At 50.6% G+C, this 230,686-nt stretch carries 215 protein-coding genes, 1 tRNA gene, 7 pseudogenes and 1 other annotated feature (2 of these 224 only partly in view); of the genes and pseudogenes, 113 read left to right on the top strand and 110 right to left on the bottom strand.

Annotated elements, in window-relative coordinates; genetic code table 11:
- The 5 genes from BN6471_RS01360 to BN6471_RS01335 form a co-directional block, all read right to left on the bottom strand.
- Window positions 1-321: the start of a hemolysin family protein gene (locus tag BN6471_RS01360; protein ID WP_066644759.1), read on the bottom strand. 1,014 nt of this gene lie to the left of the window's left edge; 321 of the gene's 1,335 nt are visible here — the first part of the coding sequence; its start codon is at window positions 319-321; its stop codon lies off the left edge, out of view.
- A gap of 66 nt (window positions 322-387) precedes the next feature.
- Window positions 388-2,097, bottom strand: a complete 1,710-nt coding sequence (locus BN6471_RS01355) for an outer membrane protein assembly factor BamB family protein (protein WP_082903255.1) — start codon at window positions 2,095-2,097, stop codon at window positions 388-390.
- A 450-nt stretch (window positions 2,098-2,547) separates the two neighbouring features.
- A complete protein-coding gene (locus BN6471_RS01345; protein ID WP_066644753.1) occupies window positions 2,548-3,723 on the bottom strand; it encodes an iron-containing alcohol dehydrogenase in 1,176 nt (391 codons plus the stop codon).
- A gap of 161 nt (window positions 3,724-3,884) precedes the next feature.
- A complete protein-coding gene (gene gltA, locus BN6471_RS01340) occupies window positions 3,885-5,279 on the bottom strand; it encodes an NADPH-dependent glutamate synthase (RefSeq protein ID WP_066644751.1) in 1,395 nt (464 codons plus the stop codon).
- A 3-nt stretch (window positions 5,280-5,282) separates the two neighbouring features.
- Entirely contained in the window at window positions 5,283-6,128 is an 846-nt protein-coding gene (locus BN6471_RS01335) for a sulfide/dihydroorotate dehydrogenase-like FAD/NAD-binding protein (RefSeq protein WP_066644749.1), read from the bottom strand.
- Window positions 6,129-6,303: 175 nt separating this feature from the next.
- Between BN6471_RS01335 and BN6471_RS01330 the strand changes: the two genes are divergently transcribed.
- From BN6471_RS01330 to BN6471_RS01320, 3 genes are all read left to right on the top strand, one after another.
- Window positions 6,304-7,701 carry an MATE family efflux transporter gene (locus BN6471_RS01330; protein ID WP_082903254.1) on the top strand — a complete coding sequence of 466 codons (1,398 nt, stop codon included), beginning with the start codon at window positions 6,304-6,306 and terminating at the stop codon, window positions 7,699-7,701.
- 19 nt (window positions 7,702-7,720) lie between these two features.
- A complete protein-coding gene (locus tag BN6471_RS01325) occupies window positions 7,721-8,356 on the top strand; it encodes a TetR/AcrR family transcriptional regulator (protein ID WP_066644747.1) in 636 nt (211 codons plus the stop codon).
- A 278-nt stretch (window positions 8,357-8,634) separates the two neighbouring features.
- Complete coding sequence (locus tag BN6471_RS01320; RefSeq protein ID WP_066644745.1) at window positions 8,635-9,951, top strand: hypothetical protein; 1,317 nt, start codon at window positions 8,635-8,637, stop codon at window positions 9,949-9,951.
- On the opposite strand, the gene BN6471_RS01315 is transcribed toward BN6471_RS01320, so the two are convergent.
- Window positions 9,952-10,200, bottom strand: a complete 249-nt coding sequence (locus BN6471_RS01315; protein WP_046443908.1) for a helix-turn-helix domain-containing protein — start codon at window positions 10,198-10,200, stop codon at window positions 9,952-9,954. It abuts the gene before it with no gap.
- A 119-nt stretch (window positions 10,201-10,319) separates the two neighbouring features.
- On the opposite strand from BN6471_RS01315, the gene BN6471_RS01310 reads away from it, so the two are divergent.
- The 3 genes and pseudogenes from BN6471_RS01310 to BN6471_RS01300 form a co-directional block, all read left to right on the top strand.
- Window positions 10,320-10,676, top strand: a complete 357-nt coding sequence (locus tag BN6471_RS01310) for a hypothetical protein (protein ID WP_046443909.1) — start codon at window positions 10,320-10,322, stop codon at window positions 10,674-10,676.
- Between the two features lie 246 nt (window positions 10,677-10,922).
- Window positions 10,923-11,141: a hypothetical protein gene (locus BN6471_RS01305; protein WP_046443910.1), complete on the top strand. Its 219-nt coding sequence runs from the start codon at window positions 10,923-10,925 to the stop codon at window positions 11,139-11,141.
- Window positions 11,141-11,317: pseudogene (locus BN6471_RS01300) on the top strand (recombinase family protein); the annotation flags it as partial. The gene BN6471_RS01305 and the pseudogene BN6471_RS01300, both read left to right, overlap by 1 nt.
- 7 nt (window positions 11,318-11,324) lie before the next feature.
- On the opposite strand, the gene BN6471_RS01295 reads toward BN6471_RS01300, so the two are convergent.
- The 6 genes from BN6471_RS01295 to BN6471_RS12465 form a co-directional block, all read right to left on the bottom strand.
- Window positions 11,325-12,998 carry a recombinase family protein gene (locus BN6471_RS01295; protein WP_002604471.1) on the bottom strand — a complete coding sequence of 558 codons (1,674 nt, stop codon included), beginning with the start codon at window positions 12,996-12,998 and terminating at the stop codon, window positions 11,325-11,327.
- 77 nt (window positions 12,999-13,075) lie between these two features.
- Complete coding sequence (locus BN6471_RS12475; protein WP_002604472.1) at window positions 13,076-13,249, bottom strand: transposon-encoded TnpW family protein; 174 nt, start codon at window positions 13,247-13,249, stop codon at window positions 13,076-13,078.
- Window positions 13,250-13,707: 458 nt separating this feature from the next.
- Window positions 13,708-13,950, bottom strand: a complete 243-nt coding sequence (locus BN6471_RS01290; RefSeq protein WP_002604473.1) for a helix-turn-helix domain-containing protein — start codon at window positions 13,948-13,950, stop codon at window positions 13,708-13,710.
- Window positions 13,934-14,371, bottom strand: a complete 438-nt coding sequence (locus BN6471_RS01285) for a sigma-70 family RNA polymerase sigma factor (RefSeq protein WP_002604474.1) — start codon at window positions 14,369-14,371, stop codon at window positions 13,934-13,936. Before BN6471_RS01285 ends, BN6471_RS01290 begins: the two co-directional genes overlap by 17 nt.
- A 473-nt stretch (window positions 14,372-14,844) precedes the next feature.
- Window positions 14,845-15,828, bottom strand: coding sequence for a 23S rRNA (adenine(2503)-C(2))-methyltransferase RlmN (gene rlmN / locus BN6471_RS01280; RefSeq protein WP_002584956.1), 984 nt, complete (start codon window positions 15,826-15,828; stop codon window positions 14,845-14,847).
- A 16-nt stretch (window positions 15,829-15,844) separates the two neighbouring features.
- Window positions 15,845-16,030: a cysteine-rich KTR domain-containing protein gene (locus tag BN6471_RS12465; RefSeq protein WP_003431289.1), complete on the bottom strand. Its 186-nt coding sequence runs from the start codon at window positions 16,028-16,030 to the stop codon at window positions 15,845-15,847.
- Between the two features lie 397 nt (window positions 16,031-16,427).
- Here BN6471_RS12465 and BN6471_RS01275 point away from each other — a divergent pair, with 397 nt between their 5' ends.
- From BN6471_RS01275 to BN6471_RS01265, 3 genes are all read left to right on the top strand, one after another.
- Window positions 16,428-16,784, top strand: a complete 357-nt coding sequence (locus BN6471_RS01275; protein ID WP_002584957.1) for a helix-turn-helix transcriptional regulator — start codon at window positions 16,428-16,430, stop codon at window positions 16,782-16,784.
- Window positions 16,785-16,985: 201 nt separating this feature from the next.
- The gene (locus BN6471_RS01270) at window positions 16,986-17,315 is read left to right on the top strand and encodes a plasmid mobilization protein (RefSeq protein ID WP_002584958.1); all 330 of its coding nucleotides are present in this window, start codon (window positions 16,986-16,988) and stop codon (window positions 17,313-17,315) included.
- Window positions 17,276-18,610 carry a relaxase/mobilization nuclease domain-containing protein gene (locus tag BN6471_RS01265; protein ID WP_066644743.1) on the top strand — a complete coding sequence of 445 codons (1,335 nt, stop codon included), beginning with the start codon at window positions 17,276-17,278 and terminating at the stop codon, window positions 18,608-18,610. Before BN6471_RS01270 ends, BN6471_RS01265 begins: the two co-directional genes overlap by 40 nt.
- 201 nt (window positions 18,611-18,811) lie before the next feature.
- On the opposite strand, the gene BN6471_RS01260 is transcribed toward BN6471_RS01265, so the two are convergent.
- The 20 genes and pseudogenes from BN6471_RS01260 to BN6471_RS01165 form a co-directional block, all read right to left on the bottom strand.
- Window positions 18,812-19,021 (bottom strand): transposon-transfer assisting family protein, encoded by a 210-nt coding sequence (locus tag BN6471_RS01260; protein ID WP_002584960.1) that lies wholly within the window; start codon window positions 19,019-19,021, stop codon window positions 18,812-18,814.
- Window positions 19,022-19,025: 4 nt separating this feature from the next.
- Complete coding sequence (locus BN6471_RS01255) at window positions 19,026-22,373, bottom strand: YodL domain-containing protein (protein WP_066644741.1); 3,348 nt, start codon at window positions 22,371-22,373, stop codon at window positions 19,026-19,028.
- A gap of 125 nt (window positions 22,374-22,498) precedes the next feature.
- Window positions 22,499-22,867, bottom strand: coding sequence for a cysteine-rich VLP domain-containing protein (locus BN6471_RS01250; protein ID WP_002584962.1), 369 nt, complete (start codon window positions 22,865-22,867; stop codon window positions 22,499-22,501).
- Complete coding sequence (locus tag BN6471_RS01245) at window positions 22,864-24,939, bottom strand: type IA DNA topoisomerase (protein WP_002584963.1); 2,076 nt, start codon at window positions 24,937-24,939, stop codon at window positions 22,864-22,866. The genes BN6471_RS01250 and BN6471_RS01245 overlap by 4 nt, the downstream gene beginning before the upstream one ends.
- Window positions 24,936-25,685: a DUF4366 domain-containing protein gene (locus BN6471_RS01240; RefSeq protein WP_002584964.1), complete on the bottom strand. Its 750-nt coding sequence runs from the start codon at window positions 25,683-25,685 to the stop codon at window positions 24,936-24,938. The genes BN6471_RS01245 and BN6471_RS01240 overlap by 4 nt, the downstream gene beginning before the upstream one ends.
- Window positions 25,675-25,941, bottom strand: a complete 267-nt coding sequence (locus BN6471_RS01235) for a DUF4315 family protein (protein ID WP_002584965.1) — start codon at window positions 25,939-25,941, stop codon at window positions 25,675-25,677. The genes BN6471_RS01240 and BN6471_RS01235 overlap by 11 nt, the downstream gene beginning before the upstream one ends.
- Before the next feature lie 6 nt (window positions 25,942-25,947).
- Window positions 25,948-26,670, bottom strand: a complete 723-nt coding sequence (locus BN6471_RS01230) for a phosphoadenosine phosphosulfate reductase domain-containing protein (protein ID WP_002604475.1) — start codon at window positions 26,668-26,670, stop codon at window positions 25,948-25,950.
- A 13-nt stretch (window positions 26,671-26,683) separates the two neighbouring features.
- On the bottom strand, window positions 26,684-28,654 hold the full coding sequence (locus BN6471_RS01225; RefSeq protein ID WP_002604476.1) for a C40 family peptidase: 1,971 nt from the start codon (window positions 28,652-28,654) through the stop codon (window positions 26,684-26,686).
- A complete protein-coding gene (locus BN6471_RS01220) occupies window positions 28,651-29,607 on the bottom strand; it encodes a DNA-methyltransferase (protein ID WP_066644740.1) in 957 nt (318 codons plus the stop codon). The genes BN6471_RS01225 and BN6471_RS01220 overlap by 4 nt, the downstream gene beginning before the upstream one ends.
- Window positions 29,604-32,000: a VirB4-like conjugal transfer ATPase, CD1110 family gene (locus BN6471_RS01215; protein WP_002604478.1), complete on the bottom strand. Its 2,397-nt coding sequence runs from the start codon at window positions 31,998-32,000 to the stop codon at window positions 29,604-29,606. The genes BN6471_RS01220 and BN6471_RS01215 overlap by 4 nt, the downstream gene beginning before the upstream one ends.
- Entirely contained in the window at window positions 31,960-32,352 is a 393-nt protein-coding gene (locus BN6471_RS01210) for a PrgI family protein (protein ID WP_002604479.1), read from the bottom strand. The genes BN6471_RS01215 and BN6471_RS01210 overlap by 41 nt, the downstream gene beginning before the upstream one ends.
- Window position 32,353: 1 nt before the next feature.
- A complete protein-coding gene (locus BN6471_RS01205; protein WP_002604480.1) occupies window positions 32,354-32,902 on the bottom strand; it encodes an MT-A70 family methyltransferase in 549 nt (182 codons plus the stop codon).
- A gap of 10 nt (window positions 32,903-32,912) precedes the next feature.
- Complete coding sequence (locus BN6471_RS01200; RefSeq protein ID WP_002604481.1) at window positions 32,913-33,776, bottom strand: VirB6/TrbL-like conjugal transfer protein, CD1112 family; 864 nt, start codon at window positions 33,774-33,776, stop codon at window positions 32,913-32,915.
- A 73-nt stretch (window positions 33,777-33,849) separates the two neighbouring features.
- Window positions 33,850-34,065, bottom strand: coding sequence for a Maff2 family mobile element protein (locus BN6471_RS01195; RefSeq protein WP_002604482.1), 216 nt, complete (start codon window positions 34,063-34,065; stop codon window positions 33,850-33,852).
- Between the two features lie 67 nt (window positions 34,066-34,132).
- Window positions 34,133-35,431 (bottom strand): annotated as a pseudogene (locus BN6471_RS01190) (VirD4-like conjugal transfer protein, CD1115 family); the annotation flags it as partial.
- Between the two features lie 105 nt (window positions 35,432-35,536).
- The gene (locus BN6471_RS01185) at window positions 35,537-37,354 is read right to left on the bottom strand and encodes a reverse transcriptase domain-containing protein (RefSeq protein ID WP_003504504.1); all 1,818 of its coding nucleotides are present in this window, start codon (window positions 37,352-37,354) and stop codon (window positions 35,537-35,539) included.
- Between the two features lie 580 nt (window positions 37,355-37,934).
- Window positions 37,935-38,417: pseudogene (locus BN6471_RS01180) on the bottom strand (hypothetical protein); the annotation flags it as partial.
- A complete protein-coding gene (locus tag BN6471_RS01175) occupies window positions 38,414-38,887 on the bottom strand; it encodes a PcfB family protein (protein WP_002604484.1) in 474 nt (157 codons plus the stop codon). The gene BN6471_RS01175 and the pseudogene BN6471_RS01180, both read right to left, overlap by 4 nt.
- Window positions 38,888-38,923: 36 nt before the next feature.
- Window positions 38,924-39,868: a DUF6017 domain-containing protein gene (locus BN6471_RS01170; protein ID WP_002604485.1), complete on the bottom strand. Its 945-nt coding sequence runs from the start codon at window positions 39,866-39,868 to the stop codon at window positions 38,924-38,926.
- A 128-nt stretch (window positions 39,869-39,996) separates the two neighbouring features.
- Complete coding sequence (locus BN6471_RS01165; protein WP_002604486.1) at window positions 39,997-40,215, bottom strand: hypothetical protein; 219 nt, start codon at window positions 40,213-40,215, stop codon at window positions 39,997-39,999.
- A gap of 77 nt (window positions 40,216-40,292) precedes the next feature.
- On the opposite strand from BN6471_RS01165, the gene BN6471_RS01160 reads away from it, so the two are divergent.
- Window positions 40,293-41,849, top strand: a complete 1,557-nt coding sequence (locus BN6471_RS01160; protein WP_330384439.1) for a recombinase family protein — start codon at window positions 40,293-40,295, stop codon at window positions 41,847-41,849.
- 86 nt (window positions 41,850-41,935) lie between these two features.
- On the opposite strand, the gene BN6471_RS01155 is transcribed toward BN6471_RS01160, so the two are convergent.
- Both BN6471_RS01155 and BN6471_RS01150 read right to left on the bottom strand, forming a co-directional pair.
- On the bottom strand, window positions 41,936-42,451 hold the full coding sequence (locus BN6471_RS01155) for a ferritin (RefSeq protein WP_066644737.1): 516 nt from the start codon (window positions 42,449-42,451) through the stop codon (window positions 41,936-41,938).
- A gap of 111 nt (window positions 42,452-42,562) precedes the next feature.
- Window positions 42,563-44,782 (bottom strand): bifunctional metallophosphatase/5'-nucleotidase, encoded by a 2,220-nt coding sequence (locus BN6471_RS01150; RefSeq protein WP_066644735.1) that lies wholly within the window; start codon window positions 44,780-44,782, stop codon window positions 42,563-42,565.
- 168 nt (window positions 44,783-44,950) lie between these two features.
- Here BN6471_RS01150 and BN6471_RS01145 point away from each other — a divergent pair, with 168 nt between their 5' ends.
- From BN6471_RS01145 to BN6471_RS01135, 3 genes are all read left to right on the top strand, one after another.
- Window positions 44,951-45,532 (top strand): NUDIX domain-containing protein, encoded by a 582-nt coding sequence (locus BN6471_RS01145; protein ID WP_066644734.1) that lies wholly within the window; start codon window positions 44,951-44,953, stop codon window positions 45,530-45,532.
- Entirely contained in the window at window positions 45,529-45,819 is a 291-nt protein-coding gene (locus BN6471_RS01140) for an ArsR/SmtB family transcription factor (protein ID WP_066644733.1), read from the top strand. Before BN6471_RS01145 ends, BN6471_RS01140 begins: the two co-directional genes overlap by 4 nt.
- 144 nt (window positions 45,820-45,963) lie before the next feature.
- A complete protein-coding gene (locus BN6471_RS01135) occupies window positions 45,964-47,928 on the top strand; it encodes a heavy metal translocating P-type ATPase (protein ID WP_066644731.1) in 1,965 nt (654 codons plus the stop codon).
- 48 nt (window positions 47,929-47,976) lie between these two features.
- On the opposite strand, the gene BN6471_RS01130 is transcribed toward BN6471_RS01135, so the two are convergent.
- Genes BN6471_RS01130 through BN6471_RS01120 form a run of 3 tightly spaced genes read right to left on the bottom strand, consistent with a single transcriptional unit; the run spans window position 47,977 to window position 50,919 of the window.
- Window positions 47,977-48,468 (bottom strand): hypothetical protein, encoded by a 492-nt coding sequence (locus BN6471_RS01130; RefSeq protein ID WP_066644729.1) that lies wholly within the window; start codon window positions 48,466-48,468, stop codon window positions 47,977-47,979.
- Between the two features lie 9 nt (window positions 48,469-48,477).
- Window positions 48,478-49,527, bottom strand: coding sequence for a nicotinate-nucleotide--dimethylbenzimidazole phosphoribosyltransferase (gene cobT, locus BN6471_RS01125; RefSeq protein ID WP_066644724.1), 1,050 nt, complete (start codon window positions 49,525-49,527; stop codon window positions 48,478-48,480).
- 3 nt (window positions 49,528-49,530) lie between these two features.
- Window positions 49,531-50,919 carry a glycine--tRNA ligase gene (locus BN6471_RS01120; protein WP_066644884.1) on the bottom strand — a complete coding sequence of 463 codons (1,389 nt, stop codon included), beginning with the start codon at window positions 50,917-50,919 and terminating at the stop codon, window positions 49,531-49,533.
- A gap of 276 nt (window positions 50,920-51,195) precedes the next feature.
- On the opposite strand from BN6471_RS01120, the gene BN6471_RS01115 reads away from it, so the two are divergent.
- Window positions 51,196-51,516 carry a CpXC domain-containing protein gene (locus tag BN6471_RS01115; protein ID WP_066644723.1) on the top strand — a complete coding sequence of 107 codons (321 nt, stop codon included), beginning with the start codon at window positions 51,196-51,198 and terminating at the stop codon, window positions 51,514-51,516.
- Between the two features lie 214 nt (window positions 51,517-51,730).
- Complete coding sequence (locus BN6471_RS01110) at window positions 51,731-52,366, top strand: recombinase family protein (protein WP_066644722.1); 636 nt, start codon at window positions 51,731-51,733, stop codon at window positions 52,364-52,366.
- Here BN6471_RS01110 and BN6471_RS01105 read toward each other — a convergent pair.
- Both BN6471_RS01105 and BN6471_RS01100 read right to left on the bottom strand, forming a co-directional pair.
- Window positions 52,363-52,866, bottom strand: coding sequence for a TspO/MBR family protein (locus BN6471_RS01105; protein WP_066644721.1), 504 nt, complete (start codon window positions 52,864-52,866; stop codon window positions 52,363-52,365). The two genes, BN6471_RS01110 and BN6471_RS01105, sit on opposite strands and share 4 nt — an antisense overlap.
- Before the next feature lie 28 nt (window positions 52,867-52,894).
- Entirely contained in the window at window positions 52,895-53,389 is a 495-nt protein-coding gene (locus tag BN6471_RS01100) for a TspO/MBR family protein (protein ID WP_066644720.1), read from the bottom strand.
- A 193-nt stretch (window positions 53,390-53,582) separates the two neighbouring features.
- Here BN6471_RS01100 and BN6471_RS01095 point away from each other — a divergent pair, with 193 nt between their 5' ends.
- From BN6471_RS01095 to BN6471_RS01070, 6 genes are all read left to right on the top strand, one after another.
- Window positions 53,583-54,212: an ECF transporter S component gene (locus tag BN6471_RS01095; RefSeq protein ID WP_066644718.1), complete on the top strand. Its 630-nt coding sequence runs from the start codon at window positions 53,583-53,585 to the stop codon at window positions 54,210-54,212.
- Entirely contained in the window at window positions 54,213-54,974 is a 762-nt protein-coding gene (locus BN6471_RS01090; RefSeq protein WP_066644716.1) for a type III pantothenate kinase, read from the top strand.
- A 13-nt stretch (window positions 54,975-54,987) separates the two neighbouring features.
- Window positions 54,988-56,259 carry a homoserine dehydrogenase gene (locus BN6471_RS01085; protein ID WP_066644714.1) on the top strand — a complete coding sequence of 424 codons (1,272 nt, stop codon included), beginning with the start codon at window positions 54,988-54,990 and terminating at the stop codon, window positions 56,257-56,259.
- Between the two features lie 25 nt (window positions 56,260-56,284).
- Window positions 56,285-56,626 (top strand): cupin domain-containing protein, encoded by a 342-nt coding sequence (locus tag BN6471_RS01080; RefSeq protein WP_066644712.1) that lies wholly within the window; start codon window positions 56,285-56,287, stop codon window positions 56,624-56,626.
- 12 nt (window positions 56,627-56,638) lie between these two features.
- The gene (locus BN6471_RS01075; RefSeq protein ID WP_066644710.1) at window positions 56,639-57,205 is read left to right on the top strand and encodes a LemA family protein; all 567 of its coding nucleotides are present in this window, start codon (window positions 56,639-56,641) and stop codon (window positions 57,203-57,205) included.
- A 66-nt stretch (window positions 57,206-57,271) separates the two neighbouring features.
- Window positions 57,272-59,170 carry a DUF2207 domain-containing protein gene (locus BN6471_RS01070; RefSeq protein WP_066644708.1) on the top strand — a complete coding sequence of 633 codons (1,899 nt, stop codon included), beginning with the start codon at window positions 57,272-57,274 and terminating at the stop codon, window positions 59,168-59,170.
- Between the two features lie 64 nt (window positions 59,171-59,234).
- On the opposite strand, the gene BN6471_RS01065 is transcribed toward BN6471_RS01070, so the two are convergent.
- Window positions 59,235-60,206: a sugar-binding transcriptional regulator gene (locus tag BN6471_RS01065; RefSeq protein WP_066644707.1), complete on the bottom strand. Its 972-nt coding sequence runs from the start codon at window positions 60,204-60,206 to the stop codon at window positions 59,235-59,237.
- A 482-nt stretch (window positions 60,207-60,688) separates the two neighbouring features.
- On the opposite strand from BN6471_RS01065, the gene BN6471_RS01060 reads away from it, so the two are divergent.
- From BN6471_RS01060 to BN6471_RS00925, 28 genes are all read left to right on the top strand, one after another.
- Window positions 60,689-61,882, top strand: coding sequence for an MFS transporter (locus tag BN6471_RS01060; RefSeq protein WP_066644705.1), 1,194 nt, complete (start codon window positions 60,689-60,691; stop codon window positions 61,880-61,882).
- Window positions 61,883-61,915: 33 nt separating this feature from the next.
- Window positions 61,916-62,833 carry a glycyl-radical enzyme activating protein gene (locus tag BN6471_RS01055; RefSeq protein ID WP_066644703.1) on the top strand — a complete coding sequence of 306 codons (918 nt, stop codon included), beginning with the start codon at window positions 61,916-61,918 and terminating at the stop codon, window positions 62,831-62,833.
- An 81-nt stretch (window positions 62,834-62,914) separates the two neighbouring features.
- On the top strand, window positions 62,915-63,955 hold the full coding sequence (locus BN6471_RS01050) for an ABC transporter permease (RefSeq protein WP_082903248.1): 1,041 nt from the start codon (window positions 62,915-62,917) through the stop codon (window positions 63,953-63,955).
- A 2-nt stretch (window positions 63,956-63,957) separates the two neighbouring features.
- Window positions 63,958-65,460 carry a sugar ABC transporter ATP-binding protein gene (locus BN6471_RS01045; protein WP_066644701.1) on the top strand — a complete coding sequence of 501 codons (1,503 nt, stop codon included), beginning with the start codon at window positions 63,958-63,960 and terminating at the stop codon, window positions 65,458-65,460.
- Between the two features lies 1 nt (window position 65,461).
- Entirely contained in the window at window positions 65,462-66,436 is a 975-nt protein-coding gene (locus BN6471_RS01040; protein ID WP_066644699.1) for an ABC transporter permease, read from the top strand.
- 59 nt (window positions 66,437-66,495) lie between these two features.
- Window positions 66,496-67,635 carry a substrate-binding domain-containing protein gene (locus BN6471_RS01035; protein ID WP_066644697.1) on the top strand — a complete coding sequence of 380 codons (1,140 nt, stop codon included), beginning with the start codon at window positions 66,496-66,498 and terminating at the stop codon, window positions 67,633-67,635.
- A gap of 130 nt (window positions 67,636-67,765) precedes the next feature.
- Complete coding sequence (locus tag BN6471_RS01030) at window positions 67,766-70,201, top strand: glycyl radical protein (protein ID WP_066644695.1); 2,436 nt, start codon at window positions 67,766-67,768, stop codon at window positions 70,199-70,201.
- A gap of 87 nt (window positions 70,202-70,288) precedes the next feature.
- Window positions 70,289-71,512 (top strand): DUF362 domain-containing protein, encoded by a 1,224-nt coding sequence (locus BN6471_RS01025; RefSeq protein WP_162270159.1) that lies wholly within the window; start codon window positions 70,289-70,291, stop codon window positions 71,510-71,512.
- Window positions 71,509-72,429 carry a ribokinase gene (gene rbsK, locus BN6471_RS01020; RefSeq protein ID WP_066644689.1) on the top strand — a complete coding sequence of 307 codons (921 nt, stop codon included), beginning with the start codon at window positions 71,509-71,511 and terminating at the stop codon, window positions 72,427-72,429. The genes BN6471_RS01025 and rbsK overlap by 4 nt, the downstream gene beginning before the upstream one ends.
- Before the next feature lie 50 nt (window positions 72,430-72,479).
- Window positions 72,480-74,864 carry a glycyl radical protein gene (locus BN6471_RS01015; protein WP_066644687.1) on the top strand — a complete coding sequence of 795 codons (2,385 nt, stop codon included), beginning with the start codon at window positions 72,480-72,482 and terminating at the stop codon, window positions 74,862-74,864.
- 23 nt (window positions 74,865-74,887) lie between these two features.
- The gene (locus tag BN6471_RS01010; RefSeq protein ID WP_066644881.1) at window positions 74,888-75,805 is read left to right on the top strand and encodes a glycyl-radical enzyme activating protein; all 918 of its coding nucleotides are present in this window, start codon (window positions 74,888-74,890) and stop codon (window positions 75,803-75,805) included.
- Window positions 75,806-75,818: 13 nt separating this feature from the next.
- Entirely contained in the window at window positions 75,819-76,895 is a 1,077-nt protein-coding gene (locus tag BN6471_RS01005) for a Gfo/Idh/MocA family protein (protein WP_066644683.1), read from the top strand.
- A gap of 38 nt (window positions 76,896-76,933) precedes the next feature.
- Window positions 76,934-77,797: a class II fructose-bisphosphate aldolase gene (locus BN6471_RS01000; protein WP_162270158.1), complete on the top strand. Its 864-nt coding sequence runs from the start codon at window positions 76,934-76,936 to the stop codon at window positions 77,795-77,797.
- A gap of 5 nt (window positions 77,798-77,802) precedes the next feature.
- A complete protein-coding gene (locus BN6471_RS00995; RefSeq protein WP_066644677.1) occupies window positions 77,803-78,246 on the top strand; it encodes a DUF1893 domain-containing protein in 444 nt (147 codons plus the stop codon).
- Complete coding sequence (gene larC / locus BN6471_RS00990) at window positions 78,246-78,986, top strand: nickel pincer cofactor biosynthesis protein LarC (protein WP_066644676.1); 741 nt, start codon at window positions 78,246-78,248, stop codon at window positions 78,984-78,986. The genes BN6471_RS00995 and larC overlap by 1 nt, the downstream gene beginning before the upstream one ends.
- 28 nt (window positions 78,987-79,014) lie before the next feature.
- Window positions 79,015-81,423, top strand: coding sequence for a glycyl radical protein (locus BN6471_RS00985; protein ID WP_066644675.1), 2,409 nt, complete (start codon window positions 79,015-79,017; stop codon window positions 81,421-81,423).
- A 20-nt stretch (window positions 81,424-81,443) separates the two neighbouring features.
- Entirely contained in the window at window positions 81,444-82,361 is a 918-nt protein-coding gene (locus tag BN6471_RS00980) for a glycyl-radical enzyme activating protein (protein WP_066644673.1), read from the top strand.
- Window positions 82,362-82,378: 17 nt separating this feature from the next.
- Window positions 82,379-83,362: a carbohydrate kinase family protein gene (locus tag BN6471_RS00975; protein WP_066644671.1), complete on the top strand. Its 984-nt coding sequence runs from the start codon at window positions 82,379-82,381 to the stop codon at window positions 83,360-83,362.
- Window positions 83,363-83,426: 64 nt separating this feature from the next.
- Complete coding sequence (locus BN6471_RS00970; RefSeq protein ID WP_066644669.1) at window positions 83,427-83,840, top strand: DUF3842 family protein; 414 nt, start codon at window positions 83,427-83,429, stop codon at window positions 83,838-83,840.
- Between the two features lie 164 nt (window positions 83,841-84,004).
- Window positions 84,005-85,093, top strand: coding sequence for a uridine kinase family protein (locus tag BN6471_RS13060; protein WP_082903244.1), 1,089 nt, complete (start codon window positions 84,005-84,007; stop codon window positions 85,091-85,093).
- Window positions 85,094-85,121: 28 nt separating this feature from the next.
- Window positions 85,122-85,661, top strand: coding sequence for an ECF transporter S component (locus tag BN6471_RS00960; RefSeq protein ID WP_066644666.1), 540 nt, complete (start codon window positions 85,122-85,124; stop codon window positions 85,659-85,661).
- 357 nt (window positions 85,662-86,018) lie between these two features.
- Entirely contained in the window at window positions 86,019-88,493 is a 2,475-nt protein-coding gene (locus BN6471_RS00955; protein WP_082903243.1) for a glycyl radical protein, read from the top strand.
- A gap of 14 nt (window positions 88,494-88,507) precedes the next feature.
- Window positions 88,508-89,410: a glycyl-radical enzyme activating protein gene (locus BN6471_RS00950; protein WP_066644662.1), complete on the top strand. Its 903-nt coding sequence runs from the start codon at window positions 88,508-88,510 to the stop codon at window positions 89,408-89,410.
- Window positions 89,411-89,520: 110 nt separating this feature from the next.
- Entirely contained in the window at window positions 89,521-91,017 is a 1,497-nt protein-coding gene (locus BN6471_RS00945; protein WP_066644659.1) for a sugar ABC transporter ATP-binding protein, read from the top strand.
- Window positions 91,001-91,972, top strand: a complete 972-nt coding sequence (locus tag BN6471_RS00940; protein ID WP_066644656.1) for an ABC transporter permease — start codon at window positions 91,001-91,003, stop codon at window positions 91,970-91,972. The genes BN6471_RS00945 and BN6471_RS00940 overlap by 17 nt, the downstream gene beginning before the upstream one ends.
- 70 nt (window positions 91,973-92,042) lie before the next feature.
- The gene (locus BN6471_RS00935) at window positions 92,043-93,245 is read left to right on the top strand and encodes a substrate-binding domain-containing protein (protein ID WP_066644654.1); all 1,203 of its coding nucleotides are present in this window, start codon (window positions 92,043-92,045) and stop codon (window positions 93,243-93,245) included.
- Window positions 93,246-93,367: 122 nt separating this feature from the next.
- Window positions 93,368-94,102 (top strand): elongation factor P 5-aminopentanone reductase, encoded by a 735-nt coding sequence (ymfI, locus tag BN6471_RS00930; RefSeq protein ID WP_066644652.1) that lies wholly within the window; start codon window positions 93,368-93,370, stop codon window positions 94,100-94,102.
- A gap of 34 nt (window positions 94,103-94,136) precedes the next feature.
- Window positions 94,137-95,396 carry an O-acetylhomoserine aminocarboxypropyltransferase/cysteine synthase family protein gene (locus tag BN6471_RS00925; RefSeq protein WP_066644637.1) on the top strand — a complete coding sequence of 420 codons (1,260 nt, stop codon included), beginning with the start codon at window positions 94,137-94,139 and terminating at the stop codon, window positions 95,394-95,396.
- A gap of 49 nt (window positions 95,397-95,445) precedes the next feature.
- On the opposite strand, the gene BN6471_RS00920 is transcribed toward BN6471_RS00925, so the two are convergent.
- A complete protein-coding gene (locus tag BN6471_RS00920) occupies window positions 95,446-96,351 on the bottom strand; it encodes an AraC family transcriptional regulator (RefSeq protein ID WP_162270157.1) in 906 nt (301 codons plus the stop codon).
- A 143-nt stretch (window positions 96,352-96,494) separates the two neighbouring features.
- Between BN6471_RS00920 and BN6471_RS00915 the strand changes: the two genes are divergently transcribed.
- Genes BN6471_RS00915 through BN6471_RS00905 form a run of 3 tightly spaced genes read left to right on the top strand, consistent with a single transcriptional unit; the run spans window position 96,495 to window position 99,229 of the window.
- Window positions 96,495-97,406 carry a ribokinase gene (locus BN6471_RS00915; RefSeq protein WP_066644878.1) on the top strand — a complete coding sequence of 304 codons (912 nt, stop codon included), beginning with the start codon at window positions 96,495-96,497 and terminating at the stop codon, window positions 97,404-97,406.
- 13 nt (window positions 97,407-97,419) lie between these two features.
- Entirely contained in the window at window positions 97,420-98,037 is a 618-nt protein-coding gene (locus tag BN6471_RS00910) for a class II aldolase/adducin family protein (RefSeq protein ID WP_066644626.1), read from the top strand.
- Window positions 98,038-98,056: 19 nt separating this feature from the next.
- Complete coding sequence (locus BN6471_RS00905; protein WP_066644624.1) at window positions 98,057-99,229, top strand: iron-containing alcohol dehydrogenase; 1,173 nt, start codon at window positions 98,057-98,059, stop codon at window positions 99,227-99,229.
- Between the two features lie 93 nt (window positions 99,230-99,322).
- On the opposite strand, the gene deoC is transcribed toward BN6471_RS00905, so the two are convergent.
- Window positions 99,323-100,027, bottom strand: a complete 705-nt coding sequence (deoC, locus tag BN6471_RS00900) for a deoxyribose-phosphate aldolase (RefSeq protein ID WP_066644621.1) — start codon at window positions 100,025-100,027, stop codon at window positions 99,323-99,325.
- A 160-nt stretch (window positions 100,028-100,187) separates the two neighbouring features.
- Between deoC and BN6471_RS00895 the strand changes: the two genes are divergently transcribed.
- Window positions 100,188-100,592 carry a PaaI family thioesterase gene (locus tag BN6471_RS00895; protein WP_082903241.1) on the top strand — a complete coding sequence of 135 codons (405 nt, stop codon included), beginning with the start codon at window positions 100,188-100,190 and terminating at the stop codon, window positions 100,590-100,592.
- Window positions 100,593-100,671: 79 nt separating this feature from the next.
- Here BN6471_RS00895 and BN6471_RS00890 read toward each other — a convergent pair whose 3' ends face one another.
- Window positions 100,672-101,880 carry an L-lactate MFS transporter gene (locus BN6471_RS00890; protein ID WP_066644615.1) on the bottom strand — a complete coding sequence of 403 codons (1,209 nt, stop codon included), beginning with the start codon at window positions 101,878-101,880 and terminating at the stop codon, window positions 100,672-100,674.
- Window positions 101,881-102,065: 185 nt separating this feature from the next.
- Between BN6471_RS00890 and araD the strand changes: the two genes are divergently transcribed.
- From araD to thiI, 20 genes are all read left to right on the top strand, one after another.
- On the top strand, window positions 102,066-102,740 hold the full coding sequence (gene araD / locus BN6471_RS00885; protein WP_066644613.1) for an L-ribulose-5-phosphate 4-epimerase AraD: 675 nt from the start codon (window positions 102,066-102,068) through the stop codon (window positions 102,738-102,740).
- Window positions 102,733-103,731, top strand: a complete 999-nt coding sequence (locus BN6471_RS00880) for a helix-turn-helix transcriptional regulator (protein ID WP_066644611.1) — start codon at window positions 102,733-102,735, stop codon at window positions 103,729-103,731. Before araD ends, BN6471_RS00880 begins: the two co-directional genes overlap by 8 nt.
- Window positions 103,728-104,924 carry an NAD(+) synthase gene (gene nadE / locus BN6471_RS00875; RefSeq protein ID WP_066644609.1) on the top strand — a complete coding sequence of 399 codons (1,197 nt, stop codon included), beginning with the start codon at window positions 103,728-103,730 and terminating at the stop codon, window positions 104,922-104,924. Before BN6471_RS00880 ends, nadE begins: the two co-directional genes overlap by 4 nt.
- A gap of 31 nt (window positions 104,925-104,955) precedes the next feature.
- A complete protein-coding gene (locus tag BN6471_RS00870) occupies window positions 104,956-106,332 on the top strand; it encodes a GTP pyrophosphokinase (RefSeq protein ID WP_066644605.1) in 1,377 nt (458 codons plus the stop codon).
- Between the two features lie 79 nt (window positions 106,333-106,411).
- Window positions 106,412-108,349, top strand: coding sequence for a threonine--tRNA ligase (gene thrS, locus BN6471_RS00865; protein ID WP_066644604.1), 1,938 nt, complete (start codon window positions 106,412-106,414; stop codon window positions 108,347-108,349).
- 46 nt (window positions 108,350-108,395) lie between these two features.
- Window positions 108,396-108,514, top strand: a sequence feature (ribosomal protein L20 leader region).
- A gap of 85 nt (window positions 108,515-108,599) precedes the next feature.
- Window positions 108,600-109,055, top strand: a complete 456-nt coding sequence (infC, locus tag BN6471_RS00860; RefSeq protein ID WP_407919467.1) for a translation initiation factor IF-3 — start codon at window positions 108,600-108,602, stop codon at window positions 109,053-109,055.
- 59 nt (window positions 109,056-109,114) lie between these two features.
- Window positions 109,115-109,312 carry a 50S ribosomal protein L35 gene (gene rpmI, locus BN6471_RS00855; RefSeq protein WP_066644600.1) on the top strand — a complete coding sequence of 66 codons (198 nt, stop codon included), beginning with the start codon at window positions 109,115-109,117 and terminating at the stop codon, window positions 109,310-109,312.
- A 31-nt stretch (window positions 109,313-109,343) separates the two neighbouring features.
- Complete coding sequence (gene rplT, locus BN6471_RS00850; protein ID WP_066644598.1) at window positions 109,344-109,703, top strand: 50S ribosomal protein L20; 360 nt, start codon at window positions 109,344-109,346, stop codon at window positions 109,701-109,703.
- A gap of 75 nt (window positions 109,704-109,778) precedes the next feature.
- On the top strand, window positions 109,779-110,546 hold the full coding sequence (locus BN6471_RS00845) for a TrmH family RNA methyltransferase (RefSeq protein ID WP_066644594.1): 768 nt from the start codon (window positions 109,779-109,781) through the stop codon (window positions 110,544-110,546).
- A 117-nt stretch (window positions 110,547-110,663) separates the two neighbouring features.
- Window positions 110,664-111,680: a phenylalanine--tRNA ligase subunit alpha gene (gene pheS / locus BN6471_RS00840; protein WP_066644592.1), complete on the top strand. Its 1,017-nt coding sequence runs from the start codon at window positions 110,664-110,666 to the stop codon at window positions 111,678-111,680.
- 15 nt (window positions 111,681-111,695) lie between these two features.
- The gene (gene pheT, locus BN6471_RS00835) at window positions 111,696-114,071 is read left to right on the top strand and encodes a phenylalanine--tRNA ligase subunit beta (protein ID WP_066644590.1); all 2,376 of its coding nucleotides are present in this window, start codon (window positions 111,696-111,698) and stop codon (window positions 114,069-114,071) included.
- A gap of 67 nt (window positions 114,072-114,138) precedes the next feature.
- Window positions 114,139-114,441, top strand: a complete 303-nt coding sequence (locus BN6471_RS00830) for a cell division protein ZapA (protein WP_162270156.1) — start codon at window positions 114,139-114,141, stop codon at window positions 114,439-114,441.
- An 82-nt stretch (window positions 114,442-114,523) separates the two neighbouring features.
- Window positions 114,524-116,869: an endonuclease MutS2 gene (locus tag BN6471_RS00825; protein WP_066644585.1), complete on the top strand. Its 2,346-nt coding sequence runs from the start codon at window positions 114,524-114,526 to the stop codon at window positions 116,867-116,869.
- A gap of 11 nt (window positions 116,870-116,880) precedes the next feature.
- A complete protein-coding gene (locus tag BN6471_RS00820) occupies window positions 116,881-117,354 on the top strand; it encodes a 2-thiouracil desulfurase family protein (protein ID WP_066644583.1) in 474 nt (157 codons plus the stop codon).
- 194 nt (window positions 117,355-117,548) lie between these two features.
- Complete coding sequence (locus tag BN6471_RS00815; protein ID WP_066644581.1) at window positions 117,549-118,223, top strand: response regulator transcription factor; 675 nt, start codon at window positions 117,549-117,551, stop codon at window positions 118,221-118,223.
- A 124-nt stretch (window positions 118,224-118,347) separates the two neighbouring features.
- Entirely contained in the window at window positions 118,348-119,769 is a 1,422-nt protein-coding gene (locus tag BN6471_RS00810) for a sensor histidine kinase (RefSeq protein WP_066644579.1), read from the top strand.
- A gap of 16 nt (window positions 119,770-119,785) precedes the next feature.
- Window positions 119,786-120,799 carry a phosphotriesterase family protein gene (locus BN6471_RS00805; RefSeq protein ID WP_066644574.1) on the top strand — a complete coding sequence of 338 codons (1,014 nt, stop codon included), beginning with the start codon at window positions 119,786-119,788 and terminating at the stop codon, window positions 120,797-120,799.
- 123 nt (window positions 120,800-120,922) lie between these two features.
- A complete protein-coding gene (locus tag BN6471_RS00800) occupies window positions 120,923-122,398 on the top strand; it encodes a S1C family serine protease (protein ID WP_066644572.1) in 1,476 nt (491 codons plus the stop codon).
- Window positions 122,399-122,501: 103 nt separating this feature from the next.
- The gene (locus tag BN6471_RS00795; RefSeq protein WP_066644570.1) at window positions 122,502-123,644 is read left to right on the top strand and encodes a cysteine desulfurase family protein; all 1,143 of its coding nucleotides are present in this window, start codon (window positions 122,502-122,504) and stop codon (window positions 123,642-123,644) included.
- A 13-nt stretch (window positions 123,645-123,657) separates the two neighbouring features.
- On the top strand, window positions 123,658-124,830 hold the full coding sequence (gene thiI, locus BN6471_RS00790; protein WP_066644568.1) for a tRNA uracil 4-sulfurtransferase ThiI: 1,173 nt from the start codon (window positions 123,658-123,660) through the stop codon (window positions 124,828-124,830).
- A 58-nt stretch (window positions 124,831-124,888) separates the two neighbouring features.
- On the opposite strand, the gene BN6471_RS00785 is transcribed toward thiI, so the two are convergent.
- The 3 genes from BN6471_RS00785 to BN6471_RS00775 all read right to left on the bottom strand — a co-directional run bounded on the left by BN6471_RS00785 (window position 124,889) and on the right by BN6471_RS00775 (window position 128,291).
- Window positions 124,889-125,923 (bottom strand): PTS sugar transporter subunit IIC, encoded by a 1,035-nt coding sequence (locus BN6471_RS00785; protein WP_066644565.1) that lies wholly within the window; start codon window positions 125,921-125,923, stop codon window positions 124,889-124,891.
- Between the two features lie 335 nt (window positions 125,924-126,258).
- Window positions 126,259-127,620 (bottom strand): sensor histidine kinase, encoded by a 1,362-nt coding sequence (locus BN6471_RS00780; protein ID WP_147553957.1) that lies wholly within the window; start codon window positions 127,618-127,620, stop codon window positions 126,259-126,261.
- Window positions 127,617-128,291: a response regulator transcription factor gene (locus BN6471_RS00775; RefSeq protein ID WP_066644563.1), complete on the bottom strand. Its 675-nt coding sequence runs from the start codon at window positions 128,289-128,291 to the stop codon at window positions 127,617-127,619. The genes BN6471_RS00780 and BN6471_RS00775 overlap by 4 nt, the downstream gene beginning before the upstream one ends.
- A gap of 334 nt (window positions 128,292-128,625) precedes the next feature.
- Here BN6471_RS00775 and BN6471_RS00770 point away from each other — a divergent pair, with 334 nt between their 5' ends.
- The 4 genes from BN6471_RS00770 (at window position 128,626) to BN6471_RS00755 (ending at window position 132,642) form a co-directional block, all read left to right on the top strand.
- Window positions 128,626-129,948: a glutamate decarboxylase gene (locus BN6471_RS00770; RefSeq protein ID WP_407919468.1), complete on the top strand. Its 1,323-nt coding sequence runs from the start codon at window positions 128,626-128,628 to the stop codon at window positions 129,946-129,948.
- Window positions 129,949-130,081: 133 nt separating this feature from the next.
- Window positions 130,082-131,659 carry an amino acid permease gene (locus BN6471_RS00765; RefSeq protein WP_082903237.1) on the top strand — a complete coding sequence of 526 codons (1,578 nt, stop codon included), beginning with the start codon at window positions 130,082-130,084 and terminating at the stop codon, window positions 131,657-131,659.
- Between the two features lie 123 nt (window positions 131,660-131,782).
- Window positions 131,783-132,100: a PadR family transcriptional regulator gene (locus BN6471_RS00760; RefSeq protein WP_066644561.1), complete on the top strand. Its 318-nt coding sequence runs from the start codon at window positions 131,783-131,785 to the stop codon at window positions 132,098-132,100.
- Complete coding sequence (locus BN6471_RS00755; protein ID WP_082903236.1) at window positions 132,097-132,642, top strand: DUF2812 domain-containing protein; 546 nt, start codon at window positions 132,097-132,099, stop codon at window positions 132,640-132,642. The genes BN6471_RS00760 and BN6471_RS00755 overlap by 4 nt, the downstream gene beginning before the upstream one ends.
- 9 nt (window positions 132,643-132,651) lie before the next feature.
- Here BN6471_RS00755 and BN6471_RS00750 read toward each other — a convergent pair whose 3' ends face one another.
- Entirely contained in the window at window positions 132,652-133,155 is a 504-nt protein-coding gene (locus BN6471_RS00750) for a hypothetical protein (protein ID WP_066644559.1), read from the bottom strand.
- A complete protein-coding gene (locus tag BN6471_RS00745; RefSeq protein ID WP_066644557.1) occupies window positions 133,152-134,645 on the bottom strand; it encodes a sodium-dependent transporter in 1,494 nt (497 codons plus the stop codon). The genes BN6471_RS00750 and BN6471_RS00745 overlap by 4 nt, the downstream gene beginning before the upstream one ends.
- A 101-nt stretch (window positions 134,646-134,746) precedes the next feature.
- On the opposite strand from BN6471_RS00745, the gene BN6471_RS00740 reads away from it, so the two are divergent.
- Window positions 134,747-135,655, top strand: coding sequence for a radical SAM protein (locus tag BN6471_RS00740; RefSeq protein WP_066644555.1), 909 nt, complete (start codon window positions 134,747-134,749; stop codon window positions 135,653-135,655).
- A gap of 70 nt (window positions 135,656-135,725) precedes the next feature.
- Here the strand turns inward: BN6471_RS00740 and BN6471_RS00735 are convergent, their stop codons facing one another.
- The 3 genes from BN6471_RS00735 to BN6471_RS00725 are packed head-to-tail and all read right to left on the bottom strand — an operon-like array spanning window position 135,726 to window position 139,005.
- Entirely contained in the window at window positions 135,726-136,922 is a 1,197-nt protein-coding gene (locus BN6471_RS00735) for an ATP-binding protein (RefSeq protein WP_066644553.1), read from the bottom strand.
- A 34-nt stretch (window positions 136,923-136,956) separates the two neighbouring features.
- Entirely contained in the window at window positions 136,957-138,027 is a 1,071-nt protein-coding gene (mutY, locus tag BN6471_RS00730; protein WP_242861816.1) for an A/G-specific adenine glycosylase, read from the bottom strand.
- A 9-nt stretch (window positions 138,028-138,036) separates the two neighbouring features.
- The gene (locus BN6471_RS00725) at window positions 138,037-139,005 is read right to left on the bottom strand and encodes a sugar-binding transcriptional regulator (RefSeq protein WP_066644551.1); all 969 of its coding nucleotides are present in this window, start codon (window positions 139,003-139,005) and stop codon (window positions 138,037-138,039) included.
- A gap of 277 nt (window positions 139,006-139,282) precedes the next feature.
- Between BN6471_RS00725 and xylB the strand changes: the two genes are divergently transcribed.
- Entirely contained in the window at window positions 139,283-140,824 is a 1,542-nt protein-coding gene (gene xylB, locus BN6471_RS00720) for a xylulokinase (RefSeq protein ID WP_066644549.1), read from the top strand.
- A 54-nt stretch (window positions 140,825-140,878) separates the two neighbouring features.
- On the opposite strand, the gene BN6471_RS00715 is transcribed toward xylB, so the two are convergent.
- Genes BN6471_RS00715 through BN6471_RS00705 form a run of 3 tightly spaced genes read right to left on the bottom strand, consistent with a single transcriptional unit; the run spans window position 140,879 to window position 143,373 of the window.
- Complete coding sequence (locus BN6471_RS00715; RefSeq protein WP_066644547.1) at window positions 140,879-141,487, bottom strand: DUF4125 family protein; 609 nt, start codon at window positions 141,485-141,487, stop codon at window positions 140,879-140,881.
- Window positions 141,488-141,496: 9 nt separating this feature from the next.
- On the bottom strand, window positions 141,497-142,432 hold the full coding sequence (locus tag BN6471_RS00710; protein WP_187118767.1) for a DUF4037 domain-containing protein: 936 nt from the start codon (window positions 142,430-142,432) through the stop codon (window positions 141,497-141,499).
- Window positions 142,429-143,373, bottom strand: a complete 945-nt coding sequence (locus BN6471_RS00705; protein ID WP_066644542.1) for a tetratricopeptide repeat protein — start codon at window positions 143,371-143,373, stop codon at window positions 142,429-142,431. The genes BN6471_RS00710 and BN6471_RS00705 overlap by 4 nt, the downstream gene beginning before the upstream one ends.
- A 536-nt stretch (window positions 143,374-143,909) precedes the next feature.
- Here BN6471_RS00705 and BN6471_RS00700 point away from each other — a divergent pair.
- From BN6471_RS00700 to BN6471_RS00655, 10 genes are all read left to right on the top strand, one after another.
- Window positions 143,910-144,884 (top strand): sugar-binding transcriptional regulator, encoded by a 975-nt coding sequence (locus tag BN6471_RS00700; RefSeq protein WP_066644540.1) that lies wholly within the window; start codon window positions 143,910-143,912, stop codon window positions 144,882-144,884.
- 126 nt (window positions 144,885-145,010) lie between these two features.
- Entirely contained in the window at window positions 145,011-146,558 is a 1,548-nt protein-coding gene (locus tag BN6471_RS00695) for an FGGY-family carbohydrate kinase (RefSeq protein WP_066644863.1), read from the top strand.
- Between the two features lie 32 nt (window positions 146,559-146,590).
- Complete coding sequence (locus tag BN6471_RS00690; RefSeq protein ID WP_066644537.1) at window positions 146,591-147,679, top strand: autoinducer 2 ABC transporter substrate-binding protein; 1,089 nt, start codon at window positions 146,591-146,593, stop codon at window positions 147,677-147,679.
- Between the two features lie 85 nt (window positions 147,680-147,764).
- Window positions 147,765-149,246, top strand: a complete 1,482-nt coding sequence (locus tag BN6471_RS00685) for a sugar ABC transporter ATP-binding protein (protein ID WP_066644534.1) — start codon at window positions 147,765-147,767, stop codon at window positions 149,244-149,246.
- Between the two features lie 14 nt (window positions 149,247-149,260).
- On the top strand, window positions 149,261-150,262 hold the full coding sequence (locus BN6471_RS00680; protein ID WP_204213223.1) for an ABC transporter permease: 1,002 nt from the start codon (window positions 149,261-149,263) through the stop codon (window positions 150,260-150,262).
- A gap of 14 nt (window positions 150,263-150,276) precedes the next feature.
- Window positions 150,277-151,305: an ABC transporter permease gene (locus tag BN6471_RS00675; protein WP_066644532.1), complete on the top strand. Its 1,029-nt coding sequence runs from the start codon at window positions 150,277-150,279 to the stop codon at window positions 151,303-151,305.
- A 34-nt stretch (window positions 151,306-151,339) separates the two neighbouring features.
- Window positions 151,340-153,775 carry a glycyl radical protein gene (locus BN6471_RS00670; protein ID WP_082903231.1) on the top strand — a complete coding sequence of 812 codons (2,436 nt, stop codon included), beginning with the start codon at window positions 151,340-151,342 and terminating at the stop codon, window positions 153,773-153,775.
- Between the two features lie 25 nt (window positions 153,776-153,800).
- Window positions 153,801-154,679, top strand: a complete 879-nt coding sequence (locus BN6471_RS00665; protein WP_066644525.1) for a glycyl-radical enzyme activating protein — start codon at window positions 153,801-153,803, stop codon at window positions 154,677-154,679.
- A 30-nt stretch (window positions 154,680-154,709) separates the two neighbouring features.
- Window positions 154,710-155,348: a class II aldolase/adducin family protein gene (locus tag BN6471_RS00660; protein WP_066644523.1), complete on the top strand. Its 639-nt coding sequence runs from the start codon at window positions 154,710-154,712 to the stop codon at window positions 155,346-155,348.
- Between the two features lie 18 nt (window positions 155,349-155,366).
- A complete protein-coding gene (locus tag BN6471_RS00655; protein ID WP_066644522.1) occupies window positions 155,367-155,918 on the top strand; it encodes a cupin domain-containing protein in 552 nt (183 codons plus the stop codon).
- Between the two features lie 93 nt (window positions 155,919-156,011).
- Here the strand turns inward: BN6471_RS00655 and rlmD are convergent, their stop codons facing one another.
- A complete protein-coding gene (gene rlmD / locus BN6471_RS00650; protein ID WP_066644521.1) occupies window positions 156,012-157,358 on the bottom strand; it encodes a 23S rRNA (uracil(1939)-C(5))-methyltransferase RlmD in 1,347 nt (448 codons plus the stop codon).
- A gap of 135 nt (window positions 157,359-157,493) precedes the next feature.
- Here rlmD and BN6471_RS00645 point away from each other — a divergent pair, with 135 nt between their 5' ends.
- Window positions 157,494-158,570 carry a DNA recombination protein RmuC gene (locus BN6471_RS00645; protein WP_066644511.1) on the top strand — a complete coding sequence of 359 codons (1,077 nt, stop codon included), beginning with the start codon at window positions 157,494-157,496 and terminating at the stop codon, window positions 158,568-158,570.
- On the opposite strand, the gene BN6471_RS00640 is transcribed toward BN6471_RS00645, so the two are convergent.
- The 4 genes from BN6471_RS00640 to BN6471_RS00625 are packed head-to-tail and all read right to left on the bottom strand — an operon-like array spanning window position 158,567 to window position 160,127.
- A complete protein-coding gene (locus BN6471_RS00640; RefSeq protein ID WP_082903230.1) occupies window positions 158,567-159,073 on the bottom strand; it encodes a GNAT family N-acetyltransferase in 507 nt (168 codons plus the stop codon). The genes BN6471_RS00645 and BN6471_RS00640 overlap by 4 nt on opposite strands.
- Window positions 159,073-159,267, bottom strand: coding sequence for a DUF6485 family protein (locus BN6471_RS00635; protein ID WP_066644508.1), 195 nt, complete (start codon window positions 159,265-159,267; stop codon window positions 159,073-159,075). The genes BN6471_RS00640 and BN6471_RS00635 overlap by 1 nt, the downstream gene beginning before the upstream one ends.
- A gap of 10 nt (window positions 159,268-159,277) precedes the next feature.
- On the bottom strand, window positions 159,278-159,751 hold the full coding sequence (tadA, locus tag BN6471_RS00630; protein WP_066644498.1) for a tRNA adenosine(34) deaminase TadA: 474 nt from the start codon (window positions 159,749-159,751) through the stop codon (window positions 159,278-159,280).
- Window positions 159,717-160,127 carry a hypothetical protein gene (locus BN6471_RS00625; RefSeq protein ID WP_066644482.1) on the bottom strand — a complete coding sequence of 137 codons (411 nt, stop codon included), beginning with the start codon at window positions 160,125-160,127 and terminating at the stop codon, window positions 159,717-159,719. The genes tadA and BN6471_RS00625 overlap by 35 nt, the downstream gene beginning before the upstream one ends.
- A 180-nt stretch (window positions 160,128-160,307) precedes the next feature.
- On the opposite strand from BN6471_RS00625, the gene BN6471_RS00620 reads away from it, so the two are divergent.
- Window positions 160,308-160,398: transfer RNA gene (locus tag BN6471_RS00620), tRNA-Ser, on the top strand.
- Between the two features lie 216 nt (window positions 160,399-160,614).
- Here the strand turns inward: BN6471_RS00620 and BN6471_RS00615 are convergent.
- The 4 genes from BN6471_RS00615 to BN6471_RS00600 all read right to left on the bottom strand — a co-directional run bounded on the left by BN6471_RS00615 (window position 160,615) and on the right by BN6471_RS00600 (window position 163,130).
- Window positions 160,615-161,895: a site-specific integrase gene (locus tag BN6471_RS00615; protein ID WP_066644480.1), complete on the bottom strand. Its 1,281-nt coding sequence runs from the start codon at window positions 161,893-161,895 to the stop codon at window positions 160,615-160,617.
- On the bottom strand, window positions 161,895-162,230 hold the full coding sequence (locus BN6471_RS00610) for a DNA-binding protein (protein ID WP_242861814.1): 336 nt from the start codon (window positions 162,228-162,230) through the stop codon (window positions 161,895-161,897). The genes BN6471_RS00615 and BN6471_RS00610 overlap by 1 nt, the downstream gene beginning before the upstream one ends.
- A 308-nt stretch (window positions 162,231-162,538) precedes the next feature.
- The gene (locus tag BN6471_RS00605) at window positions 162,539-162,772 is read right to left on the bottom strand and encodes a helix-turn-helix domain-containing protein (RefSeq protein WP_242861813.1); all 234 of its coding nucleotides are present in this window, start codon (window positions 162,770-162,772) and stop codon (window positions 162,539-162,541) included.
- Window positions 162,773-162,779: 7 nt separating this feature from the next.
- Window positions 162,780-163,130, bottom strand: a complete 351-nt coding sequence (locus BN6471_RS00600) for an RNA polymerase sigma factor (RefSeq protein WP_082770994.1) — start codon at window positions 163,128-163,130, stop codon at window positions 162,780-162,782.
- Between the two features lie 356 nt (window positions 163,131-163,486).
- On the opposite strand from BN6471_RS00600, the pseudogene BN6471_RS00595 reads away from it, so the two are divergent.
- A pseudogene (locus BN6471_RS00595) lies at window positions 163,487-164,697 on the top strand (IS110 family RNA-guided transposase).
- A gap of 580 nt (window positions 164,698-165,277) precedes the next feature.
- On the opposite strand, the gene BN6471_RS00590 reads toward BN6471_RS00595, so the two are convergent.
- The 9 genes from BN6471_RS00590 to BN6471_RS00550 form a co-directional block, all read right to left on the bottom strand.
- Window positions 165,278-166,555 (bottom strand): site-specific integrase, encoded by a 1,278-nt coding sequence (locus BN6471_RS00590; RefSeq protein WP_002566647.1) that lies wholly within the window; start codon window positions 166,553-166,555, stop codon window positions 165,278-165,280.
- A 79-nt stretch (window positions 166,556-166,634) separates the two neighbouring features.
- The gene (locus BN6471_RS00585) at window positions 166,635-166,838 is read right to left on the bottom strand and encodes an excisionase (protein ID WP_002566648.1); all 204 of its coding nucleotides are present in this window, start codon (window positions 166,836-166,838) and stop codon (window positions 166,635-166,637) included.
- 429 nt (window positions 166,839-167,267) lie between these two features.
- Window positions 167,268-167,507, bottom strand: a complete 240-nt coding sequence (locus BN6471_RS00580; RefSeq protein WP_066523738.1) for a helix-turn-helix domain-containing protein — start codon at window positions 167,505-167,507, stop codon at window positions 167,268-167,270.
- Window positions 167,504-167,947: an RNA polymerase sigma factor gene (locus BN6471_RS00575; protein ID WP_002566650.1), complete on the bottom strand. Its 444-nt coding sequence runs from the start codon at window positions 167,945-167,947 to the stop codon at window positions 167,504-167,506. Before BN6471_RS00575 ends, BN6471_RS00580 begins: the two co-directional genes overlap by 4 nt.
- A 588-nt stretch (window positions 167,948-168,535) precedes the next feature.
- A complete protein-coding gene (locus BN6471_RS00570; protein ID WP_066523734.1) occupies window positions 168,536-169,573 on the bottom strand; it encodes a glycoside hydrolase family 26 protein in 1,038 nt (345 codons plus the stop codon).
- The gene (locus BN6471_RS00565; RefSeq protein WP_066644478.1) at window positions 169,551-170,843 is read right to left on the bottom strand and encodes a glycosyltransferase family 2 protein; all 1,293 of its coding nucleotides are present in this window, start codon (window positions 170,841-170,843) and stop codon (window positions 169,551-169,553) included. The genes BN6471_RS00570 and BN6471_RS00565 overlap by 23 nt, the downstream gene beginning before the upstream one ends.
- A gap of 21 nt (window positions 170,844-170,864) precedes the next feature.
- Window positions 170,865-172,052 (bottom strand): nucleotide sugar dehydrogenase, encoded by a 1,188-nt coding sequence (locus BN6471_RS00560; RefSeq protein ID WP_002566654.1) that lies wholly within the window; start codon window positions 172,050-172,052, stop codon window positions 170,865-170,867.
- Between the two features lie 28 nt (window positions 172,053-172,080).
- Window positions 172,081-172,365 (bottom strand): hypothetical protein, encoded by a 285-nt coding sequence (locus tag BN6471_RS00555; protein WP_066523730.1) that lies wholly within the window; start codon window positions 172,363-172,365, stop codon window positions 172,081-172,083.
- A gap of 336 nt (window positions 172,366-172,701) precedes the next feature.
- Window positions 172,702-173,538 (bottom strand): tyrosine-type recombinase/integrase, encoded by an 837-nt coding sequence (locus BN6471_RS00550; RefSeq protein WP_002573990.1) that lies wholly within the window; start codon window positions 173,536-173,538, stop codon window positions 172,702-172,704.
- 400 nt (window positions 173,539-173,938) lie between these two features.
- Here BN6471_RS00550 and BN6471_RS00545 point away from each other — a divergent pair, with 400 nt between their 5' ends.
- Window positions 173,939-174,271, top strand: coding sequence for a plasmid mobilization protein (locus BN6471_RS00545; RefSeq protein ID WP_066523729.1), 333 nt, complete (start codon window positions 173,939-173,941; stop codon window positions 174,269-174,271).
- Entirely contained in the window at window positions 174,232-175,569 is a 1,338-nt protein-coding gene (locus BN6471_RS00540) for a relaxase/mobilization nuclease domain-containing protein (RefSeq protein WP_066644474.1), read from the top strand. Before BN6471_RS00545 ends, BN6471_RS00540 begins: the two co-directional genes overlap by 40 nt.
- A gap of 26 nt (window positions 175,570-175,595) precedes the next feature.
- Here BN6471_RS00540 and BN6471_RS00535 read toward each other — a convergent pair whose 3' ends face one another.
- The 3 genes and pseudogenes from BN6471_RS00535 to BN6471_RS00525 all read right to left on the bottom strand — a co-directional run bounded on the left by BN6471_RS00535 (window position 175,596) and on the right by BN6471_RS00525 (window position 178,384).
- Window positions 175,596-176,024, bottom strand: coding sequence for a helix-turn-helix domain-containing protein (locus BN6471_RS00535; protein ID WP_066523727.1), 429 nt, complete (start codon window positions 176,022-176,024; stop codon window positions 175,596-175,598).
- 559 nt (window positions 176,025-176,583) lie between these two features.
- Window positions 176,584-176,895 (bottom strand): helix-turn-helix domain-containing protein, encoded by a 312-nt coding sequence (locus BN6471_RS00530; protein ID WP_066523725.1) that lies wholly within the window; start codon window positions 176,893-176,895, stop codon window positions 176,584-176,586.
- A 278-nt stretch (window positions 176,896-177,173) separates the two neighbouring features.
- Window positions 177,174-178,384: pseudogene (locus BN6471_RS00525) on the bottom strand (IS110 family RNA-guided transposase).
- Window positions 178,385-178,668: 284 nt separating this feature from the next.
- Between BN6471_RS00525 and BN6471_RS00520 the strand changes: the two are divergent.
- From BN6471_RS00520 to arsM, 6 genes are all read left to right on the top strand, one after another.
- Window positions 178,669-179,619, top strand: a complete 951-nt coding sequence (locus tag BN6471_RS00520) for a hypothetical protein (RefSeq protein ID WP_066522989.1) — start codon at window positions 178,669-178,671, stop codon at window positions 179,617-179,619.
- The gene (locus BN6471_RS00515; protein WP_066522988.1) at window positions 179,616-180,116 is read left to right on the top strand and encodes a hypothetical protein; all 501 of its coding nucleotides are present in this window, start codon (window positions 179,616-179,618) and stop codon (window positions 180,114-180,116) included. The genes BN6471_RS00520 and BN6471_RS00515 overlap by 4 nt, the downstream gene beginning before the upstream one ends.
- An 83-nt stretch (window positions 180,117-180,199) precedes the next feature.
- The gene (locus BN6471_RS00510; RefSeq protein WP_242861811.1) at window positions 180,200-180,643 is read left to right on the top strand and encodes a DUF6050 family protein; all 444 of its coding nucleotides are present in this window, start codon (window positions 180,200-180,202) and stop codon (window positions 180,641-180,643) included.
- A gap of 140 nt (window positions 180,644-180,783) precedes the next feature.
- On the top strand, window positions 180,784-181,086 hold the full coding sequence (locus tag BN6471_RS12435) for an ArsR/SmtB family transcription factor (RefSeq protein ID WP_074025738.1): 303 nt from the start codon (window positions 180,784-180,786) through the stop codon (window positions 181,084-181,086).
- A gap of 52 nt (window positions 181,087-181,138) precedes the next feature.
- Window positions 181,139-182,197, top strand: coding sequence for an ACR3 family arsenite efflux transporter (gene arsB, locus BN6471_RS00505; protein ID WP_066522985.1), 1,059 nt, complete (start codon window positions 181,139-181,141; stop codon window positions 182,195-182,197).
- A 20-nt stretch (window positions 182,198-182,217) separates the two neighbouring features.
- The gene (gene arsM, locus BN6471_RS00500; protein ID WP_066522983.1) at window positions 182,218-183,027 is read left to right on the top strand and encodes an arsenite methyltransferase; all 810 of its coding nucleotides are present in this window, start codon (window positions 182,218-182,220) and stop codon (window positions 183,025-183,027) included.
- Window positions 183,028-183,209: 182 nt separating this feature from the next.
- Here arsM and BN6471_RS00495 read toward each other — a convergent pair whose 3' ends face one another.
- The 21 genes and pseudogenes from BN6471_RS00495 to BN6471_RS00400 all read right to left on the bottom strand — a co-directional run bounded on the left by BN6471_RS00495 (window position 183,210) and on the right by BN6471_RS00400 (window position 204,438).
- Entirely contained in the window at window positions 183,210-183,554 is a 345-nt protein-coding gene (locus BN6471_RS00495; protein ID WP_066522981.1) for a cysteine-rich VLP protein, read from the bottom strand.
- Window positions 183,551-183,778: a transposon-transfer assisting family protein gene (locus BN6471_RS00490; protein WP_066522979.1), complete on the bottom strand. Its 228-nt coding sequence runs from the start codon at window positions 183,776-183,778 to the stop codon at window positions 183,551-183,553. Before BN6471_RS00490 ends, BN6471_RS00495 begins: the two co-directional genes overlap by 4 nt.
- A 4-nt stretch (window positions 183,779-183,782) precedes the next feature.
- The gene (locus tag BN6471_RS00485; protein WP_082903264.1) at window positions 183,783-185,339 is read right to left on the bottom strand and encodes a YodL domain-containing protein; all 1,557 of its coding nucleotides are present in this window, start codon (window positions 185,337-185,339) and stop codon (window positions 183,783-183,785) included.
- Window positions 185,340-185,570: 231 nt separating this feature from the next.
- Window positions 185,571-187,670 carry a DNA topoisomerase 3 gene (locus tag BN6471_RS00480; protein ID WP_066644467.1) on the bottom strand — a complete coding sequence of 700 codons (2,100 nt, stop codon included), beginning with the start codon at window positions 187,668-187,670 and terminating at the stop codon, window positions 185,571-185,573.
- Window positions 187,667-188,401: a CD1107 family mobile element protein gene (locus BN6471_RS00475; protein WP_066522976.1), complete on the bottom strand. Its 735-nt coding sequence runs from the start codon at window positions 188,399-188,401 to the stop codon at window positions 187,667-187,669. Before BN6471_RS00475 ends, BN6471_RS00480 begins: the two co-directional genes overlap by 4 nt.
- Window positions 188,398-188,652: a DUF4315 family protein gene (locus tag BN6471_RS00470; RefSeq protein ID WP_066522974.1), complete on the bottom strand. Its 255-nt coding sequence runs from the start codon at window positions 188,650-188,652 to the stop codon at window positions 188,398-188,400. The genes BN6471_RS00475 and BN6471_RS00470 overlap by 4 nt, the downstream gene beginning before the upstream one ends.
- 13 nt (window positions 188,653-188,665) lie before the next feature.
- Window positions 188,666-190,426 carry a C40 family peptidase gene (locus BN6471_RS00465; RefSeq protein ID WP_162270155.1) on the bottom strand — a complete coding sequence of 587 codons (1,761 nt, stop codon included), beginning with the start codon at window positions 190,424-190,426 and terminating at the stop codon, window positions 188,666-188,668.
- 434 nt (window positions 190,427-190,860) lie between these two features.
- Window positions 190,861-193,263, bottom strand: a complete 2,403-nt coding sequence (locus BN6471_RS00460) for a VirB4-like conjugal transfer ATPase, CD1110 family (protein WP_066644464.1) — start codon at window positions 193,261-193,263, stop codon at window positions 190,861-190,863.
- A gap of 7 nt (window positions 193,264-193,270) precedes the next feature.
- A complete protein-coding gene (locus BN6471_RS00455; protein ID WP_066522971.1) occupies window positions 193,271-193,681 on the bottom strand; it encodes a PrgI family protein in 411 nt (136 codons plus the stop codon).
- Window positions 193,682-193,701: 20 nt separating this feature from the next.
- Window positions 193,702-194,571 (bottom strand): VirB6/TrbL-like conjugal transfer protein, CD1112 family, encoded by an 870-nt coding sequence (locus tag BN6471_RS00450; RefSeq protein WP_066522970.1) that lies wholly within the window; start codon window positions 194,569-194,571, stop codon window positions 193,702-193,704.
- A 6-nt stretch (window positions 194,572-194,577) separates the two neighbouring features.
- Window positions 194,578-194,661 (bottom strand): annotated as a pseudogene (locus BN6471_RS12430) (Maff2 family mobile element protein); the annotation flags it as partial.
- 91 nt (window positions 194,662-194,752) lie between these two features.
- Entirely contained in the window at window positions 194,753-196,423 is a 1,671-nt protein-coding gene (locus BN6471_RS00445) for a recombinase family protein (protein ID WP_002584321.1), read from the bottom strand.
- Window positions 196,424-196,621 (bottom strand): hypothetical protein, encoded by a 198-nt coding sequence (locus tag BN6471_RS00440; protein WP_002592708.1) that lies wholly within the window; start codon window positions 196,619-196,621, stop codon window positions 196,424-196,426.
- A gap of 241 nt (window positions 196,622-196,862) precedes the next feature.
- Complete coding sequence (locus BN6471_RS00435; protein ID WP_066644459.1) at window positions 196,863-198,200, bottom strand: virulence-associated E family protein; 1,338 nt, start codon at window positions 198,198-198,200, stop codon at window positions 196,863-196,865.
- Entirely contained in the window at window positions 198,169-198,813 is a 645-nt protein-coding gene (locus BN6471_RS00430; protein ID WP_002584324.1) for a CHC2 zinc finger domain-containing protein, read from the bottom strand. Before BN6471_RS00430 ends, BN6471_RS00435 begins: the two co-directional genes overlap by 32 nt.
- A 65-nt stretch (window positions 198,814-198,878) precedes the next feature.
- A complete protein-coding gene (mobQ, locus tag BN6471_RS00425; RefSeq protein ID WP_002584325.1) occupies window positions 198,879-200,459 on the bottom strand; it encodes a MobQ family relaxase in 1,581 nt (526 codons plus the stop codon).
- Window positions 200,460-200,655: 196 nt separating this feature from the next.
- Window positions 200,656-201,201, bottom strand: coding sequence for a P-loop nucleotide/nucleoside kinase family protein (locus BN6471_RS00420; RefSeq protein ID WP_066644455.1), 546 nt, complete (start codon window positions 201,199-201,201; stop codon window positions 200,656-200,658).
- A gap of 214 nt (window positions 201,202-201,415) precedes the next feature.
- A complete protein-coding gene (locus BN6471_RS00415) occupies window positions 201,416-202,876 on the bottom strand; it encodes an Lsa family ABC-F type ribosomal protection protein (protein WP_002584327.1) in 1,461 nt (486 codons plus the stop codon).
- 746 nt (window positions 202,877-203,622) lie between these two features.
- Window positions 203,623-203,919 carry a DUF3847 domain-containing protein gene (locus BN6471_RS00410; protein WP_002584328.1) on the bottom strand — a complete coding sequence of 99 codons (297 nt, stop codon included), beginning with the start codon at window positions 203,917-203,919 and terminating at the stop codon, window positions 203,623-203,625.
- Window positions 203,912-204,253: a DeoR family transcriptional regulator gene (locus BN6471_RS00405; protein WP_002584329.1), complete on the bottom strand. Its 342-nt coding sequence runs from the start codon at window positions 204,251-204,253 to the stop codon at window positions 203,912-203,914. Before BN6471_RS00405 ends, BN6471_RS00410 begins: the two co-directional genes overlap by 8 nt.
- Window positions 204,250-204,438, bottom strand: coding sequence for a hypothetical protein (locus BN6471_RS00400; protein ID WP_002584330.1), 189 nt, complete (start codon window positions 204,436-204,438; stop codon window positions 204,250-204,252). The genes BN6471_RS00405 and BN6471_RS00400 overlap by 4 nt, the downstream gene beginning before the upstream one ends.
- Window positions 204,439-204,921: 483 nt before the next feature.
- On the opposite strand from BN6471_RS00400, the gene BN6471_RS00395 reads away from it, so the two are divergent.
- A complete protein-coding gene (locus BN6471_RS00395; protein ID WP_002584331.1) occupies window positions 204,922-205,728 on the top strand; it encodes a helix-turn-helix domain-containing protein in 807 nt (268 codons plus the stop codon).
- A 118-nt stretch (window positions 205,729-205,846) separates the two neighbouring features.
- Here the strand turns inward: BN6471_RS00395 and BN6471_RS00390 are convergent, their stop codons facing one another.
- The 12 genes and pseudogenes from BN6471_RS00390 to BN6471_RS00340 all read right to left on the bottom strand — a co-directional run bounded on the left by BN6471_RS00390 (window position 205,847) and on the right by BN6471_RS00340 (window position 218,082).
- The gene (locus BN6471_RS00390) at window positions 205,847-206,338 is read right to left on the bottom strand and encodes a nucleotidyltransferase domain-containing protein (protein ID WP_002584332.1); all 492 of its coding nucleotides are present in this window, start codon (window positions 206,336-206,338) and stop codon (window positions 205,847-205,849) included.
- Between the two features lie 51 nt (window positions 206,339-206,389).
- Window positions 206,390-206,767 carry a TnpV protein gene (locus tag BN6471_RS00385; RefSeq protein WP_002584333.1) on the bottom strand — a complete coding sequence of 126 codons (378 nt, stop codon included), beginning with the start codon at window positions 206,765-206,767 and terminating at the stop codon, window positions 206,390-206,392.
- The gene (locus tag BN6471_RS00380; RefSeq protein WP_007887891.1) at window positions 206,727-207,089 is read right to left on the bottom strand and encodes a helix-turn-helix domain-containing protein; all 363 of its coding nucleotides are present in this window, start codon (window positions 207,087-207,089) and stop codon (window positions 206,727-206,729) included. Before BN6471_RS00380 ends, BN6471_RS00385 begins: the two co-directional genes overlap by 41 nt.
- Before the next feature lie 64 nt (window positions 207,090-207,153).
- Window positions 207,154-207,312 (bottom strand): Maff2 family mobile element protein, encoded by a 159-nt coding sequence (locus BN6471_RS12415; RefSeq protein WP_074025736.1) that lies wholly within the window; start codon window positions 207,310-207,312, stop codon window positions 207,154-207,156.
- A gap of 45 nt (window positions 207,313-207,357) precedes the next feature.
- Window positions 207,358-208,632 (bottom strand): annotated as a pseudogene (locus BN6471_RS00375) (VirD4-like conjugal transfer protein, CD1115 family); the annotation flags it as partial.
- A gap of 105 nt (window positions 208,633-208,737) precedes the next feature.
- Complete coding sequence (locus BN6471_RS00370) at window positions 208,738-210,555, bottom strand: reverse transcriptase domain-containing protein (RefSeq protein WP_003504504.1); 1,818 nt, start codon at window positions 210,553-210,555, stop codon at window positions 208,738-208,740.
- Between the two features lie 559 nt (window positions 210,556-211,114).
- A complete protein-coding gene (locus tag BN6471_RS12795) occupies window positions 211,115-211,432 on the bottom strand; it encodes a hypothetical protein (protein ID WP_147553956.1) in 318 nt (105 codons plus the stop codon).
- A gap of 182 nt (window positions 211,433-211,614) precedes the next feature.
- Complete coding sequence (locus tag BN6471_RS00360) at window positions 211,615-212,100, bottom strand: PcfB family protein (protein WP_066522951.1); 486 nt, start codon at window positions 212,098-212,100, stop codon at window positions 211,615-211,617.
- 85 nt (window positions 212,101-212,185) lie between these two features.
- On the bottom strand, window positions 212,186-212,998 hold the full coding sequence (locus BN6471_RS00355) for a DUF6017 domain-containing protein (protein WP_066644450.1): 813 nt from the start codon (window positions 212,996-212,998) through the stop codon (window positions 212,186-212,188).
- A gap of 4 nt (window positions 212,999-213,002) precedes the next feature.
- Complete coding sequence (locus BN6471_RS00350) at window positions 213,003-213,911, bottom strand: DNA-methyltransferase (protein WP_066522991.1); 909 nt, start codon at window positions 213,909-213,911, stop codon at window positions 213,003-213,005.
- An 81-nt stretch (window positions 213,912-213,992) separates the two neighbouring features.
- A complete protein-coding gene (locus BN6471_RS00345) occupies window positions 213,993-217,643 on the bottom strand; it encodes a SpaA isopeptide-forming pilin-related protein (RefSeq protein ID WP_066522949.1) in 3,651 nt (1,216 codons plus the stop codon).
- Window positions 217,644-217,716: 73 nt separating this feature from the next.
- Window positions 217,717-218,082: a hypothetical protein gene (locus BN6471_RS00340; RefSeq protein ID WP_066522947.1), complete on the bottom strand. Its 366-nt coding sequence runs from the start codon at window positions 218,080-218,082 to the stop codon at window positions 217,717-217,719.
- Between the two features lie 424 nt (window positions 218,083-218,506).
- Between BN6471_RS00340 and BN6471_RS00335 the strand changes: the two genes are divergently transcribed.
- On the top strand, window positions 218,507-219,508 hold the full coding sequence (locus BN6471_RS00335; RefSeq protein ID WP_066644448.1) for an NAD(+)/NADH kinase: 1,002 nt from the start codon (window positions 218,507-218,509) through the stop codon (window positions 219,506-219,508).
- Between the two features lie 45 nt (window positions 219,509-219,553).
- The gene (locus BN6471_RS00330; protein ID WP_066644446.1) at window positions 219,554-220,486 is read left to right on the top strand and encodes a DUF1848 domain-containing protein; all 933 of its coding nucleotides are present in this window, start codon (window positions 219,554-219,556) and stop codon (window positions 220,484-220,486) included.
- Between the two features lie 26 nt (window positions 220,487-220,512).
- Here BN6471_RS00330 and BN6471_RS00325 read toward each other — a convergent pair whose 3' ends face one another.
- The gene (locus tag BN6471_RS00325) at window positions 220,513-221,403 is read right to left on the bottom strand and encodes an AraC family transcriptional regulator (RefSeq protein ID WP_066644444.1); all 891 of its coding nucleotides are present in this window, start codon (window positions 221,401-221,403) and stop codon (window positions 220,513-220,515) included.
- A 147-nt stretch (window positions 221,404-221,550) separates the two neighbouring features.
- Between BN6471_RS00325 and BN6471_RS00320 the strand changes: the two genes are divergently transcribed.
- Both BN6471_RS00320 and BN6471_RS00315 read left to right on the top strand, forming a co-directional pair.
- Complete coding sequence (locus BN6471_RS00320) at window positions 221,551-222,735, top strand: MFS transporter (RefSeq protein WP_066644438.1); 1,185 nt, start codon at window positions 221,551-221,553, stop codon at window positions 222,733-222,735.
- A gap of 231 nt (window positions 222,736-222,966) precedes the next feature.
- Window positions 222,967-224,319, top strand: coding sequence for a M24 family metallopeptidase (locus BN6471_RS00315; protein ID WP_066644436.1), 1,353 nt, complete (start codon window positions 222,967-222,969; stop codon window positions 224,317-224,319).
- A gap of 61 nt (window positions 224,320-224,380) precedes the next feature.
- On the opposite strand, the gene BN6471_RS00310 is transcribed toward BN6471_RS00315, so the two are convergent.
- Window positions 224,381-225,370, bottom strand: coding sequence for an AraC family transcriptional regulator (locus BN6471_RS00310; protein WP_066644434.1), 990 nt, complete (start codon window positions 225,368-225,370; stop codon window positions 224,381-224,383).
- A 151-nt stretch (window positions 225,371-225,521) separates the two neighbouring features.
- Here BN6471_RS00310 and BN6471_RS00305 point away from each other — a divergent pair, with 151 nt between their 5' ends.
- The 8 genes from BN6471_RS00305 to BN6471_RS00270 form a co-directional block, all read left to right on the top strand.
- A complete protein-coding gene (locus BN6471_RS00305; protein ID WP_066644433.1) occupies window positions 225,522-225,932 on the top strand; it encodes a hypothetical protein in 411 nt (136 codons plus the stop codon).
- Window positions 225,933-226,037: 105 nt separating this feature from the next.
- Entirely contained in the window at window positions 226,038-227,144 is a 1,107-nt protein-coding gene (locus BN6471_RS00300) for a sodium ion-translocating decarboxylase subunit beta (RefSeq protein ID WP_066644860.1), read from the top strand.
- Window positions 227,145-227,270: 126 nt separating this feature from the next.
- Entirely contained in the window at window positions 227,271-228,218 is a 948-nt protein-coding gene (locus BN6471_RS00295) for a transglutaminase-like domain-containing protein (RefSeq protein WP_082903226.1), read from the top strand.
- The gene (locus tag BN6471_RS00290; protein ID WP_066644427.1) at window positions 228,199-229,254 is read left to right on the top strand and encodes a type II secretion system F family protein; all 1,056 of its coding nucleotides are present in this window, start codon (window positions 228,199-228,201) and stop codon (window positions 229,252-229,254) included. Before BN6471_RS00295 ends, BN6471_RS00290 begins: the two co-directional genes overlap by 20 nt.
- Before the next feature lie 13 nt (window positions 229,255-229,267).
- A complete protein-coding gene (locus BN6471_RS00285; protein ID WP_082903224.1) occupies window positions 229,268-229,603 on the top strand; it encodes a hypothetical protein in 336 nt (111 codons plus the stop codon).
- Window positions 229,604-229,623: 20 nt separating this feature from the next.
- On the top strand, window positions 229,624-230,112 hold the full coding sequence (locus BN6471_RS00280; RefSeq protein WP_066644425.1) for a DUF4860 domain-containing protein: 489 nt from the start codon (window positions 229,624-229,626) through the stop codon (window positions 230,110-230,112).
- The gene (locus tag BN6471_RS00275; protein WP_066644422.1) at window positions 230,113-230,535 is read left to right on the top strand and encodes a hypothetical protein; all 423 of its coding nucleotides are present in this window, start codon (window positions 230,113-230,115) and stop codon (window positions 230,533-230,535) included.
- Window positions 230,532-230,686, top strand: partial view of a hypothetical protein gene (locus BN6471_RS00270; RefSeq protein ID WP_066644419.1) — the beginning only. It continues 304 nt past the right edge of the window; 155 of the gene's 459 nt are visible here — the first part of the coding sequence; the start codon lies at window positions 230,532-230,534; its stop codon lies off the right edge, out of view. Before BN6471_RS00275 ends, BN6471_RS00270 begins: the two co-directional genes overlap by 4 nt.

Genomic DNA, 230,686 nt, shown 5'->3' with positions numbered 1-230,686 from the left:
ATTGAGCGTATCGGGCGAGACCGCGGTGAAGCCCTGTACGCTCACCATCCAGTCCGTCAGTTTGCTGGCAAAATTATCGGCGGCAAACGCGCTTCCCAGAAAACCGGCAAGCGTGATCCCGATTTGTATCGTGGACAAGAACCCGGCGGGTGTTTCCACCATTTTGAGCATCTGTTTTGCTTTCTTATCTCCCTCTTCCGCCAGGCGTCGGATCTTGTTTGCGTTGAGGGAAATCACGGCGATTTCCGTAGAAGCAAAAAAAGCGTTCAAAGCAATGAGCACTACCTGCAGCAAAAGCTGCCACCATATCGGATCGTTCAAGAAAAATTCCCCCTGTTTTTAATATATGTATTGATACCACAAAAGGTCAGGACTTATGCAATCTTTTCAGGAAAGCAATATGCCGAAAAGTTTTTCCCCGCTTTGCAGGACGGCAGTGTTGCCGAATACGGCAGGAGAACCCTGCGTATCGCCGTTTAAAGCGAGCGATGCCTTTGCTTCCCCGGTTTTCCCGTCGACCAGGAAAAGCTGGCCGCCGCCGTCGCATTGCAGGATAGACCCGCTGCCGTCCGCAGCATATACCGCAGCGGGCGAGGACGCCCCCGGCCGCGGCAGGGTATGCTGCCAGAGGATGTCGCCCGTGGCGCTGTCATATGCTGCAAGCTCACCGCTTTCCGTCCCGGCTACATTGAAAAACACCATACCTTCCAGGCTGCCGGAGCCAAGGGCGGGGGAGGACTGTATGCTTCCCGTGCTGTCCTTCTGCCATACGGTCTCACCGGAAAGGGCGTTCAGCTTGCGGATGTGCGACATGCCCGACGCATCGTAGGAAGCCGTATACAAAGAGGCGCTGTCGCCTGCCTGCTCAAAGAGCGGGGAAGCGTCCGGGATGCCGCCGGTATCCTGGACATAAACGGGAGACATGGTATTGAGGTCCAGGCATTGCAGGAGGCCGCCGTTGTCCGTAAGGAAAAGATAGTTCTTCCAGGCGGCGGGCGAGCTCTTGAAGCCATAAATGCGGGACGCTTGCCCGTTTGCCTGCGCGTCGTCCGCATATTGGTCGGAGGTATAGCGGTATTTTACAGGCTCGTCGGGAGAAACGGAAACCGTTCCCGCCGCCCGGTCAAAATCCGTGTTCAGGCGTATCGTGTAGACAATACCGTTTTCGCCCGGCCATATGAGCGTATCCGCCTCCGCTGCGACGAGCGGGGAAGCGCCGAAACGCTGGTATGTGCTGCGGTAGGCAAAAGCATCCTTTTGTTCCGCGCCGCAGCGGTATAAAAGCTGGCCGTCGATCAGGCTGTAGACGTTCATATAACAGGCGCCTGTACCGTCGCCGCCGGCCCCCACATACAAGAGGGGATAACCGCGCGGGTCAAGGGCAGGCGTGCCCCCGGCCGTAAAACCAAGCTCCAGCGGGTCTCGCGTATTCTGGCCGTCCGACAAGTCAAGGAAATATAGCTTGCCGTCCGCGCCGGGCACGATGACCTCGGTCAAGTCCTCTTTCGATTTTTTATTGTCGTATAAATTCATTACCTGCCGCATATCCGCGTCCCAGCGGATCATGAGCGGCTGTATTTCCGGCGAGGCAAGCCCGATATCGACAGACCAGAGCTCGTCCAGCTTTGTCGGAGCATTTTCCATCCCGCCAAACTGGGCGGCGTCACGATAGTTATTGCCGCGGAAAGCGGATACGCCGCTAAGCGGGGTATAGGCGCTTCCGGCAGGGAAAGAAATTGGATAAGCACGGTTGAACCCCGTAAGGGTCTCCCCGTTTTGCTGGATTTCCGTTTGCAGCCCAAAAGCAGCGGGCTGTGTCGCGTCAACCGCCGCTACCGCAAGATCCCCTGCGGAAGAAGAAGGCTGGGCGGAGGGCAGGACAACGGAAACACGGTCTGGAGCCGCCGCGCCGAATATACCGGATTTGGCCAGGAACATGATCCCCAAAACGATGCCCACTACGATAGCGGCAAAAATCAGGATCAGGATAACCAACCGCCCAATACGCAAACGCCCGCGCCGCCTGCGGTAGCCGCGTGGACGTGGCCGGTTTACAGAGGTGGGCCTGCGATAGGGCCTGTTATATTGACGTTGCATAGAAAGACTCCTTCAATTCAATATCGTTCATCTTACGTTTCATTATACAACAGGAAAGCAATATTTTACAGTGCTTCCGCAAGATTGGCGAAAGTGCGGGAAAACGCTAAAAATGTATAAAATAAAGCGCTGTATGCATAATGGGTACGGGAGGAAAAAAGCAACGGGGCAGGAGGGGGCAAAGAGGAGTTATCCTCAAAGCGAAAAGCGCGTAACAAAGCAAAAAATCAAAGTTATCCACCAATGGATGTGGATAACTTTACATCACAAAAAAGGCTTTATAATGCGGTTTGTAAAAACCGGGGAAAGGAAAGTTAGCCGAAGTTATCCACAATCGCGGAAAATGCGTGGTTGCGCAGAAAAACAGATCAAACGGCTAAAATAGGCAGGAAAGGAAAGCGTGCATATTTAAGCAGGAACAAGCGTTTTTTATGCATAAAAATGTATAGGTCAGAAGGCCACCTTTTTTCCATAATATGCACATTCCAAAATCCGTTCCAGATCATCGGCGCTGGTTTCACGCGGGTTGGACAGCGTACATGGGTCGAGGAAAGCGTTCTCGGCGATCTCACGCTTGTACATATTGTATTTGAACTCGTTGACGCCCGCTTCCTCAAAACTAATGGGCAGGCGCAGGTTGTGGGTAAGCGTTGCAATGGTCTGGAGCAGGGAATTGAGTAACAGCTTGTCGCGGTCGCCCTCAAAACCGATGCGCTTTGCAATGCGCGCATAACGGCGCAGGGCAGTATGGTCGCGGCGGTTGTAATCTATGACATACGGAAGAAGGATGGAGTTGCACAATCCGTGCGGAACCCCGAAAAGCGCTCCCGCTTTATGGGCGATGGAATGGTTGATGCCGAGCTGTGCATTGGTGAAAGCCATACCGGCAAGGCAGGAAGCGACATGGATCTCGTCTTTTGCTTCCATGTCCCCATAATAAGAATCCTCAAGATAGCCGATGATGATGGCAATAGAATGGATGGACAGGGGACGCGTAAAGCTGGAACGGTTTTTTGCCACGTAAGCTTCGATACCGTGCGTCAAGGCGTCCATACCCGTATAGGCAACGAGCTTGGGCGGCATGGTCGCCGTGATCTGGCTGTCGAGGATCGCCACATCCGGTGTGATCGCAAAATCGGCGATCGGGTATTTGGTCTTGCTTTGATGGTCTGTGATCACGGCAAAAGAGGTTACCTCGCTGCCTGTACCGCTGGTGGAAGGGATCGCCACCAAGATCGCTTTTTCCCGCAGCGGAGGAAGCTCATGGGCTTTCACGATCTGTTCAAAAGTGAGCTGGGGATGTTCATAGAAGATCCACATTGCCTTGGCCGCATCGATCACACTCCCGCCGCCGATGGCAAAGATGATATCAGACCGGGCTTCTGAAAGCTGCGCCGCACCTTTCATGACTGTTTCCACCGAGGGCTCCGCTTCTACGTCAAAGAAACAGCGGATATCCTCCATATGGCAGTCGTTTAAGATATCGGCCAGTTTTTCCACTATACCGAGCTGTTCCATGATGCGGTCGGCTACTACAAAAGCACGCTTATACCCCTTGAGATTTCGTATTTCATCCATGGAACCGTGTCCGAAGAATACGTCCCTTGGAACTGTAAATCTTGCCATGCCAGGCCTCTTTCCATAAAAAATGTTGATTGTACATATGTTTTAACGTGGTTATTTTGGTTTTATTATAAATTCTTTTTGCTTTTCAGGCAAGAGCTTTCCTGAAAAACATCAAAAAAGACTATCCAATTCAATGGATAGTCCTTTGATGTGTTAAATATTTATCTGCTCAAATACTCATCGATACTCTTAGCAGCGGTTTTGCCCGCGCCCATGGCAAGGATCACGGTGGCAGCGCCGGTCACAGCATCGCCGCCCGCATATACGCCGGGGATGGACGTCGCGCCTGTCTCCTCGTCCGTGATGATCCCGCCCCACGATTGCGTCTTGAGTGCCGGCGTCGAGTTCTTGATCATAGGGTTGGGAGACTGGCCGATAGCCACGATCACCGCATCCATGGGCAGTGTGTATTCGCTGCCTTCTATGACCACCGGCCGCCTGCGCCCGGAGGCATCCGGCTCTCCCAGTTCCATGTGCACGTTCTTCAGCGCCGTCACATTGCCCTTTTCGTCGCCCAGGATCTCCACCGGCGCTTCCAGCAGCCGGAAGTCGATGCCCTCTTCCTTTGCGTGGTGCACTTCCTCAAGCCGCGCAGGCATCTCTGCCTCGCTCCGGCGGTAGATGATGTATACGTTGCCCGCGCCCAGGCGCTTCGCGCAGCGCGCCGCGTCCATCGCCACGTTCCCGCCGCCGATCACCGCTACGTTGGAATACGGCTTGATGGGCGTATCGTAAGACGGGTATTGGTACGCGTGCATCAAATTGATGCGCGTCAGGAATTCATTTGCCGAGTATACGTCGTTCAGGTTCTCGCCCGGGATATTCATAAAGGAGGGCAGCCCGGCCCCGCTGCCGATGAATACGGCCTCATAGCCCTGCTCCTTCAGCTCGTCTATGGTAAGTATCTTGCCGATCACCATGTCAAGCTCAATATCCGCCCCCATCTCCTTTAAGACGTTGATCTCCAGGTCGACGATCTCCTTGGGCAGGCGGAACTGCGGGATGCCGTATTTGAGCACGCCGCCCGCCGTATGGAAGGCCTCGAACACCGTCACATCGTAGCCGCGCTTCAAAAGGTCCGAAGCGCACGTCAGCCCTGCCGGGCCGCTGCCGATCACCGCTACCTTTTTGCCGTTCTTGGGCGGCAGCCCCTTGACCCCCAGCGCACCCTGCGACATCGCGAAGTCCGCTGCGAAGCGCTCCAGGCGCCCGATGCCGACCGGCTCGCCCTTTTTACCGCGCACGCAGTATTTCTCGCACTGGCTCTCCTGCGGGCATACCCTGCCGCATACGGCCGGCAGGCCGTTGGTTGCCGTGATCACGTTATATGCTTCCAGGAAGTTCCCTTCCTTGATTTCGTGGATGAACTCCGGGATGTTGACCTGTACCGGACACCCCGCTACGCACGGGCGGTTTTTGCACTCCAAACACCGCTGGCTTTCTTCCTGTGCCATCGCGGCCGTATACCCCAGCGCCACCTCTTCAAAGTTTTTGGCGCGCTCCGCTGCGTCGAGCTCTGGCATCTTTACCTTCTCAAGCGACATATTCCTATCCATCCGTCAGTTCTCCTTATCCGCCATCTGCACAAGCCGGCAGTCTTCACTGCGTTCCTTCAAGCCGTCGTACATGGCGAGGCGGCGCATCGCCGCGTCAAAATCCACCTCGTGGCCGTCAAAGTCCGGCCCGTCGATGCACGCAAACTTCGTTTTGCCGCCCACCACCAGCCGGCAGCCCCCGCACATGCCCGTGCCGTCGATCATCACAGGGTTCATGCTCACGATGGTTTTGATCCCATATTCTTTAGTGAGCGCCGAAACGAATTTCATCATCGGGATGGGCCCGATCGCCACCACCACGTCATATTCCGCGCCGCTTTCGATCTGCTGCTTTAAAGCGTCCGTCACAAAGCCGTGCACCCCGAACGAACCGTCGTCCGTTGTGATGATCAGCTTATCGCTCGCTGCCTTCATCTCGTCCTCTAATATAATGATATCCTTTGTTTTGAAGCCCGCGATCATGTCGACGCTCACGCCCATTGCCTTTAAGTGCCTGGCCTGCGGCAGCGCAATCGCGCATCCCAGACCGCCGCCGATCACCGCCGCTTTTTTGATGGATGGGTCAAAGTGCGACGCCACGCCAAGAGGCCCCACCACGTCCCGGATCGCCTCGCCCTGTCCCAGCGTACCCAGCTGCTGCGTGGATCTGCCGATCTGCGCAAAGATGATGGTGATCGTCCCGGCCTCACGGTCAAAGTCCGCGATGGTCAGCGGGAAACGCTCCCCTTTATCATGGGTGCGGAGCACAACAAACTGTCCGCTTTGCGCTTTCCTTGCGATCAGCGGCGCTTCGATCACCATTTTCGTGATCCCTCTTGCCAGTTCTGCTTTTTCTAAAATTTTGAACATGATTCACACTCCATCCTTGATTGTTACAACATTTATTATATCGGAACGACCCGCCTTATACAAGGAAAAAACTTTATATAACGCATTGACATACGCTTTTTTTGAGATTAAGATGGTATTGTTATAATGAACGTACGTTCAGTAAAATTCTGGAAATGCAAGTACGAGGCGAGGAATGGAAGAGAAAATAGACCTGCGTGCACAAATGATGGGTACGGCCAAAATTCCGACAGCGATCATCCGTCTGGCGATCCCTGCGATCATCAGTATGGTGGTCATGGCGATCTACAATATGGCGGACACATACTTTGTCAGCATCTCGCCGGAAGGCTATCTGGGAACAGCGGCGGTGTCCGTGTTTATGCCGATCATGCTCACGACACAAGCGCTTTCTATTTTGTTCGCCGCGGGCGGCGCGGCCTATCTTTCCCGCCTGCTGGGCGCCAAGGAGCTTGAAAAGGCGGGGAAAACCGCGACAACGACGATCACGCTCGCGTTTCTGATGGGCGTATTTGTGGCGGTAGCCGGCTGTATCGCTGCGCGGCCCATGCTTTTGTGGCTGGGGGCTTCGGACAGTACGATCGAGCTTGCAATGGATTATGCGATCGTGATGTTCCTGGCTTCGCCGGTGCAGCTTACCAATATGGCTTTCAACAACCTGCTGCGCGCGGAAGGGAGCGCGCTACAGTCCATGACGGGGATGGTCATCGGCGCTGTGCTGAATATCATCATGGATCCGATTTTCATCTTTACGTTCAACATGGGCGTGATGGGTGCGGCAGTCGCGACCGCGATCTCGCAGGTCGTTGCCTTCCTGATCCTGTCCTCGAATTACTGGCGTAAAAAAACGGTAGCGCCTTTCCGGCTGAAAGGCTTCCGTTTTGACAGGGAAATTATTTCCTATATTACGCGGATCGGTTCTTCTACGTTTTTGACGCAGCTTTTGGCAGCAGTGGGATTTGCAGTCATCAATGTGTGTGCTAAACCGTATGGGGATGCGGCAATTGCCGCCTTTGGCATTGTGAATCGCATACAATTTTTAGGGTTTGCGCTGATCTTTGGGTTTGCACAAGGCTATCAACCGGTCGCCGGGTATAATTTTGGGGCTTATAAATTCAAGCGGCTGAAATCGGCCATGAAGTTCGGCATCGCGGTCGCCCTGGCGATCGGCGCCTGCGTGACGCTGCTGTGCTATTTCCTGGCGCCGCAAATGATGCATATTTTTACCACCGACGATTATGTGACGCAAATCGGGATCCCGGCGCTTCGTTGGTTTACGGCAGGGTTCACGCTGACCGCTTTTACACTGATCATGATGATGACGCACCAGGCGTTTGGCCGCGCGACGGGCGCGTTGGTATTATCCATTTCGCGGCAGGGCGTATGCCTGATCCCAACAGTGCTTGTATTGGCGAACGTACTCGGCCTGATCGGGATCATGATCTCGCCGCTGGTGGCGGATGTCATTTCGGGGATCATCGCTGTGATCCTTGCCGTGCGGATTTTCGGCTATATCCGCCGCAGGGAAGAAGAATATGCGTTGGGACTTGTCGATACGTGCGTTGAGCAATGACGCGCAGAAGGGGAATACTATGCCTAAGAAAATCGAAGACGTTACACAGAAGATCATCAATGCAGCTTTGGAGATCTACCACAAGGAAGGGTACGACAGCCTTTCCATGCGCCGTATCGCCGAGGTGAGCGGGCTCGCCGTAGGTACGGTGTATACCCACTTTGAAGACAAGGAAGCGCTGCTGGCACAGGTACTTGCCGGCGAGATCGAGCAGATCATGACGCAGTTTATGGAAACCGTGTTCGGCAAGGAACCGAAGGAAGCGCTTTACGGCGCGATCTATTGCTTTATCGGCCGCATGGTGGAAACGCCGGAGGATGTGATCAACCAGGTCGTCAATTTTGAATCGGACAAGGAATACATCGAACGTACGCTGTTCGGGATCCGCAAGCAGGTGCAGCAGCTCTTTGTGGAACTGATCACGCGGGTATTCATGGAATATAAGGTGAATATCACGGAAAAGGACGCGGAAGTGCTGTCAGAGCTGTTGTTCGGCATGCTCAATTCGATCTCGCTTTACGGCGTAGGAAACGTGGACGAGCGTTCGAGGTTGGTGTTCGATATGCTGATCGCCTATGCGGAAAAAGAGGCAGACCGGCATAAAAGCAAAGCGCCGAAAAAACCGGCCAAAGCAAAAGAAAAGAAAAAGAGCTGACCCAATCGGCGTTATCCATAAAACAGGAAACCGAAAGGAATAGCTGTCAAACAGGATTGGCATGAAAAGACCAATGAGGAGAATTTAACTCATTGGTCTTTTTATTACGTCGACATTTAGACCCTGTTTTTAGTGATTTAGGTACAAACACCTTGGCTCCCTAAAACTGCACTCTGAACCCCGCATGGTTAAAGGCCCCAAAGTGCTCTAAAGGGTAACAAAAAACATATAGGGGTGATATAATATTTATATATAAATAAATATTTGGAGATCAGAAAATGGATATTGATATAAAAAGCTTTGACAAGATAATTCATAATAATAGATGCGCATTTTTATGTGGCAATGGATTCAGCATGAATTTTGATACGGATTTTGGAAATATTTATGACCGATTAACGGCCGCAAACAAGCTCGTAAAAACTAAAATTGTATATCAAACAAACGCACAAAATCAAAATTTTGCGCGCATTCTTGAAACCAATTATCAAGCTGCATTTAATATTATGGTTAATGCCAATCAGGGTCAATTTGATTCCTTATTTGAGAGCGGAATTCAATTTGCGGATACAATTTTAGAAAGCGAGCATATTGTTGATATCCTAAAAAAAGAAGGCCTAATTAATGAATTGATTTTTAAAAAGAGCCAAATTAGCTTAGTTGAACTAATTTCAGAGCACGGACATAAACATGGTTACAAATCTGTCAATATTGAATATTGGCCCGTATTAATTTACTTATATTTTGCTATTAAAGAAGTCAAACAAAATTATTATTCATGCCCAAAAGATAATGATTTTATATCACTTATAGAAGCTGGAAATAAATATCCGTTTCCGATTCCATCAGTTGCTAAAAAGAATAAATCTTATATTGTTTGTCAAAATGTACTAATGAATGGATTTAATACTTACTATAGAATATTATTTTCAACTGCAATATTTTGCAATGGAAAAGCCGTTTGTATAAATGATTTAGATAAGTGGGATAGTTTAGATATAAATAAACTTAAAAATTTTCTTGATCTCTTTGAAACTATTTATACTTTGAATTATGATAATATTCTCGAAAATCTAGTAAAAAAAGAAATAATCCATTTACATGGCAAATATGATGAAAATACTCATGCATATGTAAATTATCAAAATTTTGGAATTGAATGTAATAAAAAATGGTATGATTTTTCCGATATTCTAATAGGGGATTACTTTATTAGTAAAGGGTTCTTCAATAACGTAGCTACTATACAAAAATCTAATGACAAAATTAATAAAGCAATTCCTAAAATCCATGAAAATATTGACAGCGGTCTTGCAGATAGAGAAATAAATACAGTTATAATTTTTGGCTTGAATATTAATAATGACCAGCACATTTTAAGAGATTTGATGCTTGCGTTTTATGATCAACAGGCGGAAAATCCTAAATTCATTTACTGTTTTTGGGACGAAGACGACAAAAAGAGTTTCCAATATTGGTATGATGCCTCAATTACATTTCGAGAAGATGTTTCTGAATATGTAAAATCTATTGAACTCTTGTTTTTGGGTTCCAAAGATGTTCTAAAAGACTATTTTGGTGTCATGTTTAATTAATTACTCGTGCGGCTTAATTCCTTTAAAAAACTCTGCAAAATCCACATTATAAACTTGCTGGAGCGCAACCAAATCCGTCACCTTTATATTGCGTTTCCCAAGTTCTATTTTTGCATAGGCTGGACGATCAAGAGGACTCCCTAATAAATTCATTTGTGCAACTACTTTGCTTTGTGACAAACCAGAATCAGCCCGCAACCGTTTTAAATTTGTAGATAAACTCACATTTTGAAGAATCATATTTCTCATAACAGTACCCCTTTAAAAAATTGTGCCTAATTAGACACATCTTTTTCTTGATTATATAATTATCTCTATGATATAATGGAGTCCAATGGGACTCTGATTTTATCTAAGGAGAAATAATCATGTCAAATAAAAAAGTATTGGAATGTTTAGAGCAAAATGTTGAGGGATTAGAAAGAATCCAAAACCTAATGCGGTTTGAAGACCATCTCATATACAGCGATCTTATGTTGGAAATCAACTTAGATCATTTTAATGGATATGAAGCTTTATTACCTGTCATGCTTATATCGACAGATGACCCTGTCATTGAGCGAACAGGTAAGCGTCTTTTGCTCCAACTATATAGTGAGAAATTACAGGAAATCGGCGGTCGGCAGATCGTTGATCGCGTGACAGATATTTTGACCGAAGAAAAAAATCAATGGGACAAGAGAATCAAGCGTCTGCGTAAATTGAAAAAGCAAAATAAATTGTAAACATTTCTGAAAAAGGTTCCTTTTTGGGTGTTTCGGATTGTGTTAGTAGTGAGGGGACATATACGGGATATTCGGTCTACCAGCAAGCATAGGAAGTGTATTAACACTTCCACCTTTTGAATCATGTGCGCTTGCGCGTCCATGATTCAAAATTGCTTGTGCCCTCACAGGCTAACGCCTGCTGGGGCAGACCCTTGGGGAGAATCCCCAAACCCCTCTAGTCTATCACAAAACGGAAAGGAACCCATGAGCAAAATACGAATCGTAAATAATAGTATCGTTGTAAAGAACCCGACCGCATTTATCCTGCCCGCAATCAATCTATCAATCACAAAAGGCACGACAATTTATTCGGTCACAGGGATTTACAGGGGTACAAAACCATTGACGCAAAAGCTGTATCGTGTCATGGAAAACGAATTTGAATCCTGTATTGGCAGCCTGCACGAAAAGGAGGATTTGTAATGAAGCAGACTGACCATATCACGGCTTTGTATTGCCGCCTGTCGCGGGACGATGAACTGGACGGCGAGAGCAACAGCATACAAAACCAAAAGAATATATTGGCGAAATACGCCAAAGAAAACCATTTCCAAAATCCGGTATTCTTTGTAGACGACGGCGTGAGCGGCACAACCTTTGCTGGGGTTAGATAGCGATACTTTTTACATCTACCATGTTGCGGCGGTCATGGTTGACAACTTGCGTCGGCTCCTGCTCGGTATCAACCTGTCCGACAAAGCTATAATGGATTTCGATTTTCCGGGTGTTGGTTTCCCGGTCTAATTCATGTATCAAAATACGGTCGATAAACTCATGGACGTTTTCATAGGTCAATTCCTGTATGTCGCTGTATTTCCCGACAATCTGAATAAACCTTGATATATCCCTTTTTCGCTCGGTAACGGTTGCGATCTGCTGTTGTAACTCGTCTATCCTTGCGGCAAGGGATTTCTTTTCGTCCTCATAGCCGGAAGTTAGAAACACAAACCGTTCATCTGTCAGTCTGCCTAATGCGTTGTCCTCATACAGCTTGCGGAAAAGCGTGTCAAGTTCGGTCATACGCGCCTGTGCTTTGAAAAGTTCCTTTTGCTGCTGCGCTAATGCCTTTCTCGCTTCCATGTCGCCGTACTCGGTAGCTTTACAGATAAAGTCCTGTTCGTGTTCCTTAACATACCGCAAAACCCGCCGCATATCTTCCAGCACTAAATCAAGAAGTACGTTTTTGCGGATATAATGAGAGGTACACTCGCTGCCTGTCCTTGCCCTGTTGCGCCATGCGCCGCAAGAATAGGAAAACTTGCGCGGCTCGATATTTACGCCCTGTTGGTAATACATCTTATGTCTGCAACCAGCGCAAAACAGCAAGCCGGAAAAAATATCAATCTCCGCTGCTTTTGTCGGGCGGTGGCGGGTAGCAATCCGCTTTTGCGCAAGTTCAAAGGTTTCCTCGTCAACAAGCGGCTCATGGGTGTTTGGGAAGAAATAGCGTTGTTCTTCTTCGTTCTTCCGGGTCTTTTTCGACTTGTAGGATACCTTGTGAGTTTTCGCGGTTATGGTATGCCCTAAATATTCCTGCCTTGCTAATATGTCATAGAGCGTTTTGTCCGGCCAAGTATAGGGGGCGATCATTGCCCGCTGATACCGCGCCTGTCCTGTACGCTGATAGCGCAACGCTCCAATCGTCAAGACTTTGTTTTCCGCAAGCCATTTTTGGATTTCGCACATACGCACGCCGCTAACAAACATAGCGAAAACCTGTTTGACAATCGGCGCGGTTTCCGGGTCGGGTATAAGGTGGTGGCGGTTGTTCGGGTCTGGGATATAGCCGTATGGATATTCCCCGTTGACGCGCTCGCCTTTTTGCGCCTGTGCCTGTTTAACTGCGCGGATTTTCTTGCTTGTGTCGCGGGCGTAAAACTCGTTAAACCAGTTCCGCAAGGGGGTAAACTCGTTATCCTCCCGCGCTGTGTCAACTCCGTCGTTGATCGCGATATAGCGTACTCCGTTTTCGGGAAATACAATCTCTATGAGTTCGCCCGTTTTCAGATAGTTTCTGCCAAGACGGGAAAGGTCTTTGGTAATGACCGTCGCCACTCGTCCGGCTTCCACTTCCTGCAACATCGCTTGCAGCCCCTCGCGCTCAAAACTCACGCCGGAAAATCCGTCGTCCACAAAAAACTTTGTGTTCAAAAAATGGTGTTCGTCCGCATAGCGTTGAAGTATCATTTTTTGGTGCTGTATGCTTCCGCTTTCTCCGGCTTGCATATCCTCTTGACTTAAACGGCAGTAAAGGGCGGTGATTTTATTCGACTGTAACATTAGTCCTCCTTTCCGACAGCCGAATAAACAGGTATAATGTGTTGCTATCATTATACCATATCCCGCCGCCTAATGCACTACTCGGACGCTAAAAAGCCCGGATTTCCGGGCTTTTTCTGCAAATCCTTTACAATGAGTTTCTCAATCTTTTTATGGATTGTATCGGTTGCCTTTTCACTCGGCAACGCTTGAACAAGATAGGTGATTTTCCCTATTTTGCGTTCGGTTGTAATTGTCTGTTTTTTATCCATTAGAAAAACCTCCTTTTCCTGTATGGATAAACTATATTCGTCAAAAGGCAAAAACGGGCGGTTGTTAGCTGCAACCTCACGGGAGTTTCACCCCGGCCCATGCTTATGGGTGCGCCGCGCAATACTTTGAGGGTGTTCAACGCGGGAGTATCATTGTGCCGCCTTGTATGTCGTCGCCCACAAGCTGCTAAACCTGTTTTACGGCGCGGTAGTTCTCGCTCGGCTTTTCCCCTATGGGGAAAAGCTGTCATGGCGTACCCGCCGACTGGCTCGGTACAGACGGAATGTACCCGTTTGCCTGTTATGCTGCGCACCAAAGGCCGCTTTCTTTGTCAAGGAACAATAGGCTTTGTCGGCCTGCAAAAGCACATCAACAGCGGATATGCTTTTGCGGAACGACAAATAGCCCATAACGGGAAGCGTGGAAAGGGGACACGCTCCCCGCATGGGCTAAAAGATTATCCTACATGAAAAGCAAGGGTGCGGGTAATAAGGCGCACTTGCAGCCTGTTACGCATTTCCTCGTCCACATAGGAATAGGTATTGCCCGCGTCGTCTTTCAGCGTGCGGGTACAAAGTTTCGCTATGTAACCCTCGTAGTGCTTCAAGATCGCGCACATGGCGGTTGTGTCGCCGTTTGCCGCTGCGGAAATGACAGGGAACGGCAACAGATTTTCAGACTTCCTAACGGTATTCATCATCTGCTTTTCCCTCCAAATACTGTTTGATTTTCGCAAGCGCGGATTTCCTGTGCCGGAAAACCGTCGTGCGTACAACATTCAGCAGTTCGCCAATTTCCGCGTCGCTCATATCCAAGAAGTAGGACAAAAGGATAATGTCGCGTTTCCTTTCGGGCAAAGCGTTAAGGGCTTCGGCAAGCAGTTCATTTTTGACGAGTACATCAAAGCCGGACACTTGAAAACGGAAATAATCGCTTTCGTATTCGTCCGTTGTGAAAAGCTGCGCGAGTTCGCTTTCGCTCAAATCCGAAAAAGTAACTTCGCGTGCTGCGCGTTTCGCAAGAGTGCGACGGTGGCTTTTCGCTTCGCCGACCAAAGTTTTCTTTGCTAATGCGTCGTACTGATGTTGTATTCTTTCCTTGTCGGAAGAAGATAGCTCCATAGAGTTCACCTCCTTCCCGCGTGGAGTAGAGGACGGGAGTTAAGGGCTTGTCCTCTCTGCCCCTTTCGCTCCGTACCCGTTCGGGAGATGGCTCTTGAGTGCGCTTTTCAGAAAAAAGTTGAAAAAAGCAAAATGCGCCCGTCCGCAAGACGCGGACGGGCGCAAAGGAAATGTAAGCAGTAGCTAAATGTATTGACAGTTCACATTCATAGCCGGAATATCCCGCTTGCGGAGCATAGCTTTTTTTGACCGCAAAGCATTAGGCGGGTTACAGTAAATAAAAATGGACACGGCGATACCTCCCCGATACCGCCGTATCCTTAAAAAAGGGCGACTTTAATACACTACCCGCAATCCATTCTATAATAGGGAACAGCGGCTTTTGCGCAATATTAAATAAAAAAGCCGATAACACATAGGTTTTTTGACCTAATGCGTTATCGGCTCTGCGTCTATGCGTCTGGCACTTTTAATCATTTTTTTTTGAATTTATTATATGTGTTAGCTAACTGTCCACAAGCCGCGTTAATCTCTCTGCCATGAGAAACTCTCATAGTAACTTCAAGTCCTGCTTGCTCTAATTGATGTTTGAATGCAACTATTTCCCGTTTCTGTGGTGCTTTAATTCTTGAATTGCTTGTTGGGTTGTATTGTAACACGTTAATCATAACTTTTTTGCCCCGAAACCATTTTGCAAGTTGTCTTACATCTGAGGGCCGGTCATTTATACCCGGTAAAAGCAAATACGCAAAGACAATTTTGCGATTATGCCTTTCAGAATAGGATAAGGCTTGCTTAACAACATCTTCAATAGCATATATGCGCATGTGAGGAATAATACGATTTCTTGCAGATTGTGTTGCTGCGTGTAAAGATATTGTCAACTGAATTTTAAGATGTTCCTCGCGCAATTTTTTTAATTGATCGACCGGACCAACTGTTGATATGGTAATGCCGTCGGTTGGAAAGTTGAGCCCATATCTATCTCGGAGAATATGGATTGCTTTTATCAAGTTGTCATAATTGAATAAAGGCTCTCCCATACCCATAAAAACGATACGGTTTACTTTTCGACGCAACAATATAATCTGTTGTACGATTTCTGACGATGTTAGATTACGAACAAAGCCATTTCGCCCGGACTCACAAAAAATACAACCAACAGGACAACCGACTTGTGTGCTCACGCAAACAGTTCCACCATCTCGCCGCTTGATAAAAACCGTTTCAATGTATTTGTTGTCTTTCAGTTCGTAAACATACTTTTCAGTATCACTGCTTTTGCAAATATTTTTTACCAACATTGATAGATTTTTTTTGCGTGGTAATTGCTTATATAATTCTTCATATAAGGCTTTTGCTTCATTCTCGCCAATAACTTCCGACATTTCTTTGTAAGTAAATCCGTATGGATCATTCCGTACTTCCGCAGGCGTATATTTAGGTAAACGTTTCATTTTTATATCCTTTCTTCTAAATAATAAAAGTTTGTTTTTCTGTATTTTTGATTACAATCTCTAATTTTTCTACATCAATGATATGCGTCAATTTGCATTTAGGGCAGAAAAGAGGAAAATCTTTTAATACAGTATTATGAAATACTTGAACTCTCGTCTTTCCGTTACAAATCGGACATTTTATCCAATATTTTTTAAGCATTATATTTCACTCGTCCTTTTTACACAAAAAAATGCAGGTCAATCCTCAACATGAGCATTGACCTGCATTTATAATGCACAGAGCAGTACAACAAAACTAAGGCATGCTTGCACTATGTCTATACTATATCTATACGTCGTTAGTTTTTTGTATAGCATCCGCAAAATAAGCATGACAAAAAAGCCCATGTTGAAAATGGGAAAATCCTTTTTTTCAATGCTTATCTAATACGCATGCTATGCAACATAAACGCCGCCTCCTTTTACATAAATTTTATTTTATCAGAAAATCAGTCTACTGTCAATACACAACAGGAAGTATTTAACCTAATGATATGAATTGTGTGGACATATCCAAAAAGAAAGGTGAACTGTAAAATGTAACAGGGTGAATGAAAATGGCAAAAAGACCCGTACCATTGTACGACTTTAAGGCTTTCGGGGCAGCTATAAAAGCCGCGAGAAATGAATACGGCGAGAGCCGCAAAAAGGTAAGCGACGAGTTATATATTTCCCCGCGCTACCTTGCGAATATCGAGAACAAGGGACAACAGCCGAGTTTACAGGTATTCTATGACCTTGTAACCCGGTATCATATTTCGGTAGATCAATTTTTCTTCCCGAACAGCAATGCGGAGAAATCCACCGGGCGGCGGCAGCTTGACGCGCTGCTGGACGGTATGAGCGATAAAGGCATACGGATTGTAACCGCAACAGCAAGGGAGATAACGGAAGTCGAAAAAGCAGAGGATTAACCTCACAATATGAGAAATCGGGAGATTGCAGCGCATGGCGGCTGCAATCTTTTTTTGCGTCCAAAATCAAAGGAACGCGCAACAAATACCGCCTTTCGGTGGGGGTATGGAGTAGATAGCAAGCACAGCAAACGAGTACCCGTTTGCGGAAAATGCTTGTTGGGATAATCCCAAACCCTTATACCGAAAGGCGGTGCGGAAATGGAAAACCGAAAGAGAAATATACAGATGAAGTTTTACGTTACGGAAGAAGAAAAGCGGCTGATCGACGAGAAGATGAAGCAGCTTCCCATAAAGCAGTATGGGGCATACTTCCGTAAAATGGCGATAGACGGGTATATTCTTGTCGTTGACCGAAGCGACACAAAAGCATATATCCGGGAACTGCAAGCGGTGAGCCGGAACATCAACCAAATTGCAAAACGCGCCAATGCGACGGGGACGGTTTACAGGCAGGATATAGAGGACATTAAAAAGGCGGTGGACGAGATATGGCGGTTACAAAGACGCACCCTATTAAATCAACCTTAAAGGCTGCGATAGACTATATCTTAAATCCCGAAAAGACAGACGGGAAGCTGCTTGCGTCCTCTTTCGGCTGCGGGCTGGAAACCGCCGATATTGAGTTTGCATGGACGCGGGAAGCTGCCGGAGATCGCGGCACACATTTAGGGCGGCACTTGATACAATCCTTTGCGGTGGGAGAAACCACACCGGAAGAAGCGCACAAAATCGGCATGGAACTTGCCGGGGCGGTATTAGGCGGCAAGTATGAGTTTGTTTTGACAACTCACGTCGATAAAGACCATCTGCATAATCACTTGATTTTCAACGCGGTTAGCTTCGTTGACTACAAAAAGTACCATTCCAACAAGCAAAGCTATCACTTTATCCGGCGCACCAGCGACAGGATATGTAAAGAGCATGGGCTATCCGTCGTCGTACCGGGACAGGACAAGGGAAAAAGCTATGCAGAATACACCGCCGAAAAGCAAGGGACAAGCTACAAAGCAAAGCTGAAAACGGCGATAGATACTCTCATTCCCCAAGTGAAAGATTTTGACGAACTGCTGCGCCGCTTGCAGGAAATGGGGTATGAAATCAAACAGGGCAAATACATTTCCTTTCGCGCTGCCGGACAGGAACGGTTTACCCGCACAAAGACGCTCGGCGCGGCCTATACGGAAGAAGCGATAAAGGAGCGTATCAAGGGCGTGTATGTTGCCAAAACAAAAACGCTGCGGGAAGATAAGAAAATCCGGCTTGTCGTCGATCTTGAAAACAGTATCAAAGCCCAACAGTCGGCGGGCTATGAACGGTGGGCAAAAATCCATAATCTGAAACAGGCTGCTAAAAGCATGAACTTCCTAACCGAAAACAAGATTGAGTATTATAGCGAACTTGAAAGCAAGATAGCCGATATTATGACCGCTCATGACGCGGCGGCAAAGGCGATTAAGGAAGTGGAACAGCGTATGTCTGATTTGTCGCTGCTTATCAAGCACACCACCACATACCGACAGTTAAAACCGATTTACGATGAATACCGAAAATCGCCGGACAAGGAAAAGTATCTGCGGGGGCATGAAAGCGAAATTATCCTGTTTGAAGCTGCGGCAAGGGCATTAAAGGAAATGCAGATAAAGAAGCTGCCCGATCTCGCCGCGCTGCGCAAGGAGTATAGAAGCTTAAACGACAGGAAAACCAAATTGTATGAAGATTATCGGCAAGCCAAGAAGCAAATGCAGGAATACGGCGTTGTCAAAAAGAACGTCGATAGTATTCTTTACCCGTCCCAAAGCAGGGCGCGGGAGCAGGAGCGATAAGGCGCAAAACATGGGGTGGCAAGTGGAATGTTAAGGGCTGAAAACGCCTGTGTTTCTGCGGCTTCCAGCGCATGAAAACGACATAGACGATAAAGTATATTCAAACCCGCAAAAACGGCTTTCTAATTGTCCACGCAAGGACAAAAAAAGAACAGGGGCGCGGTGCCGGAAATCGGCAACCGCGCCCCTGTTCTCTATGGGCTATTCCTCGTCGGTCAAGATAAACTCCCTTTCGGAAAACTCGCTGTCCGTCATGGCTTGCAGCTTGTTCACCGCTGCGGCGGCAAGCTGGCGCATATCCTCGTCCATGTAGGGCATGGCGGCAAGGATATTTTCAAGCGTTGTTTCCCGGCTGTCCTCGGCGTAGATCGCAACAATGTTTTCTTCCTCAATGGTAAAGCGGGTATTCATGCTATCAAACCTCCAAATCCTTTTTATGCTCTTTCTGTTTATCTTTCGGCTGCTGCGCCGCCTGTTTCTTGTATTCGTCCAGCTTCTTCAAAATGGACGGTTTTTTCTGCGGCTGTTCCCGTTTCTCGGCTTTTACCGCTTTTGCAAGGTCGGTAACGGAAATCGCTTCCCCCGCCTTTGCCCGCTGCTCAAAATCTGCAACGGTGGGCGTTTGCGGCGTATTGTTGATAAGCCCGTCAAAATTGTTGTCGTTCTGCTCTATGGTGTCCTCGACGTGCTTTAAGGGATTATCCCGCTGCGGCTGCTCGGCGGCTATGGCATAAGCCTGTGTGCCATTCCCCATAATGAGATACTTCCCGTCCTCCGACGCATGGTGAAAACCAAATCCCGCCGCTTCGATCTGTTCACGGCTCATATCGGTAATATGAAAATTGCCCCTCGGCGTTCTAACGGTTTCACCCGTCAAAAGGCTGTCGGGGGTCGCTTCCGGCTGCTGCTTTTCAAGCTGCCCGTCCTTGTAGGAATATCCTTGCGCCGCGATTGCTTCAAGGGTCTTGCCCGTAACGTCGCCATAAATCCGCTTGTCTGCGTCAACCAGCATTTGCAAAGTGTCTTGTACGGTGTCGGACAAGGCTTGCTGCTGTTCGGGCGGCAGCTTGTCAAATACGGGGGTCTGCTGCTCCTGCAAAAACTCCGGCACTTGCTGAAAACCGATACTGTCTACATAGTGGGCGGTGTCCTCGTCGTTCTGATGAAGCACAACAATGTCGGAAACGGAAAGGCTATGCCCCTTAAAGTCGGCGGGGTGGTCGATATTAAACCTTTCCCAAATGTCGCCCAGCGTCATATCCTTTGTAAGCGGTGCAGTATAGACGAGTTCATAATTTACCCGGTCAATGGTAAGTCCAGCCGCTTGCAGACGGTCATAAGGCTCAAAGCGCAAGTCCCTTGTTTCGTCCCCGCGCTTTAACTGATAAATGGAAAAGGTATCGCCCTGCTCCTGCTCGGCTTGCCGCTGCTGCTGCAACTCGGTAAAATGCCCCTCAATCTCGGTAATGAGTTCCTTTGCGGTGGTCTGTATTGTTTCAAGGGACGCTTTTAACTCGGTCATTTCCTTGCCGCTGCTCCAACCAGCCACATAGCCGAAAGAGTAATCGGAAGTATCAAGGCCGAAATGCTGGCAAACCGTATAAGCGACGCTTTCCGCTTCTACCTCGCAGGTATGGCGGTCAACGCGGTTTTGCTGCTCCGGCGGGGCGTTTAAGTCTACGTCGTGCAGCTTCGCATGGGCGATTTCGTGAATGGCGGTCTTTACCGCCTGTAATTCACTCACGCCCTCTTTGATTGCAATACGCTTGTCGGTCAAACTGAAATACCCATTTGCGCCGTTTGTGATCTGCTCAAATGCAATCGGGACGGGGGACGCTTTTTCAAGGGCGGCGAAAAAATCCTCGTACTGCTCCACATCGGCAAGCAGCGGTTTAACGGAAAGGTCGGGAAACTCCTTGCCCTCGGTCTGCGAAATATCAAAGACGGTTATAACCTTAAAGGCGGGGACGGTGATTTCCTTTTCTTCCTTTACCACTTTTCCCTCGCGGTCAAGCATGGGCTTTCTCGTTTCGGGGTCGATTTTATCAACCAGCTTTTTCACCTTGTAGGGCGCGGGGGCAAAGATTTTAATGCCTTTCTCGCCTTTCTTTACATGGCGGTCAAACTCCTTTTCCCATTGACGGAAGCCCATTACCAAATTGCCGCCCTGCATAGCAATTAGGATAGTGTTATTCAAACTATAATCATGGAACTTTGACATAGCGGTTAGAAACTCTTTGTAGCGGTCGCTGTCAAAAAACGCCTGTACGCCCTGTTCCAAACGCGCGGTGATCTCCTTTACCTTTTCGGCGGGCTTTTCGGAAGTAAGGATAATGGGGACGACGGGGCGGGGCTGCTGCGGCTCTGCGGCCTGTGCGTCTGCTTGCTGCGTTTCGGCTGCGTCCATATAGGCTTTGTCCTGTTCGCCGCGCTCCGGCTGCGGGTAACTCATAATGCGGTATTCTTCCGGCACTTCGCGCCCCTCAAACTGCCGTTCCCACTCGTCGCCGCTTTCCACGATATAGCCGTACTCGGTAAACGCGCCTTTTTCCTGCGCGGCAGCGTTCCTGCCAAAAGTAGAAAGGTCAATGCCGCCTTTCCATTCTTCGGGCATTTGTACCATGCCGGATTGATTTAAGTAATAGTCGCCCAAATCGTGGTAGTTATGTACTTCGGGGATATGGACGTAAAAATCCACGTTGTAGGTGAAGTCAATTACCTGTCCAATATTTGCAAGCCCGTTTTTCTGCTGCAAAGCTGCGTTCAGCTTGCCAACCTCGGCGGGGTCAAGCTGTTCGAGCCGCGCCGCAAGAAAATTGAGTTCGTCCACGTCGGCGGCGCATACCATTTCATAAGGCAAGGCAATATGTTTCTCCGGGTCGTCGGAATAGCCGCGAATGGAAAAATCCTGCGGGTTGTCGGCGGTAATGCCGACGTTCCGCATAGCTTCGTGCAACTGCTCCTTTGTGGCGGGCATATCCAACCAATAGCCGCCGGGGTCGCCCGCGTCAAAGCGGCTGCGGTTGCCTATCATAATAGAAAACTGTTCGCTCATGTGTTCACGCTCCTTTTCCTGCCCGGTATTTTCGGGGATAGCTGCCGCCTGTTGCTGCTGCGGGGGTTCTTCGCCCTCTATGGTGTAGTCCGGCATGAGCATACCGTTTACTTTGAAATAGTCGGCGTACTCCTGCGGGATAGGCGGGGAGATTTCCGTAAACAAGCGGTCATACGCTTTGATACGCCCATTCAGATACTTTTCCATAGCTGCCTTGTCGGTGAAAACCTTTCTATCTTGTCCGGCAATCTTCGCTTGGGTTCTGCTTGGGCTGTTGGTGCGCACGCTCCATGTAAGCGTCCATGAATACGGGATAGATTTCTGCGCTTCTTTGTCGTAGCGGGTATTCTCGTAAATGTAGTAATTCATCTGATATACCCGGTTGCTGCGAATATGGCGGTTATGCTCGGTGGTCTGCCACTCGTTAGCGGTGTGCTGGACGTGCGGCGTTCTCACATATTCAAGTGTTTTATCCAGCAAAAGCGTTCTTCCCGCCTGTTCTTCCCATGCGGCGGCGCGTTCTTTAAGGTCGTCAAAAATCGCCTGTTCTGCCGCCGCGCTTTCGCTGCGCATGGAAAGTAGCTGCGCAATCGGCAAGGAAGCATAAGGGGCAATCTCCCTGTCCTTTGCTTCAAAATATATCCGGCGTTCTATCCGCATGGTTTCGGCGGCTTCTAATTTGTCATGGTCGTATGAGGAATACGGCATATTCTTTCATCACGTCCTTTCTCGGTCATATAAGGGTTTGGGACTATCCCAACAAGCAAAATGCCCGCGCTCTCTATGGGAAGCGCGGGCATTTCTCGCAAACGGGTACTCGTTTGCTGTGCTTGCTATGTAGTTGTTTTTATCCGTAAACGCCTGTTTCTCTCGCTTTGGGCTTTCTGTCTGCGGCGTATCTTTGCCGCGCAATCGGGGCAGTATTTCGCCCGGTTGCTGCCCGCCGCAAACGTGCTGCCGCATACCGCGCAACGCTTCAAATCGGTTTCCCCGCTGCGGGTGATCTGTTCGCAAAGCTGCCTGTCGGCGGGTAATACCGCTTCGCGGAAATAGCGGCATAGCAGCGAATAGCTGATACTCTGCACACAAACGCAAGTTTCCCCGTCGTCCAGCAGCAGACAATTCCCGCAATCGTTGTTTGCACAAGCGGCGCGGGTCATTTTCTTTACGGCGCGGTATTGCTTTTCATCAAGCCTTATCATTTTCGGTTCTGCTCGACGCGGAAGTTTACATACTTGCCGCCTGTGTCGGCAAGCAGCACAACTCCGTCAAAGGTCTTTCCCGTCTTGGTCGAGTACATACCTTTGATTTTTACCTTTCCGTCTTTCAAAAGGGCGGCGGCAATCGCCTTTGTGAAAGCCTTTTTGCGCTGCTCAAAAAAGCGGTCATTCTTCCACATCACAAAGCTGCAAGCCCTGTCGGAGCAGTAAAAGTTTTTCTTGCCCTCGTAAACCGCCGCGCCGCAACGGGGGCAAGTGCCGATTGCTTCCCGCTGCGGGGTAAACAGCTTCGCTTTATCCTCGGAAATCGCGGAATAGGTCTTGACAAGCCCCGCTGTCATTTCCTCAATCCCGCGCATGAAGTCGGCGGGGCTGTCGCTGCCCTTTGCAATCCCGGTAAGGCGCGTTTCCCATTCTGCCGTAAGCTGCGGGGACGTAAGGCTGTCGGGCAGAATAGCGACAAGGTTATACCCGTCCTTTGTGGGGATTAGCTTTTTGCCCTTGCGCTCGGCAAAGCCCGCGCTAATGAGTTTTTCAATGATACCCGCCCGCGTCGCGGTGGTGCCTAACCCTTTGCGCTCCGCGTCCTCCGGCGTGTCCTCCTTTCCCGCACTCTCCATAGCCGAAAGTAACGTATCTTCGGTAAATGCCTTTGGGGGCTGCGTGTAACGTTCGGAGATCTCCGCTGCCGGATTGTCAAAGGTCTGCCCCTCGGCAAGCGGGGGTAAAACCGCTTCCGGCTCTGCGTCCTCGTCCTGTTCCCCGGACGCGGCGCGGGATAGTCTTTCAATCTCGCGCCAACCCTCGCAAAGCGTCGTCCTGCCCTTTGCGGTAAAGGTATAGCCGCCGCAAGTGAAAACCGCCGTAACCGCTTCATACTCATAGGGCGCGGCAACGGCGCAAAGCAGTTTTGCGCACACAAGGGTCATTAGCTTTTTCTCACTTTCGGCAAGGGAAGAAAAGCCCGTTTTCACAAACTCCGCTGTCGGCAAAATGGCGTGATGGTCGGTTACTTTGCTGTTGTCGCAAATCCTCGCAAGGTCGGCTTGCAGCTTCACGCCCTGCATAAAGGGGAGAGCAGCGCAAAGGCCGGTGATAAGTTCCTTTGTGCTGCCCTCCATATCGGAAGTGATATATTTGCTGTCGGTGCGGGGATAGGTCAAAAGCCGTTTTTCATAAAGGGCTTGCGCATAGTCAAGGGTCTGTTTCGCCGTAAACCCATACAAACGGTTTGCTTCCCGCTGCAAGGCGGTGAGGTCAAACAGTTTCGGCGGGGCTGCGGTCTTTTTCTCTTTTTTAAGGGAAGTACAAACGGCCTGCGATTTCTCGCAAGCCGCTTTCATCTGCCGCGCCGCCGCTTCGTCGTCCTGCCTTTCGGAAAGGGCGGCAACGCCGCCAACGTCCAGCCGGACGACATGATATTTCTCTTTCTTAAAGCTGCTGATTGCATAGTCGCGGTTTACCAGCATAGCAAGGGTGGGCGTTTGCACTCTGCCGACATTCAATGTTTTATGGTAGAGGATAGAGAAAAGGCGGGTCGCGTTAATGCCAATGAGCCAATCGGCCTTTGCTCTGCAAAGCGCGGATTGATAGAGGTTGTCATAGCCGCGCCCGTCTTTGAGATTTGAAAAGCCCTCGCGGATTGCACTTGCTTCCATGCTGCTAATCCAAAGGCGGGAAAAGGGCTTTTTGCAATTCGCCTGTTCATAGACAAAGCGGAAAATGAGTTCCCCCTCGCGCCCGCTGTCGCAAGCATTGATAATCTCGGTAACGTCGCTGCGGTGCATAAGGTCTTTGAGAATGGAAAACTGCTGCTCCTTGCCGCTGGCAACAATAAACTGCCACTCCTGCGGGACAATGGGAAGATCGTCGTACTTCCATTTACGGAATTGTTCATTGTAGGTCGCCGCGTCTGCAAGGCTAATCAAATGCCCGATACACCACGACACAAGGTAGCCGCCGCCCTCAAAATATCCGCTGCGCTTTTCATTCGCGCCCATAACGGCGGCAATCGCCGCCCCGACGCTCGGTTTTTCTGCAATTACAAGTTTCATAGATTATCGTCCTCCTGCTCGGTCTGTTCGGTTTCGACTACTTCCGTTTCCTCGTCGTCCTCGTCAAAATCAAGGTCGTCAAGGCTGCTGCTGCCTTTCGCCGCGTCCTTTTTGGGCTTCAAAATCTTAAAGTAGTAGAACGCGCCGCCGCCCGCTGCGGCAACAAGCAGCACGACAAGCAGAATACCCATGCCGCCGCCTTTTTCTTCTTCCGGCGGCTGCTCGGTTTCTTCCGGCTCCGGCTCGGCTTCCACACCCGCGCACTCGCTCATGTTGACGCTGCAAACCGGGCAAGCGGTGTTGACGCTTCCGGCAACGCATTTATCGGTGCAGCTACAAACGGGGGCTTCGGTCTGCCCGTCCTCCATAAGGGCGGTTAAATCCGCTTCGTCCACTTGGTTAAGGAAATGGACGGTATTTTCCCCGTCCTCGGCGCGGTCAATGATGATGTAAAAATAGTTGCCACTTTTGGTAACGACGGTGATAAACTGCTTGTCGCCGGACGCTTCACCCGTTATATCGTCCACAAGGGACATATTCCCGTCCGGGGTAAGGGGCTGCGGCTCATAGCCGCCCGTCGTTTCTTCCGGCTCGGTTTCCGGCGCGGGGGTTTCCTCGGTTACGGGGGTAGGCGTGTCGTCGCTTTCATCGCCACCGCCCGCATAAGCGGTAACAGAAAAGCCGCACATGATAACCAGTGCGGCAAGCAATACGGTAAACTTTCGGATTATCTTTTTATTCTTCATTGTCGTTGTCCTCCTGTTCGGCGGGGTAAGTGGCTTCCGGCTGCGGCAAGGTGATTTCGCCGCTGGCGTAAGCGGAGAGGAACGCGGCAAGCTGCGTCCCGTCAAGGTGTACCGCCTTTACCATTTGCACGATCTGCGCGTTTTCTTCCTCGACTTTCTGCGCTTCAAGGTCTTTCAGCTTCTTTTGCTGTTCAAGGATTTTTGCCCTCGTTTTCTCAATATCCCTTTCGATACGGTCAAGTTTCGTGTTCGCCATAGTCATTTACTCCTTTCCAAACTGTTCTTTCCATGAATAGCTGCGCCCCAATCCCTTAACGGTTTTAAGATAGGGCATAGCGTTTTCTTCCAAAGTCGCCGCCCGGTTAAATAGATCGGGATAGTGTTCTTTGAGATATAAAATCTCTTGTTTCTTCATGCTCGGACAAAAGAAACAGGACGATTTACCCGGCTGCGGCAATCCTGCCGCTTTGATTTCCCGGATACAATCGTCCCTGTTCCAGCCCCATTCTTCAATGAGGGGGTAGCGGTTATGATATTTTTTGTCGGCTTCGTTGTACTTGCGGGAATGTTCATACCGTTTCACTTCTCCCGCGTCATAGCCGATATAGCGGTTGACTTTCTCGCCGCGCTGCCATACTTCGCGGCAAGGCGCATAGTGGTTGCAAAACTTTTCCTGCGGTGCGATTTTGTGTTTCTGCGAACAACGCTTATGCCCGTAGGCAATCGACGGGAGCGTATGAGAGCGCAAGCACTCGGTTTCAAGAGATAGGCGGTTGCCGTAGCGGTCAACATACTGCACAACGGTAATCTGCGGCATACCGTGTTCCGCAAGCCATTGATTGATTATCTCGATAAATTGATAGGTATGCGGGTGTTCCGCGCCCGTATCGGCAAAGGTGATAAGGTCAATCGGGATTTTGTGCTTGTATAGGCCAATAAGTAAGGCGGCACTATTCGTGCCGCCGCCAAAAGATACAATATTCATTTTTCAACTCCTTTTAATTGTAATTTAACCGCCCGTAGGCGTAAAAGTGGGATTGCCAATAGCTGGTGTCCAGCTTTGAATACTGGATAGGGTCGCCACAATGCAGCATGACGGGGCTTCCGTCCCCGTCCTCGCCCACATAAATCCCCACATGGGAAACGCCGGGGGTGTCGTATGTACCCGTAAAGAACACCAAATCCCCCGGCTGCGGGTTAGAAACAGGGGTTGAGATGTTGTAAAGCCCTTGCGCCCCAAGTCTGCCCGTATTGTATAGGCCGCTGTTCGTCAACACATAACTCACAAAGCCGCTGCAATCAAAAGAGGTTTCCGGGGTGCTGCCGCCCCACACATAGGGAAAACCGACGTATTTATCTGCTTCCTCCATGAGCCGCGCAAACTTTTCATCGGAACCCAGCAGCGCGGCGGGTACTTCATAATCGGCGGGCGGGTTTTCATAGTATTTAGACACATAGCCGGATTGCGGGAAAAGGTCGGGTCTGTTTCCCAGCGACGACATATACATAGCGTACATGGATAGCTGTTCTTCGCCCATGATGTAAACGGGGACATGGGAGAGGTTGAAGTTTTCCAAATCCACATGAAGAATGTAATAGTTATAGGGGACTTCAACCGTATAGGGGTTGCCCTCGCTGTCCGTCCTTGTTTCGGTGCGGTAGCGTACCTGTACTTCTTCCTCGACCGTCAAGATATACTGTTTCTCAAAGAGCATTTCAAGGGTGCTTTGCACTTCATCGAGTGTAAACACGCCCTCATGCCACGCGGAAAGGATAGAAATTAGCACATAGGGGTCATGCTCGATCTCGTCCGCGTTTACCCGGTATTCGTCATAGCCGGGGTATTCGCTTTCGATATTGTCCAGCATATCTTGTAACTCGGCTTCCATAGCGGCATACGCGCTTTCCGCGCCCGTTATATCCGCGTCCTCGGAGAGATAGGACGACGCAATCAAGCCGCTGCCGCTGTTGCCGCCAAAGAGGGAGCAAGAGGACAGCCCGCCGAAAAGCAGCAGCACGATAAAGGCAATCCCGCCCACAATCAAGCAGCCTTTCCAATGCCGGACAACAAAGAACGTCGCCCGTTTGGTTTCCTGCGCGGTTTTCTTCGCCGCCTTTGCGGTGGCTTCAGCGGTTTTTTTCGCTTTGCCGCCCGCTTTCAGCGTTTTTGCATACTGCTTTTTAATGCGCTGCTTCTGCCAAAAACGGGAAATGGGGTTGGAGTGCGCAAGCGCGGGGTTATCGTGCAACGCCTTTTGATAGAGAAAATCTGCGTTTGCCTTTACCGCTTGTTTTTCCGCTGCCGCCGCTGCCCGGTAGGGTTTCAGCTTATGGCGGCGTATGCCGCCCTTAACTGCCCGCGCCGCCATGCCGCCCGCTTTCTCTCCGGCAAGTTCTACCCGGTGCCCGCTTTCCACACCGACGTTTTCTTTCTCTACCTCGTAGATTTTCCCATGTACGGTACTGTTTAACTCCTGTGCCGGACGGGATAAGGGGTTATGCCGCAACTTGCCGTTTGGGGGCTTATCCGTCTTTTCAAAGGAAAGGCGCGTCTTTGCCTTGCCTTTCGCTTCGTCAAAAACGCGCTCTTTCTTGATTTTGGTCTGCTTGGGGATAGCCGCCCGCGCTGCGTCTAAACAGTCTGCCGCCTTATCCGATTTCTTGATCGCTTTTTGAAGTTCCGGCGTTGCCCGTTCCGCTTCGGAAAACTGCAAGCGGGAAGAATGGGTTTTAGGCTGCGTCGCGTCAAGGGCTTTTTTCTCCGCGCCTTTTGCTGCGTGTCGCTCAATCTCTGCGCCGATATGCTGCACAACCTTTTCCGCTGCCACCCCTGCGGGGGCTGAATAGTTTTCTTCCTGCGGCCTTTCGCTGATACTGGACGTTTCGCCCGTCGTGAGGTTTTCCGCAACCGCACCGTCGCGGGTCATTTTTTGCGTTACCTTGTCGGGGGCTTTCAGTTCCTTGCTCAATCTTCATCACCTCCAATCCGCTGTTTTGCAAGTTCGCAATAGTCGGGGTTTAACTCAATGCCGATATAGCGGCGGTTAAGCCGTTTTGCTACCATGCCCGTCGTGCCGCTGCCGAAAAAGGGGTCAAGGACAATCCCGCCGATGGGACAGCCCGCCAAAATGCACGTTTCCGCAAGTTTCGGCGGGAACGCTGCGAAATGCCCGCCATGATAGCCGACATTGTTAATCTGCCAAACGTTGCGGCGGCTGCGGACGGGAGAAATCAACTCGTCGGCGTATGCGCCCTTTTCGCGGGGGCGGGTGATTTTCTGCGGTTGGTTTTGCCCCGGAACAGTAACGTTATACTTATTTCCTTTGCTAACTCCGCTTTTCAGCCGCCCCGCCGTTGTGGGGGCTATCGGCTCGGCTACTGCTTGCCAATCGTAATAATACTTCTTTGACTTGGTAAGCAGAAACACATATTCATAGCAGCGGGTCGGCCTGTCCCGCGTGCTTTCCGGCATGGGGTTTGTTTTGTGCCAAATGATAGAACTGCGCAAATACCAACCGTCGCCCCGCAAGGCGAGGGCTACAAGCCACGGAATACCAATTAAATCTTTGGGCTTGCAGCCGGGGGCGCGGTGGTTAAACGCCACTTGCTGCCCGTTCCTGCCTTTGGGGTATTTGGGGTCTTGGTGGTCGGCTTTGCTGCCTGTGCCGCAATAAGTGTCCGCGATATTCAGCCAACAAGTACCCTCCGGCGTAAGCACCCGCTTTACCTCATGGAATACCGCCGTAATACGGGAAACATATTCCTCCGGCGTTGCTTCCCGTCCGATCTGCCCGTCTGCGCCGTAGTCCCGCAAGGCATAGTAGGGTGGGGACGTTACGCAACAATCAACTGCATTTTCCGGCAAGGTTTGAAGCACCTGCAAGCTGTCGCCGCAATAGATTTTGTCCATTTCTATCCTCATGCCGACACCTCGCCGGGTTTGGTCGTCATTACACGATAGAGTTCCGTATCTTGCGGGAAACGGTCAATAAAGGGCAAAATCACGTTGCCATAGAAGATAAGCCCCTCGCCCGCGTCGGAATGGGTTACATAGGTCATTTGCTGCTGCGAAATGTTAAGCTGCTTTGCAAGGATTTCCCTGTCGCCCTGGGCTTGGTTGAGCATATACACAAAATCGCTGTTTTCAAAAATGTTCTCCACCTCGCGGGACGATAACAAATCTTTCACGTTTTGGGTGATACCTGTCGGAATACCGCCCCATTTTCTAAAACGCTTCCAAATCTCAACGCTGTACGCTGCGGTCTGTTCCTCTTTGAGCAGCAAATGAAACTCGTCGATATAGTACCGCGTCGCCTTGCCTTCGCTGCGGTTTATGGTAACTCTGTTCCAAACTTGATCTTGGACAATGAGCATACCGAGTTTTCGTAGCTGGGTGCCGAGTTCTTTAATATCAAAGCAGACAAGGCGGTTGTGAATGTCAACGTTTGTTTGGTGGTTAAACACGTTCAAACTGCCATTTACATAGAGTTCCAATGCCGACGCGATACGCTGCGCTTCCTTTTCCGGCTGCTTCTTGATTTCATTGTAGAGGTCGCCCAAAATCGGCATATTCTCCGGCTTCGGGTCTGCAAGGTAGCTGCGGTACACGCTGATAACGGCGCGGTCAATCAAAGTCTTTTCAACCGCTTCCAGCCCGTTTTTGCCGCCCATAATCAACTCGCAAAAGGAAAGGATAAAATCGCTCTTTAAGGCTATGGGCGTGTCGCCCTCGCTGTAATTGAGGTTTATATCCATCGGGTTAATGTACTGCGTGCTGTTCTGCGAAACCTTGATAACCTGCCCTTTCAGCCGTTCCACAAGGGGGTAATATTCCGCTTCCGGGTCGCAAATGATAATATCGTCTGCGGTAATGAGAAAAGCGTTGGTGATCTCGCGCTTTGCCGAAAAACTCTTGCCGCTGCCGGGTGTGCCGAGTATCAAGCCGTTAGGGTTCTTCAGCCTTTTCCTGTCGCACAAAATCATGTTATTCGATAATGCGTTTAAGCCGTAATACAACGCTTCGCCGCTTTGGAACAGCTCTTGTACCGTAAAGGGGACGAAAATGGCGGTGCTGGAAGTCGTCAAGCCCCGCTGGATTTGGATTAGGTTTTCGCCCAATGGGATAGAGGACATAAGCCCCTGTTCCTGCCGGTAGTCAAGGCGGGTGAGCATACAGTTGTATTTCTGTGCGATACTTGCGGCCTGAAATACGTCGTTGTCCAATTTCTGCTTTGTGTCTGCCACATTCAAAACTAACAGCGTAAGCAAAAACATTCGCTCGTTCCGGCTCTGCAAATCCCGCAAAAGGTTTTTCGCTTCGCCGCCGTAGGTGGCAAGGTCGGACGGAATTATATCCATATCGTAGCCGCTGCGGATTGCCTTTTTCTGTTCCTCGATTTTCATACGGTCAAGGTCGGTGATTTTCCGCTTGATCGTCTTGATCGCTTCGTTGTGGTCGATACTCTGAATGTGCAGATTGACGACAATCCCGTTTTCCGCTTCCATGAAGTCGGCAAGCATACGGTCTGAAAGTTCCGGCGCGGCAATCTGCAAAAAGGAAACCGCGCCAAACTTCCCGCCCATTTGAAACATTCGCCCGTCGCCAAAACGGAAAGAGGACGGGGCAATAAAGTCTTTGACGGAAAGGCCGCTTACGGGTAGCCATTCCCACGCAAAGTTGAAGCGTTCCCCGTCCGGGTGGAAAAGCCCATGCAGCACTTCAAGCCGCTGCTTCCCGTCCAATACCCGCGCCGCCGCGCCGATCACCTTAAAATGGTTGAGGGTGTCCGTTTCGATACGGGCAAGCCGCGCCCGCGCCGATTTAATATCTTTTGCTTCAATGGTAAAGGTGAGAAACTTTGTCTTGATAAGCCCGTTGTTGCCGCGTTCAAGCTGTGTTTGCAGCATTTCGGTGTATTCGGCTCTGATACTGTCAAAGTCGTCATTCTGTGGGGCAATCGTGATACTGCTCTTGAAATCCTCCTTGTTCGCATGGCGGCTGATTAAGGAAAGCTGCACACTGATAGAAGCGTCAAAAGAGTTATACATATCGCAAAGGGCTTCAAAAATGGCGGTCTTGTCGTCCGGCTGCGCAAGCTGATAGTTAATATCTTCAAACTCAATGCACTTGGAATACCGCCCGTTTGCAAGGCGGCAAATCCCGTCCTTATACATTCGTTCAAACGGTATGCTGTCCTGCGCCGTATGGGGCTTCCCGTCGCCCTTTGACTGCCGGATAAGCGCGTCGATCTGTTTCTTTTCCTGCCGCGTAAGTTTACGCTTTTTGTTTTGGGTCTTTCCCTTTTCCTTTGACAATCGCCCGTACCTCCTTATCTAATCGCTCCTGCCGCGCAAGGGCGGTATAAAAATTGTTGGTCTGATAAGGTCGCTCTTTGGGGCGAAGAAACTTCACTTCCACAAATTGCCGTATAATCACTTCCAGCGGTTGCCCGTTCTTCTCGTACATAGCGAGTAGGAACATGGGCAGCATGGCAAGCACCATGCACAAAGCCGCCGTTGTCGTTCCCGCGCTGTCCTTTGTCAAAAAGAATAGCGGTAGCCCGATAGCCACCGCCGCGCCGAAACAGAGTAATTGTCTTTTGGTAAGGTTGAACATTACCTTGCTCTTGATTTTGGTTAAATCCTTTGGGACGGTTACATACGCCATTTCAAACCTCCTTTCCGGCAAACCGTATGTCGCTTTTGATTTCATTTCCCCATACGTCCCAACCAGGGGTATGCTGCCTTGCAAACAGTTCAATACGCGGTAGGTCGCCCATAAGGGCAAGTATCTTTTCCCGCGTTATATCCGGCTTTTTGCTGTGCTGCTCAACAGGGGAAATAATAAATTGATGTACCTTGTTTGATTGTCGCTTCGGGTGTCCTTTGGTAGCAAGCAAGCAGATTTCCGCATTTCCTCGCGTCCAAAAGCCCAAGCCATAAAACCAAGTGGGCGATTTCCGATTTTGCTTTAACCATACAAAGGCAACGGATTTATAGGTAAATCCCCAAGCCTTGATTAACTGCAACGCTTCTTTAAGCTGCGGGAACGTCGCCCATAGGAATAAAATACAGTCCTTATCCGCAATTTCTTTGACGGGTAAAGCGCAAAGTTCCTCAATACTCATAGTGGGATAGTGCTTTTCCGCTGCGCCCTGTACCTTGCTTCTCGCGTATCTCCAAGGGGGATCGGCGTAAATGATTTTGTATTTCTTCATCTGCACCCCCTTAATGCGCGCTGAATACGGATTTTGCAAGGCTTCCCGTTTTGAAAAGCGTAAAACACAAGAGGACGGTATAGCCCATGCAAGACCAGATCGCGCCGGATATGTCATCGGTTGCTGCGATTGTCTGTATCAAAACCGCATAAATACCGACGCACACAAGAATTAGAAAAGCCTGAAAACCGAGGGCAAGCAAGGATTTTAAGTAGTTCTGTCCCATGCCGCCCCATTCACGATTTACCATTGTCGCAACGGGGATAGGGGCGATACTCGTTACAAGGTATATTTCAATCATGCGCCCGTACACCACCAGCATGATACAGATAGACAACGCTTTCATGGTAAGCCCCACAAAGAGTGATTGAAACCATAGCCCCAAAAGCCCGCCGACGCTCATAGCGTCCAGCTTTGCTTCTATATCGGTGATAACGGTTGCAATATCTATGCTTGTGTCGGATATGATAACGCCCGCGCTGTCGTTGACGACGCTCTGTGTAATGTCAAATACGCCCATGACGATGTTCCAAGTATTTGTTACCAGCAGCACCGCAACAAAGGTTTTGAAAATCCACTTGAAGAAAATCCAAGTGTCGAGATCGTGCAGATTGTTTTTCTCAATTACAAGCTGGATTAGTTCGTAGCACATGACAAAGGTAATGATAACGCCCGCAATCGGCACAATGACGTTTTCCGATAGGCTGCGTATCATATTGAATATGCCCGCGTTCCACCCGGCGGGGGTTGTGCCGACTTGCGTTGCGATTTCTCCAACCTCTGTATTTACGCTGTCGAACAGCCCGGAGAGATTAGAGAGTATTCCGTCTGTCAAAATGCCGCGAAACCAATCTTCAATCATCTGCCATATCAAAAGCTAATCCCTCCTTTCCCGCGCCCTCCCGCGTGAAGCGGGAGAGCGCGGCGGGTAGTGTTAGTTTGTGGCATTATCCAAACAGGCCGGAGAGCAGCGGGACAAGGGTAAGGCCGATAAGGGCAACGCCGCCGCCCGCCATCAACTGTTTCATGCCCTGCGACTTCGCGCCGGGGTTATCGTTGCCGTACCCCTCCATGAGGTTAATGCCGCCCCAAATGCCAAGTCCTGCGCCAAGCGCGATTACCAAAGTCTGCAATACGTCAACTGCGCTGTTGAAAAAATCCATATAAACCTCGCTTTCTGCCGCTAAAACGGCTCAAAAAATGTTGTTGGAAATAAAAATGCCGCCGTTTTTATTCGGCGGCTGCGTCCTCGTCGGACAAATCTATTTCGTATATGTCAAAGGGTTCGTCGGGCTTTACGATTGCCGGACGGGTGGACATATACCGTTCAACGTCAAAAGCGTTTTTCTTGTCGAAGTCGGAAAGGTATTTGTAGTTCGGGTGCTGCGTTATATCGTACTTATCGCTGAAAAAGGGGCGCACGCCGCGCAACTGCAAAATACATTTTCCTCCGTCCATAACTGCGATTTCGTCCTGTGTCATCAACTCCTTTCCCAATTTCTGATAATTGAGGCCATGAGAAACCTGCGTGCCGCGATTTTCGGAAGTGTTGAAACTGTCGATTGTTTCACGTCCCAAGTTCTCCGAAATATCCTTTGCATTTTTCCCGCGCCCTCCCAAAAACAAGGTGCTGTCGGCATTGTCAAGTATGATTTCTGCCGCGTCCTTGTAAATGGCTTTTAGCTGGCTCTGCGATTGCAGAATGATAGAAGCCGAGATTTCCCGGCTGCGGATTGTGGCAATCAATTTTTCAAACTGCGGGATTTGTCCAATGTTTGCAAACTCGTCTAACAGGCAGCGAACATGAACCGGCAGCTTGCCGCCGTATTCGTCGTCGGCCTTGTCGCACAAGAGATTAAATAACTGCGATTGCAGCATAGCGATAACAAAATTAAACGTGCTGTCCGTATCGCTCATAATCAAAAACAAAGCTGTTTTTCTGTCGCCTAACGTGTCAAGTTCTAATTCGTCGTAGGACATAAGATCGCGCAATTCCTTTATATCAAAAGGAGCGAGCCTCGCACCGCAAGAAATGAGGATTGATTTTGCGGTTTTGCCCGCCGCCAATTTATATTTTCGGTACTGCTTCACCGCGAAATGGTCGGGGTCGCGTTCTTCCAAGTCGGCAAACAGCAAATCGACGGGGCTTTGATATTCCTCGTCGTCCTCGCGGGCTTCGCTGGCGTTGATAAGTTCCAACAGGGTAATAAAGTTCATTTCCTCGGCGGGGGCTTCGTACCAGATGTAGCCCACCAACGCGCAATACAAAAGCCGTTCTGCCTTTACCCAAAAATCCTCCGCGCTTTTTTCTCCCTCACCTTTGGTATTCGCTATCAACGTATTTACCAGCTTCAAAATATCTTTCTCGCTGCGGATATACACAAAGGGGTTGTAGTGCATAGATTTTTTGAAGTTAATCGTATTCAGTACCTTAATGCGGTAGCCCGCCCGTTGCAGCAGCTTCCCGCACTCAATCAAAACCGTACCTTTCGGGTCGGTTAAGACGTAAGAGGAATGAAGCTGCATTAGATATGAGGTAGGCACCCTGCGCCTTGCTGACTTTCATCAGTAGGTTTCAGGGAGCCGCCTCCCAAACCGGACGTACACCTCTCAGCGTATCCGGCTTTCCATGAATCACCTTGATTCTTTGGTTTCGTGTAAGAGTTCAAAGCAGTCAGGGCAGAGAGCCAGAGATTTTCTTCTCATTTTCAGCATTTTCTGCTCAAATATATCCCTGCCTTTCAGCGATTTCAGCGTTCTTACGTGGTGCATACATAAATAGTCTGCATGTTCCCCGCAAATCTCGCATACTCCGGCTTTTATGCGGTTTACTATCGTGTGCCTGCTGTCATATTTCCTATAACTCGGCATAACGTCTGCCACATTGTCATAGCCGTCGCTGTGCTTTCTGAATCCATCATGGTAAAATTCGCAGTATTTACGTCCCTTAGTTGTATCGTATGGGATTCTCAGTACTCCGTTTACCATGTGCCGCTTCTTAATAACACTGACATTCGTTCTGTGCTTTCCTGCCAGAGTTTTTAACATGCTGTACCGCACCATGTAGTAATACTTGTGCAATGCGCCTACGTTTTCTGCTATCCGATAGAAGTTATATAACCCTCGAATTTCGGAATTGAAAGTAGACACAATCTCTGCGTCGCTGCGGTTCATCAGGTCTTTCCTTGGCATAGGCCGCCACATTTCTTTGCCTGTGTCATTGTTGCGTTTCACCTGTATCGCTCCCCGTTCCATCGCTTTTTTAATCCATTTTTCTTTCGGCATATACAGGAATACTTTTCCATACCACACCCGTTTCATGTCGCCGTTTTTACAACGCTTCATGTTCTTGGAATGGATTACTTTGAAATCGTACCCCAGATAGCGTACCGGCTTACTGGAATGGGTGACTTTCGTCTTTTCCTCGGACATTTCCAAATGCAGTTTTTCTTGGAGAAAGATTTTTACATCTTCCTTGATTTTTTCTGCGTCCTTTTTGGAGCCGATAACGCCGATTACAAAATCATCGGCGTAACGGTTGTACTGGATTTTCTTGAAGCCTTCCTCAAACGGATTGTAATAGTGCTGATTCATCTTCTTCCTTCTGGAATCCTTAAATTCTTTTACCAGTTCAGGAGTTGATTTTTCTGCGCCCATTAACGCTTTACGTGCCTTTCTGTATCTCCGGGACGCCCGCTCGTATTCTCTGGTCGTCCTTCTGCGTTCTGGCTCGCAATCATACTTTTCTTTGTATTCCTGCATATAGTTGTCCAGTTCGCTGAGGTAGATGTTTGCACATATCGGACTGATACCGCTGCCCTGCGGAACACCGGAGTAGGTGCAGTTGTACTGCCATTGTTCCATATATCCGGCTTTCAGGAACTTCCAGATTAGACCGATAAAAGCCTCGTCTGAAATCCTTTTCCGCAGTAATTCAACCAACACATGATGGTCGAAGTTATCAAAGCACGCCTTAATGTCTCCCTCGACAATCCATGTAACACCTGTGAAGTTTTTCTTCACTTGCGTAAGTGCCGTGTGACAGCTTCTTTTTGGTCTGAAACCGTGTGAATTGTTGCTGAATGTCGGCTCATAGATTGCTTCAAGAATCATTCTGACCACTTCCTGCACTAACTTATCATCAGTAGAAGTGATTCCCAACGGGCGAAGTTTCCCGTTCTTTTTAGGAATGTACTTTCTTTTTGCAGGCTTTGGCTGATATGTCCTGTTGCGTATGGATTCAATAATCCGGTTAATTCTCGGCAGGCTCATGTTGTCCAGCGTCTGCCCGTCTACCCCCTGCGTCATGCTCCCCTGCGATTTCGCAATGTTCGCATATGCAAGGAGATAGAACTCTGGATTGTATAGGTTGCGATATAATCTTTCATATTTGTAGTTACTTACACTTGCCTTTTCTTCAAGGCTTTTCAAGACATGAATCGGATTTCTCATAGTGTCTCACACACCATCCTTTCTGTTTTGAAAATGATTCACTGTTCCCCTTTGCCATGTAGACGGCTTTCCCGTCCGCAGACTACTATGGGAACTCTGTTGCCATGGTGAATATTCAGAACCCCGCATTTCAGCGTTTTCATAGCCTTTCGGCATTTCACTTTAGGCAATCCCCGTTTAGTACGGTATAAACAAGCGTTCCACGTTGTCGGTATGTGACGTTCGCCTTTTTCCACTTTCCCGTGGCTGAACCTGCTCCGAGTATCAGCAGCCGCATAGCCAAACAATGCGACTGTCAGGAACACTGACGAGTACAACCTCTCTACGTCAGGGGTACGCTCTTGGTCCCGATTTCAGGCTGTCATTCAAGCAGTCTAGCTTCCATCCTCATACGTGGATTTTCATTCCGTCACGCCGGCGCTTCTGAGGCTTCAGCGCCCCGTGTCCTCCGTCATGCTATGGTCGCCCTCCGGTTTCCCTTTTGGGGTAAGACGGGGAATGATAGGTTGCGGCACAATGCCGCTTGATACTTTTACCTACTACTTGCTCAAGGTAGGATTTATACCGCCCTTACGGGCGCACTAGGTTTGACAAAAAATCTTGTTTTTCCGCTGCCGCTGCCGCCGATCACGACGACGTTCTTATTTCTCGCGTACTTCGGCTGCTTCGGGCGGCTGTTCATGGTAAGCCGTTCCGTCTGCGTCAAAATGATGTTGTTTTGGAAATCCGGGTCTATGTAGGGCTTTATATCTTCGGCGTTTCCCCATCGGGCAGAGCCGTACTCCGCGCCCTTGCGGTATTTCTTCGCGTTTTTCCCTTTGACATAGACTATCAAGCGGATAATCACCGCACCGACAATGCCGACAAGCAAATCCAACGGGTAAACGCTCGGCAAGGCGTTTTCAAAGGCTGCGGAAAATCCTTGTGTGATATTCAGTATCTTTGCAGAAATATCCGCGCCGGGGGCAAGCCGCACCGCCTGTCCGACTTTATCAAAGAGATAGACAAAGAACACATAGGGGATATTCGGAAGTATCAGCTTTTTGTAGTTGATCTGCTTCATATCTCGCGCCCCCTGTCCATTTTCTTTACCTTGTCGCGGGCGGCGTTAAGCTGCTTCGCCTTGTCCTTTGCAGCGGCAAGGGCTTTGCGGATAGAGGGCTTTTTCTCCCGGTTCAGCTTCTTTGCGGAAAACTCTTGAAACGCTGCGGTCATAACGTCCGCGTCCCGGCCTTTGAAAAACACAAGGTAACGGGTCTGCTCGCCCTTAACCTTTTTTAGCGAAAAATCTATGTTGTATTTCTTCGCCGTACTCTCAAAGGCTTTAATATTGCTGTCGGTGATCTCGATGTTGGAAACACCCGCGTTCTGCTTCATAAGCTGCCGCATGGTCTGTTTCCCATGCGCGGGTTTGCTTTTCTGCTCCAAAAACTTTTGGATTGCTTTCTGTAACGCCTGTTCGGTAAGCCGCGCCGCGCCTTTTCCCACTTTGACGTATAGGGCAATCGTTTTTTGGGTTACTTCCTCCTGCAAGGTATCAACTCCTTTCCCGGTAAAGTGCGGCTATGCTCATTCGCCGCCGTATAAGTCGTGATTGACAAGGGCGGTATAGTAGCTGTCAATGGTACTCGGCGCGTTGAACAGCACCGCTTTTAGATACTGCTTGATGTTGCGCACTTTGGTTGTGTTCTCCCTCATGCAATCCAAAACAAACTCAATATGGCTGCTGTTCAGCTTCAAAAACTTGGATTTCACCAATTCGGCGGGGTAGTCGTCCCCGGCAATACGGATTGTCTTTCGGGCTGTGCAGACGGTTTCCAGCATAAGGTCAACAATCTCGTCCAAACGGTCTTTGTCAATTTTGCAGTTTTGAATGAGATGGTCGTATTCGATATTGTCCTTGATAATCTCCCTGTAAATCTCTACTGCGCTATTGCTTTTCGCTTCCGTTCTTTTCCTTTCCGGCGGCGTAGCCGCTTCGCCATGCGCAAAGGGCAAGGGGTTTAGGGAATGGAAAGGAATGGAATCGGTACTTGATAAATCAGTAATTGATTGTTCTTTACTTAATATATCTTTATTTAATTGCGTTGGATTTTCCAACGTAGGTTTTTCCTGCGTAGGTTTTTCCAACGTTGGATTATCCAATGTTGGATTTTCCAATGTAGGTAAATCCAATATAGGCGGCTGTCCGCCGCTGGTAGCTGCTTCCGGCTCTCGCGGCTGCGGCTGCTCGTATATGACGTAATCTGCGCCCCGCAAGCGTCCCTTTTCGTCGCGCTCCCGGCTGCGCACGATATATCCGGCTTTTTCGAGTTCCTTTACCGCTTCGCGGATTGCGTCGATCTTCTCCCGGTTGATATGGGATAAGCCCGCAAGGGTATAATCCCAATCTTCGGGCAGCGAAAGCATTTGCGACAACAAGCCCTTTGCCTTTAAGGACAATTCCTTGTTTCGCAAGTGGTGGTTGCTCATAACGGTATATCCCGTATTTCGCTCCACTCTGAAAACTGCCATATTTCCTCACTTCCTCTCTTGGTATGCGTGGACAATTAGAAAGCCGTTTTCGGCTGTTTTGGTATTGCAATATGCCCTTTGCCGTTTTCGCGTCTGCAAAGCCGCATGGCACAAGGGCTTTTGCCCGTCTATTTGTCCATGCTGGCGTGCGTTTTCCGCGTCCTTTTGCCGGGGCAATAGGGACACTCTTTGAAAACGCAAAACTCATATTTCCACCCGGGGCGGTAGAAACGGCAAGTGCCGCAATCTTCATCATCTCCGGCACAACCGGATTGATAGCGGTCAAATCCCGGCTTCTGCTGCATGAGCAATTCAAACGCCCGCTGCTTGCCCTTTGTGAAATACATTCCGGCTGCACCTCCTTTCCTGCGGGCATAAAAAAACGGCGTTACTTTCTCCCCCAAAGGGGTTAAGGTAACGCCGTTTGTGTGCGTATTCAGTTTTTAACACATTCCCTGTCTATCCGCTGTCCGCAAAACCATTGATTTTATTAGCTTTTTGCCGCTATCGCTATCACACCTCATTATTTGACCGCCCCGGCTTCAATGCTATGCTGGAACAGGTCAAGGCGGAAAATGTGTCCACTGTTATCATCAAGGATATGTCGCGGTTTGGACGGGACTATCTGCAAGTGGGGCTGTATACGGAGGTTCTTTTTCCAGAAAAGAATGTGCGGTTTATTGCGATCAACGACGGCGTAGACAGCGAGAAAGGCGACAATGATTTTACACCGTTCCGCAATATCATCAACGAATGGTACGCCAAAGACACAAGCAAGAAAATCCGCGCGGTCATGAAATCCAAAGGACAGGCGGGAGAATACCTTTGCACCAATCCGCCCTACGGTTACTTCAAAGACCCCAACGACAAAAAGAAGTGGATTGTGGACGAGGAAGCGGCAAATGTGGTTAAAAAAATCTACCGCCTTTGCATGGACGGAAACGGCCCGACACAGATTGCGCGAATACTCACAGAACGCAAAATTTTAACTCCCGCCGCATACTTCCAAAGTCAAGGAAGAAGTTATCCGGTCATAGTAGAAAACGGGCGCTGCGCGTGGGTGGCCGATACAGTAGCATACATTCTCGAACGCAAAGAGTATACAGGCTGTATGGTGAACTTTAAGACTTACAAAAAGTCATACAAGAGTAAAAAGACTTTATTCAATCCAGAGGAAAAGCAGCTTGTATTCGAGGGTACACACGAAGCGATCATTGAGCGCGAAACATGGGAAAAGGTACAGGAATTACGCCGCCACAAACGCCGCCCGACCAAGACAGGAAAAAGTAATATGTTCGCGGGGATAGCGGTGTGCGCGGACTGCGGTTCCAAGATGTACTACTGCACAACGAACCAGTTTGAAAAGCGGCAAGATTTCTTTGTCTGTTCCGCTTCCCGTAAAGCAATGGACAAATGCGAGGCACATTATATCCGTGCGGTTGTTCTGGAAGAAATGGTTTTGCTTCACCTGCAATATGTATTGGATTATGTTGCGCGTTACGAGCAACAGTTTGTACGGTGTATGGGCATTTCACAGGCAAAAGAGTACAAAAAAGCGACGGCATTGAAACAAAAGGAACTCGCAAAATCTCAAAGGCGTACCCATGAACTGGACGTGTTATTCAAGAGAATGTATGAGGATAACGTAACAGGCAAACTCGCAGATGAACGGTTCTTCACTCTTTCGCAGGATTATGAGAAAGAGCAAAAAGAGTTGCGGGAAAAGACTGTTGCCTTGCAAGCAGAACTGAACGAACAGGAACAACAGGTGACGGACATTCAACGTTTTGTGACGAAGTGCAGGAAGTATGTTCGATTGAAAGAACTCACCCCAACAATCCTCAATGAACTGGTGGACAAGGTATTTGTCCATGCACCTGTTAAAAATGGCGGAAAACGAACGCAGGACATTGAGATCGCGTATAACTTTGTGGGGATTTTGCCGCCGACTACATTCACCCAAAACGAAGAAACGGCATAGCGGAAAACCGCTATACCGTTTCAAATACTCATACTGTCTTATGCAGCCGCCACTAAAGGGCCTGCTCTTTTTGTATTTGCCTGTTTTCAGGTTGTCGCTTGTACGGCGGGCGTATAAACGCGCGCGGCTGCTTCGGCGTCCATGTACAGGATACCGGCTTCGCTGTTGTTTGAAATCCGCAGCTTCTCGATCAGGCCGGAAGCATTCTCCTCTTCCTCTACCTGTTCGTTTACATACCACTGCAGGAAATGCTGCGTTTTGAAGTCGCGTTCGTCCATGGCGGCGCCCATCAGGTCGTTGATCATGCCCGTCACCTTTTGTTCATGTGCCAACGTTTTTTCAAAGATGTCCATCGGAGAAGTGAAATTCGTGTCCGGCGCTTCGATCGCCAGGAATTCCGCATTACCGCCTACGCGCAGGACATAGTCCATGATCATCTTGGCATGGTCGCGCTCTTCCTGTGCCTGGACGGTATACCAGTTGGCAAAGCCGTTCAAGTTCTTGGATGTAAACCAGGCAGCCATAGAAAGATAGAAATAAGCCGAAAAGAACTCGTTCTTCATTTGCTCATTGAGCATGGATTCCAATTTTTTACTGATCATTTCAGTACCCCCTATTGATTTGATATATTTATGATACCCTAAAGCGCAGTGCGTAAAAGAGTTTTGAAACCGATATCGTGATGAGGATCAACGCATCGTTACGTCCGCTTTTCATTTCTTAGCCTGGCTTCCTTTCTTGGTGATCAGGAAAAAGATCACCCATGCAATGAAGACGGCAAAAATAACGAAAATGCCCAAAGAATAAGGCTGTTCCGGTGAGGGCAGTTCGTAGCTGGTCGCCGCATTGAGGAGCTTGGAATTGATCAGGTAAGTAGCCCCCGCCTGTGCGGGAAAGACGATGGAACCGTCAGCCATGACGGTAACGCCCTCCTCGTCATAGGGCAAGATGTCATTGTTGACGTCATAATAATAAATATAAACGGTGCTGCCCGGCTCGTACGCGCTGCCTACATATACCTGCATATAAACGGAGGAAGGGATGGTTTGGTTGTCGCTTAAATCAACAAAGAAAGCGTCCTTGTCGGCCGTAGAAGCCCGCTTTTTGTTGGGCGGCGTTTTTTGGGATACATCCGCTTCAAGGCTTACGTTGCTGGGAGAGTTTAAGGTGGAGCCGTCAAAGATAAAGCCGTAAGGGTAAGCGCCGTCCACTGTGAACACGAGGTTACGGTCCTGCCCGATCAACGCATAGAGGATATTTTCCGGCACCATGGCGGGCCGGGTAAGGGCGACATGAATGTCTACGGGAACCGCGACCAGCAGCTTGGAAAGGACATCGTCCGCATCGAGGATCTGTTCCAGCAAAACGAACTGTGCGCCCTGCGCAGTATCCTCAAACATTTCTTCGGAAGAATTTTTGAAATAATTGCCCACCGTTTCATACAGCGTATGGTATTCACGGATCAGGGGCGATGTAAAGCGATAGCCGAGGTCGCCGTTGTAAAGGTCATCCGTTGTGGCGACGGTGAACTGGTCGTCGTCTGAGATTTCCACGCCGTCCCTGGTAATGGATTTAACGCGCCCCGCATAACTGCCGTCCGCCGCCAGGTATTTTTCAGCAACGACATGGATCCCCGAAAACTGTACAAAATCCTCGAGGCCCAAAACCATGTGCGCATTCAAGATGCCCTTCAGTTCGGCCCCGGAAACGGTGGTGGTGACAACATAACTCCCGGAAGGCAAAGCATTGTTGAGCTCCGCAGCCGTGATATCACCGGAAGGGATGGAGGTGCGCACTGCCCTGCCTGCAAACAGCGCAATATCCGCGCCCGTTTCAAGAAGCATGGCGTCTCCTACCATGGTCGTGAAGTTGGTGGGGCCGGTATAGACAAATTCACTCTCCCCGTTGAGGAACACAGGGGTATAAGAAACCGGGCGCTGCAGGAAAGTTTGCTGTTCCTGCGCATAGGTGCTGATGACGGAACCGATCTTTTTGTCGGCAGTCACATTGGCCACGCTTTCCGCGTCCACAGTAAAGGTAAGGATACCCATGATATTGCCATTCTCGTCAAAATTCATTTCGACGACGCCAAACGCCTCAAGCGCGCTGCCCGCCTGTACGATAATAGGGGTCTGCCCCGCGATGTACCCAGGATAATCGGTATAGCCGTTGGGGTATAGGGCATGCGAATATCCGTCAATGACAAGGTCGATCCCCGTTACATGCGTAGCGATATCCACACTGGATGGGTCGGAATTCTGGCCCGTGCCGAGGTGGGTGAGCGCGATCACCGCGTTCACGCCTTCCTGCCGCATTTCATTGACGGCCTGCTGCGTCTTTTGGTATAGGAGCTCGCCGTTCAAAATATCCACGCCCTTTAAGTTGTCCGCATCCGCACCGTCCATCGCAGTCGGGGAAGAGATCCCCAGTACGCCGATGGCCACGCCGCCGGTTTTATAGATATGGTAGGAATCAAAAACAGGCAGCCCATCCTGCATGATATTGACGGACAGGGCATCCGCGCCCGAAGCCTCGGCCAGCTTTTCCAGCGTGGGCAGCCCATAGCTTAGGTCATGGTTGCCGGGTACGAAAGCATTGTAATCCAGCGATTTCATGATTTCAGCAATGCTTTGCCCCTTGCTCAATGTGGCAAAGGTATTGCCGTGGAACGCGTCTCCCGCATCGAAGAGGAGTTTACCGTCCGCCTCGTCTTGCTTGATATAGGTCGCAAGCCGCGCATATCCGACAGATTCGGGCGTTACATCGGCATTGCCTTGCACATCGTTCGTATGGTATATCTTGACGGTGGAAGCAGGCTCCGGAGGGGCGGGCGCCTGTATTTCACCTGCCGGCGCGGCAAACGCGCCTGCCGGAAAAATCGCTATCGATAACAGTACAGCCAGCAGCATGGCCGGCGCTTTTTTATTCCGCATAAAAGCCTCCATTGAGATTCCTTCACATTATAACAAATATCCGTATCGTGTGCAATTGGAACAGCGGGGATAGATTTCCTGGGAGGAGCGTGATAAAATAAAGAAAGGTCGCTTACAGGCATGCCCATAAAAAGGGTGCGGGGCGACGGGAAAAGGAGTATGGACTGTATGGATTTGGATGAAATGAGAGAGACGGCGCTCTCGTCGGAAACGATTTATGACGGAAGCATCATCAAGGTGGAAAAAGATACGGTACGCTTGCCGGATGGGAACACCTCCATCCGCGAAGTGGTGCGGCATCCCGGCGGGGTGAGCGTATGCGCGATCGATCACGACCTGAATGTATATTTTGTCCGCCAGTTCCGCTACCCGTTTGGGGAAGTCCTTCTGGAGCTGCCGGCCGGCAAAATCGATAAGGACGGTGAAAATCCTTATGACGCGGCAATGCGCGAACTAAAAGAGGAAACGGGACTGGTGGCAAGCGACTTGGTTTCCCTGGGGCAAATCTATTCCAGCGTCGGGTTCTGCGACGAAGTGATCCACATGTATATGGCAGTCAATATTGAGCAGCAGGAGCAATGCCTCGATGAGGGGGAATTCGTCAAAGTGGAAAAAATGCCGATCGCCACGGCCGTACAGATGGTGATACGCGGAGAGATCACGGATGCAAAGACCGTTGCCTCCCTTTTAAAGGCATATATTATTTTGGATCAGCTGCAGCAGCAGTATGAGGAGCAGGCGCAGGTATGATGAAGCAGAGCAGGGAAGAACTGGACAAAATGAGCCAGATTTTTAAGATGCTGAGCGACCAAAACAGGCTGCGGATCATTTTTGCCTTGCATGGTACGGAGGTGTGCGTAGCCTGTCTTTGTGAACAGCTCGATATGGAGCAGTCCGCAGTGTCCCACCAGTTGAAGAACCTGAAAGCGGCCCGCCTCGTGAAAAGCCGCAAAGAAGGCAAAAATGTGTTTTATAGTTTGGATGACGCACATGTGCTGCACATCATAGACCAGGTGCTGGAGCATATCCGGCACTAAAACCAGCAACATGAATCATTCGGGCAGCCTAAAAAGGCTGTCTTTTTTTACTTTTTTTCAAAAAACAGTTTACAGCGAGTGCGGATATGGTATAATACATATGAACAAATGAACATATATTCATATGATTGGAGGACAGAGGACATGAAACATGGGCATCATGGGCACGCAGAGCATATGGAATGTGCATGCGAAGCGGGTATGCAGCACGATTCCGCGCATGGGAAGCACGACCATGGGAACGGCTGCGCTTGCGGGCATGAGCATGCGCATAACCAGGAAGAATCTAAAACTTACCTGACAAGGATCATCATAGGGGCGGCGGTCTTTGCGCTGGGGATCATCCTGCAAAACACGGTAGACCTGCCCGAATGGATGCGTTTTGCGATCTTTTTTGCCGCATATCTGGTATTGGGCATGGGCGTATTGATCACCGCCGGGAAAAACATTGCCAAGGGGAAAATATTCGATGAGAATTTCCTGATGACAGTGGCAACGATCGGCGCGTTTCTATTGATGGATTACGCCGAGGGTACGGCGGTCATGCTTTTCTACCTGGTTGGTGAAACGCTTTCCGACCTTGCGGTCGAGCGGAGCAAAAAGTCCATCACTAAATTGATGGATATCCGGCCGGATTATGCGAACCTGAAGCAGGGGGAAACGGTAATGCGCGTAAGTCCGCAGGATGTGAAGATCGGCGATACGATCGTAGTAAAGCCGTTTGAAAAGATACCGCTGGACGGCGTGGTACTGGAAGGTACGTCCGCGCTTGACACAAGCGCGCTCACAGGCGAAAGCATGCCGCGCGAGGTTGCGGCTGGGGACAGCGCGCTTGCGGGCAGCGTCAACGGCGGCGGCCTCCTGTCATTGCGCGTGGAGAAAGAATTTGGCGAATCCACGGTCGCAAAGATACTCGACCTGGTGGAGAATGCGGGAAGCAAGAAGGCCCACACGGAAAAATTCATCACGAAGTTTGCGCGTTACTATACGCCCATCGTATGTGCAGGCGCGCTCGTTGTAGCGGTGATCCCGTCTTTGGCAACGGGGGACTGGGCAACATGGATATACCGTGCGCTGCTGTTTCTGGTGATCTCGTGCCCGTGCGCGCTGGTGGTCTCCGTACCGCTTACCTATTTCAGCGGCATCGGCGGGGCTTCCAAAAAAGGCATCCTGATCAAGGGAGCGAATTACCTGGAAGCGTTGACAGGAGTCAGGGAAGTGGTTTTCGATAAGACGGGAACGCTCACCAAGGGTGAGTTCGCTGTCAAAAAAGTGTTTGCGGCTGATGGCGTATCGGAAGAGGAAGTGCTGGAAAGCGCGGCGGGCGCAGAGCTGAATTCCTCACATCCGATTGCAAAATCAGTACTGGCAGCTTATGGAAAAGAGGCGCAGGAATTAAAGGATTACCGCGAGGAAGCAGGGTATGGCGTGCGTGCGGCCGACGAAAATGGACAAGAGATCCTCGCCGGCAATGCAAAACTGATGCGGCGCGCGGGTATCGGCTTTGCGGAGGTGAGCGAGCCGGGCACGGTGCTGTATGTGGCGCGGGGCAAAAAGTTTTTAGGCAGTATCCTGATCGCCGACCAGGTGAAGCAGGATGCACGGGCGACAGCCCAGGCACTGCACGGCATGGGGGTAGGCACGGCAATGCTGACGGGAGACGCAAAACGGATCGGCGAAGCGGTCGCAGCGGATATTGGAATCGACGAGGTCTATACGGAGCTGCTTCCACAGGATAAGGTGGAGGCGCTGGAAACAATCAGGCAGGCAAAGGGGAGCACCGCATTTGTGGGCGACGGCATCAATGATGCGCCCGTCCTTGCACGCTCGGACGTAGGGATCGCGATGGGCGGCGCGGGAAGTGACGCGGCAATCGAGGCGGCGGACGTAGTGCTGATGACGGACGAGCCGTCAAAAGTAGCGGATTCCATCCGCCTGTCGCGCAAGACACGGCGCATCGTATGGCAGAACATCATATTTGCGCTTGCCGTCAAGGCGGCGTTTATGGTGCTCGGCGTAACAGGCATTGCGGACATGTGGTGGGCGGTGTTCGCCGACGTAGGCGTGACGCTGATCGCGGTTTTAAATGCGCTGCGGGCAATGAAATAAAAGGCAAACAAAAAAGGAACCGCTAGAAGGCGGTTCCTTTTTGTTTGATCAGCGGAAATGCCGCGCGGCAATATAATAGACGACGCAGGTCGCGCCGCTGCAAATCAGCGCAGTCGCCACGATCTGCCGAAATTCAAATGAAGCAAAGGTGATGTTCTGCATATAGACGCGGGCCATCAGCGTACAAAAAAACGCGGTGACAATGATCTGGCCCATACAAAGGGCAATTTTTGCAAGATGGTATTGGGATTCGATATTGTCGGCGGTGATTTTGACGGGATAACGGAACAGCCGCGGAAACCGCGAGAGCAGGAACAGCCCTCCGCACATACCACTGCCCAGCAAAAAAAGCAGAAACAGAGTAAATTTCATACCAAACGCCGTGACCAGCCCGCCCGTCTCTGAAGGGACGGGCGGCGGCGAGGGCAGGATCGCTGCCGTCAGCGAGAAAAAAACGATCAGGCAAATGATACCCGCAAAGGTAAACCATTCGAGTATATACCGCCAGATACGCAGCGTTTGTATATTCCTGATCTTCATGCTATTCCCTTATTTCCGTAAATCGACAAACCCGGAAGCGTCGATACTTCCCTCCTCGAACGTCCCCATGTCTTCCAGAATACGCAGCGAAGCCTCCAGGATCATAAACATCAGGGGGCAGCCGCTTCCTTCGCCGAGCCGCATATTCAGCATGAGGGCGGGCGACAGGCCGAGCGCTTTTACGATCGGCAGATAGCCCTGCTCTTCGCTTTGGTGGGAAGCGAACATATAGCTTGCGCTCAACGCTGCGAGCCGCTGTGCGCACAGCGCCGCACAGGCGGAGATAAAACCGTCGATCACGACGGGGATCTTATAATGCGCACATGCAAGGTACGCGCCCGTCATGGCGGCGATATCGAGCCCGCCCACCTTGGAGAGTACGTCGACCACATCGTGCGGGTCGGGATTGTTGGTTTCGATCGCACGTTCGATTGCCGCGATTTTCCGTGCATAGTGTTCATCGGTGATGCCCGCGCCCTTGCCGGCGAGCTTATCCACCGGTTTTTTTAGCAGTACGGCCGCAACGGCGGCAGTGGTGGACGTATTACAGATGCCCATCTCCCCAAGGCCGATCACGTCGTAATCCGTATGTGCGTATACCGCGTCATATCCGGCTTTGATGGCTTTTTTGCACTGCGAGAACGTCATTGCGGGTTCCTGCGTTATGTTGTTCGTACCGTGCATCACAAGTGCGTCGATGAGGCCTTTGCGCCTTATCGGCTGCGCGATACCGACATTGTAGACAAATACTTCCGCGCCTGCGAGGGAAGCAAGTGCGTTGACGCCGGCTGTACCGTTCACGATGTTGACCGTCTGCATAGGGGTCACCTCCTGCGGGACAGGGGTGATGCCTTCCTCGTATATCCCGTTGTCCGCGGCGAATACAAGCACGCACCGCTTGGTAAGGGAGCCGCCCATATACCCACGGATCCCCGCCAGTTGTACGGCGTATTCCTCCAGCTTACCCAGGCTGCCCAAAGGTTTGGATAAAGAATCGATCCGCTCGCGGGCGGCGATCATCGCATCTTCGTTAAGCGGCAATACGTCAGAATAATCCATAGGCTAGAACTCCATTTTATCCTGCAGGAATTTGAGCACGCCCTCCATAGGAATGCGCTGCTGCTCCATCGTGTCGCGGTCGCGTACGGTGACGCAATTGTCATCTAAAGACTCGAAGTCCACAGTGACGCAATACGGCGTACCGATCTCATCTTCGCGGCGGTAACGCTTGCCGATGGAACCCGCAAGGTCGTAGTCCACGTTCAGGTGTTTGGAAAGGTCGGCAAACAGTTTGTCCGACGTTTCCGATAATTTTTTCTGCAGGGGCAGCACGGCTGCCTTAAAGGGCGCGAGCGCCGGGTGCAGGTGCATCACGATACGCGTATCGCCGTTTTCCAAAGTTTCCTCATCATATGCCTCGCACAGGAACGCAAGTGCAACGCGGTCCGCACCCAGCGACGGCTCGATACAGTACGGTACATATTTTTCATTGGTGACCGGATCGAGGTATTCGAGGCTTTCGCCCGAATGGTTCATGTGCGCTTTCAAGTCAAAATCCGTACGGTCGGCAATACCCCACAGCTCGCCCCAGCCGAAGGGGAAGCGGTATTCGATGTCCGTCGTGGCATTTGAATAGTGCGACAATTCTTCGGGGGCATGGTCGCGCAGCTTCAGGTTATCGTCGCTTATGCCCAAATTCAGCAGCCAATTATGGCAATAATCCTTCCAGTAATTGAACCATTGGAACTCTTCCTTCGGATCGCAGAAGAACTCCAATTCCATTTGTTCAAATTCGCGGATACGGAATATAAAATTCCCGGGCGTAATCTCATTGCGGAACGACTTGCCGACCTGCCCGATACCCATGGGCATTTTGCGGCGCGTCGTACGCAGTACGTTTTTAAAGTTGACGAAGATGCCCTGTGCGGTCTCGGGGCGCAGGTAGATCTGCGCGGCCGTATCCTCGTTTACGCCCTGGAATGTCTTGAACATCAGGTTGAACTGGCGGATGGGCGTAAAGTCTTTTTTGCCGCACGACGGGCACACAATGTGCTCTGCGATAAAGGCTTCCATCTCTTCCTTGTCCATCGCCTCCACGGGGCCGATGTTGAGGCCGTTTTCCGCGACATAATCCTCGATCAGTTTGTCGGCGCGAAAGCGTTCCTTACAGCTCTTGCAGTCCATCAGCGGATCGTTGAAGCCGCCGACGTGGCCGGATGCGACCCATGTTTCCGGGTTCATCAAAATCGCTGCGTCAAGGCCCACGTTATATGGACACTCCTGTACGAATTTCTGCCACCATGCGCGCTTGACGTTGTTCTTGAATTCAACGCCCAGCGGGCCGTAATCCCACGAGTTCGCCAGCCCGCCGTAAATTTCCGAGCCGGGGAATACGAAGCCGCGCCCTTTGGCGAGCGCTACGATCTTATCCATTGTTTTTTCCATTGTGATCCCTCCCAAATTTCGGTAAAAAAAAACTTTCGATCCCTCAAGTGCAGGGACGAAAGATACTTCCGCGGTTCCACCCTGGTTGGCTTATAAAAGCCCTCCTTCATTCAGCCTGCGTCCAAAAAACCGGGATGCCAACCCCGAAAAACGCAAAATATTCATTTCTGTAAGCATTATCATAGCAATTTTCAGGGAAAAGTTCAACTGTTTTTTTACCAGATATGCTATACTGTAAGAAACGGTACATCAAATATATACAGGAACCGAAGGGAGAAACGAATGCGGCTTTACGGAATCATTACGCTGGGGGCGACCGTCGTCATTATAATTGCCTGCGTAATCGCGTATTGTGTCATACAAAGAAAACGTCATTTTCTCTGTCCGCGCTGCGGCACGCGCTTTAAGGTATCGGGGCTGAAATCTTTTTTTGTCTCAAGACAGGGGACGGACAGGATGCTGACCTGTCCGCACTGCGGCATAAGCATATATATGGAAAATATTCACGATGAAGATTACCGCAAGGAGCTGGAAAACGAAAAGCGGACACAGCAAACGGGAGAAGGCGGGCAAACAGGGGATCGGGAACAGGAAGAAGAATAGTATGCGAAAAAGCCGCTGCATGTACAGCGGCTTTTTTTATGGGAAAAGCACACGAAAAATGATTGATATTGCCGATTCTTCCTCTCTGTGCTATGATAAATCGTTCCGACTGAACAAAAACTTTCCAGCTTTTTTCAAAGCATGAAAAATCAGTATTATTTTAACAATTTATACCATTTCATTTTAAGTCGTTTAGCAGGAGGAAATAAGCAAGATGGAACAGGTCATTTGGGGTTATGTACGTGTATCGACAAGGGATCAGAACGAAGACAGGCAGATGATCGCGATGAGCGAATTCGACGTGCCGAAGGATCATATTTATATGGATAAGATGAGCGGCAAAGATTTTAAGCGGCCGGCCTACCGCAAGCTGCTGAAGCGGATGAAGGAAGGGCATTTGCTCGTCATCAAAAGCATAGACCGCCTGGGGCGCAACTATGACGAGATATTGGAGCAGTGGCGCGTCATTACCAAGGAAAAAAAGGTGGAAGTCGTGGTGCTGGATATGCCGCTGCTCGATACCCGGCAGGGCAGGGACCTGACGGGTACGCTGATCGCGGATATTGTGCTCCAGCTGCTGTCTTATGTCGCACAGACGGAGCGCGAGAACATCAGGCAGCGGCAGGCGGAAGGCATCGCCGCCGCAAAATTGCGCGGGGTAAAATTCGGACGCCCGCCCAAGCCCGTGCCGCCGGCCTTTTACGAACTGCGCAGGCAATGGCTCGACCGGGAGATCTCGTCCAGGAAAGCGGCGTCGTCGATCGGTGTCGCACAGGATACCTTCCTGCGCTGGGTGCGTATCAAGCCGGAAGCTGAAGGGACAGGCGGACTGGCGGCGGGCGAATGCTAATTGAGCACGATCACGGAAACATTGAGCACCGTCGCGATACACAGCCATACCAGGTAAGGGATCAGCAAATACATACTGATCCGGCAGGAAAAGCGGACGTTGCGCATCAGGATAATGAGATTCACAATGAGGGCGGCCATGACAAACAGTGCGGGCAACGGTTCCTGCATGATAAAAAATACGGGTGACCACAACGCGTTGAGCACGATATTGACCACATAACCTGCAATGACGCTGGCGGAGGGCCTGCGCTGCGTGACGGCGAAGGCAAAGGAAACCGCGAGCAGGATATAGAGCACTGTCCATACAATGCCGAAAACAGGAGGCGGGGGCTGCAGCGGGGAGAGGGCCAGCGACTGATACCACGGGGTATCCGTCTGGGTCGAGAGCCCGGCGATCACTGCACCGGCAGCGGTTAAAAGCACGGCAAAAAACGCTTTGAGACGGTTGGCGTTTTTTTCGCGTTTTCGTTCTTCCATTTGGTAAGTCATGATAAACATTAGTATTATCCACCCTTTTCAAAAAAAATTAGTTGAGCGCGATGATTGCTGCGTTCAGGTAAGTTGCAAAAGCGATCCATACGAGATACGGGATGATCATGTAAGACGCCTCACGACTGATTTTCCGTACGTTCCGCAGAAGGATCGCGGCATTCACAAGGGTCGCGGCGGCGACCAGCAGCCCGGCAAGCGGGCTTTGCAAAAGGAAAAATGCCGGAGACCACATGGCGCCTAAAAAGATATTCAGGATATAGCCGATATGGACGCCCTTCGTCATTTTGGGATTTAAGATAGCCAGAACAAAGGAGGAACCCATGAGGACATAAAGCGCCGTCCAGACAATGCCGAAAACGACGTAAGGCGGATGGACGGGAGACAAAACAAGGCCTTGGAACCACGCCGAATCGGTCTTTAATGACATCAGCGCGAGGCCGGAGCCTTCGCCTGTGGCAAAAATAGCGACGATGACTTGCCATATTTTTTTCTTGTCCATTGCTTCCCCTGTGATCGGATTGTGCAGCACCTGTATCCCTCCTTTTTATAATTTTGCGAATTCCTTGCCAAAAGACGCGGAATACTGATATAATAACTTCATGATGAAAAGCGGATTCCGACGGCATTTTGATACACCAAAAGCCGTACGGGCAAACACCGCGCTTCATTAAATTTTTACTGAGTAGGGTATTCGCGCAAGCGAAACGCAAGCGGAGGTAGTTATGAAAACAAAGACACGGACATTGACTTTGATGGCGATCCTGATAGCCATCATGCTGCTGATGGGATTTGTGCCCAACCTTGGCTTCATCATGATCGGCCCGGTTTCCATCACCTTGATGTGTATCCCGGTGATCGTGGCGACGATGGTGCTCGGGCTTAGGACAGGGCTTGGTATGGGCGCGCTGTTCGCACTCATCAGCGTTGTAAAGATGTTTACCATGCCGGACGCGTTTTCCGCGCTGGTCGTGGATGATTTTGGAAAATACGGTTTTTTATATATCATCAGCCTGGTTGTGCCCCGCCTTCTGATCCCGCTCGTGACATGGGGCGTGGGCAGGGCGATACGCACGAAAAAAGAATATGTGAATTTAGGGGCCGCGTCACTTTTGGGGTCGCTTACCAATACGGCGGGGTACCTGCTTTTGGTAGGGCTCGCACTTACGCCGCTTGTCTGCTCTCTTTATGGGGTAGACCCCGCCGGCGCAGTCATCGTGATCTGGACGATCGTCCTCACAAACGGCCTTCCGGAAGCGATCGCGGCAACGCTGATCTGTCCGCCCATTATACGGGCGCTCAAAAAGGTCGTGCCGCGGATCGGCGCAGCAAAACCAAAGGAGATAACCGGATAAATGATCTTTGTACTGGATGTAGGCAATACGAATATAAAATGCGGCATGTTTGAGGATGGGGTGCTCATCCATTCGTTCCGCATGGCGACGGATATCGAGGCGACATCCGACCAGTTTGGGATACGCATGATCGATTTTTTCCGTTACCTGGGGCATGTGCCGCGGGACATTGACGGCGTGATCATTTCCTCCGTCATCCCGTCCATCAACTATACGCTCGACCATATGGTGCGCGAGTATTTTAAGAAAAAGCCAATGTTTGTGGGGCCGGGCATCAAAACGGGTATCAATATCAAATACGATAACCCCAAGGAACTGGGGACGGACAGGATCGTAAACGCGGTCGCTGCGTACGAGCTTTTCGGCGGCCCGGTGATCACCATCGATTTTGGCACAGCGACCAGTTTTGGCGCGATCTCAAAGAACGGGGATTTCCTCGGCGGGGCGATCTGTCCCGGCATCAAGATCACGTCGGAAGCGCTCACCGTCAATACGGCAAGGCTGCCGCGTATCGAGTTGATGCGTCCGGAAAAGACCATCAACAAGTCCACTGTCACCGCCATGCAGGCGGGAATCATTTATGGATATGTGGGACAGGTACAATATATTGTAGGAAAGATGAAATCCGAGATGGGCGGCGCGAAGGTCGTGGCGACGGGAGGCTTTTCAGAGCTGATCGCGCAGGAAACGGATTGTATCGACGAAATCATACCAACGCTAACGCTGATTGGTCTGAATAAGATTTATATGAAGAATTGCTGAAGGAGTAAAGGCGATGAAAGAGGTAAAGGTTGCGATCCTCGGAATGGGGACGGTCGGCGGCGGGATCTACCAGCTGATCGAAAAAGAGCAAAAGAATATTGAGCATAAAGAAGGGATCCGTTTAGAGGTCAAAAAGACACTTGCCTTAAATTATGCGGTGGATGTGCCGGAGGAAAAAAAGGCTAAGGATATCGGGGAGATCATAAACGATCCGGAGATCACGGTGGTCGCGGAGGTCATGGGCGGGCAGCACCCGGCCAAGGAATTTATCATTGCGGCTCTTGAAAGCGGCAAGACGGTCGTTTCGGCGAACAAGGACATGATCTCGCAAAACTGGCCGGATTTGGAAGCGGCGGCCAAAAGGGGAAAGGCCGGTTTTTATTTTGAGGCGGCGGTCGGCGGGGGCATCCCCATCCTGCGTGCGTTGCAGGATTCGATGCAGGCAAACAGCATAGACCGGATCTACGGCATCGTCAACGGTACGACGAATTACATCCTGACAAAAATGGACGACGAGGGACGTGATTTTGAAGACGTCTTAAAGGAGGCGCAGGCGCTTGGCTATGCGGAGGCAAACCCCACGAGCGACGTGGAGGGGTATGACGCACGCTACAAGCTTTCTATCCTGGCGTCGATGGCGTTCCATGCGCGCGTGCCTGTGGACAGAATCTATTGCGAAGGAATCACGAAGATCACGAAGCTCGACATCGAGATCGGACGGGAGCTTGGATATGTCGTCAAGCTGCTGGCGATCGGCAAAAAGGCGGCGGACGGCACGATCGAAGTGCGCGTACACCCGACGATGATCTTAAAGGATCATGCGCTCGCCAATATCAAAGGGTCTTTCAACGCGATCTTTATCAACGGGAGCGCCGTGGGGGAGATGATGTGGTATGGCAAGGGCGCGGGAGACTTTCCGACGGCCAGCGCGCTCGTATCGGATATGGTCTATGCCGTACATCACGAGCCCAAATATGCGACGTTTGAAAATACGTACGAAGCGGATCAGGTGCAGTTCAACGACGACTGGATCACGGAGTACTTTATCCGTACGACGGTACAGGATAAGCCGGGCGTGCTTGCAAAAATCGCGGGAATATTGGGAAAACACGATGTGAGCATCGAAAGCGTGATCCAAAAGGGCGCGAAAAAGGGAGAGACAGACGCGCCGCTCATTTTGGTGACGCATAAGGCGCACGAGAAAGACCTGAACAAAGCGATCGAGGAGATCAAACAACTGGATGCCGTGGTAGATGTGCCAAGCTGTATCCGGGTGGAAAAATAATCGAAAACAAACGGAGGTAAAGAAAATGGTACGCAAAGAATTGATTAAAAAGGATTTGGTGAAGTGCTGTGACGGCAATGGCGTCGCGCATGTCTCTTACTGGCTCTCCGATGAAGAAAACAGTCCCAACATGAACATGGTGGCGACGCTCACGATCGCGCCGGGCGATTCGGTGGGCGACCATACGCACACCGGGGAAGCGGAGCTTTATTATATCCAGAAGGGTGAAGGCGAGTACCACGACAACGGCAAGAGCTATACCGTGGTGCCGGGCGACGTAGTGATCTGTTATGATGGGGATTCCCACGGGATCATCAGCACAGGAAACGAAGACCTCGTGTTCCATGCGGTCATCGTTGCAAGCTAAAGGAGAACATTTATGACGTGGTTATGGATATTGATTGCAGTTGTTGTGGCGATTGTCGTGATCATCGTGATCTGGTACATCGTCGCCTACAACAATTTCATCAAAATGAAAAACAGCATCGAGGAGGCGTTCGCCACCATCGATGTATACCTGAAAAAGAGGTTTGACCTGATTCCCAACCTGGTGGAAACGGTCAAAGGGTACGCGGCGCATGAAAAGGGTACGCTGGAGCAGGTAACGGCGGCGCGCACAAACGTTGCAAATTCCACCACGACCGAAGAAAGGCTGCAAAACGAGAATATCCTCACGGGTACGCTGCGGAGCCTGTTTGCGGTTGCGGAAGCCTATCCGGACCTGAAGGCGAATACGAATTTCCTTGATTTGCAGAACCAGCTTAATATGGTGGAAACGGATATCGCGAACGCGCGGAAATACTACAATGCCAATGTGAGGATGTTTAACACCAAGCTGGAAACATTCCCCACCAACCTGATCGCGCGCAAATTTAAGTTCACCAAACAGCCGATGTTTGAAGTGGAAAACCAGCAAGAACGTGAAAATGTGAAAGTACAGTTCTAGACGGCAGAGGAAACGGGGACAAAACAACCGTCCCCGTTTTCCTTTGCAGGAAAGATGGAGAGAAATATGATAAAGAAGTGGATTGTCCTGTTCGCGGTCGTGCTGGCGATGCTGTTTCCGTCGTTTGCATCCGCTGCGGATACGAAATTCGAAATACTGGATTACAACAGGGAGATCACCGTCCATGAAAATAACACCTATGAGATCCGGGACACGATCCGGGCAAATTTTATTGCGCCCGGGCAGCACGGACTTAGGGTAGATATCCCGACCCGCTCGGAAGTGGTGCGCGTTTCAAACGGACAAAAGTATACCAATACCTATAACCTGAAGATCACGGATATCTATGCGGACGGGCAGATCGACACGGAAAAAGACGGCGATATGCTTTCGCTCTATCTCGGCGATCCGGATGTAACGGTGTCGGGGGAACAGACCTATAAATATGGGTATACGATGGATGCGGGGGACGACGGGACGAGCGCTTTTGACGAGTTTTACCTGAACCTGATCGATTCGCAGTGGGCGGCGCCCATCGACCATTTTTCATTTACGATCCATATGCCGAAGGAATTTGACGCCTCAAAGGTAGGCTTTACGACTGGCCAGAAGGGCAATGCCGGGTATAACCAGGACGCGGTGAGCTATCAGGTGGACGGGACGACGATCACCGGGGAGATCACCCAGACGGTAGCGCCGTACGAGAGCTTCACGATCCGTGTGGAACTGCCGCAGGGTTATTATGTAGGCGTACGGACAGCCGCGGACGGCATCATGCCGTGTATCTACATCGCCCTTGCGGTCTTTGCCGCCGTGTTGGTTTTGGCCCTGACTTCCGGAAAACGGAAGAAAGAAATCAGGACAGTCGAATTCAATCCGCCGGAAGGAATGAATTCTGCGGACGTGGGCTTCATTATCGATGGAAGCGTTGAAGACAAGGACGCGGTGTCCCTGCTGATCTACTGGGCGGACCAGGGCAATATTTCGATCATACAGGAAGACGAAAAGAAGCTGGCGTTCGAGAAATTGGCAGAATTGCCCGCCACGGCCAACGATTATGAGCATATCCTGTTTGACAAGATGTTTGCCGCGGGCAACCGGATCAGCATCACAGATATGCAGTATAAATTCTCATCCACGATCAGCGCGGTGAAATCCCGCATCAAGGATAAATACGAAATCCCGGAGAACCGGGTATTTACCAAACGCTCGCAGGGCGTCGCAAAGCTGGTGGCAGCGCTGGCAGCAGTACCGGTGGCGCTGATGGTCGGCACCGCGATCTATGCAAACAGCTTTGAAACCTTTCCAGCTGTGTTTGCCGGCGTGATCGCCTGGCTGTTCGGCTGGGTCATCACCTCCGCACTGTGCAGCAACGTATATAAGATGAAGTCGGAGAAGCTGCTGACAAAGACAGGGGCGATGATCGGCTGGTCGATCGGGTTTGCGATTTACCTTGCCATAGCCTGGCTGTTCAGCTGGGAGGCTTTTGGCCTTTGGTTCCTGATCCCGGCGGCCTGTACGCTTATAAGCGCGATCCTTGCCCCGACGCTTCGGCGGCGGACAGACCGGGGGGCGCAGTGGGCGGGCCGTATTCTGGGACTCAAGCACTTTATCGAGACGGTGGAGGCAGACAAGCTGAAAATGCTGGTGGAAAGCGACCCGCAGTATTTTTACCATATCCTGCCGTACGCATATGTTTTAGGCGTAACGGACAAATGGGCAAAACAGTTTGAGAGCATCGCGATCGAACCGCCAAGCTGGTATTATGGCTATAACGGTTCCGTCTTTACAACGATCTGGTTTGCCAGCATGCTGAACAATTCGCTTTATTATACGCAGCAGAGGATGGTCATGACCCAAAATTCCGGCAGTGGTTTCGGCGGCGGAATTGGCGGTGGCGGCGGCTTCGGCGGCGGCGGATTTTCCGGCGGCGGGATCGGCGGCGGTGGCGGCGGTTCCTGGTAAAAAAGATTAAAAAAGAACCCATTGATTAAACAATGGGTTTTTTTGTGGACAAAAACCATTAAATCTAGTAGGCTAGAAGTGCATTCGCAGTATCAAGATCCGTAATCAATACATTGACCCATTGCCCGATCAGGGCGGCATGTATGATGGGAACCTTTTGTTCCCCCATGGCAAAGCCGATCATTTCACGCGCGTTTTTCCGCGTCTTGCGGATATCGCCGGCGATCAGCTTTTCATGCGTGATATGCTGGACAAGCTCCCCGTCCGTATTGAGGAAATGCAGGGCAAGGTCTCCTACGACGCCCATATCTTCCAATTCGCGCAGTTCGTTTTTGGTGATATACTCGCCGTCACGCAACACCTTGGAATGTTTTAAGGAACCCATGGCAACGATCGCAATATCGACATTTTCCGTTCTGGCGATGATGTCGCGCGTAGACGGGTCGTTCATGATGAGCTCGCGTTCCCGTTTACCTACGACAAGCGCCGGCGTATGGAGCAGGCGGTATTGACCGCTTAAAGCGGTGGCAAGGTTGGCGGCCAAGCGGTTGCTTAAGATATCTGCGTCTGTGCCGATCCCGCCTACAAGGGGGATCACGGTGACGTCAGGAAAGTTGACGGGGAAATTCTGGCTGAACATGGCGGCCAGCGTCGAACCCCAGGCAATGCCGATATAATCGTTGGGCCGCAGTACGGAAATCAGATAATGCGCCGCAGCACGCGCGCACTGTGTAAGCGTCTGCGAGCGGTCGGCGCTGCGGATCACCTTGGCGTTTTTCAAATGGAATTTATCGATCAGCTTTTGTTCGACCTCGGCAATACCGGCCGAGGAGGTCGCGACGTCGATCTTGACGATGCCGGATTCCTCCGCACGCTTCAAAAGCTTGGAGACCCACGGGCGGGAAACGCCCAACCGTGCGGCAACGTCTTTCTGATGCAGGTGATAGACATAATACAGTTCGGCAGCCAACGTCACCTTTTCCATGATATCCGCGCCTGAAAATTCAATTTTGTTGGAAGACGTCACGTCGCTCATAACTTACCTCGATTTTTAAAAATTGCATTTGTAAAATTTTTTTCATTATAACATATTTTCACAAATGCCACAAATGCTATTCTCTGCCGTACCATGCGGAAAAGCAAGGATATAGCGTAGCAAAAATAATTACTTATGTGCTATATAATAACATAAGTAACAAATGAAGAAAAGCACTATTTTGAAACTATTACAGTAATAGAGAGCAATATTAAGAAAAAGAGATATAAAAGATGATATTTTGTTATAAAGTCAAATTTTAATATATTAAAATCGAATTTAGGTATTGTATTCCTTTTGAAAAAATATATACTAAAGATAAGCAATTAAGTAACCAAAGGGCACATATGTAACAAGTCTTACAAACAGCGATAACGTGCGGCGTGCTGCCGCACAGTTTTGAAAAATCAAGATTGGCAAGCGCATGATTCAACAATAATGGAACATTTAGCAAAGGTCTTGGTTTGTATCGAGGGGAAAAAGTGATTGACAACAAAAAGGTAACGATCGTATCGGTATATTCTTTGATGTTTGCCTGCGCGGCTGTGCTTGTTATCATTAGCCCAATGCTAGACGAGATCGGAAAGGAATTCTCGCTTACAACCATACAAATGGGAATGCTGATGGCGTTTCAGTTCATCGGCTTCACGATTTTCACGATCATGGGAGGAATCATTGCCGACAAGGTGAGCAAAAAAGCGGTGCTTAGCGTCGCGGTATGCGCAAATTGCGTTTTGCTTTTCCTGTTCGCCGCAGTGCAAAGCTTTGAAGGCGTACTGGCGCTCCTGTTCTTTATTGGCGGGGGCACGGGCATCATGGAAAGCATGTCGACCTCTATGGCGGCAGATCTGAATCCGGCAAAGAGGACGTTCCACATCAATTTTATCCAGGTTATTTTCGGGGTGGGGGCCCTGGCGATGCCGCTGATTACAGGATATGCGCTTTCAAACGGCGTTTCGTGGAGAAGCATCTATATTGGAACAGGCGCCCTTTACGCGGCGGTCGCAATACTTTTTTTACTGGTAAAAATGCCGCAGGCGGAAAAAAGCGACTCGATTTCCCTGAAGAGCGTCAAAAGCCTGCTTAAAAACAAATACTTCCTGATGACGTGTATCTGCCTGTTCTGTTATACGGGCGCGGAAGTAGGCGTATGGGGATGGATGTCGACCTTCACCAAGGAGACTATGCATTTTGATGTTTTACAGTCCAACCTGACGGTGGGGCTTTTCTGGGGGATGATGATCCTCTCGCGTACGGTATTATCCTTTGCAGCCTCCAAATGGAGCGCGCGCAAGATCGCGATCGTACTGGCGGCCCTTTCCATCCCGGCGACTCTTATGGTAGCTATGGCGACAAGCGAACCGATGGTATGGATATCGATCATCCTGATCGGAATCTTCTATTCGGCGCAGTACCCCATGATCCTGGCACACGGGACGGAGGACATAAAGGACTCCACAGGAACGGTATTTGCGATCGCCTTTGCATCAGGCGGCGTGGGAATGTCCGTTGCTCCCTACCTGATGGGGGTGATCGGGGAAGCGGCAGGCTCACGACTTTCACTGCTTTTGCCGGCTGTACTACTGGGAAGCATTGTTTTGATACAAGCGGTATTTTACAGGCCGCGCAAGAAGGAAAGCGGAAAAGAACCAGGGAAAATTGCAAATACGACCTGATATGGACGAAAAAATATTGCGGAGGACAGGCCATTGTATCAAAGCGAAGAAATCAAAGGAACAGTATTCGACCTGCAGCGGTATTCGATTCACGATGGGAGCGGGATACGCACAATCGTTTTTTTGAAGGGATGCCCGCTGCGGTGCCGGTGGTGCGCCAATCCGGAATCCCAGAAAAAAGAACGGGAAATGATGATATCCCATAAAAAATGTATCGCCTGCGGAACCTGCCAGGCGGTATGTGATAAGGACGCGATCAGCGTAGGAGCGGACGGCATTGCGTACCGCAAGGAAAAATGCGATTACTGCGGCGCGTGCATCGCAAACTGCAGGGCGCAGGGGTTAAAGATCGCGGGACGCGAAATGAGCGTGCAGGAGATCATTGATGAAATTACAAAAGATGAAATTTTCTATATTACTTCAGGAGGAGGGCTAACAGTCAGCGGTGGGGAACCGCTTAGTCAACATGAATTTTTGCTCAAGCTCTTAAAATCTGCACAGGAAAGGGGGATTCATACAGCGATAGAGACCTGCGGCGTCTGTGCGCCGGAGGTATTTCGGGAAGTGTTGAAGTATGTAGACTTGCTTCTGATGGATCTGAAACACACGGACAATGAAAAGCACAAGGAATGGACGGGAGGATCCAACGAGGCGATTTTAAAAAACTGGGAATGGGCGGCGAAGAACAAAAAGCATATTATTTGCAGGATACCTGTGATTCCCGGTTTTAATGACACAGAAAAAGAGATCAAAGACATTGCAAAATTTATCTCCGGCATCGGGATACGGGAAATGCACTTGCTGCCATACCATAACTTAGGAGAGAGCAAATATATTGCGCTTGGGATGGAATACAGCATGCATGACGTAAAAAAACCGGAAGATGACGCAATGCAAGCGCTCAGGGCGGCTGCCATGCAATATGTGGAAAGCGTTCAGATCGGCGGATAGGCCCGGGGCGGACCAGAAAAGTGAAGAATTGTTTGATCGTTAGTCTCAGACAAATAATTGTTTGACAGGAAGGTTGGATTTATGAATACAAGTAAAGTGGAGAGAGTGCCGCTGGCGGATAAAACATCCAAATCAAGTGTGCTCAAGGGAAATACATTTTTCCTGGTTCTCGCCGTGATCGCCATCTTGATCATCGGCGCGATTGTGACAGACAGCTTTGTGGATGCGTTTAACTTATCCAGGTTGATGCGGCAGATGGGCATCATGGGGTTGATGGCAGTCGGCATGACATACGTCATCATCGGCGGCAACGGAGGGATCGACTTATCGATCGGTTCCACCTTCGGGATCGCGGCAATGATATCCATCAGTATGCAATATACGGAAGTACAGAATACGGGCGGAGCACCGTACCCGGGCGTAGAAGCACCGGTAATCCTGATCTTGCTGGCATGCGCGGCAGCCGGCGTGATCATGGGGCTGATCAACGGGCTTGGCGTGGCACAGTTAAAGCTGTCGCCGTTCATCATGACGCTCGCAATGCTCAATATCGGGCGCGGGATCGTGCTCGTTTACAGCAACGGGTTCCAGTTCGTAGGGGTTCGCGAGGATTTCAAAAATGTAGCGAGCGGATTTATCGGCGACATACTGCCCTATACCATCATTATTTTTGCAGCCGTGGTTGTGGTATCCTACTTCGTACTGCACAGGAGCGCCTATGGACGTAAGCTGTTCGCGGTGGGCGCAAACATCAATGCCGCGTCTATATCAGGCGTCAAAACAAAGAAAATACAGATTTCCACATATATCATCTCCGGCGTTTGCGCAGCGGTGGCAGGGATGCTGTTCACATCTTTCACGATGTCTGCAGACCCATATGCAGGCAACGGGTATGAGCTCGACGCAATCAGCGCGGTGCTGATCGGCGGTACGCCGATGGCAGGCGGACAGGGAACGGTCATTGGGACAGTCATGGGGCTGTTGTTCATTACATTGATCAAAAACCTGTTGACACAGCTGAATATCAACTCTTATATCCAGCAGGTCATTACCGCACTGCTCATCATGGTAGTCGTATTGATCCAGCAGCGTCAGCTGGCGAATATGGAAAAGAGGGTGTGAGCATGGAAAACAACATTGTATTGGAAGTCAAAAACATTACAAAAGAATTTCCCGGCGTAAAAGCCCTTGACGACGTAAGTATGTCGCTGAAAAAAGGAGAGGTACACGCGCTTCTCGGCATGAACGGGTCGGGCAAAAGCACACTCCTGAAAATCATTACGGGCGTATACAAGGCGGATGCGGGCCAGGTGTTCGTCGACGGCCAGGAAATGCACTTTGATACGGTTTTAGAGAGCAGGCACGCGGGCATCAGCATGGTGTTCCAAGAGCTTTCGCTGGTTCCGGGACTGACGGTGGCAGAAAATATCTTCATGGGGCATATGCCGCTGAAGAACAAGCTGATCAGCTACAAGGAAGCCAAAAGGCTGGCAAAGGAATTATTGGACAGTCTCAATCTGGATATCGACCCGACGGAAACGGTGGAAAACCTGACGGTAGCAGAAAAGCAGATGGTCGAGATCGCAAAGGCGCTTTCCATCGATACGAAGGTATTGCTTTTAGATGAGCCGTCCGCGGTTTTGACGCAGACGGAAATCAAGAGCTTGTTCGAGATCATCCGTTCCATCAAGGCAAGCGGAATCACCGTCGTCTATATTTCCCACAGGTTGGAGGAAGTATTCGAGATCGCGGACACAGTCACGGTCTTAAAGGACGGCGTACACATCGCGACACGGACGATGGAAGGTCTCGATTCGGCAGAGCTGATCCGTATGATGATCGGGCGCAGCATGGATAACATGTTCCCAGAGCTGCAGTACAAAAAGACGGACGAGATCGTCATGAAGGTCGACAAGCTGAACAACTACAGGTTAAAGGATATCTCCTTTAAGCTCCGCAAGGGCGAGATGCTGGGCATCTACGGCGTAGTGGGCAGCGGACAGCGGGAATTCGCGGAAGCGCTTTTCGGCGTGGACACCAAGGATATGCAAATCGAAGGTTATGAGATCAATGGGAAGCCGGTCAAGATCAATACCCCGGTGGACGCAGTCAACCACGGGCTTGCATATATCCCGGAAGAAAGAAAGCACGACGGACTGATGCTGCGCTTAAGCGTAAAAGAAAATGTTTCCATTCCGTTTATCGACAGGCTTTCAAGTCCGATCAAATTGGTCGACGGGAAAAAGGAAAAGAAGACGGTCAAGGCACTGATCGATAAACTGAGTATCAAGACGCCGTCGCAGAACGTCCTCGTCAACAACTTATCGGGCGGTAACCAGCAGAAAGTCGTTATTGCAAAATGGCTGGGACGCGAATCCAATATCTTCATCTGTTTTGAACCGACACGCGGCATCGACGTAGAAGCAAAGATGCAGGTGTATGAGGCGCTGGAAGAACTCCGCAGGGGCGGGGATTCGATCATCATCGTATCTTCCGAGCTGACAGAAGTGCTCGGAATGAGCGACAGGCTTTACATCATGCGCAAGGGACGTTTCTTAGCGGAAATCAACCGCGATGAATTTGATGAAGAACGTATCCTTGCGAACGCTGCAGGAGTGGAGGTTTAACATGAAGAGCTTAGTGAAAAACTATCCCGGCATGATCGTGTTCATCTTCGTGTTCGTGCTTGGAATATTCGTTTCCCCATCGTTCTTTACGCTGAACAACGTTGCGGACATCCTGCAACAGACAGCACAGAACGGATTGCTTGCCGCAGGTATGACGCTGGTCATCATCGGCGGCGGCGGCGGCGTAGACCTTTCGGTCGGTTCCAACGTCGCACTCGGCTGCATGGTAGCGGCCATGACGCAGGCATATGCAGGCTTCCCGACCATGGGTTCCGTATTGCTCGCAGTGGCAGTATGCGCCGCCCTTGGCGCAGGCAACGGCCTGCTCGTTACCAAAGGGCATTTACAGCCCTTCGTTGCAACGCTGGTAACGATGATGGGCGGCCGCGCAGCGGCACTTCTCATCAACAGCGGACGTCCCGTCAGTTCGGGCATCCCGGAATCGTTCAGCGTGATCAGCAATACGAAGATCGGGCCGTTCTTCCTGCCCATGTTCATATGGATCATCGCGATCATCCTCATCCATATCCTGCTGACGCGGACAAAATATGGACGCGACCTGATCGCGGCGGGCGGAAATGAAGAAGCGGCCAAATATACAGGGATCAACGTAAAGAAAGTACGTTTCATAGCATATACGATCACCGGTGCACTTGCAGGCATCTGCGGCGCGCTGCTGTGCAGCAAGCTGAAGATCGGCGAACCGAGATCGGGCGAAGGATATGAAATGCTGGCAATCGCGGCAGTCGTTATGGGCGGTACGTCCATGGACGGCGGACGCGGGAGCGCACTGGGAACAATGTTCGGCGTATTGGCGCTCGGCGTCATCAGCAACCTGCTCAATGTTGCGAACGTCAACATGTACCTGCAAAAGGTCGTGGAAGGACTGATCGTGTTCGTATCGGTACTGGTACCGGTGATCACGCAGTACGTCAACGAAAAGGCGGCGAGAAAGCACGCCATGGAAAGACTTTAAAAATTAGGTTTTCTACAGGCGAAAGCCTGAATAAAGAAGAAAAAACAGGAGGGAAAACAATGAAAAAAGGGATTATGATCTTGGTAGCTGTATTGCTCGTCGCTGCTATGGCAGTGGGTTGCAGCGCGCCGGCGGAGCCGGCCGCTTCTGAATCAGCATCAGCTGCTGCTACGCAGGAAGCTTCACAGGCTCCCGCGGAAACACAGGAGGCTTCGCAGGCTCCGTCTGAGTCGGCATCGGCTGCGGCTGCTTCCGGCGACGTTTCAAGCGAATGGTCGGGACTGCCGGCTGACACGACACCCATCGATTTTGGCCTGAATGCAGACGAAGTCAAGGCTGGCAACTACACGATCGGTTTCGCACAGTGCGTCATGGACCATCCGTACAGACTGGACATGGTTGACAGGGCACAGAAATGGTGCGACGAAAACGGCGTTAAGATGGTTATGATGGACGGGGAAGGCGAGCCTTCCAAAGAAGTGTCCAACATCGAAAGCCTGATCGCGCAGAAGGTCGATGCGATCGTCATCAGCTCCCACGGTGGCATCGCGATCTCGCCCGCTCTGCAGCAGGCTGCTGACGCTGGTATCCCGGTAGTCCTGATCGATGGCGGCAAGCCGTTCGACGATTGGACCTATCTCACATGGATGTCCACAGACGACTGGCAGTTAGGGACAATGGCTGCTGAAAAGATCGTAGAAGATATTGGCGGCGAAGGCAAAATCATCCAGCTTGAAGGTACGTCCGGTTCTTCCTGCACGACAGGCAGAAAAGGCGGCGCTGAAGAAGTATTTGCAGCAAACCCGGGCATCGAGATCGTTGCTGACCAGGATTGTAACTGGCTGAGGAACAACGCGATCGATACAGTAACGAACGCACTGCAGGCAAATCCTGACGTAAAAGCGGTTTATGCGCACAACGACGAGATGGCACTGGGCGCGATCGAAGCGATCGAAAAAGCAGGTAAAGTACCTGGCGAAGACATCCTCGTATACTCCGCAGGCGACTACCAGCAGACAGCGTTTGACGCGATCAAAGCTGGTAAAATGGAGCTGACACAGATCTACATGAACAACGGCGACTATGCTTGCCAGGCAGCAATCGCAAGCCTGATGGGCAAGGATATCCCGCAGAAGATCAACCTCGGCACGGAACAGGCGACAGCGGAGAACGTTGACACACGTACGGCAATGTATTAAGAACCAACAACAGGGACTAACGAACCTGACCTAAGGGGTGAGCGGCTGCAGTGCTTATGTGCTGCAGCCGCAGCAATCCCCTAAAACTCTCTGTGTAGGATGGGATTTCTACAAAAAAGGAGACTTTATCATGGCGGACGTAGGAAGTTATCAGTTAAATTTTAAGAAGAATATTACTCCCAGGGTGGAGAAATTATATCAGAATGCAATCGACGCGACCGCGTCCGTTTGCGTAGAACGTGCACGCTATTTTACAGAAAGCTGGAAAGAAACGGAAGGCCAGCCGGTGGAGATACGCCGCGCAAAGGCGATTGCGAACGTCCTTTCCAAAATGTCTATCTATATTTTAGACGGAGAGCTGATAGTTGGTAATGTGGCCACGAAACCGAGGGCATCGGTCGTGGATCCGGAATATTCGACCACTATTTTAAATAAAGAGTTTCAAGACCCGGAAAAAAATCCGGTTGACCGGCCGTATGACAGGCACGAGATGTCTGATGCGGTCAGGAAAGAATTGATGGAGGATATCTTCCCTTATTGGGCGGATAAAACCATCGAATATCACGTGATGCGGGAGCTGCCGGAAGAATGTATCAACGCGGCGATCCCCTCGGAAGCCAAGGTACATACCATCCCCCCGGGAACGGAGATCCATCTTCGCCACGGTGCGGGGCATTTGAACGTTGACTATAAAAAATTTATTGCGCGCGGTGCGCGTTCGATCATTGACGAAGCAAAGGAGCGCATGGCGGCGCTCAAACCGGAGGAACAGGAAAAGAAAAGCTTTTATGAAGCGGTCGTGATCATTTATGAAGCGGTGATCGACTTTGCACACCGGTATGTGAAGCTTGCGCGGGAGCAGGCGGAACAGACAAACGATGCTGCGCGCAAGGAAGAACTTTTGGAGATCGCGCGGATTTGTAACCGTGTACCGGAATATCCGGCGGAAACGCTGCGTGAAGCGATGCAGTCCTTCTGGTTCGCACAGATCGTACTCTTTGGGATCGAGCAGGATGACACGGCGGTATCCCCGGGGCGTGTAGATCAGTATTTTTATCCTTATTATAAGGCGGACAAAGAAGCGGGCCGCATGACAGACGAAGATGTGCAGGAGCTGATCGAGCTGCTGTTTATTAAATTCTCGCACATGAGCGTGCTTTGGGATTATACGACGGCACGCTATTATGCCGGTTTCTCTCTGACACAGACGATTATGGTCGGCGGTGTGGACGAGGATGGCATTGATGCGACAAACGAGCTTACCTATATGTTCCTGGAGGCCGAGGCGCAGGTTCCGCTTTTCCAGCCGGAATTTGCAGCGCGTATCCATAAGAACGCACCCTTTGAATATTTGAAGAAGCTTGCGGAGGTCAGCAAATTAGGACACGGCAAGCCGAAGATGTTCATGGACGAAGTGGCCATCCCGGCCATGTTAAAGCGTGGCGCGACCTTGGAAGAGGCGCGTGATTTCTGCATCGTGGGCTGCGTGGAGCCTTCCACCTCAGGTAACTGCTGCGGGTGGACGAACGCGGTACAGTTTAATGTTGCGAAGTGTTTAGAGCTTGCCTTAAACGGCGGCGTTTGCCTGGTGACGGGAGAACAGATCGGCCCCAAAACACAGGATCCGGAAACGTTTGAGAGCATGGATCAGGTTTTGGAGGCGTTCCGGCAGCAGCTTGCATATTTTGTGGATCAGGCGACGAAGGCAATCAGTACATACATCAAATATCATGGAAAACTGGCGCCCAATACCTTCACATCGTCGCTGCTTGACGGCTGCATGGAAAGCGGGCTGGATATGGCGCGCGGCGGCTGCAAGTATAAAGCGATCGGCGTGAACGGCGTAGCTGTCCCGGATACGGGCGACTCGCTGGCGGCGATCGACCAGGCGGTGTTCCGGGATAAGTATTGTACGATGCCGCAGCTGATCGATGCGCTGCGCAAGGACTTTGAAGGCTACGACGATTTGCGTCACCAGCTTTTGTACAGTGTGCCCAAATATGGGAACGATATTGATTTTGTAGACAATTACGTGAAGAAAGCCGGCCGGATATGGTGCAAAGAAGTTGAAAAGCACGAAGGGCCGCACGGCGAAAAATATTGGCCGGGTGAATTTACTGTGTCCTCCAATGTACCACATGGTCTCGCGACAGGCGCGTTGCCGTCCGGAAGGAAGTTGGGAGAACCGCTTGCGAACGGCGGGATATCTGCGACGAACGGTTCGGACGTCAACGGGCCGACATCGCTGATCAAATCGGCAGCCAAGGTCGACAGCGTGAGCGCGTGCAACGGCACGCTCCTCAACATGAGGTTCTCGCCTTCCGTGCTTAAGGAAGACAGGGATATTGCAAAATTTGCGAACTTCCTGCGTGCGTACTGCCTGGCGGGCGGTTACCATATCCAGTTCAATGTGGTAAGCAGTGATCTTTTGAAAAAGGCGCAGAAAACGCCGGAAAAATATAAAAACCTGTTGATCCGCGTGGCAGGCTACAGCGCATACTTCACCGAGCTGAGCAAGGAAGTACAGGACGACCTCATTGAGCGCACGGTGTATGACGAAGTATAAAAAATATATGATATAGCAGCAATGGACTTTCCGGGCCGGGATCCGGCCCGGAAGACCCAGGCGGGCAAGAAAGCGAGGAAGGTATTGATGAAGCACGAGTATGAAAGGACTACTGTATCGATTGCAAAGGTCCGGGACGAACAGATCTATGAAGCGGTCAAAACCGCTGTTGACCTGGTCGGGGGGATGCAGAGTTATGTAAAAGAAGGGGATCGGGTGACCTTAAAGCCGAACCTGGCATATCCTTATCCGCCGCCGGCAACGACGGATCCGAGGGTCGTAAAAGCCGTGGCGCAGCTGTGCTTTGAGGCGGGAGCCTCCAAAGTGTACATTGGGGACAGCGCGGCATATTCGTGCAAAAGCATACTGGGCGTGGGACGATGGACAAACCAAGACGTCATTGAAAGAACGGGTATGGCAAAGGTCGCGGAGGAAACGGGCGCACAGATCGTGGATTTCGACGAAGATGAATTCGTGATGACGCAGATCCCGGACGGCGTGATTTTGCAGGAAGCGCCTATTGCCAAAAAGATGCTGGACACGGATGTCGTCATCAACATCCCTGCCTTAAAAACACATTTTGAAACGCTTGTTACGCTTGGGCTCAAAAATTACCACGGTATTCTGCCCGACCATTACAAGGTACAGTGGCATAAAGACGAGATCATGCAGAAGATCATTGACCTGCACAAGGTGGTGAAAACGGATTTGACGATTCTTGACGGCCTTGTGGGGATGCAGGGATTGGGGCCGCGCTGCGGGACAAACGTACAGATGGACGTGATCCTGGCTTCGGCCGACATGGTGTCGCTTGACGCAGTGGCGAGCGAGCTGATGGAGATCGGTGCTGACGAAGTGGAATCCATCCGTATCGCACGAATGCAGGGTCTCGGCAACGGATTTATGGATAATATTGATATCGTTGGCGAAAAATTAGATGACGTCAAGGTAAAATTTGACCGCCCGGACGTTTCCATCGACGGAATCTATCCGGATTTCAAGATCATCAAGGGAGGGCCGTGCGTGCATTGCTATGGACGCACAAAGATCATGCTGGACGACCTGCTGGCGGAAAACTTCCCGGACAATGCGGGCGTAACGAACGTATTTGTTGGGATTAATCCCAAACAGATACCGGTGGAACAGATCAAAGGCAAAGCGTTGTTTATTGGGGATTGTGCGATCAGCACGGCGGCAAACCTGCGTTATGCGCTGGGCGACCGCGCGATCTGCGTGGATGGTTGCCCGCCGATCGCATCCGTACACCGCGAGCTGGATAAATTAAGAGCAGAGCAGGAGAAGAAAAAATGATTGTAGAGATTGGAAGCATCAATGTAGATTATATCATCCACAACAGGAGGCTTCCCGTGCCGGGGGAAACGATCTATGGAAAAGGCGTGACCATCATGGGCGGGGGAAAAGGCGCGAACCAGATCGCGGCGGCGGCCCGCCTGGGAGCGGAAACGGTCTTTTTGAGCAAGATCGGCGGCCTTGACCATTATAACGATATCGTCATGGACGATTTAAAATGGGCGAACGTCAACACGGAACTCGTGGAAACGGTTCCCGACGTTTACAGCGGCTCCGGCTATGTACTGGTAAATGAAACGGGACAAAATTCCATCATCATCATCATGGGTGCGAACGGGGAGATCACGCCGGACTATGTGGATAAGAACAAGGCATGCCTCGATAAGGCTAAAATCTGTATGGTGGAGTTCATGATCCCCATGGAGACATGCGAGCACGCGATCAAAACGGCAAAGAAGCAGGGCATTGTGACGCTGGTGAACCCGGCGCCGTATAGTCCGATCGACGACAGCTTCTATCCGTATATCGATATCATCACACCCAATGAGATCGAAGCGGCGGACTTCTGCGGCTTTGCGATCGACGACGAGCAGAGCGCGTCGGAAGCGTGCAGCTTCTTCCACAACAAGGGCGTGAAAAACGTGATCATCACGATGGGCAGCCGGGGCGCGTTCGTATCGGACGGCAAAAAGCGCATGATGGTCGAAAGCTATAAGGTCGACGCGCTCGATACCAGCGGCGCAGGCGATTCTTTCAACGGCGGCTTTGCATACGCGTACTGGAAAGGCCACGACCTCTTTACGGCGGCACATTTTGGGAATGCTGTGGCCTCGCTTTCCGTGCAAAGGCTGGGAACGATGAAATCAATGCCCACGCTTGCGGAGACCGAACAGGTCATGAAGCTTCCGGCACTTTAATCAGGAACATGTGGTAATCGGTGGGGAAATCGAATTACCGGAGGATAGAAATGGAAATGCGTATTGAAAAATTAAAACAGGAATCTGTCGGTGTGGAGCAGGAGGTCTGCGTACAGCGTGCGCGGTACCTGACCGAGGCGTACCGTGAGAATGAAGCGGATCCGATGATCCTGCGGCGGGCCAAGGCGCTCAAAAACGTATTAAACAAGATGACGCTGTTTATTGAGGATGGGCAGCTTCTGGCGGGAAACCAGGCAGGTAAGCTGCGGGCGGCGGCTATCTTCCCGGAGTATTGCGTCAACTGGATCTTCGAGGAGATCGACGAGCTGGAAAAACGCCCGGGCGACCGGTTCAAGGTTGCGCCGGAGGCGAAAACAGAACTGCTGGAGATCGCGGAATGGTGGAAGGGCAAGACCCTGGAAGACAGGTGCCAGGCAACGCTGCCCCAGGATGTGAAGGACGCATATAAAGCAAGCGTGCTTTCCGCCAACGGCAACATGACTTCGGGCGACGGACATATCATGCTCGACTTTGAAAAAATACTGGAATGTGGCGCGGCAGGCATTATCGCGCAGGCAAAGGAAAAACTGGACGCGCTTGACCTGGCCGATCCGCAAAGCCATCATAAACGTATTTTCTATGAATCGGTCATCGTTGCTTACGAGGGCGTGATCGACTTTGCGCGGCGCTATTCCGCGCTTGCAAAAGAACTGGCGGAAAAAGAGACGGACGAAAAACGCAAACAGGAGCTTTTGAAGATATCTGAGGTTTGCGCATGGGTACCCGAGCATCCGGCCCGGACTTTTTACGAGGGACTGCAGTCGGTGTGGTTCGTACACCTGATCTCACAGATCGAATCGAACGGGCATTCGATGTCGTTTGGGCGTCTGGACCAGTACCTGTTCCCCTATTTTAAGGAAGATATCGCGCAGGGGAAGATCACGCCGGAGGAAGTGGTAGAGCTCCTGTCGTGCCTGTGGATCAAGGCGTTTGGCGTCATCAAGATCAGGCCGTGGTCGCACACGCGTTTTTCCGGCGGCGGCCCGACATACCAGAACCTGACGCTCGGCGGGATTACGCCGGACGGGAAAAATGCGGTCAACGAACTTACCATGCTCTGTTTAGACAGCGTAGGCAAGACGCAGCTTCCGCAGCCGAACGTATCGGCACGGTACAACAAGCTGAATCCGGATGCGTACCTTAAAAAATGTATCGAGATCATCAAGCTGGGTTTCGGTATGCCGGCGATGCATTCGGACGAACTGATGATCGAATCGCTTATGAGCCGCGGCGTTACGCGCAGCGATGCGAATAATTACGCGATCGTAGGCTGCATCGAGCCGATCATCCCGGGGAAATTCGGTTACCGCTCGGCGGGTATGAGCTTTACGAATTTCTCGAAGATCCTGGAGCTTGCGCTCAATAAAGGGAAGGACGAAGTGACGGGCATCGTACCGCTGGCGGCGTCAAAAGACCTTACGACGTACGGCAGTACGGACGAGATATTGGCGGAGTTCAGGCGGCAGATGGAATATTTCGTGAAGCTGCGCGTGACGGGCGAGCATGTCATCGATTATGCGGTGGAAGAGCTTGTGCCGGAGGCGTTTTGCTCGGGACTGGTACAGGATTGTATCGGCCGTGGGAAAACGGCGAAAGAGGGCGGCAGTATCTACGATATGGTCACGGGGCCGGAAACGGGCATCGTGAATGCGGCAAACAGCTTAGAAGCGATCGACAAGCTGGTCTTTGAAGAAAAGAAGATCAGCGGGGAAGAGCTGCAAAAAGTATTGAAGAGCAACTTTGCGGGCGCGCAGGGCGAGAACATCCGCCAGATGCTGCTCAACAAGGCGGATAAATTCGGCAATGATGCGGACGATGTGGACGAGCTGGCAAACGAGCTTTACCAGATATTCATCGACGAACAGGCCAAATACAAGACCACGCGCTACGGGCGCGGCCCGATTGGCTGCATCAGCTATCCGTGTACGGCGACGATCTCGGGCAACGTACCGAGCGGCGTCAACGTGATGGCAAGCGCGGAAGGAAGGTTTGCCGGAGAGCCCCTTACGGAAGGCTGCTCCCCCTATCACGGGACGGATAAGATTGGGCCGACGGCGGTTTTGAAATCGGTCGCGAAAATGCCCAACTTCCTGATCACCGGAGGAAACCTGCTGAACCTGAAATTCGCGCCGGACGCGCTTGCGAGCGAAGAAGGCATTTCAAAAATGATGGGGCTTTTGAAAACGTTCTTTGACCTGAAAGGCTGGCATGTACAGTTTAACATCGTTTCTTCGGACACGCTCAAGGACGCACAGAAAAATCCGGAGGAATACAAGAGCCTGGTCGTGCGTGTGGCTGGGTACAGCGCACTGTTCAATGACTTAGAGCCAAAGACGCAGGACGACATCATTGAAAGGACGGAACACAATCTGTAGGATTGGGGAATGTAGGTTTGGGGATGGAAACACAAAAAACGGGGACGGTCTTTGAGATCGAGCGCTTTGCGATCAACGACGGGCCGGGCATACGGACACTGGTATTCCTGAAGGGATGCCCGCTCCGGTGCGAGTGGTGCTCTAACCCGGAATCGCAAATCAGCGGGCCGCAGATCATGTGGTGGAAAACACGGTGCCTGGGATGCCTGGGGTGCGTTGCGGTATGTCCGCATGGAGCGGTCAGCGCGGGGCCGGGCGGCATTACGATCGACGGTGAAAAATGCACCTATTGCGGCTTATGCGCGCAGGGGTGCAATGCAGAAGCGCTTACAATGGTAGGAAAAATCATGTCCGTTGAGGACGTGATGAAGGAAATCGAAAAGGACGAGGGCTTTTATGAGAACTCCGGAGGGGGCGTTACCTTCTCCGGAGGGGAAGCCTTTGCGCAATATCCTTTTTTACTGGAACTTTGCAAAGCGGCGAAGAAAAGAAGATATCATACCTGTATCGAGACCACGGGATATACTGACTGGGAAAAGCTGAAGGCCGTTGCAGAGTACATTGATATCTTTTTATATGACTTTAAATGTATGGACGACGAGGTGCATAAACGGGTCACGGGCGTTTCCAACAAGCTGATATTGGAAAACTATGTCCGGTTGCTGGAAACAGGCGCCAATGTGGTCGTCAGGGTTCCGGTGATCCCGGGCATCAACGCCGGGGACGACAATTTCCGCAGGATGGCGGAATTTTTAAAGAAGTGCAGTTCGGGGTGCAAGATCGACCTGTTGCCTTACCACAGGCTGGGAGTATCGAAATACGAACGCCTGCGCATGGGATATGCACTGCCGGATATAGAGCCGCCCTCCGCGCAGCGGATGGAAGAGCTCAAGGCTATGCTTGAAAAGGAAGGATTTATAGTAGGGATCGGCGGGAAATAGAAAGGGAAACGTGATGGCGGAAAAACTGAAGGTCGGCGTGGTCGGGTACGGCAAGATGGGAAAGGTATATGCGGACTGGTTTTCTGAAAATGAAAACTGCGAGGTGTGCGCGGTATACAACCATTCCGCAAAGCGCAAAAGCGAAGCGGCGGCGGAGCATCCGGGCGCGGTGTTCTATGAAGATTGGCGCGAGATGATCGAGAACGGCGGGTTGGATATCATCGGCATTTGCAGCCCCACCAACGAGCGGATGGCACAGATGGAATGCGCGGTCAAAAACCACAAGCATGTGATCTGTGAAAAGCCGGTCTGTATGGATATGGACGAGCTGAATACCCTTGCCAAACTGCTCGAAGGATACGATAAAAAATTCTGCGTGGCTTCCGAACTGAAGTACCATCCGGTGATCCGCAAGGTAACGGAGCTGCTGCCGCAGATCGGGACGTTGTTTTATATCGACTTCCATTATTCCATGTACCGTACGGAAATCAAATGGAAGCACCTGTACCAGTCGGGCGGCGGGATATTGCGCGAATTGGGGCAGCACCTTCTCGATGTGGCGACCATCTGGCTGGGACAGCCGCAGACGGTGTATGGACGCAATATGGTCGTAATGCCGGGACGCGAGGTAGAGGATGTGACGCTTGACCTGATCACCTATGAGAGCGGGGCGGTGGTAAACCTTGTCAGCCACTATTTCGACCATACGGCGAACACATACCGCGGGAGCGTCTATGGCACGCGCGGGCAGATTGATTTTGAACTGAGCTCTTATGATACGGACGTGCGCCATGTCACGCTGTATGTGGAGGACGGGCCGGCGCAGAAAATAGAGGTAGTGCTGCCGGAAGCCATCGACAGGATCTATCCCGGGCATATGGACTCGTTCCGGACGGAGATCGGGATATTTGTTGATGAGATATGTTCAGGAAAACCGATCGTCAACGACCTGGGCAATGAATTTACCAATATGAGCCTCATTGACGGCTCTTATGTATCGGAACAGACAAAACAACCGGTAAGCCTGCCCATCCGTTCTTTTTCCAGTGCGGGCTTAAAGGATGTTTACACGAAATTTGAAAGCAAATAAACCGGAACACACGCCGGCATAAACGAAAGGATATGGATATGAAAAAGTACACGGGAGAAGAAATCAGGGAGCTCTTTGCATACGCTGACAGCGAGGGATTCGCAGTCCCCATGTTCAATTATTCGGATCTTTGGGACTTAAAAGCGATCGTCGCGGCAGCGGAAGAACTTCGCGCGCCCGTTATGGTAGGGGTAGACCCGCCGGTATTCGAGGACATCGGATACGAGATGTGCGCCGCTATGGTGGATGTGGCCACAAAAGAAGCGTCCGTGCCCATTATCCATCATCTGGATCATTCATCTTGTGTAAAGCAGTGCAAGGAAGCGATCGACCTGGGCGTATTCTCGGTCATGATGGACGCCTCGCATAAACCAATCGATGAAAATATCGCCGACGTACGTGCGGTAACCGATTATGCACGGGAAAAAGGCGCGTATGTGGAGGCGGAGATCGGCCGGATCCGCGGGGAATCTTCGTATGAAACCTCGTATACCGGGGACGATTACCTCTTCATTTTGGACGAAGCCGTCAAGCTGGTCAGGGAAGCAAAGCCGGATGCGCTTGCGATCGGCATCGGCAATGCGCACGGTTTTTATGTGGGAAAGCCGGAGCTGAATTTTGACAAGCTGAAGGAAGCCAACGACGCGCTGGACGTCTTTTTGGTGCTGCACGGCGGCACGGGCATCCCGCGCGAGGATATCCGCCGCGCGATCAAGGGCGGCATCAACAAGGTGAACGTAGGGACAGCGGTTTATACCGCGTATATGAACGGCGTCCGCGACAAGCTGATGGCTGACGGCGAAAACCAGTTCACGCTGGAAGTCATGCCTGTCGGCGTGGAGCGCTGCAAGCAGGCGGTCATGGAATGGATCAAGACATGCATGGCTGATGGAAAGGCCTAAGGCGTATGGCCATTTCGGATATTTACAAAAGGGAAATAGAAGACGAAAAATGCTCGTGTATCATTTGTAACAAAAAAGTGGTACGCCGGTTTTCCGGGAGGGGGATCGGCGTACTGCTTGAAGCGTATGAAAACTTTCCGCAGCATATGGCGGGGAGCACGGTCTTTGATAAGATCATCGGCAAGGCTGCCGCCCTCATTTTGGCACGCGCGGGCGTGAAACGGTTGTACGCGCATGTATTGAGCGCCAGGGCAATCCCTGTGCTCGTGCAGTACGGGATCGAGTGGGAAGCTGGCAGTGTTACGGACAATATCACCAGCAGGATGGGCACGGGAATGTGTCCGATGGAGCAATGTGTGGAAGGGATACAGGATCCGGAAACGGGCATTGCGCTTTTAAAAGAAGAAATGATACGGCTGCAGGGCCGGAAGCGGGAAAAGGGTGCGTAATGGATCTGTATTTTGATTGTGCGTGGGGCATCAGCGGGGATATGACGATCGCAGCGCTTTTGGACAGCGGGGCAAGCTTTGAACGGTTAAGCAGGGAGCTGCGGAAGTTATCGCTTACCGGATATGCGCTGCGCTATACCAAAACGGAAAAAGACGGCGCCATCATGAGTGACTTTGACGTACTCATCGACCCGGATGCATACGACAACCATGTGCAAAGGAATTATTATGACGTCAGGAAGCTGATCACGGAAAGCCCGCTTAGCAGGAAAATCAAAGAGCGGGCATGCGCTGTTCTTGGGATTGCCGCCTGTTCGCAGGCAAAGGCGCACGGCGTTGCAAAAAGCGGCGTGTATTTCCATGAAACGGGCGCGATCGATTCGATCGTCGACATTGTAGGAACGGCGATATGCTTAGAAGACCTGCATGCGGGACATATTTTTTCCTCCCCGCTCACAGAGGGGACGGGAACGATCAAGTATCGGTACGGGAGGCTTCCGGTACCGGTGCCGGCAACGAAGAACACGCTTACGGACCATGGCATCCCATATGGCGTGACGGATGTGAAACAGGAGCTGATCACCCCGACGGGCGCGGCGATCGCAGCAGCGCTCTTTGAGGATTTCTTTCCTAAGCAGCAGCTTGAGGAAAAGGGGTACAGCATTTTGAGGAGTGGAAAAGGCGCAGGCAAGCGGGAATACGGCAAAGGCGGTTTTTTGCAATGCCACGCGCTGGGATAAATATTGAATTTTTTGAAGGAGGCTTTTTATGGACACAAGGGTTCAGGGCTTAAGAGAACTGGTCATGCAGCAAAAACCTGCTTTATGCAGTGAGCGTGCGCGCTATTATACGCGTTCGTGGCAGCAGACCGAGGGAAAACCGGTAGCGATCCGCAGGGCGCTTGCCTTAAAGGAAATACTGGAAAACCAGCATGTATTCATTGAAAAAGGCGAGCTCATCGTGGGAAACCAGGCAGGAATCCCCAACGCGGCGCCCATCTTTCCGGAATACGGAATGGAGTGGCTGTTAGAAGAGCTTCCGCGTATGAACGACCGTTTGCTGGATAAATTTGAAGTATCGGAGGAAGCGGCGCAGGAGCTTTCCGAGCTGGCGCCTTACTGGAAAGGAAAGACGCATTTCGACAAATGCAAGGAAGAATTGTCCCTGGTGATGCCGGAACAATACCAGGAGGTATGGGACGCGGCGCACGGGAATTTTAACGGTACGGTCACGAACTCAGGTAGGATGACGACGGGCGACGGACACGTGATCGCCAATTTTGAAGATACGATCCGCAGGGGCCTTAGATCGGTGATCGACGAGGCGAAGGGATATATCGCAAAATGTGACGAGGACAGGGGAAAGAGCGAAAACGTCAAGAAGAAAATCTTTTTGAAGAGCGCGGTCATTTCCATGGAAGCGGCGGTCACGTTTGCAAACCGCTACGCAGACGAAGCGCAGCGCATGGCGGACGAAGGGATCATGGACGCGGTGGAAAAGCAGGAGCTGCTTGAGATCGCGCGGATCTGCCGGAAGGTACCGGAATTTGGCGCGGAAACGTTCCACGAAGCCCTGCAAAGCTACTGGATGATCCACCTGATCCTGCAGATCGAATCCAATGGACATTCCATGTCGTTCGGGCGTTTTGACCAGTACATGCAGCCGTACTATGAAAAGGACGTGCAGGCGGGCAGGCTGACGCGGGAGCAGGCGCTCAGCATGCTGCAGTGCTTCTTTTTGAAGTGTAACCAGATCAAAAAGATCCGTGCGATGAGCCATACGCGCACCATGCACGGGTATCCGATGTTCCAGACACTGACCATCGGCGGGCAAAAGCGCGACGGAAGCGACGCGGTAAACGATATGAGTTACCTGGTGCTGGAGGCGACCGGTACCGTGAAAATGCAGGAGCCAACGACCATCGCGCGGCTGCATCCGGGTACGCCCAACGAGTTTGCAATGCAGTGCTGTAAAACTGTAGTCACGCACGGCGGCGGACAGCCGGGGTTGTTCAACGACCAGGTCACTATCCCCATGCTGATGAGCACGGGCGTGACCTTGGAAGACGCGCGCGACTGGGCGGTGGACGGCTGCTGTGAGCCGATCGTACCCGGCAAGCACAATACGATCAACGGCGGTTGCTGCCACATCAATTTGCTCAAAGTGCTGGAAATGGCGCTTGACGGCGGCAGGAACAGGCATACGGGAACTTGTGTGCTGCCGGAGGAAAAGACGCTTGCCGAAATGACGAGTTATGAAGAAGTGGAAAAGGCGTACCGCAGGCAGCTTGAATTTTATGTGTCGATGATCCCCATGTTCGACGAGGTGACATCGCGCGCGCATGCGGAGCTGACGCCCTGCCCGTTCCTGTCTTCCGTGCTGGATTACCGGCTGGAGATCGGGAAAGACGTCGAAGAAGGCGGCGGGCCGAACTATAACAATACACTGAGCATCTGCCACGGGGCGATCAACGTAGGAAACGCGCTTTATGCCCTGAAGGAAAAGGTGTTTGAGGAAAAGGTATGTACGCCGGGGGAAATGTACGAGGCGCTTAGGGCAAACTGGGAGGGCGAGAAAAACGCGCTGCTCCGCAGGAAGATGCTGGACGCTGAGAAATACGGCAACGATGAGGACAGCGTAGACCTCGTCGTACGCCAGTCGCTCGACTGGTATTTCAACGAGATACGTTCGTATACGCCCGCACGGGGCGGTACCTATTGTCCCTCGCCGCAGACGCTGAGCGCGAACGCATATAAAGGCGAGGAGATAGGCGCGACGCCGGACGGCCGCTATGCGGGCAGCGTGATGGCGGATAATGTGTCGCCCGAAGCGGGAACAGACCTATCGGGCGCGACAGCGGCGCTCAAATCCGTGGCGAAGGTGGACCATATCTTAGCGACGGACGGTACGATCCTCAATATTAAGCTGCATCCGACCGCGGTGAGCGGGGAAGAACGGCTGCAGAAGTTTGTGTCGCTGATCCAGACGTATTTCAACCTGCAGGGATTCCAGGTGCAGTTCAACATCGTAGCGGCGGAAACGCTGCGTGCGGCACAGGAAGAACCGGACGAGTATAAAGGGCTTGTCGTCAAGGTCGCGGGGTACAGCGCATTGTTTGTGAACCTGGATCCGCATTTGCAGGATCAGATCATCGCGCGTACCGAGCACCAAATTTAAACAGCAACATTGGGGGATGTATGGAGTTTGACTTACAAACGGAGGGCAATGTTTTCAACATAGAGCGGCACGCACTGCACGATGGCCCGGGTATCCGGACGTTGGTGTTCCTATCCGGATGCCCGCTGCGCTGCAAGTGGTGTTCCAACCCGGAATGTATGCGGGAGCAGTCGCTTTATGTCTGGGACAACCAGTGCACGCACTGCGGCGCATGCATTGCGCACTGCCCGGAGCACGCCATCGTTTTTGAAAACGGCAGGGTCACGACGCTGCGTGAAAAATGCAATCTGTGCGGGGAATGTACGCAGTACTGCCCGCAGGGCGCACGCGAGATAACCGGGAAAAGGATGAGCGCGGGGCAGGTGCTCGATATCGTAAAAAAGGATATGCCTTTTTACATCACGAGCGGAGGGGGCCTCACCATCTCCGGCGGGGAACCGTTTTTCCAGAAGGAATTCGCGTTTGCCCTGCTGAGCGGCGCAAAACGCGCAGGCATGCATACGGCGGTGGAAACGTGCGGCGCGGTTTCGTGGGAAACGCTCGAAGAAGCAAGCGGGCTGGTGGATATGTTCCTGTTCGATTTGAAGCACACGGACAGGAAAAAGCACAGGGAATATACGGGGACGGAGCCGGACAGGATCATGGAAAACATCAGGCGTTTGAGCGAAGCGGGCGCCGCGGTCACGGTGCGTATCCCGGTGATCCCGGATTTCAACGATACAAAAGAGGAGATCGGGGGTATCGTTTCTTTCGCTGCGGGCCTTAAGGGTGTGAAGCGGATCGACCTGCTGCCCTTCCATAAGCTGGCGATCTCCAAACACAACGCGCTGGGGAGCGTTTATCCGATGGCGGACGCACAGCCGCTCAGCCAGAAACAGATCGCAGAGCTTGAGCGGGAAGCGAAGAAATATTTCAACAATGTACACGTAGAGGTCTAACCAGAAAGGATGCGGCAATGAAAAAGGTGGATGTGATTTCAATCGGGGCGATCAACTGCGATATCATCGCATTTGTTTCAAAATTCCCGGAAGCGGAGCAAAAGATCAATTCGACAGAGCTCGTGGAGCCAAAGGCGTCGGGCGTGGCGCTCGATTGCTTGACGATGATCAATAATTTAGGACTTTCGTGCGGGCACATCGGAAAGATGGGCGAGGACGAATATGCCCAGTGCGCACAGCGCGACATGAAGGAAAGCGGGATCGATTTCTCGTACAGCAGCGTAGTGAAGGGAGCCCGCAGCTCGCTTGCATGGGTGATGGTCAACAAAAAAGACGGCGAACGCTGCCACATCATGCATCCGATGTGCGCGGAAGGGATGATCGGCAGCGAGGATATCAAAGCGGCGAGCGAATATATCAAAGGGGCAAAAGCGGTGCACATGGAAATGCTGCAGATGCCGATGGGGCCGCTTTATGAAGCGGCGGAGCTGTGCCGTGAAAATGGGGTGGTCACCTCCATGGACATCGATATCGCGCCGCGGTTCTTATATGAATATAAATATTCCGACCCGGAACTTTTGAAAAAGACGTTCGCATGCGTGGATATCATCAAGCTGTGTAAGGACGCCGTACAAGACTTGACGGAGGAAACGGATCTTTTAAAGGCGGCGGTGGACATTGCGCAGAAATTTGGGAACAAGGTACTGATCATCACGGACGGCGACAAGGGCTGCGTCATCGCGTGGCGCGACGGCGATATGGTGCGCAGCGCTCTTGTGAGCGGGTTTACCGATACGCCCGTCGTGGATACGACAGGCTCTGGCGATGCCTTTGCAGGCGGCTTTTTATATGGATATTTGAACGGGTATCCGATGGAAAAGGCAGCGCAGCTGGGGAACGCATGCGGATATCTGAAGGCGCTTAACATCGGCGCGCGCAATATGCCGAAGCGCGAGACGGTGGAAGCATTCCTCAAGGGAAAAGGATGGGATTCGCTGTAAAAAAGCTGGCGGCGCGGATAGCTTTATGGTATAATACCAACATAATGAAAGACAGGATTTGCTTATGCTGGTAGTGGTAATAGACGGGCAGGGCGGCGGTATGGGAAGAAGTATCGTCGAACGGCTGCGCGCAGAGCTGCCCGAGGTTGAGCTGGTCGTGGTGGGGACGAACGCCACAGCGACCGCGAATATGCTAAAGGGCGGGCAGGCGCAGGGGGCGACAGGCGAGAACGCTGTGCTCTACAATTGTGCGCGTGCCGATGTAGTGATCGGGCCGATCGGCGTGTTTTTTGCAAACGCGATGCTCGGCGAGGTCACGCCGCGGATGGCGGAAGCGCTGGCGACATGCGGGGCGGAAAAAATCGCCATTCCCGTTTCACGGTGCCATATCAATATTATGGGGCTTAAGGATCACGCGCTTTCGGCACACATCGCCGAGGCGGTGGAAACGATCAAGCAATTGAATAACAGGTCTTGAGCAAAGGGCAGCGGCTTTCAGGAAGAAAGCCGTGACGCGGGAATGCGTCCATGAAAAGCCCGGCGGAAAAGCAGGACGGGATATCGGAAACTAAGTCATGAAGAGTTAGCGTTTTCTGGAAAGAAAACAAACGATTCATGGCTTTTTTGTTGGAGCAAAGACAAATGGAAGAATGGGAAGAAATTGTAGGCAGGCACAGAAGTACCTATGAGAAAATGACGCTGCAGGATGCGGTGAAGCTGCTTTACCAGAACGAATTCGGCGTGGAGCACCTGGTTCCGGACGAGGGGGCGGCACACGATATGCTTGTGCGCGAATATGGCGAAATGGGCGGAAGCAGGCGGGAAACGATGTTTGAACCCATTGGCGGGGGCTTGTGCAGGATGCACATGAACGCAGAAGGGTTTGATGAAACAGACCTGTTTTTGCTGGAAAAAATGTTTTTGCGTACGGCGGATACCAAGCGGGGAAGCCGCACAGAGCTCTTGCGCAAATTAAAGAGGCTGGGATTGTTCCGCTTTTACGGGACGCATAAACGGTCGGATACAGAGACAAAGCTGGCGGACTATGTGAGGACTGGGGTGCCGAGCATCCGGCACAGCAACGAATTCAGGGAAGCATACCACCCGCATTACCGCGTGGTGGCGCAGAAATATGCGGATTGCTACCCGGCGCTTCGCTGGATCGCCCAATGCAGCGAAAAGGGAAAGTGCGTGATTGCCATCGACGGCCGCTGCGGAAGCGGAAAAACGATGCTTGCACACCGGATACGCGAAATTTTCGACTGCGGCGTGGTGCATATGGATGATTTTTTCCTGCCGCAGGAGCTGCGGACAAGACAGCGGCTGTTGGAGCCGGGGGGAAACGTCCATTATGAGCGGATCGAGGGCGAAGTCCTGGAACCGCTTCAAAAGGGCGGGAACGTGCGCTACCGCCCGTACGATTGTGCGCGCGGCGTTTTGGCAGAGCTGCAGGAGATCCCGGAAAGGGATTGCTATATCATAGAAGGCTCGTATGCGCTGCACCCGCGGCTGCGGCCGTATTACACGGACAGCATGGCGTTGCATGTCCACCGGGAGGTGCAGCGGGAACGGATCATCGCGCGGGAAGGGAATTTGGGCGCGCGGGCGTTTTTTGAGCAGTGGATGCCGCTGGAGGAACGGTATTTTGAAGAATACGAGATATACGCCAAGGCCGGAGCCGTGTTTGAAAGCGGCGCAGACGGCAGGGTAACGAAGCTTTCAAAAAATTGAAATAAATTGGAAAAGAGAGGGAGAAGAAATGAAGAATGAAACAAAGAAGTTGGTAGCGGCGGCGCTGTGCCTTGCGGCAGGGCTTTTGCTGCCCATGGTGTTCCACGCGTTTGGGGCGGCAGCGGGACAGGTATTCCTGCCCATGCACATCCCGGTGCTGGTGTGCGGGCTGATCTGCGGCTGGAAATACGGCGGGATCTGCGGTTTTATACTGCCGCTCTTATCGTCCTTTGCGACGGGGATGCCGCCGCTTTACCCGGTGGGGCTGGTCATGATGTTCGAGCTGTGCGTATACGGCATCGTCAGCGGGCTTTTGTACCGCAGGGTGAACGTGTATCTGGCGCTCATTGGCGCAATGCTCGCGGGACGGGTCGTATCGGGGATATTGAACACGATCCTGCTTGGTATGGCGGGCACGCCATACAGCTTTGAAATATTCCTGACCAATTCGTTTGTGGTCGCGCTGCCGGGTATTATCATCCAGATCGTCGTGATTCCGGTTTTGGTTCTGCTGCTGAAAAAGACGGGGTGGCAGTTTGACAGGGAACTCAAGGCAAAAACGGCATAAACAAAGAAGTGCAAAGGGCTTTCCGGTGGGGGAAGCCTTTTTTTATGGCCGGGTCAACGAATTACACATATGTGAAATAAATATATACAAGATTGACAATTTTTTAAAAAGGGACTATTATTTTTATAAAGCTTGCATCATATAGTTTAATTTCCCGTTCAATCGATATCTTGACTATTCAGCGCCTGCCAGGCGTTTTTTTTATGCGTTTTTGTGATGACCGAAAATGTAATCTTTTTCGTTCAAAGCATATCATACAAACGTAATATTCAGGCATTGATAACAGAACAATTCGTTTGATGGGAACAGGAAACCCCGCATGGATGGGGGAACGGCGAGAGAACGGAGGGAGCACATATGCAGTATAACGATGTTAAAGGAACAAAACCGGTGGATACGGGAGCGGTATTTGAAGGGCGTACCGTTTATCGCAGCGCACGGCTCGACAAGCTGCGCAGCAGGATCTTTGAAGCGGTACCACAGATTGAATCGTCGCGCGCGCGGCTCGTTACGCAAAGCTATATGCAGACGGAGGGCGAACCTGTCGTATTACGGAGGGCAAAGGCGCTTAGGAATGTACTGGAAAACCTGGATATCCGTATCCTGGACGGGGAGCTGATCGTGGGAGAGATCGGCACGCGCGACCGCTGTGCACAGGTCTACCCCGATTATGCGATCGATTGGTTCATCGAGGAGCTTGACGGCAAACCATACCGCTTTGAGAAACGCCCGGGGGATAAATTTATCATCAAACCGGAAGACGAAAAGGTGATCCGCGAGATCGCGCCCTACTGGAAGGGCAAGACGCACAAAGACCATGTGCTTGCAAGGATACCGGCAGAGGCGTGGGAAGCGTATGAGATCGGCATGATCGATACGGACTACCTGATCATCTGTGCGGAAGGGCATGTCACGGTCAATTTGGAAAGGGTGCTGCGGGAAGGGATCAAAAATTTCCGCAAGCGGGCGGAAAAGGCGATCGGGGCGCTTGACCTTTCTGTCGTAGACGACCTAAACAAACTGCCGTTTTTGCAGTCGGTGCTATTAAACTGCGACAGCATCGAGCTGTTTGCGGGGCGCTATGCTGCGCTGGCACGGGAACTGGCGGACAAAGAAACGGATGGGCAGCGCAAACAGGAGCTGCTTAAGATCGCAGACGTCTGCGCCCATGTACCGATGGAGCCGGCGCGTGATATCCACGAAGCGATCCAGTCGATGTTTTTTACCAACCTTGTGCTTAATATCGAAGGGAACGGCAGCGCATTTTCATTCGGGCGGGTGGATCAGAAGCTTTACCCCTACTACCAAAAGGCAATAAAAGACGGCGTGGGCGAGGACGGGATCAAGGAGCTGTTTTCCAATATGATGCTCAAGATGTTCCAGATCACGCGTGTGCTCGATTGGCAGAGTACGGCGTCGTTCCGCGGCTATGTAGTGGCGCAGAACATGACGATCGGCGGGCAGGACCGTTTTGGGCGCGACGCGACCAATGAGATGACCTACCTGATTTTGGAATGCCAGGCCATCATGCAGCTCAATAACCCGATGTCGGCAAGGTACCACGACCGGGCTTCAAACCGTTACATGAACGCTATACTGGACGTCAATAAACTGGGCGGCGGACAACCAGCCTATTACAGCGATGAGAACTATATCTTAGCGCTGGTGAACCGCGGGGTATCCCTACAGGATGCATACGACTATTCGTGCGTGGGCTGCGGCGAACCGCTTATCGAGGGCAAGCAGAGCAACCGCCCGGACGGAGCGGCATTCGTCAACATGACAAAAGCGCTGGAGCTGGCGATGAACGGCGGGACAGACCCGCGGACAGGCAAGTGCCCGCACAAGGGAAGCGGCGACCTTACGACCTTCAAAAGCTATGACGAGCTGTATGAAGCGTTCAAGGAGCAAATGCGCTACTATATCCGCCAGCACGTGATCTATGACAATACGCTCGACTTGGCGACGGAGTTTGGAATTGCCGATCCGCTGATGTCCATGCTGATCGACGACTGCATCGAGCGGGGCAAGACGGTCAAGGAGGGCGGCGCGGTCTATGATTTCTGCGGCCCGCTCTACATGGGCGTTGCAAATACGGGCAATTCCCTTGCGGCAGTCAAAAAGCTGGTGTTTGACGACCGGGTGGTCAGCGGAAAAGAACTGATGCATGCGCTCAAGACGAACTTTGGGGATATGGCCACCACGCCCAGCGGCGAAGAGATCCGGCAGATGCTGCTGAAAGCGCCCAAATATGGAAATGACGACGATTATGTGGACGGCATCATGAGCGACTATTTAAACTTCGTATTTGAAGAGGAAGTCAAATACCATACCACGCGCTATGGGCGCGGCCCCATTGGCGGCGTATGGGTGCCTTCGGCGAACACGGTTTCCTCCAACGTGCCCTTAGGAGAGATCGTCGGTGCGACGCCCGACGGGCGGAAGAGCGGGGAACCGCTTGCGGACACGACCTCCCCCATGCACGGGACAGATATCAACGGGCCCACGGCGGCCTTAAAGTCGGTGGGTAAGATACCCAACCTGCTGCTTTCCGGCGGGACGCTTTACAACATGCGCGTCGACCCCAAGACGATCGAAACGCCGGAAGCGCGGGAACGGTTCATCGCCATGCTGCGCACCTATTTAGGTGATTTCAAAGGGCAGCACATCCAGTTCAATATGATCGACACGAAGGTACTCAAAGAAGCCAAGGAAAATCCGGAAAAGTACAAAGACCTGATGGTGCGCGTTGCGGGATACAGCGCCCTGTTTACGGCCATTGACGAAGCATTGCAGGACGACATCATCGCGCGGACCGTCCACACGATCTGAAGGCGGGGAGCAGGATGATAAAAGGAAAAATCTACAATATAGAACGCTACCACATGCACGACGGGCTGGGGATACGCACCATCATTTTTTTGAAGGGCTGTCCCCTAAGCTGTCCGTGGTGCTGCAACCCGGAATCCCAATCGATGCAGAACCAGCTGGCGTTCAGCAAGCACAAGTGCCTGCAATGCGGACGGTGCATCCCGGCCTGCCCGCAGGGGGCGATATCTGCGGCGGGCGGCGAGGTCGTCACGGACAGGGCTTTGTGCATAAACTGCGGGGCATGCGTAAGCAAATGTTTTTACGATGCACGGACACTGTTCGGGCAGGATATGACGGTGGACGAGGTAATGGCCGAGATACAAAAGGATAGCGAATATTACGTCCGTTCCGAGGGCGGCGCCACCTTCTCAGGCGGGGAAGCGACGATGCAGCCGGATTTCGTACGGGAGTGCATCAGGCGGTGCGGCACGGAGTTCATCGACACTGCGGTGGAAACGTGCGGTGCGGCTCCGTGGGAGCAGTTCTGGTGGGCTCTTGAATATGCAGGGGAGGTATTGTTCGATATTAAGACGCTGGATGAAATGCAATTCAGCACGTTCTCCGGTTATCCGCTGGGACATATATTGGAAAATTTGAAGAGGCTGCGGAAAAAAGGGAAAAAAGTCCGGCTGCGCTGCCCGGTCATCCCGGGCTTCAACCAGTCGCGCGAATTCATCGGACAGGTGGTCGCGCTGGCGCAGGAAAATGATATTGGGCGGATCGACTTGCTGCCTTTCCACCAACTGGGCAGTTATAAATACCAGGCGCTCGACATGGAATATGCGCTGGCAGATATCGGGACGCTTGACCGCAAGGAGGTCGAGCCGCTCGCACAGCAGGTACGGGAAGCGGGCCTTGTGTGCGTGGTGGGCGGATAAGCGATACATTTTACGGCACAACAGGATACAGGAAAAGAGGGACGGGAAACGTCCCCCGGGTTTGTGTACCGTTTTTATAAAATTTTGGAGCATTGGAGGGAACTGCAAATATGGAAAAATGCATTATGAAGCTTGAGAACATCACGAAAAGCTTTTTTGGGAATGAGGTCTTGAAAAATGTGAATTTTGATGTTTATGCGGGCAAGGTACATGCATTGGTCGGAGGGAACGGCGCGGGTAAGAGTACGCTGATGAAGATACTCACAGGCGTATATACACGCGACGATGGCAGCATGACGTTCTGTGGGGAAGAAGTGGATTTCAAAAGTTACAAAGACGCCTTCAAACATGGGATCGCCATGATTTTCCAGGAGATGAGCAGCGTACTGACGCTGACCGTCACAGAAAATATTTTCCTGAACAACGAGGTGTTGAAGCACAAATGTATCCTCGACAAAGCGGACATGCGCAAACGTGCGCTTAAGCTCCTTGAGCTGCTGGGTGTGGATATCGACCCGGATACGACGCTTGGGAAGCTGACCGTTGGGGAACGGCAGATGGTAGAGATCGTAAAGGCGCTTTCCGGGGATGCACGCATCCTCGTCATGGACGAGCCAACCGCTTCGCTTTCCACCAAGGAAGTAGAAAACCTGTTCCGTATCATTGAGAACTTAAAGCAGCAAGGGATTGGCATCATCTATATCTCGCACCGCATGAACGAGATCATGTCTATCGCAGACAGCGTGACCATTTTGCGCGACGGACAGATCGTAGCGGAGCTTAATGGCCGGGAATTATCCATCGAGAAAATGATCACGCACATGATGGGCGAAGAAAACAGTACGTCTTTTGAATGGCATCCGCCGCTTCAGGATACCTTTGATGAAACGCTTTTGGAGGTAGCTGGCCTGCAGGTAGACGGTTGGATCAGGGATATCTCATTCCGGCTGCACAAGGGCGAGGTGATCGGCTTTGCCGGGCTTTTGAGCAGCGGCCGTACGGAAATATTGGAAACGCTTTTCGGCATCCGCAGGGCGCAGGGGGGAAAGGTCACCGTACAGGGGGCGCAAACATCCGTCAAGTCCGTGCAGGACGCCATTCGGGCAGGGTTCGGCCTCGTACCGGAGGACAGGCGTACGCAGGGCCTGGTGCTTATGCACTCGGTAAAGGACAACCTGACGCTTCCCGTTTTGGGAAAAATGAAAAAGGGACCGTTCCTGGACCAGAAAAAGATGGAACAGGCGACCAAATACAGTATCGACGAACTTGCGGTCAAAACGGATTCGATCGACCAGATGATACGGCTTTTATCCGGCGGGAACCAACAGAAGATCGTCGTTTCCAAGTGGCTGCGCTCGGATATGAAGATCATGCTTTTGGATGAACCGACGGCAGGCGTGGATATCAGTTCCAAAAAAGAATTGATTGCAACGATACGCAAATTTACCAACGAGGGGAATGGGGCGATTTTTGTTTCGTCGGAACTGCAGGAATTGATGGCGGTATGCGACAGGATCTATATCCTGAAAAAAGGCAGGATCATCAATGAGTTAAGGCATGAAGAAATAGGGACAGAGGAGGTTTTGCAAAATGCAGTCCAGCAGTAAAAGTTTATGGAAGAAGTTTGATTTACAAAAAGGGATCGTGTATATCGCGATCGTGGTGGCATTCCTGGTCTTTACGATCTTGCTCGGGGATACGGGATTCTTAAAACCGATCAACCAGGTGAACATCCTCCGGCAGATGAGTACGATCGGTATCATGTGCTTTGGCATGGTGTTCGTGATCGGTTGCGGGCAGATCGACCTTACAGTGGGCGCGAACGTCGCTATGTCGGGCATTGTGGCGGCGCTCGTGATGCAAAGCGGCGGAAACGCGTTTGTGGCAGTCCTGGCTGCATTGGGGACAGGGGCGCTCATCGGCCTTATAAACGGCGGGATCCTTGTGGGGACCGGGCTTCCTTCATTTTTGATCACCATTGGTACGATGACAATTTTAAAAGGCCTTTCCATGTGGGTGGCGAATTCGCAGTCCATCCCCATTTATGACAAAACCTATTCGGAAGTGTTTGGGAACGGCACGGTATTCGGCATCCCGGTCATGATCATCTGGTGTATCGTCTGCCTTATCATCGCATTCATATTATTGAAGAAAATACCGTTCGGGCCAAAGGTACTGGCCGTGGGCGGAAACGAACAGGCGGCGCGGTATTCGGGCGTGAACGTCAAGGACATTAAGCTGAAGGTCATGCTCCTAAGCGGACTTTTTTCAAGCTTTGCAGGTATCCTTTACTCGGCAAGGCTGGAGGCGGCGAACTACGTATACGGCGACGGCGCGGAAATGAACGTCATCGCAGCGGTGGTGCTGGGCGGCACAAGCATGAACGGCGGCGTGGCGACGATCGTGGGAACCTTTGTCGGCGCATGGATGATGGCGATGATCGACAACGGCCTGGTCATTGCGGGCATGTCCGCTTCGCAGCAAATGATCATCCGGGGTATCGTCGTGATTGCGGCGACCGCGCTGGGAACGATCAGCTCACTGCGCAAAGGCAAAGAATAAGCATGGATCGATCCATCCGGCTGCGTAAGGCCGGGGGTTGATATAAATAAGGAAAAACAGGAGGAAGAAAATGAAAAAGACAGTAGGACTCATTTTGGCAGTGTTGCTCGCAGTGACATGCTTTGCAGGGTGTGCGTCCACACCGGCAGAGTCGTCTGCACCGGCGCAGTCGTCCGCCCCGGCGGAATCATCGGCAGCGGCCACAAAAACCACGGAAGCATCCGCACCGGCGGCAGAGGGGGCAAGTATCGACCTGCCGGATATGGAAACGCCAAACGAATGGGTGGTGCGTTTTGACGGGGTGGAGCCGGTCAGCGTAAACGATTTCAAACTGACGGACGAGCAGGCGGCAAAGATCAAAGAAGGCAAGCTGACAGCGGCGCTTGTCATGCATACGACGGGCGAATCTTATTCTGCGGCAGTGATCGACGGCGCAACGAAGGCGGCAGGGGAACTGGGTATCGAGATCGTAGCGCAGACCAACTGCGACTGGAAGGCAGAACAGCAGGCGACCGACCTTGAGAGCGTGCTGGCATTGAATCCTGATATCGTCATTATCATGCAGGTGGATGTGGAAGCGATGACACAACAGGAAAAGGACGCGGCGGCAAGCGGTGTATCCATGGTTTATTTTGATAACATCAATTCCAACCTCGGTGAAGACGATTATGCCAGCCTGGTTACAACGAACACCTACGGCGCGGGCATGGAATGTGCCAAAGACATGGCGCAGCAGCTTGGCGGCAAGGGAAAGATCGCGATGTTCAGCTGGACGGCACCCAACCTCGGCAACAAAGCGCGCGACCAGGGCTTCCGCGATTATATCGAAAAGAACTTCCCGGATATCGAGATCGTGACACAGGAGGGATTCACGGAAGCGACAGACTGCGCAGCCCTTGCAGACGGTGTCTTTGCGAAGTATCCTGACCTTGACGGCGCGTATGCCCAGTGGGACGTCCCGGCGGAAGGCGTGATCTCCTCTGCGAAGAGTGTGGGACTTGGCGACGATTTCGTCGTGACCTGCGTTGACCTCGGATACAACGTGGCAAGGATCATGGCGGAAGGCGGCATGGTCAAAGGCATCGGCGCACAGCAGCCGTACAGCGTGGGTTATAACTGCATGATCGCAGGCGCGCTTGACGCGGTCGGCGAAAGCGTACCGAAGATGGTGCTGATCGACCCGGTCAATGTAACGCAGGAAACATTGGCTGAATCCTGGACGGCGATCTATAACCAGCCGCTCCCGGACGACATTGCTTCCCTCATGAAGTAAGGACAGGACGGCTCATCCAGAAAGCAGGCGTGCCCCTTCTTGTGGACGCGCCTGTTTTTTGATGTTTTCTTTCAAAGTGGGATGCGGTATAATAAGGCGTAAGCTTTGGAAAGGATGCTGCTATGAACAGGACGGTGCTCATTACGGGCGCTTCGCGGGGGATCGGCCGCGCGACGGCGCTGGCATTTGCAAAAGAGGGATATAATGTCCTGGTCAATTACCGTACGCATGAACAGGATGCACGCGAGCTGCGCGACGCGCTTAGGGCGCTGCACGCTTCGGCGGAGATGGTGTATGCGGATGTCTCGAAACGCGAGGAAGTGGACGAGATGTTCGCTTATGCACGCGAGGCGTTTTCCCGCGTGGATGTGTTGGTGAACAACGCGGGGGTCGCCCAGCAAAAGCTGTTTTCGGATATTACAGAGAGCGACTGGGATCGGATGTTCGATATCAATATCAAAGGGATGTTCCACTGCGCGCAGGCGGCCTTAGGACAGATGATCAGCGAAAAACGCGGCAAGATCGTCAATGTATCGTCCATCTGGGGCATCGCCGGGGCTTCCTGCGAGGTGCATTATTCGGCGTCCAAGGCGGCGGTGATCGGCTTTACCAAAGCGCTCGCAAAAGAAGTCGGCCCATCGGGCATACAGGTCAACTGTGTCGCGCCCGGCGTTGTGGAAACGCAGATGAACGCTGCGCTCGATACGGATACAAAGGAAGGGCTGAAGGAAGAAACGCCGCTCGGCTGCATCGGCGAGCCGGACGATATCGCGCAGGCGATCCTGTTCCTGGCCGAGGAGAAAAGCAAATTCATTACGGGGCAGGTGATAAGCCCCAACGGCGGCATCGTGATATAAATATATATTTTATAATTATGGAGGGAAACATCATATGAGAATCGAAACAAAATGCCTGCATGAAGGATGGAAGCCCAAAAACGGCGAGCCGCATGCGCTGCCGATCTACCAGTCCACGACCTTTGATTATGATTCGACGGAGCATATCGGCGATTTATTTGACCTGAAGGCGGCGGGGTATTTTTACACGCGCCTCGCAAACCCGACGGTCGGTTATGTGGAAGAAAAGATCGCGGCCTTGGAGGGCGGCGTGGGCGCGATGTGCACCGCTTCCGGGCAGAGTGCGAACATGATCGCGATCCTCAACATTATGGGCGCGGGAGACCATATGGTGTGTGCTTCCGAAATATACGGCGGGACGATCAACCTGTTTGGCGTCACGCTGGAAAAGCTGGGAATTGAAACGACGTTCATCGACCAGGACGCGCCGGATGAGGAGATTGAGAAAGCGTTCCGGCCGAATACCAAGCTGGTGTTTGGGGAAACGATTGCCAACCCCGCGATTTCGGTCTTTGATATCGAGCGTTTTGCAAAGATCGCGCATAAGCACGGCGTTCCGCTCATTGTGGACAATACGTTTGCAACCCCGATCCTTTGCCGCCCGTTTGAATTCGGCGCGGATATTGTGACACATTCCACTTCCAAATATATGGACGGGCACGCGGTGCAATTGGGCGGTGTGATCGTCGACAGCGGAAACTTTGACTGGAAGGATTACCCCGGCCTTACGCAGCCGGATGAAAGCTACCACGGCACCGTCTATACGGAGGCGTTTGGTAAGCTGGCGTATATCACAAAAGCACGGACGCAGCTGATGCGCGACATTGGGGCGAGCCCTACGGCGCATGGCGCGTTTTTACTCAACATGGGGCTGGAAACGCTTGCCCTGCGCATAGCGCGGCACAGCGAAAATGCGCTTGCGGCCGCGAAGTTCCTGAAGTCCCAGGAGCAGGTGGAGAGCGTGAGCTATCCGGGGCTTGTGGGCGATCGATATTATGAGCTGGGGCGCAAGTACCTGCCGGACGGCGCAAGCGGAGTGATCGCCTTTTCCCTGAAGGGCGGCCGCGAGGCGGCGATCCGCTTCATGGATAGCTTGGAGCTTGCGGCGAATGTGGTTCATGTGGCGACCGTGAAAACATGCGTCCTGCATCCGGCGAGCGAGACACATCGACAGTTAACGGATGAACAGCTCGTTGCGGCGGGTATCACGCCGGGCATGATCCGCCTTTCCGTGGGGATCGAAAATATCGAGGATATCCTGGATGATTTAAAGCGGGGATTTGCCAATATCTGACACAGGAAAATAAAAAGGCTTTGCGGGCGCAAAGCCTTTTTTTGTATCGTCATTTGGGACGGCAGCGATACCTTCTTGGGGTACAGCCGATCCGTTCGCGGAAAAGCTTGCTGAAATAGCTGAGGCTGTTAAAGCCGGTCATGGTGGCGATCGTACTGACCGGCAGGCCGGTATCCAAAAGCAGGGCAGCCGCGCGTTCCAGGCGGTAAGCAATCAGCGAATCGATGGGCGTGACGCGCAGGACGCGTTTAAACGAACGGCAGCATTCGCTTTTGCTCAAATTGATAGCGTTGCTGATATCTGCAAGGGAGATATCCTCGGCATAGTGCTCGTGTACAAAGGCGAGCGCCTGCTTGATGCGCAGTTCATCGTTGGTGGAGGTTCGCTGGCTGGTGGGGGCGCCTGTAAACACATGTTCCAGCAGCAGCAGCCACAGGCTGCAGACCGCGTTACGCATATCGAATTCAAAGCCGAAAGCGTGCGCGGACGATACCTGGCGGATGTGCCCAAGATAAGAAAGCGCCTGTGCCTGCCATGGGATTTCACCGGAAAATTTTGTGTATTTGACCGCTGTATCGCCAATATAGGGAAGGATATATTTGGTGGACAGCAGGTCAAATCCGCTGCTCCCCAAAAGGCGCGGACTGACCGCAACGGTAAACAGGGACGAATCGTCCCCGCGCCGCGGACGGATGCGGTGCAACTGGCTGCCGTTGATGAACATGCCTTCGCCCTCATGCAGCAGGACGGTATCCTCCGCGACGGATATCTCCGTCGTACCGCGGTTGGCGATGACGAATTCGATCTCCGCGTGCCAATGCCAGGGAATACTGTCCCGCTGCCACGGGATGTTGCCGCGGCGGGAGTGTTCGATTTGGTCCAGATAGATATCCAGAGAAGCATCCTGATTCAATTCGCGCAGCGTCTGGTCGCTGGACAAGTATGTGATATGCATAAAACACCTAGCTATGATAATGATAGTTTTCGGCAATATATTGATGTACATTTTTGCCTGCCGTCAATATAATTATACATAAAGGAAAGCACAAAAGTCAACTATAAGCACATATGTTATTGCATAATATGGGGGTGGAAAAAATGATCACGCATGTCGGAAGCATCAATGTAGATTATATCGTACACAACAAACGGCTGCCCATGCCGGGGGAAACGGTATTTGGGGATTCCCTGAGCATGGCCATAGGCGGCAAAGGGGCGATCCAGATCGGCGCGGTCGCGAGGCTCGGTGTCCCTACCTGTTTTATCAGCATGATGGGAGAGCTTGATCCCAATTTACCGCTTTTGAAAAGCGACCTTGCGTGGGCGGGCGTCAATTGCGAAAGGATCGGCATGGCAAAGGATATGCTGTGCGGGTCGGCATTTGTGATGGTGGAAGAAAGCGGCGCCAACGCGATCAGTATCGTACATGCGGCGGACAGGGCGGTCACGCCCGAATATGTGGAGCAGAACCGCGATGTAATACGGGATGCAAAGGTCGTGATGACGGAATTCATGCCGCCGATGGAAACATGCGAATATGCCATGAAGATGGCGAAGGAATACGGGGCGGTGACCATCGTCAACCCTGCGCCGGTAAAGGAGATCCCGGATGGGTTTTATCAATATATTGATATCATCACACCCAACGAAAGCGAAGCGGCGGGATATTGCGGATTTGCAGTGGACGATGAAAAGAGCGCGGCTGAAGCCTGTGCGTTTTTCCATGGAAAAGGCGTAAAAAACGTTGTGATCACCTTGGGAGGGCGCGGCGCTTTCGTATCCGACGGGCAAAGAACCGAAATGGTCGAAGCATACAAGGTAAAAGCCGTCGATACGACGGGCGCGGGCGATTCGTTTAACGCGGGGCTTGCCGTGGCGATCTGGAAGGACAAAGACCTGTTTACAGCGGCGAAGTTCGCCAATGCGGTGTCCTCTGTCAGCGTACAGAGAAAAGGATCGTTCCGCTCGATCCCCACATACGAGGAAGTTGCGCAGGTATTTGCGCTGTAGGAAAGGGACGGGAATGGAAAGCGAAGCAATCAGGGAAGTATTGCGCGTTGCAAAGCGCATGGACGATAAGCTGCTGGCAAATGCTTATGAAGGCAACGTATCCGTCAAACGGGACGGATACCTGTATATCACGCCGTCCGGCAAAAACAAGGAATGGCTGACGGGCGACATGATCGCTGTTTTTGATGAAAAGGAAAAGCAGGTTGCGGGGGTATACCCGCCGTCGTCCGAGTTGAAAATGCATGCCGCGATGTACGGGCTGCGCGAGGATATCGGCGGCGTGGTACATTCGCATGCCCCGTTTTTGACGGCGTTTGCCATGTGCAACATGCCCTTTGTATCGCATGCGCACGCGGAGCTTTTGTGGGATCACAAGGAGGTGGAAGTCCTCCCGTACGGCCGTCCCGGATCGGACAGCATTTATGCCGGGGCAGGCGATATCCTCAAAAAAGGAAAGGACATCATGCTGCTGGCAAACCACGGTGTGCTGGCGGTAGGAAAAACAGCGTACGACGCGCTTAACAAGCTGGAATCGGTGGAGAGCGCGGCAAAGATATGCGTCATTTCGCGGCTGATCGGAAAGGAAAACGACCTGCCGGCGGATGAAGTGGAATTTCTGCTTAGTTTATAGAAAAGGAAAGGTGAGGAAAATGTTTAGTGCGGATAGTTTTATCCCGACGCGCGTGGTGTTTGGGAACGGAAGGCTGGAGGAATTAAAAAGCATGCCCCTGCCGGGCAAAAAAGCGCTTTTATGCGTACTGCAGGATGGATTCATCGAACCGTCCGGGCTGCTTGGGCGGGTGGTCGCGCTGCTTAAGAAAAATGGCGTAGAGGTTGTGGTGAACGACCACGTGATGCCCAACCCGACGCGCGAAGACGTGATGAAGGGCGTCGATATCGCTCGGAACGAAGGATGCGATTTTTGTATCGGCCTTGGGGGAGGCAGCACCATCGACACGGCGAAGGCCATCGCAATCATGCTGGAAAACCCCGGAGACCTGTGGGATTACGCAAGCGCGGGATCGGGCGGGCGCAAGGAGATCCGCAGCGCGGCCCCGGTGGTGGCGATCTCTACGACAGCGGGTACGGGAACAGAGACAGACCCGTATTGCGTGATCACCAATGAAGAAACAGGGGAGAAGCTCGATTTTGCGGTGGATGCGATCTTCCCGCAGATATCGTTTATTGATCCGCAGATCACGATGTCGCTGCCGCGGCACCTGACGATCTACCAGGGCTTTGACGCATTTTTCCATGCGGCGGAATGTTATATCGTCAACCAGAATAAAAACAAGCTGGTCGATATGTACGGCGCGGAATCCGTGCGGCTGGTGACGCAGTGGCTGCCCGTTGTCGCGGAGGACGGGAAAAACGAAGAGGCGCGGACGAATATCGCTTTTGCAGCCGATGTATTGAGCGGATATACGCAGGCGCTCATCAATACGACGTCCCACCATATCATTGGGCAGTGCCTGGGCGGCCTGTTTCCCAAATTGCCGCACGGCGCCAGCCTGATCGTCCTTGCAGAGGCGTATTATACAAAGATCAAGGCTCTCGTACCGGATATGCTGGAGCAGCTTGGGGACATCATGGGCGAAGCGCCTGTCATGGGAGATAAAGGACAGAATTTTGTGAATGGCCTTGTAAAGATGCTCGACAAAACAGGCGCCCGCGAGCTGGCGCTTTCGGAATACGGCATGAAGCCGGAAGATTTTGAACGCATCGCAGATATCGTTGTGGACGATGTAGGCATCGATTCCGTGGATATTTACGAGCTGTCGAAGGAAGACATCATCGATATCCTGAAACAGTCTTACCGATAGACTGTCAAACAGCAGGAAGGCCGCATCCCCGGATGCGGCTTTTTTGCGTATCAAAAAAAGGAGCGCGGGCTGCGCTCCTTACAAAACCGCTTGCTATTTGATATAATCCATCAGGCTTTCCCGTGCAAGCCGCGTATCGATTTCACGGAGAATAGGCTCTGCACTGCGTACGCCGAGGCCAAAACGGCTGGCGCCCGCGTCGATCATTTCAAGCATCGTATCCACATCGCGGATACCGCCCGCCGCTTTGATCAGGGCGCTGTCGCCGATCGCATCCTTGATGGTTTTGATCATGTGCACGGTCGTGGGCCTGCCGTGGAGCCCCGTGCTCGTCTTGACAAATTCCGCACCCGCGGCGACCGCGAGCTCTGCGGCCGTGGCGATCTGCGCATCATTTAAAAACGACGTCTCGATGATGACCTTGACCGGGACTTTAACAGACTCGCATACGGTCGTCATATCCTGTTTCGTATATTTTTGGTTGCCGGACAAAAATGCGCCGACGTTCATGACCATATCGATCTCCTGTGCGCCCATCAGCTCCAGTTGCTTTGCTTCATATACCTTTGCGGACGTAAGCTCGCCGCCAAAGGGAAAGCCGGTGACGCTTCCGTGCAGGACGTCGTCGTAACCGATGGTATTCTTGATCGTATAGGAAAGATAGCAGGGAAAGGCGATCGTCGAAGCGCAATGGTATGCCTTGGCGATATCGCACACGCGGTCGATATCTTTCAGCTGCGAATCCGCGTAAATAGAAGTCATATCAATCATCCTGGGAAGATCTTCAAGTGAAAACATAGGGTAAAGGCCTCCGAAAAGTCATTTAAAACAGTATTATCATAAGCGAGAGAATAGGCAATGTCAATGGCAAGTGATAAAAAAATATGTCAAAAAAACATGCACTATCTATCAGGAAAAAGGAGTATAATGGGAACAGTTCGGGCAGGAGGGAAATGCATTGGATATTGAACGTGTAAAAAAGTTTTTTGAGATGGATCGCTTTGTAAAAGGACTGGGGATCGTGATCGACAGCGCGGGAGAAGGCGAATGTGTTTGCAGCGCGCTGATCGAGGACAAGCACCTGAATGCGGGCAATGTGGTGCAGGGAGGCATGATCTTTACGATCGCGGATTTTACATTTGCGGTCGCGGCAAACTGCAAGCATGGCAACGTGGTTTCCCTGTCAAACAACATCACCTATAACCGGCCGCCGAAAGGCAAGAAACTGATCGCAAGCGCAAAAGAGATATCGGCAACGCGCAGGACATGCCTGTACGAGGTGGAGGTTTGTGACGAGCTTGGTACGAACGTCGCCTACGTGACGGTCACAGGTTTCATCAAGGAAGGAAGCATCGGGCTTTAAAGCAGGCGGGGTCGGGCCATCCATGGTTTGTATGAAAACAGGCGCCTGAAAGGCGCCTGTTTTCTTTGCTTCATTTTATTTAGGATTGGCCGGCCTTTTTTGCCGAATCATTTTTTAGCAGCGCTGTCACGATAATGCCCACAACACAGGCCGCAGCCGGAATGATGAACGTCCATGGTGTCGGGATGCCGTCGATGGTGACCACCTTGGCAATGGCGGGAAACAACAGGCCGGAGACCGCAAAAGCGATCATGATGAGGCCATAGTTGACGCCGTTGTTTTTGATGCCGAAGTAATCCGCCGTGACCGCCGGGAACACGCCTGCGCTTCCGCCGAATGCGAAGGCGATCAGCGCGATGAGCACGATGAACAGGTAGCTTTGTGCAAACGTCAGCAGCAGGATACACACGAGCGTGACCAGGTAGAGCACAAAAAGCACATTCCTGCGCCCGATCTTGTCGGACAGCCACGGGGCGACCAGGCGGCCCGCAGCCGAGGCGATGCCCGTGACCATGACGCCTGCCAGCGCCGCGGCCTCGCTTAGGTTGCGCAGCTCGCCCAGGGACTTTAATAATGGATTGATGATAAAATATGCGGGCGTCAAGAGCATCATGGACAGGAAGATGAAATAGTAATATTTCGTTTTGACCATTTCAAGCGGCGCATATTGTTTCTGCCGGGAAAGGTCGGGCAGCGCCACGTGGAACGCATCCATATATTCCCTGGACGGGTTTTTAACAAACCAGCCGAAGACCAGGATGACCACGGCAAAAATGACCGCAAGGATAAGGAAGGTCTGCGATACGCCGACCGCCTTTAAAAGCGTATTGACGATGGGTGTGAATACAACGGTGGATGCGCCGAACGTGCAGACGATGATGCCCGTGGCGAAGCCTCTTTTGTCGAGGAACCATTTTTGCGCGCACGAGATGGTGGACGTATAGGCAGCGCCCACGCCGAAACCCGCCATGCCGCCGTAAAAGACGTAGATTAGCCAAGGCATGTTTTGCGGCACGAACGACGACAGCAGTATGCCCGCTACAAACATCGCACCGCCTAAAAAGACGACGGGGCGCGGCCCCTTTTTATCGTTTAAGCGCCCGCCTAAAACGATGCCTAAAACAAAGGTGGCAAGCATGATGGAGAATGTAACAGAAGCGTCTGCCGCGCTCCATGCATAATATTCCATGACAGCCGGCTGGAAAATGCTCCAGATATAAATGATACCGATACAAAGCTGGATGATTGCGCCGGCAAAAAGCGGCAGGAATTTGTTCTGTGATTTCAAAATAAGGCCACCTCCAAATTATCATTTGTGCATGCGTTTTAGCATGCTAACGTAATGATATATGATTTTTATGGAAAAATCAACGCAATACTTGAGAAAACAAGGGGCAGGATGTAAAATAGGGAAAGAAGGACGGGGCGCAATCCCCGGCCCGGAAAATGAACATAAGTTGAGGTAGGGCAATTATGCTTGAAGGGATCAAGATCGAGGTATACAAGGCGAACATGGAGCTGGAAAAATACGGCCTTGTGATGCTGCGGTGGGGCAACATTTCGGCGATGGACGAGCATACGGGGTATATCGTCATCAAACCGAGCCGCATCCCGTACTCCAAGATCAAACCGGACGACATGATCGTCTGCGATCTGGAAGGAAAGATCATCGAAGGGGCGCATACGCCGTCTTCCGACCTGTTTACACACCTTGAGATATACCGGTCCTTTAAAGAGGTGCGCAGTGTGGCGCATACCCATTCCAAATGGGCGACCGTATTCGCGCAGGCGGGCAAGAGCATCCCCAACCTCGGTACGACGCATGCGGACTTTTTTAAGCACGATATCCCGGTCACGCGTACGATGACAGCCGAAGAAGTCGCACGGGACTATGAAAAGAATACCGGTAAAGTCATTGTGGACGCCTTTACCTTGAAGAACCCCATGACCACGCCTGCGGTGCTGGTCAAAAACCACGGGCCGTTCGTGTGGGGCAAGGATATCCCGCAGACGGTGGATAATGCGGCGGCGCTCGAATATGTCGCGGAAATGGCCTTTTATACCATGCGGCTCAATACCGATGCGGAAATGAACGAATACCTGATCGACAAGCATACTGAAAGGAAACAGGCCAGAACGCATGAATAATAAAGCTACCAGCACAGAGCGGCAGCTGTTCATCTTGTCGTTGCTGGCACAAAAAAAGAGCGGTTATACGATCAATGAAATCATCGATTCGCTGAAGCGCATGGCGGACATCGACGCGACAAGGCGTATGGTGGTGCGGGATATGGACTATATCTCGCAGAATTTCTTTGTCTACGAGGAAGAGGTCGGCGGAAGGACTGTCTATAAAGCGGACAAATATGCGCTTTCCGACATGGATTTTTCCATTGCGGAGGTGCTGTCGCTTTACTTCACGCGTGAGGTACTGGAGTCTTATAAAACGCTTGATATTGCAAAAAACGCACTCAAGATACTCGATAAGATACTCGGCAAGATGCCTGAGCTTTCGCGGAGTGCGATGGAAAATGTCGAGAAAATGATCAAAATCGTTCCTGCTTCGGCAGCGGAAGAGGAAACGGACGAGGAAATACTGGAGGCGGTGCAGGCTGCTCTGCAGGAGTCGCGCAGCCTGCAGATCGTATACAGTTCCTTTTCCACAGGGGAAACGGTAACGCGCAAATTCGATCCGTATGTGCTGGAAGTGCGCGAGGGCTGCTGGCATACGATCGGGCATTGCCACCTGCGCGGCGCGGTACGCGACCTGCGGCTGTCGCGCATGGAGGAAGCCAAGATACTGTCGGATACATTCAGCATACCCAAACGGTTTTATGAGGAATACCAGAAAACGCGCTTCGATAAGCTGGCGGGGGATACGGCCTGCGACGTGGAGGTGCGTTTTACCGGCGACGCGGCGCGGCTGGTGAAGGAATTCCACGCGCATAAGGCAGACCGGCTGGAGGAAAAAGGCGGCGCGCTCCTCTTTTATAAGAAAGCGGCGCTCACGCCAGACCTGATGTCGTGGATCCTTTCGTTCGGCGCGCAGGCGGAGGTGCTGGCCCCGGGCGAACTCAAGGAAGCGGCAGCGCGTGAAGCAAGGGCAATGGCAGAACGATATAAGGCGGTAAGTAAATGAAACAAAGGCTCATACTAAACGACATCTCCCCGGACTTTAAACGGGATACGCAGACGCGGGGGGAATATATCGAAAAAAAGAAAAAGCAGATTATCGGCTTTGTGGAGCGCTATCTTGAGCGCTCGGACGCCAAAGGGATCGTGCTCGGCATTTCGGGCGGCGTGGACAGCTTCCTTGTGGGGGCTCTGTGCGCCGTTGCGTGCGAAAACGCAAAGAGGAAGCTCTACCTTGTCCTCCTTCCCAATGGGCAGCAGGCTGATATTGAGGACGCGCGTGCCTGCGTCAGGCGGATCATGGAAATAAACCCGCAGGCCATGTGCGATACGGTATCCATCGCGGGAGGCTATGCCGGGGCGCTTGGCGACCTCAAAGGGGCGCGGGGGTTTTCCAAGGACGCGTATACGCTGGGAAACTTGCAGCCGCGGCTGCGGATGATGTACCAGTATGCGCTTAGCAAGGGGATGCTTGTCGCGGGTACGGATCACGCGACCGAAGCGATCACAGGGTTCTATACCAAATTCGGCGACGGCGGAAGCGATTTGAACCCCATCCAGGAGTTGGTGAAGGACGATATCTATGAGATGTCGCGGACGTTTGGCGCACCGGAGGCGGTGATGGTAAAACAGCCGGCGGCGGGCCTGGGTATCTCGGCAACGGACGAGGAAGAGTTGGGCATCCGTTACGACGATATCTGCGCATACCTCAAAGGCCACAGTATCGCAGGCGACGTACGGGAGAAGCTGGAGGCGGCTTACGACCGTTCGGCGCACAAACGCGCCTTGCCGGCGTCTTTAAAGGACGAATACCATGAGAAAAAGAGCGCGGTACATATCCATGTGGGACAGGTCGGCGACGAACGGATCCTGAAAACGACGATCGCTGACATCAACGCGCACCCGGAACAGATCGTGCTGTATATCGGGCAGTATCCGCCGGAACAGGCGTTCTACGACGAGGTCGTCAAGACGGTCAACACGCCCATCGCGCATTACAACATGTTTTGCGTAAAGGATGGGGAAGCGGTAAACAGTACGTTTGGGAACCTGACGGGCTGCCTGAAACGCAAGCTGGTAAGCAAGGTCGTGGTTTCGGGCGAGGTGGGCACGGCGCTTTCGGATGCCGTGGTCTGGCTGATGCACAACGGGTTCGAGGTGACCCTGTTAAAGGACTGCCTGACAAGGATCAAAAAGTAAGGATACGACACAACAAAAAGGAAACGGAAAAATGGATATTTTCAAATACGTGGACGAGGTAGTGGATTATTACGAGACCGTCCAGTACCGATACAAAAATATTGCGCACGACCTAAAGCATATGCTGGAAGACGTGATCGTCAAGAATTCGGAGTATACGCTCAATATTTCGTACCGCGTCAAGGAGCTGGACAGCGTGCGCGAAAAGCTGATCCGCAACAGTTATTACCGCATGCATACCTCAAAAGAGGAAGTCGTCGCGAATATACAGGATATCATCGGCATCCGTATCGAGTGTAAATTCAATGAGGACGAGCAATATGTTTATAAGCTGATGCTCCAGATGTTCAGCAAAACGGACGACCAGATCTTTTTTTACAATTCCAAGTTCCCCAAAATGCGCTTTAAGCTGAATGAAAAGCAGCCGGTCAAGCAAAAGAACGGCTTTGATATTTATAAGATCGACGCGCGCTATGAGGACAACAAGGGGCAGGAAGACGAGATCCGTGTGAATTTCGAGATACAGATCAAGTCCATGATCAACATGTTCTGGGGCGAGATCGAGCACCGGATTATCTATAAGAACCCGTCATACTTTATGGTGGAGCAGCAGGTGATTGAAAACCTGGTTTCCATCAAGGAAAACCTGAACCTGGTCGACCACCAGCTGCACGACTTATATAAGAGGTACAAACGCGACAACAGCTCCAAACTGCATTACCGCAAGGAAACCATCGAAAACATCGTTTCTAAGCTGGTACACGATACGATCGCGCGCAAGATGAAAAATGACTTGGGTTTTGTGGTGCAGTTCAAGGAAAGCTGCGACAGTATCATCGACTATCTCTTTATTGTGAACAACGCGGCGCAGATGGAAGATTACGGCCGGATATTGACGGACATTTTCTACATCACCAGCAACATGACCGGGGAAGAGATGGATTTCCGCGAATCGTTGGAATTGGAGCACGGATTCAATACGGGAGACCAGTTCATCGATACGGTGGGGATCACCATCCAGAAGCTGATGAATGTGGATTTCAACTGGCACCTCTACTGCATGATCCTGTTTGAACTGGAACGCGGCAGCAACATCGACGACCTGGAGACATTTATCCGTTATTACAAGGGGAGGCTGACCGCCAACGCGGAGCTTTACCGTTTGGAGGAAGTGTTCCCGGCGGAGACCGCGCAGAAGATCAAGACGGACCTGATCAACGAGATGGGATATGTGTTCCGCCGCCATGCGGATATCGCGCTGTTATACAGCGGGGGCATCAAAGAGCTGACGCGGGCCCTTAAAAAGACGGTGGAGAACATCATCAAGGACAAGCCCGACTGGAACAAGGAAAAATCCATTTACCTCCTATACCTCAACAACAGCGTGAGCGTAGAGGAGATCAATTGACTGGGTGGATGAATTGGCGTAAAATAATTGGAGCGATGACAAGCACGTTTTACAAATTTATGGAGAATGAGGCGAAACTATGAAAATCAGACTGGCTGACGGCAGCGTCAGGGAATTTAAGGATGGGATGAACGCTCTTCAGATCGCAAAAGAGCTGAACCAGAAACTTGGGAAAGCCGCAGTTGCGGCAAAGATCGACGGCACGGTGACCGAGCTTACGCAGGCGGTGCCGGACGGCGCGGCCCTTGAGATCCTTACCTTCTTAGACGAAGACGGTAAAAAGGCGGTTTGGCATACGGCTTCGCATGTGCTGGCACAGGCGGTGAAGCGCTTATACCCGGAGGCAAAGCTGGCGATCGGCCCGGCAACGGACAGCGGGTTTTATTATGATTTTGATACGGAGCGCCCGTTTACGAACGAGGATCTTGCAAAGATCGAAAAGGAAATGAAGAAGATCGTGGCGGAAAACATCCCGCTCACAAAATATACGCTGCCGCGCGCACAAGCGATCGAAAAAATGAAAGCGGCGGGAGAGCCTTACAAGGTGGAGCTGATCGAAGACCTTCCGGAGGACGCAGTCATCAGCTTTTACGAGCAGGGCACGTTTACCGACCTGTGCGCGGGGCCGCACGCCGTTTCCACAGGCAGGGTAAAAGTACCCAAGCTGCTGCGTACGGCGGGCGCGTATTGGCGCGGAAACGAAAACAATAAAATGCTGCACCGTATTTACGGCGTGGCGTTTCCCACACAGCAGGAGCTTGACGCCTATCTGCAGCAGTTAAAAGAGGCGGAAGAACGCGACCACAACAAACTGGGACGCGAGCTGCATTACTTTACCACCAATCCGCTGGTGGGACAGGGGCTGCCGCTTCTGATGCCCAAGGGCGCGAAAACGATCCAGCTTTTGCAGCGCTTTGTCGAGGATGAGGAAGAGCGCAGGGGATATGTGATCACCAAAACGCCGTTTATGGCAAAAAGCGACTTGTATAAAATTTCCGGGCACTGGGATCATTACCAGGACGGGATGTTCATACTGGGCGACGAGGAGAAAGACGAGGAAGTGCTGGCGCTGCGGCCGATGACATGCCCGTTCCAGTACATGATCTATAATGCGGAGCACCATTCCTATAAAGACCTGCCCATCCGCTATGCCGAAACGTCCACGCTGTTCCGCAACGAGGCGTCTGGCGAGATGCACGGGCTGATCCGGGTGCGCCAGTTCACGCTTGCCGAAGGGCACATCATTTGTACGCCCGGACAGTTGGAAGAGGAATTTTTGGGCGTGCTCGATTTGATCCAATACAATATGAAGATACTGGGAATCGAAAACGACGTCACATACCGATTTTCCAAATGGGATCCGAACGACAAGGGCAAATATATCGGCGACGCGGAGGAATGGGAACGCGTACAGGGCGCGATGCGCACGATCCTTGACCATACCGGCCTCAAATATTATGAAGCGGACGGAGAAGCGGCGTTTTACGGACCGAAACTCGATATCCAGTTCAAAAACGTGTTCGGCAAGGAAGACACGCTGTTTACGGTGCAGATCGACTTTGCGCTTGCGGAGCGTTTCTCCATGACCTACGTGGACAGCGACGGCCAGAAAAAAGCGCCGTATATCATCCACCGTTCTTCCATCGGGTGCTACGAGCGGACGCTCGCCATGCTGATCGAAAAATATGCGGGGGCACTGCCCATGTGGATGATGAGCGAGGAAGTTCGGCTGATGAACATAACGGACGAAGCGGCGGAATATTGCCACGCGTTCGCGCGGCGGCTGCGTGATGCAGGGATTCGCGCCAGCGTAGACGACCGGCAGGAAAAGATCGGCTATAAGATCCGCGAGGCGAGGAACGAACGCATCCCGTACATGCTGGTGGCGGGCGAAAAAGAGATCGCGGACGGGACATTCGCCGTGCGCCGCAGAGGCGAGGGCGAGATCGGCAGCATGGCGGCGGAGGAGCTGCTTGGCCTGATCGTTCAGCAGGACAGGGGAAAGGTGATTTTTTAAGGATGACTTGACACGGCGCCTGCCGCTGTGGTAAGATTATCGTTGTAAAACAAAGCAGGAGCTACCCGCTTCTCACCTATGGGCAAGGGCGCATGGGTCGAATAAACAAAGGTAATTGTTTTTTATGAGCGGGTAGAGAGTATCTATCCGCTTTTTATATGAAAAGCGAAACGCTACAAGCGAGGGGGAAAGAACAATCGCAAACGAACCGTTCATCAATGAACAAATCAGGGAACCGGAAGTAAGGGTAGTGGCCGAGGACGGCAGGCAGCTTGGCGTGATGTCTTCACAGGAGGCGCAAAGAATCGCCGATGAAGCAGATCTTGACCTGGTGAATATTTCGCCAAAGGCGAATCCGCCGGTGTGCAAGATCATGGACTATGGCAAATACCGCTTTGAACAGAATAAACGGCAGAAGGAAGCAAAGAAAAACCAGAAGATCGTTGTCCTAAAAGAAATGCGCCTTTCCGCCACGATCGACAAGCACGATATGGAGGTCAAGGCTAAGAATGTGCGCAAGTTTTTGGAAGCGGGCGACAAGGTCAAGGTGTCCATCCGTTTCCGTGGGAGGCAGCTTGCACATACCGAGCAGGGCAGGACTGTCATGCAGCTGTTCCTGGAAATGCTGGGTGATTGCGCGGCTGTCGAAAAGAATGCCAAAATGGAAGGCAGAAGCATGTTTATGATCCTTGCCCCCAAAGCATAAGGGGCCGGGTTTAAAAAGTTGCCAATAATAAGTTTGAGATACAGAAGGAGGGCGTTAAGATGCCTAAGATGAAGACACACAGAGGCGCGGCGAAAAGATTCAGCGTCACGAAATCAGGTAGGGTAAAAAGATCCAAAGCGTACAAAAGCCACATATTGAATAAGAAAAGCTCTAAGAGGAAGAGAAATCTCCGCAAGGGTACTTATATTTGTGCGGCAGAAGAAAAGAACGTCAGAGTTCTGATTCCGTACAAATAATATCGAGAGGATGTAAGGGAGGTTTACAAAAATGGCTAGAGTAAAAAGAGCGGTAAGCTCGCATAAAAAACGCAGGAAAGTATTCAAACTCGCAAAGGGCTATTTCGGAGCGAAGTCCAAGCAATATAAGTCCGCAAAACAGGCGGTCATGAAGTCCATGAATTATGCCTATACAGGCAGGAAGCTGAAAAAGCGCGATATGCGCCGCCTGTGGATCGTGCGGATCAACGCGGAAGCACGGCAGAACGGCCTCAGCTATTCCAAGTTTATGAACGGCCTCAAGCAAAATGGGATCGATCTGAACAGGAAAGTACTGGCTGATATGGCGGTTAACGACAAACCTGCTTTTAAAGAACTGGCGGAAACGGCAAAGAAAAAAGTGCAGGCGTAATCGAAAAGAGATTTTGGGGGATAAGCTGGTATCAAAACTGCTTTATCCCCTTTTTTGTTCGTATGGGAGAAGGTCATGAAAGAGATCAAAAGCCATTCCAATGAATATATCAAGACGCTGCGCTCCCTGAAAAAGAAACGCGCGCGGGATGAAGAAGGCAAATATATCATCGAGGGCATGAAGACGATCGGTGAGGCGCTGGGCGCCGCGCAGGAGGTGGAATGTATCCTGACGGCGGAACCGGGCGGGCCGGCCGCCGCGCTTGCGAAGGAATACGGCGTACAGGTCATTTCCGTGCCCTACGAGATCATCCAGCAGGTCGCGGATACGAAAACGCCTCCCAACGATATCGCCTGCGTCAAAAAGCAGGAGAACCTTCCGGATTACGGCGGCAGCTTTTATGTGGCGCTCGACGATGTAAACGACCCCAAAAACCTGGGGACGATCATCCGTACAGCGGACGCTGCAGGCGCGGAGGGCGTATTCATCTCGGATACCAGCGCAGACTTCTACGGCCCCAAGGCACAGCGTGCGGCCATGGGCTCTACGTTCCATGTGCCAATCGAGGTATGCAGCTTGCCGCATACGCTCAAAAAACTCAAAAGCACGGGCGTACAGGTCGTGGCGGGAAGCCTCGCGGGGCAATATGGGATCGCTATACCGTCCCGGAAGGCGTGCGTGGTCATTGGAAACGAAGCGCGCGGCATATCAAAGGATGTGCAGGAGCTGGCAGATGTGCTGTATAAGATCCGCATATACGGGCGGGCGGAAAGCTTGAACGCAAGCGTCGCCGCGGGTATAATGTTATATGATGTACGCAAGGTATTAGGAGAGCAGGGATAGCGGCAAGCTGAACGGATAGGAAGCGTTGCACGGCGGAAACGTCCCCTGCGCGCGGGATTGCTGATCGAGTTGATAATGAATTGAGATAAATTTTTTAAGCATGAGAGGAAAGGGAATATGTCAAACGACGAAATCGTAAAGAAGGCGCTGGGGGAGATCGGCGCGGCGGGATCGAGCGGGGAGCTCAATGATATCCGCGTCAAATACCTCGGTAAAAAGGGCGAGATCACGATGCTGATGAAGCAGATGGGCACGCTTGCCCCGGAAGAGAGGCCGGCGTTCGGACAGGCCGTCAACGCTGCCCGGGGAAGTGTGGAGCAGGCGCTCCTGAGCGCAGCGGAGAAAATCGCGCAAAAGGAAGACGCTGCCAAGCTCGCTGCCGAACGCGTGGATATCACGCTGCCCGGGCGTGCGCAGGCTTTAGGCGCATTGCACCCGTTGACACAGGTCTATTATGAGATCCGCGACATCTTTTTGAGCATGGGCTTTGATGTGAACGAAGGGCCGGAGATCGAGCTGGATCAATACAATTTTGAGATGCTGAATATTCCCAAAGACCATCCTGCGCGCGATATGCAGGATACGTTCTATGTGAGCGACGACGTGGTGCTGCGGACGCATACCTCGCCCGTGCAGGTGCGCACGATGCTGGGGCAAAAACCCCCGATCCGCATGGTGTGCCCGGGACGCGTGTTCCGCACGGACGACGTGGATGCGACGCATTCGCCGGTGTTCATGCAGATGGAAGGGCTGGTAGTTGGTAAAAACATCCGCTTTTCGGACTTGAAAGGCACGATCAATACGTTTATCCGCAACTTCTATGGGGAGGACGTAAAGACAAAGTTCCGCCCGGGCTTTTTCCCGTTTACAGAGCCTTCTGCGGAGGTGGATGTGACGTGCACGGTGTGCGGCGGCAAAGGCTGCGCTGCGTGTAAGGGCGCGGGCATGATCGAAGTGCTGGGCTGCGGGGTCGTGAACCCGGTAGTACTGCAAAACTGCGGCCTCAATCCGGAGGAATATTCCGGGTTTGCCTTTGGCATGGGCATCGACCGTTTGGCAAACACCAAATACGGGATCACGGATATTCGTTTACTCTATGAAAATGACGCGCGTTTTCTGCGCCAGTTCGTATAAAGGAGGGCACGGGAAATGTTGGCACCATATAGATGGATCCGCGATTATGCGGACGTAAAATCGGACGTAAATACGCTTGCAGATAAAATGGTCATGACCGGGAACGGTGTGGAAGAGATCGTTTTGCTGGGCGAAGATATTGAAAATGTTGTAGTTGGGAAGATTGGGAAGATCACGAAACACCCGGACGCGGACAAGCTGCAGGTGTGCATGGTAGACGTGGGGGAAGATGCCCCCGTGCAGATCGTGACAGGCGCGGACAACGTGTTTGAGGGAGCGTATATCCCCGTGGCAAAAGCGCCGTCCATGCTTCCCGCAGGGCCCATAAAAAAGGGGAAGCTGCGCGGAGTGGAATCGTTTGGTATGCTGTGTTCGGGCGGGGAACTGAATTTAAAGGAAGAAGACTATCCGGGCGCGGGCGTGGATGGCATCATGATTTTACAAGGCGAACCAAAGCCGGGCACGGATATCCGCGATTTGCTCGACTTGCGGGGGGCGGTCATTGATTTTGAGGTGGGCGCAAACAGGCCGGACTGCCTTTCGATGATCGGCACGGCGCGCGAGGCCGCGGCTGCGGACGACGCAGAGTTCCGCCTGCCGGAAACGGGATATGAGGAAGGCGCGGCGAAAACGGAAGAGATGGTCAGCGTGGAGGTCTGTGACAGCGACCTGTGTACGCGCTATGTTGCGGCGGGCGTTACGGATGTGAAGATTAAGCCGTCTCCTGAATGGCTGCGCGTACGGCTGCGTGAAGCGGGTATCCGCCCCATCAACAATATCGTTGATATCACCAACTTCATCATGCTGGAAACGGGGCAGCCGATGCACGCGTTTGACGCGGACAAGATACGCGGGAAAAAGATCATCGTGCGCCGCGCGCAGGACGGCGAAAAAATGAAGACGCTCGACGATAAGGAACGTACCTTCACGAAAAATATGCTGCTCATCTGCGACCGGGAAGGCCCGATCGGCGTGGCGGGCGTGATGGGCGGCCTCGATTCGGAGATCACGGAAAATACAAAGGCGGTTATTTTTGAATCGGCAAAATTCATGTATGGCAATATCCGCCAGACCTCAAGGGGCTTAGGGCTTGCGACGGAAAGCTCCATGCGTTTTTCCAAGGGCGTGGACGCGGGGACGTCGATGTTTGCGATGCAGCGTGCGCTTACGCTGGTCGACGAGCTCAAGGCGGGGCATGTGGCGCAGGGGATGATCGACATTTTAAACGAGGATTTGAAGCCGAAGGTCATCAAAGTCAATGCGGCGCAGGTGAACGCAAAGCTGGGGACGCAGATTTCCGCGAAGGAGATGCAAAGGCTATTAAACCGCGTGTATATCCAGACGGGGTTGATTGGCGACGAATTGATTTGTACGATCCCCACCTTCCGCGGTGATATTTATGGCAGTGCAGATATCGCGGAGGAAGTAGCACGTATGTACGGGTATGACAATATCCCGGAAACGAACCCGATGCTGGAAGTGCGGCGCGGACGCGTTTCGGCAGTGGAAGCGAAGACCGACCGTATCAGGGATTACCTGAAAAACAACGGGTTTTTGGAGTGCATCACCTATTCTTTCACAGGCAGTCAGGATTACGAGAAGCTGGGCATCGGGATGCCTGCGGCGGTCAAGATCCTCAATCCGCTGGGCGACGATACGGCATATATGCGCACGACGCTCCTGCCGCATATGCTGGGCGTGGTAGCGCTGAACCAAAACCGGAAAAGCACAGACCTGCTGCTGTTTGAAACGTCGCGTGTCTATTGCCCCGTGGAGGGGGAAGCCCTGCCGGATGAGATCCCGACACTGGTGATGGCGGCGTATGGCAGCAAGGATTTCTTTGACCTCAAGGGGACGATCGAGAACCTTGTCAGGCTGCTGTGCGGGCGCGAGCTTGCGTGCAGGCGGTCGGAAGAACCGTATCTGCATCCCGGCGTTGCGGCAGACCTTTATGTGGGAGAAGAAAAGATCGGCGTATTGGGACGCGTACATCCGAAGGTGATGAAAGCGTTCGATATCCCGCAGGATGCGGTAATTGCGCAAATCGACCTCAAGAAATTGTTCGGCATGGAAAAGGCGGAAGCCAAATACCTGAAACTCCCGAAATTCCCGGCGGCAACGCGCGACCTTGCGGTGATCGTACCGGAAGACGTGGGCGCGGGGGATATGATGCAGGCCATCCGGCAGGCGGGCGGCAAGCGCCTGGAGCAGGTCAGCCTGTTCGACGTATATGCCGGAGAGAAGATTGGCGCGGGCAAAAAGAGCGTGGCGTTCTCCCTTTCCCTGCGCAGCAATGAAGGCACGATGACGGACGAGGAAGTGGAACGCGTCATGAAGAAAGTCCTGCGGGCCTTGGAAACGCAGTTTGAGGCAAGCCTGCGCGCGGAATAATCTGCGGTTGCGCCCCACGGGGGCTTATTGTATAATAAGGGAAAAGAGGGATAAGGCGGTGGAAAAGGTGGAGAAGATAAAAACGGTTGTCAGTATCGGCGGAAAGGAATACACGATCTGCGGGACGGACAGCGCGGAATATATCCATAGGGTCGCGCTCAAAGTGAACGCAAAGCTGGACGAGATGAAAAAAGCCAATCCGGCGCTCAACAATATCCAGCTTGCCATGCTCACCTCTTTAAACCTCGCGGACGATTATACGAAAGCGCATGACGAACTGGTGGCGACCAAAAAGGAACTGGAGCGCGTCAAGAAAGAATTGGAGCGGCAGGCTCCGGGGAATAACCGAACCGTGCCTTACCGCAAGTAAAAAAGCTTTTCGGGCCGCCCCAACGGGGCGGTCTTTTTTTGTACATAACAAACCGTTGGAAATTGTGGTATAATAAAGCATTATGAACATACCGAAATCTTTGGAATTTAACAGCATATTGGAAAAGCTTGCGGAGCGCACGGTTTCGCAGTCGGGCGCGCAAGCCGCGCGGGCGCTGCGTCCGGTAAGCGAGGGGGAAACGGCGCGAATATTGATGGCACAGACGATGGAGGCGGAAACGCTGCTCATCAAAAGGCCGAGCTATCCGGTCTGTTCGTTTGCCGCGATCGGCGCGGAGCTTCGGCGCATGAAAACGGGCGCCAGCCTTTCGGGCGGCGAAATATTGCGCGTGGCCAGTGTGTTCCGGGCGGCGAAACAGGCAGCGCCGCTGGCAAAGGACGAGACGGCGCAAATGATCCCCGCTTTGGCAAAGGGATTGTTTTACGACGACGGGATGATCAAGCGCGTAGAGGATTGCGTCGTCGCGGACGACGAGATCGCGGACGGCGCGTCCACGGAACTTGCGCGTGTGCGCAGGGAGATGCGCAAGGAAAACGAATTTATCAAGGAAAAACTGCAGTCGATGATCCGTTCGCAGGGGGAATCGAAATATTTGCAGGATGCGATCATTACGCAGCGGAACGGCAGGTATGTCGTGCCGGTGAAATCGGAATATAAGGCGAATGTTTCGGGCATCGTGCATGAAAAGAGCGCGTCCGGCGCGACGCTATTCATCGAACCGGCAAGCGTTGTGGAGGCAAACAACCGTATACGCGAGTTGGAGGCCGCGGAACAAAAGGAGATCGCGCGTATTTTGGCAGGCCTGACGGCAGGGCTGAACGTATACCGCGAGGAGCTGCGCGCAGACGTGGAGATCCTGACCGAGCTTGACCTGCTGTTCGCAAAGGCGGCTTTGGGGCTTGCCATGAAGGCTTCGCCCGTTACTTTTAACGAAGAGGGCGAGATATCCATCAACGCAGGACGCCATCCGCTGATCGATGCGGAGAAAGTCGTTCCGGTATCGCTCAAGCTTGCGGGCGGGATACGCTCGCTGGTGATCACCGGGCCGAACACGGGTGGGAAGACGGTGACGCTCAAGCTGATCGGCCTTTTTGCGATCATGGCGCAGTCGGGCCTGCTGATCCCGGCGAAATCCCCGGTGAAGCTGCCTGTGTTTGACGGGGTGTTCGCGGATATTGGGGACGAGCAAAGCATAGAGCAATCCCTTTCTACCTTTTCGGCGCATATGAAAAGCATTATTTTTGCCTTGAAGCACGCGGCAGGCCGCTCTCTGGTTTTGCTGGACGAGTTGGGCGCGGGCACAGACCCGCAGGAGGGCAGCGCACTTGCGCAGGCGATCTTAACAGAGCTCATGCAAAAGGGAAGCATGGTAGTGGCGACGACGCATATCGGCGAACTCAAGGCATTTGCCAACGAACATGAAGGGTTTGAGAACGCGAGCATGGAATTTGACGCGGCGACGCTGACGCCTACCTACCGCCTGATGATGGGCGTTGCAGGACATTCCAACGCGATCCTGATTTCGCAGCGCCTGGGGCTGCCGAAGCATGTGATCTGTGCGGCGCAGGGCTACATGAACGCGGAGCATTTGGAATACGGCAGGCTGGTCGAGGCGGCGGAGCAGGCGGAAAAACGTGCGCGCAAAATGCAAAAGGAAGCCAAGGAAGCGCTGGCAGCAGCAAAGGACGAGCGCAGGAAAGCGGAGCAGACAGCGCAAAAGGCGGCGGAAAAACGCAAGCAGATCCTTGCCAAGGCCAACGAAAAGGCAATCGAGATATTAGACGACGCCAAGGAAACGGCGGAGGATGCGATCGCGGAGGCGAAACGTCTGGGCAAGCAGGACGAAGCGAGCCGCACGGTGAATACCAAGAAAGTGCGGGACAGGCTGTCCGGCAAAAAACAGGCGATCGAGCAGCATAAAAAGCAGCAGAAGAAAACCAAAAACCTCACGGCAGAGGACATCCATGTGGGGGATACGGTAACGATCCTTTCCATGGACGCACCGGCAACGGTGTTAAAGGCGCCAAATGCAAAGGGGATCGTGCGCTTGCAGGCAGGGATCCTCAAGGTGGACTTGCCCGTGAGCGAGCTGGGGCCGGGGCAGGAAGAAGCACCCAAAAAGGGTGTGCGTACTTCGCGCGTAGAGCTTGATGCGCGGCGGCAGGTGCCGATGGAAATCGACCTGCACGGACAGGCGGTGGACGATTCGCTGATCATTCTGGATAAATATTTAGACGACGCCTTTCTTGCAGGACTTGGTGAAGTAACGGTGATCCACGGGCGTGGAACAGGCGCATTGCGCCGCGGCGTACAGGAATACCTGCGCACGCACCCGCATGTGCAGAGTTTCCGGCCGGGCAAATACGGCGAGGGCGATATTGGCGTGACGGTCGTGACGCTGAAATAGGGAGGCTGCGTATGCCGATCATATGTGATGAAGACAGGAAAGAAGCGTCCATTGTAGTCAGTGCGTGCCTGGCAGGCGTTGCCTGCCGCTATGACGGACAGGCGAAAACCGACGCGGGGGCGCTGCGCCTCGTGCTTGAAAAAAAGGCAGTGGCCTTGTGCCCGGAAATCCTGGCAGGTTTTTCCTCGCCCCGTCCCCCGGCCGAAATTCGCGGGGGCGACGGTTTTGACGTTTTAAACGGGGAGGCGAGGGTTTATAATAAAAAAGGAGAAGATATTACGGATGGTTTTTTGCGCGGCGCGCAAAAGTTGTTTGATTTTGTCTTGGAAAATGGTATAACAGAAGTATGGCTCAAGGCAATGAGCCCGAGTTGCGGCGTGTCTGAAATATATGATGGCAGTTTTAGCGGCAGGGCCGTTTTTGGCTGCGGCGTGACGTGCGCGCTGCTGAGAAAAAACGGAATCAAGGTAGTGGAGATACCGTGAAGATATGCACTTGCTTGCTACGGCCGTGAGGACGAAATCAAGAATAGGGCAGCAAGGAAAAAAGGGCTCTCGCAAAAGCCAACAAAGTGGGTTTTTGCGGGAAAAGGAGCGGCCGCCTAACATGTGAAAATTTTGGCGAATGGACGAAATTGAGCAAAAGGCGTGTTGCGACGCGGAAGGAGCGCAAACCAGGAATGGCAAACCAGAATATTCTGATCATTGATGACGACAAAAATATCAGGGAAGTTGTAAAGCTTTACCTGCGCAAGGAAGGCTACGAAGTAACGGAGGCGGCGGACGGGGCGATCGGCTTCGATTTATTTATGGGCAGGCCGTACGACCTGGTTCTGCTCGATATCATGATGCCTGTGCAGGACGGCATTGAAACGATGAAAAAGATACGGGAAAAGAGCAATATCCCGGTGATCATGCTGACTGCCAAAGGCGACACCTTTGACAAGGTGCTTTCCCTGGAGCTGGGGGCGGACGATTATGTGGTCAAGCCCTTTGACCCCAAAGAGCTTGTGGCGCGTGTGAAGGCGGTCATCCGGCGCAGCACGCAGGAAGAAAAGACGGATGTGCTGGAATATACCGACCTGAAGATCGATATCCAGAATTACCAGGTGATCTATCGCGGCAAGGAACTGCAAATGCCCCCCAAGGAGATCGAGCTGCTGCACTTTTTGGCGGCGCGCCCCAACAAGGTGTTTACGCGCGACCAGCTATTGGAGCAGGTGTGGGGGTTTGAGTATTTCGGCGATTCGCGCACGGTGGACGTGCACATCAAACGCCTGCGTGAAAAGTTTGACGACAATGAGCCGTGGCAGATCAAGACGGTATGGGGCGTAGGCTATAAATTTGAAGTTTAGTGGATAGATGGAAGCGCGAAAACAGGCCGTATTGGCCTGTTTTTTGAAATATTTCATTTTTTGTTTACATATCCGCAGGAAAAAGGCATTATAATAAAAGACAGGAAGAACAAGGGATAAGCGAATGATCAAAACGATTTTTGGGAAAATCATGCTGCTTTTCATGGCCATTATCATGGTCTCTTTGTTTATATCCGGAATTATGATGAGCTGGGTCGTACGCAACGCCTATCTTGACGACAGTGAACAGCAGATGCTGGGCATTGCAGGCGATGTGGAGACCCTGCTTTCTTTTTACAGGAGCAATTACATGACCTTCAACCAGATGGCGGCGCAGATCCTTGTGAAGGCGGAAACGAACAAGGACGTGATCTGGATCGTGGACAGCGACGGAACGGTCTGGACGGCGGCTGACCCGAGCGGGCAGACGAGCGTGACCAAGGAAGAAATACAGATGTACTTTAAGGACATGTTTGTCGAGCTGCAAAAGGGGAACGCGGTCAAGGTCGTTACCGAAGAATCGAATTTTTTCAATACCCCGGTGATCACGGTAGCAACGCCGGTGCTGTCGGACGGGACTGTGACGGGGTATGTGTTCGTACATAAAAAGATCAACGAGCTGGAAGCATCGCTGATGGCAATGTACCGCCAGATCGTTTTGGCGGCGTGTATCTCTGCCGCGCTGGGGATCATCCTCACATACCTGTTCTCCAAATCGATGCTGCGGCCGCTGTCTGTGGTCAATACGGGAGCCAAACAGCTGGCAAAGGGACACTTTGATATCCGGTTGGACGTTTCCTCTAAAGACGAGATCGGCCAGCTTGCGGACACGTTCAACAGCGTGGCGCGCGAGCTCAAGAAATACGAGGCGACGCGTGAAAGCCTAGTGGCCAATGTGTCGCACGAGCTGCGGAGCCCGCTCACTTCCATACAGGGCTTGCTGCAGGGCGTGATCGACGGGACGATCCCGCGGGAAGAGGCGGAACATTACCTGGGCGTAGTGCTCGACGAGACAAAACGTCTGGGATTCCTGATCAGCGATATGCTCGATCTGGCAAAGATCGAATCCGGGCAATTCCCCATGCAGATCGAGAAGGTGGAATTGAGCGAGCTGCTGCGCCGCACGCTCATCACGTTTGAAAGCAAGATCGAAGCGAAAAAGCTGGAGGTCTTTGTGGAGCTGCCGGAAGAGAAGCAGTATGTTTATGCGGATGAGAACCGCTTAAAGCAGGTATTGCACAATATCATTGAAAACGCGATCAAATTCGTAAACGTGGGCGGGGAACTGAAGATATCCACCACGTCCACGCAGGCGAGCGTATTTGTCAATATCACAAATTCAGGGGATGTGATCCCCAGGGAAGACCTGCCGTATCTGTTCGACCGCTTTTATAAGATCGACAAATCACATTCGCGTACCAAGGAGGGGACGGGTATCGGCCTTTCCATCGTTAAGAATATTTTGAAAGAACACGGGCAGAAAATATGGGTGACGTCGGATGAACAAAGCGGGACGACTTTCACCTTTACCCTGAAAAAAGCATAGGAAAGGGAATGCCAGTATGCAACGTAGGATTCGTACCGTGACAGGGGATATACCTGTTGAAGAGCTCGGGTGGTGCCAGACCCATGAACACCTTTTTCTGCAAAAGGGAAAGCCTTATGAGATCGACACGGCGCTGTGTATGGACGACTTTGACCGTTCGATCGAGGAATTGAACGCTTACAAGGCGGCGGGAGGAGGCGCGATCGTAGACGCCCAGCCCGTAGGAAGCGGGCGGATGGCCGGGGCCATGGCGGAAGCGTCTTATGCGACAGGCGTATCCATTATCGCGTGTACAGGCTTCCATAAACAAAATTTTTATTATGAGGACAGCTTTATTTTCCGCGAGAAAGAAGAAACCCTTGCCGGGCTTTTTACAAGCGAAGTGACAGATGGGATGCTGCCCTCAGGCCGGGACGAAAAAAAACGCCTGGAGGCGCGTGCGGGCGTCATAAAAGTAGCGGTCGAAAAGAACGGAGTCCGGACGAACGCGGCGTATGAAAAGCTTTTTGCAGCGGCGGCAGCGGCGGCGGCCAAAACGGGAGCGCCTGTGCTTGCCCATTTTGATAAAGACGCGGATGCGCTTGCGTTGATCGAATACCTTGGCCAATACAATATCCCGGCTAACAGGCTGATCGCCTGCCATCTTGACCGGGCGCGCTACGACATCGGGTATCACCGGGAAGTGGCGCAGTCCGGCGCGTGGATGGAATACGATACGATCAACCGCTTGAAATATCACGACAATGAAAAGGAATTCAAATTGATCCAAGGCATGATCGAAGCGGGCTATGCAGGCCGGATGCTGTTTTCGCTCGATACGACAAACAAGCGTTTGCGCGCATACGGAGCGGATATGGGGCTCGATTACCTGCTGAAAGAGTTCACGGTATATATGCAGCAGCGCGGCCTGGGAGGATATATGCGCCAGATCATGGTCAATAACCCTGCCCAGGCAGTGGCAATACAAAAAGGTACCGAAGAGAAACGGACAGCAGCAAGCGCAATAACACATCATGTCCCTCTGATGTAAGGGATCACTGATATATACAAGATTTTTTAAAGGTTTGTTCACACCTTTTTCACAAAACGCGTGTAAGATGAGGATAGTTAAAATAAACCGGTCAGGTTTGACATAACAGGAGGAACATATTATATGGATGAGAATGGGTTTCAGAATATGAACGGAAACGGCGAAGGGCCGCAGGGGCAAGGCGGTACGCCCAAACCGCAGCAACCGCAGCCGGAGGTGCAGAATACCGTGCCGCAGTATGGGCAGGAGCCACAGCCGCAGCAGCCATACCAGGCGCCGCAGCAGCCACAGCAGTCGCCGGTATATGATGACAGCTATAACTATGACCAGCAGCCTAAGCCGCCCAAAAAGAAGCGGGAAAAGACAAAAAGGCATGGGATCGGCGGGATCATCACAGCGGTGGCCGTAGCGGGGATCCTCGTTGGCTGCTTGCTGATGGCCTTTGTCATCGGGCCGGTCATAAACGGCGGAAACGGCATGCTGCCCACGCTCCCGAGCCAGGAGACGGAGCAGCAACAGCAGGAAAACAGCCAGAAAGAAGCGCCGGAGCTCGGCGGGGAATCCGCGGATATCAAAGATTCTGCGAACCCGGTCGTGGATATTGCGGAAGCGATGAAAGACAGCGTGGTGGGCATCACAACGTACAATAAGCAACTGGTATCGGGGCAGGAGCCTGTGGAACAGGCGGTCAGCGCGGGAACAGGCTTTTTGATCTCGGGCGACGGGTATATCCTGACCAACAACCATGTGGTGGAGGAGGGGAACCTGGTCAAGGTGAAAACCTCCGACAACCAGGAGCATGTGGCGGAGGTCGTAGGCAAGGATGCCGCGTCTGATGTGGCAGTGCTCAAGGTAGACGGGCTCAACCTGCCGGCAGCGCCCCTCGGTAACAGCGACGAACTCAAGGTCGGAGAGCTTTCCGTAGTGATCGGTAATGTACATGGCGATACGTTCAACAATACGGTGACGGTCGGCTATGTCAGCAACGTGAGCAAGACGATCAGCATCAACGGCATTACGTTGAATGTGATCCAGACGGATGCGGCAGTGAATCCGGGCGACTCGGGCGGCCCGCTGCTCGATTCCAAGGGCAATGTGATCGGCATGACAACGGCAAAGCAGTTCTATGCAGGTTATGATTCCAGCGGAAATGCGTTATCCTCCGAAGGCATCGGCTATGCGATCCCCATTAACAAGGCGATCGATATCGCACAGCAGCTGATCGAGAACGGCAGCATCCCGCGTCCGGGCATCGGTCTTTCGTACACGATGATTTCTGAGGTGGATGCAAGCCTGTGGCAGACGCCGCAGGGCGCGCTGGTAGCGGATGTGACGCCGGGCGGGCCTGCGGAAAAGGCTGGCCTTAGGCAGAACGACGTAATCACCGAGATCGACGGCGTAGACCTTCAGGCGGCGGACAAAATGCCGTCTTTCGACGGAAAGAATATCGGGGATACGATATCCGCTACGGTATGGCGGGAAGGCAAGGAATATACGGTAACGATGACGCTGGAAGACCTGAACGAAATGGATACGTCTTCGGCGGCGCAAAGCCAGGAAAGCGGGGATAACAACCAGCTTTTCCCGGAGCTTCCGTAAGCAAAAACATTCAGGGATACATATGAAACAAAAAACGCGGCCAAGCCGCGTTTTTTGTTTGGCCGCCGTGATTCTTTACAGGAAATATGGTATAATACGGTCTATGCAGAAAATCTATTTGGACAATGCGGCGACGACACAGCCGCTCGCAAGATGCAATGATGTTTATACCGAATATGCGCGGGATTTATGGCAAAACCCGTCGGCACTGTATGCAGGCGCAACGCATGTGCTAAAAAAGGTGGAGGAAGCAAAAAAGACGCTGCTGCGTGCATTTGGTGCTGCCGGTCATAAATGCGTATTCACGAGCTGCGGGTCGGAAAGCGCAAATATGGTCATTTTGCGCGGCGCACGCCAAAAGAAGAACATGAATTATGTGTGCGGCGGCGCAGAGCATCCGTGCGTTGAGGAAAGTTTCAAATACCTGGCGGAGCAGGGATATCCCGTTGCGTTTTTGAAGCCGGACAAGCATGGCCTGGTCACGCCGGAGCAGGTGGGGCAGGCTGTCGACGAAAATACGGCGCTTGTCAGCGTGATGCATGTCAACAACGAAACGGGCGCAAAAAACGATATCGAAAAGATCGCGGCTGTAGTGAAGGCGAAAAACCCACAGGCGATGTTCCATGCGGACGGCGTACAGGCGTATTGCAAAGAACGCCTCACCAATACGGCTAATATCGATTATTATACGGTGAGCGCGCACAAGCTGCACGCGCACAAGGGAACGGGCGCGGTGTTTTATCTGGGAAATACGCCGCTTAAGCCATATATCCTGGGCGGCGGGCAGGAAGGCGGCCTGCGCAGCGGGACACAGAATACGCTGGGCATTTTTTCGTTTGCAGCGGCTGTTTCTTACTTTATGGAAGAAGTGGATGATAGGTATATGGCGCACATCAAAGCGGTATTTTTAGAAGCCTGCCGGGCGATCGGGGATACTGTGCTGCTTACGCCGGAGGACCAGGAACGCTCATGCGGGCATATCGTCAACCTGTCTGTGCTGGGCGTGCGCGGCGAGACGCTGCTTCATACATTGGAACAGCGGGGGATCTGTATTTCGACAGGGTCTGCCTGCTCCTCCAAAAAGGGAAAGAGCAGGATCGCAAAAGCACTTTCCCTAAGCGAAGAGGAAGCGGAAGGGGCGATCCGCATCAGCTTTTCACCGTTTACGACGGAAGAGGATGTGCGGACTGCCGCCGCGGAGATCAAAAAAGGCGCGGAGCTGCTGCGGCGGTTCACGCGGAAATAGGGGAATAGAAACGATGTTATTATTGGTACGCTACGGCGAGATACATTTGAAAGGACTCAACCGGCCGCATTTTGAAGCGCTGCAGTTGGCGGCGATCAAGCGGGCGCTCAAAGGCTTCCCGGACGTGAAGGTGCAGAAGGGCTATGGGCGTTTTTATGTGACGGATATCGCGGAGGCGGATATGCCGGGCGTGATCGGCGCGGCCAGGAAGGTGTTCGGCCTGCATTCCGTTTCGCCCGCTACGGAAATGGAAAAGGACATGGATGCGATCCATGAAACGATGATCCGCATCGTGCGGGAATACATGGAGCAAAAAGGCATCAAAAGCGCGACGTTCAAGGTGGCGGCAAAGCGTGCGGACAAGCGGTTCCCGCTTTCATCCATGCAGCTGGCGGCCGACCTGGGCGGCGTGCTTCTGGAAGCGATCCCCGGCCTTAGCGTAGACGTGCATAACCCGCAGGTCACCGTACACATCGAGGTGCGGGAGAAGTGTTATGGCTATGTGGACATCATTCCGTGCGCGGGCGGTATGCCGCAGCGCTCGAACGGGCGAGCAATGCTCCTTTTGTCCGGCGGGATCGACAGCCCGGTGGCAGGATATATGATCGCCAAACGCGGGGTGGAGCTTTCGGCGGTACATTACCACAGCTTTCCGTATACGAGCGAGGCAGCCAAACAGAAAGTGATCGACCTGGCGGGATTGGTATCGCAGTATGCGGGGCGCATCCGTTTGCACGTGGTGAGCTTTACGGATATCCAGATGCAGATCTATGAAAAATGTCCCCATGAGATGCTGGTCATCATCATGCGGCGGTTCATGATGCGCATTGCGCAAGAGCTTGCAAAGCGCGACAACGCGCAGGCCATCGTGACGGGCGAGAGCATCGGGCAGGTCGCGAGCCAGACGATGGAGAGCATCGGCGTGACCAACAGCGTTGTTACGGATATGCCTGTCTTTCGGCCGCTCATTGGCATGGATAAGGTGGACATTATCGAGATCGCTGGTGAGATCGGCACTTACGAAACGTCGATTTTGCCTTACGAGGATTGCTGTACCGTATTCGTGCCCAAGCACCCGACGACGCGTCCCAAGCTGGAACGCGTCATCGAGGAGGAAAGCGTGCTCGATATCGACGCACTGGTAAAAGAAGCTGTGGAAAGCGCAGAGCTGATCAGGATTGACTGAAAAATAAAAGGGCTGCCCGTAGGTAACGGGCAACCCTGCCAATGGCAAAAAAATTGGACTAATTCATCATTTCGAGCTTTAGATCCTGCGGGCGTATCCAGCCGATACGCCTTAGGATCGCGGCGACTGCGAGGGTGACCACAGCGGGCAAAATGAAATGCACGAGGGCGATCTCAAAGATGAGCATAGGCGCAGGCGTTGTGGCGCTCATAGCCGCCCACGCGCCGAACTGCCCAACCAGGCCGGACGTACCCATACCGGCGCCCGTAGGCGTATTCGTCATCTGGAACACCATCGTAGAGATGGGGCCGACGACCGCCGAAGCAACGATGGGCGGGATCCATATCTGCGGACGGCGCAGGATATTCGGCACTTGCAGCATGGACGTACCAAGGCCCTGCGCTAAAAAGCCGCCCCAGCCGTTTTCTTTGAAGCTCATGACTGCAAAGCCGATCATGTTGGCACAGCATCCCGCGACTGCCGCGCCGGCGGCGATACCGCTGATTCCCATCATGATACACAGCGCTGCCGAGCTGATGGGCAGCGTCAGTACCATACCGACGATGACGGAAACGATGATACCCATCGGGAGCGGGGCAAGAACCGTTGCGGAGTTTACAAAGTCGCCCAGCCACGTCATGAAGGTATTTAACGGCGGGCCGACAAGCAGCCCGATAAAGCAGCCCGAAAGAATGGTGACGATGGGGGATACGATGATATCCACCGGGGTCTTTCCGGCAACGAGCCGGCCGATCTCCGCGCCCACAAGCGCGGCGACATAAGCGCCGACCGGGCCGCCCATCGCATATCCGAACGCGCCTGTAGCCGCGGACGAGAAAATGACGAGAGGTTTGTTCTTCAGGCCGTACGCAATCGCAACGCCGATGGCCGCCCCCACGACAGGGGATTTCGCACTGAGCACCTCTGTGAACTGGGAAAGTACCGAAAGACCGGGGATGGTCGCGATCTGGGAGATGATGAGGCCGATGATCAGGCTTGCAAAAAGGCCCAGCGCCATCGCGCCCATACCATCGATGAACCAGCGTTTGGCGTACTTCTTGATGGTCATAGCTGCTGTTTGATTTTTTGACATAAAAAAACGTCCTCCTAAAAAGTAAATACTTGGGATGCGCCAAAGGCGCAAAGCTCATATTTGCTACTTTTCAAGCGGTACGTATACCGGACACCCGCGATCGTCACGGGTTTCTTAAAAACGGCGTGGCTTTAACTACACGCAATAACAGATAGCGATTTTCATTATACCGAATAATGGGGGAATTTTCAAGATGTTTATGTTTAGATGTTTTATAGCGGCATGATGATCCGCGTGATGCGGCGTTTGCTTCCGGCGCCTTTGCAAGGAGGCGCGCAGGGGCGGAACGCAAATGGCCATCTAAGCTGCGGCAAGCCGGACCGGATACCGGGCGTTTACTTTTTCGGCGTTTTTTTGGGCATGGGCAGCAGCACGGTAAACGTCGTGCCTTTGCCTTCCTCGCTGGTAACGGAAATACTGCCCCCGCTCGATTCGACGATCTGCTTGACAATGGAAAGGCCGAGGCCGTTCCCGTCCCTGGAATGGGACGTGTCGCCCTGGTAGAATTTCTCGAAAATACGCGGGAGGGCGTCCTTGGCGATCCCTACGCCCGTGTCTGCGATCTCTGCACGTACTTGTTCCTTTTCCCCTTTGAGCCGCACGCTGAGCGTCCCCTGCGGATTGGAAAACTTGATGGCGTTTGCCAGCAGGTTGATCCAGATCTGCTGCAGCATCTCCTCATCCCCTGTGTAGGTAACGCCGTCAAGATCGATATCCAGCTCCAGTTCCTTGGCGCTCCAATCGCGTTCCAAAAGCAATAATGTCCTGCGGATCTGCTCGTCCAGTGAAAATTCCGTATTCTGTGGGGGAATCACCTGTTTTTCCAGCCGGGAGAGCTTCAGCAGGTTTTCAGAGAGCTTGGAAAGCCGCGCGCTTTCGCTGATGATCACGTCGGTGTATTCGTCAAACTCTTCCTGCGTCAGGTCCTTGGTTTTCAAAAGCTGCGCAAAACCCTGTATGGACGCAATGGGCGTCTTGAATTCATGTGATACGTTGCTCACGAAATCTTTACGCAGGTATTCCATGTTTTTCAGTTCCTTGGTCATCAGGTTAAAATTATGCGTCAGCTGGCCGATCTCATCCTGTGCCTCATACTCTACGGAAATATCGAAATTACCCTTGGCGACTTCCTTGGTGGCGCGCGTCAAACGCTTGACCGGCTTAGTGATGTGCGTCACCGCGAGCAGCATCAGGATGGAGCCGATGCCCGCGCACATGACCAGTACCATGAAGGCGATATTGCGGAAATAAAGAATCTCGTTATCCTCGGTATGAGACGTCATCACAAGATATACATCCCGCGTTTTGAGCACGCCTAAGGGCAGTGTTTTTGTTTTATCGGAAATAAAATAGATTTGGCCGGGCGTCAGGGAAGCAAGCTGCTGCCCGCTCATCCCGGAGGGGAGCGTCATGCTGTCTTCATCGTAAATGTGGATATCATAATAAGAATTGCCGGCGATATTGATGATCTCTTCTAAAGGAAGGTCTGTTTCTTCCGCGAGCTTATTGATGCTTTTGGAGGTAGCGGACAGGCGCTCTTCGATGTCCTTTAAAAGCGCGCTTTGCATAAATGCGGAAACGACGACCATGGTGGCCACGCACGCGATCAATAAAATACCAACAAAGACCATCACAAACTTCAGCTGGATGGAAGAAATGTTGCGCATATTGATGGGGGGGATAAATTTGTGCTTCATGCGTTCTTCTCCGCCTTATACCCGAGCCCGCGGATGGTCACGATCTTGAATTCGGGCAGGTCGTCGAATTTTTCGCGCAGGCGCTTGATGTGCACGTCTACCGTCCGCTCGTCCGCCTCTGCCTCCATGCCCCAGATCTCGTCCATCAGCTGCTGGCGCGTAAAAATCTTTTTAGGATAAGAGAGCAGCTTGAAAAGCAGGTAAAATTCCTTTTTGGGCAGCTCGTAGGTTTGCCCATGCGCGGTAACGGTCAGCGAATCATAATCGAGGGACACGTCGCCGAATTCCAGTTTATGCTCGTTGGCAATGTTTGCGCGCCGAAGGAGCGCGGAAACGCGCAGCAGCATTTCTTCCATGTCAAGGGGCTTGACCATGTAATCGTCCGTACCGACGAGGAATCCCTTTTTCTTGTCCTCAAATGTCTCCTTGGCTGTGACCATCAGGATGGGCAGCGTATATTCCGCACGGCGCAGCTCTTCCGTAAGCTGGTAACCGTCCATATTGGGCATCATGATATCGCTGATGATCAGGTCGATGTGCTGGGTGTCGAGTATTTCCATCGCCTGTTCGCCGTCGCCTGCGTGATATACCTCATAGCCCTCGCGCTCTAAGTAAGTCGCCATCAGCCGCCTTAAATTTTTGTCGTCCTCGACGATCAAAATATGAAACATAGTTTTTTCTCCGTTTGCGTTCTTATATCATAATTATACCACTTTTTATGAACCATAAATGAATCCTTTTACAATGGATTCTTACCGTCCGGGTATAAGATTAAAAATCCTCATTAAATGTTTAGGTGTATTTCAGATGTTTAAAAAAGGAACATGCAATGATCGTAAGTTGTTCAAATCGCGATGGACAATCCAAAAAACACAATAGTAATATTAAAGGAGTGAATCAATTATGTTGCATGTGAACAAACCGTTAAAGTTGCATGTGAACAAACCGTTAAAGAAGAATAAAATTGTATCTCCCAATCTCGCAGTATTTGAAGCGGACGAGGCAATGCCGGTCAACGCTCTGAATGAAAAATCGGTTCCGGCGGAAGTCGCTTACCGGCTGATCAAGGACGAACTGATCGATGAAGGCAATGCGCGCCAGAACTTAGCGACATTCTGCCAGACATATATGGAGCCCGAAGCAACTAAGCTGATGAGCGAAACACTTGCGGTAAATGCGATTGACAAATCCGAATATCCGCAGATGACGGAAGTGGAAAACCGCTGCGTCAATATTATTGCAAGCATCTGGCACGGCAAGGAAGGCGAAGCGATGGGAACTTCTACAGTGGGATCGTCCGAAGCTTGTATGCTGGGCGGCATGGCGATGAAGTTCAGGTGGCGTGACCTCGCGGAAAAAGCGGGCATCGACATCAATGCGAAAAAGCCGAACCTCGTTATTTCCTCCGGTTACCAGGTCTGCTGGGAAAAATTCTGTGTGTACTGGGATATCGAAATGCGCCTGGTTCCGTTAGACGAGCAGCATATGAGCATGAACATGGATAAGGTCATGGATTACGTGGACGATTATACGATCGGCGTAGTCGGCATCCTGGGCATCACGTATACAGGTAAATTTGACGATATCAAAAAACTTGACGAACTGATTGAAAAGCACAACAAGACGGCAAAAGTACCGATCGGCATCCACGTCGACGGTGCTTCCGGCGGCATGTTTGCCCCGTTCGTAGACCCCAAGCTTGAATGGGATTTCCGCCTCAAAAACGTACATTCCATCAATACATCCGGCCACAAATACGGCCTCGTATATCCGGGTATCGGCTGGGTACTCTGGAAAAGCAAAGAATACCTGCCGGAAAGGCTTATCTTCTATGTGAACTATTTGGGCGGCGAACAGCCCACGATGGCGATCAACTTCTCGCGTTCGGGAAGCCAGATCATCGGCCAGTATTACATCTTCCTGCGTTACGGGCTGGAAGGACTGAAACTGGTACAGGGACATACAAGGGACGTCGGCCTGCACATCATCGACGCGATCAAGAAATTCGGCATCTTTGAAATTTACAACGATGGCAGCAACATTCCGGTACTGTGCTACAAGCTGAAAGACCCCAAGGCGCACAAATGGACTCTTTACGAACTGGCGGACCGTCTCGCGATGAAGGGCTGGCAGGTTCCGGCTTACACGCTGCCGGCAGACCTTACAGACGTAGTGATCCAGCGTTATGTTGTCCGTGCGGACCTCTCCTACAACATGGCTGATTCCCTGATCGAAGACATGAAAATGGCGATCGATTACCTGGAGAAGAACACGCAGACAGACGCACCCGGAAAAGAGAAGAAGGGCGCGCAGGGCTTTACACACTAACTTAGGACAGCCCATGCGGCTGATCCAAAACATGATATATATTAAGTTACTGTAAGGAAACTGGCCGTATGGCGGCAAGGATAACGCTTTGCCGCCGACGGGCCGGTCTCTTACAGAAAGAGGAGGTAATGACATGAAAACAGTTGCAAATGCAGGCTCCAGCAAAAAGCATTTGACATTGTTCGGATTTTTCGCGATCACGGCTTCCATGGTCATGACGGTCTACGAATATCCGACGTTTGCATCCTCCGGTTTTTCACTGGTATTTTTCCTGATTCTGGCAGGTGTCCTCTGGTTCCTGCCCGTAGCGATGTCGTCCGCCGAAATGGCGACGGTCAAGGGCTGGGACACGGGCGGCGTCTATACCTGGTCGGGAAACATGCTGGGTGAAAAATGGGGTTTTGCAAATATTTTCTTCCAGTGGTTCCAAATTACGGTAGGATTCGTCACGATGATCTATTTCATCCTCGGCGCACTCTCTTATGTACTCCACTGGGATGCACTCAACAGTAATCCGGCGATCAAGTTTATCGGCGTCCTGGTGATTTTCTGGGCACTGACGTTCTCGCAGTTCAAGGGCACGAAGCTTACGGCAAAGATTTCAAAGATCGGTTTTGTTTTTGGTATCATGATCCCTGCGATCGTACTGTTTGCCCTTGCGATTGGCTTCTTCACCACAGGCGGCAAGAGCCTTGTGCCGCTTGACGCAAAGGCGCTGATCCCGGATTTCTCAAAGCTCAACACGCTAGTCGTGTTCGTCTCCTTCATCCTGGCTTATGCCGGTATTGAAGCGTCGGCAACACATGCCAACGAAATGAAAAACGTAAAGAAAGACTATCCGCTGGCGATCATTATCCTGGTCATCCTGGCGATCGTCCTCAATACGATCGGCGGCACATCCATCGCGGCAGTCGTACCGGAAAGCCAGCTGGGCCTTTCCACAGGTGTTATCCAGGGCTTTGAAGGCTTGGTACACCACTTTGGAACCGGTATGGACTGGATCGTAAGCGTCATCGCGATCCTGATCGCGGTAGGCGTTATCGCAGAAGTATCCGCATGGGTGGTTGGCCCGTCCTGGGGGATGCTGGAAGCGGGCAAAAACGGCCTTCTTCCCAAAAAACTCTCCGAAACGAACAAACATGGCGTTCCGACAAAGTTCCTGCTTTTGCAGGGCGTGATCGTAACGATCTGGGCGGCAGTCCTGACATTCGGCGGCGGCGGCAGCAACGTTTCGTTCTTCACGGCGATCTCGCTTACGGTCATCATCTACATCGTGGGCTACATCATTTTCTTCCTGGCTTATATCAAGCTGGCAAGAAAGCACAGCGACCTGCCGAGGGCGTTTGAGATCTCGAAGAAAAAGCCGGTCAAGCTGCTGATGGCTATCGTAGGATTGATCATGTCGGTCTTTGCACTGGTGATCTCCTTTGTGCCACCGTCACAGCTCACGGGCGCGGATGCATCCACGCAGTACCTGACGATCCTTATCATCAGCTTTATCGTAGTGATATTCATACCGTTTATCATTTACCACTTCATGCGTAAGAAAAATCCGCTTCCTCCGGGCATGAAAATGCCTCCGGTGGTGGATACGGATGCGCAGCAAGCGGCCCCGAACCAAGCAGCCACAACAGCCGCACAGGCGACCGGGACGACAAGCAATGCGTCGGCACCGGCGGGTGATGCGAAGGGAACGACCCCCAAAAAATAACATAGAATATTGAAAAGAAAAACAACCGCGGAACCCGCGGTTGTTTTTCGTTGACATATATCATATCGTGATATATAATTATATCATGATGTGATATATCACGCTGCGATAGGAGCAAAGGATATGGAAGTGAAAAATATCAAAAAACGGTATATTCCCATGAGTGAGACGATGTTCTTCATCTTATTTTCCCTGCGCGGAGAGCGGCATGGTTACGGAATCATGCAAGACGTGGAGAAACTTACAAACGGACGGATCGTCTTGGGAGCAGGGACGATCTATCAGAGTATCTCGAAGTTGGTAAGGGATGGGCTGATCGTTGCCACGCAAGAGGTCGACCGGCAGAAAAAGTACACGATCACCGAGAGCGGCCTTGCCATTTTGAAGGAAGAAGCTGCCCGGATCAGGGAAATGGCGAAGATTGCGGAGGTATTATCATGAAAAACAAAAATACAATGGCGCAGTGGTGGCTGCCGTACAAGTATGCAGCGCCTGTCGATTTTGAAAACCATATGGAAAAGATGGCGGCGGAAGGGTGGAATGTCGACCGGATCAAGCAAAGCGATTCTTTTCGCATGGTGTTTAAAAAGACGGAACCAAAGCAATACAGGTATGTGGTGGATTTACATGCGTTGCATCCGAAGGATTATATTAGGACATATGAAGAATTTGGCTGGGAACTTGTTGGTAGGATGGCAAGCCTTTTCGTATGGAGGAAGGAATACACAGGACAAAGGCCGGAAGCATTTACCGATGCGGCAAGCAGGGAAAGGAGAAGCGGAAATATCTTGCTGGTTTTTAAATGCCTGATTGTCTTGATGGTGGCGGCGATTACCGCGATTGCCGTGTGCTATGCCGTTTTCGTGAAACCGCAAAACTTAAGCGACTGGGCAGACGGACTCATTTCCATTGCGATCCTTGCCGCGCTGACGGCGGCGCTTGGAATATTCATGCGAAAGATATACAAAAAGCGCGACCAGTAAGGCCGCGCTTTACAAAATCCGGTCGATGTCCACGCCGTTTTCACGCAGGCGGAACAAAAAATCTTCCATATAATAAACACCGGAGATGAATTGAATCCTTTTTAAGGTGGTATCTATCACGACGACCTTCGGCGTTACAGACACATGGCGGATGTCCTTGTAATAGATCTGCTTTCTGCCGCCCAGAAAAGGCGTATGGACGATGTATTCCTCCAGGACGTCGATCTTCCAGCGCAGCGCCAGCAGCAATGCGGGCAGGCTGCATACCGCGAGCACGGCGAGCAGGATGACGGCAAAAAGGCTGACATCTTGCCAAATGACCATGTTGAGCAGCAAAAAACCGATCGCGGCAAAAAATACGACCGCGATCCAGAGGAAGATCCGCGGGTAACGGAGCGTAAAGGCTTCTTTCCAGTCGATTTGTTTGACGTAGTCGTGTTTTGCCGCATAAACGACGACCTGCACGATGAGGGCGGCCGTTACGCAGAGAAGCACTACCTGAAGGATTTTCATGGCTGTACTTCGGTTCCTTTCTGTTTGCGCGTGAGGCGGGGGATGACCAGGGCAAGTACGAAGGTCGCGATGATAAGCGCCCAACCGCCGACCATCAAATACTGCTGGTCATATCCGCCGTACGGCGATACGATATTGGAGTAAAGGAAGCTTGCCGCCAAAAAGAGGAACACAACGGGACAGGCGTATTTTATGACAAAATTCCACCATTTGCCGATCTTTTTGGAAGCGGTGGAATTGATGAACTGCCGCAAGGGCTCCGCGCCGACCATCCAGCCGACAGCGATGGCCTCGAAGATGCCCATGAACAACAGGTTGCCCTCGTTGACGAAATGGTCGACGATATCCAGCCAGTATAGCCCTGCCTTTGTCGCGAAAAGCAAGGCAAGGATAAAGCAGGCGATGCATGTACCGTAAAGCGCCTTGCGCGGCCTTATACTGAATTTGTCGGAAACAGCCGTCGAAACTGCCTGTACAATGGAAAAAAGGGAATCGATGGCGAGCGCAAACAGCATGAAGAAAAACATCAGCGAGAAAACCACGCCTACCACATGTCCGCCGGGGAAGACCGACAAGGCCTGCGGATAGGTGACGAAAGCGAGCATGACGCCCTGGTAGTTCATATCCGCGATGGGTATGCCGCTCTGGAAGGAAAGGTAGCCAAGCGTGGAGAACACGACAAACCCTGCGAGCAGGCTGATCCCCATATCGGAAAGGCCGATAACGAGGCTGTCTTTGGGGATATCGCTCTTTTTGTCAAGGAAGCTTCCGTACGTTACCATCAGTGCAAAGAGGATACTCATGCTGTAGGCGACCTGCCCGAAGGCGGCGCGCCACACGTCGGCATTGCCGAGCGCAGACCAATCCGGCGTGATATAGTAACGGATCCCTTCGGCAGCCCCCGGCATGTTGACCGCCTGTATGCACATAATCACAAGCAGTATGACGGGAATGATTACGATCCATTTGACGAGCTTTGCCATTTTTTCAACGCCTTTGCGCATACTCAAAATGACAACGACCCAGGTGATGATAAGGCCGATTAACACGGGGATGGAAAATCCGCCGAGGGTTCCCGGGCTGCCCGAAGCGTTGAGCACGGTATTGTTGAAGAAACCGGCTGGATCGCCGCCCCACGCCATAGTAAAGGAAGCAAAAATATAATTGACCACCCACGCGACCAAAACGGAATAATAGGCGGCAACGACAAAGGCGATGATTACGCCCGCCCAGCCGATCCATTCAAATTTCTTATTCATGGCGGCAAATGCGGAAGGCGCGCCCAACCTGTATTTTTTCCCGATGGCAAGCTCCATCATCAGCACCGGGATACCGATCGCCAGGATGGCGATGATGTACGGCAGCAAAAAGGCGCCGCCGCCATTCTGGTATACCTGTCCGGCAAAACGCCATGCGTTGCCGAGGCCGACGGCACTGCCCACCGCGGCAAATATAAAGTTCGAGCGAGACCCCCAAGTTTCCCGTTTCATAAAAATGCTCCCTACAATTCTTCGATGATTACATAACAATATCATTTATTATACCATAGTTCGTGGATGAAGAAAGCAGGAAAAGTGATATAATATTGGCTATGGAAGAATTGCTTAAACATTGTGTCCTCTGCCCGCGAAAGTGCGGGGCAGACAGGATAAGCGGGGAAAAAGGAATATGTGGGGCAGGCGCAGCCCTCAAGGTTGCACGCGCGGCGCTCCATAACTGGGAAGAACCGTGTATCTCCGGGAGGAACGGCTCGGGGACGGTGTTTTTTTCGTACTGTCCGTTGCACTGTGTCTATTGCCAGAACGCGCAGATCGGCAGCGGACGGGCCGGCGCGGAAATCACGGAAGCGCGGCTGGCGGAGATATTCTTAGAACTGGAGGCGCAGGGCGCGCACAATATCAACCTGGTTACGCCCACGCATTATACGCCGCACATTGCCTGCGCACTGCGCCGGGCAAAGGAGGCGGGACTTACGATCCCCGTCGTGCACAACGGGAGCGGGTATGAAAGCGTGCAAACGCTGAGGCTGTTTGACGGATTGGCCGATATCTACCTGGCGGATTTTAAATATATGGACGAAAAACCCGCGGGACAATATTCTGATGCGCCGGATTATGCGGCGGTGGCAAAGGAGGCGCTGGGGGAGATGGTGCGCCAGGCAGGGGAGCCGGCCTTTGATACGGAGGGGATGATGCAGCGCGGCGTGATCGTCAGGCACTTGCTGCTGCCCGGACATATAGGCGATGCCAAGAAGGTTGTGCGGTATCTTTACGATACATATGGCAACCGGATATATTTGAGCCTGATGAGCCAGTACACGCCGCTGCAAGGGGAACGGCTGCCTGCAAGGCTGCGGCGGAAAGTGAGCCAAAGCGAATACGGGGAGCTGGTTGATTTTGCAGTGGGACTGGGCGTGGAAAACGGATTTTTGCAGGAAGGTTCAGCTGCAAGCGAGAGTTTCATCCCGCCGTTCGATTTGACGGGAGTATCCAGGGAATAAAGAAAAAAACCGCTGCCTAAGCGGTTTTTTAAACTGTACTATCATAATTAGAACAGCTGTTTTTGAAGGCTTAACTAAGCCCGACGGACTGTACATGCTCTAAAAATTGTTTGGCAACACGGGGGGAACGGCCGCCGCGTTCGAGCGCATAGATTTCCGCTTGCCGGAAGAGCTCCTCCTGGTTGGCGCCGACATCGTAAAAAGCCGCGAGGTGCTCCACGATGGAAAGGTATTGTGCGCGGCTTGGGCGCCAGAAGGTGATCGTCAGGCCGAAGCGGTCGGATAAGGAGGTCAGCTGCTGCACGGTGTCGTTGACGTGCACGTCGTCGCCCTCGCGGTCGGAAAAGCTTTCCCGCACGAGATGGCGGCGGTTGCTCGTCGCATATACGGCGAGGTTTTTGGCGCGCGCGGAAACAGAACCTTCGAGGATTGCCTTTAAAGCGCCGAAATCATCGTCGTCCCTGGTAAAGGACAGGTCGTCGATAAAAAGAATAAACTTAAGCGGATTTTTGCCCAGGCTGTCCATGAGCGCCGGGATGTCGCGCAGTTGGTTTTTCTTGATCTCGATCAGACGCAGGCCGCGGGGCGCGAATTCGCTCGCGACCGCCTTGACCGTGGAAGATTTGCCCGTACCGCTGTCGCCGTACAAAAGCACATTGGCGGCTGGTTTGCCGTCCAAAAGCGCGCGCGTATTATCTACCACGCACTTGCGTTCGTATTCATAACCGCTTAGCTGGGAGAGGCTTGTTTCGTCCGGATGTAATACGGGAACGAGCTTACGGTTTTCCACCGTAAAGATATGGTGCCGCGCAAAAATACCGTAGCCGTTTGTGGGGATATGATCCAGATAATCTTGGTAGGCGGCGGTAAAATCGTGGGGCGTGTTGGCCCAGTCCGCTAAAAAACCGCCATACGCGATGTGCTTTTTGACATCGCTGCTTGAAACCATGCTGAACCGCTCTAACATGGCAAGCTCATTTTTCAGGCACTGCTGCATGGCGCTGCCGATTTTTTCTTTGCGGACATATTTTAACAAATAGAAGTTTTCATCGCCCAATACGGCGCTTAAGACAGCGTCGCCGAGGTCGGGCGTATGCCTGTACAGGCTTTCGGCAAACGCGGCATACCCAGAAACGCTGCGGGCGGTATCCCCGCCTGAAACGGCGTCCGCCAGCTGGAGAAACGAGCGGATCACGCCGGTTTTGAGCAGGCCGCGGAAAATGGTCAGGGAACGTAATTGTAAAGCCGTGTTTTCAAGATCAATCATGCTTCGCCTCATATCTTTTGATTTTATCTTTTCATTATACCATCATGCGAAGTTCTTCACACAGGATTTTTGTATAAAAACGGAAGGCCGAGGGAAGCGCGCAGTCCTTTTCGATTTGCGGAAGGCTGCGCCACAAAAAATCTTCCGGTTGCTGTGCGCTTTGCACCAGGTAACCGGTCATATGCCATTCCACGTGCGTGAAAATATGTTTGGAAGCGCCGAGGGGGATGGCGGAACGTGCATCGATACTGTGGGCAGCCAGCCAGGCAAGCGCACTGGGCTCATCGAGCGCACCGTCCACGTTCGGCAGTTCAAACAGCCCTGCCAGAAGCCCGTGCGGCGGACGCCTCGAAAGCGCGGCTTTGCCGTCGCTTAACAGGATAAAAACCGTTTTCTGTTCGATCCGGCGTTTTTTCTTTCCGTCCTTGACGGGCAGGGTGTGGGCAATACCGCGCGCATAGCCCTCGCACAGCTTTTGCAAGGGGCAAACTTCACATTTGGGCATGCCGTTTGGCAGGCATACGGTTGCGCCCAGCTCCATCAGCGCCTGGTTGAAATCCCCCGCATGCGCAGGCGGGATCAGGCGGGACAGGACATCGCCGACCGCTTTTTTGACTTTGGCGCCGCTGACGTTTTCAGGGCTGGCGGCGAGGCGCGAAAGTACGCGCAGGACATTGCCGTCCACCGCGGGAACGGGGATACCGAAGGCGATGGAAGCAACGGCGCCGGCGGTATAAGGGCCAATGCCCGGAAGCGTTTTTAAGAGTTCAAACGAAGCGGGCAGGCTGCCGCCAAAGTCCTGCATGACCACCTGCGCAGCCTTTTTTAAATTGCGCGCACGGCTGTAATAGCCAAGGCCTTCCCACAGCTTCATCAGCTGCTCGTCCGACACTACAGACAGCGAGGCAATATCCGGGAGCGCATTCAGAAAGCGTTCAAAATAGGGTTTTACCGCTTCCACGCGCGTTTGCTGCAGCATGATCTCGGAGATCCATACGCGATAGGGCGTCGGTTTGTCGCGCCAGGGCAGGATGCGCGCATTTTCCTGATACCAATGGAGGAGCGGTGCGGAAAAATCCGCAACTGGGGGAAAAATCGTTTCCAAGCTTTCTCCTTAGCGGCTGAGCGCGATCGCCTGTGCGGTATGCTCGTCTGTTACGAGGATGTTGAACAGCCGCGCGCGTGCGCCGCCGATGATGGAGTCCACCTTGTGTTCCCCGCCCGCCGCGCCAATGACGACCGGGGTACGCTGCAGGTTGTCCGTGGAAATGGAAAGGATATTGTTTTCGATACTAAGCGGGCAAAGTTCGCCTTTTTTATTGTAGAAGCGGGCGCATACGTTGCCCACGATCCCTTTGTCGTGGATCTCTTCCGCAAGCGCCTGCAGGGGCTTTTCGATCTCCAGCGTCGTGGAATGGGCCGGATCGCTGTCTATGCCGACAATGGCGATATCAAGCGACTGCTGCTTTTCATAAGTAGCGGTCAGCGTATCGGTGAAGGTCTGGGCAACGACCTCGTTGGGGGCGACCAAAGGCGAGTACATCATGGAAACGGACGCGCTCGAATAATTGGAAGCCATGATCTCGCACAGGGAATTGGCGAACATGGAATAATCCCCCGCGCTGGTGCTTCCCAGCCCGCCGAGCAGCGAAACGATGTGCAGGTCGACGATACTGGGGTGCGGCTTGATGTAGCGTGCCATGATCTCCAGCGTACGGCCCCAGCCCAGCCCGACGCTCATCCCCGAACGCAGCAGGTTGGTCAGGTATTGCTCCGCCGCTGCGCCGACGCTTAAATTGACGGCTTCTTTGGTCGTGCCGCTCGCGCTCACGATCTTTACATCCTTTAGGTCAAGTTTTTTGCGCAGGGTCTGTTCCAGCTCGATATAGTGGCTGCCCATGCGGGTATCGTGTACTTCGATGGTCACGATGCCTTCCTTTTTGGCGTCGTTTAACAGCTTGATGAGCGTGGGACGCGAGATGTTGAAAAGCTCGGCGATCTCGGCCTGGGTCTTGTTTTCCTTATAATATAGGTAAGATGCCTTCAATTTGACATAATAACGTTCTTCAGACGAAAGCGACATAATGCTGATCCCCTTTTTTATGCATTTACAACTGTAAATCAATTTTATGTTTGTCAATAATATCATAAGCTTTTTGCGCTGTCTTGTCAACAAGGGAGAGGTATGCGGAAAAAGAAATTGAAACACATTTGTGAGGATGTAAAAACGCACGGCGAAAGGGATTGACAGATGAAAAAAAAGATGTTAGCGTAAATGTATACACAATTAAGTAAAATAGCTTTACAAATGTAAAATCATAATACAAAAGCATAGCAAACGGTCAAAGGAGCAGGAAAGAATGAAGTATTTTTTGGGTATTGATGCGGGGACGAGCGGCATCAAAGCAATGATCATTGATGAAACGGGAAAAATCAGCGGGATCGGCTACCACGAGTGCGACGTCGTGACGCCTAACCCCGGCTGGGCAGAGCAGGATCCGCTCGTATGGTGGGACGCCTGCAGCCGCGCGGTGCAACAGGCAGTGAATAAAAGCGGCCACGGGAAAGAAGTGGCAAGCATCGGTTTTTCCGGGCAGATGCAGGGCAGCACACTGATGGACAGGAACATGGATCCGATCGGCAACTGCATGATCTGGCTCGACCAGCGTGCGGAAGAGGAAGTACACGACATTGAAAAGCTGATTTCCGAGCAGGAAATGCTGGATACGACGGCCAACTTCTGCCTCAACAGTTTCTGGGCGCCCAAGCTTTTGTGGGTCAGGAAAAACAATCCGGCCGCTTATGAGAAAATCCACACGGTGCTCTTTACCAAGGATTACCTGCGTTACCGGATGACGGGCGAGGTCGCAACGGAAGTGAGCGACGCTTCCCTGTCGTTTTTGATGGACGTCCCCAACCGCAGGTGGGCGGACAATATTTTTGAAAAGCTGTCGATCTCCAAGGATATCGTACCGCAGAGATTGGTAGAATCGCAGGAGGTCGTGGGGCAGCTCCTGCCCGATATCGCCGAAGAATGGGGCCTTTGCGCAGGAATCCCGGTTGTTGCAGGCGGCGGAGACCAGCCGGCAGGCGGCGTGGGCACGGGCATCGTGAAATCCGGCGTGATCGGCGCGACGATCGGTACGTCCGGCGTGGTGTTCGGTTGTACGGACGAGCCGCTGATCGATACGAAAAAACGCGCGCTGATGACGATGGCGCATTCCGTACCCGGCAAATGGTGCTTTTTGGGTCTCGTGCTGACGGCCGGCGGATCGTTCAAATGGGTGCGCGATACGCTGTTTGCCGATAAAAAAGCGGAAATGGCGGCACAGGGCAAGGATATTTATGACTATATGACGGAGATGGCGGCGCAGTCCTCGCCGGGCAGCGAAGGGCTTACATTCCTGCCGTATTTCAACGGGGAAAAAACGCCGATCTCCGACCCGAACGCGCGTGCGACGTTCTTTGGGCTTTCATACCGCCACGGTCTCGGCGACATGTGCAGGAGCGTGATGGAGGGCGTGACATTCGCCCTGCGCGATACGATCGAAATTTGCCGTGAATTCGGCATTGAGGTAAATGAAGTACGGGCGAACGGCGGCGGCGCCAAGAGCCAGCTGTGGCGGCAGATCCAGGCGGACATCTATAATGCGAACGTGCTCACGATGAACATGGAAGAGGGCCCTGCTGCGGGCGGCGCGATCATGGCGGCTGTCGGTTCCGGACATTTCGGCAGCATCGAAGAGGCGTGCGGCGAGCTGGTCAAGGTGTCGAGCGTCACCGAGCCGATCCCGGAAAATGTGAAGCGGTATAACGACTATTACGGATCGTACCGTGAGCTTTACCCGGCACTTCGCGATATGTACGCGAAGCAAGCGGGCATCGTCGAAAAATACCTGTAAGTGGAACTATCAAAAAGCGCAGCCGCGATGCAGCTGCGCTTTTTTTGATACTTTTTAATGGTTGGCCATTTTTTGCTCCGCATCCTCGATGGACTGGTAACCGTAAGCAAGGCAGGTGTTTTGAAGGATGATCTCGTTTAAATTCCGTTCCTCGCGGAGCAGGGCATTTACATATGCCATATAATAGTTGAGCGTCTTTTCGGAATAGGTCGCAAGCTCGCCTTTCAGGTAGGTTTCAAAGGACGTCCCGTAAAGGCTGTCCTCGCTTTGGTGGATCGGCCTGCCATTTCCGGAGACACGCGGATAACGCGCGGATAATTCTTCCAGCCAGGCGACCTGGATGGCGGCGATCTTGTCGATCAGGGCCTTTTTCTCCGCCGGGACAGGGGGCAGTTGGTCTTTGATGGCATCATATTCCGCGGGGGAGGTATGTTCCATCATGTAGCCGTATTTTTCGGCAAGCAGGTTCCGGCCCGCTTCACCGGCGGCTTTCAGGTCGTCAAAATAGCTGTGCAGCATATCGTCGTTCCATGCGCGCAGCTGGCTGCCGCGCTGGATGGTGAACGTTTTTAAATCGTCCTGGCAGGAAGCGCGCCCGCCGATATTATTGACCGAATCGAACATGTTCCATTCCATATCTAAAATCTGTTGTACAATAATCATAATCTCTCCTTATTCCGCCAGTATATGGAGCTGGCGGATTGTTTCGTCCTGGATGCGCCGCATGACCTGCGGGCAATGATCCTGCAGGAAATCGCTGCCCCCATCCGTGAGCCCTTGCCGCTTTAGTTCCGCGATGACCAGGGCGCAGATGCGCTCAATGATCCCTTCGCGCAGCGCATAGGCGTCCTCTTCACACCTGTCTGTGCACAGGTCGGAAAAGAGGGGATAGGTTTCCCTGAGGATGGGAAGGTCCCTTAAGCCGCGGTGCGCCCATTTGTAAAAGGGCATATACCTCTTGTTGAGCAGGTAAACCATGGAAAAGGCGGCCTTCATAAATTCGCCCAGCGCACACTGCGCCGCCACATATTCCCGCCGCTTTACGCTGCGTGCGTAATTATATTGCCCGGCTTGTGCCATGATGGCCGCGCGTGCGACGATCTTTTTGAGGCGGATGTCCTCCGGGTAAAACGCGAGAAGCTTTTCGCGGATAGCGCTGAATTCGCCGGGTGCATCCATAAAAACTTCACCGTTCGTTACGACGGCAAGATAGTTTTCGGGGATACGCCTCCATTCAAGGAGTGTAGAGGGTGCGGCCTTCAGGCCGGTATATTTCCAATAAAAATGCGACGTAGGCATCACGCCCACACGGCCGCCGCCGAATTCGCTCACCTCGCGTTTGGGAAAACCGAGAAAATCGCCCGGCAAGGCGGCGTAAGCCTGCGAAAGCGCGGGGCCGACCTTTTCAAAATCCGCGTCCGTGAGCCACAGGCAAAAGGACGGGCCCCAGTCATGGTCGCGGGAGATCTCGTCGTCAAAGCCAAAGCACTCGGAACCTTCGCCCGCAAGGCCGGCGGCGATCCGCTGCTCATACGCGGGAAAGGATTCCCGGATCATGGGCAGGCCGCAATCTGTAAAATATTTTCTGGCAAGAGAAAGTCCGTTCATACGCCGCATGAATTCCTTCCGGCTTCCAGTTCCCGTAAAACCGCTACAGCCTGCTTGCTGATCTCGTGGTCTTTGCCGTAGACGGCGCTGTAGATATCCACCGCCTGTTTCATATATTGTTCCGCCTGCGCGTTGTCGCCCAGCTTTTCATATACGCGCCGCAGGTTATCGCAGGCGATCCCGTATTCGATATTGCGCCCAAAGAAGCGCTCCACTTCCTGCAACACCTTCAGGTACGCGTCTTTGGCTTCCCCGTATTTGCCGTCGCGGTATAAAAACGCCGCATGCAGGTTGAGGGCAGCCGCATAGTGCGGGCTTTCCTCCGGCAGGCTCTCGTAAAGGGCAATCGAACGCGCAAGCGCTTCCTTGGCTTTTGCGTCGTCTCCCAGCCGGTTGTAAAGGGCGGCTAAGTTGTTGTACGTCGTCGCTACGTCGCCCTGTGTATCGGGCAGGTTTTCGAGCACGCCGAGCGCCTGCAGCAGGCAGGAAACAGCCTGTTCATACTCCTTCATATCCTGGTGGAGCAGCGCCACGTTGTTGAGGGCGCTTGCGAACAGGTAGTTGTCTGTGCCCACCGTCGCGCGGTAAGTATCCATTGCTTCTGTGAATGTCCTCAAGGATTTGTCGTATTCACCCATCAGGCGGTAAGTCCCCGCAAGGTTGTTTAAGTTGGTCGCATATTCAAGGCTGTCCTTGCCGATGAATTCCATGATGATTTCGTTGGCCGCCCTGAACGCCTCCACCGAAGCGGTGTATTTGCTGGTGCCGCGGTAAAAACCGCCCAGCTCGCTCAACACGGCGAGATAGTTTGCGTTAAAGCCGCCGCAGCAGGGACGGTAGCTGCGGGCGCTGGTCTGTAAAAAGCGCTCCACCTTTTCCATATCCCCGGTGGCATATTGTTCGTCAAGCTCCTGAAAGAATTTTTCGGTTGCATTTTCCATAAAAAGCACACTCCTTTGATCGTCGCAAAAAAATTTACATGTGTAAAATGATGTGAAAATAGTAAGGTTCTTTGACTATATTATACCGCCAACGGAGGGAAATGACAACCGGAAGGAAACGGTCAAATGTGCAGGTAAAGCCATTTTTGAAACGGCGGTAACTGCCGCCCCTTACTGAAACAAAAATAATGTGTTTTCACGTTTCGATAAAAAAACGAAGCGAAATAGCGCCCTGGTTCATAGGAACGTACTTTTGTTGATTTCTAAAAATAAAAAATGAGGAGGATCGTTTTTTTAAAAAGTAAAAAAGCGGAAAGCGTTTTCAAAGGCTGTTTTTTTACACATGTAAAATTAGTTTGGAATTCAAATTAAAATCGGAAATCCGCTTGACAAGCGGGTTTTTTGGTACTATGCTGTGGATAAACAGAGAAACGTAAATTTCAATTTTTTGATTCCTGATGATGAAAAATAAATATTTTAAAATCTCGTTTGATACGATTTGAATGACAGGCCGGATGAGCGGAGGGGATTTTATCTTGAAAGAGCAAGAGAGATACGCCATCAAACTGGAAGCGACCCGCCTATATTATTTGGAAGATATACCGCAAAAGGAAATTGCAGAGCGGTTAAATATATCGCGCCCTACATTGACAAAGTTTTTAAAGGAGGCGAAGCAGGAAGGGATCGTAAAAATTGAAGTTTGTGATATCCAAAAGCTGAATGAGTTTATGGAGATCGAAAATGAATTGAAGCAGAAGCTGGGGCTGCGCGAGGTCAAGATCGTGGATGCGGTATCGGACAACAGTGAAGAGATCATGAACGGTATCGCGCAATATGCAACGCAATACATCCAGCAGTTTATCAAAAGCAATATGCGGATCGGCGTTGGCTGGGGCAAGACGCTTGAGGTCATCGCGAAAAATATGGTATCCGCAAAGAACATCAGGAACGTTACGTTTATGCCGATCCTGGGAGGGCCGGGAAAGGCGGATCATTGCTCGATGTTCGCGAATATCCTTTGCGAGCATATCGCTTCCAATTACAGCGGGAGCATGGTGGACTATGTGTACGCGCCCCTGTTCGCGGGGAACGCGGCCATGAAGGAAGCGTATGTAAACCTGCCGAATATCAAATCCACGCTCGAAAAATTTGATGAGCTGGATATGGCTATCACGGCGATCGACGGCGACCTGGAACATTCCATGACGCTGAAGGTGGAAAATGCGAGCGGGGAGACCCGGCGGCAGCTTGCCGAATCGAACGTGGTGGGCAGCATGTGCGCAAGGTTTTACGACATCGAGGGCAACGAGCGCATCACGGAGATGACGGAGCGCATCGTGGCGATCAGTTTAGAGCAGATCAGGAAAACGCCGCTCGTGATCGCGACGGGAGGGGGCAGCCATAAGGTGGGTTCGATCATCGGCGGGGCCCGCACGCATATTTTCAATATTTTAGTCACAGATATCTATACGGCAGAAAAAATACTGAACTTTTTAAACAAGGAAAATTAAAAGCAAACTAACAGCTGTTCCGGATTAACAAAAGCAAAGAAATAAACGGCATTGGATTTGAAATTTGTAAAAAAACTGATTTCACCTCTAGTTTGTGTATGCAAAAAACAGGAAAGGATGGGGGATATGGCAATTTATTTGATGGGAGTCGACATCGGTACGACCGGGACGAAGGCAATGATTTTTGACCTGGAAGCCCGGGTCATGGGGACAGGCTATCGGGAGTGTATCGCAGCGACGCCAGAGCCCGACTGGTTTGAATTTGACGCAGAACAGCTGATCGAGCGAACGTTCGAGGCGTGCAGGGAGGCGGTGGATATGTCCGGCCTCGACCCGCGGGAGATCAAGGCGGTCAGCTTTTCCACGCAGCGTTCGACCGTCGGCTTCATTGGCGAAGACGGAAAGATGATGCGCAATGTGATGTATAGCTGGCAGGACAACAGGGCGACGGAGGAAGTGGAGTTCCAGAAGCAATGCCTGGACGAAAAGGAAACGACGCGCCTTTCTGGGATGCCCGTCACGCCCACCTACTGCATCAGCAATATCCTCTGGTTCAAAAAGCATTATCCGGAGGAATACGAAAAGGCCAAAGTGGTCTCGATGGTCTCGGAGTTCCTGGCGAAGCGCTTTGGCGCGGACGATTATTACTGCGACTGGGGGAACGCCTCGTGCAGCGGCATATTCGATATGCAAAAGCGCGTATGGAGCGAAAAACTGATAACCGCCTACGGGCTTGATGCAAAGAAATTCCCCAAGGTCGTGAAAAGCGGCACGGTGCTGGGACGGGTCAGTGGGGAAGCGGCGGCTTTGACGGGCCTTTCCACAGATACGTTGCTCATCGCAGGATCGGGCGACCAGAGCTGCGGCGCGCTGGGGGCGGGCATCGTTTCCGAGGGGCTGGCAGAAATGACGATCGGCACGGCCGGGCACCTGATTTCCTATATCAGGCAGCCGCTTGCGAGCGAACACGTACTGAAGATGATGACGGTCAACGCCGCGGTGCCGGGCAATTATGAATTGAACGGGATCCAGCTGTCCGCAGCATCGGTCTACCGCTGGCTGCGCGACGTGGTGGCGACGCAGGAACGCGATACGGCAAAAGGGCTGGGCATGGATCCATACGTATTGATGGACGAGCTCGTCAGGCAGTCGCCCCCGGGCGCAAACGGGTTGATCCTTCTGCCCTATTTTGCTTCGGCGGGGTGTCCGCACTGGGACGTGGAGGCAAAGGGCGTGCTGGCGGGGTTGACGTTCATGCATACAAAGGGAGACATGGCACGCGCTTTTATGGAGGGGTGCATGTATGAAATGCGCGAGATCATGGAAACGATGCGTGAAGCGGGCGTAGCTTTCCAGGAGCTACGCATCACCGGCGGGGCCACGAAATCGGCGCTTTGGCGGCAGATCATGGCGGACATCCTCGGCCTTCCCTTAAGGCGGCTGAAGATAAGCGATGCGACCGTGCTGGGTGCGGCGATCCTGGCAGGATATGGCGCGGGGGTATTCGCTTCGCCCGAAGAGGGCGCGGCACAGATGGTGAAGTGCGACGAGCCGATCCTGCCGGATCAGGCAAACGTTGCGAAATATAACCGCTGCTACGGGATTTTCCAAAAATTGTACGCGGCAATGAAAAAGGAACACATTTTTGCGCTGATGAACGGCGCAAGGGAATAAAAAAGCCAAAAATAAAAAACGGAGGAAAGAAGATGAAAAAAACAGTAATGATCTTGTTGGCGGTCTTGATGGTGGTGTCGCTGGCGGCATGCGCCACACCGGCGCAGACGGAAGCACCGTCCGAATCGCAGGCGGCAGAAAGCTCCGCAGCACAGAGTGCGGCGGAAAGCCCGTCCGATGACACGGCAGGCGGCGCTGGGGCCTGGAAGATCGCGGTCGTGCCGAAGGATTCCACGAGCGCATGGTTCGTACGGATGGAAGAGGGCGTCAAGAAATATGCGCAGGATACCGGAAGCAACGCATACCAGAAAGGGCCGTCCGGGGCGGACGCATCCTTGCAGGTACAGGTGGTGCAAGACCTGATCGCACAGGACGTCGACGCGATCTGTGTCGTACCCATCGAGCCGGATTCCTTAGAACCGGTACTGGAAGAAGCACGCAGCAAAGGAATCGTAGTCATTACGCATGAAGCGCCGGACATAAAGGCGTGCGACTATGACATCGAAGCGTTCAACAACGCGGATTACGGCGCGTTCATGATGGACAACCTCGCAAAAGCGATGGGCGAAGAGGGCGTCTATACGACGTCGGTCGGGTTTGTAACGACGGCTTCCCACAACGCGTGGGCGGACAGCGCTGTCGCAAGGCAGGAAGAAGCGTATCCGAACATGACGATCCTGGCGGAAGAGCCGAGGATCGAAACGGAGGACGATACGGAACGCGCTTATGAAAAAGCGAAAGAAATGTTGAAAAAATATCCTGACCTGAAAGGCTTTATCGGCTGCTGTGCCTATGACCCGCCGGGAATCGCGCGGGCAGTGGAAGAACTCGGACTGAAAGGCAAAGTATTCATCTGCGGTTCCGGCATGCCAAGCCAATGCAGTGAATTCATGAAGGACGGCACGCTGGATTCCGTCGTACTGTGGGACCCCGCGGATGCAGGCTATGCGATGTGCGCGCTGGCAGCCAAGGTACTCGATGGCGAGGAGATCAAGGACGGCCTCGACTTAGGCCTGGCAGGCTACGACAACGTCAGCTTTGCGCAGGGCAGCGATAAGACATTGGTGGGCGCAGCGATGATCACGATCGACGCGTCGAACGTAGACCAGTACAATTTCTAAAAACACCTGGCGGACGGGTATGCGGGCAAACCACGTTTGCCCGCATACCGCCGCTGGAAATGGCAGCGTATCAGGAGGGGCAGGTATGTCGGAGTATGTTTTGAAAGTGGATCATATATCCAAACATTTTGGAGGAGTAAAGGCCCTGCAGGACGTTTCGCTCCACATCAAAAAAGGGGAGATCCATTGCCTGGCGGGGGAGAACGGATGTGGGAAATCGACGCTGATCAAAGCGATTTCGGGTTTTCACGCGACAGACGGCGGCGAAATAGAGATAGACGGCCGGAAGTACGACAAAATCACGCCGGAGCAGGCGATCGAGGCGGGCGTACAGGTGATCTACCAGGACTTTTCCATTTTTCCCAACCTTACGGCAATGGAAAACCTGTCGATCAACCAGGAGCTTGCGAATAAACGCAAGTGGATCAGTAGAAAGCGGATGCGCAAAACGGCGCAGGAAGCGATCTCCAAAATCAACTTTGACGTTGATCTGGATGAAACCGTGGAGAACCTTTCCGTAGCGGAAAAACAGCTGATCGCCATCAGCCGCGCACTGCTCAATAATGCGAAGCTGATCATTATGGATGAACCGACGACGGCGCTTACGGCAAAAGAGGTCAAGGCATTGTTCGGGATCATCAAGGATTTACAGGAAGAAGGGATCGCGATCCTTTTTGTATCGCATAAGCTGGACGAGGTATTCGAGATCTCCGAACGCTTTACGATCCTGCGCAGCGGCAAAAATGTCGTGAGCGGGGAGACAAAGGACTTAGACGATAAAAAATTCAGGAAATATATGACGGGGCGCGACTTTGAAGCCGTGGAAAAATTCCGGCCGCAGGCAGGAGAACAGACGGTGCTTGAAGTACAGGGACTTTCGCTGAAAAACGGCTTTAGGGACATTTCATTTTCCGTCAGGAAAGGCGAGATCGTCGGGATCACAGGGCTGCTCGGGTCGGGGCGGACGGAAATGGCGGAAACGCTGTTCGGTTACCGCTGCGCAGACAGCGGGAAGATTTTCATAGACGGGCAGGAGAAGAAAATCCGCTGCGTGGAAGACGCCATCGGCAACGGAATCGGCTATGTACCGGAGGATCGCCTGACGGAAGGATTGTTCCTGATCCAGTCGATCAACGACAACCTGGCTGTGGCAAAATGGGACAGCTTCGCAAACAAGCTGGGGCTTTTGGATCGCGGGGCGTGCCGGGGGATGGTGGATCGGTCGATCGAGGAATTCAAGGTAAAGATCGGGAGCATAGACGACCCGATCCAAACCCTGTCGGGAGGAAACCAGCAAAAAATATTGCTTGCGCGCTGGCTGGCGCTCGATTTGAAGGTGCTGATTTTGAACGGCCCCACGGTCGGGGTGGATATCGGCGCAAAGTATGACATCCATGCCATCATCAGGCAGCTGGCGCAAAGCGGGCTGGCGGTGATCGTGATATCCGACGACCTGCCGGAGCTTGAGGAGAACTGTAACCGTGTGCTGATCATGAACGGCGGCAGGATCGTGGGGGAAACGGACGCAACGGGGCTTGGGCAAATCGATCTGACAGCTGCTGAATAAGGGGGGCTTCTATTGTGAGTTTGAGAAGAGTAGTACATAAAACGGAGTTCTATATGCTGATCGTCGTCGTGATCCTCGCTTGCGTGATCCAGGCGGTCAGCGGGCAATTCTTTACGGGGAATAACTTAGTCGACCTCGTGCGCTCGCTCATCATTCCCGGGATGTTCTGCATCGCGGAAATGATCGTGCTGGTCTCGGGCGGGATCGACGTTTCATTCCCGGCGATCGCGTCGCTCTCGATGTATATCGTGAGCGCATATATGAAAGATTTTACGGGAAGCGTGGTCGTGTTCTTCCTTGTGGGGACGGCGCTTGGGCTTGCCATGGGCGTATTGAACGGATTTTTGATCGCTAAATTCAAGTTCCAGCCGCTGATCATCACACTGGGAACGGCGAGCCTTTTTAACGGGATATTGCTAGGAGTGTTCGCCGCAAACGAAACGCCTGTGCCGCAGCAGATGTACGACCTTGGAAAAGCAAAGCTGTTTACGGCGACAAACGACGCGCTGGGCATCAGCTCGGACATGCCGGTGACGATCCTGTTTTTCATCATATTGATCGTGGCGGTGTGGCTGCTGATGAACAAGACCATATTGGGACGGGGTATTTACGGCGTCGGGGGCGACGCGGTGTCTGCCAAACGCGCGGGCTTCAATGTCTTTCATATCCGAATGTTCGTCTATTGCTTCAGCGGTGCGATCGCCGGCTTTACGGGCGTTGCGCGTGCGGTGATGATGACGAACTGCCAGCCGACCAACCTTGCGGGCATGGAAATGACATGTATCGCGGCCTGCGTACTTGGGGGCGTGAGCGTCACGGGCGGCAAGGGATCGATCACGGGGACGGTGATCGGTATCCTGCTGATGACGATGATGTCGAACAGCCTCATCTTATTGGGCATACCGACCTACTGGCAGCGGGTGTTTACGGGAGCGATCATCCTGATCGGTACCGGGATATCGGCATACCAGATGCTGAAAAACAACCGGAAGCCCAATATCAAGATCGCAGGATGAAGGGGGAGAAAAGAATGAATGACACAGTATGTAAACCCTTGAAGCTCAAAGATATCTATGGGAAGGACAAAAACTTTTTCCGGCTGCTGTTGATCCTGGCGGGCGTGTTCGTGCTTTGCTCGGTATTGAAGCCGGAGCTGTTCCTCACAGGGGCGAACTTCCAGAGTATTGCCAAGCAGTTTCCGGAATATGGACTGCTTTCCATCGGGATCGGCCTCGCCCTGCTGACGGGCGGCATCGACTTAAGCGTCGTCAATATCGCGAACCTGTCCTCTATTTCGGCGGCCTTGTTCATGCTGGCCAATACGACGAAGGACATGCCGGACTCACAGGTTTTAGGCGTGGTCATAGCGGCGATCGTGATCGCTGTTGGGGTCGGGCTGGGCGCAGGCGCCATCAACGGGCTGCTGATTTCCAAAATAGGGATCCCGCCGATTTTGGCAACGCTGGGGACGCAGCAGCTTTATTGGGGGATCGCGATCGTGATGACACAGGGGCGTTCGGTGAGCGGATTGCCGTCGTTGTATTCCAAAGTCTTCAATGCAAATCTTGGGGGAGTGATCCCCGTGCCGCTGGTGATTTTTATCTTATGCGCCGTCCTGATGGGCGTCGTACTCTCACGCACCAAATTCGGCTCGCGCCTTTACCTGCTGGGCTCCAATAGCACGGCGGCGAAATACGCGGGTCTGAAGACGAGCGCGCTGCTGGTCAAGACATACGCGCTTTCGGGACTGATGGCGGTGGCGGCGGGTATCATCATGATGGCAAAACAGAATTCCGCGAAGGCGGATTACGGTTCGGCATACACGCTGCAATGCGTACTGGTCGCCGTGCTCGGCGGCGTCAGTACGGAGGGCGGCAAGGGGAACATCCAGGGGATCGTGGTGGCGGCGATCATCCTGCAGTTTTTGAGCAGCTGCCTCAATATGTACGAGAACATCTCGAATTTCTACAGGGATATCATTTGGGGCGTTGTCCTCATTGCAGCGCTGATCTTTAATTACATGATCAATAAACGCGACCAGAAAAAGGCGCAGGGATAAAAAGGCTTTTGAAACGCTGAAAGGAGTGAAAGTTATGCTAGGATATTGGAATGGGAACCAGGAAAGAGTCAAGATCGATATCGAGGACGTGATGCCCAAAGGCAGCAAGGAATACGAACGGTGCCAACGGCTGAAAGACCAGGTGGTCGCGGTAAAGCCGCGGCTGCTGTGCGACCGGGCGCGGATCATCACGCAGTCGTATAAGCAGACGGAAGGACAGCCGCCGATCATCCGCCGGGCGATGGCGCTGCGCGACCTGCTCGAACAAATCAATGTGTATATTTTAAAAGACGAATTGATCGTCGGGCACTCCGCTTCGGCGCACCGCTGCGCGGAAATATTCCCGGAATTCGGCGTACAATGGATCAAAGACGAGATCGACCTGTTTGAAACGCGGGACATGGATCCGTTTGCCGTATCCAAAGAAGTGAAAGAGGAATTCCTGAACGAAATCTATCCGTACTGGGCGGGCAAGACCCTAAACGACCGGATACAGACAATATACGACGAGGAGATCAAGCTGCAGACATATGACGCGCAGCTGTTCACGATCGGCCTGCACGAAACGGGCGGGCTTGCGCATGTGGCGCTCAATTATGAAAAGATCATCACGCGCGGTTTTGCGGACGTACGCAGGGAGATCGAGGAAAAGAACGGCGCGCTTGTGATGAGCGACCCGGCATCCATGAAGAAACGGCTGTTTTACCAGGCCTGCCTCATCATCATCGATGGCGTGATCAGCTTTGCGCACCGCTATGCTGCGCAGGCACGGCGGCTTGCGGCGCTGGAAAAGGACAAGGAGAGGGCTGCCGAGCTGCTGGAGATCGCGCGGGTGTGCGATTATGTACCGGAAAACCCGGCGCGTACGTTCCACGAGGCGATGCAATCGTTCATGCTCGTACATTGCGTACCGTTCATCAACGACAACGGCACCTCGTATACGCCCGGACGGATGGATCAGTATATGTATCCGTACTATGCAAAGGATATTGCGGAGGGCAGGCTCACCAAGATCAAGGCGCAGGAGATACTGGAAGCGTTATGGATCAAGTTTTCAGAGAGCGTGAAAATCTACAATGCCGTGGATGCTGCCTCGACCGGTGGGCAGCCGACGGGCAACAACGTAGCGATCAGCGGCGTCTCGCCGCAAGGGCTGGACGCAACGAACGACCTTTCGTACCGCTGTTTGGAAGCGCACTGCCACATCCTTTTGGGGCAGCCGAATTTCACGGTGCGCGTCCATAAAAAAACGCCGCACGACCTGCTCATCCGGACGTGCGAAGCGATCCGGCTGGGCAACGGCATGCCGCAGATATCGAATGACGAGATATTCGTCAACGCAATGCTGCGCCTGGGCGTGACGCTGGAAGAAGCGCGGGATTATGTACCGGTCGGGTGTCTGGAGACCATGCCGAGGAACACCTGGGGACGTGCGAACGGCGGCTATTTCAGCTTGGTCAAGGTTTTGGAGCTCGCGCTTTCAAACGGCGTGTGCAGGATCACCGGGAAGCAGGTGGGGCCGCAAACGGGCGACGCGCGCAAGTTCACCTCCTTTGACGACGTGACAAAAGCCTTTGAAGCGCAGATGAAATATGCCGTCAGCCACATGGTCACCGCCAACAATATGATCGATATGGTACACGAGGACATGGCGCCCGTGCCGTATGTATCCATGCTGGTAGACGACTGTATTGCCGAGGGGAAGGACGTTACCTCGGGCGGCGCGCATTACAACTGGACGGGGCCGCTGGGCATCGGGATTGCGAACGCGGCGGATTCGTTTGCGGCGCTGAAAAAAGCGGTATTTGAAGATAAACGCGTCAGTATGAGCGAAATGATCGACGCGCTGGAAACGAATTTTGAGGGCAGGGAAGATTTGCGGCTGTATTTGCAGAACAAGGTGCCCAAATATGGCAACGATATCCCGGAGGTGGATATCTTCGCAAAGTATGCTACGGATACGTTCTTTGACGAACTGACCCACTACACGACATACCGGGGCGGCCCGTTCAACCCGGCGCTTATGCCCGTTTCTTCTTACGTGGCGTTCGGCTTGTCGACAGGAGCCACGCCGGATGGCAGAAAGGCAAAAGAACCGCTGGCGGACGGGGTCTCGCCGCAAAACGGTATGGACAAAAACGGGCCGACTGCGGTATTCAAATCCGTCAGCTGCCTAGACCACGTACGCTGCGGGAACGGTGTGATCTTCAACCAAAAGATGAGCCCGGGGCCGCTGTTCGCAGAGCAGGGCCTGGAAAAGTTCAGCTCGCTGATCCGCTCGTACATCGACCTCGGCGGTTCGCAGGTGCAGTTTAACGTCGTTTCGGCGGATACGCTGCGGGACGCGCAAAAGAACCCTGATAAGCACGCGGGGCTTGTCGTAAGGGTCGCGGGCTACAGCGCGTTTTTCAACGAAATATCAAAAGAGGTGCAGGACAGCATCATCGCACGGACAGAGCAGCAGCTTTAAGGCAGAATACAGGGGAGAATGTGGTATGGCCGAAAAGGGGATTATTTTCAACATCCAAAAATATAGTGTCAACGATGGAGAAGGCGTGCGCACGATCGTGTTTTTCAAAGGGTGCCCGCTGCGCTGCCAGTGGTGCTCGAACCCGGAGTCGCAAAAGATGGCATGCCAGGTGCTGGCGACGGCAGGAAAGTGCGTCGGGTGCGGAAAATGCTTTGCGGTATGTACGGCGGGCGGCGTCACCGATCCGGCTAAATGTACCTGCTGCGGGAAATGTGTGGACGTGTGCAACGCGGCTGCCCGCGAGGTATCCGGCAGGGAAATGAGCGTGCAGGAAATTATTGACGAGATCGAAAAGGACAGGATGTTTTATAAAAACTCCGGCGGGGGCGTGACCCTTTCGGGAGGGGAAGCGCTCATGCAATGGCGCTTTGCCGCAAGCCTCGCGAAGGCGGTCAAAAAGCGTTTTTTGAACCTGGCGATAGAAACGACAGGGTATGCCCCGTTTGAGCAGGCCTATGCGGTGATACGGTTTTGCGATACGGTGCTTTATGACCTCAAGCACATGGACAGCGCCCAGCATAAGCGCTATACGGGCGTACCGAACGAGTTGGTTTTGGAAAACGCGCGCAGGCTCGCGGCGCTGCATGCAAATATCATCTACCGTATTCCCCTGATCGGCGGGGTGAACGACGACGAAGCGAATATCGACGCGGTCATCGATTTTGCAAAACAGACAAACGTCATGGACATCGACATCCTGCCTTACCACGAATTCGGCGTGGCGAAATACCGGAAACTGGGTATGGAGTATTGCTGCAACGCCTACACGCCCAGGGATGAGGATATCGAGAAAATAAAAAAGAAAATGGAAGCGGAAGGGATAAACGTCAAGATCGGCGGGTAAATCGATCATTACGATACGAGGAGAGAAAATATGACACAGGGATTGAAAAAAGCCGTCATCGATACGGCGTTGAAACTAAAGGAATACCACCTGATCTCATTATCGGGAGGGAATGTAAGCCTCCGGCTTGAGGACGGCAATATCCTGGTGACCCCGTCGGGGATGGACTATGAGGCGATGGTGGAATCCGACGTCCTGCTCATGGATCCGCAGGGAAACATTTTGGGGGGAGGCCGCAGGCCGTCGGTGGACACGGTCGCGCTGCTTTACATCTATGAGCATCTTCCAAAGGTGAATTCCATCATCCATACCCACCAGGTGTATGCGACGGCAGTAGGACTGATCGAGGACGTGTTGCCTGCGGCTGTGACTACGCTGGCGAACGTGACGCTGGGCGAAGTGAATGTAACGCAGTACAGCTCCGCGGCAAGCGTGGACATGGGGATACAGACAGTGGAATACCTCAACGACAAGCGCGCCGTCATTTTAAAAAACCACGGTGTGATCACTGTGGGGGAAGACTTGAAACAGGCGCTTTACGCGGCGGTATACTTAGAAGATGCGGCGAAAACGTATCTGGTAGCCAAAATGGCGGGAAAACCGAGTATTTTGAACAGTATGCAGGTACATGAGGCAGTAGAAGCGTTCAAGGGCTGCGGCCAAAAGTAAAAGCAAGGAGGAAAAATCATGGGAAATATGACAAGGGAACAGGCACGGGAAAAAGCGATCGGGTATTTTGACCGGGCGCATATCTACCTCACGGAGGAAGAAAAAGAAAACCTTGAAATCGCGGATATGGGGCTTGACCGCCTTGACGAATTCGGGATCGTGATCCATATCTATGTGAACACGAAGCGCTGCGCGGCAAAGGAGATGGTGCTCTTCCCCAACCAGATATGCCCGGAACAGATTCATCCGCCCTTTGGGGATTATGAAGGGAAAGAGGAGAGCTTCCGCGTGCGGATGGGAACGCTTTACCTATATACGGAGGGGGAACCGACCAAGCAGGTCAAGGCGCAGATCCCGGAGGACAAGAAGGACACGTTCCATGTGTTCCACGAAATCATCCTGAACAAGGGAGAGCAGTATACGCTGCAGCCCAATGTGACGCACTGGATATGCGGCGGCCCGGAAGGCTGTGTGGTCAGCGAATTTTCCAGCTACAACAGGGACGACTATGATATCTATACCGACCCGGAGATCGTAAGGATGCACGGCGTCAAGCCGTTTGAAGACTAACGGGCATCGCTTTACGCATGGCGCACCTCCTGCGCTGGATAGGCAAAACACCCCGTACCATCCATTGGCACGGGGTGTTTTGTTATCAAAAAATCAATGCTTTTCCAGGACGCAGACAGATTCGATGTGCGTAGTTTGGGAAAAAAGGTCGACAGGCTGGATCAGGTCGGTCTCGTAACCGAGCTCATAAAACAGCTTCAGGTCGCGTGCAAGCGTTGAAGGGTTGCACGAAACATAGCCGATCTTAGGAATGCCGGAAGCGGCAAGCGTACGGATGACGGCTTCGTCCAGCCCCTTGCGCGGCGGATCGACGATCGCTGCATCGGCCCTGCCATGCGTTTTGACCAAGCCGGGAAGGAGGGCGGAAGCATCCCCGCAGAGGAATTCCGCGTTTTCGATATCGTTCAGGCGTGCGTTGAACTGCGCATCGCTGATCGCCTGCTTCACGATTTCAATGCCGACTACCTTTTTGGCGTGCTGCGCGGCGAAAAGGGATATGGTGCCTACGCCGCAGTAGAGGTCAAAAACGGTCTCGCTGCCGGTGAGCCCCAGCATCTTGAACAATGTATGGTACAGCACTTCGGTCTGTGCGGAGTTGACTTGCAAAAAGCTTTGTGCGCCCAGCTTGAACGTCAGTCCGGCGAGCGTTTCAAAAATATGGTCGCGTCCATGGATGCAAACGGATTTTTGTCCGAGGATCGCGTTTGTTTTTTGCGTATTGATATTGAGCATAATGGATTTGACCTGAGGAAGCACAAATTCAAACAGCATGATGAGGTGGGACTTGCGCGGGATATCCTCGCCGTTGATGCAGAGGACGAGCATGATATCCCCTTCCTTGTTTTCACGCAGGATGACGTGCCGGAGAAGTCCGGTATGCGTCTTTTCATCGTAGATGCTGATGTTGTTTTTGACGATCCATACGCGCAGCTGCGACATGACGATGTGAAAATCCGACGGCTGTATCTTGCAGTCGTCAACATCCACAATGCGGTGGGAATGTGCCGCATAAAAGCCGATATCGACCTGCCTGCCGTTTTGCTGCACGGGGAATGCCGCCTTATTGCGGTAACGGTATTCGTGCCGTGTGGGCAGAGGGAAGCCGACCGGAATATCTAGGCCGCCGATGCGCTGGATGCAGCTCATAACATGGTTGTGCTTGAATTGCAGCTGCCCGGCATAGGAAAGATGCTGCAGGCTGCAGCCGCCGCATTTGCCGAACACATGGCAGGGCGGCTTTACGCGCATGGGGGAAGCAGCGATCACTTCTTCCAGTTTGCCGACGCCATAGTTCTTTTTGAGCGCGATCAGCTTCGCGCGTACCGTCTCGCCCGGCAATGCGCCGTCGATGAATACGGTCATGCCCTCGTACCTGCCGATACCCTGGCCGTCTGTCCCTAAATCGTGTATGCTACATTCGATGCTATCGTTTTTTTTCATATCTCTCCCGCCATCCTTTTTTACAAATCCTATTATAGCAGAAGCATATTTAAAACAAAACAGGAGAAATTCCCATGGATGTACCGTGTTTAGCCATCCGGCATGGTATGATGGTATCAAGGAAGGTGTTTGTATATGATGGAAAACTTGATATGGGTCGTTTTGATCGCGATCGCCGTATTGTGTATCGTGATCCTGGCACGGCAGGGGAAAAAGGCGGACGACGGTGCGCGGCTGCGCTTAGAGCTGATCAACCAGTTTAATTTACTCTCGAATATGATGACGGATACGATGGGCAAGGTTTCAGGCGCGAACAACGCAAGCGTGGAAATATTGCGCCGCACAGTGGAGGATAAGCTGGCCGAGATACAGCGGTCGGTTGACCAGAAACTGGACACCACGCTCAAAAGCGGGCTGTCCACCTCGTTTGCGCGCGTGAACGAGCAGCTGCAGCAAGTGTACCAGAGCATGGGCGAGGTGCGGGCGCTGACGAGCGGGATCGGCGATTTGAAAAATATCCTCTCCAACGTAAAGACGAGGGGGATATGGGGTGAGGTGCAGCTTTACCGCCTGCTTGCCGATTTCATGGCCCCCGGGCAGTTCGAGGAAAACGTGAGGATCGAGGGGGATAACGCGGTGGAATTTGCGATCCGCATGCCGCGCGAGGAAGGCGGCGTGACGCTGTTGCCCATCGATGCCAAATTTCCCATGGATCGTTATGCACGCGTGCTTGCCCTGATGGAAGCGGGAGACCTGGAAGCGCTGCGCGCCGCGCAAAAAGAACTCGTTGCCGCGGTGGTCGCGGAGGCAAAAAAAATCAGCGACAAATATATCCGCCCGCCGAAAACAACGGATTTTGCGATCATGTTCCTGCCGTCCGAAGGATTGTACGCCGAGGTGATCCGGCTGGGATTGATCGAGCAATTACAAAACAAGTATAAAGTGATGCTCACAGGGCCGTCCACGTTGAGCGCGTTTTTGACGAGCCTGCAAACAGGATTCAAGACTCTTTCCATCAAGGAACATTCCGCGGCGATCATCGATATGCTATCGGCGGTCAAAGCGGAATTTGAACAATTCGCACTGCTGCTGCAAAAGACACAGCATTCCCTTTGCGCAGCGCAAAACCACTTAGAAGCGGTGCAAAAGCGCTCGGCCAAGATACAGACGAGCCTTTCCGACGCGGAGCGGTGGGAAGATACGGACAGCTAGACTTCCAGCTCGAACACGTAATCATCCATGACGAAGCCGTTGCCGATGTCGCTGCACACTTCGCCCGTTTGCCGGAAGCCGAGATGCCCGTAAGCCGCGATGGAAGAAGCGTTCTTTTTGGAGGCGGTGAGCCAGATGGACGTAAGGCGCATGCGCCTTGCCATGTCGGAAAGCTCGGCGACCACATCGCGCGCATACCCCTGCCCGCGGCATTCCTTCAGAATATAAAATTTGCTCAAAAACAGCTTGCCCTGCGGATGGTGCGGGCGGACGCCCGCATAGCCGATGGGGACAAACGCTTTGCGGATCAGGTAGTATTCGTACCCTTCGCCGGCGACGGCGGCCTTGATGGCTGACGGGCTTTGGAACTTTCCAAGCATATATTCGATCTGGTCGGCGCTCACGATACCTGCATAGTGCTCGCGCCAGATTTCGTGAGCGAGATCCGCGACCAGAAGGTATTCGCGTTCTTTGCTGATTTTTTTTAAGTTGATCTTTGCCACTATCTTGATTCCCAGTCCCTGATGAAAGCGCTTACACTGCGGTCATATTTCGCTTCGCCTTCTTTGGAGAAAAAACAGCCGGGGATTTCGCCCGCAAGGCGGTGATGCGTTACGCAATCGCAGCATAAGCCGCGCCTTGGACAATCGTAGGTACAGGTACAGTGATCCATGTTTTTTTCTTTCTTACATTCCATCGGAAAATCCTCACTTTCGTTTTTGTTTGAAATAACCGGAGAGCAGGGAGGCGCATTCCTCCTCCAGCACGCCGCCGGTGATTTGCGGTTTATGGTTTAATTTGCCTTCCGAAAGATCGTAAAGCGTCCCGAAAGCGCCCGCTTTTTGGTCGTATGCGCCAAAAACGATACGGGGGATGCGGGCATTGATACATGCGCCCGCGCACATGGGGCAGGGCTCCAGCGTAACATATAAGGTACAATCAAGCAGCCGCCAGCCGCCCAAATGCTTAGAAGCCTGCCCAATGGCAAGTATCTCGGCGTGCGCAAGCGGACTGCGGCCTGTTTCCCGCAGGTTATGGGCACGGGCAATAATTCGGCCGTCTTTGACGACCAGTGCGCCGATGGGAACTTCGTCGATCTCCCAGGCTTTTTTTGCCTCCTCGATGGCGATACGCATATAATCCTGATCAGACACTGGGAGGCCCTCCCTGATGCATATCATACAATAAATTTTTGGCCTGCATGCGCAAATCATACGCTTCCTGGTAACTGAGCTGCGCGCCGGTCGGATCGTTTTCGTCCAAAAACGCAATACTTTCCTGCAATGCTTTCGCGGTATCGGCGAACACCTCGTTGATCTGTATGATGCGCGAATCGGATATTGTGAGGGTCGCCAAATCTTCCTGGATCGTTTCAAGGTCTGCGCGCGTATAAAGGGATGGATTTTCCTCGTGTATTTGCTTCATGCACATATCCAGCCGCATTTCGATATCCAGATCGGCGAGAAAATTATCATATTGTTCCACCACGGGAAGGCTGCACGCAAACACAAGGATCGCGGTAAAAAGCAGCTGCAGGATAAAAGAAAATCGCTTCATAAAACACTCCCGTTTTGTTCTTGCCTGACACCATTTATTATACAGATTTGACATTGATATTGCAATTGCATCGGGTCTTTGGTAAAATAAATAACGTCGCATGGAGAGGTATCGAAGTGGTCATAACGGGGCGCACTCGAAATAATGTCCACTATGCACAATAATTGAATAATACTGTATGGAGCGGTAGCGAAGTCTGGCCGTAACGCGCGTGACTCGAAATCACGTTATCCGCAAGGGTACGTGGGTTCAAATCCCACCCGCTCCGCCAAAATCCCGCATAGGCAAAGGGTTTATGCGGGATTTCTTTTTTTCTTCCGATAAATAATCAGTTACAATACACACATCTAAACTTGCCAATTTTACGTTTTTAGAGCATCTGCTAATATACATCTCATACATAATTTTTGCATTTTTGTTGCCCGATTGTTGCCCAAATCTCACGGTAACATATGAAATTCTATACAAGGATATATAAACTTATTCTTTAAAGCTCCATATCTCTACTCGCTTTTGCAATAGGCTTTTCTTTCTTTTGTTCGCTCTTTTCCATATGCAGCGCATTATGATAAGTTTCAAGCACCGTCTGTTTTCTTTCAAGTCGTACATCAACATATTGTGCTGTTACAGCTTCTAAGTTTGAAGAAATTCCCAATGTCATTCCTACACCCTTTAGAGTATGTCCCAATATTTCACCGACCGAATAAAAATCCCCCGTAAGCTGATACATATTGGTTGCCGCCGTATGTCTAAGATCATGAAAGCGGATATGTGGCATATCAAATTTTACTAACACCTTTCCAAAATTGGACGATAACCTACTCGCATTTAATGGCGCGCCGTCCGGTCTACTTACCACTAAATCATTATCGTAATATTCTTGTCCTGCACTTTTCAACAATTTTTTTTGCTTCTGTTGATTCTCAAATTGACGTAAAAAATATTGCATTGTTGTATCTGTGATAGGTAATATACGCCCGTGCGATTTTGGCGGGGCAAATTCTTTGATGATATTCGTTTTTGGTGGCACTTTGAAAGGGAGTTGTTCGATTACGCTAAACGTCTTGTTTTCAAAGTCAACATTGCGCCACCTTAGCCCTAGGATTTCACTTCGCCTTAGACCATACATACCCCCAAGCATGACAGACATTTCCCATTCTGTACCATATGTATTTGCCATAAGAAGTTGCATCTGCTCAACTGTGTATGGGTCGGGTGTTTTTCCATGTTTCCCGAATTTGGTAATGATATCGCGGGCAGGATTATATTCAATATAACGATACTTTCTCGCGTGTTCCATTGCAACGCTCAAAATTCGTTGTGTGTAACGAACCGAACTATGCGAAAGCCCTTTTGCATATAACTTACTGAAAAGGTCATCCAGCATAGCACCTGTTACTTGATTGATCGGAACACTACCAATATACGGCACAATATGATTTTTAATATACCCTCTATATCCGTATAACGTGCTGGGCCGCAAGTTAGCCTTTCCATGCTTTTCGACCCAATCCTCCATATACTCTTTGACTGTCTGTTTACCGTTCATTACCAATAGCGGTGTATAGGACGGCTTTTCAAGTTTCACTTTCATTTCGGCTTCGTGTTTTTCAGCTTGTGCCTTTGTTGGGAATCCGCGCTTACCATATGTTTTACGTTCTCCGTTTGTCATATATTTAATGTAAACGTCGTATACAGTCCCCGGTTTTCCCGTTAAAACACCCTCGGCATTTCTCCTGTTCTTTACTTTTCTTGATGATATAGCCATTATGAATTATCACCCCCTTTCGTTTTTGAATGAGCGTAAATCTTTGCTCTTTCGTAATAATCCCATATTGCTCTATCCGTCAATAGCCGATGACTTCCATTCGGTAAATATTCTAACTCACCTTTATCCATGAGTTGACGCAATTTGTTTGCTCCCAAACCGCAAACGGTACTCATTTGCTCGACCGTTTTAAAAAATGGTAAAGGTTGTATATCCTGCTTTTTATCCTTTTTCACCAAAAGGCACAACACCCCCCGATTATATTTTTTAGCAAACAGACGGCTGCGGGTCGGGCAGCTCCACGGGGTTATGTTGCCCCCTTGCATGGTTCTCATGCAACCGCCCCCATTGCGTGATAAGCTGTGGCTGGGCGGGAGTATCATTATTACGGCTTTCTGATCGTCGCACAAGCAGACTGCGCTTGCTTCCGTCAAGGTGTTAATCGCTCATGTCACGGCGCACCTTTCGGCTGGCTCCCAGCATACCGAATGTATCTGATTGCTTGTATGAAATTGTCAATGTGCTGCTGTATGTCAATCTAAAAGACCGCGCTATATAAGTGCGCTCTTGTAGAGTGGCAAACAAAAGCCCGCGACCGGGCAAGCGTGGAAAGGGGAACACGCACCCAGTCGCGAGCATAGAGTTAAGCGGCTTTAAATTTGAGAATTTGGGTTATCAGTTTTGTTTCAAGCCTGCGCTTGACTTCTTCATTTACGCAAAAATAAGGCAGACCGTTTTCATCAAAAAGTTGCTGAAAAGCTAAAGAGGAAACGTACCCCTTATAGTGCGCTAACACGGCGTTGATAGCGTCAATATCACCCGCCGTTGCAGCCAAAATGACAGAATATGGAATCAGGCTACAATCAACTTTTCCCACTATAATTTCACTTCCTCTCTATAATCTTTTTGAGTTTTTCTAGTGTGCTTGCCCTGCGCTTCGTGACCGTGCGACGCATAAGGCTTAACAGTTTCCCAATTTCTCGGTCGGTCATATCGAGGAAATAGAACAACAAAATAATGTTGCGCTTATCCTCTGGCAAGGCGTTCAGTGCGGCGGCTATTACTTCATCGGTTATCTTGATTTCATTTCCCAAAACGGAAAACACATATTCATCAAGCGCATACTCATCATAAGCCGTTAAAGCCGCAATCTGTTCAAGCTCCTGTTCGGATAGCATTTCTAAAGATATTTCGCGGTCACGCTTTCTTTTCAAGATAATAGTTGCGTGCTTCATTGCGAATTACTTTTTTGCAGTAGCTATCAAACTGTCCTTGAATCCGCGCCCTGTCGCTGGATTGAGGGTTCAGAAGATCACCCCCTTTCTACTACAATAATTTATGGATAGGATATGGCAGCCAGCCATACGCCTTTCCATCCCATAGTCTAAGCTACAATAAGGGGAGTAATTGGTCTGACGACTCCTTTCTTGGGTCTACACGCCCGTACGTGAGACAGTCAGCCATCCTCTTGTTGCAGCGTTCGTTTTGCAGGTAGAGCCACCACTCGTGCGTTCGTGTCACTCAGTAGATTGAATAGGCAATGGGTAAGAGATGGGCACCGATTACAATACATCAATCAGGAGGAATACTTATGAACGCTGTCGGTATCGACATTTCCAAAGGCAAGTGCATGGTTGCTATCCTGCGTCCCTTCGGTGAGGTGGTTGCTTCACCTTTTGAAATTCAGCACACCGCTCATGAACTCAGACGTTTGGTTGAACGTCTGAAAAGTTTGGACGGTGAAACCCGCATTGTTATGGAGCATACTGGCAATTACTATCTGCCTGTCGCCAGGCATCTGCACGAAGCCGGCCTCTATGTGTCCGTTGTCAATGCTATTCTTGTACATGACTACGGTCAAAATTCCCTTAGACGGGTCAAAACGGACAAGAAAGATGCTGTTAAAATCGCCAGCTATGCTCTAAGCCATTGGCTTGATCTTCCGCAATATGCGCCGGAAGAAGACGTTCGCCACATGCTTAAACCTGCGCCCGCCAGTGCAACCAGTACGTTAAGCAGAGTGTTATGCTTAAAAACAGCCTCATCGCTTTGCTTGACCAAACCTTTCCGAGTGTCAACATGCTGTTCTCCAGCCCGCCCCGCAAGGGGGACGGTCACGAAAAATGGATTGACTTCGTGGGTAAATTTTGGCATTTTGAATGCGTCAACAGCCTTTCCAAAAACGTTTTTACCCAGCGCTATCAAAAATGGTGCAAAAGAACAGGTTACAACTTTCTTTCCACTAAGGCCGCTGCCATCTACGATTTCGCCTGCATACAAGTCAGTACACTGCCTCGAAGCACCTTTGCCAAACAGCTTATTACTCAAGCTGTGTCGCAGCTTAACTCCCTATCGGAAACGCTGGCTCTGATTCGGCAGCAGATGCTTTCCCTTGCCTCCGGCTTGCCGGAATTTCCTGTTGTCATGGCTATGCAAGGGGTCGGCAATGTGTTAGGACCTCAACTCATGGCTGAAATTGGCGATGTGCGACGTTTCAACCGTAAGCAGTCGCTGGTTGCTTTTGCCGGTATCGACGCACCGCCTTTCCAGTCCGGCGCCTTTGAAGCACAGAGTACCGGCATTTCCAAACGAGGTTCTTCCTCACTCAGAAAGACGCTTTTTCAGGTCATGGACTGCCTGCTCAAACACGCGCCCTCTCATGATGCTGTATTCCAATATCTTGACAAAAAACGCGGCGAGGGTAAGCATTATTACGTCTACATGATGGCAGGAGCCAACAAGTTCCTGCGTATCTACTACGCACGGGTTAAGGAGCATCTAGGCAGTTTGGCGGTTCAGTAGCCCACATATTCTTTTTGCTTGGCTTACCAGCTTATTTCAGGGTGGTTTTATTTGATGTTCCATTTTTTACCTTTCATTTTTTATTCATTTCCGGCTTGACTTTTCTTTGCAGGTCTCGCGTCCGCAAGGGCGGTGAAATATCCCCTTTCACTTACTAGCACAATTTGAAAATGGAAAAAGGAACCATTTTTCAAAAAAAGTTGAAAAATTTTTTGAGAACCATAAAAAAAGACGATTGTATTAAATACAACCGCTGCTTTCGTTGTTGTGATTACAAAGGTGTTATGAATTTGCCCGATGCAGTTTGCTACCCCGTCACGCGATAGCAAACGATGCTAAAATTATACGGATTTCTCATAAGCCGCACCCACACCGACCACTTAAAACAGCTATGCAACTGTTCATTAAATCATTTAATAGATTTCCAATTATCTCGTTAGATGTTCTTATATGCCGGTATAGCCCTTAACTTCGGGCTTTTCCGGCATTTTTCCTATCGGAAGAACCTCACAAACATTCTTATTACCCCTCATGTTTTCGTTCTCAAACGTAGTACAAACAGTAGTACATTCTGCGTATCTTATGCGGCCTTGGATTCCTGGGCGCTCTCTGACGCAGGCTGCGCGTTGACTGCGGCGGCGGTCTGTGACTTGGCTTGCAGCCGTTCCATTTCCTCCTGTGCGGAATGGAACGTGGCGTGGGCGTAATAGTTCAGCGTCATAACGATATTGGAATGCCCCATAATGTACTGCAATGCCTTGGGGTTCATGCCCGCATTTGCCATTCTGGTACAGAATGTATGCCGCATGGTGTGTGGCGTCATGACCTCCGGCAGCGGTTCCGCATGGAACTTGTTGAACTTCTTGGCAAGGCCCTGAAACATGGAATCATAGTTGACAGCCGCTTTCGGCAGTCCGTCCCGATTTAAGAACAGGAATCCCTTATACCCGTCCACCACAACGCCTTTGCCGTCCTTTCGCCTGTGCAACACACGCTGAAATGCTTTGTAGGCCGCTGCGCTCATAGGCACCTGGCGATAACCGCTGTCTGTCTTTGGCGCTTCGATGTAGTAGCCGTCCTCGGTGCTTCTCAAAAGCTGGTGGTCTACATTCACAAACCGCTTGTCAAAATTCAGGTCGGCAGGCGTCAGGCCGCAGAGTTCGGAAACGCGAAGTCCGGTTTCCAGCAGAATCAATACCTCGTCATAATACTTGGCATAAACGGGGTCACTCTGCATGAAGCCCAAAAGCTCCTTTTCCTGTGCAGGGGTAAGCGGCACCTTTGGTACGGTATCGTCGTTGATAACCTCATTGATCTGGAAGTCAAAGGGATTCTTGCGGAGGCAATCGTCCTGTACGGCCATGTGAAAAATGGCTTTCAGGGAACGCTTGCCGTTGCAGATGGTATGATAGGCCACGCCCTTTTCCTGCATACGCAAGGCCCATTCTTTGGCGTCAGACAGCTTCACGCTGTCGATGCTGGCCCCTCCGATTTTATCCTCGGACAGAAGTTTCATTAACTGCTGGCGGCTCTTATGGGTTCCCCGTTTCACATTGCCCCGCTGCCGGATATACTTTTCATATAGCTGGCACACGGTCATTTTCTTACCGATGGTGTCAATCCCATCGTCAAGGTCTTTTTGTATCTGCTTGATTTTCTCACGCAGAGAAATATCCGGGCGTTTTCCGGCAGGGATTTTGTCCGTAGGGACTAACTTCCATGAGTACACAAACTTCGGTTCTCCAAAGGTATCCGTATATTTGTAGGCGTATCTTCCGTCTGTTCGCTGGCTCTCTCCAGATTTCAAAAGGCGGCCTTTGCTGTCCCGCCTTTTTTCATCTCGTTCTTTTTTTGACATTTCGTCATGCTCCTTTCCATGACGGAAAGAGCCTTGACACGCTTTAAGAGTATTATAGCATAGTCAAGGCTCTTTTTCACTAGATTGTGTCAAGAGAATCAATGATTTTTTCAAATTTTTGCCGTTTGATCTGGATGCGGTTGCCGTTCAAAATCACCCAGCCAGCGGATGGGTTTTCCTCGGCAAGCCGACGCAGTTTGTTTTCTCCAATGCGAAAATATTTCGACGCTTCCTCAATGGTAAGCGTATACTTTTCCCAAATAGGCACATCGTTATTACTCATAATATGGCCTCCTTCTGTTCAAAGCAAAGGTTCCTTGTAAATGTGGGCAAAACACGGACGGCTGGCGGCCCAGCTCCACGGGCTTTTCACCCCCGTGTGGTTCTCACACGGCCCTACCCATTGCCTGTGACGCTTTTAACGCTCGGACTGTGGCTGTAAGGGAGTATCATTGTCCTGCCTGCACGTCATCGCCCATAAGCAGCTACGCTTATTTTGCGGCTGGGTGGTTGTCGCTCCGCTGTTTTCGTAGAAACCAGCATCATGGCGCACCCGCCGTCCGGCTCGGTGTAGACAGAATGTGTCCGTATGCCCTATGACGCGCCGCCATTGTCCTGCGGGCGTATTTGTCAAGGTACATACATCAGCCACCGAGCCGGCGGAAATGCGGAAAGAGAGTAATAAGACATTTCCGTTACCGTGGCCGGGTCGTTACTTCAAGGCAACGATGATGGAATGAATGAGCTTGATTTCCAAACGGTGCTTCATATACTCGTCCACGCACACATAGGGGATGCCGTTGCTGTCATACAAGGTGCGGATGCAGAGCTTGTTTATGTAGTCCTCATAGTACCGCAGCACTTGCTCCATAGTCATTGCATCCCCAGCGTGGGCAGCTTCCATCACCGAAAGGGGAAGAAGCTCTCTGCCGTTGAATGTAGGTTCCTTCATCCGCGTTTACCTCCCTCTGGCATGAACGCCATCAATTTCATACGCAACTGTTTCAGGGTCCTTGTCCTGTGACGCTGTACGGCGCTGCGGGACATTCCCATGAGGCTGCCGATTTCTCCGTCTGCCAAATCCAGAACACAGTGCAAAATCAAAATGCTTTGTTCCTGTTCCGGCAGGCTGGCGAACGCCTCGGCTACAAGCTCGTTGTCGATCAGCAGGTCATACCCATACGACGAAAAAACGTAGCTGTCGCTGGGGTAATCATCCACGACTGAGAGCTTGTCCATTTCCTCTTGTGTCAGAGCATCCAGCGACTTTTCACGTTCGCGGCGATGCGCCATCTCCGACCAGTAGCTTTTAGCCTCATTGCGGAGTACCGCTTTGCAGAAAGCATCATAGCGGTGCCGCAGGATAAAATCATTGCGGGGGATCGTTTCCATCTTTTCACCCCCTTTCTGTGGGGGATTTCGGTGGTTTTCTCCCTTTCCGCCAAAGTTACTGTTGAAAGGCCTCCAGCTACCCGCCAAACACCACTTTTTTAAAAAAATTTTGAAAAAGTGTTTGACCGATAGAGCGGGCCGAAGGAAATAACAAAATTCGCCCGGAAGGGCATAAACCCTCCGGGCGAACAAAAAAATAGTATGATATTTTATTGCATACGCAAATTCATGGTTCCGGCCACATTTCCCACGGGCCGGGGGATGTTTTTTTTAACGGTGTTACTCCCATTTCCGTTGGTCGATATCCCGTTCTACACATGACGGCTCCCTCCTGAAACCGCCAATGGGATCAGCGTTAGGGGGAATTGCTCCCATCCAATACCTTACGAACCGCGGTGTGGTTGCTCGGGGCGATCCGGCTGATGTAATGACGGCCTGATTGCGCAACGTTCCTTTGGTTTGATGTTCCATCTTTCACTTTCTCCATTTTTTTAGAAAATAACTTCGATACAAAATCCAAGGACAACAAACAGTAAAATGCTGATAATCGTTCCAACTCTCGTCATGATCTGATACTTTGTAAACTTCTTATTTCGCACAAATGTAATCCCTCGCATTCTCAATAAATGTATCTAATATCAATTCGCAATCTGTAAACTTGTATTGTCTTGCACTTTCTATATCTTGATTTAAGAAAATAAAACCGATGCATTTATCGTAGGTTCCAAGATAATCAAAAACAGATTGTATGTATTCATTGCGAACTTCATCACTGGTGCTATGCTCCGCGATCTCTCCAAAAATAATTGGCTTATTATATGCTTCCAAATAGTCTCTTTGACCTTCATTTTCATAGAATTGCTGAAAACTCTCACGGGAATCCAATGTGTTATTCAATGTCAATCCGACATAATCAACATACTCATCACCTGGATAATATTTCGTTGTGTATTCGTCTGCCCTGTTGGGAGACCATACCCACTTAACATTGGGAGCATATTCCCTACCCAAGTTCACAATGTGAACCCAAGCGTTTACATATGCGTGAGCATCATCTGTTTGCCAACTGTACCAACCAGATTTGTAAGAGGGCCTCATTTCCATTTCATGCGCTAATCGAACAAAAAGTTCTGTATTGGCTCTGTTATCCGAAGAGAGTTTCTTAAAATATTCAATAATTAAATCATCATAATACCCGTCAGAAACCAATTTTAAGTCCCAGTCGGTAGGCTGCAAAGTGATAAACGCTATATATTTATTGTCGTCTAAACATAAAGAAATCTTGTAATCACTTGTCTGATCAAAACGATCAAACCAAGCTAAAGTATTGATGCTGTCAGCTAAAACATCAGTCTCTTCGGGGCCTTGAACATAAACGCCCAAATATCTTTGTCCCTCTGTAATAGGATAATATTCAGACTCGACAACTGAGGATTCTGTTACAATAGATTCCGTAGTTGGTTCTTCCAGTGTAGCTTGACTATTACTCGGAGCCTCAATAGACGCAATGCTGTCAGAGCCATCGGCCTTCTCGGTATCGACAGGCTGTTCGTTGCAACCAACCCATAATATAAATATAGCAGCCGCGAATATACAAATGCAATTAAGGAACTTCCGCTTTATCATTGTCCTCCTCCAATTTCCGGGTGCCCCATTCCATATCGTCAGAGCAGAGCATAAGGCCTAGCAATCGGATAGGAACCATGACAACAGTTAAAACAAGGATGAATACTGGAAGCAGTAATGTATAATACCACTTCACACTTCTCATAACCTTAATATTTCGTGAACCAAAACTAATGATACAACCAAGAAGAATAAAGAGAATGATCTGCCACCATGGAGCGGTATATGCCAATGTTGGAATCGCGCAGCCAAGTATATTTAACACCTTGCAAATTATAGTATTGGCATAAACGCTAACCAGCATCATCGGACTAATCATATCTGACCAGTAAATAAAGCACATCAGCTTGGCGTTTTTTAACATCCAAGGAGTCATTCTCAGATTGTTATACTGTGAACCTTCCGACCATCTTAACTGCTGCCTGATAAATTTTTTCCATTCGGTGGGCACATCTGTATAAATTACTGAGGTGTCTTGCATAACTGTTTTGTACCCCTTTCGGAGCGTCAGGTTTGTGAGGCTTCTGTCATCGGATACTTCTTTGTGAAATCCCATGAATGTCTCATTCATAAAGTCATACATCACATCTATCAAAATCTGAGTACGGAAAGCAATTGTCCTGCCGGGAAGGCAGCCCACTTTGCCTGTAACGCTCATTGCTTTCATCGTTCCTTCAGCTCTGATCTCTTCAAGCAAATTTGCAAACATGGTTACGAGTTTGCGGTCAGGATCAAGTATTTTCTGTCTGGTTGTAACACCGCCAATTTTTTGATCACAAGCAAAAGGCTTCAGCAACTCGGACAAAGTATCCTCTGTCCATACCGTATCACTATCCACAAGCACTGTTATATCGGAATTCGGATTAATGTGCTCCATTGCCACACGGATCCCATTTCTCTTACCGGCAACAGGTGTATAATAATGCTGAACAGGAGTAAAGCCAATTGGTAAATTCCTGTTGAAATCTACACACAGGTTTTCAAGCCCCTCGTTTTTTGGCCCATTAATGACAACTATAATCTCAGACGGATTCTGGCGTGCTATTTTCATCAGAACACTATAAAATAGATCTAATGGTTCGTCAACGACTGGGAGCAGCACCGATGTAAAATAATTTATTTCTTTATCTTCATAATCATATGGCTTATATCGAATAGCATGGAAAAATACTATTCCCCATCGAATGAAAATGAATGCGAAGAAAAACATAAAGAGGTGAAGGTTATGAGTTTTGATATAATCCTCGACCATCAAGAAAAATGTGTACATTACAATCACCGCCTCGCCGGGTCAATCTCTTCCAAAGATGTCTCTTGTATAAACCTTATACATAACTTCCGAGAGTTCACTGGAAACTCTATTAGCAACAATAACATCACATGAACGCTTAAACTCCGCAAAAGAATGTACAACCTTATAACCCATAAACTCTGCGGCATCGCCTAATAAGGGTTCATATATTACAATTTCTTGTTTTTCTTTGGAAAGCCCCTCCATAACACCCCAAACAGCACTTGAACGGAAATTGTCAGAATTAGACTTTGCCGTTAAGCGGTAAATACCAACTGTGCCAGGATGTTTATTCAGAATTCCCTTTATGACATGGCCTTTTTTGGTGTGGTTTGCCTGACACACAGCGGTAATCAAATTTTCAGGAATATCATGAAAACTTGATTTCAACTGCTTTGTATCTTTCGGGAGGCAATATCCGCCATAGCCAAAAGATGGATTGTTATAATGCTTACCAATTCGAGGATCATGACAAATTGCATCTATGATGTTCTTTGTACTTAACCCATTCATTTCTGCAAAGGTATCCAATTCGTTAAAGAACGCAACACGCATGGCTAAATAAGTATTAGCGAAAAGTTTAGCGGCTTCTGCTTCATCAAGCCCTATAATCAAGACGGGAATATCTTCTTTATTTGCGCACTCTTGCAAGATGGTTGAAAAAACCTGTGCATGGATAACCATAGCAGGGTCTGCAATATCTGTACCAACAACAATTCTGGAAGGGTACAAATTGTCGTATAGGGCTTTCGTTTCTCTTAAAAATTCAGGGGAAAATAGAATGTGGCTGGTGTTATATTTTTTTCGCACACTCCTTGTATACCCAACAGGAACCGTACTTTTGATGATCATAATGCAATGATCATTATTTGCCATACAAATTTCTATGGTGGAATCAACCGCATGAGTATCAAAGCTATTGGTTTCATCCTCATAATTAGTAGGTGTTGTAATAATTACATACTCGGCGTCTTTATATGCTATTGCCGTATCTACAGTGGCTGTCAAATTTAGTTTTCTTTCGGCAAAAAACTTTTCGAGATATACGTCCTGAACGGGAGAAATACGGGAATTAACTTTCGCAACCTTTTCTTCATCAATATCAAGCACTATTACTTCATGCTTTTGGCCTAACAGAGTGGCAAGAGATAACCCCACATAACCTGCGCCTACAACAGTAATTTGCATAGCATTCTAACCACCTTTCTATTCAAATTCATTCTCGGCTCGGATGACGTTGCAAACCGCTGCAGTGTTCCGATAGATGCTTCATCAACGTTTCTTTCGCGGCGGATGCATCCGCTTGCTGGGAAAGACCCGTCAGATAAGCCAAGGCGTCATTCCACGTTTTTAGCGAAAAGGCTTCCGAAGGAATATGTAAAAGCTCCCTGGACAGATGGAATTGCTCCCATGGGCTGAGATACCGCAAATCTGACAGATACCCACATCCGGCCTTCTGGGCCAAGCACTCCAACAATTCTACCGACCATCTTTCTTCCACTTTATTCACCTCCTGTCATTTCAAAGGGAATATCCTAACCACAAACTTTCCTTTTCTGAACGATTCAATTACCGCAGAATAATGATTCTGGGGTAATCGTTACTGCTTCTAGGAAGAAAATTATTATTTTAATCAACTAAGGGCGTTCTGACAGGCATAAAAAGCAGACCTGCGCACATATTTCGCGGTGCAGGTCTATTTTTCGTATTTATTTTGCTGTTCTATATGTAATAAATGGTTGAAAATCTGCTCTGATACACTTATAATAGAGCTAATCAGTTCTACTTGTAACTGAGCAAGGGGGCCATGGAACCACAGAATCATTATTCCGTGGTGCTATGAGATCAGATGCATCCGCTGTAAGGTTCGCTCATGTTCCCGTGTGCCCATAGCTACATAGATACGCGTGGTGTCCACGGAGGCGTGTCCTAAAATATCCGCAAGATATGCCAGATTCTTTTTGATGGCATAATAGCATTTTGCAAACAAGTGCCGCAAATTGTGGGGAAAGACCTTTTCAGGATTTACCCGCGCCGCCCGGCACAGCTTTTTCATATCATGACAGATATTGCTTCGATCTAAGGGCTTTCCGGTACGGGTGCAGAACAGATACCCCGTTCGGATGCCTTTTTCTTTGGCATAGGCGTTCAATTTCCGGCACAGCTCTTTTGTCAAGAGAATGGTGCGGATTTTGCCTTTCATGCGGATTTCCGCTTTTCCTTTGTGCAATGCCTCCACAGTCAGAAAGGAAAGCTCACTGACCCGGATTCCGGTGGTGCAAATGGCAAGCATCACATGATACAGGCGGCTGTCCTTTTTCCTTTTGGCAGCGTCTAACAAGCGGTGGTATTCCGCTTCGGTCAAATCTCGGCTGTCATCCACAAATACCGTATGCTGGATTTTCAAAAACCTCACCTTGCAGGCCGCCAGCCCCAGGTAGTCCAGATAGGAATGAATGGCGGACAGCTTGGCATTTACGGTGCGGGCATGGTGGCTCTGTTGCAGTTGCTCTCGATATTCCAGCACCTTTGCTTTTGTAGGTTCTTCCCCCTGTAAAAATGAAAGAAACCAAACCAACTCACGAACATACTTTTGTATGGTTGCGTGAGATTTTTCATGTTCGGTCAAGTAGATGCGGTACTCCCGCAAGATTTCATTGTAATTTTGTTTCATCGTGTTTTACCTCTTCTAAATTGATAGTATGAAAGTAGTATGACAGAATCTTTTATACCGTATTCTCTGCAAAGGTAAAACAAAAGAACGGGTAAGTTTAACGATGTGCTGTAGACACGGACCGTCAAGCGAACGCGTCAAACGGATTCGGCATTTGTTTATCATTTGTTGTATGGAGGCCAAGGGCCTCTTATTTTTTTGCAAATTTTTCTTTCCAAAGCGCTATTTTGCGGGTAGTTTGATGGCTTCTCAGAGTATTAGGAGTGGAGGAAAAGAAAAACAGCAAGCATAGGAAGTGTATTAACACTTCCGAATTTTGCCCCAGCCCGCAAAGCTGGCTTGGTTGCAAAATGCTTGTTGAGGGGACACCCCCAAACCCCCAAAAGAAAGGAGCGGAAACGTGGCAGAACGCAAAAGAAAAATCCCGCTGATCGTCTATGTAACAGAGGATGAACGGGAAACAATACAACGAAAAATGGAGCTTGCCGGGAGCGCAAATAATTTTAGCAGATATGCCCGCAAGATGCTGATTGACGGTTATGTCATACAAGTCGATCACACACCTTTGAAAGAGCTTGCGCGAGAAATTGGCGGTATAGGTCGTAATATCAACCAAATTGCAGCCCGCGCGAACACCACGGGCAATTTGTACGCCGAAGATATACAAGAGATAAAGGAGCGGATGAACGAGGTTTGGCATATTGTGAGATACACCCTATTAAGTCAACGCTAAGAAAAGCACTTGACTATGTCACCAAGCCAGAAAAGACGGACGGCGGGCGGCTGGTGTCCTCCTATGGTTGTACCCCGGAAACGGCAGATGTAGAATTTTTCTACACGATTTCACAAGGCATGAACAAAGGGGACAATCTCGCACACCATATGATACAGAGCTTTGCCCCCGGTGAAGTCACCCCGGAAGAAGCGCACAAGCTGGGGCAGGAATGGGCTGAAAAGGTGTTAAAAGGCAAATATGAATATGTGATTGCAACACATACCGATAGCCGTTGTGTCAATAATCACATTATGTTTTGCGCGACCAATTTTGTCGATCATCACAAGTATATTTCAAATGAGCGCACCCTTGCACAAATACGCCGACTAAGCGACGATCTTTGCCGGACGCATGGTCTGTCTGTGATTGAAACGACGGAACGCAGCGCAAAGAGCAAGAGCGGCAAAGAATATCACGCCGCCCGCGAGGGTCGGGGCTGGAAATCTAAGCTATATCGTCTGATTGATGATACAATTCCCCATGTAAAAACTTTCGATGAATTATTGCAAAGGATATCGGCGGCGGGTTATGAAGTATCGCGGACAAAAAAGGTTTTAAAATTCCGTGCGCCGGGACAAGATAAATTCACACGGGGGCATGACGATTATACTGAAATGCGTATACGGGAACGGATAGCGGGCGGCGCATCACGCAAGCCCCAGCGCGACGACAAGGGTGTAAACCTTGTCATTGATATACAGAATAGCATAAAGGCCCAGCAAAATGAGGGCTATAAACGTTGGGCGAAAGTCTTTAACCTCAAAGAGACCTCAAAAGCTGTTAATTATTTAACGGAGCATAACATTACCGACCGGGAACAGCTTGCCCGCATCGTCAAAGACGCTGCCACAAAATTTGACAAGACCGCCGCCGATCTGCGCGGGATTGAAAAACGCTTGTCTGATGTATTGCTAACCATGAAGCATACAGAGAATTACCGCCGTATGAAGCCGACTTATGACAAGTACCTTGCGGCAAAAAACAAAGACCGCTATTATTCCGAACATGAAAGCAGCTTAATATTATTTCACGCTGCCAAAAAGGGGCTTGCCGATCTCGGCATTAAGGGTCGCGCCTCGATTCCCGCCGATCTGCATAAGGAGTATGGGAAGTTACAGAATAAAAAAGATAGTCTATACCGATCTTACAGGACGCAAAAAAAGGAAGTTCGGGAGCTTGAAATCATAAAGGCAAACGTGGATAGTCTCTTAGAGCCGCCCCGCCTGGAACGTGAGAGCAAGGAAAAACAGAGATAAAAAAGCGCGGATTTTCCGCGCTTTGCTCAAATTTTCTTATTTTCATCTTCTTTTTTAGATTCAAAGTAAAGGCGATAACTTGAAAGCAAGGTAATTATGCTATCCTTATCAACATGACTTAGAATATCATATAGTAAAGATAATTCCTCCGGTTTGTACTGATCAACTAACAACTTCATAACCGATGCTACCGTTTTATCCTTGCTATAATCAACACGGAAGAAATCTTCAAGTGTGATACCAAAAAATTCGCATATATCGTAAATACTGACTACATACGGACTGCGTTTTTTACATAACAAATCGGATATAAAATGCTCATTATATCCAACCAAATGACTAAGTGCTTTTCTGTTCGTTATTTCATTTTCGGTAAGCAATTCATTAACCCTTTGGGCTACAAATTTCTTTATATATTCTAAACTATCTTCATTCATGTAATCAGTATAATTCAATCATTAGTCTTGCCTTTAACGTAAGTCTCTTTGTTTAAGCTGTTATCGCGTAAAAGTATTGTCCTTTTATGATAATAGGCGTATAATAACAGCAAACCAATCCCAAAGGCGCAAAAGGTGTAGGCTATGTGTACCCACACACCAAAACACTACATATAAACCCACACCCTTTATATACATTTCTAGTCTACACCTGATTGCGCTATCGTTGGGTTAAATCAAGCGGTTTGCAACAAATTTTAATGCGTATTTGTTGCTAATATTTGGCGCGAATATGGGGAATGGAATGACGATTAGGAATCCCCACACCTTTTATTATCATCCATTACCCCTTACGCGCCATGCACATTGAAAAAATAAAATATTGATATGTCGGCGGGGCGCGTCAGTCAGTTCCAAACAAAGAGAGCATAGAATTTCTTGATTTTGAATAAAGACCAAGACCCCTATGTTGTGAAATAAGCATTTTTGCTGAAACTTGGTGTCCCGCGAGACGTATCATAATGTTTAAATACAAAAAGCGGGTATTGAAATACCCGCAAAGAAGCAAACGACTTTGCTATTTTTTATTTAGTTCTTTGGCTATCCCCAGCATATAACGCAACGCTTGTTCATTCAATGATTTTGTTTCTTCGTGAAGTTCGCTAACAAGCGCGGGTTCTTCAATGCTGGTGTCAAAGAAATCTGTAAGACTAACACCTAAATAGTCGCAAATATAGAATAGCAAAGGTATTGAGGGTAAGGCATTTTTATTTTCAATCCTGTTAATATAGCCCACACTTTGCCCGATTGAAAGGCTCATGTCCCTTTGGGAAACGCCTTTCCTTGATCTCAATTTTGATATACGATCACCTATAAAATCAATGTCCATATGATACCTGCCTTATTACTCATTATAGGGGATGAAGTACGCAAAAATATCCACTTAAATTATACGTTTTGCTCAATGTGTGTTATTACAGTATTCGTTGCGGCGTTTTTATATAATTTGAGTATATATCGCCGAATCGTCTCGCATTAAAAAGACTACGTGAGACCTGCAAAGAAAAGTCAAGCCGGAAATGAATAAAAAATGAAAGGTAAAAAATGGAACATCAAATAAAACCACCCTGAAATAAGCTGGTAAGCCAAGCAAAAAGAATATGTGGGCTACTGAACCGCCAAACTGCCTAGATGCTCCTTAACCCGTGCGTAGTAGATACGCAGGAACTTGTTGGCTCCTGCCATCATGTAGACGTAATAATGCTTACCCTCGCCGCGTTTTTTGTCAAGATATTGGAATACAGCATCATGAGAGGGCGCGTGTTTGAGCAGGCAGTCCATGACCTGAAAAAGCGTCTTTCTGAGTGAGGAAGAACCTCGTTTGGAAATGCCGGTACTCTGTGCTTCAAAGGCGCCGGACTGGAAAGGCGGTGCGTCGATACCGGCAAAAGCAACCAGCGACTGCTTACGGTTGAAACGTCGCACATCGCCAATTTCAGCCATGAGTTGAGGTCCTAACACATTGCCGACCCCTTGCATAGCCATGACAACAGGAAATTCCGGCAAGCCGGAGGCAAGGGAAAGCATCTGCTGCCGAATCAGAGCCAGCGTTTCCGATAGGGAGTTAAGCTGCGACACAGCTTGAGTAATAAGCTGTTTGGCAAAGGTGCTTCGAGGCAGTGTACTGACTTGTATGCAGGCGAAATCGTAGATGGCAGCGGCCTTAGTGGAAAGAAAGTTGTAACCTGTTCTTTTGCACCATTTTTGATAGCGCTGGGTAAAAACGTTTTTGGAAAGGCTGTTGACGCATTCAAAATGCCAAAATTTACCCACGAAGTCAATCCATTTTTCGTGACCGTCCCCCTTGCGGGGCGGGCTGGAGAACAGCATGTTGACACTCGGAAAGGTTTGGTCAAGCAAAGCGATGAGGCTGTTTTTAAGCATAACACTCTGCTTAACGTACTGGTTGCACTGGCGGGCGCAGGTTTAAGCATGTGGCGAACGTCTTCTTCCGGCGCATATTGCGGAAGATCAAGCCAATGGCTTAGAGCATAGCTGGCGATTTTAACAGCATCTTTCTTGTCCGTTTTGACCCGTCTAAGGGAATTTTGACCGTAGTCATGTACAAGAATAGCATTGACAACGGACACATAGAGGCCGGCTTCGTGCAGATGCCTGGCGACAGGCAGATAGTAATTGCCAGTATGCTCCATAACAATGCGGGTTTCACCGTCCAAACTTTTCAGACGTTCAACCAAACGTCTGAGTTCATGAGCGGTGTGCTGAATTTCAAAAGGTGAAGCAACCACCTCACCGAAGGGACGCAGGATAGCAACCATGCACTTGCCTTTGGAAATGTCGATACCGACAGCGTTCATAAGTATTCCTCCTGATTGATGTATTGTAATCGGTGCCCATCTCTTACCCATTGCCTATTCAATCTACTGAGTGACACGAACGCACGAGTGGTGGCTCTACCTGCAAAACGAACGCTGCAACAAGAGGATGGCTGACTGTCTCACGTACGGGCGTGTAGACCCAAGAAAGGAGTCGTCAGACCAATTACTCCCCTTATTGTAGCTTAGACTATGGGATGGAAAGGCGTATGGCTGGCTGCCATATCCTATCCATAAATTATTGTAGTAGGAAAGGAGCGCAAAAAATGATAGAAAATACTGGTTGCAGCTTTATTGATAATTTATCCAACAACGATTATGAACACAATTCCTCATTTTTTTATAAAATAGCCGATGCTTTACGCCACACATTTATGTACCTATATTCTATTGGTATAGAGAGATACACACTTATGGATAACTCTGAAACCAATTTGTATTTTGTACAAATTTTAGAAAACGCCTTATTTGATGCAGAATTGGAAAAGCCAAAGTTATATCTGTTCTCCCCATGCAAAGATTATGTATGGGAAAAGTCTCATGAATCAAAAGCTGTTAAGCTCATTGTCGATGAAGTTGTGTATATCAGGAAAAGAGCGACAAATGACCCCGCTGTCTTTGATATGACGTATCAAGCAGTTATCAATGAATCTGGAATTTTATTCCTCATGGACAAAAACAGGGATTCTGAATATTACAAATATGCCGTAAAGAAAGGAAAAACAATATATCTTTTAAATCCCGTTGATAAGGAATTTACGATTGAAAATGTGCGAGAATCTCGCGGGTGTCGCAACTTGCAAAAAGCGATATTTGCGAATAGCGATATTGAGCGCGAACACGTTGAATATGAAAGGCAATTAGAGCGCGAGGTCGAAAAAGCATTCTTAGTTGAAATGCGAGGGATTTTGCAGCCGAAAATAAGTCATGAGCAGAACAAATTACTTTCAAAACAGCATTACCCCAAAATCGCCAGCATAGATGAAAAATGCAATCTGCTAGATAGCATCATCCAGCTAAACGATGAAACAATCAATCAGCATTATTGGAATTGGAAAAATGAGGATGACATTTTGAATGACCTCTTAGCCGAAGCAACAGACGGGAAACAAGGTAAGATTGAGACAGTCAAGAGCAGAGCGGATAACTATTGGAAGATATTAAAACAGGCAATTTTTGCAAAACAAAGAATAATTGAAAGGAATAAAAGAAAATGAAAGTTATAAACGGGATACCATTTTACAGATTCCGGCATCAGTTGTGCGGGATTTGGTACGACAGCGATATTTCCGATCAGCTAACAACTAATCAAATAGCAGTATTAAGGGACAAAATAGTCACGGCAATCAAAAAGAAAATTGATTTAAATGTTAAAGCCTTCGCCATTCCTTTTTTTAACAAGGCAAATCTCATACCTTTAGAGATTGTCAAAGCAATGCGAAAAGAATATTATCTAAGCATCACGGGAATTTTCCCTTACAATTCATCTATTGACGATGAGCCTATCGAAGATAGGCAGCTTTGGAATGATGCTTACAAATCCTTAGATTTATGCTTTAGTGTTGAGCAAAACCCTAGTAATGGCGGGAACGAAATATATTTAAAGGGCTGCTTGAAACCTGTGGATATCTTATTGTTGTATATGGAGAAATACCAAGTCAACAGACATTTGATCTCATTTATAAAGCAAGTAATGATTATTACTGCAACATGAAAATTGTAACGTTGTAGGTATATAAATCATTCTTTACAGAACAGGTATCATGTATTATTTTAGTCATATAAAGGGGTGATTTTATGAAACAAGATTATGTAACCGATTGTGCGGAGTGCGGCGCACCTTGCCCCGCTGTTTTCAAAATCCCGCTTTGCCACGATTGCGCCGTCAAAAAGACGCGCAAGGATTTTCTAAAATTTGTCGTGTTGCCTGTTGTGCTGGCTCTTTTCCTTTACTGGTTTGCAACCATGATCTTTCAGACCAGCGAACACCGGGTAGCCTATACTTTACTATTTATGGGCGTACCGTATGGCATACGGCGTATGTTCCTTTGGGTTATCCCGGTCGGTTACGGATTAGCCGGAACAATCGGGATATTAGCCCTTAATATCATCGTCGGCGCTGTGATCGGCGTGGTGGTGCTGGTCTACCAGCTTATAAAAGCGGTCGTTTATATTGTCAAAACGATCATTGCCGCCGTCAAGATTGCAGGATATAAAAAGATTGAAATTTTGCAAGCATGATGTACCCCCAATCAAAAGAGCGTGACAGCCGCGAAACCTCGCAAGCTGCCACGCTCTTTACTAATATAATAAAAACACATTGACAAATATCTATGTGTGTTATATATTATATATAGACAGTTATCAATGTGAGGTTTGATATGAAAACAAACTATACGGATTATGCAAATACATTTAAAGCGATTGCCGAACCTACTAGATTGCAAATTATAGATATGCTTTCGTGTGGAGAACTTTGTGCGTGCGTAATTCATGAAAAGTTTGATATTACACAGCCGACCCTTTCCCACCATATGAAAATATTATGTGATAGCGGGATTGTTATTCCACGAAAAGATGGAAAATGGACACACTATTCTTTAAACGAGCAACGTCTAAATGAAATTCGTGATTTTATGAATATGTTGACGGTTACAGAGAAAGCTTGTATTTGCAACGAATAATTTTTTTTGAATAATATATAGACAATCGTCTATATATTAAAGGAGTATGCTTATGGAAGCAAAAACAAATCAAAGCATCGGATTTTTTGAAAAGTATTTGACGGTATGGGTTGTAATCTGTATGGTTGCGGGGATTCTTATTAGTCAATTTCTACCACAGATTCCAACTTTTCTGAATCAATTTGAGTATGCTAATGTATCTATCCCTATTGCACTACTGATTTGGATTATGATTTATCCCATGATGATGAAAGTAGATTTTAAGAGTATAAAAGATGTGGGGAAAAATCCGAAAGGGCTTTTTGTAACATGGGTTACTAATTGGCTGATAAAGCCGTTTACCATGTTTGGTATTGCTGTACTGTTTTTCTATGTGGTGTTCAAAAATTTGATTCCTCCCGAACTTGCAAAGGATTACCTTGCCGGAGCCGTACTTCTCGGAGCCGCGCCCTGTACTGCAATGGTTTTCGTTTGGAGTACACTGACAAAGGGAAATCCTGCATATACCGTGGTACAGGTTGCAACAAACGATCTGATTATTCTTTTTGCTTTCGTACCGATTGTAAAATTCTTGCTAGGCGTAGGCAATGTCGAAGTTCCGTGGGACACGTTATTCTTATCCATTCTACTGTTTGTAGTGATACCGCTCACGGCAGGAATCCTCACAAGGGTATTTATGGTAAAGAAAAAAGGAGTAGATTATTTCAATCAAAAATTTGTGCCAAAATTCAATAATGTTACAGTAATTGGTCTGCTCCTTACGCTTATCATTCTATTTTCGTTTCAAGGACAGACGATACTTGCAAATCCAGTGCATATCCTGTTAATTGCAGTGCCGCTTGTTATTCAGACGTTTTTGATTTTCTTTATCGCGTATTTTGCTTGTAAGCTGTTAAAGCTATCGTTTGACATAGCGGCTCCTGCTGGTATGATTGGCGCATCAAATTTTTTTGAATTGGCAGTAGCGGTAGCAATCGCGCTATTTGGAGCAAATTCTCCAGTCGCACTTGCGACGACGGTAGGTGTATTAGTAGAAGTCCCTGTTATGCTGACGCTTGTAAAAATTGCAAATAAAACTCAACGGTGGTTTCCTGCCGTGAATAGACTATAAAAAATCAAAGGAGTAAAGACATGAGTAATAATAAGAATATGAAAGACGAGATTAAAAAATACTATGGTGGTATTGCAAGCGAGGTAACTACGGGTACAGGGGAAGCTCCCTGCTGTTGCTGTAAGCCCCAAAAAAGCCAAGTATTGTACGACGATGAATATTTAGAGGGATTACCCGAAGAAGCATTGAAAGCATCAATCGGCTGTGCAAATCCAATCTTCTTGGCAAATATCCAGCAAGGCGAAACTGTACTTGATCTTGGTAGCGGGGGTGGAATTGACGTATTGATTTCTGCAAAATATGCAGGTGAAACGGGCAAGGTTTACGGGCTTGATATGACTGACGAAATGCTTCATTTGGCAAATGAAAATAAAGCACGAAGCGGAAAGAAAAATGTTGAATTTATTAAAGGCTACATTGAAGATATTCCGCTTGATGATAATACCGTTGACGTTGTTACCTCTAATTGCGTAATCAATTTAAGTGAAGATAAAAGCGCGGTACTTTGTGAAACATATCGAGTTTTGAAACCGGGCGGTCGTATTGCGATTGCCGATGTTGTGGAGTTAAAGCCTGTAAGGGCAGAGTTGCGAAAAAATGCTCAACTTTGGGTTGGTTGCATTTCTGGTGCTCTTTCGATTGAGACATATACCCAAAAACTGGAAGCGGCAGGATTCAAAAATATTGAAATCACGATAGTGGATTCTTACACAAAAGAGTTTTTGCGTGACTTTGCAACAAATAAGGGCTTGGAATTTGGTCTTTCTGATGAGGACGCAAACGAACTCGACAACGCATTTGCGAGTGCCTATGTAAAGGCTTATAAATAAGACAACAAAAAATAGCGTGACGGCCGCGAAACCTCGCAAGCTGCCACGCTCTTTTTTTGCTGTTATGTTACGCTTTAGACCCCGTTTTTCGGGTGTTTAGGTACAAACACCTTACCTTATGCAAATACGGCTTAAAAAGCCCCTGCTATTAAGAGGTTTTTTCGGCTCTAATGCGTAACATATTATTGCCTTTTTCGCCGCATACGCTCCCGCGCTTGATCGCGCTTAATCTGATTGACACATAAATTACAATACTTAGCTCTGTTGCTGCTCGACTGGAACAATGCGCCGCACTTCGCACAAGGCTTTTGCTTGTCCGGGGTTGAAAGCTCCGCGCAAAGGGTTTTATCAATCGGTAAAACCGCATTTTTGAACCACAAGCACAACATGGACTGTGACGCAATTTGCGGACAGGGTACAGGCTCCCCAGCGTCCAGCGCATCACAATTCCCTTGAACGTAATTGCAACACTCGGCACGGATAAGGACGTTTGCCCGCTTCGTCTGAAAGGGCGTAAACTGTTTCATGCGTCTACTTCCAAATCATCGGCTGGGACAAGACCGGGGGCAAGTTCCAAATATTCGCCGTCCGTCAATCCCTCCAGCTTATGAATTACAGCTTTGAAAACCTCCAGTAATTCCGGGTCGTAAACGTCCTCAGTAGCTGCGTACAAATCGCGTAACAGCCCCGCCCGTGTCCGAATGTCGTAAATGCAAATCAAATTTGTTTCTTCTACTGTGAAATACTCCATATCGTTATACCTCGCGTTCCTTGTTATTTTGTTTTGGTTGCTGTGCTGGACGTTCGCCCCGTGCGACGGATTGTTTATCCTTTTTGAGTTGCGCCCGGATTGACGGTCTTTTCTCGTCTTTGCTGGCAGCGCGGGCTTTGTCTGCCTTATTTGCTTTGATGATTTCCGTAATGGATATCGTTTCCCCAGCTTTAGCCCGCTTTTCCAGTTCGTCAACCGTGGGCGTGTTGTTGATCTGCCCGTCGATCATGTTATAATTTTGTTCCGTGGATTTCTCGGCGGTTTCTAATGGATTGATCGGGGTTTGCCGCTGCTCCTGTAACAATGTCATAAAGTCCGGCACTTCGGTAAAACCGAATCTATCCACATAATAAGCCTTTTCCATACCGTCGCGCTGGGTAACGATCACGTCCGAAACAGATAGCGAATGCCCTATGAAGTTTTCAGGGCGATAAAGGTTGAACCGAACATAAATATCTTCAAGGGTTTTGTCTTTGGGAAACTCGCCGTTATATAGATAGCGGTAATTTGCAGGGTCAACCGCCACGCCGTCGGCTCGTAGGCTGTTTAGCGAGATAAAGCCGTATTTTTCTGTTGCCTTGTCTGTAAGCTGGTAAATAGAAAAAGTGTCCTTGTTCTCGATTAGCCCCGGGGCTTTTTCGCTCTCTTGCGTTTGCTCCATGTTGAGCGTCGCAATCTGCGCGTCAACGTCCGTTATAATCTCTGCCGCCGTTTTACGAATAACGTTAAGGGACGCTTTCAATTCGGCGGTTTCCTTTCCGCTGCTCCACCCTGCAACATAGCCAAATGAATAACTTGATGTGTCCAGCCCGTAATGTTGACAAACACAATATGCCACACTTTCGGCTTGTACCTCCCTGGTTTGCTTGTCATATGGTAGCTTTTGCTTATCTTCCGTTGTCTTTAAATCTAGGTCGTGCAGCTTGGCGTGTGAAATTTCATGTATAGTGGTCTTAATCGTCTGTGCTTCGCTCATATCTTTTTTAATCGCAATTCGTTTATCCGCAAAGCTGTAATAACCGTTTGCGCTGCCCTCAATCGTTTCAAAATCAATAGGAACAGGCGATACTTTTTCCAGCGCATCAAAAAACCGCTTATAGTTTGGGACTTTACCGCTAAGCATACTCATGGGAATTTCGGGTAATTCTTTGCCGTAGGTTTGCGAAACGTCGAAAACCGTAACGGTATGATAGCCGATCATTTCCTTTTCGACCGTTTCCTTTACGGGTTTTCCGTCGCTGCCGATCACTGGCTTACCTGTCTTGGGGTCGGTTTTGTTTTCTTTTTCTAATACCTTAAACTTTGTAGGGGCAATGATTTTAAGACCCTTTTGTCCTTTTATAACGTGCCGATCAAATTTCTTTTCCCATGCGCGGAAACCCGCTACATGAGAAGCATCTGGCTTTTGCAGGAATATGAGCATACTATTGTTTATGGAATAATCATAAAACTTTGACATCGTGCTAAGATATTCTTTAAATTGGTCTGATTCAAAGATTTCCTTTACGCCCTGTTCCAGCTTGTCGGTAATCTCCTGCATCTGCTCTTTTCGGGTATGTGTTTCAAAAACAATAGGCGCGGGTGAATGCCCTGCGCCTATCACTTCATTATTTTGTGCTTCGCTCAAAATTATACTCCTTTCGTGTTTTTCGGGGGTTTGGGGGCTTGCCCCTCAACAAGCACTTTGCCCCGCCCAGCTTCGCGGGCCGGGGCAAAGTTGGAAGTGTGTTAATACACTTCCTATGCTTGTTAAGATACCAATTCCCGGATATTAACTTTTGAAAACCTTGCCTTTATGCTCAAATTCCAGCCTAAAATTGACGTACTTGCCGCCCGTGTCCGCAAGGATAATCTGCGCGTCATATGTTTTTCCAGTCTTTGGGCTATAAAGGTTCTTTGCCTTAACTCGCCCGGACTTCAAAAGCTCCGTTGCCATTCGAGGAGTAAGGCTTGTTTTTTTGTCCCGGAAAAATTTATCATTCTTCCACATGACAAAGCCACAATCCTTATTTGCACAATAAAAGTTTGTGCGGCTCTCGTGGACGTTGCCACCGCAACGGGGACAAATGCCGATGACGGGTTTATCAAACTGAAAACGGCTCCGCTGGTCGTTTGTCACTTCGGGGACTGTTTCGACCAGTTCCCGGACATATCCCGCGATACTGTCCATAAACTCGGCAGCTCCGCTTTTGCCCCGTGCGATCTCTGTTAAGGTGTTTTCCCATTCTGCCGTAAGTTTTGGGGACGTGAGTTTTTCGGGCAATACGGATATAAGGGCTGTGCCGCGCTCGGTCGGGATAATCTGTTTTCCTTTGCGACTGGCAAATCCTTTTTGCACCAGCTTTTCGATCACGCCCGCACGGGTCGCCGGGGTTCCCAGCCCGCGCCGTTCGGCTTCGGGGTCTGTGTCCTCGTTCCCGGCTCGTTCCATTGCGGCAAGTAATGTGTCCTCTGTGTAGGGCTTCGGTGGGGCTGTCCAGCTTTCGGACGTGGACGCTTGCACTTCTAAAAACGTCTGCCCCTCGACAAGCTGGGGCAACGGCGGCATTTCGGTTTCCTCGTCATCGGATTTCTCTTTTATGCTGTTTTTAAAAGCCTTTTCAACCGCTTTCCAGCCCTCGGCGGTCACGGCTCTGCCTTTCGCGGCGAACGCATGACCCGCGCAATCAAATTCAGCGGTAACAGCTTCAAACATATGCGGGTCGCTAACCGCGCACGCTAGGCGGGCAGATATCAGATATAAAATGTTTCTTTCCCCGTCTGGCAGGGGGGTAAGGTCTGCGATTCCCACTTGCAGGGTTGGAATGATTGCGTGGTGGTCTGAAACTTTTTTGTCGTTGACGGTCTGTGTAACGTTGGGCTTCAGTTCGTCCCGAATTGCTTCAGCAAATGGCAGCTTCAAAACCACCTTGACGATCTCGGCGGCTGTGTCTGTCATATCATGTGTCAAATACTGGCTATCCGTGCGCGGATAGGTTGTCAATTTCTTTTCGTACAGATTTTGGACATAGTCGAGCGATTGCTGCGCCGTATATCCATAGATACGGTTTGCGTCGCGCTGTAAAGTGGTAAGGTCGTACAGCTTCGGCGGGCGAGCTATTTTGTTTTCGGAAATGACGGAACGTAAAACGGCTTGCTTTCCGTCGCAAGCCGTCCGTATTGTTTCCGCTTCTGCTGGGTTAAATGTTTTCGCGCCCGTCGCGTCGATCTCGCCACATTGGATATGCGGGACGTAATATTTTTCTTTTATAAAGTTCTTGATCTGCGCGTCCCGCTGGGTCAACATGGCAAGGGTCGGCGATTGTACACGCCCCACATTCAGCGAACCATTATATAAGACAGAATATAACCGGGTCGCGTTGATACCTACCAGCCAATCGGCTTTTTGGCGGCAAAGAGCCGAAGCGTAAAGCTCGTCGTACTCCGCACCGTCTTTGAGGTTGTCAAAGCCCTGTTTTATTGCGCTATCTTCCATTGACGAAATCCACAAGCGGGAGAACGGTTTTTTACAGCCTGTTTGCTTGTAGACCAAACGGAAAATAAGCTCACCCTCGCGCCCGGCGTCTGTCGCGCAAATAAGGCTTTCGACATCTGCCCGCCGCATAAGTTCTTTTAATATAGCAAACTGTTTTTGCTTGGCTTTTGAAATCACGTAATGCCATACGTCCGGGATGATCGGTAAATCCTCCTTTGTCCACTTGGAATATTTCGGGTCATACACTTCGGCGTGGGCTGGCTCCACCAAATGACCAACGCACCACGAGACCAGATAACCGTTTCCCTCGCAATATCCGTCTTTTACTTCTTTCGCACCGATCACGTTTGCAATCGACCGCGCGACACTTGGTTTTTCCGCAATTACTAATTTCACTCGCTATCCTCCTGATCGTTTTTGGTTTCGTCCTCGAAGTCGTCCGGGTCGTTTTCATCCTCAAAATCGTCTGCGTAGTCCTCGATATCGTCCATACTGCCCAACGCTTGTTTTGCCTTGCGCTTCTTAACCGCAAATGCGATCACGCCCACCAAAGCAATCACAACAACCACACCGATCATCATAATAGTATTATTACTGGCGGGTTGTTGTTCCGGCTCGGCTGTGGGTGCCGGATTTTCAGCTTGTGCGCTTGCCGATGCTTCGGATGACGGCTCTGTGGTAGGGGTCGGCTGCGTCGTTGCCCCGCCAAAAATATTTTTTTCCTGCTCGTCCTCGGTAAAGTTCAAAAGGTCGTTTTCCGTTACTTCGGTAAGCAGGAAAACATTATCAGACGTTTTCTTATTGTCCACGATCAAATAGAACACTTTGCCGCTCTTGGTTTCAATCGTGAAAAATTCTTTTTCCGGGGCTTCGTCTTTGTCCGTAGAGCTACCGCCGCCGTCCTGCTCCGCGCTGGTCGTGCTTGCCGTCGCCGTGCTGGGTGGGGTTGCGCTGTGGGCTGTTGTCTCTGCCGTCGCCGTTGGTATCGGCTCCGCGGTTGGCGTTCCTGCCGCGGGGTCGTCCGCTTGGGCGGCTGCCACTGTCGGCATTGCAAGCATGGCAATGATAACGATAATAAGCACCAGCAAAATATTGATTGTGATTCTATGTTTTCTTTTCATCCTCATACGTTAGTTTCCTCGCTTTCATCATGTGCCGGGGTTTCCGGCTGGTCGTCTTTCATTTTTGGGGTTTTCTGTTTTTGCAAAAAACGCCGTAATTCGTCCGGGGTCATTTTGATTGCCCGCACTGCCTGTATAATTTGCAAATTTTCTTCCTGCGTTTTTTGCTGCTCCAAATTCTTTAGCTTCTTTTGTGCGCTCACGATCTGCGCCTTTGTCTTGTCGATTTCTTTAATAATTTTGTCGATCTTGTCCATTGTGTTCCTTTCCTTATCCTGTTAGCCGACCGAACGAATAAAAGTGCTTTGTCCAGTATGGCGTTTCAAATGACGAATAGCCGATAGGCTTTCCAGCTTCAAGCATCATTCCATTCCCGACGTAAAATGCAACGTGCGTTACAGGATGACCCGCGCTATGCGTTCCTGTAAAAAATATAAGGTCGCCGGGGTGGGCTTCTTCACGCGAAATAGGGGTACACATATTGTAAAGCCCCTGCGCGTTCGTGCGCCCGACGTTTGCCACACCCGACGCATTGAGACACCAACATACATACCCGCTGCAATCAAAGGACGTTGCCGGGGTGCTGCCGCCCCAAACGTAGGGCATACCGATGTATTTTGTCGCTTCGGCTAAAAGTCGCTGGTAGGTTTCGTCATCGTAGGGTTCGCCGGGATAACCGCCTATGCCGCCACCGCCCGGTACACCATTCAAACCGCCGCTGCCGCACTCTACAAAATAATACGGGTTGAGCGTTTCGCCATTTTGCGAATATTCAAGGTATAGCGTGCCGCCGCTCGTGCCGATCTCGTCCCCGGTCTTGACTTCCCGACCGTCCGACACGCTCACGCTTACAAGCCCGTCATAAATGTAACGCAGACCGTCCGCACAATCGACTATAAGGCGGCTCCCTGCTTGCGTGACTGTTCCGGGCTGTCCTGCAAGCAAGGTTGTGCCGTAGGGAATGGAAAGCGTTACGCCGTCCGAATAGGAAATGCCGCCATTGTACGAATAGCCGTAGGGGGTTGTAATATAAAGTGTCCAATCACAATCAATCGGTTTGCCGAAATGCTGGCGGCTCCCTCGGCTCTGCACATACCCGTCATACATTTTTCGTTGCTCGTCATCCATACGACCCGCCGCAATCACGGAAAACATATTGACTGTCACATTGATATTGAAAATTCTTACTTCGTATTCTTCGGTTTTCGTGATAACCTCGCCCGTGGCTGGGTCTGTCGTTTCAACCGCGCGGGTGCGGGTTTCGGTCGTTGCTTCCGTCCATAACTGGAATTGCTCGTCAAACAGTTCATCCAAAACGGGGCTTATATCCTCGAAAATAAAATCTTTATGTGCGGCGGTTAAAAATGCCATTAGCTCGTAAGGGTTATGCTCCACTTCGCCAATGTTATAACGGTACTCGTCGTAGCCGGGGTTTTGCCCCTCCAGGCTATACGCTTCTTGTAATAACTCGGCTTCCTTTTGCGTGTAATAGTCCTGCGCTTCGTTTATGTCCCGATCTGCCGCTAGGTAGGCTGTGCCGATCATTGCCGTGCTGCTCTGCGCGATCATAGCCCCCACGGTTGCCACAAGAGAAGCAACAAAAATAACGATCACGATTACAGCAATAGCGATCACAAGAGCGACGGGGTGGCGCATCAAAACGCCCGCTGTCCGCGCGGTTTTTCTTGCGGTTCTCCCGCCTGTTTTTGCCGCCGACTTTGCCGCCTTACGCGCACCTTTCGCATACTGCTTTTTAATTGCCCGTTTTTGTATGGCTCGTTTAATTGCGGGGGCGTTTTTGCTTTTTGCGCTGCTCTCTGCCGTCCAGCGATAAATACGGTTTGTTTGCGTCCTTACCGTGCGGCGGTCAAGACCCAGCGCACGGCGGGCTTTTAACGTGTTGCTCCGCTTTCGTACCCGCCGCCCAACCGCAAGGGTCGTGTTTACCGTGCGTTGCTCCGTTCGCTGTCCTGCCTTGACCGCCAAATTTTCGTCCTCGACGTGTTGATGTAGCTTGCTGCGTAAATACATTGCGCCGGCTCCCGCCGACTTTGCAATCGGCGTGATTCTTGCAGTCTTTGCTTGATCGTCAAAGATTAGTTTTGTTTTGTATATCTTTTTTTGTATGCTTTGCGCCTTTGACTGTATCGCATTATTTCCCGCCTTTTTACCGCCTGTTTCTGATCGGTCAAAAGGCGGAATTGAATTAACCGCCTTATTAGTAGGCTTTTCCTGTAATGCTTGTGACCGTTTCCGTGGAGCGGGGCGGCGTTTCGGCTGCCCCCGTGGTTTTTGTTTCGGGGTCGGTTGCGTTCCTTTTCCCGTTTGCTCATGGATTGGATCTCCGGGTCGTGCTTTTTTTGTCGTTCCGTCCGCAAGGTTTTCATCAACCAGCCCGTCACGGGTCATCTTTTGGACAACCTTATCTTTCGCCTTTAGCTCAAATTCCTTGCGCTCCAAGTGGCTCATTGCTTGTTTACCTCGTCGGGTTTGGTCGTCATGATCTTATATAGCTGTGTGTCTTTCGGGAAGTGATCAACAAAAGGAATGATCGTATTCCCAAAATACAAAAGCCCCTCGCCCTCATTGCTGTTTGTGACGTATGATAATTGTTGCGGCGAAATAGATAACTGTTTTGCAATTCGTTGACGGTCGCCGGGAGCTTGGTTGAGCATATACACAAAATCCGAATTGTCAAAGATGTTTTCGATCTCCGGGGATAATAGCAGCGTTTTGACATTTTGCGTTATCCCTGTCGGAATGCCGTTCCACTTCCTAAACCGCTGCCAAATTTCCACACTGTACGCCGCTGTTTGTTGGTCTTTGAAAAGCAAGTGAAATTCGTCGATATAAAACCGGGTTGCCTTGTGTCCCTCAAAACGGTTTACCGTAACCATGTTCCACGCTTGATCTTCCAGTATAAGCATACCCAGCTTTTTTAAAGCCTTTCCCAGCCGCCGAATATCAAACGTAATCATGCGCTTATCGGTAAGCCCTATAATGTTTGTACGGTTATTGAACACATTAAGCGTACCCGTAACGTACATTTCAAGTGCTGTTGCGACGCGCTGCGCTTCTGGCTCTGGTTGCTGCCTTAATGCCCGGTAAAGGTCGCCCAATACAGGGACGTTTTCGGGTTTCGGGTTTGCGATATATTCCCTGTAAATAAGGGAAACACAACGATCAATTACCGTGCGTTCGATTGGTTCAAGCCCATTTCTGCCGCCACAAATGAGTTCGCAGAACGAAAGCACAAAATCACTTTTGAGAGTTAGCGGGTTATCATCCTCCGAATAGTTAAGGTTGATATCCAGCGGGTTTATACATTGCTTGCTGTTCGGGGATAGTTCGATCACTTGACCGCCCAGCTTCAAAGTCAATGCGCCGTATTCACTTTCCGGGTCGCATACCAATATTTGATCTCGCGTAAGCAGGAACACGTTTACGATCTCACGCTTTGCCGAAAAACTTTTCCCGGCTCCCGGTGTTCCCAAGATAAGACCGTTCGGAGTTTTTAGCTGTTTGCGATCTGCCATTATCATATTATTAGATAAGGCATTAAGCCCGTAGTACAGGGATTGCGGACTATGTGAAAAAAGCTCTTGCGTTGTAAACGGTACAAATATTGCCGCGCTGGACGTGGTAAGTCCGCGCTGTATGGGAACAAGGTTTCGACCCAGTGGTAAGCTGCTTGCAAGTGCGTTTTCCTGTTGGAAATCAAGCGGCTTTAACGTGCAATTATATTTCTGTGCAATCCCTGCCGCCGCAAATGTTGCATTATCCAGCTTCTTTTTATCGTCTGCCGTATTCATGACAAGGAACGTAACTAAGAACATTCTTTCATTGCGGCTCTGCAAGTCTTTTAATAAGTTTTTTGCTTCGTCGCCATATGTCGCAAGGTCTGACGGTATAATGTCCATGTCGTACCCGCTGCGAACCGCCTTTTTCTGTTCCTCAATCTTCATTTTGTCAAGGTCTGTAATCTTTCGCTTTACGAGCTTGACGGCGGCGTTTTGGTCGATTGACTGAATATGCAGATTGACGATCAAATCAGTGTCCATGTCGAGATAATCGGCAAGCATACGGTCGGAAAGCTCCGGGGCAAGTATTTGCAGATACGAAACCGCGCCGATTTTGCGTCCCATTGTAAACATCCGATCATCTCGAAAGCTAAACGATGTTGGCGCAATAAAATCTTTTGTGGACAATCCCGATTGATACGTCAAATCCCAATTAAACATAAAGGGTTCTTTGCTGTCCGCATGGAATATGTCGTGCAACACTTTTAAACGGTCGTACCCGTTTAGCAATGATGCCCGAACGCCCAGCACCTTAAAGTTGTTCATTACGTCCATTTCAATGCGTTCAAGCCGCTGTTTCGCGCTTGCGAAGTCGTCCGCTTCAATACCGAATGTAAGGAATTTGCGCTTTTGTAGTCCGTTATTGCCTTTGGCAAGCTGGTCTTTTAACATACTCGCATATTCCTTGCGTATGTCGTCAAAGCTATCTCCCTGCGGTGGTATATCAATGATCTTCGCAAAGTTTTTCATATTGACGGATTGATTGATAAACGTAAGTTGTACCGTGATTGAGCTATCAAAGTAGTTGAGAAAATCACAATAATTTTCAAAAATCGTCGTCTTGTCCTCATTGTTTGCAAGCTGGTATGTGATATCTTGAAATTCAAGCATTTTTGTGTATAGCCTGTCCGTAACCCTGCATATCCCGTCACGATACATACGCAAATAGGGGATTGTATCTTGCGCCGTCCGTGGGTTTGCCGCCTTGCGCTTTTTCATTGCGGCAACGACGCGCTGTTTCTCCTGTGGTGGTAATTTCCTGTTGGGTGAACCGTGCAGTAATTTCATTCCTGTGTTATTTCCTGCGGGTGGTGTTTTTCTTGCCCGCTGCTTCTTTTTTGCTTTTTGCAATATTCATTTCCTCCTTTTTCCGTTCGTCAATTTCCTTTTGTAATTCCGCATAAAAATTGCGCGTCTGATAAGGTCGTTTGCGCTTACGGATGAAATGCGAACCGATATAATTTTTTAGAATCCGTTCAAGTGGCTGTCCGTCTTTTTCGTACATAGCACAAAAGAAAAACGGCATCATAATTACGATCATAATAAAAGCCGCTAAAGACGTTCCGATGTGTGATTTTGTCAAAAGGTAAAAGGGAATACCCACGCCCCCGGCGATCGCAAAGCAAATAAGCTGGCGTTTGGTGAGGTTAAAGGCAACCTTGCTTTTTACCTTGTTCAAATCCTTTGGTACTGGCACATATGGCATAAAAATCAACTCCATTCCTTTTAGTGAGCGTTAAAGATGCTCTTTGAGAATGTCCCTGTTTTGAATAGGGCAAAACAAAGAAGCACGGTATAACCCGCAATCATCCAAATGCTCGCGTGTATGTTCTCCGTGACGGTTAGCGTATTGATAAGAACGGCGTAAATCCCAACACACACCATAATCAAAAGCCCTTGAAATGCAAGAGCTACTAAGCCCCGCAAGTAGTTTGTCCCCATGCTGCCCCATTCTTTATTGGTGAACGTGGCAAAGGGGATAGGTGCTAAACTGCAATACAAATAAATTTCGATCATGCGACCTGCGATTACTAAGGTTATGAGCAATGAGAAAATGAGCATTGCAAACTTGATAATGTATGTTTCCAGCACCAGCCCCAGCAGTTCACCGATTCCCATTGCGTTTAGTCCTGCTTGCATCTGCTCCAGCACGGCGGCAATGTCAATCGCCGTATTTTCTCCAATCGCGCCCGCGCTGGCATTGATAGCATATTGTGCTATGTCGAATACTCCCATAACGATTGTCATTGTGTTTGCAACGATGAACACCGCAATCCCTGCTTTCAAAAAGTATTTAAAAAAGCTGAATGTGTCAAAATCGTGCATATTGTTTCGGTCGGTTATCATCGTGACAAGCTCGTACACCAGCACAAACGTTATTATCATGCCTGCAATGGGAACAATTACCGTATCGGATATGTTCTTTATCATGGCGAATATTTCACCGTTCCAACCGACCGGGGTTTGTCCAACGTCCCCGGCAATCGTACCGACTTTGGTATTTACATCATTGAACATATCCGTTAGGTTGCCCTCAACAACGCCTTTCAAAAATTCCTTAATCGCATTTCCTATCTGTTCAAATATCCAACCCATAGGCGATTACCCGAATAGCCCTGCAAGTGTCGGCACAAGGGTAAGCCCAATGACGATCACACCACCGCCCGCCATAAGCTGTTTCATCCCCAATTAGGTGTAAAAACTCTGCTCGATGGCGGGCGGCGGCGTACAAAAAATCTATATGGTGTTGTTAAGAGAACCGTCCCGGCGGGACAGGTCAGGCAGTGACCTGTTCCACCTCCGGGATGGGTTTGAGATTAAAATGAATTTCGATAGAAATGTGTCTTGTTTTATCTTCGTCAATGCGCTCATGCACAACGATTTCTTTGATTAAGCGGTTGAGGGTGGCTGCGTCCAGCTCTGTGATGTTGGCGTATTCCTGAATGGCTTCCACCCATTGTTTTGCATCATTGGCAAGCTGGACTTCATCGGACAGCCGCTTTCTGCCCTCGGACACTTTTGTTTTAAGCTCCGTCTGCTCGGTCTGTGTCTTTTCCAGCATGGTGTTGAAATTCTGCTCACTGATACGCCCTGCAATCATATCCTCATAAAGCCGCATGACCATTTTGTCCAGAACCTCAATCCGTTCCTCGTCCCTTGTAAGGGAGCGTTCCATTGCTTCCCGCTGTTCCCGCTGCTCGGCTTCACAGGTATTGGTCAGGCGGTCGGCAACCGCTTCCCCGTCCATCAGGGCAGCTCTGGCACATTCCCGGATTTTCCGCAGCACATGGCTGTAAAGGGTGTCATAATCAATCCGGTGCTGGGTGCAGTGGTTCTTTCCAAAGGCATTGTAGGTCTTGCAGGAGTAAATCCGCTGGGGATGTTTAGCGTTTGTGTAGCGTACCGTCAGCGACTTCCCACACTCGCCGCATTTTAACAGTCCGGCAAACAGGCTGATTTCATTGGTCTGCCCCGGACGCTGGCGGGATTTCAGCTTGTTCTGCACAATGTCAAAGCTCATGCTGTCAATCAGCGGTTCATGCTGTCCCTCCACCACAATCCAGTCCTCCGGCTTCTTTTCCCCAATCGTGCCGATTTTGAAGCGGTAGTCCTTTTTCTGGGAAGCAATCGCCCCGGTGTAGACGGGATTCATCAAAAGGTCTTTGATAACGGAGAAGTCCCACATATACCGCCCGTTTTCTGGGTCTTTCTTTTCCCATTTGGTGCGGGTATTGCGAAGCCCCCGTTCCCGGTTCCACCATGTAGGGCAGGGGATTTTTTCTTTCTCCAGCCGTCTGCGGATATAGTTCGGACCATGACCGTTCAGGGCATATCCGAAAATCAGCCGCACAATCGGGGCGGTTTCCTCGTCAATGAGCAGATGGTTTTTGTCCTCCGGGTCTTTCCGATACCCAAACGGGGCAAGACACCCGGTAAACTGTCCTTTCTGCGCTTTCAGAAGATAAGAGGAATGGACTTTCTTGGAAATATCCTTGCTGTACATCTCGTTCAGGATATTCTTGAACGGGGCAATGTCGTTGTTATCCCGCAGGGTGTCGATGCCGTCATTCATGGCGATATAGCGGACACCGTTTCTTGGGAAAAAGTCCTCAATCAAATGCCCGGTTTGCAGATAATTACGCCCCAGTCGGCTGAGGTCTTTCGTGATGACAAGGTTGATCTGCCTGCGCTCAATGGCTCTCAACATTCTCTGTAGGTCAGGACGCTCCATGTTAAGACCTGTGAAGCCATCGTCCTGATAGACTGCCACAACCTCCCATCCCTGCTTTTCGCAGTATTTTTCCAGCATATCACGCTGGTTTGCGATACTGGCACTTTCGCCTTGCAGGTCATCGTCCTTTGACAGCCTGCAATAGACCGCCGCACGATAACCCCCGGCAAGTGCCGAACCGATTGTTCTGTATTCCATTTCGTTCATCATAGCCATTTACCCACACAATCCAGACGGTATCTGGCTCTTTTGAACCTCATCTTCATTATAGCCTATATCTTTCTTTTTAGCAAGATATTCTTTTGCATTTGTCTTTCCGTATTTCTGGGAAATCAGGCTGACGAACACATCAGTGGCGTCAAGCTCCCCGTCAAATACAGTGGTCACATGAATCTCTGTTTTGTTTTTTGCCATAGGCAGTTATCCTCCATACATGAAAATAGCCAGACAGAGGGTGTCGGCAACGAAGTCCGGCAACGGACTTCAAAAGACCTTGCAAACAATCTCAATCTGGCGATGGTTACTATTTATACTTTTCTTTTATTTTTTTGTTGTTTTGGTTGTTATAAGGGAGAAAAGCCCGGAAATAAGGGGTTTTTCCCGGCAACCGGCTCGGCAACGGGATAACAACAGGGGGTGCAACGGGCTGTCCTTTTCAGAATGGAAGCTCCATCTGTTCTGTGACCTCCACAAAACCGTCCATCGTTTTTTCAGACGGGTTGCCGGAGTCCGTTGCCGGGTTTTCACGCTCCCAGCCCTTTTGTCTGCCATATTCGGAAAACATTCTTGGGTTTGGGAAGTACCGCCAGCTGGAAATGCACTGGTTCATAATCTCGTTGATTTCCCGGATTTCCCATTGCTTCGGCTCGTCAAAAGCATGGTTCAAGGCTTCCTTATAGAGCTGCTTGGAGCAGACCATGCTCCCGGTGTATTTATCAAGATACGCCTGTATCATCCCGGCTTTGGTGTCCTCCGGCATAAAATCCCGCTGGTGTTCTTTGAGATACCGCTGCATGGCGGGGCTGAAAGCCAGCTTGAACCTGCCGCTTTTATAAATCTCCATCGCTTCCGCCCACATCTGCCCGATATAGGCTCTGGAAGCGGCTTCATCCTCCAAAATGTGAACTTCCGCCTGCTCCGGGTACACCATGACCGGGATAAAGCGGCGGTTGCCGGAACGGTCAAGGGGCAGGAAGTCAAGGGCATTGGAAGTGCCGCCAAACACGCACTGACGGGGGCGGTCTGCCGGGTGGGTTTCATAAGGTATCTTGTAGACCTCTTTCTGCCGGCTTAAAAATGACTTGATTTCCTCAATGCTCTTGGCGTTGGAGGTTGCCATCATTTCCGACATTTCAATAATCCAGTGACCTTGCAGCTTGCGGTACACATTGTCATCGTCCAGCTTCCGCAAATCATCGGAGAACCACTCGTCCCGGACTGCCAGCAGCCGGAAGAAGGTGGACTTTCCAGCCCCCTGACCGCCTACCAGACAGAGCATGATTTCAAACTTGCACCCCGGCTGAAAGGCTCGTGAGATTGCACCCAGCAGGAACAGCTTCAACGCTTCATAGGTGTAATCGTCTGCGTCAGCCCCCAGAAAGTGCCGCAGGCAGAAGCGGATTCGCTCTGTCCCGTCCCACACAAGGGTATTGAGATAGTCCCGGATGGGATGGTACTTGTTTTCATTCGCCACAATCCCGATGGCGTTATCAATCTTTTTCTCATTGGTAAGCCCGTAGGTTTCTTCCAGATAAAGAAGCAGATACTTCATGTCCGTATCGTTCAGGGCGGTGCTTTCTCTGTGAAAACCGATGGGCTTTATGATGTCCTTGCGGTCAGTCAGGATGTTGTATGCGATAGCCCCTGAAAGCAGAGGGTCACGTTGGAATACGGTCAGGCAGTTCCGTATGCTCTGACGGACACCGCCTTTCTCGGTGGTTTCCAGCCCCGCCTTGATTTCCTCAACGCTCTGGGGCGGCTGCATGGCGTTCATAGTGTTTTTTAGTTCTTGCTGCGTCTGCGGCTGCAAGTTCTGCCATTCGCTGTTCAAGCTGTATCACATCCTTTCCGTAGTCCGTAATCAAATCCGCTTTTTCCTCTGTTTCCCCGAACAGCAGCACATCCAGCAGATATTCCACTTGGGCTTGCTTCTGTAAGGCTTCCACAAACCGGGGATGAAAGGCTTCCTCCGGGGAGTGCGGGGCGTAGTCCGTTCTCCATGCCATCAGCAGATGGAGATAATCGGCAAGAATACGGAAGCAGCGATTCTTTGCTTCCTGAAACTGTTCCTCCGGGGATTTCTGCCGGGTCTTGGGCTTTTTTACCTTTCCCGGCGGTTTCCAGTCCTCATAGGAAAGCCCGAAGTCCTGTGCCAGCTGTACGGCGGCTTCTTTCTTTCCCAGCCCATACAGGGCGGCGGCAAAATCAATCACATCCCCATCCGCACCGCAGCCGAAGCAATGGTAACGCCGATCCAGCTTCATGCTTGGGGTTTTATCGTTATGGAACGGGCAGCAAGCCATCCCGTTCCGACCTACATGGATTCCATAATACTCCGCAGCCTGTCTTGTTGTGACGGACTGCTTCACAGCTTCGAATACATTCAAATCTATCCCTCCTTGAAAATAAGAAAAGCACCTGACATTCTCTAATTGAAAATGGCAAGTGCCTGTTAAAGTTCCATATCCTGTTGTCTGTGTTTCTCCTGTGCCGGGGCGGTTCTTTGTGCTTTTTTCTCGTCAGTCTTATCCTGCAAGACTTCTTTGATGGGCTGCTTCTTGGGCGGCTCTTTGCTTTCCTCTGTGCCGGGTGTGGCTTTCCGTACCCAGTAGCGGATGTCCCGCAGCTTCTTCAAATCCTCCTGTACCTCGGTCAGTGGTACTTTCAGCTCTGCGATTTCGCTGAGAAGCGTTTCCTGCTCCTGTTGCAACTCATTTTTCGTTTTATCCTTATCGTCCGGGTGCTTGGCAAGGTAGTCAGCGGCTTTCTCATACCGGGCAACCTCCGGGTGTTCCTGTTTGAATTTCCCCTTTATTTTCTTAAAAAATATCTTCTGGTACTTCTCATAGACAGCCTTACATTCCTTGCAGTCTGTCCGGCTGGCAAGAATCCCGTCAATCACTTTGCTCCGGGCTTCCTTTGGCTTCATCTGATTGCGGTAATCTGCGGCTGATTTCCCGGAAGATTCCAGAAACGCTTCTAAGTCCTCCACAGTGGAAAGCCCCTTTTGCCGGAGATAGGACAGGGCTTCGCTGACTGCCTTTAAGTCCTGTGAAGTTCCCCGGTTCTGTCCAGCCCTTGTCCAGTCCTTCCGTTCTTCCTTTCGTATCTCCATATACTTCATCAGCAGATTGGGAAGAAGTGTCGCTTCCTCCGCCGCCTTTTGTGCAAGCAGCTCCTTCCGTTTTTCTCCCAGCTCGGTAATCCAGCCTTTGAGGTTTTGGATAAGCTGCCGGATGGACTTCATCAGGCGGTTGGCGGCTCTGATTTCCCGGTTCAGGTTGCCGATATTCGTCTGGATACCTCGCTTTTCCATCTGCCGGACAGCAGTCCCCTCATGGACAGTGGGGACTATATCAAGCCCCTGTCTGGCATAGGAACGCAAGTCCACACGCTCCGGGCGGTCATTGGCGTCCAGATAGCGGTTCTGGATAACCTCCCATTCATGCCGCCAGATTTCACAATACTTCTGGTCGTTCCAGTCCACCGTATCCTCCTTGTGGCTTTTCCACCTGCCGGACGGCAGCTTTATCCGTTCCCCATTCTCGTCAAGGTCATAAACCTTGCGGCTCTTGGGAAGCCATTTTCCATGTTCATCCATTGCCCGCATGGTCAGCAGGACATGGGCGTGGGGATTGTGTCCCGGCGGATGGGGGTCATGGATGGCAAAATCAGCAATCATGCCTTTGGAAACAAACTGCTGTTCACAAAACTCCCGTACAAGGACAGCGTACTGGTCGGGCGGTATCTCTCTGGGAATGGTAAGCACCCACCGCCTTGCAAGCTGGGAGTTCCATTGCTTTTCCACCGCTTCGGCGGCATTCCATAAAGTATTGCGGTCTGCATATTCCTGTGGAGCATTTGCCGGGAGCAGGATTTCATTGTGGACGATACCACGCTTTTCCGGGTAGTGCTTTACTTGCTGGTCGTATTCACAGAACAGCTTTTCGCCGCTTTGGTAAGCAGCGGCGGCAACCGCAGACTGCCGCTGGCTGCGCTGAACAATCGTGATTTCGTTGTGTGGACAAGGCATTTCGTGTCCCTCCTTTCGCTAATTGGTGGATGGGGTGGCGTTTTACCACCTCATTTTGGGCAGAAAAAAAGCAGGAGACCTTTTTCAGATTTCCTGCTCGGTGTGCCACTGTGTGAGCGGCGGGTATTTAGTTGTAAAAGTTCGGGACAAGTTGACCCGATGTAAAGCTAACAAACTGGAATTGCACCAAAACAATCTAAGACAACAACGCTGCCCTACTTACGATTTTTTCTTGTACTGCGGAAACAGTTTCTTGAATGGAATAAGTGGTCGTATCTATAACATTCGATTCATATATTCCCAGATTGCAAAATTGCTCCCACATGGTTTCTACCAATTCGATATTTGTCTTTCGGTCTAACTTTGAGCGTTCAACAGCTCGCTTCAAGGTTTCTTCCTTACTTGCCCTTAAAATAATATAATGCACCTCATAATGTTCCCGAACAAGACTTTGCCACGGCTTTAAAAACCACGGTCCGATAATACCGTCAACAATTACATCATATCCACCACGAGCATATCGCTTCGCAGCTTCTAAAAACGCTTCAATGACAATCAAATTTTGCTCATTTGATTCCGGCAAATGCGGTGGTATTGCCCCTTTACTCAAATAATGATAAAAGTCATCTGTGTGCATATGCACAGACTTTTCCAAATCTGATTCTTTTGCAACAGCAGATGCCGTTGTAGTTTTTCCTGTCCCCGGCGCACCTGTGATTACAATAATTCTACCTTGATTCATCTATATTTTACCTCCACAAATTACGATTTTCTTAATTCTACAAACTGGAATTTGAGTCTCTGTAAAGCTGGAATTAACCCATACAATTATTTTAATTTAGAGGTTCTTACGCAATTATCCGTATTTTGTAATTTTTCAATACTGGAATGCCAGTGTAAATCAGCATTCTCCATTTTTATTAAAGCGAAAAACGTAAAATTGCGGAAGAACCAATTTAGATATTCACAATTTTACTTGCCACAGTATCTCGAAAAACACTGTCATGTTCTACCAGGAGCATGGTCGGGGCAAACTCCGTTATGAGTTGTTCAATCTGCATACGTGAGTACACATCAATAAAGTTGAGCGGTTCATCCCATACATACAAGTGTGCCTTTTCACAAAGGCTTTTCGCAATTAGGACTTTCTTCTTTTGCCCGCCAGAAAAGTCTTTAATATCCTTTTCAAACTGTACACGCTCAAAGTCCATTTTCCTAAGAATTGCCTTGAACAAACTTTCATCAAGGTTGTTTTCTTCTGCAAACTCGGAAAGGGTTCCACATAAATACGATGTATCCTGTGGCACATAAGAAATTACAAGCCCAGAGCCAAGTGTTACTGTACCCGTATAATCTATGGACTGCCCGACTACCAACTTTAACAGGCTACTTTTGCCACTGCCGTTCTTTCCATCAAGCACAATGCGTTCTCCCTGTCTTATTTCAAACGAAACGGGTTCACAAACTGAAATGCCATCATAATAAACTACTACATTCGATAATGATGCAAGCAAATCTGTATGGTAATTAAGCGGTTGTATCTTGAGGGCTTCTGCGGTTTCCATATTTTTCAGCAATGCTGATTTTTGTTCGATTGTCTGTTGTTGTCTCGCTTCTATAGATTTTGAACGCTTCATCATTTTGGCGGCTTTATGACCGACATAACCTTTATCTGCTGCCCCAATTTTGGAAGCTTCTACACGTTCAGACCATACTGCAGCGCGTTTTGCCGACTGCTGTAATCGTCTGATGTCCTTTTGCAAACGTTCGTTCTGAGCCAGTTCAAATTCTTGCTGTCGCTCAAAATTTGACATCCATGATGAAAAGTTTCCTCTTTGCACTTCGATATTCGCTCGGTTAATCGATAGAATATAGTCAACACAATCGTCAAGAAAGCGACGATCGTGAGAAACTAAGATGAATCCCTTTTTCTTTTTCAGATATGCCGCCACACTTTTTCTCGCTTTGGCATCCAAATGGTTGGTAGGTTCATCAATCAGTAGGAAATGCCCTTCATTAAGAAAAAGAGCGGCAATCAAAACCTTTGTCTGCTCTCCGTTGGAAAGTGTTTCAAAAGGTCGCCAAAGCACATCGACATCAACATCAAGATAAGAAAGTTCTCGCATAAGTTCCCATTCTTCCGCAAGTGGGCAAATCTCCTGCAATATATCCTCTGTAATACGATTCTTATCTGAAACGGGATAAGGAAAATAATCAAACTGTACGGATGATAGGATTTTTCCACTATACTCATATTTCCCAAGCAGAAGATTCAGAAAGGTTGTTTTACCTCGTCCGTTTCTGCCCACAAAACCAAGCTTCCAATCGGTATCAACCTGGAAACTGACATTTTCAAAAACATTATCATAACTTGTCGGATATGAAAACGTAAGGTTTTCAATTTTAATCATTGACATAAATATTATCCTCCTTTGCATGTCATACGATACAAAGTCGGTTCGGTGAATGTTTACTACGTATAGATTTCACCAAAAGGAACCGACACTATACGGAGTGAATCATGTGTAACTATCTGTTCTGCACTATTCATAAAGCACCTCCAAAACAAAATAAGAGCCACAAGAAAGTTTATCCTTGCAGCTCGTCATAGCATAAAATAACACCACTAAGCAAAAGTGGCAACAGCACTATATTGAGTAAGATAGACATATAACTTTCTTGCAATAGACACAATAATGCCAAAGTATAGCACTACCGCATATTTTGATTTTATTTGCAAGAAAAGTTAATCATCTTCCCACCTCTTTCTAAATTTCAAAATATTATACCATAAATCGCAGGCAAATACAAGTGGTTATAAAAATTTAACAAATCGCTTATAATACAATCATATAACTTTACGCATTCCTTACTGACCGTAAAATTCCGATTTATTGCTGACTTTATTATACTTTATTGCCTATCGAAAAGATAGCATATTTTATGAAACTTGTCGGCTGGGAACAGCTTGCAGCGCAAGGTCTCCCCAGATGGCAAGTCCACAAAAGGGTAGCTGGCGGCAGCCAGCGCAGGGGAAGCGTAGCGTCCCCTGTTTGATTTGGAGCAGACCATGACTGCGGAAAATCACAGCCCCCCGGCGAGGAGCCTTCGGAGAACGCAATGCACCAACCTCTGGGTGGTGTATAATTGCGCCCTTAGTAAACTAAGGGGTTTCCGGCTTCTCACGTTCCAGCAGTTTCTTCAATAGTTCCTGCGTGTCCTGCCTGTGAAAAATGAGTGTCAACAACAGCATGACATCATCATCTGTCAGGCGTTCCGGCTCTTGCAGAAAACTTTCCAGCATACCGCCACGAGTACAGAGCCGGTGTGTCCGTTCTTTTCGGGTAAGCTGCTTTAGCTGGTGCTGCAATGCCTTTTCATCATTGATGGCTTTCCGCAGTTTCTTTTCACTCTTTTCCAACTCTCGGTTGAGCTTTTCCAGCTTTGAGGTATCAGGCAAGGGCAGCGTCCTCCTTTCCCGGTATCAGCACATAAATCCTGTTTGGTTCTCCAACGCCCTGACGCACTCGCATGATCAGTCCGGCGGTTTCCAGTTCATTCAGAGAACGCTTGACCGTCATGGGGCTGCGGGACAGGACTGCGGCAATGGCTGTGACAGGGAAGCAGATAAACAGGATTCCGTTCTCGTCCTCCTGTCCGTTGGATAGCATAGCGTCCAACATCCGGCAGTACATGACCTTTGCGGTGCTGCTGACTGGAAATCCTGTCAACGCTCTGGGAAAGGGCATACAGGGCGGCAACGGTGTGCCTATCGTCATAAATTCAAAATTCATTCGGTGTGTTCCTCCTTTTTCTTTGCTCTTTTGGATAAATAACGGGGGCAGTCAACCACAACCGCCCGGAAGCTCTGCTTGCACCCATGCTTGCATTTCCGGCATAATTCGTTGTAAGTGACACGCCCCCGGTCATTGAGGTAAAAAGAAAGCTCATGCTTCCTCTTTTTGCTCATTCTCGGCATATTGCGTTTCCTCCCGTTTTAGTGTATAGTTTCGGGGCGATTTTCGGCAAAATTACGGTCATAGAGCCGTCTAAAATCTCCAGAAGTATCAGCAATAGGGTAGACTATCCCCCTATCAGATTGTCGTGTTTCGGTATCATTTCGGTATCAGTTCGCCAGTTCTCCCCGGTGTCGTTCCTCCCCTGAATCTCACAGCGGCGTATTGCTCCCTTTGGTACGCTCGTTTCGGTCAGGGTTCCTCCATATCCCTGCCAAAAGTCATGGCGCTACATCGCCGGGGAAGCATATCCCACACAGGCTGGTCATTCGATTGGAATAATCCATCGATGAACTACCTGTATCATAGAACATTTTTGTGCCCTGTGCCGTATGTCCACAAAGTAGGAATTAAGGGTAAAAATCAGAAATTTCCACGATTGCGGAAAGTATGATATAATCCAGTTAAGCGGCAGTAATGAAACCGCCGGAAAGGAGCGTGCGCCCATGAAAGGAGCGACAAGCATACAGGAACGCCTTTGGGAACTCCGCAAGGACAAAGGCTTAAATCTGGAAGAATTATCAGAGCTGACGGGCATTTCCAAATCAGCTCTTGGCAGTTATGAAAAAGAGGATTATAAGGAAATCAATCATGGCAACCTTATCACGCTGGCAGACTTCTATGGGGTTTCCGTTGATTATCTGCTGTGCCGGACAGAGAACCGGGAGCAGATCAACACGCCACTAACAGAGCTGCATTTGAATGATGAGATGGTGGCACTTCTGAAAGGCGGTCGGATTAACAACCGTCTGCTCTGTGAGCTTGCCACTCATAAGGACTTTATCAAGTTTCTTGCGGACATTGAGATTTATGTAGATGGGATTGCCACCATGCAGATTCAAAACCTCAACGCCCTTGTCGATACTGTCCGGCATGAAATCATTGAACGGTATCGCCCCGGCGAAGACGACCCGCATTTGAAAGTGCTGCAAGCCGCCCATATCAGCGATGATGAATATTTCAGCCACATGGTTCTTGATGACCTCAATCTCATTATCCGGGATATTCGGGAAGCCCACAAAAAGGACAGCGAGAGTGCGCCCCAGACCACCGTTGCCGATGAATTGAAAGAAAATTTGGAAGCGGTTGAAAATTTCAAGGGCAGTCGGGATGAAAAGCTGGTTGTCCTTTACTGCAAGCAGCTCGGCATCAACTATAAAAATCTGTCAGACGAAGAATTTCGCTGGCTCATTCGGATTCTACAAAAATCAAAGAAAACAGGAACTCCTATCAGTCAAAGGAAAAAACGGTAAAGAAAAACCGCTGTTGCATGGTTGTGTTTGCTTCCATGTAGCAGCGGTTGGTGCTATACTTATTCAGTTAAAATTTCAAAGCGATAAAGTGGAATTTATCTTAGAAATTACAGCAATGTTATTTTGATAAACTTTCAAGAATTGAAATATCATGCTTATCTTTATCTCTTAATTCATAACCTGAATGGAAAACTCTTTGGCCTTTTAAGGATATACAAGGAATTGTTTTTCCTTCAAAAAAAGCACTACCAAAGTAATCTTTTTCAAACTCATACCAGCCACCCTCTAAATCAGCTTGTTTTGAAGTTCCGTCCTCACTTAAAACGAACGGGTGAATGTCTAAGTAACCAAGTTCATCACTATATAACTCTATTCTAACCGGTTTCCAGTCTGTATCAATTTTATAGCCCAGATTCAAAAGCACATTTAACAATTTTTCCGTATGTTGAGCATCAAAATTTATATCTATATCTCTATGAATTCTTGTTTGTTTACCAGCTAAAATATCTACACCCCATCCGCCATCCAACCAGTATGTAATTCCAGTATTTTCGAATAATTCTATTACTTTCATTAAATCTTCTTTTGTTGTTATTTCTTTTCTACCCATACAAAGTCTCCTTTACAACTTCTAATTTGTAATAATCATTCTACCATACCGTTATGAATAAATCATCTCATGTAAAACAATTTCTTCTGCCCGGTTGTGAATGTTATTGCAACGCTGCACCCATTCCATTTGACGGGTACGCTTCAATTCCTCGGTCACGCCCTCGGCAGCTTTCATCTGCTCCATGATGGTGTCTAACCGTTTCTGTGCCTGTTCGTTCAGGTCTGCAAGATATGTCCACAATTCCCCGGTCAGGGTCAATGTGTGTAATCTGGCTGGGCAGACTTCTCTTAAATATTCCCGGTGCATCCGTCCGTACTTTCCGATGGGGCGGTGTTCCTCCGGCAACTTCAAGTCCGGGATGTAGTAATCTCCAACAAGGATATAATCAATTCCGTTTTCTTTTATTCTTGGTTTCAATTCGCTCATGTTCCTTACCTCCTGTGGAAGCAGGCTCGTCTGGTACTAACTCAATCACATCGGTAATCTCACAATTCAGCGTTTCGCAGATACGGGCTAATGTATCCATGCTGATGTGCTTTCCCTCTTTGCTCATGTTGGCAATCATATTTGTTGTCATACCAGCGGCAAGCCTTAAATCCTCTTTTCTCATATCACGCTCTAACAGTGTGTGCCAGAGTGGTTTATAGCTGATGTGCATATTGTTTTCCTGCCTTTCTATCCATACCACCGGAGCGGCTGCCCCGGCAGGAACTTTTCTCTTATTATAGCACCAATCTTGTGAAATCACAATTTATTCTTGTAGCCTGCCGCTGATACCGTCTGGATTGGCTTTTCCTTTCTTTTTGTTCCCTTTAATTAGCCATGAACTGCTTAATCCCTTGTGATTTAGCGGCGGGATTGTCGTTGCCGTAGCCCTCTAAAAGATTGACAAGACCCCAAATTGCAAGACCCGCGCCCAGCGCGATTACAAGCATTTGCAATACCTTTACTGCTTCTGTAAAAAATTCCATATGTTTCATTCATCCTTTCATGAAATAGAAAAGGGGGCGTGATCTTCACGCCCCCATGTCGTATAGGTCAAACACTGTATCTGGCTTGACCCTTAACCTTGTGCTTAAAAACTGTTCAATGTTGAATGTGTTCCGCTCGTCGTAATCGGCAAGATATTTGTAATTCGGGTGTTTTGTAATATCGTACTTATCCGAATAAAACGGACGTACACCGCGCACTTGTAAAATACATTTCCCGCCGTCCATTACTGCAAGCTGATCTTTTGTCATCAACTCCTTTCCAATTTTTTGATAATTCAGTCCGTGGCTGATCTCGCGTCCTCTGTTTTCCGTTTCATTGAACAAGTCCACCGTTTCACGCCCCAATGCTTCGGAAATGTCTTTGATCGTGGACGGTTCCCGACCCCCTAAAAATAAGGTGCTGTCCATACTCGCTATGATCGTTTCCGCATTGTCCTTGTAGGTAGCCTTGCATTGCGAATAGGCTTGATAGATAGGACAAATGCTAATTCCGCGCGATCTTACCACACTTACAAGCCTTTCAAGCTGGTTAATTTTACCGATATTTCCCGCCTCGTCGATTAGACAGCGAACATGAATAGGAAGCCGCCCGCCGTATACGTCATCGGCTTTTTCGCACAACAAATTAAATAGCTGGGAAAAGATAAGAGCCGCCAAAAATGAAAATGTTCCGTCTGTATCGGACAGGATAATAAACAGGGCGGTCTTTTCGTCGCCCAGCGTGTCAAGCTCCAATTCATCATAAGCCATAACTTCGCGTAGCTCCGCAATGTCAAAGGGAGAAAGCCGCGCACCACATGAAACCAAAATACTTTTTGCGGTTTTTCCTGCCGCAAGTTTATATTTCTTGTATTGCCTGACCGCGAAATGCTCTGGGGCTTTTTCTTCCAGCCGATCAAACATTAAATCAACTGCATTTTTAAAATTCTCGTCATCCTCGCGCACTTCGGAAGCGTCTATCATTTCCAGCAGGGTAATCATATTTTGTTCTTCTGCCGGGGCTTCGTAATGGATATATCCGATTAAAGCCGTGTAATATAGCCGCTCTGCCTTAACCCAAAAATCCTCACCCGCTTTTTCTCCCTCGCCTTTGGTATTCTCAATGATCGTATTAACCAGTTTCAAAATGTCTTTTTCACTGTGAATGTAGGCAAACGGGTTATAGTGCATTGACTTTGAAAAATTGATCGTATTAAAAATCTTGATACGATACCCGGTCTGTTCAAGCATTTTTCCGCATTCAAGAATTACCGTTCCTTTGCTATCCGTCACAACATATGAACTGTGACATTGCATAAGGTATGAGGTAGGCACCCTGCGCCTTGCTGACTTTCATCAGTAGGTTTCAGGGAGCCGCCTCCCAAACCGGACGTACACCTCTCAGCGTATCCGGCTTTCCATGAATCACCTTGATTCTTTGGTTTCGTGTAAGAGTTCAAAGCAGTCAGGGCAGAGAGCCAGAGATTTTCTTCTCATTTTCAGCATTTTCTGCTCAAATATATCCCTGCCTTTCAGCGATTTCAGCGTTCTTACGTGGTGCATACATAAATAGTCTGCATGTTCCCCGCAAATCTCGCATACTCCGGCTTTTATGCGGTTTACTATCGTGTGCCTGCTGTCATATTTCCTATAACTCGGCATAACGTCTGCCACATTGTCATAGCCGTCGCTGTGCTTTCTGAATCCATCATGGTAAAATTCGCAGTATTTACGTCCCTTAGTTGTATCGTATGGGATTCTCAGTACTCCGTTTACCATGTGCCGCTTCTTAATAACACTGACATTCGTTCTGTGCTTTCCTGCCAGAGTTTTTAACATGCTGTACCGCACCATGTAGTAATACTTGTGCAATGCGCCTACGTTTTCTGCTATCCGATAGAAGTTATATAACCCTCGAATTTCGGAATTGAAAGTAGACACAATCTCTGCGTCGCTGCGGTTCATCAGGTCTTTCCTTGGCATAGGCCGCCACATTTCTTTGCCTGTGTCATTGTTGCGTTTCACCTGTATCGCTCCCCGTTCCATCGCTTTTTTAATCCATTTTTCTTTCGGCATATACAGGAATACTTTTCCATACCACACCCGTTTCATGTCGCCGTTTTTACAACGCTTCATGTTCTTGGAATGGATTACTTTGAAATCGTACCCCAGATAGCGTACCGGCTTACTGGAATGGGTGACTTTCGTCTTTTCCTCGGACATTTCCAAATGCAGTTTTTCTTGGAGAAAGATTTTTACATCTTCCTTGATTTTTTCTGCGTCCTTTTTGGAGCCGATAACGCCGATTACAAAATCATCGGCGTAACGGTTGTACTGGATTTTCTTGAAGCCTTCCTCAAACGGATTGTAATAGTGCTGATTCATCTTCTTCCTTCTGGAATCCTTAAATTCTTTTACCAGTTCAGGAGTTGATTTTTCTGCGCCCATTAACGCTTTACGTGCCTTTCTGTATCTCCGGGACGCCCGCTCGTATTCTCTGGTCGTCCTTCTGCGTTCTGGCTCGCAATCATACTTTTCTTTGTATTCCTGCATATAGTTGTCCAGTTCGCTGAGGTAGATGTTTGCACATATCGGACTGATACCGCTGCCCTGCGGAACACCGGAGTAGGTGCAGTTGTACTGCCATTGTTCCATATATCCGGCTTTCAGGAACTTCCAGATTAGACCGATAAAAGCCTCGTCTGAAATCCTTTTCCGCAGTAATTCAACCAACACATGATGGTCGAAGTTATCAAAGCACGCCTTAATGTCTCCCTCGACAATCCATGTAACACCTGTGAAGTTTTTCTTCACTTGCGTAAGTGCCGTGTGACAGCTTCTTTTTGGTCTGAAACCGTGTGAATTGTTGCTGAATGTCGGCTCATAGATTGCTTCAAGAATCATTCTGACCACTTCCTGCACTAACTTATCATCAGTAGAAGTGATTCCCAACGGGCGAAGTTTCCCGTTCTTTTTAGGAATGTACTTTCTTTTTGCAGGCTTTGGCTGATATGTCCTGTTGCGTATGGATTCAATAATCCGGTTAATTCTCGGCAGGCTCATGTTGTCCAGCGTCTGCCCGTCTACCCCCTGCGTCATGCTCCCCTGCGATTTCGCAATGTTCGCATATGCAAGGAGATAGAACTCTGGATTGTATAGGTTGCGATATAATCTTTCATATTTGTAGTTACTTACACTTGCCTTTTCTTCAAGGCTTTTCAAGACATGAATCGGATTTCTCATAGTGTCTCACACACCATCCTTTCTGTTTTGAAAATGATTCACTGTTCCCCTTTGCCATGTAGACGGCTTTCCCGTCCGCAGACTACTATGGGAACTCTGTTGCCATGGTGAATATTCAGAACCCCGCATTTCAGCGTTTTCATAGCCTTTCGGCATTTCACTTTAGGCAATCCCCGTTTAGTACGGTATAAACAAGCGTTCCACGTTGTCGGTATGTGACGTTCGCCTTTTTCCACTTTCCCGTGGCTGAACCTGCTCCGAGTATCAGCAGCCGCATAGCCAAACAATGCGACTGTCAGGAACACTGACGAGTACAACCTCTCTACGTCAGGGGTACGCTCTTGGTCCCGATTTCAGGCTGTCATTCAAGCAGTCTAGCTTCCATCCTCATACGTGGATTTTCATTCCGTCACGCCGGCGCTTCTGAGGCTTCAGCGCCCCGTGTCCTCCGTCATGCTATGGTCGCCCTCCGGTTTCCCTTTTGGGGTAAGACGGGGAATGATAGGTTGCGGCACAATGCCGCTTGATACTTTTACCTACTACTTGCTCAAGGTAGGATTTATACCGCCCTTACGGGCGCACTTGGTTTCAAAAAAAAGCGCGTTTTTCCGCTCCCGCTTCCACCATACACTACAACGTTTTTATTCCGCGCGTACTTCGGATTTTTAGGGCGGTCGTTAAGCGTTAAGCCCTCGGTCTGCGTCAATATGACATTCTTTCGGGGGGCAGCGTCCATGAACGGCTTAATATCTGCCGGGGTTCCCCAGCGGGCATTCCCGTATTCCTCGCCTTTGCGGTATTTCTTTGCGTTTTTTCTTTTTGCATATAGAACAAGCAGGAGAGCCGCCGAAACGATCACCGCAAATAGTAAATCCATGCCGTGTATACTGATTGGCGGGAAATCAAAAAGGTGCGGTAAATTCCGCACCGTGTTTGAGAGTTTGACCGCGCCCGTTCCGGCGGACAGGCGATAGACAAACCCTAGCTTATCCGCTATACAAAAAATAAGACTAAAAGGGAAAAGGAATAAGAGCCGCTTTTTTAGTCCGGGGGTAATCTTCATCGGTCACGCCCCCTATCCCGTTTGATCGTCTTTGTCTTGACGCGATTTTTAGCCTGTTCTTTGAATTTTTTAAGCTGCTCCCGGACAGAGGGGCGTTCCTGCTTCTTTAACTTTTTGGCTGTAAACTCGCGGAAAGCAGCTTGCAGGGAATCAGCGTCTTTTCCCTTGAAGAACACCAACCACCGGGGTGGATTAACGGATTTATCCTTTTTTATGGAATAATCAACACCATATTTCCTTGCCGGACAGTCGAATGCTCTAATATTTTTGTCCGTGATCTCTATGCTTTCAACATTCCCATTTGTCGCCGCTTTAAGATGTTTTAAGCTCTGTTTCCCTTTGTAAATCTCCTTTCCTTTGTTATTTTTTGTCTTGCCCTGCATTGATATAAAACGTCGCATTGCATCACGTATCATATCCGCTGTTATCTTTGTTCCCCGCAAAATAAAACCAACGGCTTTTTCATTTACGCTTTCTTGCAATCGTCATCACCGCCGCCCGTGTCCTCTTGTTCCTGCTGGGTCTTTCCCAGCGATTCAATACACATAATCATATAGCATCACTCCTTTACAAATACAAATCGTGGTTTACCTCGGCTCGGTAAAAGTTATCTATCGTCGCCGGGGCGTTAAACAATGCCGTCAAAAGATATCCTTTGATATTTCTGATCTTGGTTGTGTTGTTCCTCATGCAGCTTAAAACATATTCAACGTGCATGAATTTAAGTTGTAAAAACCTAGCTTTCACCAACTCGGCGGGCTTATCGTCCCCGGAAATCCGTATGCGGGCTTTTCCGCAGCACAACGTTTCAGTCATAAGCTCCACGATCTCGTTTACCTGTTCCGTGCCGTACCGTTCGCATAATGTCTCATATTCAATATTGGTGCATAGCTGCGCCCTGCAATTTTCAATCGCTTCGATCGCGCCAGTAGGGTTGATAGATTGATCTTTCTTTGATACCTCCGTTCTTAATTCTTGTATAATTGATTTCTTAGTATTTAATTGTGCGGGATTTTCCAGTATTGGTTTTCCCAATGCTGGGTTTTCCTGTACTGGATTACCCAAGACTGGATTTTCCAGTTTAGGCTGGGGCTGCTCTAATATCGTGTATTCTGTTTCCGCAAGCTGCCCTTGCGCGTTCCTTATCCTCTTGCGGATAACGTACCCGTTACGCTCCAATTCCCGCACTGTTGCCCTAATTGCGTCCACACCGTCACGGCATATAGCAGCAAGCCCCCTTGTGGTATAATCCCAATTATCTGGGAGAGATAGCATTAAGGACAAAAGCCCCTTTGCTTTGAGCGATAAGGCGGTGTTGCGTAAGTGGTGGTTTGCCGTGACGGTATAGTCCTTTGTACGCTCCACCCGGTATACTGCCAATAAATCAGCTCCTTTCCGTTTCTTTTTCTATCCGGTCTCGCGCCAAGTTGCAAAAATTTGGATTTAATTCAATTCCAATATATTGTCGCTCGGTACGAATCGCGGCAATGCCCGTTGTTCCGACCCCCAAAAAAGGGTCTAACACAATGCCGCCTTTCGGACATCCCGCAAGAATACAGGGGATTATGAGGTCTACAGGATAAGTCGCAAAATGCGCCCCTTTGTACGGTTTGGTCGGTATTGTCCACACGTCCCTGCAATTCCGCATAAGAGGCATCTTCAAACTGTCCCGCCGTGTTCGGAACAATCCTTGCATCGTTTGCCCTGGAATACCGTCCGAATATTTATTTTCACCTACTGCGCGTCTGTACCGCGCTACGGTGCTGGCTTTTACAGGCTGCTTTATAGCTTCGTGGTTAAAATAATACCGTGGAGATTTTGACAATAAGAAGATGTGTTCGTAAGAGCGGGCGGGGCGGTCTTTAACGCTCTCCGGCATTGCATTAGGTTTTTGCCACACAATATCAGAACGTAAAAACCAGCCTTTTTGTCGTAATGCAAACGCTAATTGCCACGGAATACCTATCATATCTTTCTGTTTAATTCCATTCCATAGTTTCGGCATTTTTACGGCTTTATTGTCTTTAGAATATTTGTAAGACTGTTTGCTTTTCTTTTTTGCTCCTGCTCCTTTCCCGCTACCAGCGTAACTATCTGCAATAATAATCCAAAGTGTGCCATTATCTCGCAATACCCGCCATACCTCCTGAAATACTTCCATTAGTTTTTGAATATATGAATCGGGGGATTGCTCTAACCCTATTTGTCCATTTACACCATAATCCCGCAAGCCGTAATACGGGGGGCTAGTGACACACATATCCGCACACCCTTTAGGTAGGGTTTTTAGCATTTTTATTGCGTCACCACATAAGATTTTATTCAAAACTGTTTTTATACTCCTTTCACGAAAAGGGGAGCGTAAACGCCCCCTTTAAAACATCTTTTTCTTTTTGCCTATAATCCAAATAGCAAGCATACCGCCGCCGATCACCGAAAGCAGGATATATAACAAAATATTTGTGTTGTCGCCCGTCTTTGGCGGACTTCCAGCTTGTCGGGGTAATTCCTCCGGGTTCTCTGGCTCCACGGGTACGGTCGGTATCTTCTCATTTACAATCGTGATTTCCACCGTTTCGCCGTCATGGATAGGTGAAAACTTATATTGTACTTCGTTGGGCTGGTAGCTTTCATCGGGGGGCTGTAATTCCTTGATGTAATAAAGAGCGTAGGGTAAGCCCGTGATTGTGTATTCGCCGTTTTCCGTGATCGTAAATTCTTGAAGCAACTCATCACCGTTTTTCGGGATTTCTGCGCTTGTTGTGGCGGTCGGCTCCGATGTTTCGGTCGCGGTGGGCGGGACTTCGGGCTGTCCGGCTATGTCTTTGATCTTGAAAAGACCAAACACCGCGCCGTTAAGCCTGTTACCCGCTTCGTCGGTTTTTACGATTTTAACACTCCCATGTAATAAGATATTTTCAAATTTTGCCGTTGCCGTCCCGCCGTGCGTCACTTCGACCGTTTGGCTCCCCGGTTCAATATATCCCACTGTGCGATCATTACGTACCTCGGTTATTTTGTAGCGACCCGCAAGAATCATCGGGACTTGTATTCCTCCTTTGCTATCCGTTTCAAAAATGCCCTCATATGGTACGCCCGTAAGTGATACGCCCGTGATCTTGAATGGTATACCCTCAACCTTTCCGTCCTCTGCGGTCTTAGTGATTTTGATACTGCCGTGCATCAACTCGTTCGGAATAGGTGCGCCGTCATTTACCGCTATTTCCACGGTCGGCGTTTCCATACCTGCATAATCAAAAACAAAATCATATTCCAAATCATTTAGCACGTACCCGTTACCCGCTTGCAGTTCCTTAATGTACCAACTGTAACCACAAGGCAAGTCCGTTTTGATTGTCGCGGCTCCGTTTTCGTCCAACTTGATTACTTCAAGAAGCGCGTCACTTTCCAGCAAAACCGCATCATCCGCGCCAATATCGTTTCGACTGAATAGACCCAGCACGATATCCGGGTAAGGGTTATACGTTTGATTTAGCGTGGTTTCGCAATCTTTTTTTAAGGTAACAACCGCTTTTTGCCGCGCGTTTGTGGTTTCTGCTTTGGTTGCTACAATCTGCGTTTCCTGATCTTCATATGTGATTTCAAACGGTATCGGGGTAGGGTCAAGCACCAGCGGGAACGGAACGGATTTTTCGATAAGCTGGTAGCTGCCAATATACAATAACTCGTTTGACGTTGCCCGTCCGTCCTCGCCTGTTGTGATCGTGTCCAAAATGTCCCCAGCGTTCGCCCTTGTCGTCCCGTCCGGGGTTATAATATCTTCTGCCGCCACAACGTCATACACCGTGTCAGAAATCCCAATAAGGGAATAAACAGGGCTGTAAATCGTGCCGTATTCCTCGTCCTCGGTTTGCGTAAATCCCGCTAGGCTTTCACCTTGTTTTAAAACTGTGATCGTGCCTTTCACGGGTTCGTTGTGACTTTCTACCTCCAATATTGCGGCGTGGTTTTCTGCCGTGATCGTAAATGGTATGGGGTCGGTGCTAATCGTGTACCCGTTGGGAGCTTCAACTTCGTATAGTTCAAAATCACCGGGTCGCAATGGTTCTGGAAGTACAAGAGAACCGTCAAGGGCTGTTGTGAATATGTCAATCTGGGTCGGCGTAGGGTAGTTGATGTTTTGGACAACCCAATTATCCGTACTATCCATAATTTTAAACTTCGTTTCAGCTTGTACGGGCTGCCCGGTTTCTGCGTCTCGTTTGATAATCTTTACTTCGCTGTTGTAGGCTTCATTTTCCAAAATATAGCGATAAATTTTGCCTTGTGTCGTGATCTCGATTTCAAACGGCTCTATCAGCTTATACCCTGCGTTTGCGTCGCTGGGGATTTCCTCGCACAAGTACCGCCCATATTTAAGCATGGGAGTAATGCAATAACCGTTTTCGTCGGTCTTAACCTTGCAAATCTCTTTTCCCGTGGAAACAAGGGACAGCTTAAATTCCACATTCGGCAAAGGCTGTTTTATCCCACCGTCGTCGCTGTCCCCGGTAAGCGGTACGTCCGCAAATTTTACAAATGCCGCCTGTCCCTTGATAACTGTATCGGTCACGCCCACATCAGCCCGTCCGATTTCTACGGTCTGCCCCGCAAAATCAGGCGTAACTGTGTAAGGATTTGAATTAAGATTATATCCTGTCGGCGGCTTCTTCTCGATTACTTTTACCGTCTGTAATGGAATGAGTTTACTGGTCGCCGTGCGTCCGCTTGCGACGATGTAATCTATAAGCCGTCCCGCGCTATCGTATAGGGCATATTCCGCGCCGTCAAGCGTCGCGTCCGTGTCCTTTGGCGTTCCCGTTTCTGCGTCTGATTTTGTCACAACAATGTTAAATTTCTTTAAGACGTTGGAAAATGTGACGTTGCTTGTTTGTCCTGGCAATACTCGGACGGTTTGCGCGGCGGGCTGCACATATCGGTTTGCTGTCCCAATCTCTGTAACCATATAGTCCAAATTTGCCAAAAGCCCCTCGGTCGTTATCTCTCCACCGCTCCCGGTCGTAACAGTTCGATCAACACCGTTGCCCGTTATGCGGAATTGCATTCCCGCAACCGCGCCGTCCTCGGAACGCTTCACAACTCGGATATTACCGATCTTTTCCGTTTTCAACTTAAAGGATGAAGTGACGGACATTGTTTCGCCGCCCTCTGATACAGGGGAAAGCGAAACAAGGTTTTGATATTTGCTATGAATCCAGTATTCCGGGGAACCGTTAATTATTGAGGGTAATTCGTCGGTCGGCAACTCTTTTGTTGCCGTTGCTTGCACATCATCAAACATATTTGCCGTGGAAATATGCAGCGTGTTTCCGCTGCGTGTGAAGTTCACGCCACTTGCAGAAAAATCATAATACCGCAACACGCCGTTAGCGTCGTTGATCGTCGTTTCAAAACGTTTGTTTACTGGATTATATTTTAATTCAATCTCGTTGCTGTCAAAACTAGGTTTCGTCGTGTAATTACTCACCATGTCGCGCAACTCATGGTAAATGTCTATTGCGGTTGGATTAGCTTCAAACATTTGATTGATAATATAATCCTCGTCGCTTTGGTCGTACTGCCCGGACGCAATAATCCAAATAAGACCCTGCGTCGCCATTGCGTTATCCAGCCAATCGCCGCCGTAAAGTGCGCCCGTATGATCGTTATACCCTAAGACCAGCGTTCGTTGAATTAGTTCCTTTTGCCAATCCGCAAGGTCGCTGTAATCGTCGGAACAATCATATTTACTGCCTTGCGCGACCGTCACGCCGTATTGTAGGCAATACGCAATTTTTGTGTCGCCCGCATCGGTCGTCATATGGAATGTAGACCATTCTTTATAATATCCGTCCGTCACGTTAAACGGGGGCGGGAAACTCGAACCGAACGTGTATTTATATTGACTATGATGTGTGTAATGGAATGTTGCCCCGCTATCCAGCGCGAACGCCGAAAGCGGAAAAGCCACAAGCACCGTTACAAGTAGTACAATAAAGGCAATTAGCCTTTGTCCTTTTTTCATGATTGGTTTTTGCTCCTTTCGTTTTGGGGTAAAAAAATACGCCTGTCAGAGACAGACGTTTAAAGTAAATGGGCTATGCTATTTCTTCGTCGCGTAGTTCTTGGATAACCTCGCCAAAATCCGCAAGGAATGAAAAAACGAAATATTCCAATGCTTGTGGGTGTGATGCTATCGGAACGGCTTCATCTGAAAACTGTAAGCCCATAAGACCATAAATAACGCGAATGAGGTTGAATAGCTGTTCTCTGTCTTGTTCTGTGTTCATATCTAAAAAGATATGAGTTAAGCGGTTGATCGTGTCCATGTCCCCGCCTGTGAACGTCCAAATTGTTTCAGCAAATGGTGGCGTGATAGCCCCCGAAACAAGATTGATCTTGTCTTTGCAAATCTCGCCGTCTTGCTGTATAATACCTTTAGCGATTAAAGGGTTTTCTTGCATCTTATTTTGCTCCTTTCTTCATACGAAGTTAGCTATTTAGCAGTTTTAAATTTGTTGCCGTGTTGCCCTTTTGTTGCCCGACCGTGTAAAGTAATGATTTAAGGCTTTATAACGTCTTATGTGAAGTTATTTAAGAATCCTTTAGATTAAAGGTTTTTCGGTAGTAAGATATGGTAGGTTTTGGAAAGATATAAGGGCTTATTTTGAAAAAATACCCCTCGAAATGCGTTTGCCTTAACGGGCACGTGGGTTCGAATCCCACCCTCTCCGCCATAATGAAAAGTCCATACTTAGTATGGTCTTTTTATTATGTTAAAAAGATGAGAACCCACGTGGGTCCTGTGAATACAAGCCGAAGGCTCAGTATGCGCTATCCCACCTTTTCCTATCTACGATAGGCAACCAAAGAAAGCAGGTATAAACAATGGGAACGGTCGGAATTGTTGTCAACCCATACTCCGGGAAGGATGTCAGGCGCATCGTGTCCTATGCGACGTCGTTTGACAACCAGGAGAAAATCAGCATTACCAGGCGGATATTGTCCGGGATATGCGAGCTTGGCGATCATCGAATTTACATGATGCCGGACGACAACCGCCTAAGCTATGACGCTTTGGACGGCATGAGCAACCCGGAGGTGCGAAAGAGAGTAACGATCCCCGATACGTTTGTTTCCGGCAGTGCAAAGGACACCAGCAGGTTTGTAAAATATGTTACGGAAGAAGAGCGGGCGGATGTCGTCATTGCCCTCGGGGGCGACGGGACAAGCAGGGTTGCGGCCAAGACGATCGGCGATGTGCCGCTGATCCCTGTCTCAACAGGCACGAACAATGTATACCCGGCGTTCATAGAAGGAACGGCCGTAGCGATGGCGGCTTCTGCGATCGCAGGAAATATTCTCAAGCGGGAAGAATTTTTGCATGGCAAGTTGATCGAAGTAAGCATCTCCAACGGCCAGCACGATATTGCGCTCGTGGATGCAGTCCTATCCAAAAAGAGTTATATCGGAGCGCGTGCAATCACGCAAGAAGAGGATATTGACGCGATCCTTGTGGCGCAGGCTCATCCGGCGAACATCGGGTTTTCCGGCCTGATCGGTTCGATTCATTCCGTGTCGCCTGAGGAAGATAGCGGAATATACGCAAAGCTTGACTGGCAGTGCAATACATACATCGCGGCAATCGCTACGGGTATGCTGACACGCTTTGGGGCAAGGGACATCCGCCGTGTGAAAATCGGGGAAGAGATCGTTTTGCAGCCGGGATATTTCGGCACAGTGGCGCTTGATGGCGAACGAGAAATGACCTTTGGGCCGGAAGATACAATGATCCTGAAAATAACGCGGAACGGCCCCCGCAAGGTAAATGTGAAAGAGGCGGTTCAAAAAGCGGCCGATTTGGGATATCTCCGTTCCCCGATGCGATAACTAAAAAAACAGCGGCCGCGTGGAAAAGAAAACAAGGAGGCAGGCATGTTCATCAGTGCGAGCAGGAGGACGGATATCCCCAGGTTCTTTTACGAATGGTTTCTAAACAGGCTGCGCGAGGGCTACGTACTGGTGCGCAACCCAATCAATCCGCAGCAGGTGAGCAGGATACGGCTGGATCCGGAGGTCTTGGACGCTATCATATTCTGGACCAAAGACCCCGCGCCGATGCTGGGAAAATTAAACGGGCTGGAGCCCTATCCGTACTACATTCAATTTACATTAAATCCGTATGGCAGCGACGTGGAGCACAGCCTGCCTCCCAAAAAAGAGCTGCTGCAAACCTTCCGGCAGCTGTCGGGAGAGCTGGGGCCGGAGCGTGTCGTATGGCGTTACAGTCCGGTGTTGTATACGCAGAAATATACTGCCGGATACCATTTGCGGGCCTTTGGCCGTTTGGCGGAGAAGCTGGACGGGCAGACCAGGCAATGCAAGCTCAGCTTCCTCGATCTGTATCCCAAAATCAAAAAGAGGATGCGCGAGATGGGCGTTGAAAACGGAGATATGCGGCAAAACATCGAATTGGCAAAGCAGTTTGCAGCGATCGGAAAGGAGCATGGGATTAAGGTCAGCGCCTGCGGCAACTTGGATATCCAGGCAGCGGGCATCCCGCCGGCGAAGTGCATCGACGACCGGTTGATCTCAAAATTGACAGGATATTCGTACCGGCTTAAGAAAGACCCGGGGCAAAGGGCCGACTGTTACTGCGCCGCCAGTATAGACATTGGGGCATACGATACCTGCGGCAACGGATGCCAGTATTGCTACGCCAATTTTTCGCAGGATTCTGTCAGGCGGAACATGCGGTCGTTCGACGTCCGTTCCCCCATGCTGTGCGACAGCGTGCAGCCGGGCGACAAGGTGAGTACGCGCAAGGTAGTTTCAAATAAAATCCTGCAGCGCAGCCTCTTTGACTAGAAGAGGATCAGGGCTGGATGCAGCTTTTAGCTGTGGCGGTACTGGAGCGGCGTCAGCGCATATTTCTCTTTGAATAATTTCCCAAAATAACTGGAGCTGGAAAAACCGCACGCCGTACAGATCTCGGCGATGCTGTCGCCTGTCTCCCTGAGCATTTTGGCAGCGTGCGCCAGGCGGTATTCATTGATATATTCGACCGGCTTTTTGTTGGTGAAGCGCCGGAAGCACCGGAAACAGGCGCTGCGGCTGATCCCAGTGTGTTTTGTGATGTCGTCGATGCTGATGTTCTCCGTATAATGTGCATGGATGTAGGAAAGGATATCCTTTGCCTTTCCTTCATACCTGTTTTGCGGGCCTGTTTGGGCAGGGGGCCCGCCGTGTTCGGCAATATAGCTTAGCAGGGTTTCCCACACTTGGATGAGAAGTCCAAGGCATTTCAGCTCATAACCGTACTGCGTATCGCGCAGGGCATAGACCTCCTGCAGGGAGGCGATCATTTTTTGCCCAAGGGCGTTGTGCTCAAGCTTGAAGCCATAAGAGGAACGCTCGAGGATGGGCTGGAAATATTTGCGGTAGACGGAATTGCGCGTATTGTCTGTAAAAAGCGTGGGCGGAAAAACGATGGTGAACATGACCGCGTCGTCGCAGCCCCCGCACTGCGTGGCCATATGCATCGTATTGGCGTTGACAAACACACAGTCGCCTTTCACAAGCTTCATATGGGAACCGTTGATGTAATAATCGAGCGCGCCCGAGAGCATGACCCCGAACTCAAACACATTGTGCCAATGGCAATTCAGCGTATGGTCGACCAACGCGCTGTATACGTCCGTCCATATGTCCACGGGAAAGGTGCTGTCCTTATAGTAGATCGCTTCCCTCAAATTATGGTCAACTTCAATTTTCCGCAGCTTCATAATAACACCTTTTGATACGATTATTATAAAATTTTGTATAATACTTATATACAAAGATTTAAATTGATACTATCATTGTATTATGAGGACGCACGAAAGTCAACGGATGCTAAAGTATGCCGTGTGTCCCATAAAGGAGCCTTTGCGATGGTAGTATTACTCGTTATTATTTATCTCGCTTTTATCAGCCTGGGCCTGCCGGATTCCCTTTTGGGCAGCGCCTGGCCCGCCATGTATGAAGGATTTGGCGTAAGCATATCGAGCGCGGGAATCATATCCATGGTCGTTGCGGGCGGCACGATCATTTCCAGCCTCTTGAGTGACAGGCTGATCCGCAGGTTCGGGACAGGCCATATCACGCTGGTCAGCGTTTGTATGACAGCAGTGGCCCTCTTGGGGATTTCGCTGTCGGACAGTTTTATTGCCGTCTGCCTGTGGGCGATCCCGCTGGGACTGGGGGCAGGTTCTGTGGATGCTGCGCTGAACAACTTTGTCGCACTGCATTATAAAGCGGCGCACATGAACTGGCTGCACAGCTTCTGGGGGATCGGCACCATCATCGGCCCGCTGATCATCTCGTCGATCCTGATGCAATCGGGTACGTGGAACAGTGCTTACCGCCTGATCAGTATCCTCCAATTTGCCCTGGTCGCTATTTTGATCTTTTCGCTGCCCCTCTGGAAAAAAGCCGGGGGCTTTAAAACGGCAGAAAACCCAGCGCAGGAAGCCTCGCAAAAGGCCCCGGCCGGCATACGGAAAGCGATCGGGCTGCCCAAAGCAAAACCGACGCTCATCGCCTTTTTCTGTTATTCTTCCGTAGAACAAACGGTGATACTTTGGGGCAGCAGTTACCTTGTTGTGGTGCGGGGCATACAGGAAGACATTGCCGCAGGTTGGATTTCGCTGTTTTTTATCGGTATCACGCTGGGACGGATATTGTCCGGCTTCTTATCCATGAAATTGAGCCAAAAGCAGCTGATCCGGCTGGGGCAGCTGTTGATCGCCGTCGGGATCGCCATCCTGTTCCTGCCGTGGGGCGGAACGCTCATGATCGTGGCCTTGTTTTTGATCGGCCTGGGATGCGCGCCCATCTTCCCCAGTATGCTGCATGAAACGCCAAATACCTTTGGCAAGGTAAATTCACAGGCGCTGATGGGGATACAGATGGCCTGCGCTTACCTGGGCACGACCCTGATGCCTCCCTTGTTTGGCCTGTTGGCCGGGAAAACGGGTTACGAAGCTTTTCCGTTCTATCTGGGAGTATTCCTCATCCTGATGGTTTTGATGGTGAACAGGATCTATGCCAAAAGAAAAACGGATATACGGATTTAACTTCCTGTTATCAATAATCTTCACATCCAAACGTCCCGCCTGTCGGTTCAGGCGGGACGTTTGGATGAGCGGAAAAAGGCGCTTGCATCCCCTTTGGTAAATAGCAACTATGCCCAGTTTGCGTCTTAACTTCGTGCAGGAACAAAGCGGCGGCGCCATGGTAAAATGGCTATGGCAACAATGGGAAAAGACATGGGAAGGAAAACGCGAACTGGAAAGGAAACCGTAACAATGTTTGAATCCGCAAAGTGGCAAAAACAGGCAAAGATCGTGGAGAAGGTGCTGGCTGGCGCACCGTCTTTTGACAAAGAATTCAGGCTTCCGCCGGAGGAATTCAAAGACCGGCAGGACAAAGTATGGGAGATGCTGCAAAAGGAGGGGTTTGACTGCGGTATCGTCTATTCTGACGAACATTATTGCGGAGACGTCCCTTATCTGGGCGGCAATAACAACATTATCGTGGAGCCGATCGCAGGCGTGATCGGAAAAGAAGGCTTTGTGTTCCTGGCGGCGCTGGAAAGCGGTATCGTATGCGAACAATTCAGCAAACGTTCCGGCGGGAAAATATTCCGCACCGACCTTTTTAAGGCGGACTACGGCGACAAATACCCGGCCGGGGCCATACACCCGCACGAAGCGATCGAAGCGGCCTGCGGGGGAAAACCTTCCAGCATAGCGATGCTCACCACGCGGGCGGTTTTCCCGCTGAGCCTTTACAATATGCTGGCCGCCTATGTGGGCGCTGAAAATGTTGCCGACAGGTCAAGGGACTATTATGCGATCAAATACAATAAATCTGCCCGTGAGCTCCGGCTGACGCAGGAAGCGTCGCTCATTACAGACGTGATGCTGGAGGGGATGCTGGGCGTCCTGTCCCCAGGCATGTATGAAACACAGGTCGCTGCGTGGGGCGCGCTTATCGCGCATGAGCTGGGCGTGGAAGAGCTTGCCTATCCGGTGATGGTCACCTCGGGAAGGAACAACTGGACGCTGGTGGGAAAGGCCTCCAACCGCAAGATACAGGAAGGAGACATCGTCCACATCGGCGCGGGTGCAAAGCGCGACGGGCTGAGCGGTTCTACGCGCATGTCCGTGATGTGCGTGAAGGACGAAAGCGGCCTGACCGGGGAATATAAAAGGAACATGGCATTTTTGGAAGATGCGTTTACCTACTCACTGGATAAATTCAGGGAGATTGCGGAAAAAGATTTGGACGGCTGTGAACACGAGCGTGCGGTGGCGGACTATTACAATGCGCATGCCGCACAGTTTGAAGGGGTGGATAAAAAGCCCATCGAAAACTTTGCCCGCCTGAAAGGGTATGCGACGATGCACAATACAGGCTATACGGAATGTCAGGAGTTTTACGGGGCGCTGACGGACGATTACGTGGGCAAACTGCCGCAAAACATGGCGTTCATGCTGGACGCCGGTTTGCAGGGGTTCGACAAAAACTGGGAGGATGTCGTAATGGACTGGGAATATATCGTGATCGAAAAGACGTTTGGCAAACTGGGCAAAGAAGTGAAGATGTTCAACCGGCTTCCGCTCAATGTCCAGCAGTTTGTGGGACGCGGATTCTAAAATATAGGCGCGGCTTGAAAAAGGAAATCAAAAAAGGGCGTACGCCCTTTTTTATTTCCTTTTATAACAAGTTTATGTCGTCGCCATATCCGTTTTGTTCGAGGTAGCCAAAATAAATATCATAGGCTTCCTGGTCTGCGATGATGATGTATTGGTCGTGGAAGGCTTCGTCTGCGCGCTGTGCCCTGTGCCTGACCGCTTTATGCTTTTCACGGAAAGCCGCGGGCGTGCAGCCATATTCCCCGGCAAATGCCCGGCACAGGTAGCGATAGTCGGAAAAGCCGCTTTCCAGACAGATATCGAGCTTCTTTTTATCTGTGCGGAGCAGCAGGTCTACAGCTTTTTCCAGCCGCAGCCGGCGGACGTACTGCCGGAAGGAAAGGCCAAGGTGCTTATGTATAAAATGGGAAGCGTAATGCTTGCTGATACCCTCCTGCCGCGCGATCTCCTCCAAGGTGATGCCATCCGCATACCTGTCCTGTATGGCGCTGGTGATCCGGCTTAGGCGGTGCAGGTTACGGCTGTCCGCCATCCGGCGTTCTTCACTGACCGACTCATGCGCGACAGTGCGGATGGTATGCAGGGCAAGCAGGTTCACAAGGCCCATGACCGCAAGCTGGTAGCCTTCTTCTTTTTGGGCAAGGCTTTTGAATATCCTTGCGATGTAACCGGCCATCCGGCGAAAGGCGGGGGAAGCGCTGTTTTTCAGGTGGCGGTCATGGAAGCGGCAGGAAACGATTTCCGGATAATAGGCCTGGAAATGCTTGAGCGGGATCTGCAGCACCAAAATATCATTTGCCACGCCCGTTTTCTGGAAGCAATGCGGTTCGTTGGTATTCACAATAAAGATGTCCCCTTGCCCCAGCAAGACGCTTTCGTCCTCTGTATGCATGGTTACGGGGCCGTCCACCACCTGTACGAATTCAAGCTCCTTGTGCCAGTGAAAATGCATTTTCCCGCTACCGATCACACGGGTGATATGCGCTTCGATCCCAAGGCCGCTGATGAGCCGGACAAGTTCATATTCTTTTTTGTGTATGATATTCGCCATCGGAAAGTCTCCTGTTATGCTTGAGTGTAGCATACTTCAGGAAGCATGGAAAGGGCAAAAAGCCGGATTTTAATATGGCAATACGCGAATCCGTTTGTGTCCCGCGCAAAATTTATATATAATGTAAGAAAAGAATCGAAATGGGAGAAGTATGCGGCGATACCAGGCGAAGTTAAAAAACAGGCTTTTGCTGTCCATGGTATTCGTGTTCCTTTTTTTACTGATCCTGCTTTCGCTGTGGGGCGTATCCGTGGAGGCTTATGGAATGGATATGCAGCCGCCAACCGATACGGACAGCGCATTGGCCTGTTTTTTAAGCGATGCGGCGCGCGGACGGCAGGAGACCGCGTATATGCACCATGAACATAGCGGCCAGCCTGACGATTTGTCCCGTGTTTTCCAAGGTTTTCTTATCCTCCTGTCCTTTTTGTTTGCTTTACTCAATGAGCGCTATGGGAACCGTATCAGGCAGTCGGGCAGGCAGGTTCCCCCGATCGCAGTAAAACTGGAAACGTCCATCCTTTCCCATTCCCTGGGTTCCAACGCACCGCCTCTTTCTTAACGGAAGGAATTTAGCTGCTTGACGCAGTTTTCTTTGCGTACCAAAGAAAGAGGTGTCTTTTTGGAAACACTGAACCAATTTTTGACAGAGATCGGCTTGCTGGAGATGACGATACAGCAGGCCGTTATGATTGCTGTTTCGTTCGTATTGATGTACCTTGCCATTGCCAGGAAATATGAGCCTTTACTGCTGTTACCACTGGCTTTTGGCATGTTTATCGCGAACCTCCCGATCTCCGGCCTGTCCGTATACGATGAAGGGGGCTTGCTGTATTACCTGTACCAGGGCATCAGCCTCGGGATCTATCCACCGCTCATTTTCCTCTGTATTGGGGCAATGACGGACTTTAGCCCGCTGATCGCTTCGCCCAAAAGCGCGCTGGTCGGCCTCGGCGGGCAGCTGGGGATTTTGGTAGCGCTGGGCGGGGCGCTGCTGGTCGGCGGGGGACTGGAAAACATAGTGCCTGGCTTTGACGGGTTTTCGCTGCAGGAGGCGGCTGCCATTGGTATCATTGGAAGCTCGGACGGCCCGACGTCCATTTATGTAGCCGAACGGCTGGCGCCGGAGCTGCTGCCGACGATCGCGATCGCAGCATATTCCTATATGGCGCTCGTACCGCTGATCCAGCCGCCCATCATGCGCGCGCTCACCACGCAAAAAGAGCGCGTGATCGAGATGCCTGTGCCGCATAAGGTATCAAAGCGCAAAAAAATATTGTTCCCGATCATCATCACCTTGATCACCTTGCTGCTGGTGCCGACAGCGGGGCCGCTCGTGGCCATGCTGATGCTGGGAAACCTGATCCGGGAAAGCGGCGTGACAGACCGCCTTGCCCACGCGCTGCAAAACGATATGCTCAGCATACTGACCATGCTGATCGGTATTTCCATCGGGGCTACGGCTACGGCGGAGAGGATGCTGAATTTTGAGACGATCCTGATCATCCTGCTGGGGCTCGTGGCCTTTGCATTCGGCACGGTGGGCGGCATGCTGATCGCTAAACTGTTGAATAATATAACGGGAGGCAAGGTGAATCCATTGATCGGCAATTCAGGCGTATCCGCTATGCCGATGGCGGCGCGCGTTTCCCAGAAAATGGCGCAGGAATACAACCCCAACAACCATCTGCTGATGCATGCGATGGGCCCGATTGTTTCCAGCACGATCGGTTCGGCCATACTGGCGGGCATCCTGATTGCGCTGTGCGGGTGAAAAATCCCTTGTGGCAGATGAAAGGCCCGTATTGGTATACGGGCCTTTTGGAGTTTCGTTGCTTTACAACGATGATTAAGTTGATTATACTAAAGAAAACAAACAACGAGGGATTCCGGCGGAAATATGGGCAAGGCAAAGGCGCTTCCAAAAGTCCTTAAAAATTTAATTATAGCAACGCTGTGCGGCGTTTTTATTTTTCTGGCTGTAGGATGCGGGGGCAATGGGACACCGGCAGGGGAAGGATCGGGCGCAGCCACGGGCCAAAGGAATACGGATGCCGCAGTCCTGGTACCGGAGGCGCCGGGAAAGGAAACGCTGGGCAACGAAAGCGTGACGATCGACGTTTCCAATGTGTCCCGGGGATATGTGACCGTACAATATACAGGGGACAACGACCGCGTTAAGCTGCAGGTATCCTGCGATGGCGGGGAGAAATACACATACAACCTGCAAAAAGGGGCGTCCGATGTTTTCCCGCTCACACAGGGGGATGGGACATATTGGTTCGGCGTGTTTGAAAACACGCAGGGAGACAAGTACCACGAGCTTTTCAGCGGCGAGAAGGACGTTGCCCTGGAAAACGAATTCCTGCCCTTTTTATATCCCAACCAGTACGTAGATTTTACACCGGGCAGCGCCGCGGTCGCGCAGGGGGAAAAGCTTGCGGGGGATGCGGCGGACGACCTCGAGCTTGTGGAGAAGGTATACAATTACGTTGTGGAAAACGTGAGCTATGACTATGACAAGGCGGACAATGTGCAGACCGGATACCTGCCCGACGTAGATGAGACACTGGGTACGAAAAAAGGGATATGCTTTGATTATGCCGCGCTGATGACGGCGATGCTGCGTTCGCAGCGCGTCCCGACACGGCTGGTGGTCGGCTATGTGGGAGAGCTTTACCACGCATGGATCAGCGTATATATCGAAGGAAAAGGCTGGATCGACAATATTATTTACTTTGACGGGACGCAGTGGACGAGAATGGATCCAACGCTTGCGTCGACAAGCGGGCAGGCACAAGAATATACGGGGGATGGCAACGAATATCATGAAATGTACACATACTAAGGGCGGCCACAGGCTATCGGATGCTGAAGTGGCCGCGTTCTGCGAGCAACTCGCTTATATGGTAAAAGCGGGGATATCGCTGCAGGAAGGGCTGATGCTGCTTGCGGAGGACAACAAGGGCGCGCAGGGGGAGCAGATCGTTGCGGCGCTGCTCGATACGGTGGAATCCGGCGGCTCTTTGGCGTATGCCTTACAGGAAACGAAGGCTTTTCCGGGTTATATGGTCAGTATGGTCGAGATTGGGGAAGCGTCGGGCAAGCTGGAAGAAGTGCTGGGGTCGTTGTGCGCGTATTATGAGCGGCAGGAGGCGGTCGCCAAAAATATCCGCAGCGCGGTGACATACCCGCTGGTGATGATCGCCATGATGATCGCGGTGATCCTGGTGGTGATCATCCAGGTATTACCCGTCTTTGCAGGCGTATTCGAGCAACTGGGGAGCGAGATGTCGGGCTTCGTCGTCGGGATCATGCAGTTTGGCAGTGCGGTGAGCAGGTATGCGGTCGTTATCGTAGCGGTAGTGGCATCGCTAATCGCGCTGTACTTTATCCTGCGCCGTACAAAGGGCGGTAAGCGGTTTTTGTCGGGCGTCTATGAAAAATTATTCCGAAAGACCTCGCTTGCGGTCGCGTCCGGGCGCTTTGCTTCTGCAATGGCTCTGACGCTGGGGAGCGGGATGGATGTGGAGCAGTCGCTGGATATGGCTTTGGAACTGGCCGACAACCCCAGGATCAGGGAAAAGATACGGGAAGTCAAAAGGCGTACTGCGCAGGGAAGCGCGTTTGCAGAGGCGATCGTGGACGTGGGATTGTTTTCCGGCTTGTACGGCCGGATGATCGCCGTGGGCTTTAAAACTGGTACGATGCCTTCCGTGATGCAGCGCATTGCGCGGCACTATGAAGAGGAAGCGGACAGGCGTCTGGGCAGCATTCTTGCGGCGCTGGAGCCAACGCTGGTCGCGATATTATCGTTGGTCGTCGGGTTGATCCTGCTTTCCGTCATGGTTCCGCTGATGGGCGTGATGTCCGCGATCGGATGACGAGGGGTACACTTTGAAAGGAAAAGCTTTTATCCACAGGAAAAAACACGATTTTTCGCTTGTGCGCATCCTGCTTCCGGTGTTGGTCTTTGTACTGGTCGCAGCGCTTGTTATAGCGGGGATCGGCAACGTATCCGCCTCCGGGGATTCGGAGCGGCTGAAGGTCATGGAGCAGGCGGTGCGGCGCAGCGTTGTGCAGTGCTACGCCATCGAGGGCCGTTACCCGGGAAGCCTTGAATATTTGGCGGAAAATTATGGGCTGATCCTCGACCGCGAACGCTACGTTTACCATTACGAACGGCTGGGGGATAACCTGATGCCGGATATTTTTGTCTTTCCCGCTGATTGAAGGAAAGCAGAGGAGTCTTTATGGAAAAAAAGCAGCATGTCACGGATATCGTATTCATATTGTCGCTGTTTTGCGTATTCGCGGTGATGGCCTTGTTTGTGGTGGTTTTGGGCGCAAACGTATACCAAGGGATATCTGCGGATATGACTGCGAACTACAACGCGCGTACGTCCATTGCCTATTTGGGCGAAAAGGTGCGCCAAAACGATGTTGCGGGCGGCGTTGACCTAAGGGAGGTCGATGGCGGCGACGCGCTGGTATTGGTGCAGCAGGTGGAAGGAAGGGAATATGAAACGTGGATCTATGTGTCGGACGGGATGCTGCGGGAAGTGACGGTCGCGGCGGGAACGCAGGTTCACGCAGGCGACGGACAGGAGATCATGGAGCTTAATACGCTTGTCCTCGGCCGTGAGGACGGGAACCTGATCGGTATGGAAGCAACGGACGCGGACGGAAATGTCTTCAAAAGTGCGGTCAGCTACCGCAGCGGTGAAAGCGGGAATTTATAAATGCAGCAATCGAAAAGCAAATTATTTTTGATCGAACTGATCATCATGATCCTGTTTTTTGCGGTCGCGAGCGCGGTGTGCATGAATATTTTTGCGCGGGCAAAGCTGGCCAGCCAAAAAAGCACCGAAACGACGATGGCTGCCTTATTATGCCAGCAGGCGGCGGAAGCGTTCAAGGCAACGGATGGGAACGAAGGCCGGATGATGGAGCTTTTGGATGCAACCGAAGAAAATGGCAGGCTGGTCGTAGGATATGACGAGGCCTTTGCCCCGGTTGCCGGCGGGCAGGGCGCCGCTTACCGGATGGAGATTGGCTTTTCGGGAGCGGGCGGAGTACGGGAAGCGGATATTACGATGCTGCGGGAAGCGGATACGGTTTACCGCCTGCAGGCGGCACAGTATGTGGGGGCGGAAGGGATATGAACGGGAAGCAGGGCGGCTTTGGGATCGGAATAGGCGGTATCTCCATATTGGCGGTGTTTGTGGTGTTGTGCCTGACGACGCTCGCAACGCTTTCCTTCGTTACGGCGCAGGCGGATCTGCGGCTGGCGGAAAAAACCGCGGCGGCGCAGCA

It is taken from the genome of Christensenella timonensis (assembly GCF_900087015.1).
GTDB classification, from domain to species: Bacteria; Bacillota; Clostridia; order Christensenellales; family Christensenellaceae; genus Christensenella; species Christensenella timonensis.
The sequence above is the reverse complement of the archived record's forward strand: the minus strand, read 5'-3'. Positions and strand labels throughout refer to the sequence as shown.

Coding starts and splice junctions, on each gene's coding strand:
- BN6471_RS00910 (WP_066644626.1), top strand. CDS start 97,420: ATGGAAAGCGAAGCAATCAGGGAAGTATTGCGCGTTGCAAAGCGCATG.
- tadA (WP_066644498.1), bottom strand. CDS start 159,751: ATGATATGCATCAGGGAGGGCCTCCCAGTGTCTGATCAGGATTATATG.
- BN6471_RS00660 (WP_066644523.1), top strand. CDS start 154,710: ATGACACAGGGATTGAAAAAAGCCGTCATCGATACGGCGTTGAAACTA.
- rpmI (WP_066644600.1), top strand. CDS start 109,115: ATGCCTAAGATGAAGACACACAGAGGCGCGGCGAAAAGATTCAGCGTC.
- BN6471_RS00490 (WP_066522979.1), bottom strand. CDS start 183,778: ATGGAGTATTTCACAGTAGAAGAAACAAATTTGATTTGCATTTACGAC.
- BN6471_RS01355 (WP_082903255.1), bottom strand. CDS start 2,097: ATGCAACGTCAATATAACAGGCCCTATCGCAGGCCCACCTCTGTAAAC.
- deoC (WP_066644621.1), bottom strand. CDS start 100,027: ATGTTTTCACTTGAAGATCTTCCCAGGATGATTGATATGACTTCTATT.
- BN6471_RS01105 (WP_066644721.1), bottom strand. CDS start 52,866: ATGTTTATCATGACTTACCAAATGGAAGAACGAAAACGCGAAAAAAAC.
- BN6471_RS00935 (WP_066644654.1), top strand. CDS start 92,043: ATGAAAAAGACAGTAGGACTCATTTTGGCAGTGTTGCTCGCAGTGACA.
- rlmD (WP_066644521.1), bottom strand. CDS start 157,358: ATGAAAAAAAACGATAGCATCGAATGTAGCATACACGATTTAGGGACA.
- BN6471_RS00585 (WP_002566648.1), bottom strand. CDS start 166,838: ATGAGTAATAACGATGTGCCTATTTGGGAAAAGTATACGCTTACCATT.
- BN6471_RS01210 (WP_002604479.1), bottom strand. CDS start 32,352: ATGGCGTATGTAACCGTCCCAAAGGATTTAACCAAAATCAAGAGCAAG.
- BN6471_RS00685 (WP_066644534.1), top strand. CDS start 147,765: ATGTCGGAGTATGTTTTGAAAGTGGATCATATATCCAAACATTTTGGA.
- BN6471_RS01315 (WP_046443908.1), bottom strand. CDS start 10,200: ATGAGAAATATGATTCTTCAAAATGTGAGTTTATCTACAAATTTAAAA.
- BN6471_RS00625 (WP_066644482.1), bottom strand. CDS start 160,127: ATGAAGCGATTTTCTTTTATCCTGCAGCTGCTTTTTACCGCGATCCTT.
- BN6471_RS01085 (WP_066644714.1), top strand. CDS start 54,988: ATGAAAGAGGTAAAGGTTGCGATCCTCGGAATGGGGACGGTCGGCGGC.
- BN6471_RS00745 (WP_066644557.1), bottom strand. CDS start 134,645: ATGAAACGGGAAACTTGGGGGTCTCGCTCGAACTTTATATTTGCCGCG.
- BN6471_RS00565 (WP_066644478.1), bottom strand. CDS start 170,843: ATGTACACATTTTTCTTGATGGTCGAGGATTATATCAAAACTCATAAC.
- BN6471_RS00705 (WP_066644542.1), bottom strand. CDS start 143,373: ATGGAAAATGCAACCGAAAAATTCTTTCAGGAGCTTGACGAACAATAT.
- BN6471_RS00510 (WP_242861811.1), top strand. CDS start 180,200: ATGAAACAAGATTATGTAACCGATTGTGCGGAGTGCGGCGCACCTTGC.
- BN6471_RS00395 (WP_002584331.1), top strand. CDS start 204,922: ATGAAAGGAGCGACAAGCATACAGGAACGCCTTTGGGAACTCCGCAAG.
- BN6471_RS00670 (WP_082903231.1), top strand. CDS start 151,340: ATGCTAGGATATTGGAATGGGAACCAGGAAAGAGTCAAGATCGATATC.
- BN6471_RS00385 (WP_002584333.1), bottom strand. CDS start 206,767: ATGAGCGAATTGAAACCAAGAATAAAAGAAAACGGAATTGATTATATC.
- arsM (WP_066522983.1), top strand. CDS start 182,218: ATGAGTAATAATAAGAATATGAAAGACGAGATTAAAAAATACTATGGT.
- BN6471_RS00810 (WP_066644579.1), top strand. CDS start 118,348: ATGATCAAAACGATTTTTGGGAAAATCATGCTGCTTTTCATGGCCATT.
- thrS (WP_066644604.1), top strand. CDS start 106,412: ATGAAAATCAGACTGGCTGACGGCAGCGTCAGGGAATTTAAGGATGGG.
- BN6471_RS00755 (WP_082903236.1), top strand. CDS start 132,097: ATGAAAAACAAAAATACAATGGCGCAGTGGTGGCTGCCGTACAAGTAT.
- BN6471_RS00950 (WP_066644662.1), top strand. CDS start 88,508: ATGATAAAAGGAAAAATCTACAATATAGAACGCTACCACATGCACGAC.
- BN6471_RS00305 (WP_066644433.1), top strand. CDS start 225,522: ATGCGGCGATACCAGGCGAAGTTAAAAAACAGGCTTTTGCTGTCCATG.
- BN6471_RS00985 (WP_066644675.1), top strand. CDS start 79,015: ATGGACACAAGGGTTCAGGGCTTAAGAGAACTGGTCATGCAGCAAAAA.
- BN6471_RS01185 (WP_003504504.1), bottom strand. CDS start 37,354: ATGAGAAATCCGATTCATGTCTTGAAAAGCCTTGAAGAAAAGGCAAGT.
- BN6471_RS00515 (WP_066522988.1), top strand. CDS start 179,616: ATGAAAGTTATAAACGGGATACCATTTTACAGATTCCGGCATCAGTTG.
- BN6471_RS00635 (WP_066644508.1), bottom strand. CDS start 159,267: ATGGAATGTAAGAAAGAAAAAAACATGGATCACTGTACCTGTACCTAC.
- BN6471_RS00955 (WP_082903243.1), top strand. CDS start 86,019: ATGCAGTATAACGATGTTAAAGGAACAAAACCGGTGGATACGGGAGCG.
- rlmN (WP_002584956.1), bottom strand. CDS start 15,828: ATGAAACGTTTACCTAAATATACGCCTGCGGAAGTACGGAATGATCCA.
- BN6471_RS01040 (WP_066644699.1), top strand. CDS start 65,462: ATGAAGAGCTTAGTGAAAAACTATCCCGGCATGATCGTGTTCATCTTC.
- BN6471_RS01070 (WP_066644708.1), top strand. CDS start 57,272: ATGATAAAGAAGTGGATTGTCCTGTTCGCGGTCGTGCTGGCGATGCTG.
- BN6471_RS00460 (WP_066644464.1), bottom strand. CDS start 193,263: ATGAAATTACTGCACGGTTCACCCAACAGGAAATTACCACCACAGGAG.
- BN6471_RS00880 (WP_066644611.1), top strand. CDS start 102,733: ATGAATAATAAAGCTACCAGCACAGAGCGGCAGCTGTTCATCTTGTCG.
- rbsK (WP_066644689.1), top strand. CDS start 71,509: ATGATTGTAGAGATTGGAAGCATCAATGTAGATTATATCATCCACAAC.
- BN6471_RS00795 (WP_066644570.1), top strand. CDS start 122,502: ATGCAGAAAATCTATTTGGACAATGCGGCGACGACACAGCCGCTCGCA.
- BN6471_RS01320 (WP_066644745.1), top strand. CDS start 8,635: ATGGATATTGATATAAAAAGCTTTGACAAGATAATTCATAATAATAGA.
- larC (WP_066644676.1), top strand. CDS start 78,246: ATGGATCTGTATTTTGATTGTGCGTGGGGCATCAGCGGGGATATGACG.
- BN6471_RS01305 (WP_046443910.1), top strand. CDS start 10,923: ATGAGCAAAATACGAATCGTAAATAATAGTATCGTTGTAAAGAACCCG.
- BN6471_RS12465 (WP_003431289.1), bottom strand. CDS start 16,030: ATGCTTAAAAAATATTGGATAAAATGTCCGATTTGTAACGGAAAGACG.
- BN6471_RS00820 (WP_066644583.1), top strand. CDS start 116,881: ATGCCGATCATATGTGATGAAGACAGGAAAGAAGCGTCCATTGTAGTC.
- BN6471_RS00575 (WP_002566650.1), bottom strand. CDS start 167,947: ATGGAAACGATCCCCCGCAATGATTTTATCCTGCGGCACCGCTATGAT.
- BN6471_RS00325 (WP_066644444.1), bottom strand. CDS start 221,403: ATGAAGCTGCGGAAAATTGAAGTTGACCATAATTTGAGGGAAGCGATC.
- BN6471_RS00550 (WP_002573990.1), bottom strand. CDS start 173,538: ATGAAACAAAATTACAATGAAATCTTGCGGGAGTACCGCATCTACTTG.
- BN6471_RS00290 (WP_066644427.1), top strand. CDS start 228,199: ATGAAATGTACACATACTAAGGGCGGCCACAGGCTATCGGATGCTGAA.
- BN6471_RS00400 (WP_002584330.1), bottom strand. CDS start 204,438: ATGCCGAGAATGAGCAAAAAGAGGAAGCATGAGCTTTCTTTTTACCTC.
- BN6471_RS00300 (WP_066644860.1), top strand. CDS start 226,038: ATGACGATACAGCAGGCCGTTATGATTGCTGTTTCGTTCGTATTGATG.
- BN6471_RS00765 (WP_082903237.1), top strand. CDS start 130,082: ATGAAAACAGTTGCAAATGCAGGCTCCAGCAAAAAGCATTTGACATTG.
- BN6471_RS01230 (WP_002604475.1), bottom strand. CDS start 26,670: ATGAATATTGTATCTTTTGGCGGCGGCACGAATAGTGCCGCCTTACTT.
- BN6471_RS00405 (WP_002584329.1), bottom strand. CDS start 204,253: ATGAATTTTGAATTTATGACGATAGGCACACCGTTGCCGCCCTGTATG.
- BN6471_RS00655 (WP_066644522.1), top strand. CDS start 155,367: ATGGGAAATATGACAAGGGAACAGGCACGGGAAAAAGCGATCGGGTAT.
- BN6471_RS01250 (WP_002584962.1), bottom strand. CDS start 22,867: ATGATAAGGCTTGATGAAAAGCAATACCGCGCCGTAAAGAAAATGACC.
- BN6471_RS00615 (WP_066644480.1), bottom strand. CDS start 161,895: ATGGCTATATCATCAAGAAAAGTAAAGAACAGGAGAAATGCCGAGGGT.
- BN6471_RS01235 (WP_002584965.1), bottom strand. CDS start 25,941: ATGGCGAACACGAAACTTGACCGTATCGAAAGGGATATTGAGAAAACG.
- BN6471_RS00770 (WP_407919468.1), top strand. CDS start 128,626: ATGCCGGTCAACGCTCTGAATGAAAAATCGGTTCCGGCGGAAGTCGCT.
- BN6471_RS01010 (WP_066644881.1), top strand. CDS start 74,888: ATGGAAACACAAAAAACGGGGACGGTCTTTGAGATCGAGCGCTTTGCG.
- BN6471_RS00450 (WP_066522970.1), bottom strand. CDS start 194,571: ATGGGTTGGATATTTGAACAGATAGGAAATGCGATTAAGGAATTTTTG.
- BN6471_RS00350 (WP_066522991.1), bottom strand. CDS start 213,911: ATGCTAAAAACCCTACCTAAAGGGTGTGCGGATATGTGTGTCACTAGC.
- BN6471_RS00915 (WP_066644878.1), top strand. CDS start 96,495: ATGATCACGCATGTCGGAAGCATCAATGTAGATTATATCGTACACAAC.
- BN6471_RS00455 (WP_066522971.1), bottom strand. CDS start 193,681: ATGCCATATGTGCCAGTACCAAAGGATTTGAACAAGGTAAAAAGCAAG.
- BN6471_RS00665 (WP_066644525.1), top strand. CDS start 153,801: ATGGCCGAAAAGGGGATTATTTTCAACATCCAAAAATATAGTGTCAAC.
- BN6471_RS01145 (WP_066644734.1), top strand. CDS start 44,951: ATGGATTTGGATGAAATGAGAGAGACGGCGCTCTCGTCGGAAACGATT.
- BN6471_RS00775 (WP_066644563.1), bottom strand. CDS start 128,291: ATGTTTCATATTTTGATCGTCGAGGACGACAAAAATTTAAGGCGGCTG.
- BN6471_RS00420 (WP_066644455.1), bottom strand. CDS start 201,201: ATGAATCAAGGTAGAATTATTGTAATCACAGGTGCGCCGGGGACAGGA.
- cobT (WP_066644724.1), bottom strand. CDS start 49,527: ATGGATTATTCTGACGTATTGCCGCTTAACGAAGATGCGATGATCGCC.
- BN6471_RS00800 (WP_066644572.1), top strand. CDS start 120,923: ATGGATGAGAATGGGTTTCAGAATATGAACGGAAACGGCGAAGGGCCG.
- BN6471_RS01265 (WP_066644743.1), top strand. CDS start 17,276: ATGGCGGTTACAAAGACGCACCCTATTAAATCAACCTTAAAGGCTGCG.
- BN6471_RS00445 (WP_002584321.1), bottom strand. CDS start 196,423: ATGGCTATGATGAACGAAATGGAATACAGAACAATCGGTTCGGCACTT.
- BN6471_RS00975 (WP_066644671.1), top strand. CDS start 82,379: ATGAAAAAGGTGGATGTGATTTCAATCGGGGCGATCAACTGCGATATC.
- BN6471_RS01130 (WP_066644729.1), bottom strand. CDS start 48,468: ATGAAGATCAGGAATATACAAACGCTGCGTATCTGGCGGTATATACTC.
- BN6471_RS01275 (WP_002584957.1), top strand. CDS start 16,428: ATGGCAAAAAGACCCGTACCATTGTACGACTTTAAGGCTTTCGGGGCA.
- BN6471_RS00330 (WP_066644446.1), top strand. CDS start 219,554: ATGTTCATCAGTGCGAGCAGGAGGACGGATATCCCCAGGTTCTTTTAC.
- BN6471_RS00520 (WP_066522989.1), top strand. CDS start 178,669: ATGATAGAAAATACTGGTTGCAGCTTTATTGATAATTTATCCAACAAC.
- BN6471_RS00940 (WP_066644656.1), top strand. CDS start 91,001: ATGCAGTCCAGCAGTAAAAGTTTATGGAAGAAGTTTGATTTACAAAAA.
- BN6471_RS01115 (WP_066644723.1), top strand. CDS start 51,196: ATGCGGCTTTACGGAATCATTACGCTGGGGGCGACCGTCGTCATTATA.
- BN6471_RS01195 (WP_002604482.1), bottom strand. CDS start 34,065: ATGGATTTTTTCAACAGCGCAGTTGACGTATTGCAGACTTTGGTAATC.
- BN6471_RS01110 (WP_066644722.1), top strand. CDS start 51,731: ATGGAACAGGTCATTTGGGGTTATGTACGTGTATCGACAAGGGATCAG.
- BN6471_RS00920 (WP_162270157.1), bottom strand. CDS start 96,351: ATGCATATCACATACTTGTCCAGCGACCAGACGCTGCGCGAATTGAAT.
- BN6471_RS12475 (WP_002604472.1), bottom strand. CDS start 13,249: ATGGATAAAAAACAGACAATTACAACCGAACGCAAAATAGGGAAAATC.
- BN6471_RS00530 (WP_066523725.1), bottom strand. CDS start 176,895: ATGGACATTGATTTTATAGGTGATCGTATATCAAAATTGAGATCAAGG.
- BN6471_RS00780 (WP_147553957.1), bottom strand. CDS start 127,620: ATGAAGCACAAATTTATCCCCCCCATCAATATGCGCAACATTTCTTCC.
- BN6471_RS00735 (WP_066644553.1), bottom strand. CDS start 136,922: ATGATTGATCTTGAAAACACGGCTTTACAATTACGTTCCCTGACCATT.
- thiI (WP_066644568.1), top strand. CDS start 123,658: ATGTTATTATTGGTACGCTACGGCGAGATACATTTGAAAGGACTCAAC.
- BN6471_RS00345 (WP_066522949.1), bottom strand. CDS start 217,643: ATGAAAAAAGGACAAAGGCTAATTGCCTTTATTGTACTACTTGTAACG.
- mobQ (WP_002584325.1), bottom strand. CDS start 200,459: ATGCCTTGTCCACACAACGAAATCACGATTGTTCAGCGCAGCCAGCGG.
- BN6471_RS00415 (WP_002584327.1), bottom strand. CDS start 202,876: ATGTCAATGATTAAAATTGAAAACCTTACGTTTTCATATCCGACAAGT.
- BN6471_RS00590 (WP_002566647.1), bottom strand. CDS start 166,555: ATGTCAAAAAAAGAACGAGATGAAAAAAGGCGGGACAGCAAAGGCCGC.
- BN6471_RS00945 (WP_066644659.1), top strand. CDS start 89,521: ATGGAAAAATGCATTATGAAGCTTGAGAACATCACGAAAAGCTTTTTT.
- gltA (WP_066644751.1), bottom strand. CDS start 5,279: ATGGATAGGAATATGTCGCTTGAGAAGGTAAAGATGCCAGAGCTCGAC.
- BN6471_RS01030 (WP_066644695.1), top strand. CDS start 67,766: ATGGCGGACGTAGGAAGTTATCAGTTAAATTTTAAGAAGAATATTACT.
- arsB (WP_066522985.1), top strand. CDS start 181,139: ATGGAAGCAAAAACAAATCAAAGCATCGGATTTTTTGAAAAGTATTTG.
- BN6471_RS00970 (WP_066644669.1), top strand. CDS start 83,427: ATGCTGGTAGTGGTAATAGACGGGCAGGGCGGCGGTATGGGAAGAAGT.
- BN6471_RS00320 (WP_066644438.1), top strand. CDS start 221,551: ATGGTAGTATTACTCGTTATTATTTATCTCGCTTTTATCAGCCTGGGC.
- BN6471_RS00785 (WP_066644565.1), bottom strand. CDS start 125,923: ATGTCAAAAAATCAAACAGCAGCTATGACCATCAAGAAGTACGCCAAA.
- BN6471_RS01205 (WP_002604480.1), bottom strand. CDS start 32,902: ATGAAGAAATACAAAATCATTTACGCCGATCCCCCTTGGAGATACGCG.
- BN6471_RS00280 (WP_066644425.1), top strand. CDS start 229,624: ATGGAAAAAAAGCAGCATGTCACGGATATCGTATTCATATTGTCGCTG.
- pheS (WP_066644592.1), top strand. CDS start 110,664: ATGTCAAACGACGAAATCGTAAAGAAGGCGCTGGGGGAGATCGGCGCG.
- BN6471_RS01255 (WP_066644741.1), bottom strand. CDS start 22,373: ATGCCGTATTCCTCATACGACCATGACAAATTAGAAGCCGCCGAAACC.
- BN6471_RS01220 (WP_066644740.1), bottom strand. CDS start 29,607: ATGAGGATAGAAATGGACAAAATCTATTGCGGCGACAGCTTGCAGGTG.
- BN6471_RS01295 (WP_002604471.1), bottom strand. CDS start 12,998: ATGTTACAGTCGAATAAAATCACCGCCCTTTACTGCCGTTTAAGTCAA.
- BN6471_RS01155 (WP_066644737.1), bottom strand. CDS start 42,451: ATGATCAGTAAAAAATTGGAATCCATGCTCAATGAGCAAATGAAGAAC.
- BN6471_RS01090 (WP_066644716.1), top strand. CDS start 54,213: ATGATCTTTGTACTGGATGTAGGCAATACGAATATAAAATGCGGCATG.
- BN6471_RS00695 (WP_066644863.1), top strand. CDS start 145,011: ATGGCAATTTATTTGATGGGAGTCGACATCGGTACGACCGGGACGAAG.
- BN6471_RS01260 (WP_002584960.1), bottom strand. CDS start 19,021: ATGAATACCCGCTTTACCATTGAGGAAGAAAACATTGTTGCGATCTAC.
- xylB (WP_066644549.1), top strand. CDS start 139,283: ATGAAGTATTTTTTGGGTATTGATGCGGGGACGAGCGGCATCAAAGCA.
- BN6471_RS00370 (WP_003504504.1), bottom strand. CDS start 210,555: ATGAGAAATCCGATTCATGTCTTGAAAAGCCTTGAAGAAAAGGCAAGT.
- BN6471_RS00465 (WP_162270155.1), bottom strand. CDS start 190,426: ATGTATTTACGCAGCAAGCTACATCAACACGTCGAGGACGAAAATTTG.
- BN6471_RS00485 (WP_082903264.1), bottom strand. CDS start 185,339: ATGCAGGAGATTACCGACAAGCTGGAACAGGGCGTAAAGGAAATCTTT.
- BN6471_RS00995 (WP_066644677.1), top strand. CDS start 77,803: ATGGCCATTTCGGATATTTACAAAAGGGAAATAGAAGACGAAAAATGC.
- BN6471_RS00980 (WP_066644673.1), top strand. CDS start 81,444: ATGGAGTTTGACTTACAAACGGAGGGCAATGTTTTCAACATAGAGCGG.
- BN6471_RS00925 (WP_066644637.1), top strand. CDS start 94,137: ATGAGAATCGAAACAAAATGCCTGCATGAAGGATGGAAGCCCAAAAAC.
- BN6471_RS01000 (WP_162270158.1), top strand. CDS start 76,934: ATGAAAAAGTACACGGGAGAAGAAATCAGGGAGCTCTTTGCATACGCT.
- BN6471_RS00645 (WP_066644511.1), top strand. CDS start 157,494: ATGATGGAAAACTTGATATGGGTCGTTTTGATCGCGATCGCCGTATTG.
- BN6471_RS01270 (WP_002584958.1), top strand. CDS start 16,986: ATGGAAAACCGAAAGAGAAATATACAGATGAAGTTTTACGTTACGGAA.
- BN6471_RS00710 (WP_187118767.1), bottom strand. CDS start 142,432: ATGAACGGACTTTCTCTTGCCAGAAAATATTTTACAGATTGCGGCCTG.
- BN6471_RS00440 (WP_002592708.1), bottom strand. CDS start 196,621: ATGGCAAAAAACAAAACAGAGATTCATGTGACCACTGTATTTGACGGG.
- BN6471_RS00760 (WP_066644561.1), top strand. CDS start 131,783: ATGGAAGTGAAAAATATCAAAAAACGGTATATTCCCATGAGTGAGACG.
- BN6471_RS00740 (WP_066644555.1), top strand. CDS start 134,747: ATGGAAGAATTGCTTAAACATTGTGTCCTCTGCCCGCGAAAGTGCGGG.
- BN6471_RS01170 (WP_002604485.1), bottom strand. CDS start 39,868: ATGGCAGTTTTCAGAGTGGAGCGAAATACGGGATATACCGTTATGAGC.
- BN6471_RS00750 (WP_066644559.1), bottom strand. CDS start 133,155: ATGAAAATCCTTCAGGTAGTGCTTCTCTGCGTAACGGCCGCCCTCATC.
- BN6471_RS01240 (WP_002584964.1), bottom strand. CDS start 25,685: ATGAAGAATAAAAAGATAATCCGAAAGTTTACCGTATTGCTTGCCGCA.
- BN6471_RS01150 (WP_066644735.1), bottom strand. CDS start 44,782: ATGCGGAATAAAAAAGCGCCGGCCATGCTGCTGGCTGTACTGTTATCG.
- BN6471_RS12435 (WP_074025738.1), top strand. CDS start 180,784: ATGAAAACAAACTATACGGATTATGCAAATACATTTAAAGCGATTGCC.
- BN6471_RS01330 (WP_082903254.1), top strand. CDS start 6,304: ATGGAAGAGAAAATAGACCTGCGTGCACAAATGATGGGTACGGCCAAA.
- BN6471_RS00580 (WP_066523738.1), bottom strand. CDS start 167,507: ATGAAGGAACCTACATTCAACGGCAGAGAGCTTCTTCCCCTTTCGGTG.
- BN6471_RS01325 (WP_066644747.1), top strand. CDS start 7,721: ATGCCTAAGAAAATCGAAGACGTTACACAGAAGATCATCAATGCAGCT.
- BN6471_RS00715 (WP_066644547.1), bottom strand. CDS start 141,487: ATGATTATTGTACAACAGATTTTAGATATGGAATGGAACATGTTCGAT.
- BN6471_RS00690 (WP_066644537.1), top strand. CDS start 146,591: ATGAAAAAAACAGTAATGATCTTGTTGGCGGTCTTGATGGTGGTGTCG.
- BN6471_RS00315 (WP_066644436.1), top strand. CDS start 222,967: ATGTTTGAATCCGCAAAGTGGCAAAAACAGGCAAAGATCGTGGAGAAG.
- BN6471_RS01065 (WP_066644707.1), bottom strand. CDS start 60,206: ATGAGCGACGTGACGTCTTCCAACAAAATTGAATTTTCAGGCGCGGAT.
- BN6471_RS01165 (WP_002604486.1), bottom strand. CDS start 40,215: ATGTATTTCACAAAGGGCAAGCAGCGGGCGTTTGAATTGCTCATGCAG.
- BN6471_RS13060 (WP_082903244.1), top strand. CDS start 84,005: ATGGAAGAATGGGAAGAAATTGTAGGCAGGCACAGAAGTACCTATGAG.
- BN6471_RS01285 (WP_002604474.1), bottom strand. CDS start 14,371: ATGGAGCTATCTTCTTCCGACAAGGAAAGAATACAACATCAGTACGAC.
- BN6471_RS01345 (WP_066644753.1), bottom strand. CDS start 3,723: ATGGCAAGATTTACAGTTCCAAGGGACGTATTCTTCGGACACGGTTCC.
- BN6471_RS00805 (WP_066644574.1), top strand. CDS start 119,786: ATGCAACGTAGGATTCGTACCGTGACAGGGGATATACCTGTTGAAGAG.
- BN6471_RS00870 (WP_066644605.1), top strand. CDS start 104,956: ATGGATATTTTCAAATACGTGGACGAGGTAGTGGATTATTACGAGACC.
- BN6471_RS01050 (WP_082903248.1), top strand. CDS start 62,915: ATGAATACAAGTAAAGTGGAGAGAGTGCCGCTGGCGGATAAAACATCC.
- BN6471_RS01075 (WP_066644710.1), top strand. CDS start 56,639: ATGACGTGGTTATGGATATTGATTGCAGTTGTTGTGGCGATTGTCGTG.
- BN6471_RS00310 (WP_066644434.1), bottom strand. CDS start 225,370: ATGGCGAATATCATACACAAAAAAGAATATGAACTTGTCCGGCTCATC.
- BN6471_RS00570 (WP_066523734.1), bottom strand. CDS start 169,573: ATGATAAAGCGGAAGTTCCTTAATTGCATTTGTATATTCGCGGCTGCT.
- pheT (WP_066644590.1), top strand. CDS start 111,696: ATGTTGGCACCATATAGATGGATCCGCGATTATGCGGACGTAAAATCG.
- BN6471_RS00390 (WP_002584332.1), bottom strand. CDS start 206,338: ATGGGTAGAAAAGAAATAACAACAAAAGAAGATTTAATGAAAGTAATA.
- BN6471_RS00275 (WP_066644422.1), top strand. CDS start 230,113: ATGCAGCAATCGAAAAGCAAATTATTTTTGATCGAACTGATCATCATG.
- BN6471_RS00435 (WP_066644459.1), bottom strand. CDS start 198,200: ATGAACGCCATGCAGCCGCCCCAGAGCGTTGAGGAAATCAAGGCGGGG.
- BN6471_RS01310 (WP_046443909.1), top strand. CDS start 10,320: ATGTCAAATAAAAAAGTATTGGAATGTTTAGAGCAAAATGTTGAGGGA.
- BN6471_RS01335 (WP_066644749.1), bottom strand. CDS start 6,128: ATGTTCAAAATTTTAGAAAAAGCAGAACTGGCAAGAGGGATCACGAAA.
- BN6471_RS00495 (WP_066522981.1), bottom strand. CDS start 183,554: ATGAAACAGTTTACGCCCTTTCAGACGAAGCGGGCAAACGTCCTTATC.
- BN6471_RS01005 (WP_066644683.1), top strand. CDS start 75,819: ATGGCGGAAAAACTGAAGGTCGGCGTGGTCGGGTACGGCAAGATGGGA.
- BN6471_RS01140 (WP_066644733.1), top strand. CDS start 45,529: ATGATGAAGCAGAGCAGGGAAGAACTGGACAAAATGAGCCAGATTTTT.
- BN6471_RS00470 (WP_066522974.1), bottom strand. CDS start 188,652: ATGGACAAGATCGACAAAATTATTAAAGAAATCGACAAGACAAAGGCG.
- BN6471_RS00815 (WP_066644581.1), top strand. CDS start 117,549: ATGGCAAACCAGAATATTCTGATCATTGATGACGACAAAAATATCAGG.
- BN6471_RS01045 (WP_066644701.1), top strand. CDS start 63,958: ATGGAAAACAACATTGTATTGGAAGTCAAAAACATTACAAAAGAATTT.
- BN6471_RS01290 (WP_002604473.1), bottom strand. CDS start 13,950: ATGATGAATACCGTTAGGAAGTCTGAAAATCTGTTGCCGTTCCCTGTC.
- BN6471_RS00340 (WP_066522947.1), bottom strand. CDS start 218,082: ATGCAAGAAAACCCTTTAATCGCTAAAGGTATTATACAGCAAGACGGC.
- BN6471_RS00845 (WP_066644594.1), top strand. CDS start 109,779: ATGAAAGAGATCAAAAGCCATTCCAATGAATATATCAAGACGCTGCGC.
- BN6471_RS01245 (WP_002584963.1), bottom strand. CDS start 24,939: ATGAAACTTGTAATTGCAGAAAAACCGAGCGTCGGGGCGGCGATTGCC.
- araD (WP_066644613.1), top strand. CDS start 102,066: ATGCTTGAAGGGATCAAGATCGAGGTATACAAGGCGAACATGGAGCTG.
- BN6471_RS01135 (WP_066644731.1), top strand. CDS start 45,964: ATGAAACATGGGCATCATGGGCACGCAGAGCATATGGAATGTGCATGC.
- BN6471_RS00960 (WP_066644666.1), top strand. CDS start 85,122: ATGAAGAATGAAACAAAGAAGTTGGTAGCGGCGGCGCTGTGCCTTGCG.
- BN6471_RS01095 (WP_066644718.1), top strand. CDS start 53,583: ATGAAAACAAAGACACGGACATTGACTTTGATGGCGATCCTGATAGCC.
- BN6471_RS00675 (WP_066644532.1), top strand. CDS start 150,277: ATGAATGACACAGTATGTAAACCCTTGAAGCTCAAAGATATCTATGGG.
- BN6471_RS12415 (WP_074025736.1), bottom strand. CDS start 207,312: ATGGAATTTTTTACAGAAGCAGTAAAGGTATTGCAAATGCTTGTAATC.
- BN6471_RS00725 (WP_066644551.1), bottom strand. CDS start 139,005: ATGTCGCTTTCGTCTGAAGAACGTTATTATGTCAAATTGAAGGCATCT.
- BN6471_RS00335 (WP_066644448.1), top strand. CDS start 218,507: ATGGGAACGGTCGGAATTGTTGTCAACCCATACTCCGGGAAGGATGTC.
- BN6471_RS00905 (WP_066644624.1), top strand. CDS start 98,057: ATGTTTAGTGCGGATAGTTTTATCCCGACGCGCGTGGTGTTTGGGAAC.
- BN6471_RS00295 (WP_082903226.1), top strand. CDS start 227,271: ATGGGCAAGGCAAAGGCGCTTCCAAAAGTCCTTAAAAATTTAATTATA.
- BN6471_RS00475 (WP_066522976.1), bottom strand. CDS start 188,401: ATGAGGATGAAAAGAAAACATAGAATCACAATCAATATTTTGCTGGTG.
- BN6471_RS00560 (WP_002566654.1), bottom strand. CDS start 172,052: ATGCAAATTACTGTTGTAGGCGCAGGTTATGTGGGGTTATCTCTTGCC.
- BN6471_RS12795 (WP_147553956.1), bottom strand. CDS start 211,432: ATGGATTTACTATTTGCGGTGATCGTTTCGGCGGCTCTCCTGCTTGTT.
- BN6471_RS00825 (WP_066644585.1), top strand. CDS start 114,524: ATGAACATACCGAAATCTTTGGAATTTAACAGCATATTGGAAAAGCTT.
- BN6471_RS00610 (WP_242861814.1), bottom strand. CDS start 162,230: ATGAGAACCATGCAAGGGGGCAACATAACCCCGTGGAGCTGCCCGACC.
- BN6471_RS00600 (WP_082770994.1), bottom strand. CDS start 163,130: ATGAAGCACGCAACTATTATCTTGAAAAGAAAGCGTGACCGCGAAATA.
- nadE (WP_066644609.1), top strand. CDS start 103,728: ATGAAACAAAGGCTCATACTAAACGACATCTCCCCGGACTTTAAACGG.
- rplT (WP_066644598.1), top strand. CDS start 109,344: ATGGCTAGAGTAAAAAGAGCGGTAAGCTCGCATAAAAAACGCAGGAAA.
- BN6471_RS01015 (WP_066644687.1), top strand. CDS start 72,480: ATGGAAATGCGTATTGAAAAATTAAAACAGGAATCTGTCGGTGTGGAG.
- BN6471_RS01080 (WP_066644712.1), top strand. CDS start 56,285: ATGGTACGCAAAGAATTGATTAAAAAGGATTTGGTGAAGTGCTGTGAC.
- BN6471_RS01025 (WP_162270159.1), top strand. CDS start 70,289: ATGAAGCACGAGTATGAAAGGACTACTGTATCGATTGCAAAGGTCCGG.
- ymfI (WP_066644652.1), top strand. CDS start 93,368: ATGAACAGGACGGTGCTCATTACGGGCGCTTCGCGGGGGATCGGCCGC.
- BN6471_RS01035 (WP_066644697.1), top strand. CDS start 66,496: ATGAAAAAAGGGATTATGATCTTGGTAGCTGTATTGCTCGTCGCTGCT.